Raw genomic sequence first — 226,778 nt, 5'->3', positions numbered from 1 at the left:
ATCGCCGTCGCGGGGCTGGCCGACCGAGCCGAGCACCGCGAGCCATTGCCGCCCGCGCAGGAGCTGCACCGGCACGTCGGTCTTGGGCACGAAGCTCGTCATCTTCGCCGTCACCGACATCGAATAGAGTGCGGGCCGGTGGATGTGGCCGCAGAAGGTGACGTGGGACGGCGTCGCAATCAGGCTCTTGGCGGCATCCGACGTCGAACGGATGTAATGCCAGTGCGACGGACTTGAGGCTTCCGAATGGACGTAAAGGCGTTCCTGCTCCTGCACCGCCATCGGTAATTCGGCGAGGAAGCGCCGCTGCGCCACGTCGAGACGCCCGCGGGTCCATTCCATCGCGATCTGCGCCTCGGCGTTCATGGTTTCAGTCGTCGTGCCGACGGCCTCGTCATGGTTTCCCCGGACGGCGACGGCGCCCGCCTCGACCAGCGCCATGGCGGTATCGACCACCCATTCCGGATCGGCGCCATAGCCGACGAAATCGCCGAGCAGGACAAACCGCTCCGCGCCCTTCGCGCGGGCCACCTTCAGGCAAGCCTCGAACGCCTGCCGGTTGCCGTGGATATCCGAGAAAACAGCGAGAAGCACGCACCCTCCACCCTCACATTCTTATTGGAAGCCGATAAGGCCAAATTGAGGGACATCAACAAGATGCGCCAGCGCGAGAGGGTTTACCAGCGCACCCGTGAGGCGATGGTGAAGAGCCTATTGCTCGTCCTTCGGCGGCATCCGGGGTGGCGGCACCGGCGTGAAGACCGCGCCTTGCGCGCCGGCCGGCGGCGCATTGAATTCCCCGGTCGAGGAGTCGCCGCCGCTGGTCTCGAGGATGGCCTTGGGCGTTACATATTCCCGGACCATGTCGATCAGGCTGCCCTCGCCGCCGCCGAAGTCCGCCGCGCGCCCGCCTTGCGGATGCCCCGCCGCGATCTCGTTCTCCGCCGCATGGGTCTTGTCGGCCAGAGTGTCGTTGTAGGGGACGCGGAAAGCGCGCGGGATGCCGCTCGGACGATGATCTTCGTCGAGTTCCTCGACCCACAGATAGATCGAGCCCGGATCACCTTCCAGCGAATGCGGCTCGACGATCCGCGCCCCGAGCAGCTTGAAGGAGACCGGCAGTCTGTCGGTGCTGGCCCAGCCGAGCAGCCCGCGCATTTCCGTGAAGCTGACGACGTAGAAGGCGCTGGTCATGACCACCGCGACCGCTTTCAGCGACCAGTGCAGCCGCGCATAGACCAGCACGACCAGGAGCAGCGCGCCGATCACGGCATAGGCGACCGACAGCGTGAGGATGACCGTTTGCAGATTACTCACGGCGCACCCTCACCCGCGTGTTCGGGTCGATATCGGCGCCGTTGCGCCAGCTGCTGCGAAACGTCTCCATCAGCGATTTTGGCCGCTGGCTCACATCGATGACCTTGCCTTCGGCATCGAGCCGGAACCGCACCGCGGTCTTCTCGTCGCCGGTGTGGTCGAGCGTGAATTTGTTGTCGAAGACCACCTGCGCTGTCGGATTGAGTTTCTGCACCTTCACATTGGCCGTGACGGGCTCGCCGGTGGTGGCGACGAAATGCGAGACGTTGACGGTGTATTCGCCGGCAACGATGCCGCGCACCGTCACGATCTCCTCGCGGATCGGCGAGGCGATCTTCTTGCCGTTGACCATGATGAAGTCGTTGGCTCCACCCCGGTCGTCGCGATCGAGCGTGAGGAAGCCGGCCTCGCGGTGGCGATACCAGGCAATGTTGCCGGCGGGATCCTGCACGAACAGGTCGAGATCGTCGGGATGATTGTCCGGCCAGTCCAGGGTGATCATGAACTCGGCCTTGGAGTCGATCTTGCCGTCCTTGGCATCGGGAGAGACGGCGAGCAGCGCCAGGAAGAACAGGAAGGCGACCACTTGGAGCGCCTTGAACAGCATCACGCCCAGGGGATCGAACGGCTCTTCGCGCGGATAGAGGCCGAAATCATCCATCATGACGGCGTTCCAGCGCCCTTGTTTTCCATTGATCCCTTGTGCTCCAGCACCGGCGTCACGTAGGTCTCGGTCAAGACCACGGCATCGGAGAACACCCGCTGGGTCGCGGCATCGAGCATGTAATACTGGATGCGGACCAGGATCGAGCCGACGAGACCCGCCAGCGTCGTGTACATGGCAACCGCCATGCCGTCGCTCATCAACCCCATCGACGACCGCATTGCGACCTTGTCGGCGGCGTCCAGTCCCGCGATCGGCGCCAGCATGATGATGAAGCCGATGATGGTGCCGAGCAGGCCGAGCTTCATCAGCGTGTCAGAGACGAAGGCGCCATAGCCGTTGGAGCCGCGCAGGCGGTCGGCGAGCGTCCGCAACAGCAGCGTCTGGTCGACCGGGCGGTAATCCTGCGCGGCGGCCTTGGTCACGAGGCTCTCGATATGGTCGCGCACCAGCCCGCGCGGCAGCGCGGCCGCACTCGCATCGAGCGCCTTGCTGCCGTCAGGCGCCGCCAGCACCGCGCGGCAACGCCGCGTCGCGGCACCCTCACGGGCAATCGCTCGCGTGCGCAGGAAGCAATGGCCGCAGGTCAGGATATAGAGCACCGCGATCACACTCGAAATATAGGTCCGGTCCGAGGTCAGCATCAGATGGATCAGGCCGAACCGCCACAGCAGCACGACGGCAAAGATCGATAGCCCCGTGAAGATCATCCAGAACAGCAGCGCGCTGCGCTCGGATGGGTCGGTCGCGGTTTTCGCGATCGGTCCAATCGTCATCGAACTCATGCTGCATTGCTCCTGACCTGCAGGGATTGGCCTGCAACGATTCCACGCGATTAGATCAAAGTCGCCGTTTCAGGTCCAAAGAGCCATGCCCAATCCGGCTTGGGAAATTTGCCCGAGCTGCAATCCGGCCCAAACCCTGCAATTGGCAAGGCCAGGCTGCGTTGTTAGGCTGAGCTTACCAAACTTTGGGGTGATCGCATGCGCCTGGTGCTTCAGCTCGTCGCCCGTCTGGTTCTCATCGTTGCGCTGTGCCTGGGCGCGGCGACCGTGTGGGCCACGTTCGATGCCTATCGCAGCGTCGACCGGGCGACGGCGGCCTCCGCGCAGCGGGTCGCGCAAGCGCTTCAGGGACTGTACTGGCACGAACTCTTGCTGCGCAGCAGCAGAATGCGCGAGCATCTCGTGCCGGTTCCGGAGTGGCGGACGCTGGAGACGATGAAGCTGATCTCGCCTGGCGTCTGCGTCGAGTTCCAGCCGGCGACCGCATTCGAAAAGCCGCTCTGCGGCCAGAGCCAGGGGATCGGCAGGGTGCCGCCACGCTGGTTCGCTGCCATCATCCCGACCTTCCTTGGCAGCCATGCCGAGGTGGTGCGGCCCGTCAGTCCCCGCGCCGTGGCCGCCGGAACCGTGGTCGCGACACCGGATGAAGCGGCCGCGATCTCGCTCGCCTGGGAGTACATTCTCAACGTGATCGACGTCGCGCTTTTGATGGCGGCGGCGATCGCGCTGCTCGCCTCGCTTGCGATCGCGCACACGCTGGCGCCGGCGCGCGCCATCGTCACCGCCTTGCAGCGCATGGCGCGCGGTCAATATCGCACGAAACTGCCGCGTTTCAGCTCGATGGAGCTTGCCATGATCGGCGGGGCCGTCGATGCGCTCGGCAGCCGGCTGGAAGAGGCCACCGAACAGCGCGCGGCGCTGACGCGGCGCCTGATCGAGATCCGCGACGACGAACGGCGCGCGCTTGCCCGCGAGCTGCATGACGAGTTCGGGCAGAATCTCTCGGCCATCCACGCCTTCGCCAACACCATCGAGACGGCGAGCGCGAAGCAGAACAAGGATAGTGGCGCCGCGCAGGATGCGCGCATGATCTCGCAGGCCACGCACCATTTGATGGCATCGCTGCGCGATGCACTGAAGCGCCTGCGCAATCCCCTGCCCGAGGAATTCGGGCTGGAGGCGAGCCTCGTCAATCTCGTCGACAGCTGGCGCTCGCAGAGCGCAACGCAGCCGACGATTCAGCTCGACCTCAAAGGCGACCTCACCGACATCAGCGGCCCGGCCGCAACGACCGCCTATCGCGTCGCCCAGGAGTGCCTGACCAATGCGCTGCGCCACGGCGTGGCACGCGAGATTTCGTTGCACGTCGAACGGCGCCCGGGCGAGGACGATGCGCTTCTGATCCGCGTCGAGGACGACGGCGGCGGTGATGCGGCGCGCGTGGCGCGCTCGGCCGGCTTCGGCCTCACCGGCATCCGCGAGCGCCTGGCGGCGGCCGGCGGCTCGCTCACGATCCTGCCCGCGACCCGTGGGCTCAGCGTCGCCGCAACAATCCCGCTCGCCGCGTGAGGCCGGCATGAACGAGGTCGCAGCAACAGGGATCTCGGTGCTGCTGGTCGACGACCACCCGATCGTCCGGCAAGGCTACCGGCGCGTGCTCGAGAGCCAGGGCGATCTCCGCGTCGTGGCGGAAGCCGACAATGCCGCGGATGCCTACAGCGCCTTCAAAGCGCATGACCCCGACGTCATCGTGATGGACATCTCGATGCCCGGCGCCAGCGGGCTCGAGGCGATCCGCAACATCCGCGCACGCAATCCGCGAGCGCGAGTCCTGGTCTTCACCATGCACAACGAAGCGGTGCTGGTAAAAGCCGCCTTCAATGCCGGCGCCTCCGGCTTCGTCACCAAGAGCAGCGCGCCCTCCGCCGTCGTCAACGCCATCCGCAGCGTCGCGCGCGGCGAACGCGCCATCAGCGACGACATCGCACATGTGCTGGCCGAGGACAGCCTGTCGCCGACCGGATCAGCGCTCGATCAATTGGGCGAGCGGGAGATCGAGATTCTGCGGCAGTTCGCCGGCGGCGCCACGACCGAAGAGATTGCGACGCATCTCCATCTCAGTGTGAAGACGGTTCAGAACTACCACTATCTGATCAAGACCAAGACCGGCACACGTACAGATGCGCAGCTGGTGCGGCTGGCAGCGGCTTGCGGGCTGACGAGGATCTAGATCCGCGCCCTTGGGACGCAGAAATTCCTCAACATCTGATCGTTCCCAAGGATATTTCGAGCGGCTCCGCGGGCGGATTGGAACAGAGGCCTTGGAATTCTGGTTGTAACGCAATGAAGGAGTTGCGCCATGAGTAAGGCTATCCGCGAGGCCAGCTATCCCCCCATCATCACCGTCGGCGAGCTCATCGATGAACTCTGCCGCTTGCCCGACACAGCAACGGTCCAATTCCACTGCCCCATGCTCGAACAAGAACTTGCATTCTACCGCCTTCGAAAACGATCAAAGGACGTCGTCCAAATTGAAGTCAATGCCTATCCGGAAAGCCCGCCGGTGGTGCCATTGGCTGACACCGCCCTTGGTGCGCGGAAAAAGACCCATCATCCGCGCTCGCTGCGTGATGGCGGCCTCGCGCACAAGGTCGGTGGATAAGACACCGCGACTGGCCGCCGGGTATCGCTCGCTTGAAATGAAGTGAGGGAGTTCGGTTACGCCTTCAACCCGCGCAGCAACAGCGCGAGCGCCGCATCGACGCGCGCAGGCAGGTCGGCATCCTTCCACTCGTCGGCATGGGCCGGATGATGGAAGCGGACGGTCGCATCGAAGATAGCACGCGCGGTGGTCTTGACGTCGTCGACAGCGAACACGCCCTGCTTCACGCCGTCGGCAAGGATCGCCGCGATCTGGTCGATCATAGTGTCCTTGTGACATTTGACCGCCGCACAGGCCTCCCGCGCCAGCGTCAGATAGGTCTCGAACATTTCGGGATCATCGAGCACGCGTGAACGCTTGGCGGCGAATAGCGTCCGCAGCCAGCGGTCCAGTCGCGCCGGGGCGGGGCCCTGCTCTCCGGCGATCGCCAGCAGCGGCGCGTCGATACGGTCGAGCCAGCGTTTTGCGACCGCCTCGCGCAGCGAGGCCTTGCTTGGGAAGTGGCGGTAGACGCTGCCGTGGCTCACATCCAGCGCACGGGCCACGTCGACCACGGTGGCCTTGGCAAGTCCGTAACGCCTCAGCACATCCTCGGTGACTTCGAGGATCCGCTCCGGCGTCAAAACAACGGCTTCGTTCATGCCAGCACCATGTTCCCGTTCAGGGTCCAGTTACCCGGCGATGGACGCTTACCGAAGCGCCCGTACCGGTCGGTTCGGAAAGCTCTCGCCTTAATGAGGCAGTTTTGCAGCCTGCGCCGCGATCTGCCGCGCCACGAAGAGATTGAGCCAGTGCCCGATCGTCCCCGTGAGATTGATGATTTCGGTGGTCATTGTCGTAAGTCTCCATTCGTCAACGGTCCCTATTTCTTCAACTTCGTCCCTCGATCCGTCTTCGTTTCGGATGTCGGGCTCCCCGGGAGGACCGCGGAACGCCCAATCGGAGCGTCCGAGAACGGATATACACGTCCCGCTGACAGATTTCAATATCTGTCAGTCAATGATCCGTGATTGACAGTTAATTTTTGCTCGTGGTCCCCAGCGAGCCTCTTCGGCAGGTGGGAGCTGGGCGCGGCAGGGGCTGATCGCCGCCCAGCCCCCGTCATCCCCGTTACCTTGCCCTCATCGTTTGTTTCGCCCTGCCCGCTCTGCTAGATCACGGCGTAAAAAGCATTTTGGCAGGTCGCGCCCCCTTGGGTCCGCCCGCCCACCTTCCTGGAGCAGTCCAATGATCCCCCGCTATACCCGTCCGGAAATGGCCTCGATCTGGGAACCGCAGACCCGGTTCAAGATCTGGTTCGAGATCGAGGCGCACGCGGCGGACGCCCTCGCCGAACTCGGGACGATCCCCAAAGAGGCCGCCAAGACCGTCTGGGCCAAGGCCAAGGACGCCAGTTTCGACGTCGCCCGCATCGACGAGATCGAGCGCGCGACCAAGCACGACGTCATCGCCTTCCTGACCCATCTCGCCGAGATCGTCGGCCCCGAGGCGCGCTTCGTGCACCAGGGCATGACCTCCTCCGACGTGCTCGACACCTGCCTCAACGTCCAGCTCACCCGCGCCGCCGACCTGCTGCTCGCCGACCTCGACAGGGTTTTGGCCGCGCTGAAGAAGCGCGCCTTCGAGCACAAGATGACGCCGACCATCGGCCGCAGCCACGGCATCCACGCCGAGCCGGTGACGTTCGGCCTCAAGCTCGCTTATGCTTATGCCGAATTCACGCGCGCCAAGGAGCGTCTGATCGCGGCGCGGAAAGAAGTCGCGACCTGCGCCATCTCGGGCGCGGTCGGCACATTCGCGCAGATCGATCCGCGCGTCGAAGAGCATGTCGCCAAGGCCATGGGCCTCGTGCCGGAGCCGATCTCGACGCAGGTGATCCCGCGCGACCGCCACGCGATGTATTTCTCGACGCTCGGCGTGATTGCCTCGTCGGTCGAACGGCTCGCGGTCGAGATCCGCCACATGCAGCGCACCGAGGTGCTGGAGGCCGAGGAGTTCTTCTCGGAGGGCCAGAAAGGCTCGTCAGCGATGCCGCACAAGCGCAACCCGGTGCTGTCGGAAAACCTCACCGGCCTCTCCCGCATGGTGCGCGCCTACGTGACGCCGGCGCTGGAGAACGTTGTGCTCTGGCACGAGCGCGACATCTCGCACTCCTCCGCCGAGCGCATGATGGGCCCTGACGCGACTGTCACGCTCGACTTTGCGCTGGTGCGCCTCGCCGGCCTGATCGACAAGCTCCTGGTCTACCCCGCCAACATGCAGAAGAATCTCGACCGCCTCGGCGGCCTCGTGCACTCCCAGCGCGTGCTGCTGGCGCTGACTCAGAAGGGCGCGAGCCGCGAGGACGCCTACAAGCTCGTGCAGCGCAACGCCATGCCGGTCTGGCGCGGCGCAGGCGATTTCCTGCAACTGCTGAAGCAGGACGCCGAGGTGAAGATATATCTCACCGATGCCGAGATCGAAGAGCAGTTCGACCTGGGTTATCACCTCAAGCACGTCGACACGATCTTCAAGCGCGTGTTCGGCGAAGCGTAGTATCGTAGGGTGGATTAGCCGTGCGGCTGCGCGAAGCGTAGGCCGCTGGACGTAACCCACCTCTTTCGCGTCCACGAAGACAAACAGTGGTGGGTTACGCTACGCTAACCCACCCTACGAACCACAATCAGAAACGGAAACCCCATGCCCATCGTCAACCGCATTGCCGCCCTGTCCGACGAAATGGCCGCCTGGCGCCATGACTTCCACGAGAACCCGGAGCTGCTCTACGAAGTCCATCGCACCGCCGGCATCGTCGCCGATCGCTTGCGCGAATTCGGCTGCGACGAGGTGGTGACGGGCATCGGTCGGACCGGCGTCGTCGGCGTGATCCGCGGCCGCAACTCCGCCTCCGGCAAGACCATTGGCCTCCGCGCCGACATGGATGCGCTGCCGATCATGGAAACCTCAGGGGTTGCTTATGCGTCAAAAGTCCCCGGCAAGATGCACGCCTGCGGCCATGACGGCCACACCGCGATGCTGCTGGGTGCCGCAAAATATCTCGCCGAGACGCGCAATTTCGACGGCACGGCGGTCGTGATCTTCCAGCCCGCCGAAGAAGGCGGCGGCGGCGGCAAGGCCATGGTCGAGGACGGGTTGATGACGCGCTGGAACATCCAGGAGGTCTACGGCATGCACAACATGCCGGGCCTCGCCGAAGGCCATTTCGCGACCACCGCAGGCCCGCTGCTTGCGTCTTCCGACACCATCCAGATCAACGTCACCGGCAAGGGCGGCCACGCCGGCTCGGGTCCCCACAAGTCGGTCGACAGCGTGCTGATCGGCGCACAGATCGTCAATGCGCTGCAATCGATCGTCGCCCGCAACGTCGATCCGCTCAAATCGGCCGTGATCTCAATCACCATGTTCAATGCCGGCACCGCCACCAACGTCATTCCGGAGACCGCCGAACTGAAGGGCACCGTGCGCACGCTCGACCCTGAGGTGCGCGATCTCATCGAGCGCCGCATCGGCGAGGTCGCTGAAAGCGTCGCGCGCGCCTATGGCGGCTCGGCCGAAACCAAATACACGCGCCTCTATCCGGTGACGATGAACCATGCGCGCGAGGCCGGCCTCGCCGCCGACGTGGCTCGCGACATCGTCGGTGCCGAGCGTGTCAACGACCGCTACGTGCCGCTGATGGGCGCCGAGGATTTCTCCTTCATGCTGGAAGCGCGCCCCGGCGCGATGGTTTTGGTCGGCATGGGCGACAGTCCCGACTGCCACCACCCGGCCTACGTCTTCAACGACAACATCCTCGGCCATGGCGCCTCGTTCTGGGTGCGCCTGATCGAAACGACGATGCCGGCGGGATAGGCATTAGATTAGGCGCAGGCGGGGTTAGGCGCAGGCGTTACCCATTGCTGTCTAACTTCACGGACGCGACAGAGATGGGTTGACGCTTCGCCACCCCACCGTGTCTGCCCTCAGCTACGCCTGAATCACCTCGTGCCGCATCACGAACGGCGCGAGCAGCGTATGCACCTCAGCGGCGACGATTTCGCGCTGGTTCAGAGGCAGGCCTCTGAGCGTCACGATGGCGATCGAGCCGTGGCTGCCGTGGGCGCCGACCTTGACCTTGCAGTCGATGCCGCGCGCGACGAGCGGCGACAGCACCTTGGTGAACACGCGCTGCGCCGCGTCCCAGCGCAGCTGCGGCTTGAACACCTTGCCGACACCGGTCACCGGCATCGGGTCGATCGGAATGACCTGCACCGGAACGGCGGCGCGCTCCGGCGTTCGCTCGCGCACCCATGTCTCGAGCTCGCCCGGCTCGACTGTCGCGCCCGGCTTCAACTGCACATAGCCCACCGGCAATTCGCCGGCATAAGCGTCGGGCTGCCCGACCACCGCGGCAAAGCCGACGGCGGGATGGCGGAACATAATCTCCTCGATCGGCGCCGGATCGATGTTGTGGCCGCCGCGGATCACGAGGTCCTTGGCGCGGCCGGTGATCCAGAGATAGCCGTCGGCATCCAGGCGGCCGAGATCGCCGGAATTGACCCAGACCTCGTCGACGAAGGCGCCCCTGTTATGCGCGTCATTGAGGTAGCCGCCGAACACGCCAGGCCCGGCCATGATGACGACGCCGATCTCGTCAGGCGCGCAGTCGCGGATCATGCGGCCGTCGGCATCGAGCTGCACGATGCGGACGCGGGAATAGGGCATCGGAAGGCCGACCGAGCCGAGCCGGATCGGCCGCGACGGATAGGCCAGCGTGTGCACGCTCGAGGTCTCGGTCATGCCGTAGACCTCGACCACCGGCAGCTTGAGCTTGTCCTGGATGGCGGAGCCGACGGCGACCGGAATCGCCGAACCGCCGCCGGCTGCATATTTCAGGCTGGAGATGTCGGCATTCCCGGGCGGCACCGCGAGCGTTGCGGCGAGCACCGTCGGGACGCTCGACAGTGCCTCCGGCTTGAAACGCTCGACCAAGCCCCAGATGTTCTTCACCGCATTCGGATTGCGCCAGCCGCTCGGCGACAGCACGACCAGCGAACCGCTGGCGGACAGCGTCGTCAGCACCTGCGTCAGCGATCCTCCGACGTGAAACAGCGGCATGCCGAACAGCATGTTGGCGCCGGGCTTCGGCTTCAGCAGCAGATTGAGCGCCCAGGCCTGATAGACTTGGTTGGTGTGGGTGTGCCGCACCAGTTTTGGCGTGCCGGTGGTGCCGCCAGTATGGAAATAGGCGGCGATATCGCTGCCAAGAATCTTGCGCCCGCTCACAAGCCGGTCGGACGGCTGCTGCTTGATCAGGTCGTTGAAGGCAAAAATGCCCTTTGCCGGATCGCCGCCGCCGGCCACCTGCACGATCGCCTTGAGGTGCTTGAGTGACGGGCGGATCTGCTCGACCTTCTGCCAGATGTCGGTGCCCGGCAGCGGCCCGAGCGCCACCAGGATCTTCGTGTTGGCCGCTTCCAGAATTTCCGCGATCTGGTGCGGCTCGAGCAGCGGGTTGACGGGATTGGCGATGCCGGCCGCCTCCGCACCGAACAGCGTCACGAAGGCATCGGGCAGCAGCGGCAACATGAAGCTGATGACGTCGCCCTTCTCCGCGCCAAGCGCGTGAAACATGTTGGCGGCCTGCGTCACGCGCGCAATGAAGTCGCGGTAATTCACCACCAGCGGCGTGTCGGCCGGATCGGCATTTTGCAGAAACTGGATCGCCGCCCCGTCGGGATTGCGCGCGGCACCGAGCCTGATGGCATCGTAGGTGCTCTCGGCCGCGACCCTATCAGCGTAAGGGACCTGCTCGAAGGCCCGGACCTCCTCGTCCGTCAAAAGCTCCGGGTAGTCGTTGCCGATGAGCCGATCGAGCGCGTGGATGCCCGCCATGGAATTCCGTCCTCCCTCAGATGCAGTCCCCCGCCTCCTGTCTTTTGACATTTTGGTTCGACGAGGCCTCGACCGTGGCCGGTCGAGCCCGGACAGAATGATCGATGATCGAGCGTTCGTCTACGACCTAACGGCTACGGTGGTAGCAATCGGTTCAAAGGCTTTTGAACCTCCGCGCCCGATCCGGGGACCAAGAACTGGCATCGGACTCATCCGCCAGCGTCCTGCCGCAAGACTTGAGGTGATCATGACGACGCCCCTGCGGGACCGCGCCACACGCCTGTTCGTCGCGTTCGCCACGGTAGCGGCGATCGTCCAGCCGCGCGCCGCGCTCGCCGATGACACCCAGCTCAACAAGATGCGCGCCAAGATCGTCGCCTTCGTCGGCGACAAGATGGAGAAACTGGGCGGGTCACGCATTGTCTACAAGGTGGACGGCGACGCCTTGCGCGAGAGCGTCGTCACGGATTTGCGCGACGACGTCTACAAGAATTTGCACGACGGCCATATCGCCTTCTCCGGCCTCGCGATCCGCGACGGCGGCGTTGATGTAAAGATCGCGGATGCCAAAGACCGTGACCAGCTCGCGCGCAAGCTCGCGTCGGCCGCGGAGGGACTGCCATCGCATGCTATCGCCGTGACCGACGGCGGCGATGGAGCGGTCAGGCTGGCGCCGACTGATGCCGCATCCGCGGCACGGCTGAATGGCCTCATCGAAGACGCCATCGCCATGATCGAGCAGCGCCTCAAGGAGGCCGGCGTCAAGTTGGCCAGCGTCGTCCCTGACGGGACCGACCGCATCCGCATCTTCCTCCCAGGCGTCACCGACCCCGAGCGCATCACCGCGATCTTCGCCCGGAAGGTCAAGGTCAGCTTCCGCCCGGTCGATGTTTCGATGACGCCGGAGCAGGCGCAATCCGGCACCCCGCCCGAAGGCTCCGAAGTCCTGCTCGGCTTCAAGGACAAGCGGCCCTATCTGGTCGCCAAGGACAGCGCGCTCGACGGCGATGACATCAGCTATGCGGCACCCGGCTTTGCGCCGGGCACCAAGGACCCGATCGCCTCGTTTCGCTTCAATGGGCGCGGCACACGGCGTTTCGCCCACGTCACAGAAGAGAATGTCGGCAAGCCCTTCGCCATCGTGCTCGACGGCAGCGTGATCTCCGCCCCCGTGATCCGCGAGCCCATCACCGGCGGCTCGGTCCAGATCTCGGGCAATTTCACCCTGGAGGAGGCCAACAGCGTCGCCATGCAGCTGCGTGCCGGGTCGCTGCCCGGCCACCTCAGCCTCGTCGATCAGCAGGTCATCCAGCCCGCCGCCAAGCCCTGAGGCGAAGATCGTCCCCCGCCCCCGCCTCGCCGGGGAGCGCCCAAATCCGTCCATGATGTCAGTCCACGACGCCGAGCCCGCGCCCGGCGGCCCCGAATCGCGGGCGCAGCCCAGGCCATACGCGCAACCAACGGGCAATTGCCGAAACCGCCGATCAGGCTAAAATTTGCCTCTTGCGGCATGACGGCCGAAGGCTTCATTCAAGCGGTCGTCATTCGATTTCGGCTATAGGTGCCGAGCACACCGACCAGGACTGAAGGCCTTACGCGGGATTAGTACCATGCCGTCCGGCAACGCAGACATTTCGTCCATCCTTGACCGCATTCTGGATGCGGCCACGAACAATCTCAGGATCGCGAATATCCTGGTCCAGATGGGCCTCGACCCCAACAACGTCACCTACGACGCGATCTTCAACCGGTTGCTGGAGATCTTCGTCCACAACATCACGCTGGCCAATTTGTTCGCTACGGTCGGCGCCGGCTTCTTCGTCGCCACCCTGCTGATGCGGACGATGGTGCCGCTACGCGTCGCCAACATGATCGGCTGCGCGTTCTTCGCCATTTTCGGTGCGCTCTCCGCCAATGTCTCGACCTTCGTCCTATATCTGCTCTTGCTTCCGATCAACGCGCTTCGCCTGCGGCAGATGCTCAAGCTGGTCAAAAAAGCGCGACATGCGGCCGAAGGCGACATGTCGATCGAATGGCTGAAGCCGTTCATGACCGAGCGCAAATACCGCCACGGCGACACGCTGTTCAAGCTGGGCGATCCAGCCAACGAGATGTTGCTCACCGTCACCGGCAAGTTCCTGGTCAAGGAGATTAACGTCGAGATTGGGCCCGGCGCGCTGATGGGAGAACTCGGCTTCCTCACGCCGGACAACCGGCGCACCGGAACGATCGAATGCGTCGAGGACGGCCAGGTGCTGACGATCACCTATGACCGCCTGCTCGAGATCTACTTCCAGGATCCGCAGTTCGGCTACTATTTCCTAGTGCTGACCAGCCAGCGCCTGCTGCAGAACATCGACCGCTTGCAGAAGCAACTCGCCACGGCGCGATCGGCGACCACGAACAGGATCGCATGATCACGGCTCAACTCAACAGCAGCGCCATGCCGGGGTCACCCTTCTCCATCGCACGCCTGTAGGCCGGGCGCGCGCCGATGCGGCCGAGATATTTGACCACGTTCGGACAGCGCGTGAGATCGTAGGGCTGGAAGTAGCGCATCGTGGTGAGCGAGAAGCCGATCATGATGTCGGCGGTCGTGAAGGTGCTGCCCGCCAGATATTCGGCATCGCGCACGCGGGCGTCGACGAGATCGAAGGCGCGATCGATGCGCGCCCTGGTCGCAACCAGCATCGGATTGTCCTCGGCGAGCTTGAGCCGGTTCAGCAGCATCAGCCGGCCCATGCCGGCCTGCAACGTACCGTTGGCGAAATGAAACCAGTACAGGAATTGCGCGAACTCGGGATCATCGGCGCGGAGTACGAGGCGGCTCTTGCCGTATTTGGCGATGACGTAATCGACGATAGCACCGGATTCCGCGAGCACGAGATCACCGTCGGTGATGACGGGCGCCGCTCCGATCGGATGCAGCGCCTTGTATTCGGGCGGCGCCAGCATGGTGACGGAATCGCGCGCATAGCGCTTCAGCTCGTAGGGGATCTCGATCTCCTCGCAGAGCCAGACGATGCGTTCGGATTGCGATTTGCCGAGGTGATGGACGGTGAGCATGGGCGTCTCCTGCGGGCAGGAATCCGCCCGCGGTCAACATAGCGCAGCCACGTGTCGCGTTGAAGATTGTTCAGGCGACCAGGCTGCGCAGCGCCCCGATCATCTTGTCCGCCGCGTAGGGCTTGCTGAAGAAATGGCTCCGCTCCGGAAGCTCGGCATGCTCAACCAGCATGTGCCCGGAGACGACCACCAGCTGGATCGGCGGCCACCGATTGCGCACGACCGCGGCCAGACGCAGGCCGTCCATCGAGCCTGGCATGTCGACGTCGGTCAGCACGATCCGGATGTCGTCGCGGCCTTCCAGCATGACGATCGCCTCGTCCGCGTTCTGCGCGAAGATTGGCATCAATCCGGCATTCTCGACGAGGTCGCCGGCAACCATCATCTGGAGCGGATCGTCCTCGACCACGAGCACGACGGGCTTCGCTATCACTTCAATCCGCCTGTCTACGCCTGCGACGCCGTGAGAGGTTCGTTGCGCAATCTGCCATCTGGCTGCGCTCGCCACCAGCGCCGGATCGTACGTTCGATGAGACGACGCCTTACCCCCGCACCGCTTCCGCGCCCGCGTTAACAGGACCGATGCTCTTGAGTGAACTTTCCCAACGCCGATACCGCCGGAAAGTTCCGCAACGTGCCGACATTGCGAGCGCGGAAATGACAACGCGGATGCGACGGCAAATCCATCACCGTCGCCCTGACAGGATGATGGGACCAACGAAGGAATTGACGGGAGAGCGGCGCAAACCGCGCCTACCCCGCCTCGTCCGTCACCATGCGCGCCACGACGCGGTCGCGGCGGATGAAGTGGTGCCAGAGCGCGGCGATCACGTGAACCGCGATCAGCGCCAGCAGCACATAAGCAAACAAGATGTGGCGGTCTTCATAGGCGCCCGCGGCCGCTTTGTCCGAAGAGGTGAATTGCGGCACATTGAACAGGCCGAAGAAGTCCGAATAATTGGGCGTACGCGCGCCGGAATGCGCCCACCCCAGCATCGCGACCAGGACCACGACGAGATAGAGCGCGCCATGGCTGACAGGGGCTGCGATCTTCTGCCAACGCGAAGTCTCGACCGGCAGCGCCGGGGTCGGGTTGACCGCACGCCAGACGAGCCGCAGCACCGACAGCAGCAGGATCACATAGCCGATGTCGGCATGGATCGAGCGGTAGAAGAACTTGTCGGCGCGCGCCGGGATGTGATTCATCCACCAGCCGAAGCCGATCATGCCGATGATCGCCAGCGCCAGCCCCCAGTGAAACCACCGGGAAACGCTCCCCCAGCTGGTCGTCGTGTTTCTGATCATGTCCGCTCCCGAATATTTACGGATGCCCCAACCGCAGCGCAGCACGGCTGCAAATAGCGGGAACATGCGCCAAAGGTGAAATTGAATCGCTCCAAACTGGGTGCCGGTCATTCCCGCCGCAAAACCGCCCAAAAAACCGAATGGTAACCATGAGCCCTTAAGGTAACGACGTGACCAATTCCTCGACGATCCTGGTATTCGATTCCGGCCTCGGCGGCCTCACGGTGCTGCGTGAGGTGGTGGCTGCGCGCCCAGACGCGCATTACGTCTACGTCGCCGACGACGCCTTCTTCCCCTATGGCCATCACAGCGAGGACGAGATCATCGCCCGCGTCGTGCCGCTGATGGGGGAGCTGATCGGCACCCATGATCCTGACCTCGTCGTCATCGCCTGCAACACGGCATCCACGCTGGTCCTATCGCATCTGCGCGCCGCTTATTCCGTGCCCTTCGTCGGCACCGTGCCCGCGATCAAGCCGGCCTGCGCCCGATCGAAGACCCGCCGCGTCTCGGTGCTCGGCACCAAGGGCACGGTGAAACGCGAATACACGAAGGCGCTGATCCGCGATTTCGCCCAGGGCTGCGAGGTCACACTGGTCGGCTCACCCGAGCTGGCCTCGCTTGCGGAGCGCGAGCTCAGCGGCTATCCGATCAGCGACGGCGACATCCTGGCCGAGCTCACCCCCTGCTTCGTCGGCGCTGCCGCGGACGCAGCGTCGCGTACGGACATTGTGGTGCTCGCCTGCACACATTATCCGCTGCTGCTCGACCGCTTGACCAAGCTTGCGCCCTGGCCGGTCGAATGGATCGACCCTGCGCCCGCCATCGCCCGGCGCGTCTCCGATCTGCTCGGCCCGCGCGTGGGCGGCATCGCGCAGTCCGGTGCCGAGATGATCTTCACGTCGAACCGCGTGCACGGTCTCGCAGCAGCACTGACGCCGTTCTTCGGTGGCCGCGCGCTGGCCTGACCTTGCGCCTCGACGGCGCGCTGCTAGGCTCTGCCGTCGTCACCTTCGCGCAAGGTCATCACATGTCGGTCCCCGCAACGCCGCTCAATCGCCTCCGCCAATTGTGGAACGAGGGCCGCCCCGCCTTCGGCGCGATCGCGACGATCCCGAGCGTGCAGATGGTGCAGATCATGGCGCGTTCGCTCGACTGGATCATCGTCGATCTCGAACACGGCCCGATCGGGCTCACCGAAGCGCATGCGATGATCGCGGCGACGACGGGCACGCCGTGTACCCCGCTGGTGCGGATCGCAGCCAACGAGCCGTGGCTTGCCAAAGCGCCGATGGACATCGGCGCCTTCGGCATCAATTTTCCGATGATCACCAACCGCAGCGAGGCGGAGAAGGCCGTGCGCAGCGTGCGCTATCCGCCGCGCGGCGACCGTCTCTGGGGTCCGTTCCACGCACCGTTCCGCTGGGGCCAGTCGATGCCGGACTACATGGCGTCAGCCGACGACGAGATGATCTGCATGATCACCATCGAACATGTCGATGCCGTCAACCGCATCGACGAGATCATGGCGACGCCGGGCATCGACGTCGCGGTGATCGGTCCGGGCGATCTCGCCACCTCCATCAACAAGCGCGGCCAGATGGACGATCCGGAATTGCGCGCGCTGATCGCGCGCGCCGAAGCCGGCATCCTCAAAAGCGGCGTGCCGATCGGCGGCGTCGCACGCACCGCCGACCAGGCCAACGCCCTGATCGACCGCGGCTACCGCGCGATCGCGCTCGGCTTCGACTGGTCGCTGTTCCAGCGCGGCATCACGGCGGCGTTCGACGGGATCAAGCGCTGAACAGGCCGATCGCCATCTTGCCGGGAACAGCGGCGCTGCTAGGCTCAGCCACGGCAACACCAAGCCGCTGGCCTCGCCGGCACCTTGATAAGGTCGAACCGATTCGCGCCCAATCGGGTTGGTTCGTGCTAGAGCAGGCGGCGAGCGGCCCCTCGCCGTCCTCCATTTTCAGTCCGTGGGAACCGGAGAACGATGCGCGGTCAACCTAAGAACATTTCGCTGCCGCGCCGCCTGATTATCGATCTCATGCGCGCCTCGATGGACGTGCCGTTCGTCTCGCTGTCCCGTTCGCTCGATATCCGCCCCCTGCTGGAGGCCCGCGCGGGCGCAATGGCGCCGGCCGGCTGGGCCGCGATGTTCGTCAAGGCCTTTGCTTCGGTCGCCAGGGAGGAGCCGGTCCTGCGCACCGTCTACGCCAAATGGCCCTGGCCGATGCTTTACGAGCTGCCCAAGAGCGTGGCGTCGGTGGCGATCGCCCGGATCGAGGACGGCGAGGAATGCGTGATGCTGCAGCGAATCGCGGCCCCGGAGGCCATGGCGCTGGTCGCGGTCGATGCCGAAATCCGTCGCGCCAAGACGGCCCCGATCGACGAAATCCCGATGTTCCGCAAGATCATGCGGGCGACCCGCCTGCCTTGGCCGCTGCGGCGCCTGTCCTGGGCGATCGGGCTGAATTTCGGCCGGCAGCGGGGCAATTGGTTCGGCAGCTTCGCGGTGAGCTCGGTGGCCGCCTATGGCGGCGGCGAGCTCCATCCCATCACGCCGGGTCCGTTCATCGTCAGCTATGGGGTGGCCGCACCTGACCAGACCATCCATGTCGTGATCCGCTGGGACCACCGGGTTACCGATGCCGCCCCGATCGCCCGGGTCTTAACTCGGCTGGAACAAGTCCTGAACACTGAAATCGCTGCCGAATTGCGCGCGGCCGGCGCAAAGCCGATCCGGGCCGTCGGGAGCTGATTCCGGAGCCATTTGCATTGACAGAACGACCCAAACTCACCTAAAAGCCGCCTGCTCGCGGGCCGATTTCGGCCCGCGAAGCGTTTCGCGACCCGTGGTCCTCTCCCTTAAGCTTTGGGGATCGGACCTGTCAGTGCCGGGCTAGCCCGTCACACAGGAGGGCGCGTTTCCTCAAACCATGTACCTGAAGAGGACGCGATGACTAAGCGCAGTGAGGCGAAGTACAAGCTCGATCGCCGTATGGGCCAGAACATCTGGGGCCGCCCCAAGAGCCCCGTCAACCGCCGCGAATACGGCCCCGGCCAGCACGGCCAGCGCCGCAAGGGCAAGCTCTCCGACTTCGGCGTGCAGCTCCGCGCCAAGCAGAAGCTGAAGGGCTATTACGCCAACATCAGCGAGCGCCAGTTCCACGGCATCTATGTCGAGGCCAGCCGCCTCAAGGGTGACACCGGCGAGAACCTGATCGGCCTGCTCGAGCGTCGTCTCGACGCGGTGGTGTACCGCGCCAAGTTCGTCTCGACGATCTTCGCCGCGCGCCAGTTCATCAATCACGGCCACATCAAGGTGAACGGCCGCAAGGTCAACATCTCCAGTTACCAGATCAAGATCGGCGACGTGATCGAGGTCAAGGAAACCTCCAAGCAGCTCGCCCACGTTCTCGAAGCGAGCCAGCTCCCCGAGCGCGACACGCCCGACTATCTCGAAGTCGACCACGGCAAGATGACCGCCAAATACGTGCGCATCCCCGGCCTCTCCGACGTGCCGTTTCCGGTGCAGATGGAGCCCCATCTGGTCGTCGAATTCTATTCGCGCTGATAGTTCGGCAGATCAACATTCAAAGGCCCCGGTTTCCGGGGCCTTTTTGTTTAGGGTTGCCACTCCCATGTCTCGGCCCAACCGTGCTATCATTGTGCGTAGCGGAGTTGACCATGACACGTCTTCTGGAAGAGGCCTTCAGCAAGGTTTCCGGCCTGCCCGAATTAGAGCAGGACGAACTGGCCCGAGCTCTGCTTGCACTCGCCGGGGTCGACCAGCCTCCGATTCAGCTAACGGCGGCAGAAGAGACAGATCTCGCCGAGGCCGAAGCTGAAATCGCTCGCGGTGAGCTGGCTAGCGTCGACGAAGTCCGCGCCATGTGGGCCAAGCACGGGCTGTGAAGGTCCGTTATACGAAGCGGGCGCTCGCCCAAGTCGACGAAGTTCTGACCTACATCGACGAGCGCTCGCCCCAAGGAGCCGAGCACGTCCGCGACCGCATTGTCGCGCTAATCGCGCTGCTCCAAGATCACCCTTATGCAGGGCGGCAGACCACTCGTGCACACGTCCGTCGCTTGCCGGTCAACCCTCATCCCTATCTGATCGATTATCGTGTTACCACGACAGAAATCGTTATTATGCGGTTTCGTCACGCCGCGCGGCGTCCACCCAGAACTCGTTAACCGCGAGTGAAGCCATTCCCTTAGGGAGCAAGTTGATGCTCTACACCCCTGCCCCGATCGATCCCAAGGCACCGCCGGTGCGCATCAATCTGCTCTCGGACACGCAGACAAAGCCGACGGCTGCGATGCGCGAGGCGATGGCGCGCGCCGAGGTCGGCGACGAGCAGGTCGGCGACGATCCGACCGTGAATGCGCTGTGCGCGCGCGTGGCCGATCTGATGGGAAAGGAGGCGGCGGTCTACATGCCCTCCGGCACGATGTGCAACGTCACTGCGACGCTGGTGCATTGCCGTCCCGGCGACGAGATCCTGGCCCATGAAAGCGCACACATCATCGCTCGCGAAGGCGGCGCGCATGCTGCGATCGGCGGCTTCCAGGTCACGCAGCTGAAGGGCGCCGACGGCCAGTTCACGCCGGAGACGTTTCGCAAGGCGCTGCATCCGCGCACGCGCTACCAGCCGACACAGACTGTCGTCAGCGTCGAGCAGACCGCCAATATCGGCGGCGGCACGATCTGGAAGAAGACGGCGCTCGACGAGATCGTCGCGATCGCCAGGCAACACGGCCTCGCCACCCACATGGATGGCGCACGTCTGCTCAACGCCACCGTGGCGAGCGGCATCTCCCCGCGCGACATGACCGCAGGCTGGGATTCGGCCTGGATCGACTTCTCCAAGGGCCTGGGCGCGCCGATCGGCGGCGTGCTCGCAGGCACGCGCGCCTTCATCGACGCAGTCTGGCAGTGGAAGCAGCGCCTCGGCGGCTCGATGCGGCAGGCGGGCATCTGCGCGGCCGCCTGCATCTACGCGCTCGACCATCACGTCGATCGCCTTGCCGACGACCACGCCAATGCGCGGGCGCTGGCGCGCGGGCTGTCGCAGATCTCAGGCGTCGAGGTGCAGGAGCCCGAGACCAATCTCGTGTTCTTCAAGCCAGACGGCGCCGGCGTGCCCGGCGACAAGATGGTCGCAGCGCTGCGCCAGCGCGGCGTGACGCTTGCGATGATGGACGGCCGCATCCGCGCCTGCACCCATCTCGACGTCGATGCGAGCCAGATCGAAGAGACGATCGGCCATGTTCGCGAGATCGTGCGCGGGGCGTAGTCGTCAGTCCCGTAGCCCGGATGGAGCGCAGCGAAATCCGGGACAGTCTTTCGTTGGCATCAATCCCGGATTGCGCTTCGCTCCATCCGGGCTACGACAGCAGGCGAGACGACCGATCACCGCCCCATCGCCTGATAGATCAGCGTCTTCAGTGCCAGTTGGACCCGGCCGCGCTGCGATGGGGTCTGCACCATGAAAATCCCGAACAGATCGTCCTCGGGATCGATGAAGAAGAAGGTGCCGCCGACGCCGTCCCAGCGATACTCGCCGAGCGGCCAGGAGGTCCCCGGTGGCACGGAGGTGCGCACGGCGAAGCCGATGCCGTAGCCGGAGCTCTCGCCCGGGTAATAGTTCTTGTCGCGCTCAATGTGAGTTTCGGGACCAACGTGATCCGACGCCATCAAGGCGAGGGTTTCCGGCTTGAGGTAGCGTCGACCGTCGAGAGTGCCGCCGTTGAGCAGCATCTGTGAGAAGCGTGCATAGTCGCCGACAGTGCCGACCAGCCCGCCGCCGCCCGACTCCCATTTCAGTGGTTTCCGGGGATCACGGACCTGCGTGACCGGGCTGATCGCGCGATCCTCCGGCATCGGTTCGGCGATGCGCGGCCACTTGGCGGGATCGGCGACATAGAACGCGGTGTCTTTCATCCCGAGTGGATCAAGCAGCCGCTCCTTCTCGAACTGGAACAGCGATTTGCCCGATATCACCTCGATGATGCGGCCGAGCACGTCGGTGGAGTGGCCGTAATCCCAGATCGTCCCGGGCTGTTCAGCCAGCGGCAGCGCGGTGATCTTCGCGACGAGATCGGCATTGGTCGAATTCCTGTTGTCGAAGAGACCGGCGTCGGCATAGAGCTTGTTCACCAAGCCGCCGCCATAATAGCCGTAGGGCAGCCCGGCGGTGTGGCGCATCAAATCCTCGATCGTCACCGGACAGTTGAGCGGCTCCAGCTCCAATGAGACCTTGCCGTCCTCGGCCTTCTTCTCGACGCCGACCTTCATGGCGGCAAAGGCCGGAACGTATTTCGAGACGGGATCGCTAAGCGCGAGCTTGCCCTCCTCGACCAGCATCATCGCCATGACTGACGTGATCGGCTTCGACATCGAATAGAGCCGGAAGATCGTGTCCGCGCTCATCGACATCTCGGTCGCAACGTCGCGGACGCCGAAATTCTCGTAATAGACCGGCCTGCCGTGCTGCTGGAGCAGCAGGATCGCGCCCGGAAACTTGCCGGTCACGATCTCGTTCCTGATGTAGTCGGAAACCTTCGCCAGGCCCTCGGGCGTAAAGTTATGGGCGCGGCCCGCGGAGACCGCTTGCGCACCGACGACGCCAAACAGAAGAATGAGCGCCGCGATCAGACCGCGGCGCCCGCACATGTCAATTCTCCATGGCTTCATAAACCAACTGCTTCAATGTCCGCTGCACGCGCTGGCGCTCGGTCGGCGTCTGCTCCAGCAACACAAAAAACATGTCCTGCTTGGGGTCGATCACGAAATAGCAGCCGGAGGCGCCGTCCCACTTCAATTCGCCGAGATCGCCGGGCGGCGGCGGCTTGGCGTTGCCGGGGTCGGTGCGGACAGCAAGCCCGAGGCCGAAGCCGAAACCGTCGCCGGGGAAATAGAAATAATCGCGATCGACGCCCGAATTCGGGCCGATCTGGTCGGTCACCATCAGCTTGAAGGTCTCGGGCTTGAGGATGGTCTTGCCGTCGAGAGAACCGCCGTTGAGCAGCATCTGCGCGAAGCGCTCATAGTCCGCCATGGTCGAAACCATGCCGCCGCTGGCCGACTGCCATTTCTTCACGACAGTCGGATCGTTGATCCGACCGACCCGGAAATCGCTGTCGTTCGGCACCGGCTGCGCCAGCAGCTTCTGCTTCTTGGGGTCCGTGACGAGGAAGCCGGTGTCGACCATGCCGAGCGGACCGAGCAGCACCTCCCGCTCGATATCGAGCAGCGGCTTGCCGGCCGCGATCTCCATCACGCGTGCCAGGACGTCGGTGGAATGGCCGTACTGCCAGAGCGCGCCCGGCTGATTGTGCAGCGGCAGCTTTGCGATGCGCTCGGCGAACTCGGCGAGATCGAAATCGCCGTCGTAGATCTTGGCGTCGCGATAGGCTTTGCGGACCAGGCTGTCGCCATAGAAGCCGTAGGTAATGCCCGACGTGTGCGTCATCAAATCGTGCACCGTCATCGGCCGATTCGGCGGGACCAGCTCGAGCGATTTGGTGCCGTCTTCGGCCTTCTTCTCGACGCCGACCTTCACATTGGCGAAGGACGGGATGTATTTGGAGACGGGATCGTCGAGCTTGATCTTGCCGTCCTCGACCAATTTCATCGCGGCCACCGAGGTGATCGCCTTGGTCATCGAGAACAGGCGGAAGATCGTCTTGTCGGTGATCGGCGCCTTGCTGACCACGTCCTGCACGCCGAAGGCTTGGTGGAAGACCGGCTTGCCGTGCTGCTTGATCAGCACGGTTGCGCCGGCGATCTTGCCGGTCGCAACCTCGTTCTTGAAAAACTCGCTGATCCTCGCGAGCTTGTCCTGATTGAAATGCGCGCCAGCCGGAATCTCGTAAGTGCCCTCGGCCTGCGCCAACGATATCGCACCGAGCGATACCAGTACGCCGCAGACCAACGCAAATCGTCCAAAACGTAAAATCATATCCCCTCCCCGGAACATGGCCGGGTGGAGTGTACTAACCGTGTCATCAGGCACAAGGGCTGCTGTGCCGCGAGAGCGCCTCGGCATGGAATTTGGCACTCGGCTCGGAGAAGCAGCAGAAAACCACGCGAGCAACAAACGGCGCGGCAGGAAGCCCTTCGATTGTCGTCCGCACGGCGATATCGGCCGCCCGGTCGGCGGGAAAGCGGAAAATGCCGGTCGAAATCGCGGGGAATGCCACCGAGGTCAGCTTGTGCTCGCCGCACAGCTCCATCGAACGGCGATAGCAGGAGGCGAGCAGCTCGTCCTCGCCGATGGTGCCGCCGTTCCAGACCGGTCCGACGGTGTGGATCACATGGGCGGCCTTGAGCCGATATCCCTTGGTGATCTTCGCATCGCCGGTCTTGCACCCGTGCAGCATGCGACACTCGGCGACCAGCTCGGGCCCGGCGGCCCGATGGATCGCACCGTCCACGCCGCCGCCGCCAAGGAGCGACGTGTTGGCGGCGTTGACGATAGCGTCAACGCCGAGGGTGGTGATGTCAGCAACGATGATTTCGAGCTGAACGCCGCCGATCCGGCGCGTCAGCGAGGTCACGAATCAGGCCGCGACCGCGACGCCCTTCTCGGAGAAGAGCTGCTGCAATTCGCCGGCCTGGAACATCTCGCGGATGATGTCGCAGCCGCCGATGAACTCGCCCTTTACGTAGAGCTGCGGGATGGTCGGCCAGTTCGAGTAGTCCTTGATGCCGTTGCGCAGCTCGGCGGATTCGAGCACGTTGAGGCCCTTATAACCGACGCCGATGTGGTCGAGGATCTGGACGACCTGGCCGGAGAAACCGCACTGCGGAAATTGCGGCGTTCCCTTCATGAACAGAACCACGTCGTTCGACTTCACTTCGTTGTCGATGAATTCCGCGATGCTCATATCCGTGTCCTTCTGGGGCAGAGCCCTCAACAATATCTTCGGGCCGGCTCAGCCGATCTAACCCGATACCTGCCTATATATGTAGCCCAAACCGTTGTGCATCCAAAGTAAAATGGCGGCGACCAGCCGCTGGGCGGCCGGGCCGGACGGGCCCGGGGCCATTGCATGATGGCACGAATATCATCACCGGGGAGGACTTTCATACCGTAACGGAACCCCTATCTAGGACGAACCTTGGTTTTGGAACCGGGTACCGCCAACAACGTTCTCTTGTCCTGTCTGGAGAAAAACGTGACGAAACAAGCCTCCGCTACGGCCGCCTCGCCGCTTTCGTCACCGTTGGACGCCCCCGGCGACCTCGCCCAAGGATTGGAGCAGGGGTTGGAGACCGCCTTTCTCGCCGTCCGCAAAGAGACCGAGCGCCGGGCCGCGCCGCTTTCGCCCGAGGACCAGCAAATCCAATCCATGCCGGACGCAAGCCCGGCGAAATGGCACCGAGCCCACACCACCTGGTTCTGGGAGCAATTTTTGCTCGGCGAACACGTGTCCGGCTACCGGCCCTTCCATCCCGACTTCGCTTTCCTGTTCAATTCCTACTATGTCAGCGCCGGCCCGCGTCATGCGCGCAATCACCGCGGCGACATCACCCGCCCCAGTGCCAACGAGGTCAGTGCCTATCGCAGCTATGTCGATGCGGCAGTCGTGAAATTCTTCCGCGAGGCCGGCGAAGACAAGCTTCGGGCCATCGCACCGCTGGTCGAGGTCGGGCTCAACCACGAGCAGCAGCATCAGGAATTGATGTTCACCGACATCCTGCACGCCTTTGCGCAGAACCCGGTCTATCCGGCCTACGATCCGGACTGGCGCTTCCCGGCTTCGACGCGCACGGCTGAGGATTGGCTGACACTGAACGAGGGCATTCACACCGTCGGCCACACCGAAGACAGCTTCCATTTCGACAATGAGAAGCCCGCGCATCGCGCTCTCGTCGGCCCGGTCAAGGTCGCGCGCAATCTCGTCACCAATCGCGAATGGCTTGCCTTCATGCGCGACGGCGGTTACGCGAGCGCAACGCTCTGGTTGATGGACGGCTTCGCCGCCGCCCGCAAGGAAGACTGGCAGGCTCCGGGTCATTGGCGCGAGATCGACGGCCAGTGGAACGTGATGACGCTCGCCGGCGTCAAGCCGGTCGATCCTGACGCACCGGTCTGCCACATCAGCTATTACGAGGCCGACGCGTTCGCGCGCTGGGCGGGAAAGCATCTGCCGACCGAGATGGAATGGGAGGTCGCCGCGCGCGCCGGCCAGCTCAACGATGCCTTCGGCATCGTCTGGCAATGGACCCGCAGCTCATACTCCCCCTACCCCGGCTACCGCGCCATCGAAGGCGCGCTCGGCGAGTACAACGGCAAGTTCATGGTGAACCAGCTGGTGCTGCGCGGCTCCTCGCTGGCGACGCCGGACGGTCACAGCCGTGTCACATATCGCAACTTCTTCTATCCGCACCATCGGTGGCAGTTCACGGGTCTGCGGCTCGCCGACTACGAGTAAAAATTATCCGACGACCAATGCGCGCCGGACAGCGCGTTCAGGAGAGTATCATGAATGTGCACGCCAGCGCTTTGGCTGAAGCCCATCTTCCCGACGAGCAGACCACGGCCTTCGCCCGCGAGGCCATCGACGACCTGTCGCAGCAGCCCAAAAAACTGTCGCCGAAATATTTCTACGACGCGACCGGATCGGAATTGTTCGAGGCGATCACGCGCCTGCCGGAATATTATCCGACGCGCACCGAGCTTGCGATCCTGAAGGAGCGCGGCAGCGAGATCGCGAAAATCATTCCGGAGCATGCGGCGTTGGTCGAATTCGGCGCAGGCGCGACCACGAAGGTCCGGCTGCTGCTGAATCACTGCAAATTCGCAGCCTATGTCCCCGTCGATATCTCCGGGGATTTCCTGCAGGCCCAGGCCAACGGGCTGAAGCGGGACTTTCCCTCGCTGGGCATCTATCCAGTGGCAGCCGACTTCACGACGCCGTTCGAGTTGCCCAAGGCGGTCGCCACGATGCCCAAGGTCGGCTTCTTCCCCGGCTCGACCATCGGCAATTTCGAGCCGCATGAAGCGCAGGCTTTTCTGAAGAGCGCTCGCAAGATCCTCGGCCAAGGCGCGCAGATGATCATCGGCGCCGACCTCGAGAAAGAGGAGCGTCTGCTCCACGCCGCCTACAATGATGCGGCAGGCGTCACCGCGCGGTTCAACCTCAATGTGCTGGTGCGGATCAACCGCGAGCTCGGCGGAAATTTCGACCTCTCCGCCTTCACCCATGGTGCGATCTACAATCACGACCGGCACCGGATCGAGATGCACCTGATCAGCAAGAAGAGCCAGATCGTGCGTCTGCTCGGCACCAGCTTCTCGTTCCGGCCCGGCGAGAGCATCCACACCGAGAACAGCTACAAATACAGCATCGAGCGTTTTGCAGCGCTGGCGCAAGGCGCCGGCTGGAAGGTGCGCGAGAGCTGGACGGACACAGCGAAGATGTTCTCGGTGCACGCGCTGGAGGCGGCGAAGTAACAGCTCCGGCGTCACCGGCAGCCCGGCGGCTCAACGCTCCCCGAGCTCTCCCGACTTCGATCGCAGCGATACCGTTTCCCACACCGCAACGACGATCATGATCACGCTCGTTGCGACCGACAGCCATAAGGGCGAGAGATCGGCGGCAAACCACCACAGCGCCGCGAGCAGAATGATGCCGATGCCGTGGGAGAGCTGGAGGAAGCCGCGGATAGAATGCTTGAACAGGATGGTGCCGACCAAAAACACCAGCGGCCCGCCGATCGTGCTCACGATGGTTCTGACATCGGGATGCCCGGTCGGATGCTTCAGCACCAGTTCGTCCGAGACCGCGCTCAGGATGATGCCGGCGACGATCGGCATGTGCAGATAGGTATAGGCGAGCCGCGCCAGCCGGCCGGATTCGGCAGACTTCGAGATCCACTCGGAGCCGGCCTCCGCGCCTTTGTGGAAATAGATCCACCACATCGCGATGCTGCCGACCAGCGCAGAGACGAAAGCGAGAATATTGTCCGCGGTCCAGTCCAGCTCGGCAAAGGTTGCGCCATTGACGATGACGGCCTCACCAAGCGCGATGATGATGAAGCCGGCGCAGCGCTCGGCCATGTGGCCGCCCTCGACCGCCCAGGCCTCGACCGACGAGAATCCCAGCTTCGGCACCCAGAAGCGAACCGCGGGCGAGACGTATTCGATCGTCAGCGCCACGATCCAGAACCACAGCCTCTCCTCGCCATGGGCGAGGCCGCCGAGGATCCAGAACACTGCGGAGCCGCAGAGCCACACCAGAATGCGGATTGCGTTGTGCCGCACCGGAGTCCGGTGACGTGGGGTTGCGAACAGCCAGAACGCGGTGCGCCCGACCTGCATCGTCGCATAGGCGGTCGCAAACCACAGGCCCCTCCCCTCGAACGCCGTCGGGATCGTCGTCGACAGCACGAGGCCGCCGAGCATCATCAGGAAGATCAGGATGCGGACCGGCGTCAGCTCCGGATTGAGCCAGTTGGTGACCCAGGCGGTGTAGACCCACACCCACCACACCGCCAGGAACAGCAGCGTGACCTCGACCGCACCGAGCGAGGTGAAATGGTGCAGCAGCGTGTGCGACACCTGCGTGACCGCGAAGACGAACACGAGGTCGAAGAACATCTCGGCATTGGTGACGCGGCTGGTCTGGTTCGGCAGGATGACGCGAAACAGCGCGCCGCGCGGATTATCCGCAGCCATCATCATCCCCGTCGCGCACTCAGGTCAGGTGCCCTCAAATCAAGCGCCTGGCACCCCGGTTTGCAGCGCCAGCGCATGCAGCACGCCGCCCATCTGGCCCTGCAGCGACTGATAGACGATCTGATGCTGCTGGACGCGGGATTTGCCGCGGAAGGATTCCGAGATCACGGTCGCTGCATAGTGGTCGCCATCGCCGGCGAGGTCACGGATGGTCACCTCGGCATCGGGGATCGCTGCCTTGATCATCGCCTCGATATCGTGGGCGTCCATGGGCATTCGGGTCTTGCTCCTCAGTGTCGGCTTTACAGCCTCGGCGTCGAATCGCTTGCCGGGGTCCGGATCTGCAAAGCCAAACTTGCCGGCAGGGCGAAACTTAGCGTGATCGGCCTTCTACGTCACGCCTTCAGGCACTATATCCCTGATCCCATCAGGATAAAGGCACGACAAAGTGCCGCGCGCGACGGATTGATCGAAAAGGCGTGAAATCATGAAGCTTCCAGGCCCCGACCACCCCATCACCATCACCCAAAACCCCCGGCGCGTCCGCGTGACGGCGGGCGATATCGTGATCGCCGAGAGCGCCAAGGCGCTGACGCTGAAAGAGGCCAAATATCCGGCGGTGCAATATCTGCCGCGGGAGGACGCCAACATGGCGCTGCTGGAGCGCACCGACCGCACCACGCACTGCCCCTATAAGGGGGACGCCAGCTATTACAGCATCAAGGCCGACGGCAAGACGCTCGACAATGCCATCTGGACCTACGAGACGCCGTTCCCCGCGATGACCGAGATCACGGGTCATCTTGCCTTCTATCCGGACAAGGTGAAGATCGAGGAAGTGGGGTAGGCTCACGGGGCCGGGGCACCGGGGCGCTCACGGATCGCCTCCTCTCAGTCGACACAAGGCACGAGATGCCGCGCAAGGCCGCAAGACTGATTGGGGTCTCGTTGCTGGGATTGGCCGGTGTCCTCATTGTAGTGGCCGCTGCCGGAGTGGGATTTCGTGCCTACCGCCAATATCTTGCCGCCGAAACTCTCGCGATACGCTCCCCTGAGGGGGTGCAGGAGGGAGCGTTCGTCGACATCGGCGGCATCAAGCAATGGATTCAAATCCGCGGCGAGGATCGGGATAACCCTGTTCTCCTGTTCGTCCATGGCGGACCCGGCGGCTCCACCTTGCCGATCTCGTCGGGTTGGCGTCCCTGGGAAAAGCATTTCACTGTCGTGCAGTGGGACCAGCGCGGCGCTGGCCGCACCTATGGCGCGGCTGGAGAGACACTCGCTCCAACCATGACGCTGGAGCGAATGGTGCAGGACGGCATCGAGCTGGCCGAATATCTGCGAATCCATCTGCACAAGGACAAAATTATCCTGGTCGGGCATTCCTGGGGTTCGTTCCTAGGCATTCACATCGTCAAGCAGCGCCCTGATCTGTTCTCTGCCTATGTCGGCACGGGACAAGTGGTCGGCAGGGTGACGTTCGAGACGCAATTCGAGATCACAATCGCACATCTGCAAGCATTGGCGCAGTCCGCTGGCAACAACGAGGCCCTGGCGGAATTGGCGCCAATCGTCGCGCGACCTGTGATGAGCCCGCAAAATCGCCTGCTCGCGGACAAGTGGAGCAAGGCGCTGGGGCTACCCTCCATCGAGAGCTTCCGGTTGGCGGGTCCCGTTCCACCCCCATTCATGCCGGATTTCTCGCTGCTGGACTGGTACAACTGGCGTAAGGGCATGGCCTTCTCCGCAAAATATCTGCGCGGACGAGAGGGCCCCATGTTCAAGCGTGACGTCGCCTCGCTGGGACTCGCGTTTCAGGTCCCGGTGATATTCATCGAGGGCGATGCGGACTACAACACACCGGGTGGGCCGGCCGAACAGCTCTTCAATCAGATCACGGCCCCGCATAAGCAATTTGTCTGGGTGCGCGGCGGCGATCATTTCATTCCGTTCGATCGTCCCGACGAGTTCTTGGCCGATCTGGTGACCCACGTCATGCCGTTCGCACGCGATTGAGGGCCCGGCGCGGCGGCCCGCTACGCCCTGAACACAGTGAGCCCGAGGATCAGCAGCACCAGGAAGATCACGACGAAGATGTAGAACAGGAAGCGGGCGATGTCGGCGGAGGCGGCCGAAATGCCGGTGAAGCCGAGCACGCCGGCCACGATCGAGATCAGCAGGAAAATCAGCGCCCATTTCAAGATCGTCATCGTCAGCTCCGCGAAACCAGCCACCATGATCGGCGGCCCCTCACCCGTTTCGGGAACGCTAACTGCGCTATGCGGAGGTGGTTCCTAAACGCACGACGGAAGGGTTTTCGCGGCACAAACTGCCCTTGCTGAATCGGGTTCCCGGCGGCACAGTCCGGCCGGGACAGGAACGCGACCGGGGCGGCCATGATCACGATGTCACATTCTGCAACGGTGGGTGCAGAGGCGCACGCCGCGCCGAAAGCCAAGGCGCGCAATTTGTCGCTCGACCGCACCCGCACCTTCCTCACGCTGGTGGTGCTGCTGCATCACGCCGTCATTCCCTACACCTATTTCGGTCACACCGATCCGGCCTCCTGGATCGGCTTCGACATCGTCGTGCTCGCCACCGACAGCTTCTTCATGGCGATGTTCTTCTTTCTGTCGGGCCTGTTCACCTGGCCCGGCATCGCGCGCAAGGCGCCGTCAGTCTTCGTGCGCGACCGCCTGCTGCGGCTCGGGCTGCCGTTCGTGATTGCAGCCTTCACCGTCATTCCGCTCGCCTATTACGCGATCGCGCTGCGCGAAAATCCCGAGCTGACCTTCGCGGCGTTCTGGTGGAAGACGATCACCGTCGGCCCTTGGCCGAGCGGTCCGATCTGGTTCGTGTGGGTGCTGCTGGCGTTCGACCTGACCGCGAGCCTGCTCTACCGGGTCTCGGCGCATCTGGTCGATCCCGTGAACCGCATTTCGGTTCGGGGCTTTGAACAGCCGGCCGTGTTCTGGCTGCTGCTCGCCGTCGTCACGGCCATCGTCTACGTGCCGGCACTGCTCTATTTCGGCGCCAACAAATGGTTTGAGTTCGGACCGTTCTCGGTGCAGGCAAGCCGCATCCTGCTCTACTTCGCCTATTTCTTCATGGGTGTGAGCGTCGGTGCGGCGAACTTCGATCGCGGTATCCTCGGCGCCGACGGCCAATTGCCCGGGAGCCGCTGGCTGTGGGTGATCGCGACGCTGATTCCCTATTGCCTGATGTGGGGCATGATCTACATCAAGCGCGAAATCCTCGGTAATCCCGGCGTGCAGCCGCACTGGTACCAAGCCATCTACGGCACGTTCTTCGTGATGTTCTCGGCCGCGATCCTGCTCGCGATCCTCGCCTTCTTCCTGCATTCGAAGACGCCGGGACCGACCCTGCTCGACCGTATGCAAGCCGATGCCTATGGCATGTTCCTGGTCCACTACCCGATCGCGCTGTGGATCCAGTATGCGCTGTTCGACTACCAGCTGCCGGCCATCGTGAAGGCCGCGATCGGATTCGTGCTCACGGTGATGCTGAGCTGGGGCCTGACAGCGGCGTTGCGGAAAATACCGGGCGCCACGCACGTGTTGTGAGGCGTGATCGGTAGCCCGGATGGAGCGAAGCGAAATCCGGGATCTCTCACCGTCGGGCGGAATCCCGGATTACGCTGCGCTCCATCCGGGCTACGGGACCGGGGTTGTGGTGGCGGCCTACGCCGCCTTCCCGCCCATATAATCCGGCAGCCAGCGCTCGTGCGAGGTCCGCAAGCTCTCGATCGTAACAGGCGCTTCACCGGCAATCGCGATCGCATCGCCACCGGTGGTGCCGATCCGCACGCACGGCACTTCGCAGCCGCGCATCTTGGCAAGCACGCGGCCGGCTTCCGTTTCCGGCACGGTGACGAGATAGCGCGCCTGATCCTCGCCGAACCAATAGGCCTGCGAGACAAGCGCGGTCGGCGCCGCCAGCAGCTTCGCGCCGATGCCGCTCGCCATCGCCATTTCGGCAAGCGCGATCAGGAGACCGCCATCCGAGAGGTCGTGCACGGCGGTCGCGGTGCCCGCATGGATCATGCCGCGCACGCAATCCCCGTTGCGCTTCTCGGCGGCGAGATCGACTGGCGGCGGCGCACCCTCCTCGCGACCGCAGATGTCGCGCAGGTAAACGGACTGGCCGAGCCAGCCATGGGTGTCGCCGATCAGCAGGATCGCCTCGCCCTCGGCCTTGAAGGCCAGCGAAGCGGATTTGGTGAAGTCGTCGAGCAGGCCGACGCCGCCGATCGAAGGTGTGGGGAGGATCGCGCGGCCATTGGTCTCGTTGTAGAGCGAGACGTTGCCGGACACGACCGGGAAGTCCAGCGTGCGGCAGGCGTCCGAGATGCCCTTCAGGCAGCCGACGAACTGGCCCATGATCTCAGGCCGCTCCGGATTGCCGAAATTGAGATTGTCGGTGATCGCGAGCGGCTTGCCGCCGACTGCGGTGATGTTGCGCCAGGCTTCCGCTACCGCCTGCATGCCACCCTGATAGGGATCGGCCTCGCAATAACGCGGCGTGACGTCGACGGTGAGCGCCAGCCCCTTCGGTCCGTCCTGCACGCGCACGACGGCGGCATCGCCGCCGGGGCGCTGCATGGTGTTGCCGAGGATGACGTGGTCGTACTGCTCCCAGACCCAGCGCTTGCTGCACATGTCTGGTGTGCCGATCAGCTTCTCCAGCGCGGCCCCGACGCCCATCGGCGCCGGCACCTCACGGGCATGCACCACCGGCAGCGCGGCGGAGGGGACATGTGGCCGGTCGTAGAGCGGCGCCTCGTCGCCGAGCTCCTTGATCGGCAGATCGGCCATGACGTCGCCGCCATGCTTGACCACGAAGCGCTTGCTCGGCGTGGTGTAGCCGACCACGGCGAAATCGAGCCCCCACTTCTTGAAGATCGCCTCGGCTTCCTTTTCCTTCTCGGGCTTGAGTACCATGAGCATGCGCTCCTGGCTCTCTGAAAGCATCATCTCATAGGCGCTCATGCCGGCCTCGCGGGTCGGCACCGCATCGAGATCGAGATCGACGCCGAGATCCCCCTTGGCACCCATCTCGACTGCCGAGCAGGTCAGCCCCGCCGCGCCCATGTCCTGGATCGCGATGACGCAGCCCTGCTCCATGATCTCGAGGCAGGCTTCGAGCAGCAACTTCTCGGCGAAGGGATCGCCGACCTGCACGGTCGGGCGTTTCTCCTCGGACTTGTCGTCGAACTCGGCCGACGCCATCGAGGCGCCGTGGATGCCGTCGCGGCCGGTCTTGGAGCCGAGATAGACGATCGGCATGTTCACGCCGGAGGCGGCCGCATAGAAAATCTTGTCGGCATCGGCGAGGCCGATGGCCATCGCGTTGACGAGGATGTTGCCGTCATAGCGGGTGTGGAAACGGACCTGGCCCCCGACGGTCGGCACGCCGAAGGAATTGCCGTAGCCGCCGACGCCGGCGACGACGCCGGAAACGAGATGCCGGGTCCTGGCGTGCTCGGGCGCACCGAAGCTCAGGGCATTGAGGCAGGCGATCGGACGCGCGCCCATGGTGAAGACGTCGCGCAAGATGCCGCCAACGCCCGTGGTCGCACCTTGGTAGGGCTCGATATAGCTCGGATGGTTGTGGCTCTCCATCTTGAAGACCACGGCCTGGCCGTCGCCGATATCGATCACGCCGGCGTTCTCGCCCGGGCCCTGGATCACCCAGGGCGCCTTGGTCGGCAGGCCCTTCAGATGGAGGCGCGAGGATTTGTACGAGCAGTGCTCGTTCCACATCGCCGAGAAGATGCCGAGCTCGGTGAAGGTCGGCTCCCGGCCGATCAGCTTCAGGATGCGCTCGTACTCGTCGGGTTTGAGCCCGTGGGCGGCGATCAGCTCGGGGGTGATCTTGGGTTCGTTCTTCATGGATTCGGGGCTTTCGGCGGCGTTTTGCCGTTCTTAGGAACATCGGACGGCTCTTAAAAGCCCTTTATGGCGCATTTTCCCGCTGTCCCACGTTTTGCGGTCAGGGGGCGCGGGAACAGGAATTGCACAGCGCGCACGGATCGGATTTAAGGTCAAAACACCCGCAATTGAAGGCCCATTTCCTTGCATGAATTGACCAAAACGCCCCCTCCCCAACGTCCCGACCTCCATATCGCGACCCAGGGAGAATTCGAGGGCTGGCAGACCTGGATCCGCGACAGCTTTGAGAACCATATCGGCCCCTTCTGGCACCGTTTCGAGGCGGACGGCCGGGTCCGCTGCGCCTTCCGGGTCGAGAAAAAGCACCTCAACGGCTCCCAGAACGTCCATGGCGGCTGCTTCATGGCGTTCGCCGACTATTGCCTGTTCGCGATCGGCCGCCATGCGCTGAACAGCAAAGGCGTGACCGTCAATTTCGCCTGCGAATTCCTCGATGCCGGCCATGAGGGCGAGTTGATCGAGTGCACCGGCGAGGTCACTCGCGCCGGCGGCTCGCTGATCTTCCTGCGCGGGGAGATGATGGCCGGCGAACGCCGACTGTTCACCTTCTCCGGCACGATCAAGCGGGTGAAGCGGAGGCCACTCCCTCAGCCAAACGCATAGCTTCCCTTTTGATGCACGACCGCCGCTGGAGAGGTGCGCTCCCTCTCCCGCTTGCAAGCGGGAGAGGTTAAGCGAGCCCGCGGGTGCTCAAGGGATCAAGCTTGGTCCCTTCCGCTCACGCCGAAATCTGCTTCTCGGCGATCGACAGCCACTCGGCCTGCGCATCGCGCAGATATTTTGGTGTGCGCCATCTGGATCAGCAGCCCCTGAACAATCCGCGGTTCTCGCGACACTTGCCCCGGTTGGTCGCGTCCGGCACGATCTCGGTTCGCATCACTTCACGGTAACCGACATCTTCACGGATGGATGGATGTTGCACCGGACCCTGTACGAGCCCGACTTGTCGAACTTGTAACTCAGCAGCTTGCCCGGCTTCTGAAGACCGAGGTCCGTGCTTTCCTCGTCAGGGCCGAAGATGTGAATGTTATGGATCACGTCGTCGTCGTTGGTGAAGCTCAGACGATCCCCCCTCGCTAGCGCCACCGACGCCATATTCAAGGCCAGTCCGCGCTGGATCACCGTGATCGTCGATGCAGCCGGCACTGCGACCACCAGCCCCATCAGGATGGCGAAGGCAATTGAAAGGCGAAACGACATGATCTGTTTCCTTCGATGACCGGTCCGGCTAGAATTTTACCGCGGTCCAGAGGCTGAAGTAAAAATGGTTGTTTCTGCTGGCGTCGGCGCGGCTGCCGTCAAAGCTGAAATAGTTGACGTACTGTACGGCGAGCCGGACGTTCATGTTCTGGAACGACGAGTCCGGCTTGCCCCAAGGCACATAGGCAACTTCGAGAATCATCCCGTCGGAGTTGGGACTGCCGTTCGGCGTCGTCCAGTAATTCACATCGCCCGTGCCGACGGTGCGAAAATACTGGATCGACGGCGTCACGGTCGCGGCGAAACTGTACGACAGATCCGCACGCATCGTGTCCAGCCAATGGCGAGGCAGCGCGCCTGTCGCGTCCAGCGCATCGCTCGACAGCCTGCTGGTCTCGTGGACGAAAGTCGCGTGCGCCGACAATCTGTCGCTGGTCACCTTGGCAGGATCGGTAATGTACTGATACGTCGCATCGACCGCCCAATCACTCTTGCGCACGCCGAAGCCGAGCGTTTGGTCGCCGCCGGGAATGACGCTGCCGGACAGTGCATAAGCCCCGACCTCCGCGTGATGGCGTTTGTCGCCCCAGTCCTTCAGAAGCGCGATGCGGGCATACGGAATGAAGGCCGTGGTGCGATCGCTGTCGTCAGGCGTTTGGCCCAGCGCTCGCAACGCGGGAGGAGCGAGGCCCTTGTAGACGTCGCTCTCCAGGTAAACGAAGTCATTCCACAGCGAGTACACACCGACGCCGGCGACGCGCTGTCCGAGGCCTCCGTCGACCAGCGTTGAAGCGGTCGGCGTCGGCGCCAGCGCGGATCGGTTGTAGGGAAATCCCCAGGCCGGCGTCGAGTTCCAGGGATCCTGGACGGTGGGATTGTTGTTGACGGTCACGCCCCAGAGCACATCCTGTCCGAACACCTGGCCTTCGCTGACATAGCGGATGTCGACATTGTTCAGAGCGGCCTGCTGCGCGACGCCATCGTAGTTGAGCTCGATGAAGCCGCCGAGCTTGGGCGCGATTTGCCCGGCGTAGTAAAGCGACAGCTGATCGATGGCGAAATTGTCGTTCGGCTTGAAGCCGGGCGCGGCACCACCGGGCTGCGGTTGCGAAGTATGGGTAAAGGAGGTCTGTGCGGTGAAAGCAATCGGCAGCCCGTGATTCTGGCCGTCGTTGGCGGTGTAGCCGTGCAGCTTGAAGTCGCGCCCGTAAGGGGTCAGCTGCGGGCCAAACGCCCCGATGTGGCAGGCGGCGCAGGGTTGACCGGTCTGGATCGCGAAAGATGGAACGGCGAGCGCCGGCCCCGTCGCCGCCAGCAGGGTCGCGAGCAACACGGCCGGCACGATAAGGCGAATGCGATCAGAGTCCGCAAACAGCCAGCTCGAGCGGGAGTTTGAGTGCTGCGCCAAAGCCGTGCGCAACAAGTTCAAGAACATGTTCCGCATCTCGCGCCTGAGAGTTAGCCCAGCCCAAGAAATCCGATTATGGTTAATATTCCGTCAAGCTCTGACGGCCGATCGATCCCCCGCGCAGATGCGGTCCCCGACTGCTCCACTGTCGCGGCCGCCAATGATTCGATTTCAGTTAAGAACGGGTGCCTGCCGCACCGAGATCAGGTGCAATCGCGCGATTTGGCGACGGAATCGCGAACATGTCGAAGATCCGATGTCTTCAAACTGCGGGCGGTTGGTCAGCAGCATCCACCTCACTTTAAGATAAGGGGTTTAGCCTGTGCCGGTCGCAAATGACGGGAACTGCGAGGAATTTCTGGGGAGGGCGACGCAGTGTCGTCTATTGGGATCGATACGGAAGCACCAAGCATGCCGGGTCATGCCACCCCCCATTCGGAGGGGGCGGCCAACCGATACGCGATTTCCTTCCGCCGGCAGTTTCTGATCGTCACGATCTGCCTGCTGGCCGCCAATCTCATCATCGGCCTGTTCGCCCGCTACCAGCAACGCGCCATCAGCGACTATGCGGTCAAGATCTACGACACCGCCTTCATTTCCACCAACTATGTCAGCCAGGCCCAGATCGCCTTTCAGCATTACGTCGACGAACGCTCCCGTGCGGCCGCGCAGGGCGAAGCTTCCAAAACGAACGAGCTTCTGGAATCCGTGCTGGACGACATGGATGTCGCGATCGAAAGATCGAGCTCGCAGGTCGCGCGCAGGGAGGGCTTGAAAATCAGGGCCGACCTCGCCGATCTGCTCAGTGCCGGACAGAATGATGCCGACCTGGAAAATCGCATCGGCGATCTCCAAACACGCATGGAGCGCCTGCGCGAGCGCAATTCAGCCATCGGCCTGCAGGCCCGGGACGACATCGAGGCATTTTCGTACAAATCCGATCTGCTGCTGCTCAGCTCGATCCTCACCAGCATCATGCTGGCGGGACTCGTGCTGTTCGCGATCCACCGCATGATCAGGTCACTCAACGAACGATCGAGCGACCGTCTTTATGCCGCACTGGAGGGCATGCCGCAGGGTCTGTCGATGTTCGACGAAGCGCAGCGCCTGATCGTCTGCAATGCACGATTTGCCGCGATGTATGGACTTGGACCAGATTTGACCCAACCCGGTGCCTCGCTTCGGGCAATACTGGAACACCGGATGGAGCACGGCACGTCGGCTGTCGACGCCGGCGATTTCGTCGAAGAGGAATTGGCGCAGGCGTCCCGCCCGATCGCGGTCGCCCTGGAACACCAACTGCAAGACGGTCGAATTATTGCAACGACGAGAGCGCCGCTCAACACGGGCGGCTCGGTCACCATCCACATGGACGTGACCGAGAAGCACAATTCTGAAAAGCAGATCGCGTTCCTCGCGCATCACGATGCCCTGACGGCGTTGGCGAACCGCGTCCAGTTGCGCCAGCACATCGAGAGAACCCTGGCAAACATCAAGCACGGCGGCAAGGCGTCCGTGCTCTGTCTCGACCTCGACAATTTCAAGCTCATCAACGACACGCTCGGCCACTCGGTCGGCGACGCACTGTTGTGTGCGGTTTCCGATCGGCTGCGCGATCTCGTTGGCGACGGCAATCTGGTCTCGCGAACCGGCGGCGACGAGTTCGCGATCGTGCAATCAGGGGCGGAGAGGCCCATGGAGGCGGCTGCCGGCCTGGCGGCCCGAATCGTCGAAGCCTTGAGCGTGCCCCTCGAGCTTGGCGACCATCATGTCGTGATCGGTGGAAGCGTCGGGATTGCGATCGCCCCCGACGACGGCGACAACGTGGATCAACTGCTGAAGAACGCCGACATGGCGTTGTATCGCGCCAAGGAAGATGGCCGCGCCAGATTCCACTTCTTCGAGCCGGACATGGATGTAAAGGCGCAGGCCCGGCGCCTCCTCGAACTCGATCTTCGCAAGGCGGTGATAGCCGGCGGATTCGAACTATATTACCAGCCAATCGTCAATCTCGCGGACAACAAGATCACGGGTCTTGAGGCATTGCTGCGCTGGAACCACCCGACGCGCGGCAGGGTCCCGCCAGGCGAATTCATTCCGTTGGCGGAAGAGACGGGCCTCATTGCGACGATCGGCGAGTGGGTGATCCGACAGGCCTGCGCCGAAGCGAAGACATGGCCATCCGATCTGCGAGTGGCAGTGAACGTGTCCCCGGTTCAATTCCGCCACAAGACACTGCTCTCCGCCGTCGTAACGGCCCTGGCGACGTCCGGATTGCCGGCAAACCGGCTCGAGCTTGAAATTACCGAAACCGTCCTGATGACCAACAATGATGCAACGCTCGAAGCGCTGCACCAGCTCCGGGGCCTTGGCGTCAGGATTTCAATGGACGACTTCGGGACCGGATATTCATCGTTGAGCTATCTTCGCAGCTTCCCGTTCGACAAGATCAAGATCGACCAGAGCTTCGTTCGAGACTTGATCGACAGACCGGATTCGATCGCGATCATTCGCGCGGTCGCCGGGCTTGGCCAGAGCTTCGGCATGACCACGACGGCCGAGGGCGTCGAAACCCAGGAGCAGCTGGACAAGATGCGCGCCGAAGGCTGCGACGAGGTCCAGGGGTATTTCTTCAGCAAGCCGGTGCCGGCGAGCGAGGTCGCCCAGCTCCTGACCGGCTTTCAGCAGGCTGCGAACGCCGCGGCGTGATGACCGCCGCCGGCGTGCCCTTGGGCGCGAACAGGCTGTTCCAGCCCTGCCCCTCGAACCACGTCCGAGGTGCCGCCGGCTCCGAACGGCACGATCATGGTGATCGGACGCTTTGGGAAATCCTGCGCGAACGCGGCTGTCGCAAACGACAGCACCGCAAACGCGGCGAGCGCACGCTTCACCACGATGAAATCAAGCGGCCTTTTCCAGATGTGCAGTGAGGCCGGCGAACAGGCCGCGGCCGTCGGTGCAGCCCATGATGTCTTCGACGTGGTTCTCGGGATGCGGCATCATGCCGAGCACGTTGCCCTTGTCGTTGACGAGACCGGCGATCGAATGCGCCGCGCCGTTGATGTTGTGGCTCTCGTCGACCACGCCGTCGGCCGAGCAGTAGCGATAGAGCACCCGCCCCTCGCCTACGAGCCGCTTGATGGTCTCTTCATCGGCAGCGTAATTGCCCTCGCCATGGGCGACCGGCACGCGGATCACCTGGCCGGCATTGTAGCCGCGGGTGAACGGTGTGTCGGAGCGCTCGACGCGCAGATGCACGTCCTTGCAGACGAATTTCAGCCGCGCATTGCGCATCAGCACGCCCGGCAGCAGGCCGGACTCGCAGAGGATCTGGAAACCGTTGCAGACGCCGAGCACGAGGCCGCCCTTGGCCGCATAGTCGCGCACCGCATCCATCACCGGCGCCCGCGCCGCAATCGCACCGCAGCGAAGATAGTCGCCGTAGGAGAAGCCGCCGGGCACGACCACGAGGTCGGTGCCTGCGGGAAGCGATGGCTCGGCGTGCCAAACCATCGCTGGCTCGTGGCCCGAGATCAGCTTCAACGCGCGCGCCATGTCGCGCTCGCGGTTGATTCCGGGAAAGACGAGGATGGCGGCCTTCATGGTTCAGGTTCCGACGGTGACGGGAATCGGGGTTGGCCAAAGGGCCAAATCCTGAAGAGACATAGCCATTTGACGAGGATTTTACCAGTGCTAGCCTTGCCGGGTGGCCTTGTACACAGGCCATAGCCACGCACTTTTGCCTGGCGATTTTGCCCGGGATTAGAGCCATGAACGTCCCGTCGCTGCCAGCTTCCCAGTCCGAGCCGCTCTCCGCCGAAGGTGTGATCGCGGCGGGCGCCTATATCGACGGACGCCGCGTCGCCAATATCGCCATCGAAGAAGCCGCGAGCTGGCGCGCCAAGCCCGGTCACGTGGTCTGGATCGGGCTCTACGAGCCGGATTTGGCGCTCCTGTCCGGCGTGCAGAAACAGTTCGACCTTCACGACCTCGCGATCGAGGACGCCAACAACGCTCATCAGCGGCCGAAGATCGAACAATATGGCGAGGGCCTGTTCATCGTAGCACGCACGGCGCAATTGATCGACGGCAGGATCGCCTTTGGCGAGACCCATCTGTTCGTCGGCGAAGGTTATCTGGTCTCGGTGCGCCACGGCGCCTCGACGTCGTATACCGCGGTGCGTGCACGCAGTGAGAGCTGTCCCCGCGCCCTCGCCCGCGGCGAGGACTACATTCTTTACGCCATCCTCGATTTCATCGTCGACAACTACTCGCCCGTGCTGGAAACGATCCACGAGGAGGTCGAACAGATCGAGGAGGACGTGCTCGCCAATCCGATGACGCGGGAACAGATCGAACGGCTTTATATGCTCCGCCGCGACTTGTTGCGGCTGCGTAACGCGATCGGTCCCCTGGTGGAAGTCTGCCGCAAGCTCGAGCACGACAATTTGCCGATGGTGCGCGCGACCATGCGGCCGCTGTTTCGCGACGTCACCGATCACGTCCGCAACATTCAGGAGCGCATCGATTCGATGCGCGAGGTGCTAGCGTTTGCGTTCGAGGCGAGCCTTCTGGTCGGCCAAGCCCAGGAGACCGCCGTCTCCAAGAAGCTGGCCTCGTGGCTTGCCATCATCGCCGTGCCGACCGCGGTCGCCGGCATCTACGGGATGAACTTCAAATACATCCCCGAGCTGCAATGGGAGTATAGCTACTTCGTCGTGATGGGGATGATGGCGCTCACCTGCGCCGGCCTGTACTGGCGCTTCCGCCGCGTCGGGTGGCTGTGAGCACCGGCTTAGGACACAGGCACGTCGCTCAGCTCTAGCCTGCGCTCGATATGATCGAGCCGTACGTCGGAACGTCCGAGTATCCCGTATACGTTCTGGAGGTCCGGCTGCATCGAGATTTGGTGCCCCCGAAGCGCGTTCAGCTCCGACTTGATTTCATCGATCTTGTGATCAATTCTGTCGATCCTCTGCTGTACTTGCTTGAGGACCTCAAAGATCAACTCGTTGCTGACTTCGACCATGGCTAACTCTCAGCCCTTCACCTCGATCGCATAATTCTCGATCACGGTATTCGCCAAGAGCTTGTCGGCCGCGTCCTTCAACGCGGCTTCGGCCTTGGCCTTGTCGGCGCCGGCGAGCTCGATGTCGAACACCTTGCCCTGGCGGACGCTGGCGACGCCATCGACGCCGAGCGACTTCAACGCACCCTCGATCGCCTTGCCCTGCGGATCGAGGATGCCCGTTTTCAACGTCACGGTGACACGTGCCTTCACGTCAAACCTCTTAGCTCTTCACCAGCACCGGGCCGGAGCCGGCCGGACGCTCGTTCTCCATCAGGATGCCGAGACGCTTGGCGACTTCGGTATAGGCCTCGAGCAGACCGCCGAGGTCACGACGGAAACGGTCCTTGTCGAGCTTCTCGTTCGACTTGATGTCCCAGAGCCGGCAGGAGTCCGGCGAGATCTCGTCGGCGACGATGATCCGCATCATCTCGTTCTCGAACAGCCGGCCGCATTCCATCTTGAAGTCGACGAGGCGGATGCCGATGCCGAGGAAGAGGCCGGTGAGGAAATCGTTGACGCGGATGGCGAGCGCCATGATGTCGTCGATCTCCTGGGGCGTCGCCCAGCCGAAGGCAGTGATGTGCTCTTCCGACACCATGGGGTCGTTGAGCTGGTCGTTCTTGTAGTAGAATTCGATGATCGAGCGCGGCAGCTGGGTGCCCTCCTCGATACCGAGGCGCTGCGACAGCGAGCCGGCGGCGACGTTCCGCACCACCACTTCCAGCGGCACGATCTCGACCTCGCGAATCAACTGCTCGCGCATGTTGAGGCGGCGGATGAAGTGGGTCGGCACCCCGATGTCGTTGAGGTGCTGAAACAGGTACTCCGAGATCCGGTTATTGAGGACACCCTTGCCCTCGATCACCTGATGCTTTTTCGCATTGAACGCGGTGGCGTCATCCTTGAAGTGCTGGATCAGGGTACCGGGCTCCGGGCCTTCATACAGAACCTTTGCCTTGCCTTCATAAATGCGACGCCGACGGCTCATGGGGATGTACCGTGTTTTGTTGAAATCCATGTATTTGGTGTGCTCCGGTTGACGAGAACTACGACCCACGGCGGAGCTGCCGTGAACAGCCTGGAACCGATCCGAACCCAAGGAAATTCCAAGGAAACAGAACAGGAACCACGCCTTCAGGCAACCTATCCGATTGGCTGTCCCAGCACAATCGATCCGGCTCATCCGATGCCAACTTATACCGCCTTGCCTGCGGCTTAACGGCTCGTTGTCTTGCCGATTCGTGCCCCTTATCTAGGCATGCGCCGGGCCCCCCGCAACGAGGGCCGCCGGATCCGGTCAGCAGGGAATTGGAAGAGGCATGAGCACGTTCCACAAGCGCGAAGAAGGCTTCGAGAAGAAGTTCGCCCTCGACGAGGAGCAGAAATTCAAGGCGGAAGCCCGCCGCAACCGGCTGCTGGGGCTGTGGGCGGCCGAAAAGCTCGAAATCACCGGCGACGCCGCCATCGCCTACGCCAAGGAGGTGGTCGCGGCCGATTTCGAGGAAGCCGGCGACGGTGACGTCCTGCGCAAGGTGATGGCCGATTTCGCGGCCAAGAACGTGGCCGTCACCGAGCAGGCGATTCGCGCCAAGATGAACCAATTGATCGCCGTGGCCGCGGCCCAGGTGAAGGCCGGGATATAAGCTGGCGTGAGCGGCCAGTGGCGAGGTCAATCCCGTTCGCCGCTCGCTCCATGACAGCTTGCGGCGAGCCTCGGGCAATGCCAAATGTGCGGCATGTCCCAAGATCACAACAAAGATCACACCAAAGATCATATCTCAAACGTCCTCGCCGAACGCTATGCCTCGCCCGCCATGCGCGCCATCTGGAGTGGCGAAGGCAAGGTTCGCCTCGAACGCGACTACTGGATCGCCGTGCTGAAGGGGCAGCGCGATCTCGGCATCCCGGTGCCGGATGGCGTGGTCGAAAGCTACGAGCGCGTGAAGGACCAAATTAACCTCGAGTCCATCATGCGGCGCGAGCGTATCACCCGGCATGACGTCAAGGCTCGCATCGAGGAGTTCTGCGAACTCGCCGGTCACGAGCACCTGCACAAGGGCATGACCAGCCGCGATCTCACCGAGAACGTGGAGCAGCTCCAGGTCTACCGCGGCCTCCAGCTGATCGAGACCAAGAGCATCGCCGCGCTGATTCGTTTTGCCAAGCACGCAAGGCAATTGCGCGACATGCCGTTCACGGCACGCACCCACAACGTGGCCGCGCAGGTCACGACGCTCGGCAAGCGCATCGCCATGTTCGGCGAAGAGATGCTGCTGGCGCATCAGAGCCTGGTCAATGTGCTCGACACCTATCCCGCGCGCGGCCTGAAGGGCGCGGTCGGCACGCGGCTCGACCAGATCACCCTGTTCAACGGCGATGCCGGCAAGGCCCGCACGCTAGAACAGCGCATCCTCGTCCACCTCGGCTTGCCCAAGAGTTTCGATGCCGTCGGCCAGGTCTATCCGCGCAGCCTCGATTTCCGTGCGGTCAGCGTGCTGGTCGATCTCGCCAGCGGTCCTAGCAGCTTCGCCAAGACGCTGCGCCTGATGGCCGGCCATGAACTCGCCAGCGAAGGCTTTGCCAAGGGCCAGGTCGGCTCATCCGCGATGCCGCACAAGATGAACAGCCGCTCCTGCGAGCGCATCAACGGCCTGCATGTGGTGCTGAGAGGCTACCTCGCCATGGCCGCAAGCCTCGCCGGCGATCAGTGGAACGAAGGCGATGTCTCCTGCTCCGTCGTCCGCCGCGTGATGCTGCCCGATACCTTCCTCGCTATGGACGGCCTGCTCGAGACCCTGCTCTCAGTGCTCGACCAGATGGAAATTTTCGACGCCGTCGTCGCGACCGAGCTCAACCGCTATTTGCCCTTCCTGCTGACCACCACGGTCATGATGGAAGCGGTGAAAAAGGGCGCCGGCCGTGAGGGCGCGCACGAGGCGATCAAGGAGCATGCGGTCGCGGCCATTCGCGACCTGCGCACCGGCAAGATCGTGCAGAACGACCTGCTCCAGCGTCTTGCCGCCGATCAGCGTCTCGGCCTGAGCGAGGCCGAATTGCGGAGCGTGCTCGATCACGGCCGCGCCAATTCGGGCGATGCCGGCGCTCAGGTCGATTACTTCGCCGAGCAGGTCGACGCGTTGGCCAAGGCCAGGCCTGAAGCGGCCCGCTACACGCCGGGCGCGATTCTGTAGCTGATAGTGAGGAGCGAATAGCGAGCGGCAAAACCCGTTCGCTATTCGCAATTCCGCTTCGCCCCTCACTCCTCCTTGAAGCCGTACTCCGGCACGTTGCCGCTGGCGCCGTAATATTTGTACGGCAGGAACTTGCCGCTCATCGTGATCTTGACACGGTCGCCCTTCGGGTTCGGCTGGCGCTCCATCACCATATCGAAGTCGATCGCCGACATGATGCCGTCGCCGTATTCCTCTTCGATGAGCGCCTTCCACGCCGGGCCGTTGACCATCACCAGCTCGTAGAAGCGATAGATCAGGGGATCGGTCGGCGGCATCGCCATGCCGCGCATCGGCGTCTCGTTCAGCATCGCGGTCTCGGCCTTCGACAGGCCGAACAGCTCGGCGGCGTTGGCGGCCTGCGGCTTGGTCAGTTTCATCTGGCCGAGGATCGCGCCTGTTATCAGCACCTCGGAATAGCCGCCGATCTTCTCGCAGATGTGTTTCCAGCTCCAGCCCTTCTCGCGCTTGATGTCGAGCAGCTTTTCGGTGAGGTCTTCGCGTTTCATGTCAGGGTCTCCCTTGGCTAGGCAATGTGACGGCCTGCCACTTTGGCAGGCACAAAACGTGCCAATAAATGAGGCTTATGGCTTCAGAGTTTCCGTAAACCGCCTGATCGCCGCGAGCACCGGCAGCTGATCGCCGGCAAAGAACCAGTGATCATTGCCGGTGAGCTCGACGAATTGCGCGCCGGCGATCCGGCTCGCGACGTCGCGGCCGGCCGCGATGCGCACAGCCTTGTCGTCGCGCCGGTGCAGCACCAGCGTCGGCACGGTCACTTGCGGCAGCAGGTGGCGCACATCTGCGTCGCGAAAGGCCTCAAGCACGGCTGAGATGCCTCCGGGGCTGGACGCCGCACGCAACAGCCCCGCCCACCAGGCGCGCGCCTGCGGATCACCCGCAAGGCTCGGCGCGAAAGCTTCGATCCCGACCGGCCCGCCCCATTGGGCGACGAGATGCTTGCTCCAGGCATCATACTGGCTCGCGCGCAACGCATGCGGATAGTCTTCCGCCCAGCAGCCTTTTGCCAATGCACCGAACAGAATGAGCCCGGCGACGCGGCTCTTTTCATCGACCGCAAATTTGACGCAGGCCGGTCCGCATTCGGAAGCGCCGAACAGCACGACGCGACGCGAGTCCGTGGCCCTCAGCACCGTGCCGATATCCTCTGCGGTCACGTCGATGCCGGGAGCCGAGCCGACCCGGTCGGACAGCCCGATGCCGCGACGATCGAACACGATCAGGCGCCCGAGCTTCATCAGTGACGCCAGGAACGTCCGACTCGCCGGATGCTCCCAGGCGCGTTCCACATGCGACACGAAGCCGGGCATGACGAGGATATCGAACGGCCCGCTGCCGTAGGTCTGATACGCCAGATGCACGCCGGAGCCCTTGACGTAGCGCGTCGTCGGAACCGCATATGGAGCCACAGCGGGACTCATCAGCGCCTCGGTCTCAGCTTCCGGCGCGACGCCAAGTTCGTCACGCAGCCGTTGCGTCAACGCCGCGTGATGCCGCTCCGCCGTGCCGCGATCGCCCGATAGCAGCAGGCTGCGGATCAGATGCCGGCCATAGACTTCGCTGAGCGGATCGAGCTCGACCAGACGCCCCGCAAGCGCCGCCGCAGCAAAATGGTCGCCGGCGGCATTCTTGTCGTGCACGAGACGCTCGAGTGCATGCACGAGCCGTCCCCGCAACGCCTCGCGGCGAAAGAACGCCCAATCGTCGAATTCGGGAGCGTCGTCCGGAGAGAAGCCAGCCAGGAAGTCTCCCCGGTAAATCTGGCAAGCCTCTTCAAACGCGCCGCGATCGCAGGCGCTTTCGAACAGATGTGTATCGACCGTAAGTTCGACCGCCGGCGACCAGCGCACGCTGGTGCGGTCGGTTTCGAAAACCGGCTGGCCAAGCGCGAGCTCGATGCGGTGAAGCAGGCGTCGCAATCGCGCGAGGCCGGTCTCGCGGTCGGCCTCGGGCCACAGCCAGGTCGCAGCGACATCCCGTGCAACGGCGCCTTTGGCCTCTGCGAGATGGACCAGCAGCGCAAGCCCCTTGCGCAAGGCCAGCTTGATCGGGCGGCCGTCGGCCTGGACCTCAGGGAACCCGAACGTCCCAAGCGAGAAAGCCGTCATGGAATCTTCCTCCACTCGGGGGGCGCACAGGGGACGGTCGAGCGATAGCCATGGGCCCGGATCGAGTCGCCTCGCCTACGAGCGATTCAAGCTCCTGCATGCGGCACCGCTGTATCAGGCACAATAGGAAAAAACATGCTCTCGCGCCTCCTGATCCTGCTCTATGCCCTCGTGAGCTACGCCCTGTTCACGATCTCGTTTCTCTATGCGCTCGGTTTCGTCGGCAATTATGTCGTGTCCAAATCAATCGACAAGTCGATCGACGTCGGCAGCACGGCGAATGTGAGCGAGGCCATAATCGTCAACCTTCTGCTGGTGAGCCTGTTTGCGATCCAGCACAGCGTGATGGCACGCCCGGCGTTCAAGCGATGGTGGGGCAAATTCCTTCCCGCGGCCTGCCAGCGCAGCACCTATGTGCTGCTCTCGAGCCTGATCCTCCTCTTGTTGTTCTGGCAGTGGCGTCCGATCCCCACAGTGATCTGGCAAACGGACGGACTTCTGGCCTGGCTGCTGACGTCAGTGCATTGGCTCGGCTGGCTGATCGCGTTCGCATCGACCTACATGATCGATCATTTCGATCTGTTCGGCCTGCGCCAGGCTTTCGTCGCGTGGCGCGGAGCCGAGATATCAGGCCAATCCTTCCGGACGCCGCTGCTCTACAAGATCGTGCGGCATCCGCTCATGCTCGGCTTCCTGCTCGCATTCTGGGCTACGCCCGAAATGACCGTCGGCCATCTGCTCTTCGCACTCGCGAACACCGCCTACATCCTGGTCGCGCTGCAGTTCGAGGAGCGCGATCTGATCGTGGAGTTCGGCGCGGCCTATCATGACTATCGCCGGCGCGTTCCCATGCTGGCGCCGCGTCTGTTCGTACGCCAAACGGAAGACCGCCAGCCCCCACGATCTGCCGGAGCGCCCCAATGAAAGCCATTCTATGCAGCTCGTTCACCGGCCCTGCGGATTTGCGCGTCGGTGAGATCACCGAGCCAAAGCCAGCTGGTGACGAGATTCTCATCGACGTCCATACGGCGTCGGTGAGCTTCATGGACCAGCTACTCGTCTCGGGCCTCTACCAGATGCGGCCACCCTTGCCCTTCGTCCCAGGCACCGAAGCATCCGGCATCGTCGTCACTGTCGGCGAGAAGGTCACAAAGTTCGGCCCCGGCGACCGCGTGGCATGCAGCAGCTGGACCGGCGGCTACGCCGAACGGATGATAGCGAAGGAATCGAAGAGCGTGCGCCTACCTGATGGCGTTGCATTCGAAGCGGCTGCGACGGTGCTGCACAATTACGGCACGGCCTATTATGCGCTGGTCGAGCGGGCACGGGCACAGCCCGGTGAGACCGTTTTCATCACGGGCGCTGCGGGTGGAGTTGGCCTCGCCGCCGTCGACCTCGGCCGCCATCTGGGTCTGCGCGTCCTCGCCGGCGTCGGTTCCGACGACAAGGCGGCGTTGGCGCACGGCTATGGCGCCGGCGAGGTCCTCAACTATCGCAGCGAAGATCTGCGCGTCCGGATCAAGTCGATCACTGGCGGAGACGGTATCGATGTCGGCTTCGACAATGTCGGCGGCGCGATCTTCGAGCAGATGGCCCGGCTGATGAATTGGGGCGGACGGCTGATGCCGATCGGCTTCACCAGCGGCGAGATTCCACAGGTCCCGATGAACCTCCCGCTGTTGAAGAACTATTCCATCATCGGTGTGTTCGCTGGCGCCTGGGCGGAGAAATTCCCCCTCGAAGCCGCGCGCGCAAATGACACGCTGATGCAGTTGCTGGCCGAAGGGCACATCCGCCCGCACATCGATCGCGTCCTCCCTTTGGAGGAGGTCGCTGAGGCCATGCGCGCCGTGGCCAATCGGACTGTTCAGGGACGAATTGTGCTCAAGATAAGGTAACGTGGGAAGAGAGATGGAGAGACCGATGACAGAGATCATCATCGACAAGCGCTATTGCGGTCCTCCGAACTCCGCAAACGGCGGCTATGTCTGCGGCCGGCTGGCCCGGCACATTCCCGGCGGTGCAGAGGTGACGCTGCGGGCGCCGCCTCGCCTTGACACACCGCTGGATGCGGTCGCGACCAACGACGGCACATGGGCGCTTCGCGATGGCGGCAGCGTCGTCGCAACCGGACGAGCGGTGAGCGTCGAGCTTGCGCGACTGGAGACAGCCAGCTTGGAAGAGGCCTGCGCCGCCGAATTGCTGACGCCGGTGAAGCCGCACGAGCATCCGCTGCCGACATGTTTCGTCTGCGGGCCCGCGCGGGCAAGAGGAGACGGCCTGCGCATCTTTGCCGGACCGCTCGGCCGTCATTCGCAGAACGCCGTGCTCGCGGCGAGCTGGACGCCGGACGCCAATTTGGCCGCCGAGGATGGCCTGGTCGCCCCGGAGTTTCTTTGGTCGGCGCTCGATTGCCCGACTGGCTATGCCTGCAACTACAATCAACAGAGCAACAACTTCGACCGGGCCCCGCTTCTGTTGGGCCGGATGTCAGCCCGGATCGAGGCCCGGCCGCGCCCCGGCGACCGTTGCATCATCACGGCCTGGCCAACCGGCCGCGACGGCCGCAAACGCACGGCCGAGGCTGCGGCACATGATCAAGCCGGGAGGTTGCTGGCGGTGGCGAGGACGACATGGATCGCCGTCGACCGCGACGTACAGCTGGGCCGCGCTTCGTAGGGTGGATTAGCGAAGCGTAATCCACCACTTTGGTCGCCGCACGAGAATTGGTGGATTACGCCTTCGGCTAATCCACCCTACGGCACTTACACGCTCTGCTCGATCATCCCTTGCAACCGCACCAGCTCCGCCTCGATATCCCGCTCCACGTCCGCCGCGCGCATCTCCATCACCCGGTAATCGCGCGCCTCGAGCCACGCCCGTCGCGACGCGCGATCTGCCGCGATCGTCTCGCCCTCGCCCGGATTGACCAGTTCGATCGCGATGCGGTGCGGGAACGAGACGAAATCCGGAATGTGCCTTCCGACCGGAGTCTGGCGCTTGAACTGTCCAGCGAAGCGGCGATCACGGGTCAGCGCCTGCCAGAGCAGGCGCTCGGCGTCGGTCGGGTTGCGGCGGAGCAGGCGCGCGAGCCCGCGCACCGTCGAGCCACTGTCGGGCACGCCGCCGCCCTGCCCGTGCTCGGCCAGCAACGCGCGCAGCCGCGTGGCCTGCTCGCCGTCGAGCACGCCGCCCTTGGCCGGGCCCTTGCGGCCCTCGGCGATCGCCATGACGACTCCATGGAGGGTGTGCATGTCCTGCTTGGTCGGCTCCATGCGGCTGAAAATGTTGCGCAGGTTCACCAGCATGGTGTCGCGCTTCTCGGCGGGCCGCAGGAACTCAACCCGGTCGAGCTCGCGGATCAAATTGTCGAAGAAGGCCTGCATCTGGTGCTGGGAGGCGCGCTCGGAGCGCTCCGGCATGGCGTGCGGCAGCTCGCCGGATGTCGCCCGCTTGAACCATTCATAGCCAACCAGCAGCACGGCCTGGGCAAGGTTGAGCGAGGCAAAGCCCGGATTGACCGGGAAGGTGATGATGCGGTTGGCAAGCCCCACCTCCTCGTTGGTCAGTCCCCAGCGCTCCCGGCCGAACAGGATGCCGGCCTTGCCCCCTGTGGCTACATGCCCTGAAATCTCGGCCGCAGCCGCTTCCGGCCCCACCACGGGCTTGGCCTGATCATGCGGCCGGGCGGTGGTGGCAAACAGCAGGTCGAGATCGGCGACGGCCTCACCGACCGTGTCGAACAGTTCGACCTTTTCCAGAATGTGGTCGGCGCCGGCGGCCGCGCGCTGGGCGGCGATGTTGGGCCAGCCGTCGCGGGGGTTGACGATGCGCAAGGCGCCGAGCGCGAAGTTGCCCATGGCGCGCGCGGCCATGCCGATGTTTTCCCCGAGCTGCGGCTCGACCAGGATCACGATGGGACCGTCGAGGGCGAGGCCCGCCTTGCTCTTGTCAGTCCCCGACATCTCGTTTCGCTTTCACAGTGGTTCTCAAGGCCTTGGAGAGGGCCCTTCAGGAATTGATTCAAAGCCGGCCTTGGCTTGGCCTCGGCCAGATCTTTAGGCCGGCTGCCCGTCCGCCAGTCGTTTGCCTGTCCTGACAGAATTCTCAAGGGAAATAACGGGTTGGATTCGACTTTTGAATCTCTCCTGAAGCTTCAGCCCCGCCCCTGCGGGACGGCCGCTCCCCGCCCCCCATCAATGGAAGCTGGATGAGCTAAAAGTGCATAATCCCTTGGCTTTCGCCCGCCGCGTCGCGGTGCTAAGAGGCGACTTATATTCCCGTGGCGCGCCAAATGCGCCGTTCCCAAGAGGCTTCTCCGATCATGGCAAAAATCAAGGTATCCAATCCCGTCGTCGAACTCGATGGCGACGAGATGACCCGGATCATCTGGCAGTACATCAAGGACAAGCTGATCAACCCGTTCCTGGATGTCGAGCTGATGTATTTCGACCTGGGGATGGAATACCGCGACCAGACCAACGATCAGGTCACCATCGACGCAGCCGAAGCCATCAAGAAGGTCGGCGTCGGCGTCAAGTGCGCCACCATCACCCCGGACGAGGCCCGGGTGAAGGAGTTCAACCTCAAGCAGATGTGGAAGTCGCCGAACGGCACCATCCGAAACATTCTCGGCGGCGTGATCTTCCGCGAGCCGATCATCTGCAAGAACGTGCCCCGCCTCGTTCCCGGCTGGACCAAGCCGATCATCATCGGCCGCCACGCTTATGGCGACCAGTACCGCGCCACCGACTTCAAGTTCCCGGGCAAGGGCACCCTGTCGATGAAGTTCGTCGGCGAGGACGGCACCGTGATTGAGAAGGAAGTGTTCAAGGCCCCCGATGCCGGCGTCGCGATGGGAATGTACAATCTCGACGATTCCATCGTCGATTTCGCCCGCGCCTCGCTGAACTACGGCCTACTGCGCGGCTATCCGGTCTATCTCTCGACCAAGAACACGATCCTGAAGGTCTATGACGGCCGCTTCAAGGACATCTTCCAGGACATCTACGACCGCGAGTTCAAGAAAGAATTCGAGGCCAAGGGCCTGACCTACGAGCACCGCCTGATCGACGACATGGTGGCCTCGGCGCTGAAATGGTCGGGCGGCTATGTCTGGGCCTGCAAGAACTACGACGGCGACGTGCAGTCCGACACGGTCGCGCAGGGCTACGGCTCGCTTGGCCTGATGACCTCGGTGCTGCTCACCCCCGACGGCAAGACGGTCGAAGCCGAAGCCGCCCACGGCACGGTGACCCGCCATTACCGCGAGCACCAGAAGGGCAAGGAGACCTCGACCAACTCGATCGCGTCGATCTTCGCCTGGACCCGTGGCCTGTCGCACCGCGCCAAGCTCGACAACAATGCCGAGCTCGCCAAGTTCGCGAACACCCTGGAGAAGGTCTGCGTCGACACCGTCGAGGAAGGCTACATGACCAAGGACCTCGCGCTGCTGGTCGGCGCCGACCAGCGCTGGCTGTCGACCACCGGCTTCCTCGACAAGGTCGCGGAGAATCTCACGAAGGCGTTGGCCTAAGCCGCCGACCGCAATTTCGCCCGACTGGGCCAGACATCATCACGGGCCGCGTCGTAAGCGCGGCCCGTTCGTTTTGTGAAAGCTTTCGCGGAGACCATGATGTCCATCAAGCTTGCTGCCCCCTGCCTGCTGCTCGCGGCCCTGATCGGACCCGCCGTCGCTGCCGACGCGTTGCCCGACGCCATCGCCGCATCAGGCGAGAGCGTCGTGCTCAGCGTCCATGCCGAAGGCGCGCAGGTCTATGAGTGCAAGGCCGGCACCGACGGCAAGCTCGCCTGGGGCTTTCGCGAGCCGATCGCGACGCTGCTCTCCGAGGGCAAAACCGTCGGCCGCCACTATGCCGGGCCGAACTGGGAGCATCCCGACGGCAGCGCCGTCGTCGGCAAGGTCATCGGCAATGCGCCGGGCGCAACGGCCGCCGATATCGCCTGGCTGAAGCTGGACGTCGCCTCACATCGCGGCAGCGGCGTGCTGACGCCGGTCACCACAGTCCAGCGCATCAACACCCATGGCGGCAAGCTCGACGGCGCGTGCGACAAGGCCGGCGAGTTCAAGAGCGCGCCCTACTCGGCCGAGTATGTATTCCTGAAGAAGGGCTGACCGCTCAGCGGTCGGTGCGCGCGCTTACGCCCCTGCCACGGCTTTTTCGATCGCCGCCAGCGCCTCGGACGCCTTGGCGCCATCGGGGCCGCCGGCCTGCGCCATGTCGGGCCGGCCGCCGCCGCCCTTGCCGCCGAGCGCTTCGGAGCCGACGCGCACCAGATTGACCGCGTTGAAGCGCGAGGTCAGGTCGGCGGTGACGCCGACCACGATTCCGGCCTTGCCGTCCTCCGTGACGCCGACGATGGCGACGACACCCGAGCCGATCTGCTTCTTGCCGTCGTCCGCGAGGCTCTTGAGATCCTTCGTCTCGATGCCTTCGACAGCGCGCGCCATCAGCTTGACGTCGCCGACCTCGCGCACGCTTGCCGCTGCTCCATCGCCGCTCGACGCGCCTCCGCCCATCGCGAGCTTCTTGCGGGCGTCTGACAATTCACGCTCGAGCTTCTTGCGCTCCTCCATCAGCGCGGCGATGCGCGCCGGAACGTCGTCGATCGACGTGCGCAGCTCGTGGGCCGCCGTCTTCGCCAGCGCCATGGTCTCGTTGGCGTGCCTGCGCGCATAGTTGCCGGTCAGCGCCTCGATGCGGCGGACGCCGGAGGCAACCGCGCTCTCGCCCGTCAGCGTGATCAGGCCGATATCGCCGGTGCGCTTCACATGCGTGCCGCCGCAGAGCTCGACCGACCATCCAAGCGCATTGGCGCCGCGCTCACGCGCGGTCCGACCCATCGAGACCACGCGGACTTCGTCGCCGTATTTCTCGCCGAACAGGGCGCGCGCGCCCGCTTCGCGGGCCTCGTCGACACCCATCACGCGCGTAGTGACCTCGTCGTTCTCCAGCACCACGTCGTTGGCGATGTCCTCGACGCGGGCAAGCTCCTCCGGCGTGATCGGCTTCGGATGCACGAAGTCGAAACGCAGGCGATCCGGCGCGACCATCGAGCCGCGCTGGGCGATGTGGTCGCCGAGCACCTGCCGCAGCGCCTCGTGAATGAGGTGCGTCGCCGAGTGGTGCGCGCGGATCGACGAGCGACGCCGGTGATCGACCTCGAGCTGGAGCGCGGTGCCGAGCTTCAGCTCGCCGCTCTCCAATGTGCCGATATGAACGAAGAGATCGCCGAGCTTCTTCTGGGTGTCGGTGACGCGGAACTTGATGCCGCCTTCCCCCAGCAGCACGCCGGTATCACCGACCTGGCCGCCGGACTCCGCATAGAACGGCGTCTGGTTCAGGAGCAGCGCCCCGGTCTCGCCGGCCTTGAGGCCGTCGATCTCCTTGCCGTCCTTGACGAGCGCAGAGACGACGCCTTCGGCGCTCTCGGTCTCGTAGCCCAGAAATTCGGTGGCCCCTAACTTCTCGCGCAGCGGGAACCAGATCGCCTCAGAGGCAGCTTCACCCGAGCCGGCCCAGGATGCGCGCGCCTTGGCCTTCTGCCGGTCCATGGCGTCGGTGAAGGCAGCCTGGTCGACGCCGATGCCGCGCGATTTCAGCGCGTCCTGCGTCAGATCCAGCGGGAAGCCATAGGTGTCGTAGAGCGTGAAGGCGACGTCGCCGTCGAACATGTCGCCTGTCTTCAAGGACGCGCTCTTCTCGTCGAGAATGGCAAGGCCGCGCACCAGCGTCTTGCGGAAGCGGGTCTCTTCCAGCCGCAGCGTTTCCTCGATCAGATTCTCCGCGCGCATCAAATCGGGATAGGCCTGGCCCATCTCGCGCACCAGCGCCCAGACCAGGCGATGCATCAGCGGCTCTTTGGCACCGAGAAGCTGCGCATGGCGCATGGCGCGTCGCATGATCCGGCGCAGCACATAGCCGCGGCCCTCGTTCGAGGGCAGCACGCCATCCGCGACCAGGAAGGCGGAGGAGCGCAGATGGTCGGCGATGACGCGGAACGAGGCCACCGTCTGCGCGTTCGGCCCGTGGCCCAGCGCAGACGATGTCGCGTCGATCAAATGACGGAACAGATCGGTCTCGAACACGCTGTCGACGCCCTGCATGATGCTGGCCATGCGCTCCAGGCCCATGCCGGTGTCGATCGAGGGACGCGGCAACGGCACGCGCTCCTCCTTCGTCACCTGCTCGTATTGCATGAACACCAGATTCCAGAATTCGAGGAAGCGGTCGCCGTCCTCTTCCGGTGAGCCCGGAGGGCCGCCCCAGATGTGGTCGCCGCGATCGATGAAGATCTCCGAGCACGGACCGCACGGGCCAGTGTCGCCCATCGCCCAGAAATTGTCGGAGGTCGGGATCCGAATGATGCGGTCGTCGGAGAAGCCGGCGATCTTCTTCCAGAGCCCGTGCGCCTCGTCGTCGGTGTGGTAGACGGTGACGAGCAGCTTGTCCTTGTTGAGCCCGAAATCCTTCGTGATGAGCTTCCAGGCCAGCTCGATCGCGCGCTCCTTGAAATAGTCGCCGAACGAGAAATTGCCGAGCATCTCGAAGAAGGTGAGATGGCGCGCGGTGTAGCCGACATTGTCGAGGTCGTTGTGCTTGCCGCCGGCGCGCACGCATTTCTGCGAGGTGGTGGCGCGCTGATAGGGCCGCTTCTCGACGCCGGTGAAGACGTTCTTGAACTGCACCATGCCGGCATTGGTGAACATCAACGTCGGATCGTTGCGCGGCACCAATGGCGAGGACGACACGATCTCGTGGCCGTTCTCGGCAAAGAAGTTCAGAAAGGTCGACCTGATCTCGTTGACGCCGCTCATGTTCATCCAATCGGGTGTGCTTGGACCCGCTATACGCCATCCAAACCGCTGGGTTTGGGCTGATATCTGCGGGCCAAAGCGCTTTTAGACAAGGCCAGCTTCGCTGTCCAGAAACTGTGCAGAGAGATCAGAGGGTTGCCGCAGGCGCGCAATCCCGTTGAAAGCCGCAACGGGCGCGTTGACAGGCTTGGCTGGGCTGTGGTCTTTACCCATCTGTATCGTACGGCCACGTCGGGAGAGACCGGCATCACTTGCCGGCGCCGAAGGAGCAACCGCCCCGGAAACTCTCAGGCAAACGGACCGCGTGGCTTTGACGACATCTGGAAAGAGGCGCCGACGGGCATAACCCGGACCAGCGTCCGCCGACGGGATAATACTCTCAGGCACAGCGACAGATGGGGCTTCGACTGGATCTACCGGGGAATCGTCCCCGGGGAACCGCCGAGGGCCCCTGTGATGCTTGCGCGCGACGACCGAGATTCTCTTAGGACTACGCCCCTGCACGGGCTTCATGTGTCCCTTGGCGGCAAGATGGTGCCGTTCGCGGGCTATGACATGCCGGTGCAATATCCGGCCGGCGTGCTGAAAGAGCACCTCCATACCCGCGCCTCGGCCGGCCTGTTCGATGTCTCCCATATGGGCCAGATCGCGCTTCGGCCCAAGTCGGGCCAAGTCGAGGACGCCGCGCGCGCGCTGGAACGGCTGGTGCCGCAGGACATCGCCGCGGTTGCGCCGGGGCGGCAGCGCTACGCCCAGTTCACCAACGAAGATGGCGGCATTCTGGACGATCTGATGGTCGCCAATTTCGGTGATCATTTGTTCCTGGTGGTCAACGCCGCCTGCAAGAAAGAGGACGAGGCGCATCTGCGCGCCAATCTCTCGGACGACTGCATCATCGAGCCGCTCGCCGACCGCGCGCTGATCGCGCTGCAGGGCCCGAAGGCCGAAGCCGCGCTGGCCAAATTATGTGCAGAGGCGCCTGCCATGAAGTTCATGGACGCCGGCCCGCACAAAGTTGCCGGCCTCGCCTGTTTCGTCTCGCGCTCCGGCTACACCGGCGAGGATGGGTTCGAGATTTCAGTCCCCGCTGCGGATGCCGAGCACCTTGCCAGGATGCTCCTCGAAAATTCGGACGTGATGCCGATCGGTCTTGGCGCCCGCGACAGCCTGCGGCTGGAAGCCGGGCTCTGTCTCTACGGCCACGACATCGACACAGCGACCACGCCGGTCGAGGCCGCGCTGGAATGGTCGGTGCAGAAGAGCCGTCGCACAGGCGGGGTGCGCGCCGGCGGCTTTCCCAGCGCCGAGACGATTCTCGCTCATTTCGATCAGGGCGCAAGCCGACGTCGCGTCGGCCTGCGCGCCGAAGGCCGCGCGCCGGTGCGCGAGGGCGCGCTGCTGTTTGCTGATAGCGCGAGCGGCGAGCCGATCGGAAAGGTCACCTCGGGCGGCTTTGGCCCAAGCCTGAACGCGCCGGTGGCGATGGGCTACGTGCCGACGACCCTGAGCGCGCTCGACACGAAACTCTTCGCCGAGGTGCGCGGACAGCGTCTGCCGCTCACCGTCGCCGCCATGCCCTTCGTGAAAAACACCTACAAACGCTGAGGACAAGACAATGACCACGACGCTGTACACCTCCGACCACGAATGGCTCGCCATCGACGGCGATGTCGCCACCGTCGGCATCACCGATTACGCGCAGTCGCAGCTCGGCGACGTCGTGTTCGTCGAACTGCCCAAGCTCGGCCGCACCCTGAAGAAGGCGGAAGCCGCCGCCGTCGTGGAATCGGTGAAAGCCGCCTCCGACGTCTACGCGCCGATCTCCGGTGAAGTGCTCGCGACCAACCCCGATCTCGCCGCCGAGCCGGCGCTGGTGAATTTGGATGCACAAGGCAAGGCGTGGTTCTTCAAGATCAGGATTGCCGACAAGGGCGAGCTCGGCGGCCTCATGGATGAAGCCGCCTACAAAGCGCATACGGCGTGAGATGAAGCGAACTCTCCACATCGTCATGGCCGGGCTTGTCCCGGCCATCCACGGCCTTCTCGCGGCGGGAAGAACGTGGATGCCCGGGACAATCCCGGGCATGACGGGCTGTGGCTCATATGCCGAAGGAACGTGATCCGCATACGCGATTGCGCCGCCCCAGTGCGCAAGTGCGCACAAGGCGGACGATGGCGACGACAGATGACCTAAAGCGAGGACCCATGATGACCGCGCATCGCAAATCCAATGGCGAAACCACGCCCTTCGTCCGCCGCCACATCGGTCCGTCAGCGCGCGATGTCGCCGCCATGCTGGAGGCCGTCGGCGCCAAGAGCGTCGACGCGCTGATGGCGGAGACGCTGCCGGCCTCGATCCGGCAGGCCGCCCCGCTCGATCTCGGCAAGCCCTTGAGCGAGACCGAGGCGATCGCGCACATGGCCGAACTCGCCGCGCAGAATCAAGTCTTCACCTCGCTGATCGGCCAAGGCTATTCCGGCACGATCCTGCCCGCGGTGATCCAGCGCAACATCCTTGAGAATCCGGCCTGGTACACGGCCTACACGCCTTATCAGCCCGAGATCAGCCAGGGCCGGCTGGAGGCGCTGCTCAACTTCCAGACCATGATCTGCGACCTCACCGGGCTCGACGTCGCCAACGCTTCGCTGCTCGACGAGGCGACTGCCGCGGCCGAAGCGATGGCGCTCGCGGAACGGCACTCGCGGGTCGAAGCCAAAGCCTTCTTCGTCGACAAGGACGTGCATCCGCAGACGCTCGCGGTGATGCGCACCCGCGCCGAGCCGCTCGGCTGGTCGCTGGTCGTCGGCGATCCCCTCACCGATCTCGACAAGGCCGACGTGCTTGGCGCACTGCTGCAATATCCGGGCTCATCGGGCACGGTGCGCGACCTCAGGCCCGCGATCGCTAGCCTGAAGGCCAAGGGCGCGCTCGCAATCGTTGCCGCCGATCTGCTGGCGCTGACGCTGCTCGCCTCGCCTGGCGAGTTAGGGGCCGACATCGCGATCGGCTCGGCGCAGCGCTTCGGCGTGCCGATGGGCTATGGCGGACCGCACGCAGCCTACATGGCGGTGCGCGATGCGCTGAAGCGTTCGCTGCCCGGCCGCATCGTCGGCCTCTCCGTGGATTCACGCGGGATGCCCGCTTATCGCCTCGCGCTGCAGACCCGCGAGCAGCACATCCGCCGCGAGAAGGCGACCTCCAACATCTGCACCGCGCAGGTGCTGCTCGCCGTGATCGCCTCGATGTACGCCGTCTATCACGGCCCCGAGGGGCTGACGCAGATCGCGCGCAATGTGCATCGCCGCGCCGCCGTACTCGCGAGCGGCCTGCGCAAGCTCGGCTTTGAGCCGCAATCCGAAACCTTCTTCGACACGCTCAGCGTGGATGCGGGCACCAAGCGCGCCGAGATCGTCGCGCGTGCAGTAGCCGAAAAGATCAATCTCGGCCTCGGCGATAACGCTTTGCGTATCGCGCTCGACGAGACCACCACGCCGGCGACGGTGGAAGCGGTCTGGCGCGCGTTCGGTGGCGAGCTTGCCTATGCCGAGATCGACGCCACGACGCGCGAGGCGCTGCCGGAGGCGCTGAAGCGCGCGACCTCGTTCCTCACCCATCCCGTGTTCCACGCGCATCGCTCGGAGACCGAGATGCTGCGCTACATGCGCAAGCTCAGCGACCGCGACCTCGCGCTCGACCGCGCGATGATCCCGCTGGGCTCTTGCACCATGAAGCTGAACGCGACCACCGAAATGATGCCGCTGACCTGGCCGGAATTCGCGTCCTTGCATCCGTTCGCCCCGCGCGAGCAGGCGAAGGGCTATCACGCGCTGTTCGAGCGGCTAGACAAATGGCTGTGCGACATCACCGGCTATGACGCGATCTCGCTACAGCCGAATTCCGGCGCGCAGGGCGAATATGCCGGGCTTTTGGCCATTCGTGCGTATCACGCTGCGCGCGGAGAGACGCACCGAAAAATCTGCCTGATTCCCTCCTCCGCCCATGGCACCAATCCGGCTTCAGCGGCGATGGTCGGCATGGATGTGGTGGTGGTTGCCTGCGAAACAAACGGCGACGTCGACGTTGGCGATCTCCGCGCCAAGGCGGAGAAGCATTCGAACGACCTCGCCGCGGTCATGATCACCTATCCTTCGACCCATGGCGTGTTCGAGGAGCACATTCGCGAGATTTGCGACATCGTCCATGGCCATGGCGGCCAGGTCTATCTCGACGGCGCCAATCTCAATGCGCAGGTCGGCCTTAGCAGGCCCGGCGATTACGGCGCCGATGTCAGCCATCTCAATCTGCACAAGACCTTCTGCATCCCGCATGGCGGCGGCGGCCCCGGCATGGGCCCGATCGGCGTCAAGGCGCATCTCGCGCCGTTCTTACCCGGCCACCCCGCCACGAACGGAGGCGCGCCAGTCGGCCCGGTCTCCGCCGCGCCATTCGGCTCGGCCTCGATCCTCACCATCTCCTACATCTACATTTTGATGATGGGCGGCGAAGGGTTAAAGCGCGCGACCGAGATCGCGATCCTCAATGCCAACTACATCGCGGCACGGCTCGATGCGCACTTCCCGGTGCTCTACAAGAACGCCAAGCGCCGCGTCGCGCATGAGTGCATCGTCGATCCCCGGCCGCTGAAGACGACCTCAGGCGTCACCGTCGACGACATCGCCAAGCGCCTGATCGATTACGGCTTCCATGCGCCCACCATGAGCTTCCCGGTGCCGGGCACGCTGATGATCGAGCCGACCGAGTCGGAATCGAAGGCGGAACTGGATCGCTTCTGCGACGCGATGATCGCGATCCGGAAAGAGATCGCCGAGGTCGAGGCCGGCCGCTTTGAGATCGCAGCGTCACCCTTGCGCCACGCCCCCCACACCGTGCACGACATCGCCGATGACGACTGGAAGCGCGCCTACACCCGCGCCGAGGGCTGCTTCCCCGCGGGCACCTCGCGCACCGACAAATACTGGTGCCCGGTGGGGCGCGTCGACAACGTCTACGGCGACCGCAATTTGGTGTGCTCCTGCCCGCCGGTGAGCGATTACGCGGAAGCGGCGGAGTGACGGCTGCGTAGGGTGGGTTAGCGCGCGGCTGCGCGAAGCGCAGTCCGCCGGCGTAACCCACCAGTTCAGCATCCACGGAGAAGAACAGTGGTGGATTACGCCTTCGGCTAATCCACCCTACGGTCTGGACGTGTACCTAAGTGCCCGCCGGTGAGCGATTACGCGGAAGCGGCGGAGTGACGGCTGCGTAGGGTGGGTTAGCGCGCGGCTGCGCGAAGCGCAGTCCGCCGGCGTAACCCACCAGTTCAGCATCCACGGAGAAGAACAGTGGTGGATTACGCCTTCGGCTAATCCACCCTACGGTCTGGACGTGTACCTAAGTGCCCGCCGGTGAGCGATTACGCGGAAGCGGCGGAGTAACGGCTTCGTAGGGTGGGTTAGCGCGCGGCTGCGCAAAGCGCAGTCCGCCAGCGTAACCCACCAGTTCAGCATCCGCGGAGAAGAACAGTGGTGGATTACGCCTTCGGCTAATCCACCCTACGGTCTGGACGCGTAACTAAGGTGCAACCAACGATCGGCTCTCGCGATCCCATCGCCACAGCCGCTCGCTGATCAGCTCAGTACCGCCCCACCAGCGATTGATTTGGTTGTGGCGCCACATATCGTCTTCGCGCGCGAAGATCGAACGCCCGAGTTCGGTCAGCGTGACCTTCCACTCGCTCCTGCCGAAGTAGCGGTCCTCGTTGTTGAACGCCGGATCGCCCAACAGCACTGCCGGCGCCGAATGTGCCCCCAATTCGAGCAACGCATCGCCCGCGTCATTTTCGTCGAACACATCGCGCATCCACCTCGCCTCGGTGATACGCTTGGGGTCGGTGTGCCCATCGTTCACAAAGTCCAGAATATCCATTTCGGTGGCACCTAGGCCCGTCACGCTGTCCGGAAGTTCTTCAAGCAACGCAATGAGCGCCGATCGAAGTCTCGGCAGAGTCATCAGATCCGTCATCAGCAGATTGAAACAGGGTTCTGGCGTTTCAGCTCGGTAGGCTCGCCAGGCGCGGCTTGCCGTCGCCAGATGATTGTCGGTTACCTTGAAAGTTGGCAGCTTCCATTTTGCGACAGATTCCGGCGCATAGTTTTCAGCCTTGTCATCCGTATGCACCAGACTCAGCTTCGTCGTGATCTCCTTGTAGGGGCGAAGCAGGTCCAGCAGCCAGACAAGCACGAGCTGATCATTAGGCAGAGGATCGGTCCAAATGTCGATTGAGTCGAACTTCGCACACAACTCGAACAAACCGATATCGCGCGTCCCGAACCCCTCCAGCGAGTCGCGACAAACGTCATCGAGCCAATGATCGCCGGGATTGCAGTGCTTTGCCGATCGGCGCTCCAGCCCCACCAAAAGCCGCTCCTCGGAAGGCAATTTCCTCCAGACGAAGCGTGGATAGAATCCGAGCACGACGTTCGCGAGGCGCGACTGACGAAGCGTATTCTCCGCGCGATCGTTCGTCGTCAGGATCAAATGGGACACGATTGCCTCTCAAAGTGGGGACGCAATACAGGAATATCTGGAGCCCACATGTGTGTATCAGCCAGGCGCGATCAGCGAGCGAGTTTCGGGGTCCCATCGCCAGAGCCGATCGTTGGTCAGGTGAGTGCCGCCCCACCAGCGATCAATCCGGTTGTGCCGGCGAAAATTCTCGTCGCCTCCCAGCACCGCCTTGCCGAACTCGGTCAGCGACAATCGGGATTGCTTGTATCGCTGGAGGCGGCTTGGATTGTCATGCATGTCCAGGGAAAACGGACCTTCATCCAGCCCTGACACCGCTGGCCTTTCGCACCGCGCAAGCCCATCAAGCAAAGCTCCGGCTTCCCAATATCCGTACACGTACCGCTCGTTGCGTTTCTGATGACCCGGAAAGACATCGAAAGGCTGACGTCGAGCCAATGAAGCCCTCGGGGCTGCGTCGTACGCGGCGCGAAGAATGCATCGCGCTCCGCAGCGGACGGCAACGGTCCCCAGACCAGCCGGCGCTCGATCGCAATGACGAGGTCAGCAAGGCCCGCCTGTTGAATGGCGCCGGCGAGAGACGAGTCTGTCGTGATCATCAGCCGCGTCATGTTCGCGCGCCTCAAGGCTTCGTCAGAGCATGGCCGAAACGCCACAGCCGATCGTTGGTCAGTCGTGTGCCGCCCCACCAGCGATCGATCGGATTGTGGCGGCTGAAATCCTCCTGATGGGCCAGGACGGCCTTGCCAAACTCAGTGAGCGAAAGGCGGCTGCGGAGATAAACTTCGTGCCGCGCCATCAAATTCGTATGGTCGATCGTGCATAGTTCGTCGCCCAAGCCGGCCACCGCGGGCCTGGGGCCAAGCGCGAGCCCCTCCAGCAACGAACCCAACTCGAATTCTCCGAATACATATGTGCGCCGTTGCGAGCGCAGATGGAACAACGCGTTCGTGTTCGCAAATCCTCTGGCGAGGAGTTCGAGGAATCGCATCTCGGTCGCGCCAAGGCCCGTCGATGGTGACGGCAGCTCTGCCAACAGATCGAGCAACGCCGGCCGCAGCATCAGCAAGGCGCTCAGATCGCAGTGAACAAGATCAACGCACGCCTCGGGCGTCGGTGCGCAATAGGCCTGCCAAGCCATTCTGGCGGTATTGAGTTCGCGGGCCTGCACATCCACGGTGTGGATATGCGACGCGCCCCTTTTGGATACCTTGTCTCTCACCTCGAACAGGTCGTACGACAGCAGGCGCAATTTAAGCTTTTGCAACAGCTTGGGATATGAACTGAGATAGTCGAGCAGACAAATCAGCTGCAATTGGTCCTCGGGGCCAGGGTCAAACCAAAGCTCGATCTCGTCATAGCGCTCGCAAAAATCGGCGAACGGCAGATTCCTGAGATCCTTAAACGCAGGAGGCCATTTTGTGCCCCAATCCGACCAGTGATCGCCCGGTTTGAGCGTCTCTGACTCCGCTCCGAAATAGGCCGAGAGATATTTCGGCGAAGGCAGCGGCCCCCATGTGAAACGAAAACAGAAAAGAACGACGATCTCGGCCAGCTTCGATTTGGCGAGATCAGCGCCGGACGCACTGGTCAAGATCAGACGCTTCATCGCACCACCCGATCACGACAACGCAAAACGAAACGGGCACTGACGACGTCGGCAACTCAACGTCCTCAGCGCCCGCTCCTCGCGAAAAACTTTTACCGGTCGAGGCTTACTCGTCTGCCGGCTCATCGCCGTCGGCGTCGCGCTCGGGGCTGCCGGCGAGAATCTGCTCGGCGATCAGGCCGGAGTTCTGGCGGATCGAGGTTTCGATCTTGGCCGTGATATCGGGGTTGGCCTTCAAAAACGCCTTCGAATTCTCGCGGCCCTGGCCGAGACGCTGGCTGTCATAGGAGAACCAGGCGCCGGATTTTTCGACGATGCCGGCCTTGACGCCGAGGTCGAGGATCTCGCCCATCTTGGAGACGCCCTCGCCGTACATGATGTCGAACTCGACCTGCTTGAACGGCGGCGCCAGCTTGTTCTTGACCACCTTCACGCGCGTGGTGTTGCCGACCACTTCGTCACGCTCCTTGATCGCACCGATGCGGCGGATGTCGAGGCGGACGGAGGCGTAGAACTTCAGCGCATTGCCGCCGGTCGTGGTTTCCGGCGAGCCGTACATCACACCGATCTTCATGCGGATCTGGTTGATGAAGATCACCATGGTGTTGGACTTGTTGATGGAGGCCGTGAGCTTGCGCAGCGCCTGGCTCATCAGACGGGCCTGGAGACCCGGCAGCGCATCGCCCATCTCGCCCTCGAGCTCGGCCTTCGGCACCAGCGCCGCAACCGAATCGATCACCAGCACGTCCACCGCGCCCGAGCGCACCAAAGTGTCGCAGATTTCCAGCGCCTGCTCGCCGGTGTCGGGCTGCGAGATCAGGAGCTCGTCGATGTTGACCCCGAGCTTGCGCGCATAGACCGGGTCGAGCGCGTGCTCGGCGTCGATAAAGGCGCAGATGCCGCCCTTCTTCTGCCCTTCCGCCACGGTGTGCAGCGCCAGCGTGGTTTTCCCTGAGGATTCCGGCCCGTAAATCTCGACGACGCGCCCCTTGGGCAGGCCGCCGATCCCGAGCGCGATATCAAGCCCAAGCGAGCCCGAGGAGACCGCCTCGACATCCATCGAGCGATCATTCTTACCGAGCTTCATTACCGAGCCCTTGCCGAACTGGCGCTCGATCTGGGAGAGCGCGGCGGCCAGAGCTTTGCTCTTGTCCATGGAGGATCCTTCGACGATACGCAGGGCAGTGGCGGACATTGGGTCGTGCTCCTTATGGCGAGGATTCGGGTGCGGGACAAACGATTGGCGCGGCGGGTCGTCGATAAAAGCAATGTACACTATTTGTTCTAGGTTCGCAATATGTTCTTTTGCGAAGTCCGGCGCTGGCCTGTTTTGCCCCCTAATGGCCTAAGTTGAATTTCGCAGTGGTCTGACTTGAGTTCCGGGGCCATAATGGAACTGGCGCTGGAACCTCAAAATGGCAATCTATCGCTTGTTACAAAACTCTCCGTTGGGCCCGGAGGAAATAGCGATTTTGACGGACGCCTATGAGCGCACTTTGCGCGCGCTCAACCTGGTTGACCGCAATGACCCAATTACAGAGATGGTCGCAAGAAAGGTTATCGAATTAGCCCAGCGCGGCGTTCGTGAAGCGAAGCAACTATCGGCCCTCACCATCAAAGAGCTTGGGGTCGAGTAAGGCGCCTCAGTGGTCGGCCTCTTTCATTTCTGATCGGGCGGCGGCGGCAGCCCGGGCGGGGAATAATCCTCAAAATCACAGAGACGTAGTCCTAACCCCCTGCGAATGCGCAAAAAGACCCCAGCCGAGTGTGGGGTTGGCGTGGCTGGGGCTTCGCGAGAAATGGCCCCAGCTCCCGACTTGGGGGGCGATGGAGCTGGCGCCGACTTGGGGTCACCCTTGGGGAAGGGCATCGGGAAAACTTGGCAATCCGGCCGTCGTTCCCAATACCACCCGTAAATTTCCCAGTGCCCTAATTCCCCTTCGCGATTGTCCTATTTCGGCCAGTACCCGGAGTTGAGCAGTGTCCTAATTCCCCTCTGCGATTATCGGAATCAGAAGGGGCCGCCTCGCAGCGACCCCTTGCCGGTTGAAATCTTGTTCGGGATGAAATGCCAGCCCCGGCCTACGTATTTCTACTCGGTTACTGCCAAATGTGGATTCCGGTGAACTACGGTGTTCCAGTACCGGAACAGTGAAGTGTGCTGATCTGCCTTCGCGACTTGTCTCGCTTCGGGGCATTGAACCTTGGCACGCCACATGCCGACACATTGACATCGGGATTTTACAATCTCCCTCCCGGGGCTGGAAGCCGCCGCTCGCGCACCATTTAAGCGGGCGGCATTTTTGCTTCCGACGCGAAAAGGTCCCCAGCCCGGGGCTGACCGGCTGAGGACCTTTCGTGAGCGGCGCGTACTCTACGCTGCGCAACTCATTGCCATCTCCCTGTCACAAAACAAAGTGTCCTAATTCAGAATTGCGAATGTCCGAATTAGGACAGCACCCAGAGTTAGGTATCGGCCTGTTTCCGTCCACGGATGGCCTGGTCTGAAACGGCAGTGGCCTGATTTCAAGCATTTGTTAATGACGGAACAAATCGACGCGGATTAAGATTTTGACCGCAAATTCCTACGGTTAGGACCCGTATGCATGAGGCCCGTCATGAAGCATCGCCGCCGGTTCAAGCAAACCATATCCCTCGAAGAACGTTTGGCCGCCGAAGCAAAGCGGCTACGTGATGAAGCCAAGTCGCTCCCACCTGGTGCGGCCCGGGACGACCTGATCCGCAGAGCCCGGCAAGCCGAAACCGGCTCGCACATGAGCGAGTGGCTACGGTCTCCCGGATTGATGCCACCCATTTAACGTTCGCGACATGGCCGACAAGCAACCACCCCTCAAGCCGCCCCGTCTCCCGATCCAGAACGCGCGGAGGACGCGAGGCAGGCCGTCGCCGACTGAGGAACAATGGCAATCCATGGCTCTTTAAGATCCCATGCCGCGATACTTTTTTCATGTGATCCACGAGCGCCATGAGGTCGACCGAGAGGGCGAAGAACTGCCCGACCGGTATGCCGCGTGGCGGGAAGCCACCGAGACGGCCGGGCAGATGCTGCAGGGTCTTGATGGGAAGCTAACGCCCGATCGCGACTGGCGGATGGAAGTCGCGGACGAATTTCGAAACACCCTGTACGTTCTGCACATCAGCGCAGAGAAGCGGGGATGAGCCCGCCTCAGCTGGCGGAGGCCGGGTTCGTCGCATCGCCGAGGATCAGCAGCACCAGAGGCGCCAGGGGACCGACCGCGACGGCGATCCCAACCCACCTCTTCGACGACCGGTTGCGCTCGCGCGCCATCGCGCCCGCGAGCGGGATCGATGCAATCGAGATGATGACGAACAGCCAAAAGCCCATGGCCATCTCCGGTTTGATACGGCACGATAGCACGAAAGCAACCAGCGGCCCTCCCCTCCGCAAAACGTGAGGCCGCTCTTCTCGCCCCAAAAATGACGCGCATCAAGGCCGCGCCGTCATCTTTCCGCAATCCTGCGGCACTGAACCTTTCAGCGGCTGCCGACTTGGAACGGGGCCGGCACAATGGGGATCGGGTCATGACGGAAAACACGCAGCACGATGCCATCAGCCGCAATCTCCTGCGCGAGACGGCACTCGAGGAGATGCTGAAGTTCGAACGCAAGGAAAGCGAGTTCCGCAAGAGGGACCGCGCGGAGCGCGCCGCCGATCTCCATTTGCCGCTGGACGGGATCAAGGTGCACTAGGAAAACGGTCAGGCGAAACCGGCATTTACCTACTGTGCATGGGGTTGTTCTCGCATCTTGCGGGACGTTCGCCCGCAACGCGACCTCTTAGCGCCGCTACATCAGCGCGAGCAGCACGATGCCGATGACCAAGACCACGAAGCCAGCCGCCGTCGCGGCGGCGAATGACCGCTCTACCTTGTCCATGATGCCACCCCGCTAGCAGCGCGCCACGTTTCCCCCATGGCTTCGCCGTGCCCGCAAAGTGTCGCCAACGGATGTGTCTGAAGTTGTGCGCGGCGATGTCTGAATTGGGACGTGAGAGAGGCTCTCGACGTTGCCGCAAGGCTCGCAAAGTTTGGCGCGGATTCGACTTGCGATCCGATCCGCCCCGCTTCTGTCAGGCTGTCGTAAGCTGAGCGGACTACGGTCGTCTGGCTATGGTGTTGCAGCCCAGCACCTCAGCCTCCAATAGACCACTCGCCCCGCCCGGCTCTCCCCTGGCGGGGTTTTTTCTTGCGCGGGAAGCATCGATCCATCGCGCCTGCTTCTTGCGTATTTGTCCGTGGTTCTCCGACCATGAACAGAGTTCCTGGCCGAGCGGCCGAGGCGCGTGAGAACACGTCCACCGGTTCCATCTTTCGGAATCCGATTTCGCTTGTTTCGAACTGCACGCGCTTGCTGGATTCCGATGAACTATCCACGACTTAACGACAAAATTTTGCTTGTCGAGGGAATAATGTGACGCCCAACATGTTACTCTGACATGGCAAGTGAATCGTGGAGGTGACCATGAATCACAGGGGCGTTGAGTTCACGGTTGGAAAGACGGCGATCCCGGGCGTCTGGCAGTGGCAGTTCCGGATCGGCGACGAAACCAGGACCGGCAAGACCGAGACGAAGATCGACCTTCTGGCGATCCGTCGCGTGCAGCTACGCATCGATCGGGAGTTGAAGGCCATCGGCCGCAAGACGGCCTGAATCGTCGAGAGCCCGGCCTGGGCTAGTCGGCACTGGGCAGCCGCCGCATGGTGAATTCGATGTCGCCGCCGGGCAATTCGCGCCAAGTCTCGACCTCGCTCATATAGCCCGCCTTGGGATAGCGCACGAAGAAGGCCCGCGCTCTCGCCCGTGCGGCGGCGCGCGGCAAGGTGAAGCTCTCGCGCAGATAGCCGTCGGCAGCCTTGTCGCCCGATCCGGCGGCCTGCTTGCGCCGGCGCGCCATCCGCTCGGCGAGGTCCCGCGGGCGGTCCGCCATATCCTGCCTCCTCAACGCAACACTGCGAGGGAATGTAGGATCCGGGCCGGGCAAAGGGGAGTCCCGAAAGGCGGCGTCGTCCGCCTCCGGAGCCATGGTCAATTGGCGGCCGTACCGGCCTTGGTCTTCTTCGGCGCGCTGGTGGCAGCCGAGGCCTTCGGCGCGGGCTGCTTTGGCGGATCGGCGCGCATTCCGCCCCAGGGATCGTTGGACGCCTTGGCATCCGGAATCTTCTTCAGCGTCTCCTTGTAGGCCCTGTCACGCGCTGCATCCGCGGCCTTTTCGTCGTCGGTCTTGGACGGGCCATCCTGCAGCAGATTGATATGGGGCGCCTCCTGCGCGAGGGCCGGTCCAGCCAGCACCGTCAGCACCGCCGCCATACGGAAAAGCTTCATTACTCACTCCTTGATCATCGAGGGGCGGATGCCGCACCCTGTCCTTCTTCACGGCTCAAACCGCCGCTTCAATCCGCTAAAGCCGATCCGATCTGCACGATTTCGGCCCATGAAGCCAGTCGTCCCAGATCGGGCCGCACCCGGTGCAACCGTTCAGCGCCAGACCGAGCGCGGCGAGGCAAAATAACAGGCCACATCGACGCAACATCGTCCACCCGCTCCCAAACGTGGCATCATATCGGGCGAAGTCGGGCATTTTCAAGCCGATCACCCCCGGTGACTTTGCCGCGCCCAGACGGGCAGAATGGGCGAAACATCCGGCAACACGGGAGGGAACGACAGCAATGCCATCGCAGCCAGACACCGAGTTCGGCATCACTGAGGCCAGACGCATACTCGGCGAGGTCTTTGCGCCCTGGGTCCAGGACCTCAACCTCTCCGTCGAGAAAATCGAGCATGCGCCGCCTCCCGACGCGCCGGGCTGGCAGCCGGGCGCGCTGCTGCGCATGCCGTTCTCGGAGCGACTGTGTCGCAACGGCGGCGTGGTCTGCGGCCAGGCGCTGATGGCGCTGGCCGACACCGCGATGGTGATCGCGAACCTCGCCGCCAATCGCGGTTACCGTCCGATGACGACGGTCGACCAGACCACGCATTTCATGCGCGCGGTCTCCGCCTCGGACGTGCTGGCGGATGCGCGCGTGGTGCGGCTCGGACGCACCATGAGCTTTGGCCGCGTCACCCTGCTCTCCGCCACCGACAACAAGCCGGTCGCAATGGTGTCGAGCGCGTTCGCGATGCTGCCGGGCTGAACATCCTCGGAAGCGAAGAGAGCCGCGTGCGCGCAACGCGGCTCTCGATGATGGCGATGGTGTCGAAGCGAGAGACCGAGGCGCGATTGCGATCACGCCTCGGTCGGCCGCTTTCGAAGTTACTTGCCGAGCACTTCGTCGGCTGCGGTGACGATGCTGACCGTCGGGTTCTTGCCGCAATAGGTGCCGAACTGCTTGGCGTTCTCGACGAACACGTCGGTGTCGATGATCGCGTTGTCCTCGTCGCCCTTGTACCAGCCGTCCATCCAGGTCAGCACCAGCTTGATGGTGTCGTCGCCGCTCTCGAGGAACTGCTTGCAGCTCATGGTCGAGAGATCGAGCTTGGTGGCATGAGCGGGAACGAACGACAGCGAGAGCGCTGCGGCGAACAGAAGTGAAAACGTGGTCTTCATCAGTATCTCCATCGGGGCGTAAACGCCATAAAGGAAAGGCTTTTAGGCAAACGCGGCGGAGGGACTCTCCGCTTCAACGTCGTAAACGAAGTCTGAAGCGCTCTGCAAGTAGCGCCAACATTGAGTTTAGTTCAACGTAATTTCTATGCACTATTTCACAATCGTCATGATGGATTAATGCGGATGATCGAGAAGCGTGCAGCGCAGCGTCACCGGGTTTTCAAGGGTGGTACGATCACCATTGAAGGCAGCGGAATCGCCTGCACCGTGCGCAACATGTCGGCAAGCGGCGCTGCCATCGATCTCGAAGGCCCTGTCGCATTGCCGCAATCGTTCACGCTCTCGATCGCGCGCGACAATTTCGCGCAGGATGTGGCGCAACGACAAGCGCGTAGGCCTCGCATTCGTACGATAGTACACACGATGTGAATGTCTGTTCGCATCGCGCGCGATGCAGCGCTATGCTCGCTCGAGACGACGACGGCGACGCCAGCGCAGCCCCGCGATCACCAGCGTGACGATCACGAGTACGATCACCGACGATGCAGCAAAAAATCGTCCGCCGGGGCGATCGATCGTGCGCGACCACAATGACGGCGCCTCGCCCGGGCGCGCGAGACGAAACGCGACGAGGCTGTCGCCGATCGATGTGCCGGCTTCGGAATGACCGCCGGCGCCAATCGCGACATACTGCTCGCCCTTCCAGACATAGGTCATGGGATTGGCAATGCCGGGCACCGGCAGCCGCCCCTGCCACAGCTCTCGTCCGCTTCGTGCATCGAAGGCGCGCAAGTAGGCGTCCATCGCGCCGGTGAAGACGAGACCGCCTGCGGTCACCGCGAGCCCGTTGACCAGCGGCGCGCCGAACGGCAGCGGCACGCCGAGCGGCGCCACATCCTCGGTGGTGCCCACGATCGAACGCCAGAGGATCTTGCCGGCCTTGAGATCGACTGCGACCATCTCGCCCCAGGGCGGCTTGTTGCAGAGCAGCCCAAGCGGCGACATCACCACGGCACGCGACATCGCATAGGGCGCGCCGCGCTGCTGGCCGAAATCATGACCGGGCGGCGGATTGAATCCGGCGGCATCCGCGCGCGGGATCAGCTTGATCAGATGAACGGCGCGGCTGGTGTTGGCGTAGAGTATCTGGTGGACGGGATCGAACGCCGCACTGCCCCAGTTCACGCCACCACCGGTGAAGGGAAACTCCAGCGTGCCTTGCGTCGATGGCGGCGTGAATAGCCCCTCGTTGCGCGCCGCTGCGAACTGCTGTTCGCAAGACGAGCGGCGCAAGCCGGGCAACAGCGAGAGCGCATCGTCGGTCGAGATCGTCTGCGACGTCAGCGCCGGCACATGCGTCGGGAACGGCTGGGTCGGAGACAGTATTTCGCCCTCGGCCCCACCCTGCGGCACCGCGCGCTCCTCGACCGGCCACACCGGCTTGCCGGTGTCGCGATCGAGAACGAAGACAAACCCCTGCTTGGTTGGCTGGATCACGACGTCGCGCTGGCCATTGCCCGTGTTGATACGCGCGAGCGTCGGCTGCGCCGGCAGATCGTAATCCCAGACGTCGTGATGCACGGTCTGGAATGCCCAGATGAATTCGCCGGTCTCGATGCGCAGCGCGACGACCGAATTGGCGTGCTCGTTATTGCCCGGCCGCTTGCCGCCCCAGAAATCCGGCGACGGCGAGGACGTCGGCAGGAACACCAGCCCGCGAGTTTCATCGACCGACATCGCCGCCCAGACATTGGCATGGCCGGCCTCGATGCCGTCGCGTTTGAGCGGCTCGAAGGTCCAGCGCGGCTCACCGCTGCGTGCGTCGAACGCCCGCACCGTACCGCTCGGCGCATCGACGCGACGGTTGTCGCCGATCGAGGAGCCGACGACGACGACACCGCGGCCGACCGCCGGTGGCGACGTGATCTGGAATTCGCCGGGCCAGTCCAGCCGCATGCCGACATCGAGCTTGATCTCGCCACCCCTGCCGAAGTCCGCGCAGGGAATGCCGGTCTTCGCATCGAGTGCGATCAGGCGAACATCGTTGGTGCCCATGAAGATGCGCGATCGGCAGGCGGCTCCCTCTGGCGCCGCGTCGTCAACCCAATGGGTGACGCCACGGCAGACATAGCGATTGGCGGGGCGTTGGTTGGTGACGATCTTCGGATCGTAGTGCCACTTTTGCGCACCCGTGCCGGGATCGAGTGCGATCACCTCGTTGAAGGGCGAGCAGAAGATCAAGCTGTCCTCGACGAACAGCGGTGTCGCCTCGAACTTGGTTCGCCGCATCAATTCGGGCGGACGAGCCGCGACATCGCCGGTGTGGAATTCGAACGCGCGGACGAGTTGGCCGATATTGTCGGACGTGATCTCGCGCAAGGGTGAAAAGCGCGAACCGCCGGGATCGCCGCCCCAACTCTCCCAGGCCGCGCATGGCCGCGCCACAAGGAGCAGGACAAGGCCGACCAGACATCGCAGACGGCCCGTCACCACCCGCCTCGCTCTATTTTGACTTTTTGGCGGGCTCACTCGGACGCGCCCCGCCCCACGGGTCATACTTTTCCTTTGGCTCCGGAATGCGCTCGAGCGCGGCCTTGTAGGCCTTCTCGTCGACCTTGAGCTTGTTGTCCGCCTTAGGTGTATCCTTACCCTGGCGCCTGCCCCCGCCACCCATCTGTGCCTGCGCGGAAGCGAGCGTCAGCGCCAGTACCGCGGTCGCTATGGCCAAACTCCTCATTGGTGCAAACCCCCTCATCTGGGGTACAAACTAGCCTGCAATCCCATAATAGCAAATGCGGCGCGTTCCGCACCTTCAGCAAATGTTGACCGGGCAGGACTTCGTTCCGTCGAATTCGCCCCTATCTGTTGGCCCGCAGGGGACTTCGCGAATGTTGCGGATTGTTGCTCATGTGGCGCTGCTCGCCGGCGCGCTTGCGCTGGGCGCGTGCGGCTTTGCCGACAGCCGCGCGCCGGTGCCCGACTTCATGCGCCTCAAGGAGACCGAGCAGCCGCCGCCCGAACCGCCGCCCGACGTCAAGCGCGTGGTCCGCGAACAGATCGATGTCGTCTTCCTCAACACGTCCTATCCGCGCGAGGTGCAGGTCGCGCTGCCCCATCACGAGGTCCGCGGACCGGGCTGGACCGCCTGCGTCCGCGCGCAACTGACCTCGGCCACCGGTTCGGCGCTCGGGCTGCAGACTTACATCGTGACGATCAACGGCGAAAAAGTCGTCGACCGACGACGCGCGGAAGCCGATGACATCTGCGGGTCGGAAACCTACGAGCCGATTTAGATTACGCCTACGCGACAATCCGGTTCCGGGAAAAACCTGTAATTCAGCCGGAACGATCGTTGCCTCCCCATTCTTGTTACCGCCGAGGGCAGCTTCGGAGGAGGACAGGATGAGGACGTTCACGATTGCACTGCTGGCCGGTGTTGGGGCTCTCGCTGCGGCGAGCGGCGCGGAGGCTGCGGATCTCTACACCACCAGCGAACACACCAGCCCCGATCTCATTCAGGAGGTCCGGCTCGTTTGCGATGACGCCGGCAATTGCTATCGCACCCATGGCGGCGCGCGCGTGATCGTGCGCGACTCCTACGCGACCATGCCGCGCGAGCGCTATTACGAACGCCGCACCTATCGCGATTGGGACGATGGCCCGCGCGCCGGCGTCGGCATTCGCGCGCCCGGCGTCAGCGTCGGCGTCGGTGTCGGCGGCGACCGCTGGTAAGATTTGAATCGATGAGAGCCGGGCGATCGGATCGCCCGGCCTCTTTCAGCGTCTCACACGCCAGTCTGTCATCGACCGAGGCTTACTCGGCATCCCATGGCCAGCGCCAGTGCCGCCATCCCCACCGTCGGGGGCCAGCCGAGTTCAAGGCGGCTCTCTGGGTATCGTCGAGGGACTCATAGAAAGCCTGAAACGCCGGACGCACCGACTTGATCGCCTGCAGCATCGTCTCCAGCCGCTTCTCTGCCAGCTCAAGTCGTTCCGTCGGCTTTGCCGGAATCGCGCTTGAACAATCCTTGATGATGATATCGGCCGCCTTTGCAGAAGCGGCTTTCAGTTCGTCAAGCGCTGACTTCTGCTTGTCATTCGGGTGCACGGCAGTCTCGATCTCCTGCAACCGCCATTCGGCAAATCCCGCCATCCGCGGATTGCAGAAGAAACCAAATCCGCCGCCTCCCATCATGCCGGGCCCTATCATCATGCCAGGTCCCCATCCGGGACCGGGCTGGGCAGCTACGGTCTGCCGACGGCGAGGATCAACAGCATTCCAGCAAGAGCGAGAGATCTGTAAGAGCTCGACATGGCACGTCTCCGGATTGCGCAAATCTTCATCTTGGTGTTCGGAGATCAGCTTGTCCGCCAGCTCGTTCGTCTTGGCCCGCCGATCTCCCAAGTGACTCTAGGCGGAGGCGCGTCAGGCTCGTTGAGCGGAATCAAGCTTCGTCGGGATCACACGGTCTGCGATCACTGCTGACCATCGCCCTGCTGGAACTGCTCGTAAGCCGCAATCGCGTCCGCAGCGTACATCAGCGACGGCCCGCCGCCCATATACACGGCCATGCCGAGCGTCTCCTCGACCTCCTGGCGCGTCACACCGAGCTTGACGAGGGCTTCGGTGTGAAAGCCGATACAGCCGTCGCAATGCGCCGCGACACCCAGCGCCAGCGCGATCAGCTCTTTGGTCTTCTTGTCTAGCGCGCCGTCACGCGCCGCGGCCTGGGCGAGCATCGCAAATCCCTTCATCGTGTCGGGGATGTCGTTGCGCAGCTTCTTCAAGTTGTCCGAGATGTTCCTGGTGATATCGACGTAGTTCTCGTCCATCGGCCCCTCGCTAACTTGGTTTGGCTGTGGTCGAAGTCGCCTCGCGCGGCGCGCGCAAGGCGATATAAATCGCGGGAATCACCAGCACGGTGAGCAGTGTTGACGACGCAAGCCCGAACAGGAGCGAAATCGCCAATCCCTGAAAGATCGGATCGAGCAGGATGGTTGCGGCGCCTATCATGGCCGCGAGTGCCGTGAGCAGGATCGGCTTGAAGCGGACCGCGCCGGCCTCCAGCACAAGCTCGCGGAGCGGCTTGCCGTCACCGCCACTGTGCCGGATGAAATCGACCAGCAGGATCGAGTTGCGCACGATGATGCCGGCCAGCGCGATGAAACCGATCATCGAGGTTGCGGTGAACGGAGCGCCCAACAGCCAGTGCCCGATCAGGATGCCGATCAGCGTCAACGGGATCGGCGTCAGGATGATGAGTGGCAAACGAAAGCTCTTGAACTGGGCGACGACCAGCACATAAATGCCGAGGATGGCTACGCCGAAGGCCGCGCCCATGTCGCGGAACGTCACCCAGGTGATTTCCCATTCGCCGTCCCACAGCAGCGTGGGACGCGACTCGTCCGACGGTTGGCCGTGCAGGCTGATCGCGGGCTTCGGCAATTTGCCCCAGTCATGGGCATCGACACGATCGGCAACCGCGAGCATGCCGTAGAGCGGCGCCTCGAAGCGCCCGGCAAGTTCGGCCATCACCATGTCGGCGAAGCGACCGTCGCGGCGGAAGATCGTCGGTGAGCCCTCCTCCATGGTCGCCTTCACGACTTGCCCGAGTTCGACTACCGTCTTGCTGCCAGGCAATGTGTTGGCCGGCACGGGCGTGGAGGCCAACGCCTCGTCCCAGACCAGGTTGCGCTTTCCGAGATGCACTGCGATCTCGATCGGATTGCGGTCCTCGCCGCGATGCGAGTAGCCGATCGAGATGCCGCCGAACAGCGCCTGGATCGTGTCGTAGACGTCGCGCTGCTCGACGCCGAAGAACTCGAGCCGGTCCTGGTCGATCGAGAGCCGCAACCGCGGCCGCTTCTCGCCGATGGAATCGTCGATGTCGACGATGAACGGCACCTCCGCGAAGACCTTCTTGAGCTCAGTCGTGACCGCGCGACGCGTGGCCGCATCGGGACCGTAGACCTCGGCGAGCAGCGTCGAAAGCACCGGCGGCCCGGGCGGCACTTCGACCACCTTGATGCTGGTGCCCTTGGGCGGATCGAGCGCTTTCAGCTTCTCGCGCAGCTCGAGCGCGATCTCGTGGCTGGCGCGCTTGCGCTCGCCGCGTGCGGTCAGATTGACCTGCACTTCGCCGAGCTCGGGCCTTTCCCGCAAGTAATAGTGCCGCACCAGGCCATTGAAATTGAACGGCGCCGGCGTGCCGGCATAGGATTGCAGCGAGGTGACCTCCGGCAATTGCCGCGCGATCGCGGCCGCACCGAACAGCGTGCGCTCGGTCGCCTCCAGGCTCGCCCCTTCCGGCAGGTCGACGACCACGGCGATCTCGGACTTGTTGTCGAACGGCAGAAGCTTCACCGTCACCGACTTGGTCGCAAACAGTGTCATCGACAGCAAGGTCGCGACACCGACGCCGAGCAGGAAGATCCAGGCCGACCGCTTGCTCCGCACGATCGGCGTGGCGAAGCGCCGGTAGAGCCGGCCGAGCCTGCCTTCATCGTGCGCCGCATGCGCCGACGCAATATCGCCCTTCGGAGCGAGCTTGAGCATCAGCCAGGGTGCGATCACCATCGCGACGAAAAACGAGAACAGCATGGCAGCCGACGCGTTGGCCGGGATCGGCGCCATGTAGGGGCCCATCAAGCCCGACACGAACAGCATGGGCAGCAGCGCCGCGACCACCGTCAATGTCGCGACAATGGTGGGGTTGCCGACCTCCGCCACCGCCTCGATGGTCGCCTGCAAACGCGGCCGTCCGTCGCGCATGCCCCAGTGTCGCGCGATGTTCTCGACGACGACGATGGCGTCGTCCACGAGAATGCCGATCGAGAAGATCAGCGCGAACAGGCTGACGCGGTTGATGGTGTAGCCCATCATGTTGGCGGCGAACATGGTGAGGAGGATTGTCGTGGGAATCACGACAAGGGTCACCAGAGCCTCCCGCCAGCCGATCGCGATCGCTATCAGGAGCACGATCGAGACCGTCGCGAGTCCGAGGTGGAACAACAACTCGTTTGCCTTCTCGTTGGCGGTCTCGCCATAGTCGCGCGTCACGGTGACCCGGATATCTTCGGGGATCAGGCGCGACTTCAGTCCTTCCAGACGCTTGGCAATGTTTTCGGACACGACGACTGCATTGGCACCAGCCCGCTTGGCCAGCGCCAGGCTGACTGCAGGCGTCCGCGCCCACTGCCTCCCGGCGTCGCGCCAATCGGTCCAGACGCGATGCTCGACGGTGCTTGGGCCGACGACGACGGCGGCGACGTCCTTGACGTACACCGGCCGGCCGTCGCGGGTCGTGATGAGCAGCAATCCGATGTCGGGAATCCCAGACAGCGTCTGGCCGGCCGCGACGCTCCGCACAGTGCCGGTATCGCGGACCTGGCCCGCCAGGAACGAGCGGTTGGCATCCTTTACCTTGGCCACGAGCTGCTGAAGCGTAACGCCGAACAGCGACAGCTTCTCCGGATCTGGCTCGACCCGGATCTGCTGCGCCGCGCCGCCGGAAATGTAGGTAAGACCGATATCATCGACCTTCATCAGCTCCGCGCGCAGCTTGTCGGCGAGCTCGTACAGGTCCTTATCGGTCCAGCGGCTGGCGGCTTCCGGCTTCGGCGACAGCGTCAGCACCGTCACGGCGACGTCATTGATGCTCCGGCCGACGATCAGCGGCTCGGGGATACCGACGGGAATGCGGTCGAGATTGGCGCGAATTTTCTCGTGCACGCGCAGGATGGCGTCCTCGAACTTGGTGCCGACCAGGAAGCGCGCGGTGACCATCACGCGGTCGTCCTCGGTCTGGCTGTAAACGTGTTCGACGCCGTCGATGCCCTTGACGATCGATTCCAGCGGCTTCGTCACCAGCTCCACCGCGTCCGGTCCGCGCAAGCCGTCGGCGTTGACGCGGATATCCACCATGGGAACGCTGATCTGCGGCTCCTCCTCGCGCGGGATCACCACGACGGCGATCACACCTGCGACGAGTGCAGCGAGCAGGAACAGCGGCGTGAGCGGTGACGCGATGGTCGACCTGGTCAACCGTCCTGACAGTCCAAGATTCACGGTCGCACCAGCTGGTCGCCGGCTCGAATGCCGGACAGGATTTCGAGCCCGTCGGGAAGCGCAGGCGTCGGCATGTTGCGGCCGCGTTGCACCGGCACATCGATCGATTCGTCCCCCCTCCTGAGCTGCACGTAGTCAATGCCGAAACGTGTCGTGACATAGTTAGTGGGGATGACGAAGGCTGGCCGCGTGCCTGCGGAGACCCAGACCCGCAAGCGATCGCCGACGAAATATTCACCCAGCCCTTCGACGGTCGCGTCTGCAATGACGCGTCCTTCCTCGATCTGCGGATAGACGAGGTCGATCACACCCCATCTCGAGGCTTCTCCCGCGAGTTCGGCACCATCGACGCGGACCTTGTCGCCGGCTTTCAGGAAGCGGGCGTGGCGTTCGGGCACGCGCAGCCGCAACTTGAAGTTCTGCTGCGCGATCGTCACGATCGGGTCGCCGGCGAGCACGACAGAACCCAAGGTAATCAATCGCTTCAGAACACGCCCGTCCGCCGGCGCGAGCACCTGGCCCTGGTTGAGCTGTTCATTGATGACGGCTCGCTCCGCGGTCTTCGCGCGCAGGCCGTTGTCGGCGACGTTGAGCGCCGTGCGCTGCTCGTCGAGCTTGACGCGTGGCAGGATGCCGCGCTCGACCAGCCCTTCCGTCCGGGTGAAATCGATCTGCGCCTGGTTCGCTTGCGCATGGAGCGCCTCGATCTGCGCGTCGAGCGATTTCATCTGAAGGACGAGCTTTTCGTCGCCGATGGCGGCAATAGCCTGGCCTGCGGTGACGCTGTCGCCCTCCCTCACCTTGAGCTGCACGACGGTCCCGCCGATCCGGCCGCGTGCGGGGACCACGCTGATGCTCTCGACCGTCGCGAAGACGGCCTTCTCGTCGGTAACCGGCTGCTGTGCCACGGTGAGCGATCCCGCCGCAGCGACGCATCCTGCCGGCGCGCCGATCACCGCCAATACAACTAGAAGCCCCAGGCATCGCGCCACGTATTGCACGGGACACATCCCCATCATCATCGGGTTCATCGCACCGCGCAGCGGTGTCCTCTCATTTCATCCACATCAGGCGGAGGCACGTTGATCTCGCGCAAGGCGCGCACGCCCGTCATCTCCTAGGCTTCATTTCGTCTTTGCGGACTTCGGCGCACAAAATACCTGATAGAGCGTCTTCAGGATTTCGCGCGCCGGCTCGCTGGCGATCGAATAGAAGATCGTTTGCGCATCGCGCCGTGCAGATACCAGGCCGTCCTTGCGGAGGAGCGCGAGATGCTGGGAAACCGTGGAGTCCCGCAGGCTCAGGAATTCGGCCAGTTCGCCGACCGACCGCTCGCCGTCGATCAACTGGCAGATGATGAGAAGACGGTGACGGTTGGAGAGCGCCTTCAACAATTCGCTCGCCTGGTCCGCCGCGCGCTCCATGATCTCGCTATCTATTTTCATACTTGCGTATATACGCATTTACAAATATATCGTCAAGCGCTGCGGCGGCAACCGGAACTGAACCGGAGGAGCAGCCTGATCCAACGGAGGTACCCATGGCGGAAGTTGTCGTAATCGGAGCCGGTCTGAGCGGAACGCTGATGGCCTATGAATTGCTGCCGCAGTTGAGAAAGGAAGACCGCCTGAGCGTGGTGTCGCAAGGAGCGGTCTATCACTTCGTACCGTCCAATCCTTGGGTTGCGATCGGCTGGCGCAAGCGCGACGAGATCGAGATCGATCTCGAAGAGATCATGAAGCGCAAAGGTGTGCGCCTGCTGACGCAAGGCGCCAAGCGGGTCCACCCTGCAGAAAACCGGGTCGAACTCGGCGACGGCACGTCGATCGACTATGACTATCTGGTCGTCGCAACCGGCCCCGAACTTGCGTTCGACGAAATCCCCGGTCTTGGACCGCAAGGCCATACTCAATCCATTTGTCACGTCGACCATGCGACGCGCGCGAAAGAAGCGTTCGAGATCCTCGCCGCGAACCCCGGTCCCGTCGTGATCGGAGCGGTGCAGGGAGCGTCCTGTTTCGGGCCGGCCTACGAATTCCTCTTCATCCTGGAAACGGAGCTGCGCCGCCGCAAGCTGCGCGACCGGGTCCCGATGACGTTCGTCACCTCGGAGCCGTATATCGGCCATCTCGGTCTCGATGGCGTCGGCGACACCAAGGGTCTTCTCGAAAGCGAGATGCGAGAGAAGCACATCAAGTGGATCACCAATGCCCGCGTCGACAAGGTTGCCCCGGGCTTGATGTCGGTGGAGGAATTTGCGGACGACGGCACCTCCCGCAAGGCGCACGAGTTGCCCTTTGCCTATTCGATGATGTTGCCGGCCTTTCGCGGCGTCGAGGCGGTGCGTGGGATCGAGAAGCTGACCAATCCTCGCGGTTTCGTCCTCGTCGACAAGCATCAGCAGAACCCGGCATTCCCCAACGTTTTTGCGGTCGGTGTCTGCGTCGCGATCGCACCGGTCGGCGCGACACCGGTGCCGGTCGGCGTACCGAAGACCGGCTTCATGATCGAATCCATGGTGACGGCGACCGCGATGAACATCGGCGCCGTGCTCCGCGGCCGGCCGCCGACGGCGCAGCCGACCTGGAACGCCATCTGCCTCGCGGACTTCGGCGATTCCGGCGTCGCTTTCCTCGCGCAGCCGCAGATTCCGCCGCGCAACGTCAACTGGTCGTCCAAAGGCGAGTGGGTGCACTACGCCAAGGTCGCCTTCGAGAAATATTTCCTGCGCAAGATGCGGCGCGGCGAGAGCGAGCCGTTCTACGAGCGCTTCCTGCTCGACAGGCTGAACATCGCCAAGATCAAGGAAGTCCGGACAGGCACATGAGCGCGGCGAACGAAGAAGCCTTTGGCCGCCACGTCGCCAGCAGCGACAATCCCGTGCTGGTCGACGTCTGGGCGCTGTGGTGCGGGCCTTGCTGATGCGCGGCGGCCGCGAGGTCGCCCGCCATTCCGGTGCAATGGACGCACGCAGCATCGTCGCCTGGACCGAAGCCAACCTCGGCCGTTCGTAACGTCGCCATACTTTAACAAGGAGCATGCCATGAATGTCGATAAAGCCGTTCTCGCCTTTGCAGGATCCATCGTCCTGCTCGGACTCGCGCTCGGCGCCTACGTCAACGCCTACTGGTACCTGCTGACGGCTTTCGCCGGCCTGAACATGATCCAGGCCTCGTTCACCGGCTTCTGCCCGGCCGCGATCGTGTTCAAGAAGCTCGGATTGCGCGGCGGCTGCGCGTTCTCGTAACCACGCCGACGCAGCCAGTGATGCGGGGGAATGCCATGACCGACGACACCTTCATCGAAGGACCTCTCTACCAGAAGCGCAAGAAGGTCTATCCCCAGTCGGTCCACGGCCCGTTCCGCCGCATCAAATGGGCGATCCTCTGCGTCACGCTCGGGACCTACTACCTGCTGCCGTTCATGCGCTGGAACCGCGGGCCCGGCCTGCCGGACCAGGCGGTGCTGATCGACCTTCCCCATCGCCGCTTCTACTTCTTCTTCATCGAGCTGTGGCCGCAGGAGGTCTATTATTTCACCGGTCTGCTGATCATCGCGGCGATGACGCTGTTCCTGATGAATGCGGTCGCCGGCCGGCTGTGGTGCGGCTATCTGTGCCCGCAGACGGTGTGGACCGACCTGTTCTACGCGGTGGAGCGCTGGGTCGAGGGCGACCGGCGCGAGCGCATGCAGGGCGACAAGCGCTATTGGACGTTCGATCACGTCCGAAAGGTCGTGCTGAAACACTTTCTCTGGATCATGATCGCCTGGTGGACCGCCGGCGCCTGGGTGCTGTATTTCGCCGACGCGCCGACGCTGGTGAAGGACCTCGCCACCTTCCAGGCTCCCCTCGTCTCCTATCTCTGGATCGGCATCCTGACCGCGACGACCTACCTGTTCGCCGGTCACGCCCGCGAGCAGGTCTGCATCTACATGTGCCCCTGGCCGCGCATCCAGGCGGCATTGACCGACGAGTGGGCGCTCAACGTCACCTATCGCCCAGACCGCGGCGAGCCGCGGATGTCGGTGAAGAAGGCGGAGGCAGCCCGCGCCCATGGCGGTCTGGCCGGCGACTGCGTCGACTGCCACCAATGCATCAATGTCTGCCCGACCGGCGTGGATATCCGCGAAGGAATCCAGCTCGGCTGCATTCAGTGTGGCCTGTGCATCGATGCCTGCGACAACGTCATGCGCGAGATCGGCCGCCCCGCAGGCCTGCTCGGTTACGACACCGACATCAACATGCAGCGCCGGCGCGAAGGCAAGACGCCGATCTACCGCATCATCCGCGCGCGCACGCTGGTCTACGCTGCGGCCATCGCCATCGTCGGCAGTATCATGCTCCATGCCCTCGCCACGCGTGCGACGATGGACGTCAGCGTGCTGCACGAGCGCAATCCCCTCTTCGTTCAGCTCTCGGATGGCGGCGTGCGCAACGACTACACCGTCCGCATCCTCAACAAGGGCACGCAACGATCGTTCGCGCTCGAGGTCTCCGGACTGCCCGGCGCAACCGTTCGCATCGCCGGCATCGAGGCCAGCCCCGACGGCAAGCCCGTCGTCGAGGTCGGACAGGATCAGACCCGCGAGGTCAGACTGTCGGTGCAGGTCGGCCCTGCCGAGCTGCCGAAGACCTCGCGCGACATCGACATCGCCATCACCGACACCGCTAGCGGCGGACGCGCAAGCGCCCGCGACCATTTCGTGCCGGGCGACCAGTAACACCCAGGTTCCGTGGAACATCCGGCGGCGGGCCGCCGGCATGCTCAATGAGGCGTTAACAATACCATTCGAATTGAAGCGGCGTCCCAACGGTATTTTCCAATCTTTGCGCTAAGCATGGCCGCGTAACGCCGGCTGATACCCAGCGTGAACGGGGACGACGGGACGTGGTCGACATCGCGCACCAGGCTGCGATCAATCCGGCATCGGCGAACGATGCCACGCACGCGCTCGTCCCGCTCACGGCGATCGAGCCCGGCCAATGGCGCGCGCTCGCGCAGCGCACGGTCGAGCCTAACGGCTATTACCTGCCCGCCTGGGAGCTCGCCGTCAGCGCAACCGCGCGCGACCGTACCGGTGCCTCGGCCCTGTCCGTCTGCGGCGGCTCCTCGACGCGGCTGATCGGCTTGATGCCGGTGGTCTCGCTCTGGCAGGCCTGGAAAATCCCCCTGCCTGCGCTGGTGAGCGCGCATCCCTATGGCACACTGTGCAGCCCACTGATCGACCGCGACGCTTCGCTCGAAGCCGCGACGCGCCTGCTGCAACGAGCGCGCGAGGCCGGCGCGCACACGCTGATCCTGCGCGATGTCGCGCTTGACGGCGCCGCGATGAGCTCGCTCAGTCAAGTTCTGAATCCCGCCGGCTTGAAGCCGCGCGTGCTCTTCTCCTACATCCGCGCCAGCCTCGATGCGACACAGGATGGCGACAGGCTGCTGCACGAGGCGCTCGGCGCCAAGAAGCTGAAGGAGCTGCGCCGCCAGCGCCATCGTTTGGCGGAGCATGGCGTCATCAGCTTTGACATCGCGCGCAGGCCGGATGAGATCAGGGTCGCGCTCGAAACGTTCCTGCACCTCGAAGCCAGCGGCTGGAAGGGCAAGCGCGGCACCGCGCTGATCCAAGACGCCGGCGATGCGGCCTTCATCCGCCGCGCGGTGCCTGCGCTCGCGGAGACCGCGCAATGCGAGATCATCACGCTCCGCGCCGGCACGATTCCAGTCGCCGCCGGCATCGTGCTGCGCCACCAGGACCGCGCGTTCTTCTTCAAGCTCGGCATCGACGAGCGCTTTGCAAAATATTCGCCGGGCGTGCAGCTCACGCTCGATCTGACGCGCCATCTCTGTGCAGATCCGGCCATTGCGAGCGCGGACTCCACCGCGAGCGCCGATCATCCCATGATCAACCCGATCTGGCGCGGCCGCTTTGCCATCGGCGATGTGCTGATCCCGCTGAGGCGAAATGATCCGATGGTGGCGCTGATTCATGCAGCGCTGCTCGCTCGAGGCTTGGCACGCGACGCGGCACGGCGCACCATTCATCTGATCCGCAAACAGGCGAACGCTACTCCGCCGCCTGCGCGTTGATCTCCGCCGAAACCTGACGGATGGCGCGGGCGAGCAGGTTCGGATCCTGCGCGCCGGAGACGGCATATTTTTGCGCGAACACGTAGGTCGGCACGCCGGAGATGCCCTTCTCGGCGGCCTCCTGTGCGTCCGCCGACACGCGCGCGACGTCCTCGTCGGTGGCGAGGCGCTTGCGCACGTCGTCGGCATCGAGACCGACATCGGCCGCCGCCTGCACCAGCACGTCGACGTCGGTGAGATCGCCGCCGTCGCGAAAATACAGCTCCATCAGGCGCTGCTTCATCTCCGGCGCCTTGTCGATCGCTTCGGCCCAGAGGATCAGGCGGTGGCAGTCGGTCGTGTTGGGTTGGCGCGCCACAAGCTCGGGCTTGTAGACGAGCCCCTCTTCGCTGGCGGCCGCGACCACGCGCCCGGCAATACCCTTATAGGCCTCCACCGAGCCGAATTTGGTGGTGAGATAATCCTCGCGACTGATGCCTTCGCGCGGCACCCAGGGATTGAGGAAAAACGGGCGGAAATTCAGCTTGACCGGAACGTCGGGCGCGAGCGCAAGCGCGCTCTCGATCCGGTGCTTGCCGATATAGCACCAGGGGCACACCACGTCGGAGACGACATCGATCTGGAGCGGCTTCAGCGTGCTCATGGGCGCCTCCTTTGGGCGGTGCAATTTTGTCCGAAACATAAGCCGAACGCCGCCCGAGGCAAGGGCGCTAGGCCATATTTGCGGCCGTCTGCTTAAGCCATCCGGCGGTGCGCTCGTCGGCCGGAAAGAACGTCTCCAGCGCCAGCTCCGACAGGGTGATGTCGACCGGCGTTCCGAACACCATGGTGGTGGAGAAGAAACTGAGGATCCCCCCGTCATGGCGCAGCTTGAGGGGGATCGCGACGTTGTCGCTCGACAGCGGGCCCGATCGCGCCGGGATCGGATAGCTCTTGAGGTCGTGGTAGAGCTTGATCAGCTCCGGATCCGCTGTCGCCTCGCATTGCCGGTGCAAGCGCTCGAGCAGATGCGCGCACCACTCCGCGAGATTGACCGTGCGCGGCGCCAGCCCCTCGGGATGAAAGGCGAGCCGCAGCACGTTGAAGGGCTGGCCGAGCAGCCGCTCCGGAATGCCTTCGAGCAGCGGCGCCACCATGCGATTGGCGGTCACCAGGTTCCAGTGCCGGTCATAGGCCAGCGCCGGATTGGGTTCGTGTGCCCTAAGCACGAGGCCGATCGCCTGACGGGCTGATTTCAAGGCGGGATCCTCCAGCGGGCGCTGCGGAAAGGCCGGCGCGTAGCCGGCGGCGACCAGCAGCAAATTGCGTTCGCGCAAGGGCACGTCGAGACGCTCGGCGAGCCGCAGCACCATGTCGCGCGAGGGCGCGGCGCGGCCGGTCTCGACGAAGCTGAGATGGCGCGCCGAGATCTCCGCCTCGCCCGCGAGATCGAGCTGGCTCATGCGCCGGCGCTGCCGCCATTCGCGCAAATGATCGCCGATATGGACCGGCTGGCTGTGGTCGGCGCGTGCCGTGGATGCATGTGCGTTCATGGTGGAAAACCTACCACGCACGTTTCGGCCCTTCCATTACCCCCGAGGTAATCGAATTGGGGCTCGCCGCAGCGCATCTTCGGTCGCAACAGGAGATGACAATGATCGCGCTGCTGCTCTACCGGACCGTCGTCAACCACCTTCTTCCCTGGGCCGCGAAGCTCGCGACCCGCGGGCTTGCACATGGCCTCAACATGCCCGAGCCGCTGGTGCATTCGACCGGAGACTATGTCGTCGCGCAGGTCACGGCCTTCGAGCACAGCGTCGGCAGAAGCCTCTGCCCGTTCCGCGCCGCCCGCCTGCTCCGCGTCTGGTGGCGCGGACTGCATTGAGTTTACCCCAAGCCAACCCAACCACGGAGACCTCTGATGATCGACGCATCCATTTCTCTGCGCCGTGCCCTGCTCGCCGACGCCGTCTTCAGCGGTGTCGCCGCACTCGGCTTCACTTTCTATGCCGGCGCGTTCGCGACGCTGTTCAACCTGCCTGAGGCGCTGTTGCGCGAAACCGGGCTGTTCCTGATCGCCTACACTGCGCTGGTCGGCTGGCTCGCCTCGCGCACAGCGGTGCCGAAGCCCCTCGTGCTCCTGGTCGTCGTCGGCAACGCCGCCTGGACGGTGGGCAGCATCGCGCTGCTGTTCTCGAGCGCGGTGTCGCCGAACCTCGCCGGCGAGCTGATGGTTGTGGCGCAGGCGATCGCGACCGGCGTCTTCGCTGAGCTGCAATATATCGGGCTGCGCAAGAGCGGGAGTATGGTGGCAGCGTGATACTCTCGTGTCCCGAACGCGCTGCAACGCCCTTGGCGTTGCTGCACTGCGTCCGGGGCACGAGAGCGACGTGTGGCGCACGCTTTCTCCACGTCGTGCGAGCGCAGCGAAACAATCCAGAATCTTTCCGCGGAGGGACTCTGGATTGCCTCGCTGCGCTCGCAATGACGGAGTTTGCGGCCACGCCGTTTACTTCCAAATCGCATCTCGACCTGCTGACACACTCTCGCATTCTCGCGGCGCGTTTCGCCCGAGCTTTGCTTCGACTTGCCGCCCTCTTCGAGAAAAGGGCGCAGGGAAGGCCGGGCGCCGGCGGCACCCGAGGTCCGTGCGCTGGGAAAATGCACACGGGGTGGACCACAGGTGTTGCCGGTCGCCCGGCCTTCCCTGCGCGGATGGTTTTAACGGTTTCCTTCGCGCTCTCCCCGGGGAGCGATGCACTATTGCCCCCGTCGCCCTGCGGATGGCTGATGTGCGCGCCCGGTCGGACGATACACATCACCGCGAGACTTGACGCACAGACTCCGGGCGTCAGGACCACACGACTTCTCCGTCCGCGGACATCATCGCCGGACATTCGAAGGCTGGCGTGTGCTCGCCCCCAAGGCCAACGACAATGCTGTTACAGCGTCGTGTCGTGCCGCGCGCATGAAGGCTCACGGTAGTCCGCCCTGCCCTCACACTCTCGCGCCGACGCTGCCGCGTCCACCGCATCCTGGCCTGCGTATCGTGACGATCGCGAACGCCCCTTTCACGGGCCAGGATGGACACAGCGATACTACAAAACCGAAATTCGGTAAATGAGAATATTTTGCCATGCGCGGGTTGACATGGTGTTTTGCCCGACGGGCTGGCGGCTCGCGCAGACGTCCGGGCCGCGTTCCGTGGAGGAACCGCAGCCTGAGGACCAATCTGGACACTTACGCGTAAGGCTGGCGGCGATCGAACTGAAGCTAGACTAGGCCCTCGCGCGGGCGACCTTGCCGGCAAAATGCTTGCCGTTCAGTTTCTTCTTTTTGGCGCCCTTGTTTGTGGTGCGCTTGGCGCCCGCCTTCTGCGCTTTGCGCTCCGCGCGTGCCTTCACCTTGGCGCGTTCGGCGCGGGCCTCGGCGCGCTGCTTCTTGCGCTTGGCCTCACATGAGGGGCACTTGCAGCCGATCGGCTTCAGATAGGCTTTGAAATAATCGGTGCCGTAGTCGTAATTGATCTCGTCGCCTGGCTCGATGTTCTTGATGGCGCGGATGAACACCTTGCGCTCGCGCGGACGGACGTCGGATTCGGCGTTGGGCCGGCAGGAATGGTTGATGTAGCGGGCCAGGTTCTTGCGCACCGAGCCGTCGATGGTCCAGCGACCATTGAGTTCGAACAAATATTTGTTCTCGATGTCGTCTTGCGCGGGAATGCGGCAGTCCAGGATCGGCCCGAAATAACGGATGATCCGGGTGCCCTTCTTGATCGGTTTGGTGGCGAAGAGGCCAAGCCCCGTCTTGGAGCGGCCGACGCGATAAGGTTTGTTCGACGAGATGGCTGGCATGATCAAGTGTAAAGAGGACGCGAACCAGGCTGCGTGAGCCCAAGCGAAGCCGCTCTTCTAGAACGATTCCGCGCCGCTGTCAGGACTATCGGGAGCGCGTTCGAACCTTGCCCACAGTGAAGATGTCGATTGATGGAGTTCCGCAAGATGCAGGGGCGCCGTCATCGTGCCTGTCACATTCGCCCGCCTAAGACTAGTCTAGGTCGGCAGCTTTCCCGCCACCGTCGACCTCAGGATCGCTTCCAGAAGCTGCTCGGCGGTCGTTCCATCCGGCAGCCGCTCCAGGATATCCTCGAGCCGTCCGTCGAGCAGCAGCATGGTGAAGCCGTGCACCATCGACCAGGCCCGCGCAATCGCGGCGCCCTGCTCGATGGTCAGCGCGTCGCCACTGATCGGCTCCTGCCGCATCGCGCCGATGGCATTGGCAAGCCCGGCAAAAGAGGATTCCGCGGCCTCGTGCAGCGAGGGCCTGGAATAGTCGAGCCGCTCGGTGCGGAACATCAGACCGTACATGCCGGGATGGGCCTGGGCATAGGCGACATAGGCTTTTGGCCGCGCCAGCGCCCGCTGCAGCGGCGAGGTGGCCGCGTCGCAAGCCGAGGCCATCGCAGCATTGAACTGTCGGAAACCGATCGCGGCGAGCTCGCTGACGAGGCCTGTAAGGTCACCGAAATGATGGGTCGGCGCGGCATGCGACACCCCCGCCTCACGCGCCACCGCGCGCAGCGTCAGGCCGGCCAGCCCGTCCCGCTCCAGCACCCGTTCGGCCGCCTGGAGCAGCGCCTCGCGCAAGGCGCCGTGGTGATAGGGCGTCTCGGTCTTCGCGCTCGCCGGCCGGCGCGCCGGGCGAGATGCCGCGGTCGATCGTGACGCGGGCTTTCTTGGGTTGCGCGGGCTACGCGCCGTTTCGGTCTTGGTATCGCTCTTGGTATCGTTCTTGGCCATTGACAAGCTATATGACGCAATATTGACAGTGTAAAGATTTCGCTTGACGAAAGCCGTGTCTGGCCCTATTCCATCTTTACGATGTAAAGATAGGGAGGAATACGCCGTGCAGCAGGACGCCATCACCGAGCGCCGCAACAATATCGCCCCGATTCCGTTCGAGGCGGACGCGCCTGTCCTCAAAATCGTCGGCGAATTGCCGCGCGAGCTGAACGGCACGCTCTATCGCAACGGCCCCAATCCGCAGTTCGAGGTACCCGGCGCGCACTGGTTCGTCGGCGACGGCATGCTGCACGCCTTTCATCTCGAGCAGGGCCGCGCCTCCTACCGCAACCGCTGGGTCCGCACCCCGAAATGGCTCGCCGAGCACGATGCCGGCCGCGCGCTGCTCGGCGGCTTCGGCCGCAAGCTGCCGGATGCGCCGGCTGACCTCACCGATGGCGGCGTCGCCAACACCAACATCGTCTTCCATGCCGGCAAGCTGCTCGCGCTCGAGGAAGCGCATCTGCCGACCGAGATCGAGCCGGGGACACTCGCGACCCGCGGCTATCACAATTATCACGGCCGCGTCGCCGGCAGTTTTACGGCGCATCCGAAGATCGATCCGATCACCGGCGACCTCGTGTTCTTCGGCTACAATGCGGCGGGTCCGCTGACGCCCGCCCTCTCCTATGGATCGATCGACGCCTCCGGCAAGGCGACGCGCTTCGAGCGTTTCGAGGCGCCCTATGTCAGCATGGTCCATGACTTCATCGTCACCGAGAACCATGCGCTGTTTCCGATCCTTCCCCTCACCGGCAGCATGGAGCGCGCGACGAGCGGCAAGCCGCCTTACGCCTGGGAGCCCGACAAAGGCGCCTATGTCGGCGTGATGAAGCGCAACGGCACGGCGAACGACATCGTCTGGTTCCGCGGTGAGGCCTGCTACGTTTTCCACGTCATGAATGCCTGGGAGGACGGCAACCGCATCATCGCCGACGTCATGCAGTTCGAGGAGGCGCCGCTGTTTCCGCATCCCGACGGCCGGCCGACGAATCCCGAGAAATCCTTTGCGCGTCATTGTCGCTGGACCTTCGATCTCGCCGGGAATACCGACCGCTTCCAGCAGACCTATCTCGACGATCTCACCGGCGAATTCCCGCGCATCGACGATCGCCGCGCCGGCTTGAAAAGCCGTCACGGCTGGTACGCCTGCGCCAATCCGAAGGCGCCGGTGTTCGGCGCGCTATCCGGCATCGTCCATGTCGACGGCACGGGCAAGCGGCTCGGCCAATATCTGCTGCCGGCGGGCGACACCATCTCCGAGCCTGTGTTCGTCGAGCGATCGCAGGATGCCGCGGAAGGCGACGGCTGGCTGCTCGCAGTGGTCTGGCGGGCACGCGAAAACCGCAGCGACCTCGCCGTGTTCAACGCCACCGACATCGAGGCCGGCCCCGCCGCGCTGGTCCAGCTCGGCCATCGCGTGCCCGACGGCTTCCATGGCAATTGGGTGGGAGCGCAGTAGCGCCGATCGTCATTCCGGGGCGCGCCACTTGGCGCGCGCCGGGGATGACAGCGTGGATGTGTCACCAAAGAGGTCTCTCATGCTCGTCCTGATCGGCACCGCACTCACGCTCCTGATGGTCCGGCTACTGCGAAGCGGCCATGCCATCCTCAACGGCGGTATCCTGCTCGTTTTCGGCCTCTCGATCACCTGCGCGCTACCTGTCCTGTCGCGCCTGCCCTGGGCGGAATTCGCAGACGAACTGATCGATCGAGCCGTTGCAGCAATTCAGGTTTTGGAAGCCACCTACGCTATGTTGACACTGTAAAGATTTAGCTTGACCCGGCATCGGCTCTGAATTATCAATCTTGACATCGTAAAGATTGGCTCGACCGAGGCGACCATGACGATTTTCCTGATCCTTGCCCCCTATGGCGTCTACACCTTCCTGATGTTCATGACCTCGGCCACGATCAGCGTGTTCGCGGCCTCCGCGATATGCCTCACTACGATCGCCATCGACATCGCCCGCGGCCGCTCGGTGAAGATCCTGGCCGCCGGCTCGGCAATCCTGTTTACGGGCATCGGACTCACCCTCGCACTGCTCGATCCGAAGATCGGTGCGCTCGGCGTCAAGCTCGCGGTCGATATCGGCATCTTCATCATCTCGCTCGGCTCGATACTCGCGCGCCGGCCCTTCACGCTGCAATACGCGATTGAGGCCGTTCCGGCCGAGACCGCGGCGATGCCCGGCTTCCTCACCGCCAACTACATCATCACCGGCGCATGGACCATGGCCGCTTTGCTGATGATGGCCGCCAACATCGTGCTGCTCTACTTCCCGGGCCTGCCGGTCTGGCTGGGCCTCGCGGTTGCCTTCGCTGCCCGCAACAGCGCGATCTATTTCACGAAGTGGTATCCTGAATATCGCCAGATCAAGTATGGTGCCCCGGCCGGCGCGCTGCCCGAAGCACAGTGAGACAGGACCGACCATGAAGGACGTATTCGCCCGCCTCGCCTCCGACTTCCTGTCGGCCATTGTCTTCCTGGTGATCTATCTGATCACTGACAACGTCATCCTGGCAACATCGGTGGCGATTGCCGGTGCGATCGCGCAGGTGATCTATGCGCGCATCAAGGGGCGTGAGCTCGGCTTCATGACCTATGCGAGCGTCGCGCTCGTCATCGTTCTCGGTACGGTCACGCTGCTGACCAACGATCCCCGCTTCATGCTGGCAAAACCTGCGATCGCGCATTTCGCCATCGGTGTGATCATGCTCAAGCGCGGCTGGATGCTGCGCTACATGCCGCCGATCGTGGTCGAGACCGTGCCGGAATATGTCACTGCCGCGGGCTACGCCTGGGCCGCGTTGATGTTCGCCCTCGGCGCCGGCACGATCGCGATCGCCTCCACCGGCGATCTGAAGCTGTGGGCGTTCTACATCTCGGTGGTCGCAGGCGGCGCCAAGGCCCTCGCCTTTGCCGTACAATACGTGATGTTTCGGCTCGTCGTCACCAGCCGCCGGCGCGCCGCAGCCCGCGCCTGAATGCCGCCCAAGGGACGTTAGGCAGCCGCTTCAAGTTGCGGTATAGGCTCGGCCCAGGATGGGTTGCGGATCATCGCAACCCGCCGGGATCTGTTCGGGAGACGGGAATGGCCGTAGACGGCAACTGGAATCTGACCATGACGACACCGATGGGCGAACGCCAGGCGACATTGACCCTGCTGAGCGCCGGCGGAACGCTGACCGGCACGCAGGGCGCGGAAGGCAATACCGCCGAGATCTTCGACGGCACCATCAGCGGCGATGCCGTCAACTGGAAGGTCTCCATCACCAATCCGATGCCCTTGACGCTCGAGTTCATCGGAACGGTTTCCGGCGACACCATGAGCGGCGAGATGGGCATCGGCCCGATGGGCAGCTTCCCGTTCACGGGGGCGCGTGCTTAAGCGTGTCTCTCGTGTCCCGGACGCGGTGCAGCGTGTAACGCTGCTCCGCAGAGCCGGGACCCATGCGGCGGCGATGGGCCCCGGATCTGCAGCGCAGCATTTCATGCTGCGCAGCGTCCGGGGAAAGTAGCCTCAGCCCAGATTCAACTCCTTGAAGAAGTCGTTGCCCTTGTCGTCGATGATGATGAAGGCGGGGAAGTCGACGACTTCGATGCGCCAGATCGCTTCCATGCCGAGCTCGGGATATTCGAGCACCTCGACCTTCTTGATGCAGTGCTCGGCGAGGTTTGCCGCGGCACCGCCGATCGAGCCGAGATAGAAGCCGCCATATTTCTTGCAGGCCTCGCGCACGGCAGGCGCGCGGTTGCCCTTCGCCACCATCACCATCGAGCCGCCGGCGGCCTGGAACTGGTCGACGAAGGAATCCATGCGGCCCGCGGTGGTCGGACCGAAGGCGCCGGAGGCATAGCCCTCGGGCGTCTTGGCGGGGCCGGCGTAATAGACCGGGTGATTCTTGAAATAGTCCGGCAGCGGCTCGCCCTTCTCCAGCCGCTCGCGCAGCTTGGCGTGCGCGCTATCGCGCGCGACGATCATGGTGCCGGTCATCGAGACCCGCGTCTTGGTCGGGTACTTCGAGAACGTCGCCAGGATGTCCTTCATCGGCTGGTTGAGATCGATCTTGACGACGTCGCCACCGAGCGACTGCTCGACCTGCGGCAGATACTGCGCCGGGTTGTGCTCGAGCTCCTCGAGATAGACGCCGTCTTTGGTGATCTTGCCGAGCACCTGTCGGTCGGCCGAGCAGGATACGCCGAGCCCGATCGGCAGCGAGGCACCGTGACGCGGCAGCCGGATCACGCGCACGTCGTGGCAGAAATACTTGCCGCCGAACTGCGCGCCGACGCCGAGCGACTGCGTCATCTTCAGGATTTCCTGCTCCATGTCGAGATCGCGGAAGGCGTTGCCATCGGCCGAGCCGTGGGTCGGCAGCGCATCGAGATAGCGGGCGGAAGCGAGCTTCACCGTCTTCATGCAGAGCTCGGCCGAGGTGCCGCCGATAACGATGGCAAGGTGATAGGGCGGGCATGCCGCGGTGCCGAGCGTCAACACCTTCTCCTTCAGGAAGGCGAGCAGCCGGTCCTTGGTCAGCACCGAGGGCGTCGCCTGGAACAGAAAGCTCTTGTTGGCGGAGCCGCCGCCCTTCGCCATGAACATGAACTTATAGGCATCATCGCCCTCGGCGTAGATCTCGCACTGCGCCGGCATGTTGTTGGCGGTGTTCTTCTCCTCGTACATCGAGAGGGGCGCGACCTGCGAGTAGCGCAGATTGCGGCGCAGATACGCATCGCGGGCGCCTTCCGACAGCGCAGCCTCGTCGTCACCATCGGTGATGACGTTGCAGCCCTTCTTGCCCATGATGATCGCGGTGCCCGTGTCCTGGCACATCGGCAGCACGCCGCCGGCGGCGATATTGGCGTTCTTCAGGAAGTCGAGCGCCACGAACTTGTCGTTCGGGCTCGCCTCGCCATCCTCAAGGATCGCGCGGAGCTGCTTCAGATGGCCCGGCCGCAGATAATGGTTGATGTCGCCGAAAGCCGCCTCCGACAGCGCCCGCAACGCCTCGCGCGACACCACCAGCATGTCCTTGCCTAAGACCTTCTCGACCCGGACGCCCTCGGCCGTGACCTTCTTGTAGGGCGTCTCGTCCTTGCCCAACGGGAACAGCGGGGTGTGCTTGTAGGGCGGTACGGGTTTTGAGGCGTCGGGGAAGGCAGTGGGAGCGTTCATGGGGCGAATCTCGGGGTTTTTGGAGCCCTCGCGCGGGCCGCTAGCATAGAAGCGTTCTAAGCTTTTTTGCCGCAAAGGGAAGGCGTTCTGGCGCGGGCGGGACATCCTGATTCGGCACTGTGGCGTCCATTTTCCGGGTCCGCTTTCTGTCGGCGAACGGCTATGGTTGTGCCCAACAGAGCCGGGTTGCACCCCTTGCGCTTCGCGCGCGACGACGGTTGAATGCGCGCGCTCAAGGGGCTTTTCATCATGATTTTCAAACTGGACCTCTGCGGCGCGATTGTTGTCGCCGCCACCACCGGCCTTGTCACCCTCGCCTCGCCTGCCCGCGCAGACCAATGCGACGACATTGCCAAGCAGCTCGCAGGCGCCATCGACGGGCTCAAGGTCAACTTCAAGGCGTCCAACATCATCTACCTGACCCACCCGGCCGCGAAGGAGCTGTCGCTCGGCTGCCGCGCCCAGGGGCAAAATTATTCCAACGAGCTCTATGCCAAGGGCGACCGCAAGCCGACGCCGAAGTTCTATGACCTGGTCGCCTCCGCAGCCGCAATCATCTTCACGGTGACGAAGGATGACACCACGACCGGCGCGACGCGCTGTCTGAAGCGTATGGGCCTGTTGCGCGGCGACAAGGTGACGATGCGCTTCAAGCGCCTCAACATGGAATGCACGCGCACCAAGACGGACGCCTCGATCGCGATCACGCGGCCGAAGGACGAGTAGGGCCCACACGAAGAAGAAGTCAGATCCCTCGCATTTTAACGATTGGCTTGACGGAGCTTTCGTCCGCTCCGGGGCAGGATCAATTGTTTCAATCTGTGAGGATTTGTGGATGAGCGTTTCCAGCGTTGCGCCGCCGCCCGTGACGGTCGTAATTCCGAGCTACGACACGACCAAGCAGCCGGACGACCAGACCAAGACCAAGGACAGCGACCCGACCTATCAGCCGACGCCGCCCGCGCCGCTGCCGCCGGGCCAGGGCACGCGGATCGACCAGCTCGCCTGATCCGGCTTGCCTGCGATGGATCGCCCGGTCCGGTTGACCGGGCCTTTCGCACGTCCGGCCGCATCTTTGCCGGATAGCACGTTCAGTATCGCGCAGGATTGCCCGGGACCTGCGCATGATCGCACGCCTCTTGTTGCAGAACACGATTCTCACGGTCGCGATGGGCGCGCTGTTGTTCGCCTCTGCCGGCACGCTGCACTGGGCATCGGCCTGGGTGTTCCTGATCACTGCCGCCCTGCTCGGGCCGCTCTGCGGCTGGTGGCTGTACCGGCTCGATCCGGCGCTCTTGGCGGAGCGTCTCCGTCCGGTGATCCAGAGGGAGCAGCCGCCGGCTGACAAAGCCTTCATCATCGCCTTCATCGCGGCAATCCTGGCCTGGCTGATCGCCATGGGTCTCGACCGGCGCCATCTTGCCTCTGACATGCCGCTCGCCTTGCAGGCCGTCGGATTCGTGCTGTACCTCGCCTGCATGCTGTTCACGATGTGGGTGTTCCGCGAGAATTCGTTCGCCGCGCCCGTGGTAAAGCTGCAAGCCGAGCGCGCGCAGCGGGTGATCTCGACCGGGCCCTACGCCCATGTCCGCCATCCCATGTACAGCGGCATGATCCTGTTCTTCGCCGGCGTGCCGCTGATGCTCGGCTCGTGGTGGGGATTGGCGATGGCGCCGCTCCTCCTGGTGCTGCTTGCGGTCCGCATCCGCATCGAGGAGCGCACGCTGATCGCAGGCCTGCCCGGCTATGCCGATTATGCGGCGCGGGTGCGCTATCGGTTGTTACCGGGCGCGTGGTAACTCACGCGTCGAGCTCCTTGTAGCGGCGGAAGATGCCCTGCTCGTTGAAGGCAATGCGGCGCTCGCTTGCGAGATAGGCCCTGATGTTCGGCCGCGCGGCGACGCGGTCGTGCAAGTCGACCAGGCCCGCAATCTCCGCCTCGAACGCCTTCATGCGTTTGGGGAAGGCGTAGCGCAGGCCGGCGACGAGCTGGAACAGCGAGAGGTCGACATAGGTGAGCCTGCGACCGGTAACATACGTGCCGCCATTGTCGTCCAGCAGCTGCTCGAAATAGCCGAGATATTTCGGCACGCGTTCGCTCCAGAAGTCGGCGGTGCGCTTCTTCGCCGGCGGCTTCTGGTCCTCGTAATAGAGCGAGGGCCCGAGCGGATGATGGGTGTCGTGGATCTCCAGCACGAAGTCGGCGATGGTCAGCTGGAGCTGATGCACCCAGAGTTGACCGGCTTCCGTCTTCGGCGCGAGCCCGTGTCGCGCGCCGAGATAGAGCAGAATGTTCGCGGTCTGGCCGATGACGAGTTTTCCGGCCTTGAGGAACGGCGGCGCGAAGGGCGCCGTGCCCTGCGCCTCCATCATCTTCATCATCGCAGCCGAGCCACGCGGGCCGCGCGTGACGTCGATGTAAGCCGCACCCGCCTCCTCAAGCGCCAGCCTCACATATTCGCCGCGGCCCTGGATCTCGGGCCAGTAGTAGAGCTCGTATTTCATGGGAGGGTCCGTTGGCGTGAGCGCATCCGGGCAACCCTAGCACGCGGCCCAGGGTTCCGTCAGTGCGGGACGCGGCCACCCGCCGCACACGCGTCCACCTCGCGCAGCGGTGTGGACCGGGCACCCCGAAGACCGTGTCGATTAATTGCTTCCCGGGACCGTAGCGCCGGGCGAGCATACCGACATGGGCCGATCCTGAAGCGATCGTCCAGGGGTGGACGCGGGAGTCTGTTGCGGAACCGTTCAGGGCGGTATCCGCGATCACATCGGGGCTGCCGCCAGGCGCGGCGCGAGGGGAGATCGTTATGCACTGGAATTCCGTCCGCCCAATCGTGGCAATTGCCTGCTATGCCGCACTTTGTTGCCTTGCCATTGGTCTTGCCATCGGTCCTGGCTGCGCCTCGGCAGCGGAATTGCTCAAAGTCCGGCTTGCGCAAAACCTCGGACCGATCTCAGGCCTGACGATCATCGCCAAATCGAGGGGGATTTTCGAAAAGCACGGATTGGACATCACGGTCTCGAACTTCACGTCCGGCAAGCAGTGCTTGGACACCGTGATCGGGGGCGGCGCCGACATGGCCACGACGGCGGAGGCGCCGGTCACCGCTTCGGCGATGGCAAACCAGCCCATCGCCTTCGTCGCCGGCATGGAATATTCCGACCTCAAGACGGTCGTCGCGGCCAAGGCCGGCGTCAAGACCAAGGCGGATCTTCGCGGCAAGCGCATCGCATTCACGGCCGGCACCGGCAGCGAGGTTTACACGGCGACTTTGCTGAAGTCGGCGGGATTGACTCCCAAGGATGTCACCCTTGTCAATCTGCGGCCGCAGGAGATGCTGCCAGCGCTCGCTGCCGGGAGTATCGACGCGTTCGACACCTGGGAACCCCACATCGCCAACGCAAAGAAGGCCATGGGCGAAGCCGTCGCTGAGCTCGATACCAAGGGCACCTACTCCGAGACGTTCAACATCGTCGTCATGAGGTCTTATCTGGATGCCAATCCTGCGCTGGTCGAGAAATTCATCGCAGCACTGATCGATGCCGAGGTCTGGATGAAGGCAAACCCCGATGAAGCGATCACGGCAGTGGCGGACGCGGTCGGCATGAAGCGGGACGACCTCGCCCCCATCTGGGCCGACTATGTTTATCGGGTGCGTCTCGACGACCGGCTGATCGAGATTCTCAAGACCCACGCCGCATGGCGCCTCGAGAGCGGCAACCATCCGCCGGGAGCGGCGATGCCCGACTTCAGCAAGTTCGTCGTCGCCGCGCCGCTCACGAAGGTCGACCCCGCACGCGTCACCCTTTCGTGGAAATAGGCGCCCGCACAACCATGCAGGACGGCACTTCAGCACGACAAGAGATTGCTCTGCGCAAAGACAGTCGCGGTCGGCGGCGGGATTCAGCTCGGCTTCGCCGCCTCAATATTCTGGTCGGGGTGCTTTCGCTTCCCTTGTTCGTCGGCCTTTGGGAACTGGTGTCCCGTTCCGGGGCCGTCAACATGGTGCTGTTTCCGCCGCCGACGGTGGTTGCTGCCGCCGTTCTCGAGTGGATCCGGAGCGGACAATTCCTTGGCGATCTGCTGGCCAGCCTCTTTCGCGTCACCACGGGGTTCATCGTGGGCGGCGCGCTCGGCATCCTCTTCGGTATTCTCACCGGCCAATTCCCCGTTGTTTCGAGCTTGCTGTCCCCGCTGTTCCATATCCTGCGGCCGATTCCGCCGATTGCTTTCGTGCCGATCGTCATCCTCTGGTTCGGCCTGTCGGAGGCGGGAAAACTGTTCCTCGTCGTGTGGGGCGTGTTCTTCACGGTATGGCTTTCGACCCATATCGGCGTGCAGAAGGTCGACCGCGGCTTGATTCGGGCGGCGTTGATGCTCGGCACGCCCCGGCGTCAAATGCTCCAGGAGATCGTGCTGCTGGGTGCGCTTCCCTACATCGTGGTCGGGTTGCGCACTGCCGTCAGCATTTCCTTTTACACGCTGGTCGCGGCCGAACTTGCAGGCGCTTTCGCCGGCATCGTCTACAGGATCGAGATTGCGCAGCAGAATTTGCAAACGGGCCAGGTCATGGGCGGGCTCGCGGCGCTCGGGTTGATGTCGTTCATTGCCGACCGGCTGTTTGCGGCTCTTGCAGAACGTACGGTCTGGTGGCGCTGATGTCGGGAGCTCGATCGATCGTGAAACTGGCTCTGGCAAGTTCGGCCGCCTCCGTCGAATCGGCGCGGAAGCAACCGGCCATTCAAGTCTCGAACCTGAGCATCGTTTTCGACACCAACCGCGGGCAGTTCATCGCGGTGGACCGCGTATCCTTCGATGTGGCACCCGGCGAGTTCGTTTGCATCGTCGGGCCTTCCGGCTGCGGCAAGTCGACGGTGCTCAATACGATCGCCGGACTGGAAGCGCCGTTTGAGGGCGACATCCTGGTGGAGGGCTCGCATGTCTACAGCACGCGCCCCGATGTCGGCATGGTGTTCCAGCAGCCGCATCTTTTCCCCTGGAAGTCGGTTCGCAGGAACATCGCCCACGGACCCAGGATGCTTGGAAAGTCCCGGACGGAGGCGAATGCCATCGCCGACGACCTGATCGCGATGGTCGGTCTCAAGCGCTTCGCCGACGCTTATCCGAACACGCTGTCCGGCGGCATGCAACAGCGCGTGGCGATCGCGCGTGCGCTGGCCAATCAGCCCCGCGTGCTGCTGATGGACGAGCCATTCGGGGCTCTCGACGCGCAGACCCGGGCGGTGATGCAAGACAATCTGCTGGAGCTGCGCGACCGGATCAAGGCGACGATCGTGTTCGTCACGCATGACATCGATGAAGCCATCGTGCTGGCCGACCGCGTTCTCATCATGAGCGCGGGACCCGGCCGCATCCTGCGCGATGTCGCGGTCAAGCTGCCGCGCCCGCGGTCGAACGCGATCATGATCGAGCCAACTTATCTTTCTCTCAAGAAGGATTGTCTCGACGTCATCCGCGCAGAAGGGTTGCGGGCATTCAATCAATCGGACCCGAGCTGACCGCCCGGAGCTCGCGGATGGTGCAGCGGACCGCAGCGTGCTGGCATGGTTCTTGAATGATCGATGCAGGTCTCACAGGCGGAGCCGGCGATGCACAGTGTGAACACCGCGATGGCGGCAGGCGTGATGCTGGCGGAGTCGGATAATCTCGTCAGGCCGCTGCCCGGCCTGCTGGACGGTCTCAACCGGGCTGATTGCAATCGCCTGCGTGCGATCGGGCGCGAGAAAGTCCTGGAAGTCGGCCAACTGGTTTGGTCTCAGGGCGACGCACAGGCCGGGATCTACCTGATCAGCGAGGGACGCATCCGCAGCTATTATGCGGCGCCGTCGGGACGCGAAGTCACGCTCGCCTATTGGTTTCCCGGCAACTTTGTCGGCGGCCCCGATATATTTGGAACGGGCCCGCACATGTGGTCATCGGTTGCGGCGGAGCGCAGCCGGTTGACGTTCATGCCCGGAGTGGCGTTGCGGCGACTTGCACTGGAATCGCCGGCGATCGCCGTCGCCTTGCTGGATGCCCTGGCATTCAAAGCGCGTTGCTATTCGGCGATGGCCCAGATGCTGGGGACGCGCTCGGTGACCGAGCGGCTGCATAGCCTGCTGATCTTCCTGTCGCATGTCTACGGCGTGAAGCGCGACGGTGAGATCGTCGTCGGCATGCCGTTTACCCACGGCGATCTCGCCAATCTCATCGGATCCACCCGCCAATGGGTGACGGTGCAACTGGCGCGGCTCCAGGACGAGGGCGTGATCCGGTACGACAGATCCGTGATTTCGATCCTGGATCTTTCGACCCTCGGGCAAGAAGCGGAATAGGAGGAGATGGAATAGGATCCGCCGTTCAGGCGCCGGACTTCAATTCGAACGCCGCTCCGCTTGCACTGACCTCGAACCGCCGCGCTAATCCGATCAGCGCGCGATCATGCCAGGCCGGCGCCAGCAGGGTCACTCCCATCGGCATGCCGTTCGGCAATGTCGCGTTCGGGATGGCCACGCCGCAGAGGTCGAGCAGATTGGCAAAGTACGAGTAATAGCCGAGGCGATTGTTGAGGGTGATCGGATCGCCATGCATCTCCTCCAGTGTGAATGGCCGCGGCGCGGTCGGGACCACCAGCGCATCGATGCCCGCGAAGATCGCCTCGGTGTCGCGGCGAAGCCGGTGCAGCTGGTGAATGGCACCAAAGGTGTCGATCGCCGAATAGCCGGCGGCTGAGCCGAGCACGGTCCTCGTGACATCAAGCAAGGAGCCGGAATCGATGTCCATGAGCGAAGCGATGGCCGACCGCCGCTCCGCCACCCATGGTCCGCTGAACATCAGCTCCCCGGCTTGGCGGAACGGGGCGAAGTCCACCTCGATCGCCGTTCCTCCGATCTGCACGAAACGCTCGCAGGCGCGCTCATAGAGTTCACCGCATTCGGGCATGCCGAAGCATTCGAGATCGACGGACGCAATGCGGCCGAACCGGAACGATGGCGCTGCCCCGCTGGCCAAAAAAGCAGCCCTGGGCAGGCGGCTGTAGGGATCTTCGAAGTCGAACCCTTCGATAATGTCGAGGATCGCCTCGCCATCGCTGACGCTATTGCAGAACACCGAAACGCAATCGATCGTCGGGCAATTCGGCACCAGCCCGCGTGACGACACCAGCCCAACGGTCGGCTTGATTCCGACGATGTTGTTGAAGCCGGCAGGTATGCGGCCGGACCCGCCGGTATCGGTGCCGAGCGCGAACGCGACGTGCCCGGCCGCGACGGCAACCGCGGACCCGGAACTGGAGCCGCCCGCAACATAACGCGCATCGGCAACCGACGCGCAGGGGCCGTAGGGCGAACGCACGCCGGACAGGCCGGTGGCGAACTGATCGAGATTGGTCTTTCCCAGGCAAATTGCGCCGGCGGCGGTGAGGCGTTCGACGCTGTGCGCGGATTGCCACGGCGTGTAGCTGAACGCCGGGCATGCGGCGGTGGTCGGCATTCCCTCGACATCGATATTGTCCTTCACACCAAAGGGAATGCCGAGCAGCGGAAGATTTTCGCCTGTCCGCGCGCGCGCCACGAGTTTACGGCATTCTTCGAGCGCCTCCTCCCGCGGACGGAGATAGATCCAGCAATTGCGGTCGCGCTCCGCCTCGATCCGGTCATACGCCCTTTCGATCGTCTCTAGTGGCGGGGACGAATTCCCGGCGATGGTTTCGTGATTTGCACTGGAATTTGTCTTGGAGTTTGTCTTGGAGCGCGCGACAGACTGACTCACCGAATTTCTCCTTCTCCGACCGTCAGGCGCGAAATTGCGGGAGCTCTGCGCGGGCAACAAGCAATTAAGTGCTTCGCTCAAATTTGCCGGCCGGATCAGATAGGCGCGGCTCAAAGAAAAAGGCGCCGTGCCGAAGCACGACGCCTTCGTTCTCAAATCTGCGAGCGATCAGTTGGTCTGCTGGATCGCCGACAATTCCCAGGCGCTGCCCGGGCGGCGGGCGAACGTCCAGACCTCGGTGACCTCGCTTGGCTGCTCGCTGCCGGCGACGATCGCGCCGGTGTTGCGGTCGACCGTCTTGTCGGTGAGGGCGAAGCGCAACGCCACCGTCGCATAGTCGGTCTCGCCTTCGCGCCAGGCTTCCGCGAGGTCGCCCTGCAACAGCTTGACGTTTGTCACCTTGTTGATTGCATTGCGCGCGCGGTTGTCTGCGAGATCCCTCTCGAAGTAGGAGACCATTTCCGGCGTCGCGAGCGTATGCAGTTTTGCCGCGTCCTCATTCGACCACGCGACCTGGATGTCGCCAAGCAGGCGCTCGAACGCCTCGTAATCGTCCGGCTTGATCTCGAGCGGCGCATTGTTGCTGGCGCCCAAGCCGAAGCCGCCACCGAGGCCGCTGCGATAGCTCGTCTGCGAACCGGTACCGCCATCAGCAGCACCGGCATAGGCCGCCTGCGGCGCGTTGCGGCGCTGCCACCAGGACATCGCCAGCCGCACCACGAAGACGACGAGCACGATCTGGATGATCAGGCCCAGGATCGACGACAGGCCGCCGAGGCCGCCGAACAGACCGCCACCGAACAGCATGCCCAGAAGGCCTGCGCCGAGGAAGCCGGCGGCAAGACCACCCAGGAAGCCGCCGCCGCGGCCGAACAGGCCGCCGCGCGCGGGCGCGGCCGAGTTCATGCCGGCGCCCGGCTGGGTGAAGGTGCGGTTGAACTGCGAGGTCGAGCCCGGCGAGGTCGTGGTCGACGGCGGGGCCGAGAAGGTCCGCGAACCGCGCGAACCCGACGAGAAGCCGCCGCCGACGCGGGCGTCAGCGGAGGAGATCGCAAGCGCCGTCGGCAGCGCGAGCGCCAGAACGACGGCAATCGTCTTCACGAGACTGCGGGACCATTGCGAGAAATTCATGTTCGTTTCCCAAATCCCCGGCATGGGGACGTGTTTGTAACATGGGCAGCCTTCACCAAAAAGGAAGCCGGTTTCGGAACCCCCGGCTGCGGCCCTCAGTCGCGGGCACGTGGCAAAAACCCATATTTGCCGGGGGGTTGACGGGTAGACTGCGGAACTACGGTCGCTGGGTACCGGCGGCTATTGCGGAGCGAGGAAGCTTACCCCTGCTTCGTCATCGTCTCCTTCACCGCCGCCACGAGCTGGCTGAGCGTGAACGGCTTTGGCAGGAAGTCGAACTGCTGGCCCTCGGGCAGGCTCTTCTCGAAGGCGTCTTCAGCGTAGCCGGAGACGAAGATGAACCGGATGTCGGGGTTTTTCTCCCGCATCGCCTTGAGCAAGGTCGGCCCGTCCATCTCCGGCATCACGACGTCGGAGACGACCAGATCGATCCCGCCGCTCTGCTCTTCCAGCATCTCCATCGCCTCGACGCCGTTCTCGGCCTCCACAACGGTGTAGCCACGCGAGCGCAGGCCGCGGGCGTTGAGCGCGCGCAGGCCCTCTTCGTCCTCGACCAGCAGGATGGTGCCCTGGCCCGTGAGATCGGTGCGGGGCTTCGCCTCCACGGCCGCGGACGCGGCGTCCTTCGCCGCGCCGGCCGCCACCACCGGCTGCTCGACCTGCACTTCGGGCTCGGCGTGATGGCGCGGCAGGAAGATGTGGAACGAAGTGCCCTGCCCCGGCTCGGAATCGACGTAGATGAAGCCGCCGGTCTGCTTGACGATGCCGTAGACGGTCGAGAGGCCTAGGCCGGTGCCCTTGCCGACTTCCTTGGTGGAGAAGAACGGCTCGAAAATCTTGTCGCGGATATCGGCGGGGATGCCGGTGCCGGTGTCGGCGACCTCGATCCGCACATAATCGGCCGCCGGCATGCCCTTGTGGGCGAGCTTGCCCGCCTCGTCGGTCGCGACATTGGCGGTGCGGATGATCAGCTTGCCGCCGTCGGGCATGGCGTCGCGCGCGTTCACCGCGAGATTGACGATCACTTGCTCGAACTGGGACACGTCGACCTTCACCGGCCAGAGATCGCGGCCGTGGATCAGGTCGAGCTTGACCTTCTCGCCGATCAGCCGGCGCAGCAGCATGGTGAGATCGGACAGCGCATCGCCGAGATCGAGCACCTGCGGCCGCAGGGTCTGCCGCCGCGAGAAGGCGAGCAGCTGCCGCACCAGGGTCGCAGCACGCGTCGCGTTCTGCTTGATCTGCATGATGTCCTGGAACGACGGATCGGTCGGCTTGTGCGCATTCAGCAGGAAGTCGTTCGCCATCATGATGGCGGAGAGCACGTTGTTGAAGTCGTGGGCGATGCCGCCGGCGAGCTGGCCGACCGTCTCCATCTTCTGCGACTGGTTGATCTGGTTTTCCAGTGCGCGCCGCTCGGTGGTCTCGAGCATGTGCACGATCGCAGCTTCCGCATCGTGCTCGGCCGCATCGACCGGCGTGACGAAGAACTGCCCCCAGCGCTCCTTGGCGCCCTCCAGCGCCACTTCGACCGGCGCGATGTCGGCCTTGCCTTCGGCGGCCTGGTTGATGGCCGCGATCAGCAAATGGCGGTCACGTGCGTTGATGGCGCGGAAGATCGACTTGCTGGCGCTGTCGAGCCCGAGGCCCTGCGCGAGCTTGGCGTAACGCGCGTTGGCGCGCACCACGTTGCCGCCGCGATCGACAGTGGCGATCGCCATCGGCGTGTGGTCGAAGAAGCGCATGAAGCGCACTTCGGCGGCGCGGTCGGGATCGCTGCGTTCGTCGCGGGCACGGCTGATGACCAGCGTGCGCGACGGCCCCGGCGCGCCGTCCGCACCGAAGGCGAGCTTGTGATAGAGCCGGACCGGCATGGTCTTGCCGGTCCGCATGCGCAAATCGATGTCGAAGACTTCGGTCTTGACCTCGCCTGGCACCGCCACGATCGCGCTGAGCAGCGAAGCACCGTCGCCGGAGACGATGTCGGCGAGCTTCAACCCGCCCGAACCGATTTCGGCGAGGTCGTAGTCGAGCCAGTTCGCCAGCGTCGCATTGACGTAAGCGAGCTCGCCGGCCGGATTGACCGAGAAGAAGCCGCACGGCGCGTGATCGAGATATTCGATCGCGTGCTGGAGCTCCTGGAACACGTCCTCCTGGCGCTCGCGATCGCGGGTGATATCGGCGATCGACCACACCGCATATCTCGTCTCGCGCTTTCCCGTGCCGAGCGGACGCACCCGCATGCGCAGCCAGCGGCCCTGGCTGCCGTCAAGGCCGGAGATGCGCACCTCTTCCTGCTGCCGCTTGCCTTCGCGCGCGGCCTTGAGCAGGCGGAACACGGCCTCGGAGACATCAGGATTGCCGATGAAAACGCGTTCCACCGGGCGCACATCCTGCGGGCCCGAGGCGCCGGTCAGCGTCAGATAGGCCGCGTTGGAATAGACCACATGGCCGCGCGGATCGGTCACTGCGAGACCGTCGAAGGCGTGATCGGCGATGCGCCCCATCACGGGATCGTCGAGATTGCGGTCGACGAAGCGGATGATGCCGGCCGCGAAGGCGAACAGGTTGAACAGGCCGATCATGGCCAGCACGGCGAGGATGCCGAGGATATAGGGCTGCGCCTGCGCGCGCCCGAGCGTCATCAGCCCGATCGCCACCGCGACAAGGCCGGTTGCCACCAGCAGCACCAGCGCAATACTGCCCGAGCGCGGCGACGGCTCATGCGCCGCAACGGGCTCGCGTGACAGGTCGTGGTCAGTCTCGGCGGTCATTTCACGCTGGTATGGCCTGTCGGCAGAGAATCAACGCGCCACCGGGCACGTAGGGTCCTCCCTGCCTGAATCGGACCCGCCGACGCAAGGGCGGCAGGGGCGAAACCGTACGCTGATTCCCAGTTTACAGCCATTTCCGGTACTTTTCGGGGGTTTTATTGCCGCGCGGCGCTAAAACCGCGCTTCATCTTCATAACGTAGCCGATGACTTCGGCGACCGCATGGTAGTGCTCCAGGGGGATTTCCTGGTCGATCTCGACGGTGGCGTAGAGCGCGCGGGCCAGCGGCACGTTCTCGACGATCGGGATGTCATGCTCGCGCGCGATCTCCCGGATCTTGAAAGCGAGGTTGTCGACGCCTTTGGCGACGCAAATCGGCGCAGACATGCCGCGCTCGTAGGACAACGCCACCGAATAGTGGGTCGGGTTGGTGATGATCACCGAGGCCTTGGGAACCGCCGCCATCATGCGCTTCCTGGAGCGCTGCTGCCGCAATTGCCTGAGCTTGCCCTTGATGTGAGGATCGCCTTCGGACTGCTTGAACTCTTCCTTGATTTCCTGGAGCGACATCTTCTGCCGCTGGAACCAGCTGCGATACTGGAAGAAATAGTCGCCAATGGCGATGATCGCGAGCGCGGCGACCACCGCGCCGAGCAGATGGACGGTCATGCTGGTGGAGGCACCCAGCATGGCCATCGGATCGAGATGGACCATCGCCTCCATGCGGTGCCGCTCGGGCCACAGGATCGTGGTCATGACCACGCCGAGCACGACGAGCTTGCCAATTCCCTTGAGAAAATTCGCGGCCGCCTGCTTGCCGAAGATGCGCTTGAAGCCCGCGGCCGGTGACAGCTTGCTGAACTTGGGCGTGAGGGATTCGGCCGACCACACCAGCCGGTGCTGGAGCATGTTGCCGGCAATGGCCGCGATCACCAGCATCAGGAGCGGCACGCCGACCGCCGCGAACACCGCGAGTTCGACCTGCTGCATCAGCGCGAGCAGGTTCCCGGGGTCGGTCTTGATCATCCAGGAATTGGCGAGCAGGTTGCGCAACGGGGTCAGCAGCCCGCTGCCGACCGACCCGGAAAAGGTCGAGACCACGAGCGTGCCACCCGCGATCATGAACCAGGTGTTGATCTCCTGGCTCTTGGCGACGTCGCCGCGTTCGAGCGCCTGTTCGAGACGTTTTTGTGTCGGGTCTTCTGTTTGACTCTCTGGATCGTTGTCTTCCGCCATCGAGCCCTCTTATTTCAGCGGCATCATCTGGTGCATGACACCGATGAAATAGTCGAGATAGGTGCCCATCATCGCCGTGAGCACCACGGCCAGCACCATGAAGCCCGCGAAGATCGACAGCGGCACGCCGACGAAATAGACCTGCATCTGCGGCATCAGCCGCGCCAGCACGCCGAGCCCGATATTGAAGACGAGGCCGAAGACTAGGAACGGCCCCGAAAGCTGCAAGCCGAGCAGGAACGCTGCGGAGAAGGCCCGCGTCGCGAGCGCGGCAACGTCGCCGCTCGAGACGGTCTCCCCCGGCGCAAAGATTGCATAGCTGTCGTTCAGCGCCGCGATCACCAGATGATGGCTGTCGGTGGCAAACAGCAGCGTCACGCCCAGCATGGTCAGGAAGTTTCCGACCAGAACGCCCTGTTGCCCCTGCGTCGGATCGACCGAGGTGACGAAGCCCAGCCCCATCTGCTGCGCGATCACCGCGCCTGCGACCTGGAGCGCCGACAGCGTCACGCGCGCGGTCGCCCCGAGCACGATGCCGATCACGATCTCATGCAGCATCAGCACCAGCATCGGCGCAAGCGAGCCCATGTCGACATGATAGGCGTTGCGATGCAGCGGCAGGATGATCAGCGTGAGCAGAAGCGCGATCGCCAGCTTCACCCGCGTCGGGATGTTGGTCTCGCCGAGCCCCGGCAGCAGCATCACCATCGCGCCGATCCGGGCGAAAGCGAGCATGAAGGCCGCGGCGAGCGCCGGCAGCAGCGAGACGTCGATGCGCATGGTAGGCGCATTGTGCCTCAGCCGCCGATGATTCGCGACGAGATCCGCAGCATGTGGGAGTGAAGCGCGTCGGCCATGAACGGTAGCGCCAATAGCAGCGTGGCGAAGATGGCCAAAATCTTCGGCACATAGACCAGCGTCTGCTCCTGGATCTGGGTCAGCGCCTGGAACAGCGACACGATCACGCCGACTACGAGCCCGACCACCATCAGTGGCGAGGATACGATCACGATGGTCCAGATCGCATCGCGGGCGACGTCGAGGGTCTCAGGTCCGGTCATTCAGAATTCCTTTGTGCATTTCCTGCCTCCCCACCGCATTCCCGGCGATGCGAGGACCTCTCCCCGTCATTACGAGCAAAGCGAAGCAATCCAGACTGCCGCCGTGGAAAGATTCTGGATTGCTTCGCTTCGCTCGCAATGACGACGGAGCCGAAAAATCAGATCGGCATCTTCATGATGTCTTCATACGCCGCGATCACGCGATCGCGGACCGACACCAGCGTGGACACCGCGACGTCGGTGTCGGCGACCGCCGTCACCACGTCCATCACGTTGGCCTTGCCGGCGGCCATCGCCACGGTCTGTGCGTCCGATTTGCGGCCGGACTCCATCACGCTGCCGACGGCGTCTTTTAGCAGCGATGCAAAGGACTGCCCGCTCGCCTCGCTGCCCTTGCCGGCGCCGCCGTTTTCCAGCACGCGGGCAAGGTTGGCATAGGCATTGGCGGCGATTGACGGTGTTGCCATGGCTTAAGGACTCCCGTTCAGCTCTTGAGGATGTCGAGCGTGCGCTGGATCATCCTGCGCGTCGCACTGATGATGTTGACATTGGCCTCGTAGGACCGCTGCGCATCGCGCATGTCGGTCATCTCGACCACTGAATTCACGTTGGGGTATTTGACGTTGCCGCTGGCATCCGCCGCCGGATTGCTCGGCTCGTATTTGACGCGGAAGTTGGACTGGTCGGGCTTGATCTTGCCGAGCGTCACGACCTGCGCGTCGAGCGTGCGGTCGAGCGCCGAGGAGAACGTCGGCACCTTGCGCCGATAGGGATCGCCGCCCGCGGTGGACGAGGTCGAATCCGCATTCGCGATGTTTTCCGAGATCACCCGCATGCGCCCGGCCTGCGCCCGCAACCCCGAGGTTGCGATCGCCATTGAACGGGCAAAGTCGCTGCTGTCATTCGCCATGATATGGCTCCTTTAGCTCTAGCCTTTACCGATCGCGGTCTTCAGGAGATGCAGGCTCTTCGCATAGAGCGAGGTCACCGCCGCATAATCCATCTGGTTGTTGGCGGACTTGGTCATCTCCTCTTCGAGATTGACGGCATTGCCCGCAGGGCGGGTCTCGAAACCCGCATTCTTGTTCTGGTCGAAGCTCGAGGGCGCGCCTGACGGCGTCATGTGGGAGGCGCTGGTGACAGTCATGGCCAGGGGCCCCATCGAGCCTGCCGGAGCGCCGGTCTTGTCGAATTTCGGCTCGACCAGCTCGCGCGGCCGGAAATTGGGCGTGTCGGAATTGGAGACGTTCTCGGACAGGACGCGCTGGCGTTCCTGGTGCCACTGCATCTTGGTGCGAAGCGCCGAGAGCACCGGAAGATCGTTGATGGACATCGTTGCGGCTCCTTCCGCCTCTTGCGGATCTCGAGGTCCGAAGCTAGGCAGAATTTGCCGCGTGTATGGTTAACGGGTGGTTAAGGCGCGGCGAATGCATGTTTCTGATTGAGACACGCAATGCGCCCCCGTGATTCTACGCTATGCAAAAGCAGCATTAACCCAGCCGCTTGGCGGCGCATGCGGAGCCCAAGAAGTCGTTTTGGATCGGACGATTCATGGGTTATTAAGGGTTGGGGACGGCAAAACTTGCCGTTGGACGTTAAGAGATCGCAGTTTTGGGGCATCGCACGCCGGTGGTCGGCGCATCCGACCATAGGCACGAGAGAAGCGCCATTTACCGGGGACAGGTATGAACGGTAGCCCTATCACCTTCATTGTCGCGTTCATCGTCGTTCTGGCGTTGATCGGCGTCGCCGCGTGGCTGGTCCGCCGATTCGCGACCACCCGGCTCGGCGCCAACACCCAGCGCGGCAGGATGCCCCGGCTTGCCGTGATCGACGCGGCGGCGGTCGATGGTCGCCGGCGCCTGGTGCTGGTCCGCCGTGACAATGTCGAACATCTCCTGATGATCGGCGGCCCGACCGACATCGTCGTTGAACCGAACATCGTGCGCGCCGCAGCCGGCCGCGACCAGATTCCGCAACGCCCCAGCGCTGCCGAGCCGCCGCGCCTGGCCCCGATGCCCGATGCCGGCAGCTGGGCCGACGAAGCACCACGGCCCGAAGTGCTCGACCATCCCGAGCCGCAAATGCCCGAGCCGCCGCCGCGGCCCGCACGTCCGTCCTTCGCCGACGAAGTCCGCAGGCCGGCGCCGGTCATGGCCGAGCGCCGCAGCGAGCCGCTGCTCGGCGGCTTTTCGCCTGAACCGACCGCACCACGTCCCGAGCGTGAGCCCCGTCCCGAGCCGATGCCGCCGCGCGTTGCACGCAACGAATCGCCACTGATGCCGCGTCCGCCGCGCCAGAGCGAGCCGGTGAAGGTGCCGCCGGTGCGTGCCGAGCGTGCGCCCGCACCGCCTCCGCCCTTGCCGCAGGCTCCGCCGGTTCCGCCGCCGGCCGTTGCTGCCGCGCCATCGAGTGCCGAACAGAATCTCGCCGAGATGGCCCAGCGCCTCGAGGCGGCCCTGCGCCGTCCGGCCGGCGAGACCATCGCCCCTCCGGTCGCGCCGGATGCGCCTCCGCCGCGCGCCGCGCGCGTCGAGCCGCCGTCACCTCCGGCTCCGCCGGCGAGGCCTGCTGCGGAGAAGTCCAGCTTTGAGAATCTCGAAGACGAGATGGCCTCGCTGCTCGGCCGTCCGAAGCCGTCTTCGTGAGGCTGCCGTCCTTCCCGCGTAGAGTATTCTTTTTTTCTGTCCTGACCGCCGCGACGTCGCTCGCGAGCCTCGCGCATGCGCAGGACATCAGCATCAATCTCGGCAGCCAGGGCGGCGGCGGCGTCACCGAGCGCGCGATCCAGCTGATCGCGCTGCTCACGGTGCTGTCGATCGCGCCGTCGATCCTGATCATGATGACGTCGTTCACGCGCATCGTGGTCGTGCTGTCGCTGTTGCGCACCGCGATGGGCACAGCGACCGCGCCGCCCAACTCGGTGATCCTCGCGCTGGCGATGTTCCTCACCTTCTTCGTGATGGGGCCGGTGCTGCAAAAATCCTACGACGACGGCATCCGCCCGCTCGTCGCCAACCAGATCAGTGTCGAGGACGCGCTCCAGCGCGCCTCCGTGCCCTTACGCGGCTTCATGCAGAAGAACGTGCGCGAGAAGGACCTGAAGCTGTTCCTCGATCTCTCCGGCGAGCCGCCGCCGGCGACGCCCGACGAGCTCGCACTGCGCATCCTCGTCCCCGCCTTCATGATCTCCGAGCTGAAGCGCGCCTTCGAGATCGGCTTCCTGCTGTTCCTTCCCTTCCTGATCATCGACCTCGTCGTCGCCTCGGTGCTGATGTCGATGGGCATGATGATGCTGCCGCCTGCGACAATCTCGCTGCCGTTCAAGCTGATCTTCTTCGTGCTGGTCGACGGCTGGTCGCTGGTAGCGGGGAGTCTGGTGCAGAGTTACGGAGGATAGCGCGCAGGGTTCCTACCGCGTCATCTTGATCTGCCGCACGACGGGAATCGTCGGCAGCGAGCCGGTGTGATCGGTCTCGTCTTTGGCCTGCGGGGCCGCCGGGGCGCGCGCGGTGGCGTCGGGGAAGCGCTGCTTCATCTCGCGCAGGAAGCCGTCGAGCGTATCGACGCTGGCAGCCAATTTGGCGATATCGGCGAATTCGGCGCTGGAGGCTCCGGCCGGCTTGCTGGCAATGTCGAAGGCGAGCCGGTCGGCGCTCTCGCTCATTAGCGGCGCGTATTTCTCGCGGAAGCGCGACACGCCGATCGAATCGTCGGCGAGCGCGTAGCCAACGGCGGCGCGGATGATGTCGCTCTTCTCCACCGTATTGAGCGGCTTGAAGTCGCGAAAACGCTCGCCGTAATAGAGCTCGATCTGCTCGGCGGATTCGCGCCAGCGCCGTGCCGCCCAGAAGATGTCGGAGCGCAGCCGCAGCACCTCACGCCCGCTGACGTTGGAGACGATGTCGAGCGCGAGATCATGGCGGCCGACGTCGCTCTGCGCGCGCGCCTCCAGCAGCAGGCGCTGCTGCCGCAACTCGCCGGAGAGGTCGCTGATGCGGCTCACACGCAGCGCCGTGATCGCCATATCGGGCTTGCGGTTGGCGAGATAGATCATGGCAAGGCGCGCGGCGACCTGCGCGCGCGCAGCGCCTTCGAGCCGATGGTCGACCTGATATTGCAGAAGCTCAGCGGCCTGGTCGAGCAGATCGATCGAGGCGAGCCGATCGGCAAGACGGCGGATCAACTCGTCGCCGCGGCGGCCGATCGGCGTCAGTTCGCGAAACTCGTAGAACATCCCGAGTGCCTCGACCGGCGGCAGCTCGTCGCCCTTCGGGCCCAGGAAGATCTGCGTGAACAGGTCCGAGGCCAGATCCTGCGCCTGGCGCGAGGCTTCCGCGTTCGGCTGGAGCCTGGTCGCGGTGCGCGCTGCGGTGAGCGCGTCACGATAGCGCCCGTTCTCGGAATAAAGCTGCGACAGCATCTGCAGCGTCTTGACCTCGATCGCATCGCCGCGCCAGGTCATCGACAGCGTTTCGAGCTCGCGCAGCGCGTCTTCCTTGCTGATCTCGTCGCGCTTCTGCCGCAGCGCGACCTCGAGCTGCTTGGCCTCGGCCGCCGCCTGCCGGTCGTTCGAGGCGATCGCGAATTTGTAGTCGTCGAGCGCGTCCTTGTCGTGACCTAGCGCCTCGGCGAGCCGGCCGCGCAGCACGGCAAAGCCGGGCGCCGCCTCGGGCGAGACGCCGACCACCTCGATCTCGCCGCGGCGCTTGGAGGCGCCGGCATAGTCCTTCACCTCGAGCGAGGCGCGCATCGCGTCCATCGTCACGATCCGCTGGATGTCGAGCGGCAACGAGGCGATGGCGAATTCGACGTTCTTGAATTTCTCGCGGGCGTCCGCCCATTTGCCCTGGCGCGCATAGGCGAGCGCCTTCCAGAGCTGGGAATCGTGACTGTTGCCGATCACGGGATTGGCCAGGTCCTTCAGGCCCTGGGCCGGCCGTCCGATCAGGATGCTCGCGATCGCGTGGATGATCAGCGCACTGCTCTCCTCCTTGTTGAGGGGATCGGTCAGCATCAGTTCGGTCACGGACTTGGCTTCGTAATACATCGCGCGCGACATGTAGAACTGCGCGAGATCGAGCCGCGGCAGCGAACGCTGCGCTGGCTCGACGGCCGAGATCGCCATGATCAGATCGCTCTGGCGCGTCCAGAAATCCTCCGCCTGGCCCTTGCGCCAGCCCTCGGGATTGAAGACCGGCCGCACCGCGGTCGGTGCCCGCTCGGCCGAGACGTCGACCGGCGACAACGTCAGGCCGCCCTTCTTGCCGAGAATGACCTTGTCCGATCCGACCTCCACGCCGACCTCGTCGGAGTTCGGCCGGATCGCGATGCCGTGGGCGGATTCCAGCAGCGAGAGATCGACAAGATCCTGCCGCTTAATGAAGCCGCGCACCGGCCGCTGTGCAGTGACGACATAGAGCATGTCGCCGGCGTCGGGATCGCTGAGCTTGTGCAGCTGGCCCGGATTGGCAAAGGGGATGGCGATGTTGGCGAGCGCGGGATCGGTGATGTTGCGCGATATCATCAGCGGCAGCGGCGTCGCCTGGATCTTGTCGGCGAGGGTGAGCAGCCAATTGGTCTCCTTGCCGACCTCCTCGCTGGTCAGCGAATAGACCAGCGGACGGGTGAGACGGATGCGCACCGCCTGCCCCTTCTCGAGCGGCATGCGGCTGACCTCGCCGATCATCGCGCCGCCCCTTGTGCGGATCGCCTCGACGTCGATCGGCTTCGGCGAGTCGAACACCAGCCACACCGTGTCGCCGCGGCGGAACGCTGCGGCGGGCGTGGCGACAGGAATCGGGAATGTCACGCGCAGGCCGTCGCTGTCGCGCCGCGCATCGACGCTCGCCGCGGGAGGCGGCGGTGCTGCCTGCGCCTCCGCCACTTTCGGAACATCCTTGACCAGTTCCTTGGCCGCTTCCTCTACGACCTCCTTAGTCGCTTCCTTAGTCGCTTTCTTAGTCGCTTCCTTGGGCACGTCCTTGGGCGCTTCGACCGCGTGCGGGGCTTCGGTCACGGGCATCGCAACCGCCGGGGCCGGCTTCCGCGCCTCGGCCGGCGGCATCGGAGCGGACGCTTCCGGCTTCGCTTCCGACTTCACCTCGGGCTTGACCTCGATCTTGGCTTCGCGCGCGATCGTCTCCGAGGTCGGCGGCGTGATCTCACTGTGGGTGTCCTTCGGCTTCGCGGCCGCCGGTCTCTCCGCAGCCCGCGCCGAACCATGACCGCCAGACTGGACCTGCGCGATTGCGGCTTCCGGCGTCGCGGCGGCCTTGCCCTTGTCCGGCTGGAACGCAACGTCGACGACGTAGTTCTTGTCGTCGCGGAACGAGTGCACGTCGGAATCGCCGATCAGCAAGATCTCGACCGACGTCTGGTCGATGTCGGCCTTCTGCTTGATCGAAGCGACGTTCGGAGGTGCGGCGACGACGGCATCGGCGAGGTCGAAGCTGAGATTGGCGTTGAAGGCGAGCGTCAGCTTCTGCTCGTTGAGCACGGAGGAGACACCGACGCCGTCGGGCATCTCGAACACGAAGCGCACGAAGGTCGGCTGCACCGAGGCGCGTACGCGGATCGGCGGCCGCTTCCTGGTCTCGGCTGCGGCGCGTTGGGCGCGTAGCGCGCGCTCGGCCGCACGCGCGCGTTCGGCGAGCTCTTTCACCACGTCCATCGGCAGGCTCGGCGGCGGACCCTTCCAGCCTTCCGGCAGCAGGTCGACGAAGGTGCGCTCGCCGGCATTCATGGTGTTGACGGTGACGCGGCGCGCCAGCGACAGCCTGATCGCGCCGCCATCGGGGTCGCGCCGGGCCGAGTTGACGTAATCGGGCGCGCCTTCCGGCACGCGATCGACGGGAACGTCGACGGGGCGGTCGAAACGGATGATGAGGATGGAGCCGGCGGTCGTCACCTCGGAGGGAATATCTTCGCCGAGCTTGATCACGAGGCGGGCAAAGCCGCCGCTGGCCGAAAAACTCGCCTCGCCCCGGACCGGATCGGCCGCGCGGGCGGCGCCAAGACCGATCAGGAGGCAGGCTGCCAGCACCGACACGCTGCGGACATGACGCCGCCATCCCAGCGCCAGGGCGCGGGCTCGCGACACAAATCCAGCGGCAGCCTCTCGCGCCATTGGCGGCACTTCTTCCGTTTCAACGGTCAACGCCAGCACTGATGCCGGCCGATGCCTTCGAATGTAGGTTTTGCCAATTAAGGACTTCTTAAGTATGCGCCCTCAATTCGGCTTTTGCGTCGGCTTGCCGTCGATCTTGGGGAGATCGCCGACGGAGGCGGACTGGTCCGTCCCGCCATTGGCGCGGCGCGCCATCTCGACCGTCAGTTTCTCGGCAGCCTCCGGCGACATCAGGCCCATGATGTCGGACATTTTTCGCGGGGCGATCGCAGAGGCGATGTCGATCAGCACGCCCATCTCCAGGCGGTCGAATACCCGCGCGGCGTCCTTGGGCTTCATGCCCTCATACATGGTGACGAGGCCCTTCATGCGCTGGGCCTCGGCGGCCTTCTGCTCGGCCTGGGTCGTCGAGATGCGGGATTCCACCGCCTTCATCTCCTCGACCTTGGTCTCGATGCGCTTCTCGGCCGATTTCAGCAGGCTCTCGCGGATGTCGATCTCGCGCTGGCGAGCCTCGATCTCCTGGCGGCGCGACTGCAACCGTTCCAGGATCGCGCGCTCCGAGGCCGAGACCTGCGGCTGGGCCTCGTCCATCTTGACCGGTGCGCCCTCGGGCTTGCTCTCGGGCGCGGCCGGCTTCGGCGCTTCCTTCGGCTCGCCATGGGTCGAGCCGGTGATGTCGGGGTCTTCGCGCCCGGTCGGGAAGTTCAAATTCTCCTGCGCCCACGACTTCTTCACATTGACCGGCTGGTAATCGAAGACGTAACCGCCATTGATCACGAGGCCCGCCACTTTCAGCGTGGCGAGGCCTGCGACCGCAACCAGGACGACCGGAATGACGCGGATGTTACGAAAGGACTTCATACCCTGACTTTATGCCGCGAGACCGTTGGACCTTCGGCGCTCGGAGAAGGCTTCGGCGGCCGCTGCCACCGCCTTTGCGGCCGACGGCTTGGCGACCGGCGCGGCCGCGGCTTCCGGATTCGTCACCGGACGCGCCGCAATCGCGATCTTGGAGAGGCGGCGCACCACGTTGTCGGCTTCGCCGAGCTGCTTGTAGAGCTGGTCGGACATCTGCGTGGCGGCCGTCAACTGGCTGCCGAGATTCTCGTTGACGTCGCGCACGGCCAACTTCAGCCCGCCGATCGCGCGCTCGGCGATCTCGGTCGCGGTGATCAGCTCGCCGATCACCGCCTTCAGCGAATGCTCGTCCGCCTTCAGCCGCATCAGCCGCTTGTTGAGCAGGATGCAGTAGCCGATCGTGAGCATCAGCAGGATGGCCACCAGCGTCTCGATCGCCATTCCTAGAGCGTGGTTCATGGGGCCTCCATCAGCTTGTTCTGTTCGTCCACCTTCTCGAACATCGCAAGTGTCGTACTTGGCTTGCGCAAGGGTTTCGTCACGCGGATCGCGACGCGGTCGCCGACCCGGCCCATGCGTCCTTCGGTGATCGTGACGTCGCCGCAGCGCACGGTGACGTTGGCATCGGCGCGCATGTCCAGCGGCAGCGTATCGCCGACCTTCAGCCGCATCAGCTGCTTGAGCGGAATGTCGGCCTCATAGAGCACGGCGTCGACGGCGATCTCGGCCTGGACGATCTCGGTGGCGAAATGGCCTTCCCAGATCGGGTCGCGGCCGAATTTTTCGCCCATGAACATCTGGAGCAGAACGGCCCGGATCGGTTCGATGGTCGCGTAGGGAAGCAGCAGCTCGATGTTGCCGCCGCGATCTTCCATGTCGATGCGCAGGCGCACCAGGATGGCGGCATTGGCCGGGCGGCTGATCGCGGCGAAACGCGGATTGGTCTCCAGCCGGTCGATCGTGAAGGTCACCGGCGACAGCGGCCGGAACGCCTGCTCGGCATCGGCCAGCACGACCTCGACCAGCCGCTTGACCAGCTCGGTCTCGATCGTGGTGTAGGGCCGGCCCTCGATGCGCAGCTGGCTCGAGCCGCGGCGGCCGCCGAGCAGCACGTCGATCATCGAGTAGATCAGGTTGGAATCGACCGTCGCCATGCCGAAATTGTCCCACTCCTCGGCCTTGAACACCGAGAGCACGGCCGGCAGCGGGATCGAGTTCATGTAGTCGCCGAAGCGCACCGAGGTGATGCGGTCGAGCGAGACTTCGACGTTGTCGGAGGTGAAATTGCGCAAGGACGTCGTCAGCAACCGCACCAGGCGGTCGAAGACGATTTCGAGCATCGGCAGACGCTCGTAGGAGACCATCGCCGAATCGATGATCGCGCGGATGCCGGAATGGTCGTCGAGCGTGACGTCGCCGACGGCGAAGCCGAGGAGATTGTCGATCTCCTCCTGCGACAGCACCCGCTCGCCGGAGTTCTTGCCGTTGCCGAGATCGCGGCTGCCATCCTCGACCATGGCCGCCCATTGAAGGGCCATGGTCTCCGATAGTTCGTTTTCGGCAGCAGCCTTAGCGGCCTCCGCGGGATCCTCGGAATCAAGCGACGCCTCCCATTGGGCGGCAATCGCATCCTGGTCCATCTGCTCGTTGCCGGCCATGACGCTAGCCCGTACCCTTCCGCAGCGTCCTCACTGGAGCACGACTTCCTTGAACAGCACCGCGCTGACCTGCACCGGTGCGACCGCGGCGTTGACGCGCTTGGTCAGCTCTTCCTTGAGACGGAAGATGCCGGCGGAGCCGTTGAGGTCGGAGGAGCGGAGCTCGCGCACGTAGGTCTGGAAGATGTCGGTGACGCGCGGCATCGTCGGCTTGATCGCCTCGACCTGCTTCTCTTCCTTCAGCTCGAGCACGATCTTGAGCTTCAGATATTGCACGCGTTCGCCGGGCGCGCCGGCGAGGTTGACCATCATGTCGGGCACTTCGACGAATACCGGCGGCTTCGGCGGGGGCGCCGCCTCGGCATGGTGCTCGTCCTCGCCATGGCGGAAGAACAGGAACCAGGTCGCGGCACCGCCTCCAAGCACGACCAGCGCGCCGACAATGATCAGGATCAGCTTGAACTTGCTTTTGGGGGCAGTGCCTTCCGCGCCTTCGGCAGCTGCGCCGCCTTCCGCTTCATTTTCTGCCATGATCGTCCGGGCTCGCTCGTCTCATAAAGGGTCGAAAGAGCGAAGCCTCCTGGCAGACAGTGACGCGATACAAATGCCCCAGCGCAAAGCGCTCCTCTTACCTGCAAACGCTACGGTAATAATGGTTAACGGAACCTTTCGATTGGGCCTCTGCTAGGAAAAATCTGCCGGGCAAACATGGCTAACAGAACCTTTCTGCCCCCCGCCGGCACCGCCAAAAAATAGATAACAAACTGTAGTTGCACGCCTTTTTGTGTTGGCACGACTTTCGCTGAGAGAGGGCCGAGACCGAACGGTTTGGGAGAACCCGACGATCTCGTTCACGGGATCGGCCAAGGCGCTTGGGAGAGCGAAATGGCGGATCTCAAGCAGGGGAGATCGACCGATGCAGAATGCGCTTCTGATCGGCTTGTCGCGGCAGATGACGTTGGAACGGCAGATGGATGTCATCGCCAACAACGTCGCCAACGTCAACACCAACGGCTTCAAGGCCGACCATTCGCTGTTCGAGGAGTACCTCAATTCGAACGCGCATGAGGACAATTTCGTCGGCTCCGACCGCCGGGTCTCCTATGTGCAGGACCGCGGCACCTACCGCGACGTCGGCCAGGGGCCGATGGAAGCGACCAACAACCCGCTCGACATGGCGATCAACGGCAACGCGTTCTTCGCGGTGCAGGCCAACGGCGCCGAGCGCTACACCCGCGACGGCAAGTTCGCGCTCAGCAGCACCGGCCAGCTCATGACATCCGACGGCAATCTCGTGCTCGGCACCGGCGGCCCGATCGTTTTCCAGCCGACCGACCACGACATCAACGTCGCCCCCGACGGCACCGTCACCGTGCTCGAAGGCACGGCCAAGACCGACTCGATCCGCGGCAAGATCCGCATGGTGACGTTCGACGATCCGGCCAAGCTGACCAAGCTCGGCGCCAATCTCTACAGCGCCGGCTCCGCCAACCAGCAGACCGACTCCAAGTCCACCGTGCAGCAGGGCTACGTCGAGAAGTCGAACGTGAATTCGGTCGGCGAGATGAGCCGCATGGTCGAGGTGATGCGCAGCTACACCGCGATCGCCAACCTGCTCCAGCAGCAGAGCGACCTCCACAAATCGGCGATCGAGAAGCTCGCCGACGTTCCGGCCTGATTGAAGGAAAACTGACATGCAGGCACTTCACACCGCAGCGACCGGAATGGCGGCACAGGAACTCAACGTTCAGGTGATCTCCAACAACATCGCCAACTTGCGCACCACCGGCTTCAAGAAGCAGACGGCGGCGTTCCAGGACCTGATCTACGAGCACGTCCGCCGCGTCGGCGCCCAGGCGTCCGACCAGGGCACCATTCTGCCGGTCGGCGTCGACATCGGCGGCGGTGTCAAGACCGTCGGCACCCCCCGCAGCATGACGCAGGGCACGCTGTCGCAGACCGGCAACGACCTCGACCTCGCGATGTCAGGCGAAGGCTTCTTCAAGATCCTGATGCCTGACGGCACCTACCAGTACACCCGCGACGGCACCTTCCAGATGGACAATCAGGGCCGCGTCGTCACTGCGCAGGGCAACCCGGTGCAGCCGACCATCACGATCCCGAACAACGCCTCGGGCATCACCGTGAACGAGCAGGGTCAGGTCACCGTGACGCTGCCGGGCTCGTCGAGCAACACCGTTCTCGGCCAGATCGGCGTGACCCGTTTCATCAATAAAGCGGGCCTGCAGCCGGTCGGCAGCAACCAGTTCACCGAAACGACCTCGTCGGGCGCGCCCCAGGACGGCACCGCGAACTCGGAAGGCTACGGCAAGATCACGCAGGGCAGCCTCGAGCAGGCCAATGTCGACGTCGTCTCCGAGATGAGCGATCTGATCGCCGCGCAGCGCGCCTACGAGATGAACGCCAAGGTCATCAGCGCCGCCGACCAGATGATGCAATCGACCACGGCGCTGTTCCGCTGAGGTGATGACCATGATCCGCACCACGCTCGTCACCCTCTCCGTCCTGCTCGCGCTGGCGCTGCCGGCGCAGGCCGCCGACGACGGCATCGCCACGCCGACGCTGCGCGCCAGCGTCACCGTCAGCTCGGATGTGGTTCGGGTCGGCGATCTCGTCGACAATGCCGGCTCGGCCGCGCTGATCCCGGTCTATCGCTCGCCCGACCTCGGCACCACCGGCGCACTGCCGGTCGCCCAGGTCCTGAGCGTACTCCGCGCCAAGCAGGTGATCGGCGTGATGACCGGCGACATCAGGGAAGTTCAGGTCACGCGGCTTGCCCGCACGCTCGCCAACAAGGATCTCGAAAACGCGGTCGCCTCCGCGCTCGAGCGCCGCTTCGGCCTTGGCGAGGCCGCCAACATCACCGTGACCTTCGACCGTGGCGTTTCCGACATGCGGCTCGATGCCTCCAACACCGGTGCGCTGCAGCCGGTTGCGACCCGTTACGACGCCCGTAACGGCCGCTTCGACATCGCCTTCGAGATCAGCAACGACAGCAACCCGGCGCCGACCAAGCTGCGCTTCACCGGCACCGCGATCGAGACGGTCGAGGTCGCTGTCCTGACGCGCGACATCGATCGGAGCGAGATGCTGAAATCCTCCGACGTCGCACAGGAGCGCCGGCCCAAGGCCGAAGTGACGGGCGAGCCCGCGCTGCGCGACCGCGCGGTCGGCATGCAGCTGCGCCGGCCGATGCGCGCCGGCACGCCGATCCGCGTCGCCGACATCGCCAAGCCCGAATTCGTGCAGCGCGACCAGAGCGTCACCGTCATCTACCAGGTCCCCGGGATCTATCTCACCACCCGCGGCAAGGCGATGGAGAGCGGCGCCGAGGGCGACACCGTGAGCGTGCTCAATTTGCAGACCAAGCGTACGCTGACCGGTGTCGTCACCGCCCGCGGCCAGGTGACCGTGCAGGGCGTCAGCCAGTCCGCGCCGATCCCGGCTGCGGTCGAGCAGACCTCCTCGCTCAGGCGTGACGAAGCGCCCGCCCCCGTCGACACTGATGCCCTCCTCCGGAACCTGGTCCAGGCCCCTGCGCCGCCGGCTCAGGTCGCACAAGCCCAGATCCCGCAAGTTCGCGTTTCGCAAGCTCCAGCCAAGTAGAGTAAGTCATGTCCTCGTTCAGTTCGGCTTCCCGTCTTCGTCGCATCGCGATCTCTGGCCTGCTGCTCTCCACTTGCGCGCTCGCAAGCGGCTGCTCCTCGATCGACCGCCTGTCGCAGATCGGCGAGCAACCGAAATTGTCGGCGATCGACAATCCGACGACGCAGCCCGGCTACAAGCCGGTGCAGATGCCGATGCCGAAGCCGGAGGTCGCCTCCTACAATCCGAACTCGCTGTGGCGCAACGGCAGCCGCGCCTTCTTCAAGGACCAGCGCGCGACTCATGTCGGCGACCTCCTGACCGTGACCGTGAACATCACCGACAAGGCCAACCTGTCCAACGAGACCCAGCGCAGCCGTACCAATTCGGAAGATTCGGGCATCACCGATTTCATCGGCTCGAAGACGCTCGGCGTGCAGGCACAGAAGGTGCTGCCCGGCCGCATTCTCACCGCCGACTCCACCGCCTCCAGCGACGGCAAGGGCAGCGTGCAGCGCACCGAAGCCCTGCAGACCAACGTCGCCGCGGTCGTGACCCAGGTGCTGCCGAACGGCAACCTCGTGGTCGAAGGCAAGCAGGAGATCCGCGTCAACTTCGAGATCCGCGAGCTCGTGGTCGCCGGCATCGTCAGGCCCGAGGACATCCAGAGCGACAACACCATCGATTCCAGCAAGATCGCGCAAGCCCGCATCGCCTATGGCGGCCGCGGCCAGATCACGGACGTGCAGCAGCCGCGCTACGGCCAGCAAGTCATGGACGTGCTGCTGCCCTTCTAGCCTTCTGCAAGAGCTCCCACATCGTGTTCGCGAACCTAGGCGCGAACGACGATGTACGACGCGGCCTCCGGTAGCTCCCCTGCCGGAGGCCGCATGTATTTTGGGGGCGGTGCGCTTACGGGCCGCGAGCTGCGGCGTAGATGTAGCGACGGCGCTGCCTCAGACTCCGTCATTGCGAGCGCAGCGAAGCAATCCAGAATCCCTCCGCGGAAGGGCTCTGGATTGCTTCGTCGCAAGAGCTCCTCGCAATGACAGCGGGAGAGACGTGCACTTTTCACGCGGCGTCCGCGACTGCGCGTATTTCCAAATGCACGCCGGTCTCCTTCTGAAGCGCGTGGATCACCGCCATCAGATTGGCCATCGTTGGGTTTCCGCCTGGCCCAAACATCCGCATCAGGCTCTTCTGCGGACGATCGAGCACCTCGCTTAGCCGCTCGAAACCGATGGTCGCGTTGATGTAGGTCCGGAGCGCGGTGCGGCAATAATCGGCATCGTCCTGCAACAGGGATTGCATCGCCTCCTGAAACAGCGCCTCGCGAAAGGCGGTATCGCGCTCTGCGCGAGCGCGGATGGTCTCTCGAAAACTGTGAGTCAACGGCATCGGCTCATCCCTTATTCCGCTTTCGTACCTTGTAGTCACGCCACCGGCGAAGCGCGACGCTGATATCGCTCTGCTGCCTCTGCTTGGTGCCCCCGCCCAGCAGGATCACCAGCACGCTACCATCCCACCCGAAATAGACCCGATAACCGGGGCCACGATCGATCTTCAGTTCGGCCGCGCCCTCGCCGATCGACTTCACGTTCGAGGTGTTTCCATCGGCGAGCCGTCCAATTGCAACGGAGACAGCCGCAGCTGCCTGCGCTTCGAGCCCGTCATGCCACTCCTGAAATGGGCTGCGACCATCGATGCTGTATTCCGTGATCTCGATGTCTGGTACCATATTCGTTACCAATTTTCAATTCCAGAATTTTCGGATTATTAAAATTTTTGTTGACACGTTCCGACCGCTCCATTATGTTCCTGCTTCGTTCCGTCCCACAAGAGGGCGTATCGCGATCGTCACGAAACGCGGGATGGAATGCGGTGGCCGCGACGGCGTCGGGCGCGAAGAGCGTTGCAGGGCGGGAATCCCCGTGAGCAATCACCTCTCGCGCGATGACACGGCGCTGACAGCGTCTTTGCGCAGGTCTCGATGGTGAGCGCACGCCAGTCATCGAGAAACCGGCGGAGATGCGCGCGGACGGAGAAGTCGTGTGGTCCTGACGCCCGGAGCCTGTGCGTCAAGTCTTGTGGTGATGTGGCGGCCCGACCGGGCGCGCGCATCAGCCATCCGCAAGGCGACGGGGGCAATAGTGCATCGCTCCCCGGGGAGAGCACGAAGGACACCGTTAAAACCATCCGCGCAGGGAAGGCCAGGATGTCCCGGCGTCACCTGTGGTCCACCCGTGCGCGTTTGATCCGCACACGGGATCGCGGGTGCCAGCCGGCGCCCGGCCTTCCCTGCGCCTTCTTGCTTTCAGGAGGGCGAGACGATTGCAAAACTCGGGCGGAGATGCCGCGAGGATGCGAAGGCGTGTCTGCGACTGCGATGATAGCGCGAAATTGTTTCCGCCAGAGGCTCATCTCTCTCGTGTCCCGGACCAGCCGCAACGCGTCAGCGCTGCGGCGCCGAGCCGGGACCCAGAGAGCCAAGCAACTCGCTGCTGCATGGGCCCCGGCTCTGCAGCGCATCACCAAAGAGGTGCTGCGCTGCGTCCGGGGCACGAGATTGCCGACGGCGGAGAGAGTTCACGTAAACTCCGCCTCCACCACGCCCAGCCCGTCCAGCTCCATCCGCACCTTGTCGCCGGCTTTCAGCCACAGCGTCTTCACCAGGCTTCCCGTCAGCACGAGCTGTCCCGCATGCAAACCCTTGCCTTCGGCGGCGAGATGATTGGCGAGCCAGGCGAGTGCGTTGTGGGGATGGCCGAGCACGTCGGCGCCGGTGCCGTGGCTCACCTGTTCGCCGTTGACGATGGCGCGGCCTTTGACCGATTTCAGGTCCGGCACCGACGAACGCGGCACGGAGGCCCCCAGCACGCAGCCGGCGGCGAAGAAATCATCGGCGATCAGCGTCGGCGCGCCCATCGTCTCCCATTTCACGTAGCGGTCATCGACGATCTCGATCGCGGGATGATAGGCCTCGACGGCTTCGCCGACCCATTCGGCCGTGAACGGCGCCTCGCCGGCGGCAAGGTTGCGCTTCAGGCGCACCGCGATCTCGCACTCGACGCCGACGCGGACATAGTCGGAAGCCGTGAGCTTGACGCCGCTATCGTGCACGCCCTTCTGGAACACGCCGCCACCGCAGGGATGCGGGATGCCGATGTACTCCTGCATGACCTGGCTGGTGCAGCCGATCTTGTAGCCGACCAGCGGCCCGAAATTCTTCAACAGCAGATCATGCAGCGCGCGCTGGACCTGGTAGCCCTCGGCCTCGTCATCAGGCGGAACTTCGAGCGCCGCCAGCGGCGCATGGTTGCGGCGCGCCAGCGCGATCGCCTTTGCGGCTTCGAGAATTTTGTCCATCGGCGCCGCCTCCCACACACCACAAGCGAGGTCGGCAGTGGAGCATCCCCGTCGGGGTCTGACAAGCGCAGGCGGCATTCGGCATCACGCCTTGACCAGGCCGAGCCGGATCAGGCTCTCGGCCGTGGCGAGGATCGCCTCTTCGTTGGAACGGGGCTGCCAGCCGAGAAGAGACCGCGCCTTGGCGCTGGTGGAATGCCGCACTTTTCCGAGCATCGGTACGACCGCCTGCAGCAAGGGAATCCGGTTCGCGGCGAGCCGCACCAGCCAGTCCGGCGCCTGGAGCCGCGGAACCCGGCGCGCGCTCGGTCCCAGTTCGCGCCGCAGCACCTTCCCGATGTCGAGGATCGACAGCGTTTCGCCGGAGACGGCGATGAAGCGCTCGCCTTTTGCGTCCGGCGCGGTCATCGCCCGCAAATGCAAATCGGCAACGTCGCGCACGTCGACCACGCCGAAATAGACCCGCGGCACCGCGGGCATGGCGCCGTCGAGCAGCGATTTGACGATCTCGATCGAGCCGGAAAAATCTGGCCCCAGCACGGGGCCGAAAATGCCGGCGGGGTTGATCACCGACAATTCCAGCCCGCCGCCTTCGCGCGCGATGAAATCCCAGGCCGCCCGCTCGGCCAACGTCTTCGATTTCGGGTATGGCTGCACATCCGCGCCATCGAGGTTGGTCCAGTCGGTCTCGTTGAACGGCTTGTCTCTCGGCGGGTGGCCGTAGCCGATCGCAGCCACCGAGGACGTGATGACGACGCGCTTCACGCCGGCCTCGCGCGCGGCACGCAACACTCGAAGCGTTCCATCACGCGCCGGGATGATCATCTCGTTCTCGTTCTTGGGCAAACTGGTCAACAGCGGCGAGGCAACGTGAAGCACGTATTCGCACCCGGCGACCGCCTCGCGCCAGCCGTCGTCCCGGGTGAGGTCGGCCGTGAAGAAGGACAGACCTTCCGGCGAGGCCGCCCCACCCTTGCGCAGCATCGCCAGCACGTCGGCCCTCCGGTCCGGCCGTCGCACTGTCGTTCGCACCGCATGGCCGGCGGCCAGAAGCTGGAGGACGACATGGATGCCGACGAAGCCTGACCCGCCGGTGACCAGAACAGTGCTCATTGCCAATTCCCCTCGCTGCGGCCTGCAACCGGCGTTTAAGGAAATATTGAGTTGGTCCAGGCTTTATGGGGCAGCGTACCTAGCGGTGACGCACGAGACATGAGCGCAGCGACACTTCATGCTGCTCGATCGGCGCCTCAACAGTCGAGTCGATCTCGTTGATGCGACTCGCAAAACCTCCCGCACCTGAAGTGAAGGCTGTTTCTCATCCGAACTCACGTGAGCTCGGAGGAAGTGACTCTAGCCCATTGACCGCGATTCAGTTTTCGCGATTGCGCCCGCGCATCGAAGCGAGCGACAGCCCGCGACAGGCAAAATGCCGGTCGCGGCACAAAACGGCGCCTTGCGTCCCAAAAACAAAGAGCCGCATCGCTGCGGCCCGGACTCTATTCGTCGCGATAGACCTTCTCGCGTTTCTCGTGGCGCTCCTGCGCTTCCACCGAGAGCGTCGCGATGGGCCGGGCCTCGAGCCGCTTCAACGAGATCGGCTCGCCGGTGTCCTCGCAATAGCCGTAGGTGTTGTCCTCGATGCGCTGGAGCGCGGCGTCGATCTTGGCGATCAACTTGCGCTGGCGGTCGCGGGCGCGGAGTTCGATGGCGCGGTCGGTTTCGGACGATGCCCGATCGGCGAGATCGGGGTGGTTCACGTTCTCCTCCTGCAGAGCCTGCAGGGTGAGCTTGGACTCTTTGAGGATCTCATCCTTCCAGGCGAGGAGCTTCATACGGAAGTACTCCTTCTGCCTGTCGTTCATGAAAGGCTCTTTTTCGGTCGGTCGGTAGTTTTTCAACTTTTCCAAGGGCGGCCTATCTGTCTAAGCAACGACTCGCACGGAACGGGGTCCGCTGAGCCGGGGCTTATATAGCGACCTCCTGTGACAGACAATATTTCCTTAATCCTTCGGTTACCGCCCCAAGCCCTTGCACAGGAAGGTTTATCCGCAAGAGCCCGGAGACGGCCAAAGGCCTAGTAGCCGACGGTGAAACGCTGCCGCAAATGGGCCGGCCGCTCGATCTCGTCAGCGAGTGCAATGGCGTAGTCGGCGAAGCTGATCCAGCTCTTGCCGTTCGCATCTGCGAGAAGCTGGTCGGTGCCGAGTCGGAACTTGGCGGTCCGTTCCCCCTCGATGAACAGGGCCGAGGGCGAGATGAAGGTCCAGTTCAGCTCGTTTTCCTGCCGCAGCAGGTCGAGGAAAGCAGAGCCCGCCTCGGCCTCGGCCTTGTATTCGGCCGGAAAACCGGGGGTTGTGACCAGTGTAACGCCGGGGGCCACCTCCAGGCTGCCGGCGCCGCCGACGACGAGATAGCGGCCGACCTTGGAGTCTTTGGCTGCGCCGATCAGCTTGTGCGGGTCGCTCGCCAGGAAGTGGACGGAGCTAATGGCGACGTCATGCCCGGCCCACAGTTTTGTCAGGCCGGCTTGGTCGAGCACGTCGCCCTTGGTCGGCGTGACGTTCGGCAGGCCGGCGATCTTCTCCGGGTTCCGCGCGATGGCGGTGACGCCATGGCCGCGACGGGACAGTTCCTTAGTGATCTCCGAACCGGCCCGGCCCGAGGCGCCGGCAATTGCGATTTTCATGGAAGGATCCTTTGCTTCTGTAGTAACCAGTGGTGACTAGATATCGCAAAGTTTGCTGGTGTTAAGAGAGCACTTTGTGCTTACCTGATTACGCAGGAGTAACCGGCAGGAACAACTGGCAAGAACAGCTGGCAAGCACAGCTGGCAGGCCCAAGCAAGCGCGAGGAATTGAGATGAAACCCAACGTCTATGCCGCCGATTGCCCGACACGTCAGATCCTCGATCGCATCGGCGACAAATGGGCCGTGCTGATCCTGTTGCTGCTGCGCGAGGAGCCGATGCGCTTCAATCAGTTGCGCCGCACGATTGAAGGTATCTCGCAGAAGATGCTGAGCCAAGTTCTCAAGTCGCTCGAACGCGACGGCCTGATCAAGCGCCGCGCCATCGCGACCGTGCCGGTGACGGTGGAGTATTCGATCACGCAGCTCGGCCTGACGCTCTCCGCCGCGGTCGATCCGTTGCGCGATTGGGCCGAAGAGAATCTGAAAGACGTGCTCGCCGCCCAGCGCCGCTACGACGCACAGCTGAAGGACCAAGCGGCGTAACGCCGTTCCGCAAGTGCGCCAGGTTCCGGGACGACGATCAGGCCCGCCCGGCCTTCGCCAGCTCGACCTCGACGCGCAGCTCGATCTCGGAGAGCACGGAGTCGAGACCGGGATCGCCGGAGGACGATTTCAGGTTCGCCGCCGCATCGCGCAGCCGCATCACCGTCGACGCGTCGAGATTGCCGGACAGCAGTCCCATCTTGAGATCGTCGAGGACGTCGAGCGCGGTCTTGCCGCGGGCGACCGAGCGCTTGCGGCGCTCGATCGGGTCTTCCTCGATGCCTTGCAGGGCGAGCAGCGCGTCGATGTTGGCGGACGCCTTCGGCGCAGCCGCCGCGCGCGTCTCCTGCGCCGACGAGGTGTCGGGCAGCACGAAGGTGCCGGAGCTCGTTCGCCTGGCCTGGCTGGCCGGCGTTCCGAGCGTGGTGCCATTCGGTCCGTAGATGCGCATCGAAGCAGTCCAGGTGATCGATCCCGTCACCTTCGCCGTCTTATGGTTAACGGCGCGTAAACGGCCCGGCAAAATCTGCCGGGAGGCGGCAGTTTCGCTCCTCAAAGCGAACGCCTTCTGGCGTCGATGGGGAGAGATTTATTCAACCTATTCAATCGCATAAGCCATCTCCCCCGCGTTGGCACAGCACTCGCAAGGACAGCGTCGGACCAGCTCGTCATGGGAGTGTCGAGACGGTCCGAGATGTGAGGAGGCTTTTCGGGAGCCTTGGGGAGCAGAGGATGCCAGGCGTTCGTTGGGTGAGGATTATTGGAGTGGCCTGCGCCGCGCTGTCAGCGCTGGCGCTCTCAGTCGCTCCTGCGGCTGCGACCTCGCGCATCAAGGATCTCGCCAATATCGAAGGCGTGCGGCAGAACCAGCTCATCGGCTACGGCCTCGTCGTCGGCCTCAACGGCACCGGCGACACCCTCAACAACATCCCCTTCACCAAGCAGTCGCTGCAAGCGATGCTCGAGCGCATGGGCGTCAACATCCGCGGCGCCACCATCCGCACCGGCAACGTCGCCGCCGTGATGGTGACCGGCAATCTGCCGGCCTTCGCCACCCAAGGCACGCGCATGGACGTCACCGTCTCCGCACTCGGCGACGCCAAGGATCTGCGCGGCGGCACCCTGCTCGTCACTCCCCTGCTCGGCGCCGACGGCAATGTCTATTCGGTGGCGCAGGGTTCGCTCGCGATCTCCGGCTTCCAGGCCGAAGGCGAAGCGGCGAAAATCGTGCGCGGCGTTCCGACCGTGGGCCGCATCGCCAACGGCGCCATCATCGAGCGCGAGATCGAGTTCGCGCTCAATCGCCTGCCGAACGTGCGGCTCGCGCTGCGCAACGCCGACTTCACCACCGCCAAGCGCATCGCGGCCGCGATCAACGATTATCTCGGCGTCAAGAGCGCCGAGCCGATCGATCCCTCGACGGTCCAGCTGACGATCCCGCCGGAGTTCAAGGGCAACGTGGTGGCGTTCCTGACCGAGATCGAGCAGCTCCAGGTCGATCCGGATCTCGCCGCCAAGATCGTCATCGACGAACGCTCGGGCATCATCGTGATGGGCCGCGATGTTCGTGTCGCCACCGTCGCGGTCGCGCAAGGCAATCTCACCGTCACGATCTCCGAGAGCCCGCAAGTGAGCCAGCCCAATCCGCTGTCGCGCGGCCGCACCGTGGTCACACCGCGCTCCAGCGTCGGCGTCGTCGAGGACGGCAAGAAGTTCGCCGTCGTCAAGGACGGCGTCTCGCTCCAGCAACTCGTCGACGGCCTCAATGGCCTCGGCATCGGCCCGCGTGATCTCATCAGCATCCTCCAGGCGATCAAGGCCGCGGGCGCGATCGAAGCCGACATCGAGGTGATGTGATGCAAGTCAACACGACCACCTCCACCGCCAACCCAGCCTTCTCGGTTGAGAGCCGCAACGGCCGGCCCGACTTCGAGCTCGCCGCCGCGCTCCAGAAGGTCTCACCACCGGTGCAGGCCAAGGCGCAGAAGACCGCCACCGATTTCGAGGGCATGTTTCTCAACAGCATGTTCGCGCAGATGACCTCGGGCCTGAAAGGCGAAGGCCCGTTCGGCGACACGCCGGGCACCGGCGTGTGGCGTTCGATGCTGACCGAGCAATATTCCAAGAACTTCGCCAGCGCCGGTGGCGTCGGCGTCGCCCGCGACGTCTACCGTACCCTGATCATCCAGCAGGCGAAAACCACTCTTCGGACGGCATAAGGTCAAACGAGATGAACCACTTCAACGCGTCACGTCAGCCGATGCCCGCGCAGCGCCCGAGCAACACGCAGGAGAGCGCCGCGGCGCGCAAGGTCGCCGAGGACCTGATGGACGCGATGAGCGCCCTGCTCGGCCTGATCGAGCGCGAGACCGAGCTCGTCCGCGCCGGCAAGGTCCGCGAGGCGATGACGATGGAGAGCCAGAAGCAGGAGCTGTCGCGGCGCTACATCGCCGCTGTCAGCCAGTTGAAGGCGAACCAAGACAAGCTTGCGAAATCCGCGCCCGAGCTGCTCTCGACGCTGCACCGCCATCACGACGCCTTCCGCGCCATGCTCCAGGTCAACCTCACCGTGCTCGCGACCGCGCATGCGGTCTCCGAAAGCGTGGTGCGCGGCGTCAATGCCGAGATCCAGAAGCGCAACGTGCCGAACACCTATACCGCAGCCGGACGCCGCGCCACGCCCGGCCCGCGTCACATCACGCCGCTCGCGGTCAGCCGTACGCTCTGAGCGCAGACAAGGAACTCCATCCAATTTTACGAAAAACCGCGCGGCAAAAGCGTCGCGCGGTTAGGTACGTTTCCTTACCGGGTCTTCAATCCTGGTGTTCCATGGTTGCGTATTGAGAGGGGTTGGGATTTGACTCACACGAGGCAACCAGGAGGCTGCCATGAGTACAGATTTCAGCATCAGGCCGGTGGGGATACCGGCCCCCGTGCAGATCGTAACGACGTCGAATTCGGCGGCGAACGAGGCGGTGCAGACCGATTTGCCGGTGAGCCAGACGGTCGCCGCGAGCGATACGAGCGCGGCTGCGAGCAATGATCTGCAGAGCAATGCGAGCATCTCGCGCCAGGTGGTGTTCGACCAGGCGTCCGCATCCCTGGTTTTCCAGGTCGTCAACGACAGGACCGACGCAGTCGTCAATCAATTCCCTGACGAGGCGATGTTGCGCCGGCGAGCCTATTTCCACGCACTGGATTTGAAGTCGGAGCCCTCGCGTCCGCTCAACACGGACCTCAGCGCCTAGAGAACGCCTGCCGATTCAGCCGTCGAGCGTGGCCTGGGCCGTGTCGAGATAGGTCGAGCCGGTCGCGGGATCGGTGACGACATTCTTGATCTGGGCCGTACCGGTATTGGTCAGCGTGAACTTCGTGTTGCCGAAGCGGAACGACGAATCCTTGATCAGCACCTGTTGATACTGCGACGTCCCATCGCTCTGATAGTGGATCTGGGCACGAAACCCGTCGACCTGCGAGACGTCGAGCGAGAATTTCTTGCCGTCGGGATAGGTGCCGGTCCAGTTGCCCTGGTACAGCGACGAGTCGACTGTAACGTATTTGGACGAGCCTGACGTGCTCGAGAGGACGTTGGACTTATACGCGGTCGACAAAATGCTCATGATGTCGGACATCACGAGTCTCCGTCACGGGCGGCCCGACAGGCCGGCAGCGATGTTGCGGTTGATCTCGATCAGCGGGCGGAAATGGTCGAACTGCGGGCTCATCTGCAGCGCCGCGGTCTGGCTCAGCACGAACACGCTGATGTTGGCGATCTTCTGCCGGACGTCGAGCGGCTGCGGGTTGTTCTCGCGCATCGCTTCGCTGAGGAAGATCGTCCAGAGCTTGCGATTGAACATCAACGCCTGCGTGGTCTGCTCGCTGAAGGGGTCAGCAGCGTTGATCGCGTCCTGGAGCTTGTTGGCTGCTTTCAGCAGGGTCTGCGCCTCGACGTCACGAGGAGATGCGGTGGTCGTTGCAACACGCGCGTAGGCCGAGGCAGCAGAATTCGACATCAATCACACCTTGGAAGCTTCCTAGCCCGTTGAACGGGCTTAAGGATTTCTTTCCCAACCCTATGCAGTAGCGCTTAAGATTTGCTTACATGTGCGCCTGGAAGCACTCCGGAATATTACGGGGCGCGAAGTCCTTCCGTGAGCACGAGGCTAGATGCGCAGACGCAAGCTGTAAACTTGCAATGCATCATGCGCCTCGATCTCAGCTAACCTTGTCTTAGCGAACTCCCTCAAAAGAACGGCGGAGCATTAGCCCCGCCGCGCCGTTTCGAGATTTGATTCTGCGCTGGCGAATTAGCGGAGCAGTTGGAGCACGCTCTGCTGCGACTGGTTAGCCAGCGACAGCGCGGAGACCGCGATCGACTGGCGGGTCGACAGCGCCTGGCTGTTCGCCGCTTCCTCGTTGGTGTCCGCAAGCGTCAGGTTGGACGAGCCGGTCTGCAGCACGTTGATCAGGTTCTTGGAGAAGTCCTGGCGCACCTGCACGATCGACAGGTTAGAACCCAGCGACGAGCCTTCCGAGCGCAGCGTGCTCGAGGCCGCGTTCAGGCTGGCCAGCACCTTGTTGGTGGCGCCGTTGTCGATGAAGTCCGTGCCGGGCACGAGATTGCTGAGGCCGAGACCGGCCGAGTTGAACACCACGCCGTTGATGCCGAGCGTGGAGCTGCCGGTCTCGTTGAAGACCAGCTTGAGCGTATCGCCATTCAGCAGGTTGACGCCGTTGAAGGAGGAGTCCTGCGAGGTGGTGTCGATCTGCGCCAGGATGTTGTTGAACTGGCTGACCAGGCTCGAACGCGCGGTCTGCGCCACGGGGTCCTGGACCGGCGGCTGCGCGGTGGTGAAGGCGAGCACGCCGGTGAGCGTACCGCCGACCGCGCCGCCGGCGGCCGTCGAACCGAGGGTCGAGGAGGCGTATTCGTTGACAGTGGTCACCGTCAGCACGCCGTTGGCGTCGATCGTTGCGGTCAGGTGGTTGGCCTGAAGCTGAACGTTGAGCTGGTCGAGCGTCTTGACCGTGCCATTGGTGCCGTCGCCGAAGGTGACGTTGACCGGCGTGCCGCCGTTGAAGGAGGAGAACGTCAGGGTCTTGCCGCTGACGCCGCCGACGCCGGAGGTCCGCGCTGCGCTGAAAGCCGTCGCCGTTCCGGTATTGCCGCTGAGACCGAAGGCGCTGAGCGCGTTGCCCGTGCCGGTGATCGAGAGGTCGGCGTTGATGCCGGTCGAGATCGACAGCTGGCCGCTCGAGTTCACCGACGACGGGATTTGGCCCGAGGTGGTGGAGAGCGTCGCAGCCCCGTTGAAGAGGCTGGCGGTCTTCACACCGGTCGCAAGGTCGAACGAATTGAGCAGGTCGGTCAGGTTCGCGCTCTGCAGATAGACGGTCGAGTTACCGTTGCCGTCGGTGACGACGTTGCCGCTGACGCCATAGCCGGTGGCCACGCTTGCCGCCGACTGCGGCGTCTGCGCGTTCTTGAAGGTGATGGTGTGGCCGTCGATGTTCAGCGTCGAGCCGTCCTGGACCAGCGAACCCAGCGAGCCCGAGGTCGTCGACCGGTTCGCGGTCACACTGGCATTGCCCGCGCCCGTCGCAGCCGTCAGCCCGAGAGCGTGGAGGAAGTCGGCCTGGCCCGTGACGCTCAGATCGGCGCCGGTCGAGCTCTTCAGCGTGATCGCGCCCGCAGTGATCGAAGACGGCGTCTGGACCGTACCGACGGTCGCGCCGCTGGTCGCAATCGTGGCGGCACCCGCGCTGATCGTCGCAGTCTTGACGCCACTGGCGAGATCGATCGCGCTGAGGACGTCGTTGACGGTCGCCTTGGGCGCCGCCGCCGTTCCCTCATAAACGATCGAATTGCCGTTGCCGTCGGTGGCGATGCTTCCGCTGGCGTTGAGGCCCCAGCCGGTCGGTTGCGTCGTCGGAGCGGGCCCGGTGCGGAAGGTGATGGTCTTGCCGTTCACCGTAATGGTGTCGCCGTCGGCGGGCGGCGTGCTGAACTGGGTGGATGTGGTGGTCCCGAGCAGCGTGTCCGTGCCGGTCAGCGCGGTGCTGCCGTCCGCGGCGCTCACCGTGCCACCAACAAGGGTGCCGGCGTTCGAACCCAGCGAAGCGCCGAGTGCGGCGGCTGCCGTCACCGGCGTGACGCCGCCGGCCGCGCCGGTATAGAGCACGTTGCTGTTGGCGGTCGCGCTCGCATAGGAGGTCGTGCCGCGCAGATCTGCGGGCGTCGCGCCCGGGATCGTGGTCGAGACGTTGGATTTGGTGGAGTAGCCGACCGTGGTCTGGAGCGCCTGGTTGGCGATCGATTTCGCGCTGTCGATCAGCTTCTGCAGCGAGGTGATGCCGGTATTGGCGGCCTGGAGCACCTGCACACCGTTGTTGATGCCGTCCAGAAGGTTGCTGATGTCACTCGCTCGGTTGTCCAACCCCTGCGCGGTGAAGAAGTTGGTGGGATTGTCGAGCGCCGTGTTGACCTTCTTGCCGGTCGACAGCCGCTCCTGCGTCGTGGCCAGCAAGTCGGCCGTCGACTGCAGCGACAACAGGTTCTGGCGAACGGACGCCGAGAGAACGATGTTGGACATTGGCGAGTCTTCCTCTTGAACCGGATACGAATCGGCCGCGCGATCTCGGAAGCGGGCTTTTGTCCAGTTTTAGGGGCTGTCCTTTAAAGTATGGTTAACGCCGGTTTAAGGGATACGGTTAATGGCGAATGAACGCCCTTCCCTGCCGCGAAACGCAAAAAAGAGCGGCGGGGCCAAAGCCCCGCCGCTCGGTTTTATTGAGTTATTTCAGCTGCTTATTAGCGAAGCAACTGAAGCACGCTCTGCTGCGAGGTATTGGCCAGAGAGAGCGCAGAGACCGCGATTGACTGGCGGGTCGACAGCGCCTGACTGTTCGCCGCTTCGACATTGGTGTCAGCCAGGGTCAGGTTCGACGAGCCGGTCTGCAGCACGTTGATCAGGTTCTTGTTGAAGTCCTGACGAACCTGCACCACCGAAAGGTTTGAACCGAGCGCGGAGGCCTCCGAGCGCAGCGTGCTCGACGCGGCGTTGAGGTTGGTCAGCACCTTGTTGGACGCGGCGTTATCGATGAAGTCGACACCGACGGTCAGTGAGGCGAGGCCCAGACCCTTCGAGTTATAGGTCACGCCGGTGATGTTGAGGTTCGATTTGCCGGTCTCGTCGAACACCAGTTTGAGTTGATCGCCGTTCAGCAGGTTGACGCCGTTGAACGAGGAGTCCTGCGAGGTCGTGTCGATCTGGTTCAGGATGTTGTTGTACTGGGACACCAGATTGGCACGTGCGGTCTGCGCAACCGCATCCTGAACGGGGGTGGAAGCCGTCGAGAAGGTCAGCGCCGAGGTCAACGAGCCGCCGATCGCACCACCCGCAACGGTCGAGCCGATCGTCGAAGACGCATAGTCATTGGACGCTGTGATGGTGAGCAAGCCGTTGGCGTCGATCGTGGCGGCCAGGTTGTTCGCCAGAAGCTGCGTGTTGAGCTGATCGAGCGTCTTGACCGTACCGTTGGTGCCGTCGCCGAAGGTGACGTTGACCGCCGTGCCGCCGTTGAAGGAGGAGAAGGTCAAGGTTTTGCCGGCGATGCCGCCGATGCCGGAGGTACGAGCTGCGGTGAACGCCGTCGCCGTGCCGGTGTTACCGCCAAGACCGAGCGCCGCCAGTGCGTTGCCGGTGCCGGTGATCGCCAGGTCGGCATTGACGCCGGTGGACAGCTTGAGCTGGCCGGAGGTGTTGATCGTCGACGGAGCCTGACCGACCGCGGTCGCGAGCGTACCACCACCGCTGCCGTTCAATGCGAAGGTCTGCACGCCCGTAGCGAAGTCGATCGCCTTCAGCAGATCATTGACCGAACCGGTCTGGAGATAGACCGTCGAGTTGCCGTTACCGTCAGTCAGGACGTTGCCGCTGACGCCAAAGCCGCTCGGAACTGCCGGAGCGTTGGACGAGCCCGGGACCGGCGCGTTCTTGAAGGTGATGACGTGGCCATCAACGTTCAGCGAGGAGCCGTCCTGGAGTAGCGATCCCAAAGACGATGCCCCGGTGGTGCGGTTCGCCGTGACCGCCGCATTGCCGCCGCCCGTTGCACTGGTGAGGCCGAGCTCGTGCAGGAAGTCGGCGTTACCCGTCACGGACAGATCCGCACCCGTCGAGCTCTTGAGGGTCACGGCACCACCAGCGACAGCCGACGGAGAAGCAGCGGAGGCCGCACCGATGGTCGCCGCACCCGCGGAGATCGTCGAGGTCTGCACGCCACTGGCGAGGTCGATCGCGGTGAGGACGTCGCTAACGGTTGCCAGGGTCGAGGTCGTCGCGGTGCTGCCGAGGTAGATAGTGGTGTTGCCGCTGCCGTCGGTGACGAGGTGACCGCTGACGCCCGAACCGGTAGGAACGGCGGTCGAAGCCGGCGCGGTACCGGAGCGGAAGGTGATCGTCTTGCCGTTGACCGTCAGCGTGTCGCCGTCGGCGGGCGCCGTCGACAGCTTGCCGGCGGCGGTGGTGCCGAGCAGCGTGATCGCACCCGTCAAGGCGGTCGAGCCGTCGGATGCGGTCACCGTGTTACCCGTGTCCGAGCCCTGCGTCGCGCCGAGCGTGGTGGTCCCCACAGCCGCATGCGTGCCACCGGCGGTACCGTCATAGAGCACGTTGCTATCGGCCGTCGCGCTCGCATAAGAGGTCGTGCCGCGCAAATCGGCCGCCGTCGCACCGGAGATCGTGGTGGAGACGTTGGACTTGGTGGAGTAGCCGACCGTGGTCTGCAGCGCCTGATTGGCAATCGACTTCGCGGAGTCGATCAGCTTCTGCAGCGAGGTCAGGCCGGTGTTGGCGGCCTGCAGCACCTGCACGCCGTTGGCGATGCCATCGAGCAGGTTGTTGATGTCGCTGGCGCGGTTGTCGAGCGACTGTGCGGTGAAATAATTGGTGGGATTGTCCAGAGCCGAGTTGACGCTCTTGCCGGTCGACAGACGGTTCTGGGTGGTGGCGAGAAGATCGGCGGTGGACTGGAGAGAGAGCAGGTTCTGACGAACCGACGCAGAGAGAACGATACCGGACATGACTCTTACCCTTCTGGCTTACGCGTCTTCGTTCGATCGCTTCTGGATCGAGTGACGGCCACAGGGTGCGCGGACATGGCTAACAAAAGGTGAAGCGGGCCTCACGCGCATAAGCGCCGGTTCACCATAAACCAGTGGGACGCGTTGGCAGGCATCGCAATCAGTCTGAAATCATTCGCTATTTTTTCTGCTTACTCTCCATTAACCATAACCGCTGGTTACTTTTTCGATCGCTCCCCGCCTCATCGAATACCATCTGGCAAACGAAAAAGCGGCGAGGCCGAAACCCCGCCGCCAGATCTTGCTTGCGATGTCGTCCGCCTGTTAGCGGAGCAGCTGGAGCACGCTTTGCTGCGACTGGTTGGCCAGCGACAGCGCGGAGACCGCGATCGACTGACGGGTCGACAGCGCCTGGCTGTTCGCCGCTTCGACGTTGGTGTCGGCCAGGGTCAGGTTCGACGAACCGGTCTGCAGCACGTTGATCAGGTTCTTGTTGAAGTCCTGACGAACCTGCACGATCGTCAGGTTCGAACCGAGGCTCGATGCTTCCGAACGCAGCGTGCTCGACGCGGTGTTGAGGTTGGTCAGCACCTTGTTGGTGGCAGCGTTGTCGATGAAGTCGACACCGCTGGTCAACGAGGCGAGGCCCAGACCCTTGGAGTTGTAGGTCACGCCGGTGATGCTGAGGTTCGACTTGCCGGTCTCGTCGAACACCAGCTTGAGCTGGTCACCGTTCAGCAGGTTGACGCCGTTGAACGAGGAGTCCTGCGAGGTCGAGTCGATCTGGCTCAGGATGTTGTTGTACTGGTTGACCAGGTTAGCGCGGGAGGTCTGGGCAACCGTATCCTGGACGGGGCTGGAAGCCGTCGAGAAGGTCAGTGCCGAAGTCAGCGTGCCGCCGATCGAACCACCCGCGGCGCTCGAACCGATGGTCGAGGACGCATAGTCGTTGGTGGTCGAGACCGTCAGCAGCCCGTTGGCGTCAATCGTCGCGGTCAGGTTGTTGGCCTGGAGCGACGAGTTGAGCTGATCGAGCGTCTTGACCGTGCCGTTGGTGCCGTCGCCGAAGGTGACGTTGACCGCCGTGCCGCCGTTGAAGGAGGAGAAGGTCAAGGTCTTGCCGGTGAGGCCGCCGACGCCGGAGGTACGAGCCGCGGTGAACGCGGTCCCCGTGCCGGTATTGCCGGCGAAGCCGAGCACGTTCAGTGCGTTGCCGGTGCCGGTGATCGACAAATCGGCATTGACGCCGGTGGACAGCTTGAGCTGGCCGGAGGCGTTGATCGACGAGTTGATCTGGCCGCTGGCGGTGCTCAGTGTCGCGGTGCCGGTGGCGCCGATCGAGGCGGTCTGCACGCCGGTGGCAAGATCGATCGCCTTCAGCACGTCGTTGACCGACCCGCCCTGGAGATAGACCGTCGAGTTGCCGGCGCCGTCGGTCTGGACGTTGCCGCTGACACCGAAGCCGCTCGGAACCGCCGGAGCATTGGACGAGCCGGGGACCGGCGCATTCTTGAAGGTGATGACATGGCCGTCGACGTTCAGCGTCGAACCGTCCGAGACCAGCGCGCCCAGCGAGGACGAGCTAGCCGTGCGGGTCGCAGTGACCGTCGCATTGCCGCCACCCGTTGCGCTGGTGAGACCGAGCTCCTTCAGGAAGTCGGCGTTGCCCGTGACGGACAGATCCGCGCCCGTCGAGCTCTTGAGAGTCACGGCACCACCGGCGACAGCCGAAGGCGATGCAGCGGAGGCCGCACCGATGGTCGCCGCACCCGCGGAGATCGTCACGGTCTTCACGCCGCTGGCGAGGTCGATCGCGGTCAGGACGTCGCTGACGCTCGCAGCCGGCGTCGCGTTGGTGCCGAGATAGACGGTGGTGTTGCCGCTGCCGTCGGTGACGAGATTGCCGCTCACGCCCGAGCCGCTCGCAACAGCGGTCGAAGCCGGAGCCGCACCGGCACGGAAGGTGATGGTCTTGCCGTTCACCGTCAGGGTGTCACCGTCGGCGGGCGCCGTGGTGAGCTTGCTGGCGGCGGTGGTGCCGAGCAGCGTGATCGCGCCCGTCAGGGCGGTCGAGCCGTCGGATGCGGTCACGGTGCTACCCGTGTCCGAGCCCTGCGTCGCGCCGAGCGTGGTGGTGCCGCCCGCAGCCGTGGTGCCGCCAGCCGCGCCGTCATACAGCACGCTGCTCAGCGCGGTCGCGCTGGCAAAGGAGGTGGTGCCACGCAGGTCGGCGGCCGTCGCACCGGCGATCGTGGTGGAGACGTTGGACTTGGTGGAGTAGCCGACGGTGGTCTGCAGCGCCTGGTTGGCGATCGACTTCGCGGAGTCGATCAGCTTCTGCAACGAGGTGATGCCGGTGTTGGCGGCCTGCAGCACCTGCACGCCGTTGGCGATGCCATCGAGCAGATTGTTGATGTCGCTGGCGCGGTTGTCGAGCGACTGGGCCGTGAAGAAGTTGGTCGGATTGTCCAGGGCCGAATTGACGCTCTTGCCCGTCGACAGACGGCTCTGGGTGGTGGCGAGAAGATCGGCGGTGGACTGGAGCGAGAGCAGGTTCTGACGAACCGAGGACGAGAGAACAATACCGGACATTGTGTGTTACCCTTCTGGTACGCAACGCAACAAACTTCGATTAGGATTAATCGATGTCCGGGACGGTGAACGTAGGTGGCTAACAAAGCATGAAGTGTGTCGCGCCAGCCCCCCCGCGGATTCACCATATGACTTATCGAGGCCCAATCATGCCCGGATGTATCGTCATGATAGGATGACGCTTTTCCACACAGCGACCGTGCGTTTGCTACTTGTCAACCATAACTCAGAGTAGGCAATTCGCTGCATTCGAATGCGCCGTCTCCATCTGAGCGACCGGCACTCGGATGCCGACACAAAAAGAAGGCGGCGGGGCCGAAGCCCCGCCGCCAGATCTTGCTTGCGATGTCGTCCGCTTGTTAGCGGAGCAGCTGGAGCACGCTCTGCTGCGACTGGTTGGCCAGCGACAGCGCGGAGACCGCGATCGACTGGCGGGTCGACAGCGCCTGGCTGTTGGCCGCTTCGACGTTGGTGTCGGCCAGGGTCAGGTTCGACGAACCGGTCTGCAGCACGTTGATCAGGTTCTTGTTGAAGTCCTGACGAACTTGCACGACCGAGAGGTTCGAACCGAGGCTCGATGCTTCCGAACGCAGCGTGCTCGACGCGGCGTTGAGGTTGGACAGCACCTTGTTGGTCGCGGAGTTATCGATGAAGTCGACACCGCTGGTCAAAGAGGCGAGACCCAGACCCTTGGAGTTGTAGGTCACGCCGGTGATGTTGAGGCTCGACTTGCCGGTCTCGTCGAACGTCAGCTTGAGCTGGTCACCGTTCAGCAGGTTGACGCCGTTGAACGAGGAGTCCTGCGAGGTCGAGTCGATCTGGCTCAGGATGTTGTTGTACTGAGACACCAGGTTAGCGCGGGAGGTCTGGGCAACCGTATCCTGGACGGGGCTGGAAGCCGTCGAGAAGGTCAGCGCCGAGGTCAGCGTGCCGCCGATCGAACCACCTGCGCTGCTCGAGCCGATGGTCGAGGACGCATAGTCGTTGGTGGTCGAGACCGTCAGCAGCCCGTTGGCGTCAATCGTCGCGGTCAGGTTGTTGGCCTGGAGCGACGAGTTGAGCTGATCGAGCGTCTTGACCGTGCCGTTGGTGCCGTCGCCGAAGGTGACGTTGACCGCCGTGCCGCCGTTGAAGGAGGAGAAGGTCAAGGTCTTGCCGGTGAGGCCGCCGACGCCGGAGGTACGAGCCGCGGTGAACGCGGTCCCCGTGCCGGTATTGCCGGCGAAGCCGAGCACGTTCAGCGCGTTGCCGGTGCCGGTGATCGACAAATCGGCATTGACGCCGGTGGACAGCTTGAGCTGGCCGGAGGCGTTGATCGACGAGTTGATCTGGCCGCTGGCGGTGCTCAGTGTCGCGGTGCCGGTGGCGCCGATCGAGGCGGTCTGCACGCCGGTGGCAAGATCGATCGCCTTCAGCACGTCGTTGACCGACCCGCCCTGGAGATAGACCGTCGAGTTGCCGGCGCCGTCGGTCTGGACGTTGCCGCTGACACCGAAGCCGCTCGGAACCGCCGGAGCGTTGGACGAGCCGGGGACCGGCGCGTTCTTGAAGGTGATGACATGGCCGTCGACGTTCAGCGTCGAACCGTCCGAGACCAGCGCGCCCAGCGAGGACGAGCTAGCCGTGCGGGTCGCAGTGACCGTCGCATTGCCGCCACCCGTTGCGCTGGTGAGACCGAGTTCGTGCAGGAAGTCGGCGTTGCCCGTGACGGACAGATCCGCACCCGTCGAGCTCTTGAGAGTCACGATACCGCCGGCGACAGCCGAAGGCGATGCAGCGGAGGCCGCACCGATGGTCGCGGCACCCGCGGAGATCGTCGCGGTCTTCACGCCGCTGGCGAGATCGATCGCGGTCAGGACGTCGCTGACGCTCGCAGCCGGCGTCGCGTTGGTGCCGAGATAGACGGTGGTGTTGCCGCTGCCGTCGGTGACGAGATTGCCGCTCACGCCCGAGCCGCTCGCAACAGCGGTCGAAGCCGGAGCCGCACCGGCACGGAAGGTGATGGTCTTGCCGTTCACCGTCAGGGTGTCACCGTCGGCGGGCGCCGTGGTGAGCTTGCTGGCGGCGGTGGTGCCGAGCAGCGTGATCGCGCCCGTCAGGGCGGTCGAGCCGTCGGATGCGGTCGCCGCAATACCTGCGTCCGAGCCCTGCGTCGCGCCGAGCGTGGTGGTGCCGCCCGCAGCCGTGGTGCCGCCAGCCGCGCCGTCATACAGCACGCTGCTCAGCGCGGTCGCGCTGGCAAAGGAGGTGGTGCCACGCAGGTCGGCGGCCGTCGCACCGGAGATCGTGGTGGAGACGTTGGACTTGGTGGAGTAGCCGACGGTGGTCTGCAGCGCCTGGTTGGCGATCGACTTCGCGGAGTCGACGAGCTTCTGCAGCGAGGTGATGCCGGTGTTGGCAGCCTGCAGCACCTGCACGCCGTTGCCGATGTTGTCGAGGAGGTTGTTGATGTCGCTGGCGCGGTTGTCGAGCGACTGGGCCGTGAAGAAGTTGGTCGGGTTGTCCAGGGCCGAGTTCACGCTCTTGCCCGTCGACAGACGGTTCTGCGTGGTGGCGAGAAGATCAGCGGTGGACTGGAGGGAGAGCAGGTTCTGACGAACCGATGCGGAGAGAACGATACCGGACATTGGGTGTTACCTTTCTGGTAAACGACGCTACTGTTACGCGTCTGCTGGGATCTTGATTGAGCCAGCGACCAGCGGACCGTGGCTCCGAGACTCTAACGAAGCATGAAATGAAACCGCCGCTTTCGCTGAGTCGCGACGTGATTCGGACGAGCTGGCCTCGGGCGACGAGGCGACGTCGCACCGCTTTACAATTGAAATAATTGAGCTTTTTGGCGCATCCGCCAGAGATTCATAACTCGTTAACTAGTCTTGATGGACTATTGCGCCATGATCCGCCCCAACTCACGCTCGGTTACGAAAGCGTTGATGGAGAACAGGCAATGGCCCTCAAGGTCGAGCTCAGGCCGCACGAACGCATCATTGTCGGCAACTGCGTCATCACCAACACCGATCAGCGCGCCCGCCTGCTGATCGACGGCGACAACGTGCCAATCCTGCGCGAGCGCGACATTCTCACGCCCGAGACCGCCGATACGCCGGCCAAGCTCGTCTATCTGGCGGTCCAGCTGATGTACATCTCGCCGGACCCGCAGACCCAGCACGGCACCTATTTCAACCTGGTGCGTGACATCGTCACCGCCGTGCCGAGCTCCTGGCCGATCATCGAGGCCATCAACAACAACATCCTCAATGGCGACCTCTACCGGGCGCTGAAGGATGCCCGCAAGCTGATCGCCTATGAAGAGAAGCTGCGCGACCAATACAACGCCGCGCATCCCGAGGCCGACGTCAGCACGGCCGCCTGATCTCAGCGACATCCGCGCAGACGAAAACGGCCCCGGATCATCTCCGGGGCCGTTGTCGTTTCAGCCGATGACGGTCACTGCGCCGCGAGCGGCGGCGCCTCGACCTCGATCAATCCGCCGGTCCGCAGCGCACCGAATTTGATCACGGCCGACACCAGTGCGTCGATATCCGTCTCCGCGGTGCGATGATTGACGATCGCTGCACGGATCGCGAACTTGCCGTCCAGCGTCGTGCTCGACGGCGCCGCAATGCCGGACTCCTGGACGTCGGCGACGATCTCGCGATTGACCGCATCATCGGCACGGTAGCGGAAGCAGACGATGTTGAGGTTGACCGGCGCAAGCAGCTCGAGCCGCGGGTCGGCGAGCACGCGCGTCTCCAGATATTTTGCCAGTGCGCAGCTTCGCGCGATCATCGCACCCAGCCGCTCGGTGCCGAACGTCTTCAGCGTGAACCAGGTCTTCAGTGCACGGAAGCCGCGCGACAGATCGGGACCGAGATCGCACGGCCAGACAGCGCCGGCCGCAAGTCCCCTCGCCTCGCGGCTCAGATAGGCCGCCGGCTGCGCGAAGGCCTGCCGATGCCGTTCGCCGTCGCGCACCAGCAGGAAGCCGGCGTCATAAGGCACCTGCCCCCATTTGTGGAAATCGAGCGCGATTGAATCTGCGAGCGCAATGCCGTCGAGCAGCGGCGCGAGCTCGGGCGAGAGGATCGCGAGCGCGCCGAAGGCGCCGTCGACGTGAAACCAGATCCCCTCCTCGCGGCACAAATCCGCAATCGCCTCGAGATCGTCGATCGCGCCGATGTCGACGGTGCCGGCGGACGCCGTGACCAGGAACGGCTTGAAGCCGACCTCGCGATCGATCGCGATCTGCGCGCGCAGCGCCGCGACGTCGATCCGATGATCGGCGTCGACGGCGATCTTGCGCAGTGCGTCGGTGCCGAAGCCTGCGATGTCCATCGCGCGGGAGATGCAGCCGTGTGCAGCCTTCGACGCATAGGCCGTCAGCAGCGCGCCGTCATTGCCGATACCGTGTTGCCGCGCCAGCGTGCCCAGCGCGCTCGTACGCGCCACCAGCACCGCCATCAGATTGGCCATCGACGTGCCGGTGACGAAGATGCCGCTCGCGCCTTGCGGAAAACCGAACAGGCCGCGCATCCAGTCGACGATCTGGCGCTCGACCTCGATCGGCATGTGATCACGCCCGCCGAGATTGGCGTTGAGGCCGGCTGCAAGCATCTCCGCGACCATGCCGACGGCAGTGCCGCCGCCATGCACCCAGCCCATGAAGCCGGGATGAACGTTACCAGTCGCGTAAGGCGCGACGTGCTCGGAGAATTCGCGATAGACTTCGGCGAGATCGGTCGCGCCACGCGGCAGGTCGGTTCGAACTGCCGCGCGAACCTCGTCGGGGATCGCCTGCCAGACCGGACGCGCGCGGACATTAGCGATGCCGTCGATCGCCTCGTCTAGCATGCGATGAGCGAGTGTACGAAACTCGCTCCAGTCCTGCGGATCGAGCGAGCCGTTCGTGACGACGGCTTGCGTGTTGCGGATGATCTCGTTCATGCTGCGCTCTCCACGCCCGCCTTGTCACTCGCCTTAACGTGCCGCGACAACATCGCGGTGAACGCGGCAAAGATCTTGCGCATCTGCGGCGGCTTGTATGGAAACACGACCGGCGAATCCATGTTGTGCACGACAGCAGTATTGTCGGCCTCGAACACCAGCAGCTCGCCGTTCCGGTTCTCGGCGCAATCGACGATGAAATAATCGAGACCGACGCGCCCGCTCATCTCGTCGAGCGCATTCTTGTGGCGCGCTGCGAAGGCACGGTCGAAGTCTTGCATGAAGATGGCTTCTTCAGCCCGCTTCTCTTCGCTGAACGCCATGTAGGCGTTGAGATACCAGATGTCCCAGCGATCGGCGATCGCCATGTGGCAGGCATAGGGCTTGCCGTCGATCATGGTGAGCCGGATTTTGCGATAGAGCCCGTCGGGGCCCACGTAGTCGACGAAGCGCGCGACGAAGAAGTCCTGCTCTTCCCGCTCGGCAAGATAGGCCGCGAGCGCGGGAGCATCGTCGAGCTTCGCAAGCCCGACGCCGGCATGCGTGCCGCGCGGCCGCGCGATCATTGGAAAGTGCAATTCGCCGGTGATGTCCTTGCAGGCGATCTGCCCTTCCGCGAGAGCCGACAATTGCGCGCGCGTCGCGTGGGCCGTCACGGGGATGTCGAGACCGGGGATATCAGCCAGCAGCCGATACAATTTGTCGCGATCGAGATTGCCGATCAGTTCAGGACGATTGAGCATCGGTCGCGGCCAGCGCGGCGCGGCCTTTTCGATCAGCGCAAGCGCTTCGCGGCACTCCTCGGAATCGGATGCGACCACGATGGCGATGTCGTGATCGGGCAGCGTTTCCGGCAAGCCTGTTCCCTTGGTGACATAGAGTGTCAGGAGTTCGATGTCGGAGCCTTCGAGCAGGAATTCGATCGGCGTGTTGCCGCCCATGTCGATGTCGGCTGCGAGCGCAAGCACGCGCAAGCCCGGCTTCGGCACGGCTGCGGGCGTGCGAAACAGTTGATGGAAGGAGAGCACCTCCGACTGGATCACGAGCCCGGCCTCCTTCTCGCCCATCAGCTGGGCGATCAGCGACAGGTCCAGGCCCTCGCCCGCATGCGCCGTGCCCTCCGTGACCCGCGCCAGCAATTGGTCGCGCAACGGGTGCAGATCGACGCCCTCGAAAGCCTGGCGCGTCAACTGCGCAAAGCCGATACGGTCGGCATAGTTCGGCGCTGAAAGCGGATGCAACATCTCACACCTCGAATACGGGCTCCGCCGGCACGGCGGCGGCACGGTCAAGCAACAGTTCGATCTTCACCAGGACGTCGGCGATGCGATCGAGGACGTGCTGCACATTAAGTTGCGCTTGCGCAGTATCGGCCGACCACGCGTCGGTGACCAGCCGCGCACCGACGCACAGCCGCAGCGCGGCTTGCGGTGCGCCGTCCGGTTGCTCCAGCCGAACCGGCTGGCCGACGAGACAGCGTTGCGCGGCAACCTGCCGGTCCGCCGCGCTGCCGACGATGTCGCCGTTCATGTCGCGCGCCAGCGCGCGATGCACGGCGCCGGTGTCGGCGATGGATGCCGGCTTGCCGTTGCGCAGTAGCGTAAACGGAAAGATCGTGCGCTGCGCGAATTCCTCGTCGTCCGCGTCGGCCTTGTCGAAGGCTGCCGGTACGACGCGCAGCGACGGCGACAGCGCGATCATGTCGTCGATGCCGGCCGCAAGCTCTGTCATTGTCTTGGCGCGGAACGCGCCGGGCACCGCGTAGTAGCTGCCGATCTCGGCCAGCGCCGCTTCCCAGCGCAGCCATTGGCCGAAATTCGGACGACGTTCGAAGCGGGAACGCAGCGCCGTCCACGACATCGGCCAATCGCAGCGGCCGGCATAGTCGAAGAAGCCCGGCGCGATCCCTTCGATCCGATCGAGCGACCGCGACAGGCCCTTCGGCACCAGCAGCGCGCCGCTGAAGGCCGGGCCGCCGAAGAATTTCGAGCCGGTGATCAGCACCATGTAGCCGTGATCGAGATAGGAGCGCAGCCGCCCGCGGCCGAGCCGCGCCTGACAGGCATCGACGACGATTTGAACCTTGCGCGGCCAGCGCCGCGCGATCTCATCGAGACAGGCGGCGCTCGGCGCACGCCAGCCGAGCTTTGACGAATCCATGATGTGCAACAAAACGCGCCGGCCTTGCGCGAGGCTGTCCTCGATGGCACGTATGACCGCAGCATCCGCATCGGCGCGCATCGCAACGCCCGAGGCGGCGTCGAGCAGCGGCACCGCGATGCCGCCGCCGGCAAGGCCCGCGATCGCAGCGTCCTTGTGCACAGCGACCCCGCTCGCCGTCATCGTACTGAAATGATGCCCGCGCGCGGTCTGCGCGGTCCCGCTGCCGGTCTGGTCGGCGCCGACCACGATCGTCACCGGCGGTGCGCCGAGCACCGCGCGGGCCAGGAACAGGGCATGGAGCTGGGAATCCGTGCCCGACGGCGAGAACACCAATTCGACGCGCGGCGGCAGCTGGAAGTGTCCGCGCAATTCGTCGCGCATATCCTCGCAGCGCCGGTCGAAGGCGATCTCGACCTCGTCGAACAACGATTTATGGACCAGCTCCTCGCGCGCCAGCGCGGCGCGGTCATAGGCGGCCTGCGAGATCGTTGAAGCCGTCGAGGAGGCGAAATTCCAGATCTCGGGTTCGGGAGACGGCGCGCAGCCATAGGCGTTGACCCGGTCTCCCGGGTCAAGCGCCAGCCGCGCATCTCCGCCGGAGACGAGCAGCGTATCCAGCGGCGTGAAGAGATCGCGCAGGCGATAGCGCGAGCCGCCCTCAGACGCTCGCTCGGTGTCTGACCAACGGGATGCGCCGATGCTCATCCCGGCAGGCTCACGCCGCGTCGGCCGCAGCCGCGGGGGCCAGCGCGAATTGCGAGGCGATGTCGCCGTGGAACACCGACGGCCCAACATGGTCGAGCGAGCTCTGGATATCGGCCCAGATCTCGCCGCCGATGTCGGTCCAGCGTTTGCAGAAGGCGAAATCTTCGGAGAGATAGGTGCCGGTCACCGGATCGATCATGCATTCGAACAGCGCGAACCGGTTCTGGCTCGCGACGAGCGAGTCGTGCGAATGCTCACGGAAGAACTGCAAATTGGCATAGTCCGGATGGCGGCACATCGCCTCCAGCGCACTGCGCCGGATCATCAGGAAGCCGGTGCCGGCATAGCGCACGCGGGTAAAACCGTTGACCACCACGATGCGGTCGGGGTCCTCGATTTCGAGCACGTAGTCGAGCGAGGCCGCGGGCACGTCAGTCCGGCCGGCCTGGATTGCCCGCCTGGCCTTATCCCAATTGACTCGCTTGATCGGATAGCACCCGGCGACGATTTCGGCGCCGGATTCGATCAGCCGGAACACCTGCTCGGGCCTGAAGCCGATATCGGCATCGATGAACAGGAAATGCGTCGCGTCGGGATCGTCCAGAAACAGTGTGACCAGATTGGCCCTCGCCCGCGTGATCAGCGCGTCACCGTCTCGTAGATGCACCTTGAGCCCGAGATTGGACATGCCGTGCACGGCGCGCTGCAGCGCGAAGATCGAGCTGGCATAAATGCTCGACACCTGCCCGCCGAAGCACGGCGTGGCCACCACCAATTGCATCTTCTCCGACATCGACGGCTCCGCGCCCCGCTCAAATCCTCACCAAGAGGTAAACAGGCATGGTTAACGGCGCCTTAATGCGCCGTTACAGGTACTTGACCAGCGAGAGCTGCGCGAGGTTGGCGGTAGTCTGGTAGGACGCCTGCAGCGCGTTCTGAAGCGACAGGATTTCGCTCGCGACCTGGTCGGGCGAGGCCGACTCCGCCTGGTCGACGATGGTCTGAAGCTGCGCCTTCGCCTGGGTCTGGCGTGTGCTCGCATCCTTCATCGTGTTCTGAGCCATCGCGATGTCGGTCTGGATGTCCTCGATCTTCTGCTGTCCGGGCTGCGGCGTCAGCGCCTGCGTGGTGCGCAGGCTCAGCGCCGCGACCTGCGCGCCCGAATATTGCCCGGTCGGCGAGGTCGAGAACGTGCCGTACACGGCGACCGCCTGCAGCTGGCTGCGGATCGCGTCCTCATCGGCCTGCGCGCCATATTGCACCGTGACGGAATCGTCGACCCGCGCCACCGCGGTCGAGCGCGCCGAGCCCGGCCCGTCATTGCCGGTGTACCATTTCACGGTATTGGCCGTGCCGTTCACCAGCGTCGTCGCCGAGCTCGCGGGCGTTGAGCCGACGCGCAGCGGCGGCTGCGTCGCGGTGATCGGCGACGAGGCGAAGCCAAGCGCGCCGAGCGCAGCCGTCGCGCCCGGCGTCGCGCCCGAGATGCTCAGGCTCGCCGCGTCGTCGGTGTTGACCGTGATCGAGCCGCCATGGATCGTCGACGGCTTCGAGGTGCCCGTGATGGCGTCGATCTTGCTCATCAGCGTCTGGATGCTATCGGTGACGTTGAGCTGGTTGCCGGTCGCGCCCGAGGCGACGAAGCTGAGCGTGGTGCCGTTGACGGTGATGCTGTCGCCGGCGGAGAAGCCCGATGAGATCGAGTCCGAGGGCGCCGTGCCTGACAGCGCGGTGGTGCCGCTGATCGGTGCCGCCGGGGTCGCCTGGTTGGTCTCGGCAGCGCCGATCGCCGAACTATCCGTGTTGAAGAAATTGTCGCCGGCGGCGACGGCGGATGCCGCCACCAGCGAGGTGCTGGCAAGCTTCGTGATCGCGGTGTTCAGCGCGGTGTTGAGGCTTGTCGCCGTGTTGGCCGGGTTGACGGGGGTGCTCGCATCGATCGCAAAGCTCCCGACCGGCGTCGGTGTCGCGCTGGACGCAGTCAGGTCGATCTGCTCGGTCGAGCCGTCCGGCAGCGTGAACTGAACGCTGAGCTTGTCGCCATTGTTCGGATTGACGCCATTGAGATTCACCGAGAATGACACCGGCGAACCGCTCGGGCCGGTGACCGTCGCGCCCGTCAGCGTCGAGGAGACCGCCGCGATCTTGAGCCCGAACGGTGACGTCGCCGAATCCTCCTGCACCTGTATCGCGCCCGACGCCAGCGTCGACTGAACCAGCCGCCCCGTGCCGTTGGCGCCGAGGTCGGCGGCCTGACGCTCGGCCATGACGGTCTTCAGGCCCGCCTGCGTCGTGGTGCCGTTGATGATGTCACCGGCGTTCGCGACCGATTGCGTGTTGTAGGCGGTCCCGGAGAACAGATAGCGGTTGCCCGATTGCGTGTTGAGGACGCCGACCATCGAGCCGAACTGCGCCGCGGCGGTGTTCTGCGCGACCGTCTGGCCGTTGACGTTGAGATCCTGCGAGGAAGTCGCGGAGCCCGTCTGCACCGTGCTGCGGATCGTCGTCAGCGACTGCAGCGCCGTGTTGGCGAGGTTGATGTTGACGTTGACGTTGGTCATCGTGTCGGTATAGGCGGCGATGTTCGAAAGCTGCGCGCGCGAGGCGATCGCAAAGCCTTCGTTGGTGCCCATGCCGGAATAGTTCTGCGACAGCTTGCCGGTCGACAGCTGCGTCGACAGGTTGGTGAGCTGCTGATTGATGTTGCGGATCTGCGCGCCGAGGACCGACGAGCCGTAATTGATGCTGCTGATCGACATGTTTCAGAGCCCTGTACTGGTTACCCTTGAGCCTGGAGCAAGGTGGTCATCATACTCTGCACCACCGACATGACGTGGGCGTTGGCGGCGTAGGCATTCTGGAGCTGGATCAGGTTCGACATCTCCGAGTCCAGATTGACGCTGGAGGTCGAGTTGAACTTGGCCTGGAGCGTCGAGACGACGACGCTCTGGCCCTGCTGGAGCTGGGTCGCCTGGGTCGAAGCGTTGCTCTGGACGCTCAGGAACTGCTGGAGATAGTTCGAGACGCTGCCGCTGAACGGCTGGCTCGCCGAACCGAGACCCGTCTGCGGCGAATAGGAAAACACCGTGTTGGTGAGCTGCGAGTAGAGATAGTCCGAACGCGTGGTATCGCCGGTAGGCGTCACCGGCGACGTGCTGTAGACCGACAGCTTGGTCGGGTCGGTGACCAGCGACGGATTCACCGAGATGCGTCCGGCAAGACCGGTCATCTGCGAGCCCGACGCCGTGATCGCACCGGTATAGAGCGCCGTGCTGCCGTCGGTGAACAGCGGCAGCTGCGGACTGCCCGAAGTCAAGGACGTGATCGTCTTGGTGATCGACGCCGAATTGACCTTGGCAAGGCCGCTGTTGTCGTCCGTGACGCGCAGCGTCGTCGCGGTGGCCGGAGACGGCGCCGCGGAGAACGTCAGGTGCGAGCCTGGAAGCGCGGTGTTGAGCGCCGAGGCAATCGCGCCCATCCCGCCGGAAAAATTGACGCCGATCTGCATCGGATTGGCGTTGGTCGCGTTCTGGAGCGGCAGCGCCGCCGGATCGGTCACGTTCACCAGCGTGATCTGGCGCTGCGTGTTGGTGGAGTCGGTGTAGGTAAAGTTGGCAGTGTTGCCCGGCTGCGCACCGGCGAGATCGATATCGAAGCCGGCGGGCGGACCGGAGACGGTGCTGCCCGCCGTGGTCTTGTCGGACAGCGCGCTCGACATCGTCGCGGCCAGCTGGTCGACTTGGGTCTGCGCCTGCACCAGCGTCTGGTCGCGCAGCTTCAGATCGGCTGCGATCTGGCCGGAGGAGACCACGCTGTTGCCGGCGACGTCGATCGACGCGCCGTTCGGCAGCTTGATGTTGAACGCACCGACGCCGGACTTGGCCGGATCGGTGTTGTAAAGCGAGGTCGCCCCCAGCGCGCCGGCAGACGTGAAGGAGAATTGCGAGGCGAGCCCCGCGCCGACGAGCTGGATGCCCGTGGTGGTGTAGATGTTGGCCTGGTTCGATCCGTCGGTGGTGACGCGGACGTCGACATATTTCGACAGCGAGTTGATGGCCTGGTCGCGCTGGTCCATCAGCGTCGCCGCGGACGGATCGGTCGACGCCAGGCCCTGCAGCTTGGTGTTGATGTCGGCAATCTGGTTCATGGCCGCGTTGGCCTGCTGCGCCGAGGTGCCGAGATCCTGCTCGACATTTGAGCGCAGCGACTGGATGCCCTTGGTGGTGACGTTGAGCTGCGTTGCCAGTGCCTGCGCCGCACCGACCGCGACCGTCTGCGCCGACGACGAGCCGGCGCTCGTGGACAGCGCCTGGAGCGAGCTGGTGAAATTGTTCAGCGCCGTTTCAAGCGTGCCGCTGCCGCCGGGGTTGCCATAGACATTCTGAAGCTGCTTCAGAATATTGGCCGTCTGGTCGGCATAGCCGCTGCCGCCGGTCTCGGTACGCAGCTGGTTTTGCACATAACTGTCGATGTCGCGGCTGACACCGGTCGTCTTCGCGGTCGAGCCGAAATCGCCGGTCGTGACTTCGATCTGATTCGGCGTCTGGGCGACGTAGCCCGGCGTCTGCGAGTTTGCGACGTTCGAGGAGACGATCGACAGCGCGGCCTGGTTGGCGCGCAGACCGCTCATCGCACTGGCAAGGGCTGAACTCAAACCCATGTTGACTAGCCGCCTTTGGTTACGTTACGCGCCGATCAGCGCAACACGTTCAAGAGGTCCTGCACCATCGAATTCGCCGTCGTGATCACCTTGGTGTTGGCCGAATAGGCCTGCTGGGTCACGATCAGCTTGGTGAACTCGTCGGCGATGTCGGTGTTGGATCCCTCCAGCGACGAACCGCTGATGGTGCCCGAGGCGCCGGCGATCGCCGGGCCCGACTGGTCGGTCACGGCATAGGCGCCGCCATCGAGTGCCTTCAAATAGTTGGTGCCGTTGAAGTGCGACAGCGTCACCGAGGCGAGATCGAGGTTCTGACCGTTGGAGAAGGTGCCGACCACGAGGCCGTTGTTGTTGACGGCGACCGAGCGAAGCTGACCGGCGGCGTAGCCGTTCTGTGTGATGGTGTTGATGGTTACCGCGCCGCTGGTGCTCGCATATTGCGTCAGCCCGCCCGAGGAGATGTTGAACGCGACCGAGCCGAGCGATTGGCCGCTGACGGACACGTTGGGGATCGTGATGCCCGAGCCGCTCGGCGAGGTGAGCGAACCGTCGCTGGCAAAGGTGAAGGTCTGGCCGGTATTGACCCAGCCGACCGTCGAGCCGGTCGCGTTCGGATCGGTCTGATAGAACAGGTTCCAGCTATCGGTATGTCCGGTGCCCAGCGACGCACTGTCGGTCTTGGCCCAGCGCAATTGCAGGTTCACCGGCGTGCCCGCCGCGTTGTAGGCGGTCACCGCGCCGCCGCTGATCGATTCCTTGGTGAAGGTGGCGATGTCGTTGCCGATCACGGTGCCGGTGCCGGCGGTGCCGCCGCCGTCGCGATTCTTGCTGATCGATGACGTGAAACCAAGTGCAGCGAAAGCAGCACTTGCGGTGGAGGAGCCACCCACGGCGAGCGTGAGGTCTTTGGCCGTGCCGGTGTTCAGCGTGACCACGCCGGAGGAGCTGATCGAGGAGCCGGTCGCGCCGCTGAGTCCATCGATCTTGCCGAGCAGGGTCGTGATGTTGTCGGTAATGTTGATCTGGTTCGGCCCGCTGGCGCCCGACGCCATGAACGTCAGCGTCTGGCCCGCGCTCGTGCCGTCGACATAGATGACGTCGCCGGCCTGGAATGCCGTCGAGATAACTTCCGCGCCGCCCGCCGTGGCGGCGCCGCTCAGAACCGTCGAGCCGGTGATCGCAGGGGTCGACAGCACGTTGCCGCCGCGCGCCACGGTGCTGAGACCGAGCGCCGTGGCCGCCGCGCCGCTCGTGACGGCCACGTCGGTGGAGGTGCCGGTCGCGATCTGGATATTGCCGCTGGCGCTCAGAGTCACGTTGGCGGCGGGGACGCCGGCCGCTGTCGCGACCGCGTTCAGGATATCAGATACCTTCGCCGTGCTGCCCGCGGCCAATCCAATCGTGGTATTGCCGCTGGCTGTCGTGACAGTGGTGACGGTGGGGTCGAAGGTGATGGTGTGGGCGGTGCCGCCGACGCCGGTGATGGTCAGGGTCGTACCGGTCGTGCCGTTGGCGAGCGCGCTGAGAATGGTCCCGCTGAGATGGGGTGTCGTCCCGGAGTCGAGCGAGGTAGTCGTAGCTGCAGCCGCCGATGCACTGTCCTGCAACGCGACCGAGCCCGTACCGGTCGTCGAGGTATAGGCCGAGCGCAGATTGCCGGTGGCCGCCGCGCCGGAGATCGTTGCACTGGTGTAGGGCGCGGGCGGCGTGCCAATCGACAGCGGGTTTGCGGCATAATCCGACGGATTGAGCCCACCGGCAGCCAGCAGCGTACCGCTTTGCGCCGTCGCGCTCGCCACCGTGTTCGGCTGCGTCGGCAGGTTCGCCGCATAATCGATCGAGGTCGTCGCCTGCGCCGGGACGAAATTGTTCTGGAATTGCAGCACGGTCGGCACGCTGCCGGTCGGATTGCCGGTCTTCGGGTCGACCGTAACGCCCATCAAATAGTAGCCGGCGCCGTTGACCAGATTGCCGTTGGCGTTGACCTGGAAGTCGCCGCGTCGGGTGTAGTTGGTGACGCCGTTGAATACCGGCACGTTGTCGACGACGCCGCTCGCGGCCTGCACCGAGAAGAAGCCGTCGCCGGTGATCGCCATGTTGGTGGCGACGGTGGAGGACGAGATCGTGCCCTGGGTGGTGATGGTTGCCTGCGCATGCGCGGTGACGCCGCCGGCGACCTGTTTGCTCGGCACGGAGGCATCGGGGATGAGATCCTCGAAGCTGGTCCCGATGCCCTTGTACGCGGTGGTGGATGAGTTCGCGATGTTGCCGGAAATGTTCTGAAGCGCGTAGGACTGCGCCTGCAGGCCACCCACCGAGGTGTTCATTGCATCGAAGATACCCATAACTTTGTCTCCAAATCCGATCTCGGCAGCCGGTCGACCATGGCCGCAGTCGGGGGAGACATTCGCAAGGCCTATGCCAATGCGGGTATCTTCATGAAATCAATGACTTGAATAGAAAGGCCCCGGTCGGATGACCGGGGCACAATTGCCGGGCCGGCAACAATTGCCGGGGAAACGCGTCAACTGAAGCCTTACGTCGCCGAGGGAGACGCCGGGTGGAACACCAGGCCGAAACCGTCGATGCAGTAGCGCAATCCGGTCGGCTTCGGACCGTCGTCGAAGACGTGGCCGAGATGGCCGCCGCAGCGCCGGCAATGCACCTCGGTGCGGAGCATGCCGAAGGTACGGTCCTCGGTCTTGCCGACATTGCCCTCGATTGGCTGGTAGAAGCTCGGCCAGCCGGTGCCGCTCTCGAACTTGGTCTCCGAGGCGAACACCGGCAGGTCGCAGCCGGCGCAAGCGAACACACCCTTGCGATGCTCCTTGAGCAGCGGACTGGAGCCGGGCCGCTCAGTGCCCTCCTTGCGCAGGATCTCATATTGCTGCGGCGTGAGCTGGGCGCGCCATTCGGCATCGGTCTTCTCGATCTCGAACCTCTCAACCGCCTTCTCACCAGCCTTGGCCGGAGTTGCTCTCAGCCAGCGGAAGGCCGAAAGGCCAAACAGGCCCGCAACGGTCGTCAACAGGATGCGGCGGTCAAACATGTCTTTCTCCGTGCGCGGGAAGTTCACGCCCTGAGATACGGGTTCTAACGGGGGACGTTACACGTCCAGGCGGGATTTTTCTCAACTTATTGCGAGACGCCCTGATCTTGAGGGACCGGTTCCCCACCTTCGGCCACCTTTGGCTGCGGCGACGGGGCCGGCCGCGGCCGAACCCCGGGCGGCGGACGGCGTGGACCAGTGCCGGCGGCCCGGTTGGCCTCGGCCAGCCGCGCTTCGCGCGCCCTGTCCTTGCCCCGCGCCCGCTCCCGGTAGCGGGCAAGCGACCCGGCAGCGGCGGAACTCGCCCTGCCCCAGATGCCGACCAATTGGGCCGCGACCCGTCCGGTGGTGCCGCCCGCCCAAACCAGCTCGAACGGCGAGAACAGCCGCCAGCGCTCGTCGCCCCAGAGGATGCTGCGCGCGATCAGCTGCCCGGCCAAAGCGGAGGTGTTCATGCCCTGGCGGCCGAACCCGCTCGCGACCCACAGGCCTTTGCGCAGCTGGCCGATCTGCGGCATGCCGTGCACGGTCTGGCCGGTGGCGCCGCCGAACGTCTCGGTGATCTCGACATTGCCGAGCTGCGGGAAGATCGATCGGATCCGCCGCCTGACGGGACCGGCAAAGCGCTGCGGCCGCGCCGCCCAGGTGGTCTCCGGGCTCTCCCACATCAGGCGGTCGCCGTCGACGATGCGAAAATGGTCGACGCCGTCGGAATCCATCACCGATCCCTTGAAGCCGATGATCTCGTGCACGCGCTCGCCGAGCGGTGCAGTGATGCCGGCATAGCGCCAGACCGGCAGCAGCGTCTCCGACAATCGCCGCAATGGCGCGCCGAGATGGATGTTACCTGCGAGCACGATGTGCGTGGCGCGCAACCGCGCCGACGGCGTCACGATGCGCTTGCGGATGCCGGAATGATCGATGCTGACGACCGGCGTATCCTCGAAGATGCGGGCCCCTGCCCGCCGCGCCAGCGCGGCCAGGCCATGCACATATTTGCGGCCGTCGACCTGGAACGCTTTGGGATAATAGACGCCATGGAAATAATGATCGGTCTTGAGCGCCGCGCGAACGCGATCGACCTGCCAGCCCTCGACCTCGGTGTCGAAATCCTCGTTCAGCATCTGCAGCCGGCTGATCAACCGGTCGCCGGCATCGACGTTGGAGACCTCCAGCACGCCGTCGGTCAGGCCGATGCCCGGCATGTTCTCTTCGGTGGCGTTGGCACGGACGAACTCGGCGCCCTCCTTCGAGAGCGTCCACAATTCGCTGGCGTCCTCGAAGCCGATGCGCTCGATCAGTTCGGTGAGCGGCAGCGCGAAGCCCGGCGTCACGGTGCCGAGCTGGTTGCCGGAGGCGTTCCAGCCGATATGGCGGCCCTCGAGCACCGCGACACTGGCCCCGAGCCGGGCCGCCTCCAGCGCAATGGAAAGGCCGGCAAGCCCGGCCCCGATCACGCAGATATCGGCGTCGAGATCGAACGACAGCCGCGCACGTTCACGAAAGCCGGCTTCTTCCTGGGACACGCTTGTGAAAGTCTCGCTCATGTCGTTTTCTTAGAGCATGATCCGGAAAAGTGTGCAGCGGTTTTCTCATCGCGCTTTAATGGATCAATCGGGCGCTTGTCACCTTGTCCTCAACTGGCCCCTGTAGATTATCCTGGACGCATAACGATTCGAGAATGCCATGCGCCGTTTGATGCTGCTGCGTCACGCCAAGACCGAGACTGACGCGCCGAGCGGCCGCGACCAGGACCGCCGGCTCGACGACCGCGGCCAGAGGGATGCCGCCGAGATCGGCGACTGGATCGCGACCCATCCGACTGTCCCCGAGACGGTGCTGGTGTCGCATGCCGTCCGGGCACGGCAGACCTGGGACATCGCCTGGGAGGCGATGAAGGACCGCGTCGCAGCGCCGCAGGTCGAGATCCTGCCGGAACTCTACGGCGCCGATCCCGCGCAGATTCTCGAAACCATTCGCACTGCAACCATTCTCGCCAACCCCAGGCAATTGCTGCTGGTCGGGCACAATCCCGGCATGCACGAGGCTGCCCTGATGCTGATGGGCAGCGGCGATCGGGCCGGCGCCAAGGCGCTTGCCGACAATCTGCCCACCGCGGGGCTTGCGATCCTGGACTTTGACGTCAAGGATTGGGGGGACGTGGCCTACCGCCGCGGCAAACTGGTGCTGTTCGTCAGCCCCAAGCTGCTTCGACTGGGATGAGCGCGCGACGTACCGGCAAGACTTAGTACCGGCAAGACTTACTACTGGAAGATTGGAGGCGCAGATGTTCAAGTCCATTCTCGTGCCCATCGACCTCGCCGACACCGATCTGGCGAAACCTGCGATCGCGACCGCGACAACCCTGTCGCAAAACTGGAACGGATCGATCCGGCTGCTCAACGTGCTGCCGATGACGCCGGTGATGCTCGCCGAATACGTCCCGGCCGATTTCGACGAGCAGCAGCGCCAGACCTCGGAAGAAGCGCTCGCCATCGTCGCCCGCGAATCCGGCATCGAGCCGTCCCGCATCTCCAGCGTGGTGCGCCAGGGCGGCATCTATCACGAGATCCTGGAGGAAGCCGTGCACATGAAGGCCGATCTGATCGTCATGACCTCGCACCGGCCTGCGATGCGCACCTATTTCCTTGGTTCAAACGCCGGGCATGTTGTGCGCTACGCCAAGTGCTCGGTGCTGGTGGTGAGGCACTGAGGGTTGCTCCGGCGTTGTTCGTAGCCCGGATGGAGCGCAAGCGAAATCCGGGGCGGCTGCGTCCGCGTGGATGGATTCCCGGATTGCGCTGCGCTCCATCCGGGCTACAGGACTGGTCGTGAGGCACTAAGCTCGGAGCAATGTCGTGAAGCAATGGTGGCGGAGATGGACCTACGAGATCCCGCTCGCGATCGGCGATGCACTGTGGGATGTGCTGGTCGTGCAACTGGCCGCACTGCTGGACCGGCTGACGGTGCGGAAGGTCATCGCCTTCATCCCCGTCGTCATCCTCATAGGGGCCTACTATCACAGTGTTCCGATTCCGCCGGAGTTGCTGCTGATCGGCGATTTCCTCGCCTATATCGACATCTTCTCGGTGCTGATCCTGCTCGGCGTGCTGAGCCGGGTCACGACGATCCTGTTTGTCGTCAGCCAGGCGATGGCGCGCGTCGCGGCGCTCGCAGGCCACGTCGTCACGCATTTGCAGCGGCTCGATGTCCGGCATCGGCGCCAGCGTGGCGCTCCGACGAGGCCTCGCCGCAGGCCCGCCCCGTCAGAGGACGATCGAGCTTATGGCAGCCTGTGGGGCCAGGCCGCGTCGGCCTGACGCTGTTAGCTCGTAGCCCGGATGGAGCGCAGCGCAACCCGGGACCGCATCCGCGCGAGCCTCCCGGATTACGCTTCGCTCCATCCGGGCTACGAGCCCTTGCGTTGCCCGACAGGCAAAACACCCAAACCGTCGGTCAATGGGCGGTCACAAAAATATTCCACTTTACCGAAATTCGGAAACGGCGTATGTGTCGCGCAACCCGGCCCAAGAAAGAGGGGCGTATCGCGATCGTCACGAACGCGGGCCGGATGGCGGTGGGCGTGGGTCACATCGGCGCGAAGGGTTTTGCAGGGCGGGCAACCGTGAGCGAGGCTGTCGCGCGCACGACCGGTGTGATCGGCGTACGGCAAAATCGTGTGGTCCTGGCGCCCGGAGCCTGTGCGCCAAGTCTTGTGGTGATGCGTGCTGTCCGACCGGACATGCGCATCAGTCATCCGCAAGGTGACGGGGGCAATAGTGCATCGCTCCCCGGGGAGATCACGACATAAGCCGTCAAACCACTGCGCAGGGAAGGCCGGATGTTTTGGCTTCACCTGTATGCCGCTGTGCAGATTTCTCACTGCAATTTCGCACAGTGGACCGCGGGTGCCAGCCGGCACCCGGTCTTCCCTGCACCCTCTTTCAATTGAGGGTGAAGCGACAAGCAAAGCTCGGGCGAAACATGCCGCGAGAACGAGAACTCACGTTGATATTTCTAAAGAAGGTCTCGTGCCCCGGACACAGCGCAGCGTCTCTTCGAGGATGCGCTGCAGAGGCGGGGCCCATGCATCAGCGATTTGCGCGGCCCTCTGGGTCCCGGCTCTGCGCAGCAACGCCAAGATGCGTTGCAGCGCGTCCGGGACACGGCCGAGGAAGCTTACAGATACCGCGTCAGCTCGGCTTTGAACTGGCCGTAGACGGCGTCTTCGATCTGGCTGCGGTTGATCCCGATGTCGCGCAGGGCGCGGTCGTCGAGTTCGTTCAGCGTCTTGACGGCGGTGCGGCGCTCCAGGCGGTCGAACAGCGCATAGGCGACGGTGACGAGCGCGCCAAAAAATCCGCTCGAGGAGGATGGGCGTAAACTCCGCCCGGCAGTTTGCGAGATCGTGGTCATGTTTCTTCTCCGGACTTCTGTCCACGCGGCGAAGCCGATGCCGTTGGCGCCGACGCTGGAAGCGCCTGCACCTTATTTGCCGTCGGATTGCTCTCGCTCTCCTCGGCTCAATCATGGACCTTGATGGAACTTAAATGCTCCAGTACACTACTCGGAGCAAGTAAAACATTGCTCTCGGTGCAATAATGTCCAAGTTCGAATACGTGAAGCTTGCCGATGCCATTGCCGTGGATATCTCTAATGGCACGTTAAGACCCGGCGACCGGCTGCCGCCGCAGCGCAATTTTGCCTATGACCGCGGCATTGCGGTCTCGACCGCGAGCCGGGTGTATACGGAGCTGTTGCGCCGCGGCCTCGTGGTCGGCGAAGTCGGCCGCGGCACCTTCATTTCCGGCGACATCAGGCGCGAAGTCGAGACGATGAGCGAGCCGCGCGACGCCCGCATCGATTTCGAGGTGAACTATCCGCTGTTGCCGCAGCAATGGGCGATGATCGCCAAGAGCCTCGCCGGGCTCGAGCGCGTCGATGCGCTGGAATCAGCGCTGCGTGTCTCGACCAGCACCGGCACCAAGAGCGCGCGCGTTGCGGCCGCCGGCTATCTCGCGCGCAAGGATTTTACGCCGCAGACCGAGCAGATCGTCTTCACCGCCAACGGCAAGCAATCGCTCGCGGCTGCGCTCGCAGCGCTCGTTCCAACCGGCGGCCGCTGCGGCGTCGAGGCGCTGAGCTACCCTTACATCAAGAGCATCGCGGCGCGGCTCGGCGTGACGCTGGTGCCGATACCGATGGACGAATTTGGCGCGCGGCCCGACGCGATCCAGAAGGCGCATCGCGAAGCGCATCTGTCGGCGCTGTATCTCCAGCCCATCATCCAGAATCCGCTCGGCGTCACCATGAACGCGACACGCCGCGCCGACATCATGCGGGTCGCCGAGAAGCTCGACCTCACCATCATCGAGGACGCCGTCTACGGCTTCCTCGCCGACGACACGCCGCTGGCGGCGCTGGGGCCGGACCGCTGCATCGTCATCGACAGCCTGTCCAAGAAGGTCGCGCCGGGTCTTGCGCTTGGCATCCTCGTTACGCCGCCGCACTTGCGCGAGAGCGTGATGAGCGCGGTCAGGACCGGCGGCTGGACCGCCTCCGGCCACGCGCTCGCGGCGGGCCAGCGGTTGATGGCCGACGGCACCGTCGCCGAGCTGACGCGGCTGAAGCGCATCGACGCCGCACGCCGCCAGCACACCGCGGCCAGGCTGCTCGCCGGCTATCAGCTCGCAGCCGATCCGCGTTCCTATCATCTCTGGCTGACGCTGCCATCGCACTGGCGCTCGCAGACATTCGTTGCCGCGGCAGCCCGGCGCGGCATCGCGCTGACGCCGTCCTCGACCTTCGCGGTCGCGCATGGCCATGCCCCGAACGCGGTACGGCTGGCGCTCGCCCCGCCCTCGTTCGAGCAACTCGATTCCGGCCTGCGCACGATCGTATCGCTGCTCGGCACCAAGGAAGAGGATTTTGACTCGACGGAGTAGCGCGCCATCTAAGGCAGCAAAGCCCGAGGCAGCCGATCGAAGCTGTAGCCGCGCGGCTGGTTGCGCCGGACGAAGCCGCCGACCTGCCAGGCGAACAAAGCGGCAAAGCCGAGGATGAACAGCACGCCGGCGAATTCGCCGATCATCAGCGCGCGGATCAACAGCCCGGCCATCGCCACCGCCAGCATCGCCAGGAACGCCAGCAACGCCGCATAGGTCTTGCGGCCGAGGCCGGCGGTCAGCTCGGCGCGGCTGCCAGCCTTCGCCATCCGCGCGTGCAGCTCAACGAGGAAATTGCGAAAGCCGCTGTCCTGCGGCGCCATCAGCGCCGCGGTCTGCCAGCTCGTCGACAGGATCGCGATGCGGCCGCCGCCGGCGCGGCTGACATCGGCGCGAAAGCGGTGCTGCTGCATCGAGACCGGGCGGAACGACAGCCTGACAGCACTGATCTCGTCATAGCGCCAGACGCCCGAGCGGCCGGCGATGCGCCAGGACAATCCCTCGTCGGTCAGCTCGAAGCGATGCGCCGATCTCATCAGCGACGCCTTGTAGGCATAGCTCGTGACCGAAGCGCCTCGCCCATCCGAAACCTGCATCTGTCAATCCCGTCCGCGATCCGCTTGCGCAATCGCCCGCACCCATCCTACAAGCGGGGCATGGCTGAGACGATCTATTTTCCGCGCCGGCTGATTCTCGGTGCCGCCGCGGTCGCGGGCGTGCTGCTCGCGCTGGCCGTGCATATGCTGGGCGCGCGCTACGGGCTCGATCTCGGCGGCCTCTGGCGCTCCGACACGCATGAGTTCGTGCCGACGGGTGCTGCGATCGCCTGGTGGCTGATTGCGACCGTCGGTTTCTCCGGCGGTTATTTCACCGCGACCCTGATGCAGAGTGCCGTCGACGGCCAGATCCCGCACCGAATGCGGCAGTTCCTGATCGCGGTCGGCGTGCTCTTGCTTGCAGGTGCAGGCCAGGCAGCCTCGGCGCCGAGCGCTGGCCCGACAATCTCGGGCGTGGTGGCCGCCCTCACGGCTCTCTGCCTCGGCGCCGTGATGGCGTTCTGCGGCGCGCATTTCGCGCTCCGCCGCGGCTAGAGCATGATCCGGAAAAGTGTGCCGCGGTTTTCCGAAAAGATCATGCTCAAACGATAAGCCTCAAGCCGAAGCGCGCATCCGCGGACGCTCCAGCATCATGGCGACATCGGAAGCCGGCCGCGGCTGGCTGAACAAAAATCCCTGCGCCTGGGTGCAGCCCTCGCGCCTGAGCAGCTCGAGCTGCGCGTCGTTCTCGACGCCCTCCGCCGTAGTGACGATGCCGAGGCTGCGGCCGAGGCCGGTCACGGCGCGGATGATCGCCACGGAATCCTCGCGCGTGGCAAGCTCCGAGACAAAGGAACGGTCGATCTTGATCTTGTCGAAGGGAAAGCTGCGCAGATAGCTCAGCGAGGAATAGCCGGTGCCGAAATCGTCGAGCGAGATCCGCACACCCATGGCGCGCAGCTCGTGCAGCGTGGTCAGCGTCGCCTCGCTGTTCTGGAGCAGCACGGATTCGGTGATCTCGAGCTCGAGGCGGCGCGCCGCGAGCCCGGATTTCTCCAGCGCCTCGGTCACGGACGCAATCAGGTTCGGATTCTTGAACTGCACCGGCGACAAATTGACGGCGACGTCGATGTCGTCCGGCCAGGTTGCGGCATCAGCACAGGCTCTGTGCAACACGAGCTCGCCGAGCTGGACGATGAGGCCGGTCTCCTCGGCGAGCGGAATGAAGTTGATGGGCGAGATCAGGCCGCGCTGCGGATGGTTCCAGCGCAGCAGCGCCTCGAAGACGACGACGCGGTCGCTGGCGACGTCGCGGATCGGCTGATAATAGGGCTGGAACTCGTCGCGCTGGAGCGCCGCCCGCAGATCCATTTCCAGCAGACGCCGCGCCTGCGCGCGCGCATCCATGCCGGTCTCGAAGAAGCGATAGGTGCCGCGGCCGTCGGCCTTGGCGCGGTACAGCGCGAGGTCGGCGTTTTTCAGCAGCTCGTCGGGATTGCTGCCGTCCTGCGGCGACAGCGAAATGCCGATCGAGACGCCGATCACGATCTGATGGTCGTCGATCTCGTAAGGCGCGGAGATCACCTCGACGAGGCGGCCGGCGAGCGCGCGCGCGGCAGCTTCCTCCGAGCGGCCTATCTGGACCACGGCGAACTCGTCGCCGCCGAGGCGGACCACGGTGTCGTGCTCGCCGACGGTGGCCTTCAGCCTGCGGCCGACCTCCTTCAGCAGCGCGTCACCGATGGGATGTCCGAGCGAGTCGTTGATGTCCTTGAAATGATCGAGATCGAGGCAGAGCACCGCGAGCTGGTCGCTCGAACCCGCCCGGCGCAGGCCCTGCTCGAGCTGCTCATGGAACAGCACACGGTTCGGCAGATTGGTCAGCGCGTCATGGCGCGCCATGTGCGAGATCTTGGCCTGCGCCTCCAGCCATTCGGTAATGTCTTCGAAGGTGGCGACCCAGCCGCCGCCCTGCATCGGCTGATTGACGACGCGGATCGAGCGGTCGAACCGACGAACAACGTCAGTTGTCGTACGTCCTTCCCGGGCATCCTCGACAAGGCGTGCGAAGAATTGTTCGGCCTCGCCATTCCACTGCCCTTTCGCCGCCTCCTCGCGGAGAATGTCGAGAAGCAGGCGGCCGGTGAGCTGCATGTCGGAACGACGCAGCATCGCCGCATAGCGTTCGTTGAACAAGATGATCTTGCCTTCGGCGTCGAACATGCATAGTCCCTGCGACATGTTCTCGAGCGCAGTGTCGAGCACGACCTGCTGGCGTCCTAGTTCGCCCTTGGCCTTGCGGTCAAGCACGGCCGCGGCGAGCGCGATCGCGAGAATGGCAACCGCCGCGGTCGCGGTCAGGATCGAGAGCGAGCCCGGCGCGATCGACAATCCGCTGATCACGAGCGTCGGATCCGGCGTCAACTGCAGCGCGCCCATCGCGGTGAAATGATGCGAGACGATCGCGGTGGTGAGTAGGACCGTGGCGCCCAGCGCGCTGGACAGCGTATCGCGCCGTCCCGCGACATAGAGGGCGAGCGAGCCGAAAACGACGCCGAACAGGATCGAGGCGATGACGGCGCCTGTCTCCCAGACGACGCGCGCAGGAATTTCGAGCGCCATCATGCCGGTGTAATGCATGGCGGCCACGCCGCTGCCGACGATGGCGCCGCCAAACGCAACGAGCAGACCTCGCGCGCTGGAGACGGCAATGCTCAGGCCGACGAAAGTGACGGAGATGGCCAATAGCAGCGACAGGATCGTCACCGGGATATTGTAGGCGCCGCCGGCACCCGGCCCGTAGGCCAGCATCGCGATGAAATGGGTTGCCCAGATACCGCAGCCGGCGACGACGGCATCGAGCGTGATCCACACCAGCCGGGCCGATCCGTGCGCCGCGCGCGCCCGGTGAAACAGGCTGATCGCCGCTGCGCTCGCGAGCAGGCATACCGCGCCGCCAAGCACGACCAGGCGCCAGTCATGCTCGTCGGTGAGACAGTAAAGAACTTGATACATTGCCAGCCCCTATCGGACCCGCACTAGAGCCAACAGAGGTGGATAGTCGGTAACCGGCTAGGAGCCGGATCTGGAAATGGTGAACAGAGAATGTGTGCAGCTACTCACATTGTTCATCCTCGCGTTTGTGCACCGATCCCGATCGTCGCAGCCGCAAGTAGCAGCACAACAGCTGAAATCACCAACGCGAGATGCAAGCCCTGTACGAACAAGCCCTGTACGAACAAGCCTTCGCCGCCGATCAGCGCGCCGAACAGCGCGACGCCGAGCACGCTGCCGGTCTGGCGCGTCGCGTTCAGCACGCCGGCGGCGATGCCGGAGCGCGCCTTCTCGACGCTGCCCAGCAAGGTCGATGTCAGCGGCGGCACCAGCAGGCCGAGCCCGCTGCTGATCGCGATCAGCTGCGCACAGATTGCCCAATAGCTCGTTCCGGCCCCGATTCCGAGCAGGCCAAGGCAACCGAGTGCGGACACGCTGGCGCCGACCACGATGGTCGGGCACGGGCCGATACGCTCGGCAAGCCGCGGCGCCAGCAAATTGACCGGCAGCACCGCACCCAGCATTGGCACAAAGGCGAGCCCGGTCTGCCACGCCGAGAGGCCGTTGACCCTCTGGAAGTAAAGGCTGAGGACGAAGATCAGGCCGTAGACCGCAACGTTGACGAGGAGGCCGACGATCGTGGTCAGGGTAAACAGCCGGTGACTGAACAGAGACAGCGGCAGCATCGGCTGCGCCGTGCGGCTCTCGCGCCAGACGAACAGCATGGCGAGGATCGCGGCCGCAGCGAAAGCCGAAAGCACGAGTGGATGCCGCCAGCCGAGCGCGCCGCCCTCGATGATCGCACCCGCAAGGGCCCCGAGCGCGCCGATCGCGGCGAGCTGGCCCGGCAGATCGATCTCACGCGAGGTCGCCCGCGTGGTCTCGGTCGCGTAGCGCCAGCTCAGCCACAGGCCCGCCAGACCGATCGGCAGGTTGACGAGAAAGATCGCGCGCCAGCCGACCAGCGTGATCAGCGCACCGCCGACGAAGGGACCCGCGGTCAGCGCCAAGCTCGCACCGGCGGCCCAGATCGCGACGGCGCGGCCGCGGGCGCGGTCGTCGGTATAGGCATGGTTCAGCAGTGCCAGCGAATTCGGCACCAGTATCGCCGCCGCCAGCCCCTGGACCAATCGGGCACCGATCAGCGCGATTGCGTTGGGGGACAGCGCACAAGCCAGGGAGGCCGCGGTGAAGATCGCGAACCCCGCCATGAAGATGCGTTTGGCGCCGATCCGGTCGCCGAGCGCGCCGGCCGTCAGGATGAACGCGGCAAAGGCGATGGTGTAAGCGCTCACCACCCATTGCAGCTCGGCAACGCCGCCGCCGAGCGTCTTGCTCATCGCATCGAGCGCCGTGTTGACGATGGTGACGTCGAGCTGCACCACGCCATAGCCGAGGCTCATCGCAGCGAGCGTCAGAGCCGACGCAGCTTGCGCGCTTCGCGTGTTCCACTCTTTCGGAAACGAATGCAGCTGAAGATACTCTGCCGGCACGATCCACCTCGATGTTTGCGGATGAACGCTAACAATATGCCTTCGTTGCGTGATCATGCTTCGATTTTGATCGAAACGTCATCGCCAGATGAAGCGTATCCTGCGCCGGAAAGCACTCGAGGCCTCGCGCCTGGCCGCCATGCAAGCCTGCGCGGGCATGGGAACATCGCGAGACAGTTTCGTGTTGAGCTTCTTATTTTCTCTTCAAGAAAGCGACGTCATGGCAAGAGTTGGCAACACCTCGGTTCCGTCAGGCGCAAGATCAGAGTTCGGCAGGACCGCAACCATCCTTGCCGTCGCCTGCCTGATCGGCGCGCTATTCGCCGGCAGCACGGTCGCAACCCCGCTCTACATCATCTATCAACAAAAGCTGGGTTTCTCCCAAATCACGTTGACCCTCGTCTACGCCGTCTATGTCGTCGGAAACCTGACCGCTCTTATGATATTCGGCCGGATGTCCGATCAGGTCGGGCGGCGACGCACAGCAGTCATTGCTATCGGCATCGCCATTGTGGGTGCGCTCGTGTTCCTGTTCGCTCACGGCGTCGCCTCGCTCTATGTCGCAAGGGTGCTCAGTGGTCTTGCGATCGGGATCGGCGCCGGAACCGGCACTGCATGGCTTGCGGAACTAATCGCCGAACAAGATCGCTCGCGCGCCACTGTGATCGCAATGATCGCGAATTTCACCGGCCTTGGTCTCGGGGCGTTGATTTCCGGCCTGCTTGCCGAATATGTCGCGCTTCCACTGCGAACGCCGTTCATCGCCTATCTCGCGGCGTTGATCGTGGTCGCGGCCTTTCTCGCCTTCGCTCGCGAGACGGTAAATCGTCCCCTGGCCGCCTTCGCGCGGCTGTCGGTGCGGCCGCGCGCCGGCGTTCCATCGTCGATCCGACCGCGGTTCGTTGCACCCGCCGTCACCGGCTTCGGTGCCATGGCCCTCGTCGCCTTTTTCGCGGCGCTCGCGCCGAGCGTGCTCGCCGGCGAACTGCATGTCACCAGCCACGCGGTCGCTGGCGCGATATTTCTCGAGCTTGCGGCTGCTGTTGCACTCATCATTGCCCTGACGCGGTCGCTGTCGAGTCGCGCTGCGATGCTCTGGTCGCTCGGCCTGATGTTGCCGAGCCTTGCCCTGCTCGTGACCGCACAGTTTGCGGGATCGCTCGCCGTCATGATCGCAGCGACCGCGACCTGCGGTGTAGCGGCGGGCCTGGGCTATCGCGGCAGCCTGCAGGTCGTGAACCAGATCGCACCGGATGATCGCCGCGCCGAAGTGGTTTCGGCCTATTTCATCTGCTGCTTTCTCGGCAACGCGCTTCCGGTGATCGGAATCGGTGTCCTCTCGACCCTGATCAACTCGACCGTGGCGAGCCTGGTCTTCGCCACGACGATTGCGGTCTTTGCTGTGGTCGCCCTGGTGTTCGGCTTGAAATACCAGGCGAGCTAGACGCAGCCAAACTAAAGAGACGCCGCGCGAGATGCACGGCGCCTCCCCAGAGAGTATCTGGCCGTCAGCTCGCCGCCCGCAGGTTGACCTTGCTCTCGGCGAGCGACGTCAGCTTTTTGTCGGTCGCTTTCTCCTCCTCGAGCGTCTTGGCGAGCACGGCGGCGCAGTCGCTGCGGCCGAGCTGCTTGGCCCAGGCGATCAGACTGCCGTAGCGGACGATCTCATAATGCTCGGCGGCCTGCGCCGCGTTGATCAGGGCGGCATCGAGCACCGCCTTGTCGGCGACTTCGCCCGCGGTCTCGTCGGCCTCCTCGATGATGCCGTCGATCGCCGGGCAATCGACCGCCTTCACCTGCACACCGTGCATCTTGAACACTTCCTCGAGCCGCGTGACGTGCTGCTTGGTCTCCTCGAGGTGCGTCAAAAAACCCTGCTTCAACTGCGGATCAGTCGCCTTGTCTGCCATCTTCGGCAGCGCCTTGGTGAGCTGCTGCTCGGCATAGTAGATGTCCTGCAGCTGATGCACGAACAGATCGTTCATGGTCTTGATGTCTTTCGTGAACAGTCCCATCGGTCCAATCCCTCGAGAGGTTTCGGGAACACGGCGATACCGGCTTGCACGAGAAGCCTATATTTCGCGGTGTTCGGTTGCTGATAGGGCGCTAACCTGCGCACGACGCCGTCGTTCCAAAAAAGCCCGCAACCCTTGCGCTGGAACAATGCTTGCAGCGTCCGGATTTGAGACCATGTCAACAAAGGGGCGTGGAGATCCAGAACAAGCCTTCGACTCACATGCTTAACGCGCGTGCGATGTGACCCACGTATGACAAAAACAGCCGGTCCGGCGCTGAACCTATTGTTGTCAAGGGCTGCACAAGTCGCTGTTTTTGCCTTAATGAGCTACTAGATGCCTAGCGATCGGCGCCCATTTTTGGCAACGATCGCGCCCGACCTGCCAACGGCCCGATCGGGTCGATCTTGCCCCCCGCCGGGAGGATGAATGCACGGACTACTGCCCGCGCTGAAACGCGGCTTCAAGAGATGGATCGGCTGGCGACGGCTGGGAATTGCCGCGAGCGTCATGATCATCGCCTTCGCGGTCACCACGCTTGTGCGGACCCTTCATGGGATCGATCGGGGCGCCATCCTCACCGGGCTGGCCGATATCCCCCGTGGCAATATTGGCCTGGCGGCGATTTGCGTCCTCTTGGCGTTCTGTACGCTGACCTTCTATGATTTTTTTGCACTGCGAACGATCGGCAAGAAACATGTCCCTTACCGCATCGCAGCGCTGTCGAGTTTCACGTCCTACTCGATCGGCCACAACATCGGCGCCACGGTATTCACCGGCGGCGCAATCCGCTTCCGGATCTATTCGGACTACGGGCTGAACGCGATCGACGTCGCAAAAATCTGTTTCCTCTCCGGCCTGACCTTCTGGCTCGGTAACATCTTCGTGCTCTCGATCGGTATGGCCATCCATCCGGATGCCGCCTCGTACATGGATCAGCTGCCGTCGTCGATCAATCGGTTGATCGCATTCGGCGGCCTCGCCTCGATCGCCGCCTATTTGATCTGGCTCTGCATGGGCGAGAAGCGCCGCGAGCTCGGCCAGAAGGGCTGGAAGGTGGTGCTGCCGTCCGCGCCGCTGACCCTGGTGCAGATCCTGATCGGCGTCGTCGATCTCGGCTTCTGCGCGCTGGCGATGTACCTGCTGGTGCCGGCGACCCCGCCGATCGACTTCCTGTCGCTTGCCGTAGTGTTCATCCTGGCAACGCTGCTGGGCTTCGCCAGCCATGCCCCCGGCTCGATCGGCGTGTTCGACGCCGCCATGCTGGTGGCGCTGCCCGAATTCGGCCGCGAGCAGCTGCTGGCGACCCTGCTGGTCTTCCGCATCCTCTATTTCGTGATCCCGTTCGGCCTCGCCATCTCCATCATGGGGACGCGCGAGCTCTGGATGAACGTGGTCAAACCCTGGCAGGAGCGGCGGCGGCTGGCGGAGGCCTGTGCGCAGGGCAACCTGCCCAAACAGGTGACGGCAATGGAGCACGAGCGGTCGCTGCGCCAAGCCAGCAAACGTTAGGACCGGCCAGCGATCACGCTTGCGGCCCGCGAAAGCGGCAGACAAAGGTTGCGGGCCGGGGAACATTGCTCTCTTATTTCCGCCTCAACTTTGCCGTTGAAGACGCAGGCCATGATCCCTGTTTCCCTTCGACCTGTTTTCGCGGGCGCCCTGCTGCTGGCCGGGCTGCTCACCGTTTCGCCGCTTCAGCGCGCCTCCGCGCAGGATGCAGGCGCCATGCAGATCAATTGGGAGGTCCGCAATCGCTTTCGCCTGTTTCGCGAGGAGCGCGACTTTCTGTTGCACGTCGAGAGTGCGCAAAACCGCAGCATCCTCGCCGCCGAGCAGTCGCTGGAGCTCCAGAGCGAAGGCCGCGGCTGGGCTCGCAACATGGTCAACCGGCTCTGCATCGACCTCCAGGGCCGGGTCAACCAGCCCTGCACCCGCGACAACGTCAAAGAGAACTACATCACCCCGATCGACCACCCCATCACCGTGCGCCTGACCGGCGCGGTGCCGGTCGGGGCCACTTGCGCCTGGTCGTTCGATGACGGCGACGGACCGCAAACCTCGACCTTCGACTGCGCCGAGCCGATCAATCTGCGGGTTCGTTACGGCAAGCAGACGGTGGCAAGCGTCGACGTCTCTTCCGGCTCCGATCCGAGCCAGCGCGTCCAGACCGAGATCCAGGTTCGCGACATCTTCATCGCCGGTTTAGGGGACAGCATCGCCTCCGGCGAAGGCAATCCGGACCGACCGCTGGCGCTGTCGGACGAGGGCTTCTGCTTCCGCTCCTATCTCGGCACCGCCGGCGGACAATATTACCGGCCGAGCCGCGCCGGCTTCAAGGGCGGCCGCGCCTGCGAGGCGCCGGACACGCTCGCCAACTGGCAGCGCTACCGCGCGCTCTGGTTCAACTCGGCCTGCCATCGCTCGCTCTACAGCTACCAGACCCGCACTGCGCTCGCGCTCGCGGTGCGCTACACCCATATCGCCGTCACCTATCTGCCGCTCGCCTGCACCGGCGCCAGCATCGGTGACGGGCTGCTCGGGTCGCAGCGCGCCCGCGAATGCCCGCCCGGCAAGTCCGGCGTCTGCAACACCAGCGTGAATGCGCAGGTTGCCGAGCTGCGCGAAGCGCTCGCGGCGGCGAAGAAGCGTCAGCCGGACCGCAACCTCGATCTCGTGCTGCTCTCGATCGGCGCCAACGACGTCTACTTCTCCGGCCTCGTCGCCGACGTCATCGTCGACACCGCGACAGAGCGTGCGCTGTTCCGCCGCTCCGGCGTGATGGCGAGCGTCGACGATTCCCGCGACGCGCTACAGCGCGAGCTGCCGCAGAATTTCGTCAAGCTGCGCGAGGCGCTGAAGCCGCTGGTCGGCGGCGATCTCTCGCACGTGGTCTATGTCTCCTACGCCAATCCGGCACTGGCCGACGGCGGCGTGCCCTGCCGCGGCGGCCGCGGCGGCTTCGACATCCATCCCGCCTTCAATGCCGATCCGCAGCGGCTCGCCCGCGTCTCGACCTTCGTCGACACCGAATTCCTGCCGCAACTGAAGGGGCTCGCCACCTGCACGCGCGGCGCGCTGTGTCGCGATCCCGAGGCCGACCGCATGACTTTCGTGGATTCGCATCAGGCCGCCTTTGCAGATCACGGCTTCTGCGCCCATGCCGGCAACGATCCCGAATTCGATCGCACCTGCTTTGCCGAGAATGGCCAGAGCTTCAATCCGGACATCGTGAGCGCGGCGAGCCAGCCGATGCTGTGCGGCCGAGGCGCCTCCGAATATCGCGCCTATCTGCCTCGCGCGCGCTGGATCCGCGACGCCAATGACAGTTATTTCGCCGCGATGACCTATCCACAGGGATTGCCGGCGGCGAGCCAGCCGACCGACATCCACGACGCGACCTGGGGCGTGCTCTCGGCCGTCTATGGCGGCGCCGTACATCCCACCGCCGAAGGCCACGCCGCGATGGCGGACGCCACGCTGCCCGCCGCGAGCGCCGTGCTCGGCCTCGATGCCGTGCCGCCGGGCGTCACGCGCGGACTATTGGCTCCGCTCCTGCCAAGCGCACAGCAATAGCCCAGCGACCACGCCTACCGCCCTGGAACCGGAACACGCCGCTCCACGCGGCTTCGAATTGTCGGCGTGGCGCACCGGCCGGTTGATGCGCGGGCAGTTCAACCTCGGCTTCGTCGACGTCGGCGGCTGGGACACGCATGTCAACCAGGGCGCCCCCAACGGCTATCTCGCCGACCGGCTCGGTGAGCTCGGCCTCGCCCTCGTCGGTTTCTCCGAGTCAAGGTCGAGCAGCCGCACCTGGTCCAGAACCGCGACTATCCCGTGCTGACCGATTATCGCGCGCTGTTTGCCGATCTGTTCGGCCACGTCTTCGGATTGGGCAACGAAGCCTGCAGCGCATCTTCACCGGCGTGCATCCAACGAACTTGGCGTTAGTTTGAGCTGACGATCCACCGCACAGATAATTTTTCGCGCGCCGCTTAATCGCGACGTCATCCAATGTTCATCGCCGCTACCTAGTTTTCCCAGTGCTACAATTTGACGCAGGTGCTGACGCACTTGGCGGCGAGCGCAGGCTCTCCGCTGCGCGGAGTCGCGCACCTGCACGTCATTCAACAACAGACATCACTGGGGAGCTCAACAATGACGATCGAAACACGGCCGCTTGCGGCCGTCGCTATCGCTTTTGCCTCGACCTTGACTCTTTCGCTGCTGTCTCCATCGTTCGCGCGCACGGACGACAAGGACAAGGGCGACGTCAAGCATGTCCTGCTGATCAGTGTCGACGGCATGCATGAGGTCGACCTGCAACGCTATGTCAGTTCCCACCCATCATCGAGCTTCGCCAGATTGCTTGCGCAGGGCGTGCACTTCGCCGATGCGCACACCTCACGACCCTCAGACTCCTTCCCCGGCCTCCTTGCGTTCATGACCGGTGGAACGCCGAAAACCCATGGCGTGTTCTATGACGATTCCTACGACCGCACGCTGTTTGCGCCAGGCAGCAACTGCAAGGGCACTCCGGGAACCGAGACGCTCTTCGACGAATCGATCGACTACGACCTGACCAGGCTCGATGGCGGCGGCTCCGCCGGATCCGATCACATCGATCCGACCCATCTGCCGATGCGCCTGAAGAACGGCAAATGCGAGCCGGTCTATCCGCATCAATTCCAGCGGCTCAACACCATCATGGAAGTGATCCACGAGGCGGGTCGGCGCACCGCCTGGTCGGACAAGCACCCGGCCTACGAGATCATCAGCGGTCCGTCCGGCAAGGGCCTCGACGAGCTCTATGCGCCCGAGATCAACTCCACCTCGGTGCCGGGACAGCCGGGCGCCGATTGGACCACCGACCCGAGCTTCACGCGCACCTATGACCAGCTCAAGGTCACGGCCGTGCTGAACTGGATCAACGGTTTTGATCACACCGGCAAGACCAAGGTGGGCGTTCCCGCAATCTTTGGCATGAACTTCCAGGCCGTCAGCGTCGGCCAGAAGGTGACTGCCGACGGATACCTCGATGCCGCTGCAACGCCGAGCCCGCAACTCCAGGCTTCGCTCGACTTCGTCGATGCCTCGCTCGGCCAGATGCTGGATGCACTGGCGGACCAGCATCTCGCCCGTGACACGCTGGTCATCGTCGGCGCCAAGCACGGCCAGTCGCCGATCGACGTCAACAAGCTGCACATGCTGACCGGCAGCACCAACCCAAAGCTGGGCGGCGGCGCACGCGCCGACGTGACCGATCCGGCCGATCTGCTGACCAATGGCGGCGTCGCGCTGGCCCAGGAAACCGCCGATGACGTTGCGCTGATCTGGCTCAAGAACCAGGGTGATGCCGAGAAGGCCGTTGCGATCCTCGAGGCCGACCGCAAGGGCAGCAACAAGGCTCACATCGAAAAGATCTACGCCGGCGAGGAGCTGGTCGATCGGTTCGGCGATCCGGCGGCCGGCCGTACGCCCGACATCATCATCCAGCCGATCGCCGGCACGATCTACAGCGGAAGCAAGAAAAAGATCGCCGAACATGGCGGCTTCGCCGAGGACGACACACACGTCCTGCTCGTCGTCTCCAATCCAAAACTCGCTCCCACGGTCGTCCACGAGCGCGTCGCGAACCGGCAGGTCGCGCCCACCATCCTGAAGGCGCTCGGCCTGGAGCCGGACGAGCTCGAGGCGGTGCGCGGCGAGGACCATACCCGTCTGTTGCCGGCCGTGCGGCTGAAGGATAGGGACTGACGAAACAAATCGGGACGAGCCTCTCGGGGCTCGTCCCGATACATGTGAACTACTCACCGCCGTCATTGCTGACGTGCTTCAGCAATGCGTGCACCACACTGCATCCGCCACCCTGCCGTTCCATCAATTCAAAAGCGGCATCAATCGATACCCCCTTCAACTTGGACACGTTCCTGCGCTGACCTCTAGGAGTCGACGTGAGGAAACATTTTGAGTTCAAGGAGGCGCCTGATGAGCGCAGTGGTGTCCGCAACGGACGTGAGGAGGTCTCGCGTCAGGCTGTTCATCGTGACCATGCTGTTCCTGGTCACGACGGTCAATTACGCCGACCGCGCCACGCTGTCGATCGCCGGCTCCGCGCTCTCCAAGGAACTTCATCTCGATCCCGTCGCCATGGGTTGGATCTTCTCGGCCTTCGGCTGGTCCTATGTGGCCGCGCAGGTGCCGGGCGGCTGGCTGCTCGACCGCTACGGCTCGCGCCTCGTCTATGCCTTCAGCATCATCGTCTGGTCCCTGTTCACGATGATGCAGGGCTGGGTCGGCTTCTTCAGCGTCGGCACGGCGATCGTCGTGCTGTTCGCGCTTCGCTTGCTGGTCGGCGTTGCGGAAGCGCCGTCCTTCCCCGCCAACGCCCGCATCGTCGCCGCCTGGTTTCCCGGCAATGAGCGCGGCACCGCATCGGCCTTCTTCAATTCGGGGCAGTATTTCGCCACCGTGATCTTCGCGCCGCTGATGGGCTGGATCGCCCATGATTACGGCTGGCGCTACGTGTTCTTCGTGATGGGCGGGCTCGGCATGATCATGGGCTTTGCCTGGATCAAGACCGTCTACGGCCCGAAAGAGCATCCCGGAATCAACGAGGCCGAGTTCGACTACATCAAGGAGGGCGGCGCGCTGGTCGACCTCGACGCGCCCAGAGACGAGCGCGCGCCGGACTCCGGCCCCCGCTGGGACCACATCCGCCAGCTCCTCTCCAACCGCATGATGCTCGGCGTCTATCTCGGCCAGTACTGCATCAACACGCTGACCTATTTCTTCCTGACCTGGTTCCCGGTGTACCTCGTCAAGGAGCGTGGCCTGTCGATCCTGCAAGCCGGCTTCGTGGCGACGCTGCCGGCGCTGTGCGGCTTCATCGGCGGCGTGCTCGGCGGCATCATTTCCGACGCCATCCTGCGCAAGACCGGTTCGCTGACCATGGCGCGCAAGATCCCAATCGTGGGCGGCATGCTGCTGTCGATGTCGATCATCGCCTGCAACTATGTCGACGGCCAGGCGCTGGTGGTCGGCTTCATGGCGCTCGCCTTCTTCGGCAAGGGCATCGGGGCGCTCGGCTGGGCGGTCGTCTCCGACACCTCGCCCAAGGAAGCCGGCGGCGTCTCCGGCGGCCTGTTCAACTCCTTCGGCAACCTCTCCTCGATCACCACGCCCATCGTGATCGGCTACATCGTGGCCGCGACCGGCTCCTTCAACGGTGCCTTGGTGTTCGTCGGCATCAACGCGCTGGTGGCCGCGGTCGCCTACCTCGTCGTGGTCGGCCAGATCGAGCGGGTGGTGCTCAAACGTTCCTCCTGAGCGCTCCGGGACAAGCGGAGCGGGACAGGCAACTCAACGGCGGCTCAAAAAGCCGCCGTCTTTGTTTTGGGGATGATCGATGCTAGAAGTGCCAGGGAAACGCCTTATTCATCTAAGGCATGTATCGATGTTCGACCTCAACCAGCTCCGCTGTTTCGTCACCGTTGCAGAAGAGCTGCATTTCGGCCGCGCCGCCGCGCGGCTGAACATGACCCAGCCGCCGCTGTCCCGGCAGATCCAGGTGCTCGAGCACATCATCGACGCGCCGCTGCTGGAGCGCACCAGCCGCTCGGTACGCCTGACGCCGGCCGGGCGCAGCTTCCTGCCCGAGGCGCGGCGCATCCTGAAGCTTGCGGAAAGCGCCTCGCAGGTCGCCCGCCGTATCGCGCTCGGCAAGACCGGCTCGCTGAAGATCGGCTTTACGGCAGCAGCCGCCTACGGCTTCCTGCCCGAGCTCGTCGCGGCCTGCCGGGCCAGGCTGCCGGAGGTCGATTTCTCGCTGAAGGAGATGGTCTCCGGCGATCAGTTCGAGGCGCTGACCTCGGGCCAGATCGATGCCGGCCTGCTCAGACCGCCGATCGCGCGGCCGGAGCTGACGAGCCGCCGCGTGGTTGCCGAGCCCCTGCTCGCCGCCATCCCGAAGAAACACCCGCTGGCGAGCGCGGAAAACATCACCATCAAGGACTTCGACGACCAACCCTTCGTGATGTATTCGCCCTATGAGAGCCGCTACTTCCACGATCTGCTGGTCGCGCTGTTCACCCGCGCCGATATCCTGCCGCGCTATGTCCAGCACCTCAGCCAGATCCACTCGATCCTCGCGATGGTGCGCGCCGGCCTCGGCCTCGCCATCGTCCCGGCCGCAGCCGCCGGCCTGAAAATCTCCGACGTCCGGCTGCGTCCCCTCAAGCTGCGCAACCGCGTCCCGGTCGAATTGTTCATGGTCTGGCGCCGCGACGACGAGAATCCGCTGTTATCTGCATTGGTCAAAATCGCCAGCGAATTGTCCTCTGCGGAGGTGATGGAGGATTGATGCTGAATTCGCATCGGTCGATCTAGGCTTTGGCTTGGACGCGCATCGAACCGCCTCTTAAACACCAGCGCATGGACGCGCGCCCGAGTTGCGTCCCCGACAGCACGACAGAAGGGAGCAGCGCCCATGAGCAAGATGACCCCGCAGGAAATGGCCCAGAAGATCGGATCCGGCCTCCTGTCCTTCCCCGTCACGCCGTTCAAGGCTGACTATTCCTTCGACGAGGCGATCTACCGCGCCAATATGGACTGGCTGTGCGGCTATGACGTCGCCGGCCTGTTCGCCGCCGGCGGCACCGGCGAGTTCTTTTCGCTGACGCCGAGCGAGGTTCCGCAAATCGTCAAGATCGCCGTCGAGGAGACCAAGGGTCGCGTGCCCGTGCTTGCCGGCACCGGCTATGGCACCGCCACCGCGCGCGAGATCGCGATCGGCGCGGAGAAGGCCGGCGCTGACGGCCTCTTGCTGCTGCCGCCCTACCTCACCCATTCCGAGCAGGAAGGCCTCGCCGCTCATGTGGAAGCGGTCTGCGCCTCCGTGAAAATCGGCGTCATCGTCTACAACCGCGACAACGCCATCCTCCAGCCCGATACGCTCGCCCGCCTTGCCGAGCGCTGCCCGAACCTCGTCGGCTACAAGGATGGCATCGGCGACATCGAGCTGATGACCCGCGTCTACACCAAGCTCGGCGACCGCCTGACCTATGTCGGCGGCCTGCCGACCGCGGAAACCTTTGCACTACCCTATCTCGACATGGGCGTGACGACCTATTCCTCGGCGGTGTTCAACTTCGTGCCGGAATTCGCCACCAATTTCTACGCTGCCGTGCGCAAGCGCGACCATGCGACGATCCATGCGGGCTTGAAGGATTTCATCCTGCCACTGATCGAGATCCGCAACCGCAAGAAAGGTTATGCGGTCTCGATCATCAAGGCCGGCATGAAGGTGATCGACCGCGATTCCGGCCCGGTCCGCCCGCCGCTCACCGACCTGACCGAGCAGGAGATTGCGGAACTGACCGCGCTGGTAAAGAAGCTCCCCGCCATTCGATCGTCACAACAAGCAGCAGAATAAGAGACAACCACAGGGAGGAGCGTGCGATGGCCCAGACCGACATCTCCGGCGCGTCAGTTGCCGGCGCGTCAGTCGCCGGCGCACCGGTCGTCACATCGATGCAGGTGATCCCGGTCGCGGGCCGCGACAGCATGCTCCTCAATCTGAGCGGCGCACATGCGCCGTTCTTCACCCGCAACATCGTCATCCTCACCGACAATGCCGGCCACACCGGCGTCGGCGAAGTGCCGGGCGGGCAAAAGATTTGGCAGACACTCCAGGATGCCCGCGACCTCGTGATCGGCAAGACCGTCGGCGCGATGAACAACATCCTCGCCGATGTCAGAACCGCCTTTGCCGACCGCGATGCCGGCGGCCGCGGCAAGCAGACGTTCGACCTGCGCGTGATGATCCATGCGGTCACCGCAATTGAATCCGCCCTGCTCGACCTGCTCGGCCAGCATCTCAATTTGCCGGCCGCAGCCCTGCTTGGCGAAGGCCAGCAACGCAAGAGCGTCGAGACACTGGGCTATCTCTTCTTCGTCGGCGACCGGCGCAAGTCCAAGCTCGACTATGTCAGCGGCGACTCTGGCAAGGCGGAATGGTTCAATCTCCGCCACCAGGAGGCGATGACGCCTGACACTGTGGTACGCCTGGCTGAAGCAACCCACGACCATTACGGCTTCGCCGACTTCAAGCTCAAGGGCGGCGTGCTCCGCGGCGAGCAGGAGATCGAGGCCGTCACGGCCATCGCAAAGCGCTTTCCCAACGCGCGCGTCACGCTGGACCCGAACGGCGCCTGGTCGCTCGACGAGGCTGTCAGCCTCTGCAAGAACATGCACGGCATCCTCGCTTATGCCGAGGATCCCTGCGGCGCCGAGGCCGGCTTCTCCGGCCGCGAGATCATGGCCGAGTTCCGCCGCGCTACGGGCTTGCCGACCGCGACCAACATGATCGCCACCGACTGGCGCCAGCTCTCCCATGCGCTACGCCTCGGTGCGGTGGACATTCCGCTGGCCGATCCCCATTTCTGGACCATGCAAGGCTCGGTGCGGGTCGCCCAGACCTGTCGTGACAACGGCCTGACCTGGGGCTCGCACTCCAACAACCACTTTGACATCTCGCTCGCCATGTTTACCCATGTCGGCGCCGCCGCCCCCGGCAAAGTCACCGCGATCGACACCCACTGGATCTGGCAGGACGGTCAGGCACTGACGAAGGAGCCGCTCCTGATCAAGGGCGGCAGGATCGCCGTGCCGGAGAAGCCCGGCCTCGGTATCGAGATCGACCGCACGGCCATCGAGGCCGCGCATGAGCTCTACAAGAAACATGGACTTGGCGCCCGCGATGACGCTACTGCCATGCAGGACCTGATCCCCGGCTGGACCTTTGACGACAAACGTCCCTGTCTGGTTCGTTAAAAACTGAGGCATGATCCCGGAAAAGTGGGCACCGGTTTTCCGACAAGGATCATGCCCCTTAACTAAGGAGGACAACATGACTGCGATCCTGAAAAACTTCATCGGCGGCGAATGGGTCGACGGCTCCGGCCTCACCAGGAACATCAACCCCTCCAACACCAACGATCTCGTCGGCGAATACGCCAAGGCCGACAAGGCGCAGACCGAGAAGGCGATCGCAGCCGCCAAGGCCGCCTTCCCCGCCTGGGCGCACTCCACGCCGCAGCAGCGCTATGACTCGCTGAACAAGATCTCCCTCGAAATCATCGCCCGCAAGGAAGAGCTCGGTCGCCTGCTCGCCCGCGAGGAAGGCAAGACGCTCCCCGAAGGCATCGGCGAGGTCGCCCGCGCCGGCCAGATCTTTGCGTTCTTCGCCGGCGAGGCGCTGCGCCTGATCGGCGAGAAGGGCGCCTCCGTCCGTCCTGGCCTCGACGTCGAGCTCACCCGTGAGCCGATGGGCGTCGTCGGCATGATCACGCCCTGGAATTTCCCGATCGCGATCCCCGCCTGGAAGATCGCACCTGCGCTCTGCTACGGCAACACGGTCGTGTTCAAACCGGCTGAGCTGGTGCCGGGCTCGGCGCATGCGCTGTCCGAGATCATCACCCGCTCCGGCATTCCGGCTGGGGTGTTCAACCTCGTGATCGGCTCCGGCTCTATCGTCGGCCAGACCCTGCTCGAACATCCGGATGTGGCCGCGATCTCGTTCACGGGCTCGGTCGGAACGGGTCGCAAGATTGCGCAGGCCTGCGTGACGTCGAGCAACATGAAAAAGTTTCAGCTCGAGATGGGCGGCAAAAATCCACTGGTCGTGCTCGACGACGCCGATCTCAAGACCGCCGTCGAGGTCGCCGTCAACGGCGCCTATTTCTCGACCGGCCAGCGCTGCACCGCCTCGTCCCGCCTGATCGTCACCGAGGGGATCCACGACCGCTTCGTCGCAGCGGTGGCCGAGCGCCTGAATGGCCTGTCGGTGGACGACGCGCTCAAGGCCGGCGTCCATATCGGCCCTGTCGTCGACCAGAGCCAGCTCGACCAGGACCTGCGTTACATCAAGATCGGCCAGGACGAGGGCGCCAAGCTCGCCTTCGGCGGCGAGCTGCTCAAGCGCGAGACGCCCGGCCACTATCTCCAGCCGGCGCTGTTCATCGAAGCCAACAACAACATGCGCATCGCGCGCGAGGAAATCTTCGGGCCGGTTGCCGCAGTCATCCGCGCCAAGAATTACGACGAGGCGCTGGCGATCTCCAACGACACCGAGTTCGGCCTCGCCTCCGGCATCTGCACCAGCAGCCTGAAATACGCCTCGCACTACAAGCGCAACAGCGAGTCGGGCATGGTGATGGTCAATCTGCCGACCGCCGGCGTCGACTATCATGTGCCGTTCGGCGGCCGGAAGGGCTCGAGCTACGGCGCCCGCGAGCAGGGCTCCTATGCACGCGAGTTCTATACGACGGTGAAGACCGCCTATACCTATCCAGGTTGATATCGTGACATCGTAGGGTGGGTTAGCGCAGCGTAACCCACCTGTTCCGCTTCCGCGGATCAAGACATTGGTGGGTTACGCTGCGCTAACCCGCCCTACAAATCCCGGAGTCCTCCCATGGACCAGGACGTCGCAGCGAAAGAACAGCCCCGCTACATCAAGCTCAACGCGCGCGACAATGTCGCGATCGTGGTCAATGATTTCGGGCTTCCCGCCGGCTCCCGCTTCGCCTGCGGGCTGACGCTGCGCGCCTTCGTGCCGCAAGGGCACAAGACGGCGCTGGTCGACATCGCCCAGGATCAGCCGATCATCCGCTACGGCGAGGTGATCGGCCATGCGCTCTCGCCGATCCTGGCCGGTGAATGGGTGGACGAGGCGCGCATCCGCATGCCGGAGGCCCCTGACCTCGACAAGCTGGAAATCTCCACCGCCGTCCCCGCGCCCCTTCCGCCGCTCGAAGGTTTCACCTTCGAGGGCTTCCGCAATCCGGACGGCTCGGTCGGCACCAAGAACATCCTCGGCATCTCCTCCTCCGTGCAATGCGTCAAGGGGACGATGGAATATGCGGTCAAGCGAATCCGCACTGAACTGCTGCCGAAATATCCGAACGTCGACGACGTCGTGCCGCTGACGCATGCCTATGGCTGCGGCGTCGCCATCAACGCGCCCGACGCCGTGGTGCCGATCCGCACGCTGCAAAACCTCGCGCTCAACCCCAATTTCGGCGGCGAGATTTTGGTCATCAGTCTCGGCTGCGAGAAATTGGCACCCGAGCGACTGGTGCCCGAAGGCATCAGCGATGCCATCGTGCGCATGCAGGACGAAGCCTTCGACGGCTTTGGCGCCATCGTCGACGCGATCATGACTCAGGCGGAAGCTCGCCTGAAAATCCTCAACAAGCGCACCCGCGAGACCTGCCCGGCGGCCGATCTCGTGATCGGCCTGCAATGCGGCGGCAGCGATGCTTTCTCCGGCGTCACGGCGAATCCCGCCCTCGGCTTCGCTGCCGATCTGCTGGTGCGCGCCGGCGCCACCGTGATGTTCTCGGAAGTGACCGAGGTGCGCGACGCCATTCAGCTGCTCACGCGACGCGCGATCAACGAGGATGTCGGCCGCGCGCTGGTGCGCGAGATGGCCTGGTACGATTCTTATCTGGCCCGTGGCGGCGCCGACCGCAGCGCCAACACCACGCCCGGCAACAAGAAGGGCGGGCTTGCCAACATCGTCGAAAAGTCATTGGGCTCGATCGTCAAGTCTGGCTCATCCGCGATCACCGGCGTGCTCTCGCCCGGCCAGAAGGCAACGCAAAAGGGCATGCTGTTCGCGGCAACGCCCGCAAGCGACTTCATCTGCGGCACGCTCCAGCTCGCTTCCGGCATGACGCTGCAAGTGTTCACGACCGGCCGCGGCACACCCTATGGCCTTGCCGCGGCGCCCGTCATCAAGGTCGCAACCCGCACCGAGCTGGCGCGGCGCTGGAAGGACCTGATCGATTTCGACGCCGGCGGTATCGCCACCGGCGAGAAGACCATCGAGGAAACCGGCTGGGATCTGTTTCACCTGATCCTCGATGTCGCGAGCGGCCGCACCAAGCCGTGGTCGGATCGCTGGGGCATCCACAACGATCTCACGCTGTTCAATCCGGCGCCGGTGACCTGAGGCCCAAAGAGGTCACCTCACGTCATACTGCCCGGCATGAAACAGCGCACGCGCGGGTGGCCGTCGATATAGTGCTTCCACACCATGGTGCGGCCGATCTTGTTCGGCTCGTTAATCACGGCGCCGTCGGGCACGACGACCCATTCCTCGTCGAGATGCACGCGGTAGTGGCCCTGCTCGGACTCCCAATCGACATCGGCGACGACATAGCCGTCGGCGTCTGAGCAGCACTGCCCGTACTCGCTGCGCAGACTCTCGAACCAGGGCTTCAGTGGCGAGTTGGCATAGCGTCCGTCGTCGCGCGCCAGCGCCGCTGTTGCCAGCAGCATCGTCAGCCCCAGCAGCATCGCCGCAAACGATCTTGCAAGTTTCATAGCGTCTTCCCGCGGATCGAAATCAGCGCCGTGAGGGACAGACAACGCCGCCCACCCCCTGCGCAACGGCGGCAGGCGTGGCTATGGCGACTCGTTCCCCCAACAGCTTTGCGACAGCTATGCAAATCCGGCGCCACCACACATTCCGGAGAACTACTGGCGTAACGAGAATGAGCAACACTCTATCGTCATCGCCTGATCGAGATCAGGCGATCCAGTATTCCAGGTATAGCGAGAGGGATGCCGAGAAGCCGCGGCGCGGATGCGCCGCGCGCCGCTACTTCTTCGCCGCCGGCGCCATCATCATCGCGCCGCCCTTCTTGGTCGCAGGCGCGGGCGGCAGCTTGGTCGCGGCGGCCTGCGCGGGGAGATATTTGGCGACGATGGCAGGATCGACTTCGGCGATGCTGGCGTCCGGCAGGCGCTGCCAGGTCTCGTCCTTGCCGAACAGGGAAATGCCGAGAAAGCCGCGCATGGTCAGCGTCTGCCCGTCCGGGCTCACCGTCATCTTGGCCTTCCAGATGTTGCCGTCGCGCGGATTGACGACGTTGCCGCCCTCATACTTCAATCCGTCGCGTTTCATATTGCGGATGAAGGAGAGCCCGAGCACCGGCTGGTTCTTGCGATCGTCGGTGCATTTCGTGCAGGCCTCGTTCGGATCGTCCCCGTCACGCGGGAAGGTCTTGGCGATCACGCCTTCGAAGATGCCGTTGTGATCGATGAAGAGGAACCAGCCCACCGGCCTGCCGTCTTCGACCTTCTGCCAGAGCCCCGCGGCGGTTGGCTGCGCTGACGCTGCAGCCGGGACTTGCGATGCAGCCGGGCTCACCGCACAGAGCGACAGCGCGAGCGCGAGGAACGTGAGCAGCCGAAAGCTGGAAACGAGTTTCCGCATTATGATCACCTTGCTAAGCCGCCACTGCAATGGCCGCAGACTACGGCGATTTCGCGAACGGTTCCAGCGCCAGAAACATGGGGTGCCGCCTCCCGTTCGCACCGTGGTCAGTTGACACCGAGCTTCTTTTGCAGGCTGGAGGACGAGGTCGTGTACTGGAACACGAGCCGCTTATCCGGGTAGACGTAGCGGTGGGCTTTTTGCGACATCAGCGCGCCCTCGTGGAAGCCGCAGAGGATCAGCTTGATCTTGCCCGGATAAGTGTTGATGTCGCCGATGGCGAAGATGCCTGACACGTTGGTCTCGAACGCTGACGTCTCGACCGGCACCAGATTGTTCTCCAGCGCAATGCCCCAGTTCGCGACCGGACCGAGCTTCATGGTCAGCCCGAAGAACGGCAGCATGGCGTCGCAGGCAATTTCGCTGACGTTGTTGTCGTTGCCCTTGACGGTGGCGCCGGTGAGCTTGCCGTCGTGGCCTGCGAGCGCAGTGACCTGGCCGAGCCGAAGATCCATCTTGCCGTCGGCGACCAGCGCGCGCATCTGCTCGACGCTGTGGGGCGCGGCGCGAAAATCGTCGCGACGGTGCAGCAGCGTGATGCGCTTGGCGAGCGGATGCAGATTGAGCGTCCAGTCGAGCGCGGAATCGCCGCCGCCGACGACCAGCACGTTCTTGTCGCGGAAGGTCTCCATCTTGCGCACGGCGTAGTGCACCGAGCTGCCCTCATAGGCTTCGATTCCCGGCACCGGCGGACGCTTGGGCTGGAACGAGCCGCCGCCGGCCGCGATCACCACGACCTTGCATTCGAACACCTTGCCGGCATCGGTGGTGCAGCGAAACAAGGGATCGCCGATCTTCTCCAGGGTCTCGATCATCTCGCCGAGGTGGAAGGTCGGATTGAACGGCTTGATCTGCTCCATCAGCGCTTCGGTGAGGCCCTGGCCTGAGACCTGCGGAATGCCGGGAATGTCGTAGATCGGCTTTTCCGGATAGAGCTCGGCGCACTGGCCGCCGACCTTGTCGAGAATGTCGACGAAATGCGCCTTCATGTCGAGAAGGCCAAGCTCGAAGGCGGCGAACAGGCCGCACGGGCCGGCGCCAATAATCAGCACATCGGTTTTGATCACGTCGCTCATGTCGTCTCTTTATCTTGTCGGTTGGACGGCGCCTGGCGGGCAGAGGTGACCTTGCCTGTCTAGCCAACGGTGATGGATCAGGGAAGGCATAAAAGCGATAGCGCCCCGCAGCCGCACCCACTTGCCGGGTCAGGATAACTGGGCTGTAACGGGACGCGATATGACGGAGATCAATCGGTGAACGCACCAAGCCGCCTCGATACGACGCCGCGCCTGGAGGACCTCCCTTTTCGCCTGAGCGACAACGTCCGCTTCGGCGACCTCGATCCGAACCAGCACGTCAACAACGCGGTCTATGCCACGTATTTCGAGACCGGCCGCGTCACGCTGATGAAGCGCCCGGAGTACGGCCTGACTCCGCCGGGCCTTGCCTGGATCATGGTGCGGCTCGACATCCATTTCCGCGCCGAGCTGCACTGGCCGAACACGATCGAGCTCGGCCTCGGCGTGGTCAAGCTCGGACGGACGTCAGTGACCTTCGAGCAGGTCGTGTTTTCGAACGGGAAATGTATTGCCTCAGCGAATTCGGTCGGCGTCCTGCTCGACGAGGCGGCGCGCCGGCCGGCCCCGCTGACCGCGGAGGTGATCGAGAAATTCAAACCCTGGCACAAGCGCGGCATCGAGGTCGCGCCGCCGAGCACTTGAATAGGTTGGGCGGATCAGGCCTGGCGTTCCGGCGTCGCCACCACGAGCCCGTCGAGCTCGTCGGAGACCTTGATCTGGCAGGACAGGCGCGAGTTCGGGCGCACGTCGAAGCCGAAGTCGAGCATGTCCTCTTCCATCGGCGTCGGGCTGCCGACCTTCTCGCGCCAGGCTTCGTCGACATAGACATGGCAGGTCGCGCAGGCGCAGGCGCCACCGCATTCGGCTTCGATGCCGGGAATGCTGTTGCGGATGGCGGCTTCCATCACGGTCGCGCCGTTCTCGACGTCCACCGTGCGGGTTTCGCCCTTGTGATCGACAAAGTGAATTTTGGCCATGTGTGCTCGTGCTGCCGCGATCTGGGAAAAAGGAGGGTCCGGGCTGTCCTATAACGGGTCGCTCAGGACCGCGCCATAGCGTTTTCAAGCGAAGTGAGTACCGGTTCGCCTAAGGAAAACGCGTCAAAACAAAAGGCTAGTGCGCAGGACCACCGGGAGCCGCAGGTCGTCGCCTAGTGCTTCAGGATCGCCGCGATGGTGGCGCGGACCTCGGCCACCGCCTCTTTCAGCACCGCCAAAGCATGGGGCCGGTTGTGGCCGGTCCTGGCGGCGGCCTCGAGGCTCGCAGCCGCATCCGCGACGGCAAAGGCGCCGATCCCGCGCGCCGAGCCCTTGAGCTTGTGCGCAAGCGCCCCGGTATCCGCCGGCAGCGCCGCCATCGCCGCGAGCAGGCGAACCGCTTGCTCGGCGAACATGGCGAGCACTTCCTGCTCGAGCTCGACGTCGCCGAGCGTCATGCGCGAGAGATGGTCGAGATCGAGCGGGCTGTCGATGGGCGCAAGCGGGGGCGAGGGCATCCAGTCCATCCGTTGCAGTTCAGGCGTCATGGCGCGGGCCCCGGCATCGCGGATGTTCCGCCGGTCCGGCGGTGAGCTTTCACCTCACCCATGCACGGAAATGGTTAACGAAGTGTTCGGCTCGTTTTGCGCAAATCCGCCCGTTTATTGACGAAAAGTTGCCGCAATCTGCCGAGTTCCGTGGAGAATTTCATTTAGGGCTAAGGCGTTACGGCGCGATCCTGTTAACGATGATTAAGATTGTATTAATCGCGGGCATTTCATTCGCGACGCTCTGCCAATAGGATGTTTTGGAAATTGGCGGACAAGCCGTCCGGGTGGGGACGGCTCGGAGATCCGCGCAAGCGGCATGATCCGGTCTGTGGGCTTGCGTAGCGCGCAGGGCTCGCGGGGGACGCGTACAAGTAACGAGGGCTCGGACTGACCATGGCAAACACTCCGAAAAAGGCCAAAGATCCCACGGAAGTTGCGCTTTCTGCAATCCAGGAAGCCCTGAACATCAGCGACACGGCTGCGGATACCAGCCGCAACGCATCAATGCGCGGCGAAACGGCGCCCCCGGTCGCGCCGCCCGCGCCTCCCATGTTCGACGAGCCGACCTTCGAGCCGCGCCCTGCCGCCAACGAGCGCGCCACCGTGTTCGACACGGTCGAGGAACCGCGCTCGTCGCGCCGCGCCGCCAATGACGATCGCGAGACCATCGGCCAGCTGCTGCAGTCGCTGCAGACGGGCCGCCCTACCCGCAACATCTACACCGGCGCAACCATCTTCACCGTCGTCTGGCTCGCCGCCTGCGCTGCGCTGACGATCGGCTTCCTGCCCTCGATCCAGGCCGCCATGGGCCAGAGCGGCGGCGTGCTGGCGATCGCCGGCCTCGTCACGATGTTCTTCGCGCCCATCATGCTGTTCTACTTCCTCGCGAGCCTGGTCTGGCGCGGCCAGCAGATGAGCCAGGTCGCACAGGCGATGGCGCAGGTCGCGATCCGCTTCTCCGAGCCGGAAGGCTCGGCGTCCGATTCCATGGTCACTGTCGGCCAAGCCATCCGCCGCGAGGTCGCGGCGATGGGCGACGGCATCGAGCGCGCGATCGCGCGCGCCGGCGAGCTGGAGACGCTGGTCGCCAACGAAGTCGCGGCGCTGGAGCGCGCCTATTCGGATAACGAAGTGCGCATCCGTGCCCTGCTCCAGGACATCGCGCATCAGCGCGACAATCTGGTCGGCCAGGCCGAGCAGGTCCGCAGCGCCATTTCCGGCGTGCAGATCGACCTGCGCCACGACATCGCGCTGATCTCGGACGCGATCGCCTCGCGCGTCGACGAGGTCGCGAAGTCCATCACCGGCGCGCTGGAAGAGCGCGGCGCCCACATCACCGGCGCGCTGAGCCACGCCGGCGACAACATGATCCTGGCGCTCGGCGAGCGCGGCGGCGACCTGCTCGACCGCCTCGAGGAGGCCAGCTCCGAGACCACGCGCGCGGTGCTCGACGCCAGCGAGCGGCTGACCACCAGCCTCAATTTCAAGACCGGCCATGTCCACGACGAGTTCGTCGACCTCGCCGACCGCGTCCACGAGATGCTGAACGAGCGCATCGACCGCATCACCGGCGAGTTCGAGCAGCGTTCCGCCGCGATCGTCGACGGCATTTCCGAGCGCACTGAGCAGGTGCACGACAGCCTCAAGAATTCGTCGGACTCGCTGCTGCTCGAGCTCGAGCTGCGCTCCAACGACATCTCCGCCAAGATCGACGACGCCGGCAACCGCCTCGCCGGCCAGATCATGACCTCCGGCGACAAGGCGAGCGAGGCGCTCGACGCCACCGTCAACACCCTCGTCGCCAAGGTCGTCAGCCAGACCGAGACCGCGCACGACTCGCTGTCGCTGCAGATGAGCGCATTCGACGAGCTGGTGAAGAACCAGGGTTCCGAGCTGGTCGAGAAGTTCGCCCGCGATTCCGGCACCCTGGGGGCCCTGATCACGCGCCACATCTCCGAGTTCGACCGCACCGTGAAGACCTTCGGCGGCGAGATCGTCGAGCGCATGGGCCAGCGCACGCAGGACATCCATGAGTCGCTGAAGACCTATGTCGACAATTTCGACACTCGCATCACGTCCAGCGGCGGTGAAATCACCGCGACCCTCGACCAGCGCCTGGTGCAGTTCGAAACCACGCTCGGCGAGCGCGTCACCAACCTCGACGCCTCGCTGAACGGCAAGATCTCGAACCTCGATGGCACGATCGAAGGCCACATCAAGACCTTCGACGAGCAGCTCGGCGGCCGCGTCGGCGCGCTCGAGCAGTCGTTCGATGCGCGTGCGAAGTCCGTCACCGAGACTATCGACGGACGTCTCAATACGCTGTCCACGACACTGACCGACGGTGCGACGCAGGCAATCCAGTCGATCGACTCACGCCTCACCCACCTCACCACGACGCTCACGGGCGGCGCGGCGCAGGCGCTCGAGTCCATCGACTCCCGCCTCACCGACCTCACGATGACGCTCACCGACGGCGCCTCGCAGTCGATCCAGTCCATCGATACGCGCCTGACCCACCTCACCACGACGCTCACCGGCGGCGCGACGCAAGCGCTCGAATCCATTGACTCCCGCCTGACCTACCTGACCACCGCGCTGACCAACGGCGCCTCGCAGGCCGTGCAGTCGATCGACACCCGCCTCACCCTCCTGACCTCGACGCTCACGGACGGCACCGCTCAGGCGATCGACGCGGTCGACCGCCGCATCACCGGCGTCACCGAGGTCATCGACGGCCGCAGCATGCATCTGACCGACACGGTCACGGCGCGCTTCCAGGACATCCACCAGGCAATCGAGACCAAGGTCGGCTCCGTCGCCAACGACATCGACGTGCGCGTGGCGCAGTTCGAAGACCTGCTCGGCTCGCGTGTCGAAGCCGTCGCCGGCCGCATCGAGAGCAGCGGACGCCAGGCCAGCGAGGACATGATGTCCCGCGCCGAGATGATCTCGACCGCGATCCGTTCGCATGTGGAAGACGCCGAGCGCTCGCTCACCAACCTCGTGGTCAACACCAGCGAGACGATCCAGACCGGTGCGCGCACCGCGCAGCAGTCGCTGATGACGGTCTCCTCCGACGTCAACGCCCAGCTCAAGATGACCTCCGCCGAGGTCGAGCGCGCACTGACCGCGGTCGGTACCGGTGCGGCGAACTCGATCCTGACCAGCGCCCGCGAGGCGCAGTCGACCCTGGTCTCGGCCTCGGGCGATGCGTCCAACCAGATCAAGTCGCTCTCGGCGGACGTCGAGCGCACGCTGTCCGCGGCAGGCTCGGCCACCTCGGCCTCGATCCTGGCCGGCGCCCGCGAGGTGCAGACCACGCTCGTCACCGCCTCTTCGGACGCGGCCAACCACGTCAAGACCCTCACCGCCGACGTACAGCGCTCGCTGTCGCTGGCCGGTACCGCCACGGCGGAATCGATCACCGCCGGCGCCCGCGATGCGCAGGGCACGCTGATCGCGGCTTCGACCGAGACCGCCAACCAGATCAAGGCGCTGTCCTCCGACGTGCAGCGCTCGCTCTCGATGGCGGGCACCGCGACGGCCGAGTCCATCATGACCGGCGCGCGTGACGCCCAGAGCACGCTGGTCAACGCGTCCTCGGACGCGGCGAGCCAGGTCAAGTCGCTCGCGGCCGAAGTGCACCGCTCGCTCTCGCAGGTCGGCCAGACCACCGCCGAGACGATCACGACCAGCGCCCGCGACGCCCAAAGCACCCTGCTCGCGGTCTCGGCCGAGCAGACCGGCCAGGTCCGTTCGCTCGCGGCCGAGATGCAGCGCGCGCTGGCGACCGCCGGCGGCGCCACCATCGAGGCGCTCACCAGCGGCGTGCGCGAGGCCCAGGGTACGCTGATATCAGCATCGACCGACGCGGCGAGCCAGATCAAGTCGCTGACGACGGACATCGAGCGCACGCTGACCGCGGTCGGCGCCGACACCGCTTCGACCATCCTCAACAGTGCACGCGAGGCACAGACCTCGCTGACCTCGACCTCGGCGGATGCCGCGAGCCAGATCCGCACGATCTCGACCGAGATCGAGCGCGCGCTGAGCTCGGCCACGGCGAACGCGACCAACGACATCCAGACCAGCGCGCTCAACGCCCAGAACGCACTGATCTCCGCCTCCAACGAGGCGAGTTCGCGGGTCAAGTCGAGCTCGGCCGACGTCGAGCGTTCGGTGCTCGCCGCATCGAGCAGCTTCGGCCAGGCCATGACCGGCAAGACCGACGAGATCGTCACCTATGTGCAGCAGCAGGCCGACCGCCTCTCGAACATGATCGACGCCAAGCGCGGCTCGCTCGTGGACGCGATCGGCTCGAAGACCAGCCAGCTCACGCTCGACATCGACCGCGTTACCTCCGACGCGCTGAAGTCGATCGAGACGCGCGGCCAGGCCTTCTCGCAGACCATGATGGGCAACGGCAACGAGGTGGCCCGCACCATCAACTCGGCGAGCGAGGTCGCAACCAGCGCGGTCGGCAGGTCGCTCAAGGACCTCGAGCAAGCCTCGCGCGCGGCGATCGACCAGTCGCGCCAGGTCTCGATCGCGGCCGTCACCGAGATGCAGGAGACCAGCAAGATCCTGCGCACCGACACGGTGGCCCTGTTCGAGCGCCTGCGCGAAGGCAACATCCTGCTCCAGGAGGTGCTGACCGGTGCCCACGACAACCTCAACTCGCTCGAGCGGGCGCTGGTGACGCGCGTCGCCGACTTCGTCTCGGCGATGAACGACGTCACCTCGCGCAACGGCGCAGCGACGCAGAACCTGGAAGACCAACTCAACGTCTTCAACACCAAGACCACGCGGGCGCTCCAGGATCTCGGCGAGCTGTCGACCCAGTTCGACGCGCACGGCAAGGCGCTCGTCGATGCCGCCCAGGTCGTGGAGCAGAGCAACAAGAACACCACCGCCTCACTCGCCGAGCGCAAGCAGGCGCTGGAATCACTCGTCACCACCATCGACCTGCGCACCACCGATCTCGACCAGCGCCTGTCGCGCTTCACCGGACTGCTCGATGAATCGCTGGCCGCCGCCGAAGAGCGTGCCCGCGACATCGCCCGCGTGGTCGCGGAGACCGCCGGCGCTGGCTCGGCCGCGATCACCCGCCAGTTCGAGGCGGTGCGGGCCGCGTCCGAAGAGGAGCACCGGCAGACCGTCGAGACCATGCACGACATCTACCGCCAGACCACCGACGAGGCGGATGCGATGTTCAAGCAGTCGGCCGAGAAGTTCGGCAACCTCGTCTCCAGCATGAAGCAGATGGCGTTCGAGATGCATAACGAGCTCGAAGCCACCCGCAACGAGCTGCGCCGCGGCGTGCTCGAGATGCCGCAGGAGGCCGCCGAGAGCACTGCGCAGATGCGCAAGGTGATCGTCGATCAGATCGAAGCACTCGCCGAGCTCAACCGCATCGTGGCCCAGCACGGCCGCGGCCTCGACGTCACCACGACGGGCCGCTCTTCTGTCGCCGTCCAGCGACAGGAAGAGCCGATGATGGCAACTGCCGGCGGTCGTGGCAGCGAGACCCGCGCCCGCGAAAGCGCCAGCGCCGCGACCTTGCCGCCGCCGGACCTCGGCGTGCCCGCCTCGCGTCGCACCGAGGCGCCGCCGGTTGCTCCGGGCGGCAACGACCAGGGCCGCGACGGCTGGCTGTCGGATCTGTTGAACCGCACCGACGCCCACCAGGCTGCTCCGACCGGTCGTGAGGCCCCGCGTGCCCGCCAGGCTGCACCCGCTCCGCAGCCGCAGGCCCCGCAGAGCAGCGGCAATCCGCTGGAATCGCTGTCGCTCGACATCGGCCGGCTGATGGACCGCAACCTCGCCTCCGAGATGTGGGACCGCTACCAGCGCGGCGAGAACAAGGCCTTCACCAAGCGCCTGTACACGCCCGCCGGCCAGAAAGCCTTCGACGAGGTCGCCCGCAAGTACCGCGCCGACCGCAACTTCAAGGGCACGGTCGACCGCTACATCGGCGAGTTCGAACGCCTGCTCGACGAAGTCGCCCGCGACGGCCGCGGCCCGCAGGAACTGCGCAGCCACCTGACCTCGGAAACGGGCCTGGTGTACACGTTGCTCGCGCACAGCGCGGGGCGGCTGGGGTGAGACGGAGCTAGCAACGAATAAAAAAACGGAGGCCTCATGGCCTCCGTTTTTGTTTGAGCGAAACGTAGCCCGCATGGAGCGCAGCGAAATGCGGGGACGGCCCCCGGATTGCGCTGCGCTCCATCCGGGCTACGAAGTCAGCGCAATCTCGCCGCACCGTCATTGCGAGGAGCTCTTGCGACGAAGCAATCCAGAGTCTCCGCGGAGACAGTCTGGACTGCTTCGCTTCGCTCGCAACGACGAGGAGAGAGCGCGCGCGAGCTTACTGCCGCTTGCGCGCGTTCGCGTTCGCCGGCGCCGGCTTCGGCGCCTCTGCTGGCGGCGGCGCCGCGGCTGGCGCGTTGTTGCTGGCGCCGAACAGGACCCGGGTCGGGTTGCGGTCGAAATTGTTCACGGCGCGGCTGATGTCGCCGAGCGTACGGCGGCCGTCGGTCATCAGCGCCCCCGAGCGCTTGTCGAAATCCTCGGCGAGCTCGCGGATCGACTTCACCGTCAGGAACAGCTCGCCGCCGTCCTTGCCGCCGGCGAGCGAGTTGAGGCCGAGCATGAGGTTGTCAGCCTTGAGCATGACGCCGTCGACCTTGGCCATCACGCCGTCGATTTTTTCGGAGTTGCGGGCGAGCGAATTGGTGAAGGTCTCGAGGTTCTTCAGCGAGTTCTTCACCGACTCCTGGTTGTCGGCAACGATCTTGTTGATGTTCTGCAGCGTGCCGCGGATCGCCTCGGTGACGTCCTGGAGCTTGTTGGGGTCGGCCGTCAGCGTCGGAATGCCGTCCTCGTCGAGCGGCGGAGGCGGAGCCGCCTCCTCGCCGCCCTTGAGCGAGATCGCGGCGACGCCGGTCAGGCCCTGGAATTCGAGACCGACCAGGGTGTCCTTGCGGAGCGGCGTGTTGTTCTCGATCATGGCGAGTGCGACAACCCGCCGCGGGTTGTCGAGCTTCACCGAGACCACCTCGCCCACCCGGATACCGTTGAAATTGACGCTGCCGCCATTGCGCAGGCCTGCCGCCGGACCCTCGAACACGACGCGGAAGGGGCTGCGCTGCTTGGTGGTGTGCAGCGACTGGAACCACAGCACGAAGCCGATCGCCGCCGCGATCACCGCCAGAGTGAACGATCCGATCAGTACGTAATTCGCCCGCGTTTCCATCAGCTGCTCCGGGGACTCAAGTCACGACCGCGCGGGCGCGCTTGCCATGGAAATACTGCCTCAGCCAAGGATGCTGCGAGGCCTGCATGTCGGCGATCGATCCTGCCGCAATGATCTTACCGTCCCCTAAAACGGCGATGCGATCGCAAGCGGTGTAAAGGCTGTCGAGGTCGTGGGTTACCATGAAAACGGTCAGCCCCAAAGTACGCTGCAGCGTCCTGACCAGCTCGTCGAAATCGCCGGCACCGATCGGATCGAGACCGGAGGTCGGCTCGTCCAGGAAGACGAGGTCCGGATCGAGCGACAGAGCCCGCGCCAGCGCGACGCGCTTGATCATGCCGCCGGACAATTCCGACGGAAAGCGATCGGCCACTTCGGGCTTGAGGCCGACCATCGTGAGCTTGGCGATGGTGATCTCGTCCATCAGCCGCTGCGAGACCCGCAGATATTCGCGCATCGGAAACTGGATGTTCTGCCGCACCGTGAGCGAGGAGAACAGCGCGCCCTGCTGGAACAGCACGCCCCAGCGCCGCTCGACGTTGCGGCGCTGCGATGTGTTGGAGGCATCGAGATCGACGCCGAACACCTCGATCGAGCCGGCAACCTTCGGCACCAGGCCGATGATGGTGCGCGTCAGCACCGACTTGCCCGCACCGGATGGGCCGACGAAGCCGAGGATCTCGCCGCGCTTGACGTCGAGGTTGAGACTGTCGAGCACCCGCGTCGCGCCGAACTGCACGGTGATGTCGCGGACACGGATGATGGGGTCTTGAGCTCCGCCTGCCATCGTCACATTCCGATCGATGCGAAGAAGATGGCGAACACGCCGTCCATGACGATGACGAAGAAGATGCCCTTCACCACTGACGCCGTCGTATGCTGTCCAAGCGATTCCGCGCTGCCCTGCACGGCAAGGCCCTCGACGCAGGCGACGATGCCGATCACGGCCGCCATCACCGGCGCCTTGACGATGCCGACGATGAAATGATCGATCGAGATGGCATCGCGCAGGCGCAGCAGAAACGCTTCGGGATCGACGCCGCCATAGAGCCACGCGACGAGCCCGCCGCCATAGAGCGCCGCCATCGCACCGAGGAAGGCGAGGATCGGCAGCGCCAGCACCAGGGCGATCATCCGCGGCAGCACCAGCACCTCGATCGGGTCAAACCCCATGGTGCGCAGCGCGTCGATCTCCTCTCGCATCTTCATTGAGCCGAGCTCGGCGGTGTAGGCGCTGCCCGACCGGCCCGCGACCATGATGGCGACCAGGAGGACGCCGATCTCGCGCAAGACCAGCACGCCGAGCATGTCGACGACGAAGATGTCGGCTCCGAACCGACGGAAATGGAAAATGCCCTGCTGCGCGATGATGCAGCCGATCAGGAAGGTGATCAGCACGATGATCGGCACCGCGCGCCAGCAGACCTGCTCCAGATGATGCACGGTCGAGGTCAGGCGGAGTGAGCGGGGGCGGATCAGCACACGGCCCCCGGCCGCGAGCACGGCGCCGAGCATGTCGACCAGGCCGGCAATGGTGCCGCCAACGCCGGCCACCGCGCGGCCGATCTGCTCCAGCATGCCGGTGATGGTGATCGTGCCGCTGTCGACCACCGGGGTCGCCCTGACCCGCCGCACCTCGTCGACGAGGCTCGAATAATTCGCGGACAGTCCCGCGATCTGCGCCTCGACCGCGCCTTGCGTCAGGCTGCGGCGCAGCCGCTCGATCAGCCAGGCCCCAAAGGTGTCGAGCTTGGCGACCTCGGAGACGTCGATGAAGATGCTTTGGGGGCCACCGGCAAGCTTCTCGGCGTCGGCCACCATCCGCTCCAGGACCGGCGCGAAGCTCGCAGTCCAGGTTCCGGTGGCGCAGAGGGCCAGCGCGTTGCCTTTGGCTATCCGTTCCAGCTTCGGATCGCCGCTCAAGGTGTCCGCTCCCGTGACAGGGCGGAGAAAATCAGATCGTTGCGCACGCGCCCTTACCCAGAAAAGGTATCCCCAACTGGTTAATGTTAGTTGCTACAGGTAACCAGCAGGTTCAGATTTCGCCAGAGTTCAAAATGACTTCCAGCAAAGTTCCGGCGCTTTCCGCGCGAATCGAGCGGTTTCCCATTGCCGGCAGTTTCACGATCAGCCGCGGCGCCAAGACGGAAGCCGTGACCGTTGTGGCCGAAGTGAGCCAGAACGGCCTGACCGGCCGCGGCGAATGCGTGCCCTACCCCCGCTATGGCGAGACGCCCGAGGCGACGCTGGCCGCGATCCAGGCCATGCGGGCGGCCGTGGCGGGCGGGCTGACGCGGCAGGCCCTCCAGGCCGCCATGCCGTCGGGAGCTGCCCGCAATGCGCTGGATTGCGCCCTGATCGACCTCGAGGCCAAGGCGGCCGGCCTGCGAGCCTGGAAGCTGCTCGACTGCCCGGAGCCCGTCGAGCGCACCACGGCCTACACGATCTCGCTGGGCACGCCCGAGGCCATGGCGGCGGCGACCGCCAAGGCGGCGCACCGGCCGCTGCTCAAGATCAAGCTCGGCGGCGACGGCGACCCGGAGCGGATCGCGGCGGTGCGTAAGGCGGCGCCCGAATCCGAGCTGATCGTCGATGCCAACGAGGCTTGGACCGACGCCAATCTGGAATACAATCTCGCCGCTTGCGATGCGGTCGGCGTCACCCTGGTCGAGCAGCCGCTGCCGGCCGGCAAGGACGACGCGCTGGCGCGGATCAAGCGGCCGCTCGCGGTCTGCGCCGACGAGAGCGTGCATGACCGTGGCTCGCTGGCGCCGCTCCGCGCGCGCTACGACGCCGTAAACATCAAGCTCGACAAGACCGGCGGTCTCACCGAGGCCCTCGCCATGGCCGATGCCGCGCAGGCGCTCGGCTTCGAGATCATGATCGGCTGCATGGTCGCGACCTCGCTGTCGATGGCGCCCGCCATGCTGGTGACACCGCAGGCGCGCTTCGTCGATCTCGACGGCCCCTTGCTGCTGGCGCGCGATCGCGATCACGCCCTGCGCTATGACGGCAGCCTGGTCTATCCGCCCGACTCGTCGCTGTGGGGATGAGCCTTGAGCCGGTGCCGTGCCGACCAGATCACAATCGCACCGGCCGCGGCCATCGCCGCCATGACGTAATAGAGGTCGTCGCCGATGCGGGCGTAGATCGCGCCTGAGGCGATCGATGTCGTCGCGCCTAATAAGCCACTGCACGCGGCATAGTAGCCCTGCCCCCGCGCGATCTGATGCGGCGGCACGCGCTGCACCAAGAGACTCATGGTGCCGACGACGGTCATGCCAAAGGTGAGGCCGTGGCCGAGCTGCGCGATCGCGAGCAGCACCAGCGGCGGCTCCTGCGCCGTGATGATCCAGCGCAGCACCGCGCTCAGCCCGCCGATCGCCATCAGCGACGATGGATGCAGCGAGAAGCGCGGCGACAGCGCGAACACAATAATCTCGGCAATCACGCCCAGCGTCCACAATCCCGCGATAGTCAGCCCGCCAAGTCCCTGGAGCTGCCAGTTGATGGCGGAGAACGTGTAATAGGCGACGTGGCTGCCCTGGATCAGCGCAGCCGAGGCGATCACGGCCCAGAAGCCGCCATCGCGCAGCAAGGCCTTGCCGGCCTGCGTCTCGGCAGTCTTTCGCCTGACGCCGTCGAGCGGCTGCAGCAGCAGACTGGCCATGACGGCGACGACCGCCCATGCAACGATGATCCAGATCAGGTCGCGCGCGGCGATGTGGTCGACGAGAGTGCCGCAGGCGAGCGAGCCGGCAGCGAACGCCGCCGAGCCCCACAGTCGCAATGGCCCGTAGTCGAGCCCGTAACGCGCGACACCACGCAGCGCATAGGCATCGGTCAAGGGCGTGGTCGGCGTCCACATCATGCAGGTGAACGCGTAGACTAGGAACAGCGCCAGCGGCTGGTGCTGAAGGCCTACGGCCGCAAAGCCGATTGCGGTCGCCAGCACCGAGATCATCATGGCGATGCGAATCGCCTGTCGCTTTTCGGCAAAGGCGGTGATCTGCGGCAGCGTGGTGAAGCGCGTCAGCGCCGGCAGCGCGTTGATGAGACCGATCCAAGACGCATCGATGCCGATCGCCTTGAGCCAGACCGGAAAGAACGGCAGATGCGTGCCCGACACCGCGAACACGGCCGAATAGAACAGCGCGAGACTCACGGCGAATCGCCGCTTGACGGTTGCTGCGATGGGGATTTGTGATTCGGGTGGCATCAAACCAATTGCGATTCGGTCGATATCGTGATGATCGTTACAGTAACGCGCGGTGATTTGCGCGACGAGATTGACATGGCCAACGAAGCATTCGCCCTCTCGCCGATGTCCGCCCGCGCGGCCGAGCCGAACGAGCAGGATTACGACGCGATCCGCGAAGCCTTCATGGAGACCGCGCGCGGCCGCTGGTTCCTTGGCGAATATGCCAAGCGCAACCGCAACGCCGACACCAGCATGGTGCTCGACGCGGTCGCAAAAATCGAAGAAACCCTTGCGGCACAGCGACAACCCGTCGTCGAGGACCGCCTGCCCGAAGCGCTGGTCGCGATCCGCCGCGCGGTCGAGGACGCGGAAAGCGCCGCCGGCAAGGCGTTCGACCCGGCCGTGCTCGAGGCGAGCCTCGCAGCGATTCCGCGCGGCGTGCGCATCATCAAGGAGATCTCCTGGCGCTGGCGCGAGATCGGCGCCGACGGACGAATCTGCGACCTGATTGATTCGCAGCTCGCCTCCATCGAAGCGGCCTGCGCGCAAATTTCGACCATCGACCCGCGCGCCGAGCTCAAGGCCGCCTTCGATCTGCTCAAGGACCGGATCGAGCAGACCGACGCTGACGGCGTCGCAGCGCCGCAGGCCGCTATGCGGCCGGCTCCGACACAGGAATCGCCGGCGCCCGTGGCGGAAGCCCCGCTTGCCCAATCGCCCGCCGCGATGGCAGGCGAGACACCCGTGGCTTTTACGGAGACGGCGCAGGAGATCGCACCGGCTGGCGAGCCCGAGGCAGCCGTTGAAGCAAGCGTCGTCGCTGAGGACGCGATGGACGTCGCCATCGCGCCCGAGATCGCCGAAAGCCACGTCGCCGTCGAAGAGAGCTTCGCTGCGCCTGAGGAGAGCCTCGCCGATCCCGCAGCCGTCGCGGAAATCACCGACGAGTTCTCGCTCGATGCCGCAGCGGAAGCCGAGGATGACGCCGTGCTCGCGCGGATCGCGATGGAGATGGCCGCGCCCGATCCGGAGTTCGACGCAATCGTCGAGCTCCTGGAGATGCCCGCGAGCGTTCCCGAGCCGGTGGCCGTGGAGCCGGAGCCGCACGTCGTCCCCCCCTTGGAGGAGCCGGTTGTTGAAGCCCCAATCGCGATGGAATCGCTCGCGCGCCTCACCGATGCCATCGCGGAAGCGGCCGCCGAAGTGATGGAGCAACCGGCCCCCGCCATGGCGGCCATGGCAACATTCGGCGCGGCACCGACCGCGACACTGCCGATGCCGTCCCCCCTGCCCGAACCCTCGCTTGGCGCCACCATCCTGGCCAGCGGCATCCTGCAAAAGGCCCACCCCGCCGCCAACGACGCCCTCGCGCCGATCCGCCGCATGACGCAGGCGGAAAAGATCGCGTTCTTCTCGTAAGGGGGCCACTCCCAGCGCCGCCGTCGATGTTGGATGAGCGCTCGCTGTTTTGATCTCCGTCATGGCGAGCGCAGCGATGCATTCCAAAATCTCTCCGGAGGCCTCTTAACTAATCACGCCCTTGCGGATCAGGAAGCAGCCATAGCCCCTGCTGTCTCCGACCTGCACGACACCGAAGCCCGCGGCCGCCGCACGATAGAAGTCCGGCCGCGAGAGCTTGCCGGGCGCGACCGGACGCCCGACGGAATCCGCGATCTCCGCCAGCACCGCGCCCTGCACGTCCGGCATGCGGTCGGGATCGTCGACCGGCATCATCACGCGCACCGGATCGGGATCGAAATCGTCGAGCGGATAGAGTGTCATGATGGCGCGCACCGCGGTCTCCATGCGCATGCCGGGCAGCTGGATCAGGCGCTGCGACGAGGTCGTCCGCGCGATGTGGGTGGCTGGATGATTGGCGTCGACGACCACGAGGTCGTCGCCATGGCCCATCGAGGCCAATAGCCAGAGCAGATCGGGTGTCAGGATCGGATCGATCGATTTCAGCATGTGGTGGCGCTCCGCCGAGGTTCCAGCGTGATTCAGATCACGCAGCCTACCATGGTGATCGCGATCACGGACCCCCGGCTCGAACGCGATCTAGTTTCCTCGCAACCAATCTCGCATCGAGATCAGCCCCGAGGGTGCACGCCATGTTCCGCCTGAAATCCGTCCTGATGATCACCGGCCTGCTGGGAAGCCTGTTCAGCTTCGCCTGCGGCCCCGTTTCCGCGCAAGTCGCCCCTGTCGAACCGGCTGCGCCTGCCGCGCTGCAAGGCCCGGAGCAGCGTGTGGCGCTGGTGATCGGCAATTCGAACTACCAGAACGCGCCGCAGCTCGCGAACCCCGACAACGATGCGCAGTCGATGGCGCAATTCCTCAACTCGGCCGGTTTCGAGGTGATCTCGGCGACCGACCTCGGCCAGAATGACATGCTGCGCGTGGTGCAGGATTTCTCGGCCAAGGTTTCCGCGCGAGGGCCGAACACGGTGGCGATGGTCTATTACGCCGGTCACGGCGTGCAGCTCGCCGGCGAGAACTACCTCGTCCCGGTCGACGCGAAGGTGACGAGCCAGAGCGAGCTCGTCAACGACTCGGTCCGTCTGGTCGACGTGATGTCGACGCTGGAGACGATCCCGAGTCGCATGCGCATCGTCATCCTCGACGCCTGCCGCAATAATCCGTTCCCCAACGTGAACGACGCCGGCCGTGGCCTCGCTATCGTCGACGCGCCGAACGGCTCGATCGTCGGTTACTCGACCGCGCCCGGCGCCGAAGCGCTCGACGGTTCTGGCGGCCACAGCCCCTACACCCAGGCCTTCCTGAACGTCGCGCGCCAACCCAACGTTCCGATCGAGCAGCTGTTCAAGCGCGTGCGGCTCGAAGTGAACCAGACCACCAGCGGGGCGCAGATTCCGTGGGAGAGCTCGTCGCTGACGTCGGATTTCACCTTCTTCGGCGATACGGCCGTCGCCGCAAATCGCGCGCCGGTGAATGCGCCGGTGGTGCAGATGGCGTCTAACCTGCCGAGCCGCTCGACCCGTCAGGCCTATGACTATGTGCTGTCGGAAGGCCGACCCGAGTACTATCAGGAATTCATCGAGATGTATCCACACGACCCGCTGTGCGACCACATTCGCTGGCTGCTGTCGAACCTTCTGCTCACGCAGGCCTGGCACCAGGCGGTGCTGGCGAACTCGCCGATCGGCTACCACGCCTTCTACAAGAACTACGGCAACAGTCCCTATGCGCAAATGGCGCTGAAGCTCGAAGCGCAGCCGAAGCCGATCCCCTTGATGCAGGCGACGAAGTTTTTGGCCCCGCAGAACGTCGCTCCGACGCTCAAGATCGGCAATCTCGGCCAGCCCAAATACGTGCCGCTGATCCAGCAGGGTCATGGCGGATCGCAGATGAACGCGAACCTGCCGGTCATGCAGAAGCCGGTCGACAGTAACGGGATCGGCAAGGTCGTCACCCTGCCCGCGCCGACCAACACGACGACGACCAATGGCGGCATCGGCAAGATCGTGACGCTGCCGGTGACCAACACCAATCGGAACACCGGCAACAACAACGCCGGTGCGGTTAACGGCGCCCCGGGCAAGATCGTGAGCATGCCCGTGACCATCGGCAAGGGCTCGACCGTCGATGTGAAGACCACCGACGTGAAGGCGACGAATGTTCAGACCCAGGACCAGCCGCTCCGCATCAACAATGGCGTGAAGCTTAACAACAACCCGGTGAACAAAGTGCAGGTCCAGAACAACCGGCCGCAATTCAATACGGTGGGCAATGGCGGCGGCAACAATGTCCGTCAGTCGATGAACCAGTCTAGCGGCGGCAACAACCACCGCAGCTTCATGCACTGATGCCACGAAGGTGGTGTGCTCCCTCTCCCGCTTGCGGGAGAGGGCTGGGGTGAGGGTGTCTCCGCAATGGGACAGTAGCGGTCGACCGAGAACGTCCCTGTGTCGAGAGAGCCCCCACCCGGCGCTTCGCGCCGACCTTCCCCGCCAGCGGGAGAGGTTGCACCGTGCAAGCGGCAAGTACGAACGCAACAAACATAGCAAAGGGGCAGAGCGGCGACGCTCTGCCCGTTCTTCATGTCAGAAGTTCAGGCCACCAGCTCGGCGAATAGATCCGCATCGACATTGCCGCCGGAGAGCACGATGACCACGTTTTTCCCCGTGACATCGAGACGGCCCGCGAGCAGCGCGGCGAGACCCACCGCGCCGCCGGGCTCGACCACCAGCTTCAGCTCGTGATAGGCGAACGAAACCGCCGCGCCGACTTCCTTGTCCGATGCCGTCACGCCGCGCGCGAGCAGCTTGCTATTGATCGCAAACGTCATCTCGCCGGGGATCAGCGCCATCAGCGCGTCGCAGATGGTGCGGCCGGCAGGCGCATGCGGCTCGCGATGGCCTGCGGTCAGCGACAGGCCGTGATCGTCGAACGCCTCGGGCTCGGCCACCACGATCTGGGCCAGCGGATAGCGCGCCTTCACCGCGGTCGCGACGCCCGCGATCAGGCCGCCGCCGGAGGCCGGCGCCACCACGATGTCGGGCGAGAGGCCGAGGCCCGCCATATCGTCCGCAATCTCGCGGCCGGCGGTGCCTTGGCCGGCGATCACGAAGGGATCGTCATAGGGCCTGACCAGCGTCGCGCCGCGCTTCTCGGCGATGCCGCGCGAGATCGCCTCGCGGTCGTCGTTGTAGCGGTCGTAGAGCACGACCTCGGCGCCGTAGGATTTGGTGCGCTCGCGCTTCGACAGCGGCGCGTCCGCCGGCATCACGATGGTCGCGTGCATGTCGAGGATTTTTGCCGCGGCCGCGACGCCCTGGGCGTGGTTGCCGGAGGAGAACGCGACGACGCCGCCAGAGCGCTTGTCCTGCGGGATCGAGGCGACCTTGTTGAAGGCGCCGCGGAACTTGAAGGAGCCGGTGCGCTGGAGCATCTCCGGCTTCAAAAAGACCTTTGCGCCGACGCGCTCGTTGAGCACCGGAAAGGACAACAGTGGGGTGCGGACGGCGAAGGGCGCGAGCACGCGCGCTGCGGCATCGATATCGGCGGGGCCGATCGGAAGGGGCTGTTCGGTCATGTCAGATGTTATCGCGCCGGACGAGGCGCGGGCAAGACACCTCCGCGCGAGGATTTGCAAAGCGGTTTCGAGCGAAGTGGATGCCGGTTCGCGTCAAGAAAACCGCGTCAGAACAAGAATCTAGGCGACGAAGCGTGGCTGATCCGCGCCGTCCCGGCCGGGCAGCACCGCACCGACCGCGCGGATGCTGTCCACAAAAGCCCTGGCCGAGGCCTCCCAGGTGTAATTGGAGGCAAATTCGACGCAGGCTGGCCGCGAAATGTCCAGCGCCGCGAAACAGGCATTGCGAAGGTCATGGTCCAGCGCGCCGACCGGCGCATCGCCGATGACGTCGCGGGGCCCCTTCACCGGGAAGGCCGCGACCGGCAGGCCGCTCGCCAGCGCCTCGAGCAGGACCAGGCCGAACGTGTCGGTCTTGCTCGGAAACACGAAGACGTCCGCCGCCGCATAGATGTCGGCCAGTTCCTCGCCGTGCTTCTCACCCAGGAAAATCGCGTCGGGATAGGCCTCTTCCAGCGCGATGCGCGCCGGCCCGTCGCCGACGATCACCTTGGTGCCGGGCAAATCGAGGTCGAGGAAGGCCTCGAGATTCTTCTCCACCGCCACACGGCCGACCGAGAGAAACACCGGGGCCGGCAGGCAGAGGTCGATGGCGCGCGGGTGGAACAGATGGGTGTCGACGCCGCGCGGCCACAGCACGACGTTGGCAAAGCCGCGCTCGCCGAGCTCCTGGGCCAGCGCCGGCGTGGCCGCCATGACGGCCCGGCTGGGGCTGTGGAAGCGGCGCAGCGCCCGCCAGATCAGGGAGCCCGGAACCGGCACACGGGCGCGGACATATTCGGGAAAGCGGGTGTGGAAGCTGGTCGTGAACGGCAGCTTGCGTTGCCGGCAGTAGCGGCGGACCATCAGGCCGATCGGCCCTTCCGTCGCGATATGGATGCTGTCGGGACGCGCCTCCTCGATCAGCTTCGCGATTCGCGCCGGGCGCGGCATCGCCAGCCGCACGTCGCGATAGCTCGGCATCGCGAAAGTGCGGAACGATTGCGGCGTCAGGAACGTGAACTCGACGCCAAACGTCGCGGCGGCATCAGCGAGCTTGGTCAGCGTCCGAACCACACCGTTGACTTGCGGGTGCCAGGCGTCGGTCGCGACCAGAATGCGCATCAAGCTGCCTCTGTCATGCAGCCCTGGCTGCCACCTGCGGGACTTCCGCCGGCTTCTGCAAATGATCCGCCCAGGTGATGATCTCGAAACGCCCGTCATCGTGCTCGACCAGCGCGGTGCAGCTCTCCACCCAGTCGCCGCAATTCATGTAGCGGATGCCGTTCTCGTCGCGGATCACGGCGTAGTGGATGTGGCCGCAGATCACGCCGTCGGCGTCATGGCGCCGCGCCTCGGCGGCGAGCGCCTGCTCGAACGCACCGATATAGTTCACCGCGTTCTTGACCTTCTGCTTGGCCCATTGCGACAGCGACCAATACGGCACTTTGAACATGCGGCGGAAGAAGTTGACGAAGCGATTCATCTGGATCGCGAAGTCGTAGGCCTTGTCGCCGAGATGGGCGAGCCAGCGCGCGTTCTGCACCACGAGGTCGAAGATGTCGCCGTGGATGACGAGATAGCGCTTGCCGTCAACGCCGGTGTGGACGGTGTTTTCGACCACATCGATGCCGCCGAAATGCGTTCCGTAATAGTTGCGCAGGAACTCGTCGTGATTGCCGGGGATGTAGACGATCTTGGCGCCCTTGCGCGCCTTGCGCAGCAGCTTCTGCACGAGATCGTTGTGCGATTGTGGCCAGTGCCAGCTCGATTTCAGCGCCCAGCCATCAACGATGTCGCCGACGAGATAGATGGTGTCGGCATCGTGGTAGCGCAGGAAATCCAGCAAAAGGTCGGCTTGCGAGCCGCGGGCTCCGAGATGAACGTCGGAGATGAACAACGTGCGAAAGCGCCGCTCCGGGCTTTCGTCACTCACATCGTAACTTCCCATGCGACAGCCTGTAACAATGTCCCGTGACAGGGGGATGACCGATTGAACCTTTGAGGCACCCTCAGATACGAATCAAACCTTGCCTCGCCCTTCCCGCGAATATCAGTCGCATGCGACAATCAGGCGACATGAAACGGCCAGGGGTCCCCGCAAAAGTCCGGAACCGGACCGACCCTTTGGCTAACGGCCGGGAGCCGTGCCGCCGCGCGAAGACGGCGTCAGTAAAACTTGTGGAAATGATGGATCGGCCCGTGGCCGTGACCGACGCTGAAGCGGTCGGCAGAAGCGATCGCCGCGCTGATCCAGCTCTTGGCGTTGCGCACGGCCGTTTCGAGATCCTCGCCCTTGGCGAGGCCCGCCGCGATAGCCGATGACAGCGAGCAGCCGGTGCCGTGGGTGTTGCGGGTGGCGACGCGCGACGCGGCGAGTGCGATCGTGTTGCCGGCGCTGACGAGATAGTCGATGCTTTCTGCGCCCTCGCCGTGGCCGCCCTTGATCAGGACCGCGCGACAGCCGAGCGCCAGAAGGCGGCGTCCCTGGCTCTCGATCTCCGCCTCGCTTGCCGCGATCGGCTCATCGAGGAGCGCGGCCGCCTCCGGCAGATTGGGCGTGATCACCGAGGCGAGCCGCATCAGCTTCGTGCGCAGGGCCTCAACGGCCTCCGCGGCCAGCAACCGATCGCCGGATGTTGCGACCATCACGGGATCGAGCACGATATGGCGGGGCTTCCAGCGCGACAGCGCAGCAGCGATCGCATCGATGCCTGCGGCCTGCGCCACCATGCCGATCTTCACCGCGCCGACGTCGAGATCGGAGAACACCGCATCGATCTGCGCGGTAACGAAGTCTGCGGGCACCGCGTGAATGCCGGTGACGCCCTTCGTGTTCTGCGCGGTCAGCGCCGTGATGGCGGAAGCGCCGTAGACCCCGAGCGCAGCAAAGGTCTTCAAATCGGCCTGAATGCCGGCACCGCCGCTCGAATCGGAGCCTGCGATGGTGAGCGCTGCGGGCGTCGTCATCGCGGGATAAGCTTGCTCGAAGAGAACATGGCCATCGTCGTCTGTCCTAACATGGCCTGTCCTAGCGCGCCCCCAAGCCACCAGCAAGCCGGCACCCGCAAGTCGGACCCGCCACTGTGGCCAGGTCGGCGGCGCAGGTCGGCGGCCCCACGGATCGCCCAGCGACGAATCAGGCGATGCGGGTCCCACCTCGCCGTGTCGTCCCGCGAGCGTGCACATCCAGCAAAAATTATGACCTGGGCATCACCCGGTCTTGGCGCGCCCATCCAGATGGGCGAAACGTTGGGTTGATTCGTCCAGCAACGCCAAGTTGCGGGCCGGCCTCGGCGCGCAATCCTCTCGGGAAGATAGCATGTGGGCCTATTTCGAACGTATCCTCGACTCCTCGATGTTCTCGCCGCACGGCATCTGCCTGCTGTGGGAGCCCGAGCTGATCTGGCTCCACGTCGTCTCCGACGCCTGCATCGCGACGGCGTATTTCTCGATCCCGTTCGCGCTCACCATTCTCGTCATCAAGCGGCGCGACCTCCAATTCGGCTGGGTCTACTGGGCGTTCGCGATCTTCATCATGGCCTGCGGCCTGACGCATGTGCTGTCGATCTACACGCTCTGGGTGCCGATCTACGGCATCGAGGGCCTGGTCAAGGCTGCGACCGCCATCGCATCGATCTTCACCGCGGCCGCGCTCTGGCCGCTCCTGCCGAAAATTCTGACGATCCCCTCCGCGTTCGAGCTTCAAAAGGTCCAGGCCGCGCTCGAGGAGGAGGAGATCAAGACGCGGGACGCGACGCTGTTGCTACGGCAAGTCGGGGACGCCCAGCGCGCGATGCGCGAGAGCATGACGCGGCTGACGGCGGTCGTCGAGACCGCGGTCGACGGCGTCATCCTGTTCGATGCGCAGAACCGCATCCTACTGTTCAATCCGGCCTGCGAGCGGTTGTTCGGCTACAAGGCAAGAGAGGTGATGAATCGGAACGTCAGGGTGCTGATACCCGGCGAAGCCGGCGCCGTGCCCGACAGCCAGGCACCGGATTTCACGACCGGCGGCGAGACGACCGGCCTGCGCAAGGACGGATCGACCTTTCCGATGGACCTGTCAGTCGGCCAGGCAACGCAGGACGGCGAGCTGATCTTCGTCGGCATCGTCCACGATTTGACCGCGCGCAAACTGACCGAGCAGCAGCTCCAGCAGGCGCAGAAGATGGAGACGGTCGGCCAGCTCTCCGGCGGCATCGCCCACGACTTCAACAATCTCCTGACCGTGATCATCGGCAATGCCGAGCATCTGAGCGAGCAACTCAAGGGCCGGCCCGATTTGCGGCAATTCGCCGACGACATCTGCGAGTCCGGGGAACGCGGCGCGGAGCTGACGCAGAGACTCCTGGCCTTCAGCCGCCGCCAACTGCTCCAGCCGCAAGCGATCGATTGCCGCGAGCTGCTGGGATCCATGCTCAAATTGTTCAAGCGCACCTTGCGTGAAAACATCGAGATCAAGACCGCCTTCGGTCCCGGTACGATCCAGGCCTTTGCGGACCGCGCCCAGCTCGAATCCGCCGTGCTGAACCTGGCGCTCAACGCGCAGGACGCGATGCCGGCCGGAGGCCACCTGACGCTCAGCACGGAATTGGCTGCGATCGATGACGATTATCGCGCGCTCCACCCGGAAATTGCGTCCGGCGCCTACACGCTGATTTCCGTCACCGATGACGGCGAAGGCATGACGCCTGACGTCATCGACCACGCCTTCGAGCCGTTCTTCACCACCAAGGAAGTCGGCAAGGGCTCGGGGCTCGGACTGAGCATGGTCTATGGCTTTGCAAAACAATCCGACGGCCATGTCTCGATCTATAGCGAGCAAGGCCTCGGGACGACCGTCCGGATCTATCTGCCGCGTGTCGGCGCCGGTCAGTCCGTGCCCGAAGCGCCCGAGAACGACGACGCGGCGCCGCGCGGACACGAGACCATCCTGATCGCGGAAGACGATCCATTCGTGCGCTCTGCGGTTATCCTCAGGGTGGAATCTCTTGGCTACCGCGTCGTCGCCGCCGTCAACGGCAAGGAGGCCTTGCAGCGGCTGCGCGCCGACCCCGGCATCGACATGCTGTTCACCGACATCATCATGCCCGGCGGGATGAGCGGCTGGGAGCTCGCCGATCAGGCCCGGCGGATTCGACCGGGTCTCCCGGTCCTGTTCACCTCCGGCTACGCGCTGGAGGCTCTGGTCGAGCAGGGCCGCGCGCAGGCGCAGGCGGTCATCCTGACCAAGCCCTATCGCAAGGCCGAGCTGGCCCAGCGGCTCCGGGACGCATTCGCAGCTGCTTCGGTCACCTCGTAGGGCAAAAGCGGTATTTGCGCGCGGCGGCTTATCCCTGCGGCCGGGCAAGTCCGCTTGCCAAATCCGGCTGGTTTTGGCCTATTAGCCCCCAAAGATGTGCTTTCGGAGTGACTGCAATGGTTCCTTTTTTCGTCCAGATCAAATGCAAGCTCGGCCAGTCCTACACGGTGGCCAACGCGCTTGCCGAAGCCGAGATCGCCTCCGAAATCTATTCCACGGCCGGCCATTACGATTTGCTGGTGAAGTTCTATGTCGACAACGACACCGACATCGGCCACTTCATCAACGAGAAGGTGCAGGTGCTGCCCGGCATCCAGGACACCCTCACCATCATCACCTTTAAGGCGTTCGGCGCGAGCTGACCCGACGCAATTGGCGCAAGCCGCATGGTTGCGCAGCCGGGCGCCTGTGCTAGCGTCCCGCCATTGGAATGGAAGTGAGTACTGCAAGTCATGGTACAATAAGTCATGGCCCTCACCACGACGGTGCCGCTGCTGATCAGCCAGCAATTCGATAGTGAAGTGGTCTTGGCCAACTATCAGAATGGCGTCTATTACAATCTCGACGGCAGCGCTGCGCAGATCTGGCTCGGCCTCAAGATCAACCGAACGGTTGAGGAGATCGGACGCGCGTTGGCTGTTGCGACCGGTGGCGACGTGACGTCGATCACGCAACAGGTGCAAGCCTTCATCGACAGCATGCTGGCGGAAGGCCTGATTGCGAACGTCACGCCCGATCCGCGCAGTGAGACCTCCATCGAGACTTGGACGCCGGTGCTGTCGGGCGCGTTCACCGCCCCGGAATTCCAGCGCTTCGACAATCTGCGGGAGCTGTTGCTGATGGATCCCGTGCATGACGCCGGCGAACAAGGCTGGCCGCTGCGCGAGACCCAAGAGAACTAGATGAAAGCTAGCGACCTCATCAGGCGGGAGATCGCGGGTGTTTTCGCCGGCACAACGCCGGAGCCGATCGAAGCGCACGCTCGCTGCGGGCCGTTCGGCTTGCATCTCAGCTTCGCCTCGCGGGATCTGGCCCGCATGTTCCTGCCGGCCTATATCCAGCGCACGGCAAACAGCGTCGATCTCGACCTCCGCTTCATCGCCGCCGATCACCACGATCTTTCCGCACTGGTGCCGGAAGCCTCCGAAAAGCCGCGGCTCCTGATCGAGGACGGCATCTATTCGGTATGGCAGCCGGCCATCATTCCCGTGCTGTACGCGGTCGATCTGGTGGCGCGGCGCGGCATCGCGTGGCTGCCGAAGGGCGAGGCGCCGCCCTGGATCCGCAGCCGGCCGGCGATCTCGCTGATCCACGCGATGATGCATGAGACGCCCTGGTGCGCCGTCCATGGCGCAGCCGTCGGGAGTGCGGCGGGCTTCACGCTGCTCGCGGGCGAAGGTCACAGCGGCAAGACCACCGCGGCGCTCGCCTGCGTCAAGGCCGGCTGGCGCTACGCGGGCGACGATTTTGTCGCGGTTAACGGTGCGACCGGAGAGATCGAGCCGCTGTTCTGCTCGGCACGGCTGCGCCCTGCCCTGGTCGATGCGTTTGGCGACCTCATCGGCGAAACCACGCCGATGTCGGATTTCAACGGCGAGCTGCGCCACGAGCTCAGCCTTGCCGGTCTCGGCGAGCGCATTGGTGGCGGCCGCTTGCGTGCGCTCTTCATTCCGCGCCGGCGCGGCGCTGCATCGCCCGAGTTCACGCCGGCGAAGCAATCCGACGCATTTCGCGCGCTGCTGCCGACCACGGCCTACGAGCTGCCGGGATGGCCCAACGAAATTGCGGACAAAGTGGCGCGGATATCAGGCCTCGCGCCGGTGTTCTTTGCCGACACCGGCACCACGCCGACGGAAATTCCCGCAGCTTTCGTCCGCCAACTGCAACGGCTCTGAGACGGCATGCGTGTCTCCGTCGTCATCGCCGCCTACAACGCCGAGACCTACATCGCCGAGGCAATCGAGAGCGTGCTCGGCCAGACCATTCCGCCGGACGAAGTCATTGTCATCGATGACGGCTCGACCGACGGCACGCGCAATATTCTCCGCCAATTCGGCGACCGCATCATCGTGCTCACACAAGGCAACAGCGGCCAGGCCGTCGCCGTCAAGAAGGCGCTCGCGATCGCGCAGGGCGAGCTGATCGGCTTCTGCGACGCGGACGATCTCTGGACGCCGCGCAAGCTCGAACTGCAGCTGGAGCTGCTCGAACGCCAAGGCGACGTCGAGGCCGTGTTCGGCAAGGTCGAGCAATTCGTCAGTCCCGACGTGCCGGATGGGCAGCGCGAGCGCCTCAAGCCGGCCGTTGCAATCATGCCGGGCGAGCTGAAGCAGTGCATGCTGATCCGGCGCGCAGCGCTCGACCGGGCCGGACCGTTCGACCAGAGCCTGCCCGCGACCTTCTTCATCGCGTGGCTCGGCCGCGCCAAGCAGAACGGCCTTGAAAGCGCGCATGTCGACGACATCGTCGTGCGCCGCCGGCTGCATCTCGGCAATGGCGGCCGCACCAATACGGACGCTCAGAACCGCGAGACGCTGCTGGCGTTGCGCAAGGCCATCAAGGCCCGGCGGCCGCCGGAGTGAACACGGTCACGCCGTCGAGCACGACCTGCTTCACGAACAGCCCGAGCAGTCGGGGATCGATCGAATGGCCGATATCCGTTGGCCTCTGGCAATCGAGCATCCGCAGCGCAATGACGACCTTGCGCTTTGCCGTGCCGACGATTTTCGCGCTCAGCGCGATCTTGAACGGCATCGCGTCGGTGCGCCCTGCCGCCATCTGCGACACCGATCCGATGCCGGCATAGGCGACGAGGCGAAACTTGTCCGTGCCCGGTGGCAGGAACGGCACCACCGCGAGTTCCACGGCGACGGGACCGCGCCTCTGGTCGTCGACCTCGACTTCGAGGATCGCGAACTGACGTTCGGTCCATCGCCCCTCGTCCTCCGGAATGGAAAATCCCTGCCCGAACCAGACGCCCGTCCCCCGCAACGAACGCGTTGCGCGCGCAGCCTGTTGCCAGATCCGCTTCAGGATTGCGTCTCTCAGATGCGGAAAATGCACGATGCTGGCATCGAACGCCGCCATCGCCGCTCCCGGCAGCTTTGGCCAATCCCGCCCCCCGAACGGCGCCCGAAAGCGCGCACGAAGTGCTGCGAGAAAGGCGACGCCAAATTGCTGCCATTGCGTGCGCTGCGCACGCGGCACCGCGCGGATGGCGATCTCGATCGACTTACCGGGCGGGCAGTAATCCCAAAGCTGATCCACCAGACCATCCGGCACGAGCGCCGGCATCTCGCGCGCGACGACGTCGAGCAATTGCGCCGCAAACAGGCTGCCATTGTAACGGGTCACGATCGCGCGGAAACGATCCCAATCGACCTTCGCGCCGCCGCGACTTTCAAGCACATGGACGACTTCCAGCGCGCGCGACACCATCTCGTTCTGATCGGACGGCTCCGGCCGCATCGCCGCGATCGCCAGATGCTCGGCAAGCCCCGGGATCAGCACCTCATGGGTCAGCAGCGTCCCGGTCTCCGCGGTCTTGAACAACTCCTCAGTGAAACTTTCGTCGTCGAGCCAGAACAGCGCCCGCCAGTGCAGATCGATGGCGCGGGCAAGGCCGGCCCGCGACATCGCCACCGCATGGATGCCGCGATCGAAATCGGATTCGGAGAACAGCTCGACCCGCATGCCGTGGCTGCGGAAATCGGCCTGCCGCAGCACCTCGAGCGCGCGCGGGGCATCAGCGCGCCGGACCAGGAGATCGTAGTCTCCCGTCATGCGCTTCGCCATGTAGCTCTCGTCGCGCGCGAACAGCGCGCCGCCCTTGATCAGCAGCGCGGCGATGCCGGCCGCCTTGAGCGCCGCGGAGGCCGCAACGACATCGCGGACCCGCGTCGCATTCGACAGCCAGACATGCTTGACGACCCCGCGCATCCGCCTTGTGTCGGCATCGACGATTCCCGCCATGTCGGCGGTCGCCACGAGCAGCGGCATGGTGCGGTAGACGACCTCGTCGGCCGCATCGAGCGGCTCGGAGGCGCGCCAGGCCTGATAGGCATCGATCGCGCTCTGGCCCTGCCCGAGGGCGGCCCTGAAAAGTGTGACATAGCGCGGCTTCAGCGCATTCGGGAGTTTTGACGTCATCTCAACCGAACGGTTGAATCGCGAGGCCCGCTTCGCCCGGCCCGGCAAAGTCACGCGTCGAAACGATCAAACGCAACCGCGCAAAGATTCGACGCCCCATGACAACGCAATTCCAATTCTCAACCGGCAGCCAAGGATGCGGGCGCAATCTCGGCGTGTCAATTGGAAACGGCCTGCGTCAGCCGCCACCTTGCTTGCGCTTGGGCGGCGTCGGGCCATCGATCGGCGGCAGCGACTTCAGATAGGCCGCCATCGCGGCGCGGTCCTCGGGCTTGAGCCGTGCAAGGTTCTTGATCACCGGCCGCATCGAGCCCGATGCGCTGTCGCCCTCGGGCATGTCGCCGGTTTCGAGGAAATCGGCAATATCTTTCTCGCTCCAGCTACCGATGCCCTTCTGCGTGATGTTCGGCACCCACCCCTCGCCTTCGGGATTGGGACCGCCGGCGAAGCGCTCGCCGCGGATGATGCCACCGAGGGCGTTGCGCGGACTGTGGCATTCGGCGCAATGGCCAAAACCGTTCACGAGATAGGCGCCGCGATTCCATTGCGCGGACCGCGCCGGATCCGGCATGAACGGCCTGACATCCATGAACAGCAACTTCCAGATGCCGACATTGCGGCGAATGTTGAAGGGAAACGGCAGATCGTGGTCGCGCACCCGGCCGGACACCGGCGGCAGCGTCTTCAGATACGCAAAGAGATCGCGGATGTCGTCGATCTTCGCAAGATGGTAGGAGGTGTAGGGAAACGCCGGGAAGTAGTGCGTGCCCTCAGGCGAGATGCCGCGCATCACCGCGTTGACGAAATCCGCCTCGCTCCAGCGGCCGATGCCGTCGACAGGGTCGGGCGAAATGTTGGGCGCATAGAACGTCCCGAACGGCGAGCCGAGCGCCAGGCCACCGCCGAGCCGCAGGCGGTCAGGCTGGTTGGGCACCGCATGACAGGAGGAGCACCCGCCGGCGTTGAACAGCTCCTGCCCGTTGGCGAGATCGGGTCCGCGCATCGGCGCCGGCAAGGCCAAAGCGGTCGGTGCCGTCAGCCACCAGTAGACAGCAAAGGCTGCGACGGCGGCAATCAAAATGACATGAATTGTTCGTCGCGGCATTGAGGATCCCATCGGACTCTGGCGAATTTACGGATCATCCCGCGGCCGCTCCAGCCACGAATAATTTAGATGGTTTGACCGGAATGCGGGAATAAAGTCGGAACCGCACTGTTTGCAAGTTGACCGCAATCAGGCGTCAACAGGGAGAGACCCATGAACAAAGCGCTTTTTGCCACGCTGGCGCTCGGAGCCGTCGTCGCATTCGCAGGCACGGCCAGCGCGGAGAAACTGAAGGCGACGCTGAATGGCAAGTCCGAAGTCCCCGCCACCACCAGCAGCGGCACCGGCACCGCCGATATCGACTACGACGCCGCCTCCAAGAAGCTCTCGTGGAAGCTGACCTATTCCGGTCTCTCCGGCCCCGCCACCGCCGCCCATTTCCACGGCCCCGCCGAGGCCGGCAAGAACGCCGGCGTCATGGTCCCGATCCCCGGCGCCGCCACCAGCCCGGTCGAAGGCTCGGCGACGCTGACCGACGCGCAGGCCTCCGATCTCTTGGCCGGCAAGCTCTACGTCAACATTCACACGGCAGCCAACCCGGGCGGCGAGATCCGCGGCCAGGTGACGAAGTAAGTTTCATCAGAACTTTATCGGCGAAGGCCGGGCGCAGGAAAGAGCGTCCGGCCTTTTCGAGTCCGTAGCCCAGTCTCGCAGCGCAATCCGGGATGGAGCTGTCCGCTCGGAAACCCTTCCCGGATTTCGCTTCCGCCTTCGCTCTTCGAGCTACGGCGGACAAGTCGCTCCACCCAGGCTACGCCGGACCTTTCCGCACGGCGACCTGGTGGCTCCTGAGGATCACTTCGGCATCGGCGTGCCAGGCGAGAAAAATGTCCACGGCAGGCGCGACACGCTCCGCGTCGGGATTGTCCGGCTTCCAGGTGTAGTCGTCCATCAGCATCACGCCGCCCTCGCGCAGCAGGCGCCAGGCGCCGAGGCAGTCGATCATCACGTCGTCACGCTGATGGCTGCCGTCGACATAGATGAAGTCGAACACCGCGTTCTCTTCGCGCAAAGACCCGAGCGCCTTGATCGAGGTCCCCGCGATCTTGCGCAGCCGCGTGCCATAGGCAGCGAGGTTGCGGTCGAAACGGCCGGCATCCTCGCTATCGAAGAGATCGACGCAAGTGAGATGCGCGCCCGCAAAAAACTCGAGCCAGAACAGTGCAGACCGTCCTTCCTTCGAGCCGATCTCGAGCACCCGCTTGGTCGTATCGCGCATATCCCTAAACAGCGCGCTCCAGGCAACCGTACGGGCGGCCACATAATCTCGCCGAAACTCCTTGCCCGCAAAAATGTACGCGTAGGGGTCCTGGGCCCGTGCCAGCGCGACAATGCGCGCGCGAAGTTGGGCGGAGGGATCGCTCATGCCTTTTCCTACGCCGCACTCAACGCCTGCTCAAGATCCGCGATCAGATCCGACGGATGTTCGATGCCGATCGACAGCCGGATGGTGGAATCGAGGACGCCGATCTTGTGGCGGATGTCGGCCGGGACGCCGGAATGGGTCATCGTCGCCGGCAGGCTCGCCAGCGACTCCGTTCCGCCGAGGCTGACCGCGAGCTTGAAGATTTGCAAGCCATTGAGGAACTTCTCCGCCCCCGCCTGGCCGCCGACGATGTCGAACGAGAACGTCGATCCCGCACCCAGGCATTGCCGCGCGAACACGCGCCCCGCCGGCGACGTCACCTCGTGATGGCCGAGATAATGGACCTTGGCCACCTTGGTGTGGTCGCGCAGATAATCCGCCACCAGGCGCGCGTTGCTGTCGGCCTTCTCCATGCGCAGGCTCAGGGTCTCGAGCGAGCGGTTGATCATCCAGCAGGAATGCGCATCGAGCTGGGTACCGATGGCGCCGCGCAGCGCCTTGACGCCCTTCATGATCGCCTTGGTGCCGAGCGCGGCACCCGCGATCAGGTCGGAATGACCGCCGACATATTTGGTCAGCGAATACAGCGAGAGATCGGCGCCATGCTCGATCGGCCGCTGAAACACCGGACCGAGCAGCGTGTTGTCGCAGGCGATGATCGGCGTGTGGCCCTGGGCCTTTCCGATCGCGTCGGCGACGCGGCGCATCAGCGCAACGTCGACCAGGCCGTTGGTCGGGTTGGCAGGCGTCTCGACCAGGATCATCGAAACCCGCCCCTTCCGCATCGCCTCGTCCGCGGCCTGGTTGACCGCCACCTCGTCAATGCCGTCGGCAAAGCCGACCGCGCCGATCGAGAGCCGCGCCAGCGTGTTCGTCAGCAGTGTTTCCGTCCCGCCATAGAGCGGCTGGGAGTGCAGAATGACGTCGCCCGGGCGGACGAAAGCCAAAATCGTCGTGGAGATCGCCGCCATGCCGGACGAGAACAGCGCACAGCTCTCGGTGCGCTCGTAGACCGCGAGCCTGTCCTCGACGATCTCGCTGTTGGGGTGGTTGAAGCGCGAATAGACCAGGCCCGCACCCATGCCCGCTGGCGGCTCGCGCCGGCCCGAGACGTAATCGAAAAAATCCTGCCCGTCCTCGGCCGTCTTGAATACGAAGGTCGAGGTCAGGAACACCGGCGGCTTGATGGCGCCTTCCGACAATTGGGGATCATAGCCATAGGTCAGCATCAGCGTTTCCGGATGCAGCATATGGTTGCCGATATGGGTTTTCGACGGAAACGGTTTTGCCATGGCCTGTCTCGCTGTTGATTCGGATCCTCGCCGGGCGTCGGCGTGAAGATAACCGTTCTGACAGCGATCCGTCAGGCCTTGCGCACTGGAATTTGCAGCTGCGCTCGTGGCAGTCCCGTAGCCCGGATGGAGCGACTTGTCCGCCGTAGCTCGAAGAGCGAAGACGGAAGCGCAATCCGGGGAATCATCTGCTAGCTGACAGGTTTGTCCCGGATTTCGCTGCGCTCCATCCGAGCTACAAACGGAACACCTACTTCAGCTTCACCCGGTACGTCTCGTGGCAATCATTGCAACGGTCGTTCATCGCGGTGTAGGCGGCCTTGAGGCTCGCCACGTCGGTGATCTTGCCCTTGACGTCGGCGATTGCTTTCTGCACCGGCGGGATCTTGGAATCGAAATCGGCCTTGTTCTGCCAGACCTTTGGCGACGCGCCGTAGGTCGCGTTGACCACGTCCTGCTTGGGATTGACCGCAAAGGTCTTGGCAATCTTGGCGACATCAGCCTCGAGGCTGGCCACCGCCTGGTCGACCGCCTTCTGGTCGTAGGGAATGTCGCCCTTGGTCATCTTCAGGATGACGCCGTACATGCTCTTGGCCTGCGAGCGCATCAGATTGTCCTGCTGGACGGCAACCTCCTGCTGCGCCATCACGGCGCCCGCACCCAGGATGAGGGTGCCCGCGACAATCAAAATTCGTTTCATCGGCGTGTTTCTCCGGCTCGCAAGACGGTTTGGGGAGAGGCGTTCATGGGTTAGAACACGGCGGCGGGCACTTAATTCCCGCCGCGCGGACGCCGCATTTCAGAGGCTATGGCGGCGGCGGTGCTCGTTGATCGCGATCCAAACACGTTCTGGTGTCGCCGGCATGTCGATGTGATCGATCTTGTACTCGCGCCACAGCCCGTCGACGATGGCGTTGACGACGGCGGGACAGGAACCGATCGCACCGGCCTCGCCCGCGCCCTTCACGCCCATCGGATTGGTCGTGCAGGGAATGTTGTTGGTCTCGAACACGAAGGACGGGCCGTCGGCCGCGCGCGGCAGCGCGTAGTCCATGTAGGTTGCGGTGATGAGCTGGCCGTCACCCGCGCCATAGACCACCTGTTCCATCAGCGCCTGGCCGATGCCCTGCATGGCACCGCCATGCACCTGGCCCGCCAAAAGCAGCGGATTGAGCGTCTTGCCGAAATCGTCGACGATCACATAATTGGCGACCTTGATGATGCCGGTGGCCGGATCGATCTCGACTTCCGCGACATGGGTGCCGTTGGGATAGGTGCCATCGGCGCTGGCGAAGGTCGCGCTGGCGTTCAGCTTCGATGGATCGGCGTTCGGCCGCCTGGCGAGATCGGCGAACGAGATCGAACGGTCGGTGCCGGCGATGCGCACGATGCCGTCGGTGATCTCCAGGTCGCCGGCGCTGGCCTCCAACGCCTGCGCTGCGATCTCCTTGAGCTTTTGACCGAGCTCGCGCGTGGCGCGCTCGACGCTGACGCCGCCCGAGGGAATCGAGGCCGAGCCGCCGGTGCCAAGGCCGGTTGCGATCATGGCGGTGTCGCCTTGGTGGACGTGCACGCGCTCGGGCGCGACGCCGAACTGCTCGGCGACGATCTGCGCATAGGCGGTCTGGTGGCCCTGCCCGCTCGACTGCGTGCCGATCAGCACAGTGATGTCGCCATTGGGGTCCATCCGCACATTGGCGGTCTCCTCGCCCATGGTGCCGCAGACCTCGACATAGCTCGCAAGCCCGATGCCGCGGATCAGGCCGTTCTTCTTGGCCGCCCTGGCGCGCTTTGAAAACTCCTTCCAGTCGGCGATCTCCATCGCGCGCTTCAGATGCGCGGCGAAGTCGCCGGAATCGTAGACCTTGCCGGTCGCGGTCTTGTAGGGCAGCGCCTTAGGCTGGATGAAATTCTTGCGGCGGATGGCATCCGGAGTCATGTCCAGTTTGCGCGCGCAGGCATCCACAAGACGTTCGATTACATAGGCGGCCTCGGGCCGGCCCGCACCGCGATAGGCATCAACAGGCACGCTGTTGGTGAAGATGGTGCGCACCCGACAGTGGAAAGCCTGGATGTCGTAGAGCCCCGGCAGCATGCCGGCGCCGCCATGCGGGATGTAGGGCCCGAAGGTCGAGAGATAAGCGCCCATGTCGCCCATCAGGTCGCAATCCATCGCGAGGAATTTGCCGTCTTCAGTCAGCGCCATCTTCGCCGTGGTGACGTTGTCGCGGCCCTGCGCGTCGCCCATGAAATGCTCGGAGCGATCCGCCGCCCATTTCACTGCTTTTTTCAGCTTGCGCGCAGCGACCGCCACCAGGGCGTATTCACGGTAGGGAAACAGCTTGGTGCCAAAGCCGCCGCCGACATCGGGGCAGATCACCCGCATCTTCTCGGTCGGGATATTCAGCACGTTCTGACAGAGGATGTCGCGCAGGCGGTGGCTGCCTTGGCTGCCGATTGTTAGCGTGAGGTGATCGGCCTTCGCGTCGTATTCGCAGACCGCCGCGCGCGTCTCCATGAAGCTCGCGACCACGCGCGGATTGACGATGGAGATTTCGGCGACCGTATGCGCCTTGGCAAACGCAGCTTCCGTCGCGGCCTTGTCACCGATCGAAACGTCGAACAGCACATTGCCGGGCTTGTCCGGCCAGACCTGCGGCGCGCCCTTCTTCACGGCGTTGACGAGGCCGGTCACCGCTGGCAGTGGCGACCATTTGACCTCGATCGCCTCGATCGCGTCGCGGGCCTGGTCGATGGTCTCGGCGACGACGAAGGCGATGCAATCGCCGACATGGCGCACTTCATCCTTGGCGAGGATCGGGTAAGGCGGGCCTGTGAAGGGATCGGTCTCGAGATTGAAAAGGCAGGGCAGATTGCCGAGATCCCCAATCTCGGCAGCGGTCAGGATCAGCGCCACCCCGGGAAGGGTGCGAGCGCGGCTCACGTCAATGGTGAATTTGGCATGCGCATGCGGCGAGCGCAGCATCAGGCAGCGCAGCGCAGCCTGCGGCGCGTAATCGTCGGTGTAGCGGCCCTTGCCGCGGATCAGTGCGTCATCCTCCTTGCGCAGCACGCTTTGGCCAACGCCGAACTTGATGGGGGCTGCCATTTCTTGTCCCGTCCTATGGTTATTTTGCCGGCATATTGCCGTGGAAGAAGTGGCAAGGCAAACGGGATTAGGCGGGTTTATGGGTCGCAGACTGGGGAACGCACCCCCGCCCCGTCATCAGACGGGTCCAGAGTTGCGCCGCGAATCAACACCTCATCCTGAGGAGCCCGCCAAAGCGGGCATCTCGAAGGATCCGCCACGAAGAAGTAACCCGCCAAGCGCCTCTCCAGATTACATCCCACGACGGCTCCATAGATACATCGTGCTGTCTCTCAATGTATCAATAGCTCGCTGAGGCGTGAGATAATCGATCTCTCCGCGCGTCAGGCCGATATCCATCAGCGCCCTGTCACTCAGGTCCTGCAAGGATGGGCTCTGGCGCCGATCCCGAAACGCACGCCAATAGCGCTTGAGCAAGCTCAGAATGTTTCGCGTCGGTGCAGCCGGCGGTCCAGCAGCATCCTTCTCAGACAAAGCGTCATCCAAGGCTGCAGCCGACGCCTTGAGGCGCGCGGCCAAAGCCTGGTCGATCGCATCCTTCGCCTGCACGATGGAGAGATTGAGGCCGCGCCGTGCGGCATCGCCTTCAATCCCGGGTGAGACGTCCGTCAGTTGGGGTGGCATCGGATGCTCCTGCTGTTGTGCCGGCAGGGAGCGTGGCCAAACAAAAGGCCCCATCCGATGCCGGCGGGGCCTGGTGGAAAAGATGTCGTCGTCGAATTGCTAGCGCACGACTCCTTCCACGGCCCAGCCGAAGCGGGTCATGTGCATGGAGTTGATTTTGCGCGACGATTTAATCATGGGCTGCCAATAGCACGGCAATCGTGCAAAATCAAGGGATGTGCGGTGTTGGGCTGCAGCCTAAGGGTGAGCCTCTCGCGCCGCCTAACCGCGCACCAGCGAAAACAACCAGTTGCGGCCGAACAGGATGAGAATCGCGAGCGCGTAGACGATCGTGCCGCCGACAGCCAACAAGACCAGAGTCACTTCGTCCCGGAAGTGCATCGCGCCCAACGCAGAGCCACTGAAGCGCGCGATCAGCCAGAAGGCTGCGGCGAGGATGATGCCGGTCAGCAGGAATTTGGCGAGCGACATCAGCCAGGCACGATCGAGCACGAGAAAGCCGCGCCGCACGGCGAAGAACAGCACCAGCAGCAGATTGGTCCAGACGCCGACGGCTGTTGCCAGCGCCAGGCCGATCTGGGCGAGCGATCCCATCAGAGCGAGTTTCAGCGCAACGTTGACCGCGATGCCCGACAGCGAGGCGCGGACCGGCGTCGCGGTATCCTTGCGCGCGTAGAAGGTCGCGACTGCGCTGCGGATCAGCACGAAGGGAATGAGGCCGATGGCGTAAGCGGCGAGCGTCGCGCCTGCGGCAGCCGCATCTTCCTTCGAGAACGCGCCACGGGCGAACAGCGCGCGCATGATCTCGTCGGGCACGGTGAGGAAAGCCGCGACGAACGGTACCGAGAACAGCAGCGTGAAGTCGAAGGCGCGGCGCTGCGCTTTCATGGCGCCGTCGTGGTCGTTGGCCGTGATCCGCCGCGACATCTCCGGCAGCAGCACCGTGCCGATAGCAATGCCGATGACGCCGATCGGCAGCTGGTTGAGACGATCGGCATAATAGAGCGCCGACAGCGCGCCCGCGGGAAGGAACGTCGCGATGATTGTGTCGGCGAATAGCGCGACCTGGGTGCCCATCGAGCCAAGTGTCGCGGGGCCCAACGCCTTGAAGAAGGCGCGGACGTCTTCATCGAGCCTGAGCGGCGCAAAGCGCGGCAGCCCGCCATGGCGCGCGAGGTCACCGGCGAGCAGGAAATATTGCAGGAAGCCCGAGATGAGGACTCCCCAGGCGGCGGCGTGACCGACGGTGGGAAACCATGCGGCCAGCGCCAAGGTCATCATCATCGCGAGACTTAGGAAGATCGACGCGGCAGCGGCGCTGGCGAACCGGCGCATGACATTGAGCATGCCGCCGTAGAGCGTCACCAGCGTCATTAAAAGCAAATACGGAAACGTTATGCGGGTTAGCTCAATTGCAAGGCGGCCGCGTTCGTCATCTGCTCCGAAACCAGGAGCGAGAATGCTCATGGCCTGCGGCATGAACAGCCAGGCGACGATCAGCAGCACCACCTGCGAAGCCAGCAGCAGCGTGAAGATGCGGTCGGCGAACAGCCTTGCCGCTCCCTCCCCGCGCTCGCCATGGACATGGGCATAGGCCGGCACCCAGGCGGCGTTGAAGGCGCCTTCGGCAAAGATCGCGCGGAAATGATTGGGTAGCCGGAAGGCTACGTAGAAGGCGTCGGCCACGGGGCCGGCGCCGAGGATCGCCGCGAGCATGATGTCGCGGGCAAATCCCGTCAGCCGCGAGAGCAGCGTGTAACCACCAACCGTGAAGATGCGTCCGAGCATGCGGACTCTTCTAGAGGCTTATCGGTCAATCGATAAGGCTTTGAACGATGATGGGATCAAAAAAGGCTTGCTCGGTGCCCACCTCTCCCCGACGGGGAGAGGTCGGATTGCAGTGGCGATGCGAAGCATCGTCCAGTGCAATCCGGGTGAGGGGCCGCAGCATTCAGTGAAGCCGTATCCCCTCACCCGGATCGCATCTTCGATGCGATCCGACCTCTCCCTACGGGAGAGGTGAAGCGAGATCAGCCCGAAATCGCGCCGCGCACGGCGGCGATTACCCGCTCCTGATCGGCTTCGGTCAGATAGGCGTGCATCGGCAGGCTGATGACGTCCTGCGACAGGCTCTCGCAAGCCGGCAGGCCGCCGTCCGCGACCGGGTACTGCTTGTAGGCGGTCTGCTGATGCATCGACTTGCCGTAATAGATCGCGGTCGGCACGCCCTGGGCTTTTAGCGCGGCGGCAAAGCCGTCGCGGTCGGTGCCCTCGGGCAGGCGAATAGTATACTGCGCCCAGACCGAGGTGTTGCCGGGCGGCAGACGCGGCACGGTCACGACGTTGGACAGTCCCCGCGCGTAGCGCTCCGCGACCTTATTGCGGGCGGCGATCTCGTCGTCGAATATCCTGAGCTTCTCGATCAGGATCGCGGCCTGCATGGTGTCGAGTCGGCCGGTCAGGCCGAGGCGGACGTTGTCGTATTTGTCGATGCCCTGCCCGTGCACGCGGATGCTGCGCAGCGTAGCGGCGAGCTCGTCGTCATCGGTGAGGATGGCGCCGCCGTCGCCGAAGCAGCCGAGCGGTTTTGCCGGGAAGAAGCTGGTCGCTGTGGCGAGCCCGAACGTGCCGAGCTTGCGGCCCTTGTAGCTCGCGCCAAAACCCTGGGCTGCGTCGTCGATCACGAACAGGCCTTCGGCCTTGGCGATCTCGGCGATCGCATCGTGATCGGCGGGCTGGCCGAACAGATCGACCGGAATCACCGCGACCGGCTTCAGACCGGCCTTGCGGGCGGTCGCGATGCCGCGCTTGAGCGACTCCGGGCTCATGTTGAAGGTCGTCTCGTCGACGTCGACATAAACGGGCGTTGCGCCGGTGCGCGCCGCCGGCGACGCGGTCGCGATGAAGGTGAAGGACGGACACAGCACGGCATCGCCCGGCCCGACATTCTTCGCCATCAGGATCATCAGCAGCGCATCGGTGCCGCTGGCGCAGCCGATCACGTGCTTGGCGCCGCAATAGGCCGCAAGCTGCTTTTCGAACTCGGCGACCTCCGGGCCATTGACGAACTGGCAATGGTCGAGCACGCGCTTGACCGCGGCATCGAGCGAGGCGCCGAGCCGGCGGCGCTGCGAGGCGACGTCGATGAAGGGAATGGGTTCGGAACGCAGATGCTGGTTCATGGCCTGATTCCTGGCGCCTTCTTGCGTGGTCGAGATGGAAGGGTTTTAGCCGGCGATGCGGCGCGGACCCTTGCGGGCGGCCGAATTGGCGGCGGGCCGCGACGGAGTCTCGAGGCACTGCGTCGCGATCTCGAGGCTGGCGACACCTTCGTCGCCGGTGACCGCCGGCGTTTCGCCGCTACGTACGGCCTTGAGGAACGCGATCAGCTCGGCACGCAGCGGCTCGTCATGGCCGACCGGCAGATGCCGCATCGAATAGCTGCCATCAGGCTTGAAGCCGAAGCATTCGGTGACCTGGCGCGTCAGCAGATCGCCCATCACATATTTGCCGCGGGTCGCGACCGTGACGCTGCGCGCCTTGAACGGCGTCAGCCAGTTGGTGTTGATGTGGGCGAGCACGCCATTGGCGGTGCGGAACTGCAACAACGCGATGTCCTCGCGCTCGGCGATCGCGCTCGACAGCTGCGGCTGCACCTCGACGATGTCGGATTCAGTGAACCAGCGGATCAGATCGATATCGTGCACGGCAAGGTCGATGACCACGCCGACATTGGACATGCGCGGCGGGAACGGGCCGACGCGCGTGATCGCGATCGAGAGGATGTCCTCACCCGCGATCGCCTGCTTGACGGCGGCGACCGCCGGATTGAAGCGCTCGACATGGCCGACCATCAAAGTGACGCCGGCCTTTTGCGCGGCGGTGACGATCTCGCGGCCTTCGGCGACCGTGGACGCGATCGGCTTTTCGACCAGCACGTGGATGTTCTTGGCGATGCAGGCGAGCGCGACCTCGTGATGCAGATGGGTCGGCGCCGCGATGGTGACGGCATCGACGCCCTCGGCGAGGAGCTGATCGAGCGTCTCGAAGCTCGCGCAATTGGCGAGCTCCGTCGCGCGTGCGCGATGCGCCGGCGAAGGATCGACCACACCGACCAGGCTGACGCCGGGCAGACCGCTCAGCACGCGCGCATGGTTGCTGCCCATCACGCCCGCGCCGATGACGCCGACGCGCAAGCCGGCCTGTGCCGGTTGTGACCCTTTGGAACTCATCTGATCGAACCCCGATTCAACCCAATCCCCGGGCAGCTTCTAGCACGGGTGCCACATTTGTGGCGAATGCCGGGCTTTTGATCCGGACACGATTTGATTCAAAAAATTACACGTTCCCCGGGCCTTAGCATCTTTTTGGCTGGGATCACGTGATTCGGAGTTTGCTGGTTACGACCTTTGATAGTCGTCTTCAATCCGGATGATGTCGTCTTCCCCGAGATAGGAGCCGGTCTGGACCTCGATCAGTTCCAGCAGGATCTTGCCGGGATTCTCCATGCGGTGGACAGCGCCCATCGGGATGTAGATCGACTCGTTCTCGTGCACCGTCTTCACGGTCTCGTTGACGGTGACGCGGGCAGCACCCCGGACCACGATCCAGTGCTCGGCGCGATGATGGTGCTTCTGCAGCGACAGCCGCCCGCCCGGCTTGACCACGATGCGCTTGACCTGATGGCGCTCGCCATTGTCGACCGACTGATAGCTGCCCCAGGGCCGGTGCACCTTGAGATGCTCTTCGGTGACCTTCGGCGCGACTGTCTTGAGCTTGGTCACCAGCCGCTTCAGCCCGTTGGCATCCTTCTGGCGCGAGACCAGGACCGCGTCCGCGGTCGCCACCACGACGAGATCGTCGACGCCTTCGAGCGCGACCAGCGCGTGATCGGAGGTGACGTTGCAGTTGCGCGAATCCTCGAACACCGCGGTGCCATGCGCCGCATTGCCTTGCGTGTCCTTGTCCGACAGCTCCCACACCGCGCGCCAGGAGCCGACGTCGGACCAGCCGCAGGATACCGGCACGACCGCTGCGCGCGAGGTCTTCTCCATCACGGCATAGTCGATCGAGATCGCCTTGGCTGCGCCGAACGCCTGCGGCTCCAGCGTCACGAAGCCGAGATCGCGGCCGGCGTTAGCGACCGCGCTGGAAATCGTCTCCACGCTCGCCGCATCCACCTTGCGATATTCGTCGAGCAGCAGGCTCGCGGGAAACATGAAGTTGCCGCTGTTCCAGAGATAGCCCGAATTGACGTAGTCGGCGGCCTTCACCGCATCCGGCTTCTCGACGAAGCGCGCGACCGCGTGCACCTCGCCGGAGATCACCTCACCCGGGCTGATATAGCCGTATTCGGTCGCCGGCCGCTCCGGCTTGACGCCGAAGGTGACGATGCGTCCCGTGCTCGCGGCAGCGAGGCCTTCGCGGCAGGCGGCGACGAAGGCGGCATTGTCCTGCACCACGTGGTCGGCGGCGAGCGCGAGCACGATCGCTTCACTGGTGCGGTTTTGCGCGAACACCGCGCCGGCGGCGATCGCGGGGCCGGAATCGCGCCGCATCGGTTCGAGGATCACGTCGGCCTCGATGCCGATTTCGGCGAGCTGCTCCAGCACCATGAAGCGGTAGGACGCATTGGTGATGACGATGGGGCGCTCGAACAACGAGGGATCGGAGACGCGCGAGAGCGTGTCCTGGAAGGTCGAGCGGGCGCCGAACAGCGGCAAAAACTGCTTCGGGCGCACCTCGCGCGAAGCCGGCCACAGCCGCGTGCCGGCGCCGCCGCACATGATCAGGGGGATAATGCGTTTGTCCATCGTCATATCAAACCTTGAAGTAGTCCCGATACCAGGTGACGAAATTGCGAACCCCATGCTCGATCGGCGTTGACGGTGCAAAGCCGGTGTCGCGCATCAAATCCTCGACATCCGCGAACGTTTCCACCACATCTCCCGGCTGCATCGGCAGCAATTCTTTGACCGCCGTCCGACCCAGCTCCCGCTCCAGAAGGGCGACGACATGCATCAGCTCTTCGGGGCGATGGTTTCCGACATTGTAGACCCGAGATGGCGCATTTGCGGCAGCCGGATCGTCCGCAGGCACAAGATCGATCAGCTTGGATACTACACGGGTGACGTCGTCAACATAGGTGAAGTCGCGGCGCATT

General features: G+C 64.3%; 216 protein-coding genes and 1 riboswitch (2 of these 217 cut by a window edge). Of the genes, 99 read left to right on the top strand and 117 right to left on the bottom strand.

Annotated elements, in window-relative coordinates:
* The 4 genes from JJE66_RS32745 to JJE66_RS32730 all read right to left on the bottom strand — a co-directional run.
* Positions 1 to 594 carry the 5' portion of a metallophosphoesterase gene (locus JJE66_RS32745; protein ID WP_200519798.1) on the bottom strand. It extends 147 nt beyond the left edge of the window, so 594 of the gene's 741 nt are visible here — the first part of the coding sequence; the start codon lies at positions 592 to 594; its stop codon lies beyond the left edge, outside the window.
* A gap of 117 nt (positions 595 to 711) precedes the next feature.
* Positions 712 to 1,317, bottom strand: coding sequence for a hypothetical protein (locus tag JJE66_RS32740; RefSeq protein WP_200519795.1), 606 nt, complete (start codon positions 1,315 to 1,317; stop codon positions 712 to 714).
* Positions 1,310 to 1,981 carry a hypothetical protein gene (locus tag JJE66_RS32735; RefSeq protein WP_200519793.1) on the bottom strand — a complete coding sequence of 224 codons (672 nt, stop codon included), beginning with the start codon at positions 1,979 to 1,981 and terminating at the stop codon, positions 1,310 to 1,312. The genes JJE66_RS32740 and JJE66_RS32735 overlap by 8 nt, the downstream gene beginning before the upstream one ends.
* On the bottom strand, positions 1,978 to 2,766 hold the full coding sequence (locus tag JJE66_RS32730) for a MotA/TolQ/ExbB proton channel family protein (protein ID WP_200519791.1): 789 nt from the start codon (positions 2,764 to 2,766) through the stop codon (positions 1,978 to 1,980). The genes JJE66_RS32735 and JJE66_RS32730 overlap by 4 nt, the downstream gene beginning before the upstream one ends.
* Positions 2,767 to 2,964: 198 nt before the next feature.
* Here JJE66_RS32730 and JJE66_RS32725 point away from each other — a divergent pair, with 198 nt between their 5' ends.
* The 3 genes from JJE66_RS32725 (at position 2,965) to JJE66_RS32715 (ending at position 5,428) form a co-directional block, all read left to right on the top strand.
* Entirely contained in the window at positions 2,965 to 4,335 is a 1,371-nt protein-coding gene (locus JJE66_RS32725) for a sensor histidine kinase (RefSeq protein WP_200519782.1), read from the top strand.
* 7 nt (positions 4,336 to 4,342) lie between these two features.
* A complete protein-coding gene (locus JJE66_RS32720; protein ID WP_200519780.1) occupies positions 4,343 to 4,996 on the top strand; it encodes a response regulator transcription factor in 654 nt (217 codons plus the stop codon).
* Between the two features lie 129 nt (positions 4,997 to 5,125).
* On the top strand, positions 5,126 to 5,428 hold the full coding sequence (locus tag JJE66_RS32715; RefSeq protein ID WP_200519778.1) for a hypothetical protein: 303 nt from the start codon (positions 5,126 to 5,128) through the stop codon (positions 5,426 to 5,428).
* A gap of 56 nt (positions 5,429 to 5,484) precedes the next feature.
* On the opposite strand, the gene JJE66_RS32710 is transcribed toward JJE66_RS32715, so the two are convergent.
* On the bottom strand, positions 5,485 to 6,069 hold the full coding sequence (locus JJE66_RS32710) for a TetR family transcriptional regulator (protein ID WP_200519776.1): 585 nt from the start codon (positions 6,067 to 6,069) through the stop codon (positions 5,485 to 5,487).
* Positions 6,070 to 6,655: 586 nt separating this feature from the next.
* Between JJE66_RS32710 and purB (JJE66_RS32705) the strand changes: the two genes are divergently transcribed.
* Complete coding sequence (purB, locus tag JJE66_RS32705) at positions 6,656 to 7,963, top strand: adenylosuccinate lyase (protein ID WP_200519774.1); 1,308 nt, start codon at positions 6,656 to 6,658, stop codon at positions 7,961 to 7,963.
* A 144-nt stretch (positions 7,964 to 8,107) separates the two neighbouring features.
* A complete protein-coding gene (locus tag JJE66_RS32700; RefSeq protein WP_200519772.1) occupies positions 8,108 to 9,280 on the top strand; it encodes a M20 aminoacylase family protein in 1,173 nt (390 codons plus the stop codon).
* A gap of 114 nt (positions 9,281 to 9,394) precedes the next feature.
* Here JJE66_RS32700 and JJE66_RS32695 read toward each other — a convergent pair whose 3' ends face one another.
* Positions 9,395 to 11,302 carry an acyl-CoA synthetase gene (locus JJE66_RS32695; RefSeq protein ID WP_200519770.1) on the bottom strand — a complete coding sequence of 636 codons (1,908 nt, stop codon included), beginning with the start codon at positions 11,300 to 11,302 and terminating at the stop codon, positions 9,395 to 9,397.
* A gap of 247 nt (positions 11,303 to 11,549) precedes the next feature.
* On the opposite strand from JJE66_RS32695, the gene JJE66_RS32690 reads away from it, so the two are divergent.
* Both JJE66_RS32690 and JJE66_RS32685 read left to right on the top strand, forming a co-directional pair.
* The gene (locus JJE66_RS32690; RefSeq protein WP_200519768.1) at positions 11,550 to 12,632 is read left to right on the top strand and encodes a SecDF P1 head subdomain-containing protein; all 1,083 of its coding nucleotides are present in this window, start codon (positions 11,550 to 11,552) and stop codon (positions 12,630 to 12,632) included.
* Between the two features lie 280 nt (positions 12,633 to 12,912).
* A complete protein-coding gene (locus JJE66_RS32685; RefSeq protein WP_200519766.1) occupies positions 12,913 to 13,719 on the top strand; it encodes a Crp/Fnr family transcriptional regulator in 807 nt (268 codons plus the stop codon).
* Positions 13,720 to 13,726: 7 nt separating this feature from the next.
* Here the strand turns inward: JJE66_RS32685 and JJE66_RS32680 are convergent, their stop codons facing one another.
* The 3 genes from JJE66_RS32680 to JJE66_RS32670 all read right to left on the bottom strand — a co-directional run bounded on the left by JJE66_RS32680 (position 13,727) and on the right by JJE66_RS32670 (position 15,673).
* Positions 13,727 to 14,368: a glutathione S-transferase family protein gene (locus JJE66_RS32680; protein ID WP_200519764.1), complete on the bottom strand. Its 642-nt coding sequence runs from the start codon at positions 14,366 to 14,368 to the stop codon at positions 13,727 to 13,729.
* 70 nt (positions 14,369 to 14,438) lie between these two features.
* Complete coding sequence (locus JJE66_RS32675) at positions 14,439 to 14,801, bottom strand: response regulator (protein ID WP_409362858.1); 363 nt, start codon at positions 14,799 to 14,801, stop codon at positions 14,439 to 14,441.
* 320 nt (positions 14,802 to 15,121) lie between these two features.
* Positions 15,122 to 15,673: a cytochrome b gene (locus tag JJE66_RS32670; protein ID WP_200519762.1), complete on the bottom strand. Its 552-nt coding sequence runs from the start codon at positions 15,671 to 15,673 to the stop codon at positions 15,122 to 15,124.
* A 170-nt stretch (positions 15,674 to 15,843) separates the two neighbouring features.
* Between JJE66_RS32670 and murI the strand changes: the two genes are divergently transcribed.
* From murI to JJE66_RS32635, 7 genes are all read left to right on the top strand, one after another.
* Complete coding sequence (gene murI, locus JJE66_RS32665; protein WP_200519760.1) at positions 15,844 to 16,641, top strand: glutamate racemase; 798 nt, start codon at positions 15,844 to 15,846, stop codon at positions 16,639 to 16,641.
* A gap of 62 nt (positions 16,642 to 16,703) precedes the next feature.
* On the top strand, positions 16,704 to 17,477 hold the full coding sequence (locus tag JJE66_RS32660) for an HpcH/HpaI aldolase/citrate lyase family protein (RefSeq protein WP_200519758.1): 774 nt from the start codon (positions 16,704 to 16,706) through the stop codon (positions 17,475 to 17,477).
* Positions 17,478 to 17,669: 192 nt separating this feature from the next.
* The gene (locus JJE66_RS32655; RefSeq protein WP_200519756.1) at positions 17,670 to 18,437 is read left to right on the top strand and encodes an acyltransferase; all 768 of its coding nucleotides are present in this window, start codon (positions 17,670 to 17,672) and stop codon (positions 18,435 to 18,437) included.
* Positions 18,438 to 18,635: 198 nt separating this feature from the next.
* Complete coding sequence (gene rpsD, locus JJE66_RS32650; protein WP_200519754.1) at positions 18,636 to 19,253, top strand: 30S ribosomal protein S4; 618 nt, start codon at positions 18,636 to 18,638, stop codon at positions 19,251 to 19,253.
* A 113-nt stretch (positions 19,254 to 19,366) separates the two neighbouring features.
* Positions 19,367 to 19,594, top strand: coding sequence for a hypothetical protein (locus JJE66_RS32645; RefSeq protein WP_200519745.1), 228 nt, complete (start codon positions 19,367 to 19,369; stop codon positions 19,592 to 19,594).
* Entirely contained in the window at positions 19,573 to 19,875 is a 303-nt protein-coding gene (locus JJE66_RS32640) for a type II toxin-antitoxin system RelE/ParE family toxin (RefSeq protein WP_200519743.1), read from the top strand. The genes JJE66_RS32645 and JJE66_RS32640 overlap by 22 nt, the downstream gene beginning before the upstream one ends.
* A 35-nt stretch (positions 19,876 to 19,910) precedes the next feature.
* Positions 19,911 to 20,978: a low specificity L-threonine aldolase gene (locus tag JJE66_RS32635; RefSeq protein WP_200519741.1), complete on the top strand. Its 1,068-nt coding sequence runs from the start codon at positions 19,911 to 19,913 to the stop codon at positions 20,976 to 20,978.
* A gap of 116 nt (positions 20,979 to 21,094) precedes the next feature.
* Here JJE66_RS32635 and JJE66_RS32630 read toward each other — a convergent pair whose 3' ends face one another.
* From JJE66_RS32630 to grxD, 4 genes are read right to left on the bottom strand one after another with little or no spacing between them, the layout of a single operon-like run.
* Positions 21,095 to 22,357: a serine hydrolase gene (locus JJE66_RS32630; protein ID WP_200519739.1), complete on the bottom strand. Its 1,263-nt coding sequence runs from the start codon at positions 22,355 to 22,357 to the stop codon at positions 21,095 to 21,097.
* Position 22,358: 1 nt separating this feature from the next.
* Entirely contained in the window at positions 22,359 to 23,645 is a 1,287-nt protein-coding gene (locus tag JJE66_RS32625) for a serine hydrolase (RefSeq protein WP_200519737.1), read from the bottom strand.
* 46 nt (positions 23,646 to 23,691) lie between these two features.
* Complete coding sequence (locus JJE66_RS32620) at positions 23,692 to 24,243, bottom strand: O-acetyl-ADP-ribose deacetylase (protein ID WP_200519735.1); 552 nt, start codon at positions 24,241 to 24,243, stop codon at positions 23,692 to 23,694.
* Positions 24,244 to 24,246: 3 nt separating this feature from the next.
* Entirely contained in the window at positions 24,247 to 24,573 is a 327-nt protein-coding gene (grxD, locus tag JJE66_RS32615; protein WP_200519733.1) for a Grx4 family monothiol glutaredoxin, read from the bottom strand.
* Between the two features lie 240 nt (positions 24,574 to 24,813).
* Here grxD and egtB point away from each other — a divergent pair, with 240 nt between their 5' ends.
* Together egtB and egtD are read left to right on the top strand one after the other, a co-directional pair.
* On the top strand, positions 24,814 to 26,124 hold the full coding sequence (gene egtB / locus JJE66_RS32610; RefSeq protein ID WP_200520170.1) for an ergothioneine biosynthesis protein EgtB: 1,311 nt from the start codon (positions 24,814 to 24,816) through the stop codon (positions 26,122 to 26,124).
* A gap of 50 nt (positions 26,125 to 26,174) precedes the next feature.
* Complete coding sequence (gene egtD, locus JJE66_RS32605; protein WP_200519723.1) at positions 26,175 to 27,146, top strand: L-histidine N(alpha)-methyltransferase; 972 nt, start codon at positions 26,175 to 26,177, stop codon at positions 27,144 to 27,146.
* 30 nt (positions 27,147 to 27,176) lie between these two features.
* Here the strand turns inward: egtD and JJE66_RS32600 are convergent, their stop codons facing one another.
* Together JJE66_RS32600 and JJE66_RS32595 are read right to left on the bottom strand one after the other, a co-directional pair.
* Positions 27,177 to 28,370 (bottom strand): low temperature requirement protein A, encoded by a 1,194-nt coding sequence (locus JJE66_RS32600; RefSeq protein WP_200519715.1) that lies wholly within the window; start codon positions 28,368 to 28,370, stop codon positions 27,177 to 27,179.
* A gap of 39 nt (positions 28,371 to 28,409) precedes the next feature.
* Positions 28,410 to 28,646, bottom strand: a complete 237-nt coding sequence (locus tag JJE66_RS32595; protein WP_028147489.1) for a BolA/IbaG family iron-sulfur metabolism protein — start codon at positions 28,644 to 28,646, stop codon at positions 28,410 to 28,412.
* Between the two features lie 211 nt (positions 28,647 to 28,857).
* Here JJE66_RS32595 and JJE66_RS32590 point away from each other — a divergent pair, with 211 nt between their 5' ends.
* Together JJE66_RS32590 and JJE66_RS32585 are read left to right on the top strand one after the other, a co-directional pair.
* A complete protein-coding gene (locus JJE66_RS32590; RefSeq protein WP_200519713.1) occupies positions 28,858 to 29,217 on the top strand; it encodes a DUF427 domain-containing protein in 360 nt (119 codons plus the stop codon).
* Between the two features lie 65 nt (positions 29,218 to 29,282).
* A complete protein-coding gene (locus tag JJE66_RS32585) occupies positions 29,283 to 30,386 on the top strand; it encodes an alpha/beta fold hydrolase (RefSeq protein WP_246756743.1) in 1,104 nt (367 codons plus the stop codon).
* 20 nt (positions 30,387 to 30,406) lie between these two features.
* Here JJE66_RS32585 and JJE66_RS32580 read toward each other — a convergent pair whose 3' ends face one another.
* Entirely contained in the window at positions 30,407 to 30,580 is a 174-nt protein-coding gene (locus tag JJE66_RS32580) for a DUF1328 domain-containing protein (RefSeq protein WP_200519711.1), read from the bottom strand.
* A gap of 186 nt (positions 30,581 to 30,766) precedes the next feature.
* On the opposite strand from JJE66_RS32580, the gene JJE66_RS32575 reads away from it, so the two are divergent.
* Positions 30,767 to 31,954, top strand: a complete 1,188-nt coding sequence (locus JJE66_RS32575) for an acyltransferase (RefSeq protein WP_200519709.1) — start codon at positions 30,767 to 30,769, stop codon at positions 31,952 to 31,954.
* A gap of 117 nt (positions 31,955 to 32,071) precedes the next feature.
* Here JJE66_RS32575 and purL read toward each other — a convergent pair whose 3' ends face one another.
* Positions 32,072 to 34,282: a phosphoribosylformylglycinamidine synthase subunit PurL gene (gene purL / locus JJE66_RS32570; protein WP_200519707.1), complete on the bottom strand. Its 2,211-nt coding sequence runs from the start codon at positions 34,280 to 34,282 to the stop codon at positions 32,072 to 32,074.
* A 183-nt stretch (positions 34,283 to 34,465) separates the two neighbouring features.
* Here purL and JJE66_RS32565 point away from each other — a divergent pair, with 183 nt between their 5' ends.
* Positions 34,466 to 34,945, top strand: coding sequence for a PaaI family thioesterase (locus JJE66_RS32565; protein WP_200519705.1), 480 nt, complete (start codon positions 34,466 to 34,468; stop codon positions 34,943 to 34,945).
* A 273-nt stretch (positions 34,946 to 35,218) separates the two neighbouring features.
* Here the strand turns inward: JJE66_RS32565 and JJE66_RS32560 are convergent, their stop codons facing one another.
* Both JJE66_RS32560 and JJE66_RS32555 read right to left on the bottom strand, forming a co-directional pair.
* Positions 35,219 to 35,542, bottom strand: a complete 324-nt coding sequence (locus tag JJE66_RS32560; protein WP_200519703.1) for a plastocyanin/azurin family copper-binding protein — start codon at positions 35,540 to 35,542, stop codon at positions 35,219 to 35,221.
* A gap of 28 nt (positions 35,543 to 35,570) precedes the next feature.
* Positions 35,571 to 36,977, bottom strand: coding sequence for a hypothetical protein (locus tag JJE66_RS32555; RefSeq protein ID WP_200519701.1), 1,407 nt, complete (start codon positions 36,975 to 36,977; stop codon positions 35,571 to 35,573).
* Between the two features lie 384 nt (positions 36,978 to 37,361).
* On the opposite strand from JJE66_RS32555, the gene JJE66_RS32550 reads away from it, so the two are divergent.
* Positions 37,362 to 39,659: a bifunctional diguanylate cyclase/phosphodiesterase gene (locus JJE66_RS32550; RefSeq protein ID WP_200519692.1), complete on the top strand. Its 2,298-nt coding sequence runs from the start codon at positions 37,362 to 37,364 to the stop codon at positions 39,657 to 39,659.
* On the opposite strand, the gene JJE66_RS32545 is transcribed toward JJE66_RS32550, so the two are convergent.
* Both JJE66_RS32545 and purQ read right to left on the bottom strand, forming a co-directional pair.
* Positions 39,632 to 39,844 (bottom strand): hypothetical protein, encoded by a 213-nt coding sequence (locus JJE66_RS32545; RefSeq protein ID WP_200519684.1) that lies wholly within the window; start codon positions 39,842 to 39,844, stop codon positions 39,632 to 39,634. The genes JJE66_RS32550 and JJE66_RS32545 overlap by 28 nt on opposite strands.
* Before the next feature lie 7 nt (positions 39,845 to 39,851).
* On the bottom strand, positions 39,852 to 40,553 hold the full coding sequence (gene purQ, locus JJE66_RS32540) for a phosphoribosylformylglycinamidine synthase subunit PurQ (RefSeq protein ID WP_200519681.1): 702 nt from the start codon (positions 40,551 to 40,553) through the stop codon (positions 39,852 to 39,854).
* Positions 40,554 to 40,720: 167 nt separating this feature from the next.
* Here purQ and JJE66_RS32535 point away from each other — a divergent pair, with 167 nt between their 5' ends.
* Positions 40,721 to 41,737 (top strand): magnesium and cobalt transport protein CorA, encoded by a 1,017-nt coding sequence (locus tag JJE66_RS32535; RefSeq protein WP_200519679.1) that lies wholly within the window; start codon positions 40,721 to 40,723, stop codon positions 41,735 to 41,737.
* An 8-nt stretch (positions 41,738 to 41,745) separates the two neighbouring features.
* On the opposite strand, the gene JJE66_RS32530 is transcribed toward JJE66_RS32535, so the two are convergent.
* Genes JJE66_RS32530 through purC form a run of 3 tightly spaced genes read right to left on the bottom strand, consistent with a single transcriptional unit; the run spans position 41,746 to position 43,009 of the window.
* Positions 41,746 to 41,979 carry a hypothetical protein gene (locus JJE66_RS32530; protein ID WP_200519677.1) on the bottom strand — a complete coding sequence of 78 codons (234 nt, stop codon included), beginning with the start codon at positions 41,977 to 41,979 and terminating at the stop codon, positions 41,746 to 41,748.
* Between the two features lie 9 nt (positions 41,980 to 41,988).
* On the bottom strand, positions 41,989 to 42,231 hold the full coding sequence (purS, locus tag JJE66_RS32525) for a phosphoribosylformylglycinamidine synthase subunit PurS (protein ID WP_200519675.1): 243 nt from the start codon (positions 42,229 to 42,231) through the stop codon (positions 41,989 to 41,991).
* A gap of 10 nt (positions 42,232 to 42,241) precedes the next feature.
* Positions 42,242 to 43,009 (bottom strand): phosphoribosylaminoimidazolesuccinocarboxamide synthase, encoded by a 768-nt coding sequence (gene purC / locus JJE66_RS32520; protein WP_008974302.1) that lies wholly within the window; start codon positions 43,007 to 43,009, stop codon positions 42,242 to 42,244.
* 331 nt (positions 43,010 to 43,340) lie between these two features.
* Between purC and JJE66_RS32515 the strand changes: the two genes are divergently transcribed.
* Positions 43,341 to 43,664 (top strand): DUF1476 domain-containing protein, encoded by a 324-nt coding sequence (locus JJE66_RS32515; protein ID WP_200519667.1) that lies wholly within the window; start codon positions 43,341 to 43,343, stop codon positions 43,662 to 43,664.
* Between the two features lie 93 nt (positions 43,665 to 43,757).
* On the top strand, positions 43,758 to 45,212 hold the full coding sequence (purB, locus tag JJE66_RS32510; protein ID WP_210350015.1) for an adenylosuccinate lyase: 1,455 nt from the start codon (positions 43,758 to 43,760) through the stop codon (positions 45,210 to 45,212).
* A 65-nt stretch (positions 45,213 to 45,277) separates the two neighbouring features.
* Here the strand turns inward: purB (JJE66_RS32510) and cynS are convergent, their stop codons facing one another.
* Together cynS and JJE66_RS32500 are read right to left on the bottom strand one after the other, a co-directional pair.
* Entirely contained in the window at positions 45,278 to 45,760 is a 483-nt protein-coding gene (gene cynS, locus JJE66_RS32505; RefSeq protein ID WP_200519665.1) for a cyanase, read from the bottom strand.
* Between the two features lie 75 nt (positions 45,761 to 45,835).
* Positions 45,836 to 47,380, bottom strand: coding sequence for an alpha/beta fold hydrolase (locus JJE66_RS32500; RefSeq protein ID WP_200519663.1), 1,545 nt, complete (start codon positions 47,378 to 47,380; stop codon positions 45,836 to 45,838).
* A 135-nt stretch (positions 47,381 to 47,515) separates the two neighbouring features.
* On the opposite strand from JJE66_RS32500, the gene mddA reads away from it, so the two are divergent.
* The 3 genes from mddA to JJE66_RS32485 are packed head-to-tail and all read left to right on the top strand — an operon-like array spanning position 47,516 to position 50,059.
* Positions 47,516 to 48,304, top strand: coding sequence for a methanethiol S-methyltransferase (gene mddA, locus JJE66_RS32495; protein ID WP_200519660.1), 789 nt, complete (start codon positions 47,516 to 47,518; stop codon positions 48,302 to 48,304).
* Positions 48,301 to 49,278 (top strand): NADPH:quinone oxidoreductase family protein, encoded by a 978-nt coding sequence (locus tag JJE66_RS32490; protein WP_200519658.1) that lies wholly within the window; start codon positions 48,301 to 48,303, stop codon positions 49,276 to 49,278. The genes mddA and JJE66_RS32490 overlap by 4 nt, the downstream gene beginning before the upstream one ends.
* A 25-nt stretch (positions 49,279 to 49,303) precedes the next feature.
* The gene (locus tag JJE66_RS32485; RefSeq protein ID WP_200519656.1) at positions 49,304 to 50,059 is read left to right on the top strand and encodes a hypothetical protein; all 756 of its coding nucleotides are present in this window, start codon (positions 49,304 to 49,306) and stop codon (positions 50,057 to 50,059) included.
* Between the two features lie 86 nt (positions 50,060 to 50,145).
* Here JJE66_RS32485 and JJE66_RS32480 read toward each other — a convergent pair whose 3' ends face one another.
* Positions 50,146 to 51,345, bottom strand: coding sequence for a TrmJ/YjtD family RNA methyltransferase (locus tag JJE66_RS32480; RefSeq protein ID WP_200519654.1), 1,200 nt, complete (start codon positions 51,343 to 51,345; stop codon positions 50,146 to 50,148).
* 359 nt (positions 51,346 to 51,704) lie between these two features.
* On the opposite strand from JJE66_RS32480, the gene JJE66_RS32475 reads away from it, so the two are divergent.
* Both JJE66_RS32475 and JJE66_RS32470 read left to right on the top strand, forming a co-directional pair.
* The gene (locus JJE66_RS32475; protein WP_200519646.1) at positions 51,705 to 52,916 is read left to right on the top strand and encodes an NADP-dependent isocitrate dehydrogenase; all 1,212 of its coding nucleotides are present in this window, start codon (positions 51,705 to 51,707) and stop codon (positions 52,914 to 52,916) included.
* Between the two features lie 99 nt (positions 52,917 to 53,015).
* Positions 53,016 to 53,516 (top strand): DUF3455 domain-containing protein, encoded by a 501-nt coding sequence (locus tag JJE66_RS32470; protein WP_200519644.1) that lies wholly within the window; start codon positions 53,016 to 53,018, stop codon positions 53,514 to 53,516.
* Positions 53,517 to 53,540: 24 nt separating this feature from the next.
* Here the strand turns inward: JJE66_RS32470 and alaS are convergent, their stop codons facing one another.
* Positions 53,541 to 56,219, bottom strand: coding sequence for an alanine--tRNA ligase (gene alaS / locus JJE66_RS32465; RefSeq protein ID WP_200519635.1), 2,679 nt, complete (start codon positions 56,217 to 56,219; stop codon positions 53,541 to 53,543).
* Between the two features lie 222 nt (positions 56,220 to 56,441).
* Positions 56,442 to 56,531: riboswitch (glycine riboswitch) on the top strand.
* Between the two features lie 144 nt (positions 56,532 to 56,675).
* Here alaS and gcvT point away from each other — a divergent pair.
* From gcvT to gcvP, 3 genes are all read left to right on the top strand, one after another.
* Positions 56,676 to 57,824, top strand: coding sequence for a glycine cleavage system aminomethyltransferase GcvT (gene gcvT, locus JJE66_RS32460; RefSeq protein WP_200519633.1), 1,149 nt, complete (start codon positions 56,676 to 56,678; stop codon positions 57,822 to 57,824).
* Positions 57,825 to 57,834: 10 nt separating this feature from the next.
* A complete protein-coding gene (gcvH, locus tag JJE66_RS32455; RefSeq protein WP_200519631.1) occupies positions 57,835 to 58,203 on the top strand; it encodes a glycine cleavage system protein GcvH in 369 nt (122 codons plus the stop codon).
* Between the two features lie 224 nt (positions 58,204 to 58,427).
* Positions 58,428 to 61,292: an aminomethyl-transferring glycine dehydrogenase gene (gene gcvP / locus JJE66_RS32450; protein ID WP_200520167.1), complete on the top strand. Its 2,865-nt coding sequence runs from the start codon at positions 58,428 to 58,430 to the stop codon at positions 61,290 to 61,292.
* A gap of 496 nt (positions 61,293 to 61,788) precedes the next feature.
* Here gcvP and JJE66_RS32445 read toward each other — a convergent pair whose 3' ends face one another.
* The 5 genes from JJE66_RS32445 to recA form a co-directional block, all read right to left on the bottom strand.
* Positions 61,789 to 62,763, bottom strand: coding sequence for a hypothetical protein (locus JJE66_RS32445; RefSeq protein ID WP_311980124.1), 975 nt, complete (start codon positions 62,761 to 62,763; stop codon positions 61,789 to 61,791).
* Positions 62,764 to 62,820: 57 nt separating this feature from the next.
* A complete protein-coding gene (locus JJE66_RS38285; protein WP_246756742.1) occupies positions 62,821 to 62,976 on the bottom strand; it encodes a hypothetical protein in 156 nt (51 codons plus the stop codon).
* Positions 62,967 to 63,353: a hypothetical protein gene (locus JJE66_RS32440; RefSeq protein WP_246756741.1), complete on the bottom strand. Its 387-nt coding sequence runs from the start codon at positions 63,351 to 63,353 to the stop codon at positions 62,967 to 62,969. Before JJE66_RS32440 ends, JJE66_RS38285 begins: the two co-directional genes overlap by 10 nt.
* 11 nt (positions 63,354 to 63,364) lie before the next feature.
* Positions 63,365 to 64,351, bottom strand: a complete 987-nt coding sequence (locus JJE66_RS32435) for a hypothetical protein (protein ID WP_200519629.1) — start codon at positions 64,349 to 64,351, stop codon at positions 63,365 to 63,367.
* A gap of 106 nt (positions 64,352 to 64,457) precedes the next feature.
* The gene (gene recA, locus JJE66_RS32430; protein ID WP_200519627.1) at positions 64,458 to 65,546 is read right to left on the bottom strand and encodes a recombinase RecA; all 1,089 of its coding nucleotides are present in this window, start codon (positions 65,544 to 65,546) and stop codon (positions 64,458 to 64,460) included.
* A gap of 220 nt (positions 65,547 to 65,766) precedes the next feature.
* On the opposite strand from recA, the gene JJE66_RS32425 reads away from it, so the two are divergent.
* From JJE66_RS32425 to JJE66_RS32420, 3 genes are all read left to right on the top strand, one after another.
* Complete coding sequence (locus JJE66_RS32425; RefSeq protein ID WP_200519625.1) at positions 65,767 to 65,988, top strand: hypothetical protein; 222 nt, start codon at positions 65,767 to 65,769, stop codon at positions 65,986 to 65,988.
* 981 nt (positions 65,989 to 66,969) lie between these two features.
* Positions 66,970 to 67,170, top strand: a complete 201-nt coding sequence (locus tag JJE66_RS38280) for a hypothetical protein (protein WP_246756740.1) — start codon at positions 66,970 to 66,972, stop codon at positions 67,168 to 67,170.
* A gap of 130 nt (positions 67,171 to 67,300) precedes the next feature.
* Positions 67,301 to 67,531 (top strand): DUF6894 family protein, encoded by a 231-nt coding sequence (locus JJE66_RS32420; RefSeq protein ID WP_200519623.1) that lies wholly within the window; start codon positions 67,301 to 67,303, stop codon positions 67,529 to 67,531.
* A gap of 7 nt (positions 67,532 to 67,538) precedes the next feature.
* Here the strand turns inward: JJE66_RS32420 and JJE66_RS32415 are convergent, their stop codons facing one another.
* The gene (locus JJE66_RS32415; protein WP_200519621.1) at positions 67,539 to 67,718 is read right to left on the bottom strand and encodes a hypothetical protein; all 180 of its coding nucleotides are present in this window, start codon (positions 67,716 to 67,718) and stop codon (positions 67,539 to 67,541) included.
* A 92-nt stretch (positions 67,719 to 67,810) separates the two neighbouring features.
* Here JJE66_RS32415 and JJE66_RS32410 point away from each other — a divergent pair, with 92 nt between their 5' ends.
* A complete protein-coding gene (locus JJE66_RS32410; RefSeq protein ID WP_200520188.1) occupies positions 67,811 to 68,083 on the top strand; it encodes a hypothetical protein in 273 nt (90 codons plus the stop codon).
* Between the two features lie 771 nt (positions 68,084 to 68,854).
* A complete protein-coding gene (locus tag JJE66_RS32405; RefSeq protein WP_200519619.1) occupies positions 68,855 to 69,043 on the top strand; it encodes a hypothetical protein in 189 nt (62 codons plus the stop codon).
* 22 nt (positions 69,044 to 69,065) lie between these two features.
* On the opposite strand, the gene JJE66_RS32400 is transcribed toward JJE66_RS32405, so the two are convergent.
* Together JJE66_RS32400 and JJE66_RS32395 are read right to left on the bottom strand one after the other, a co-directional pair.
* Positions 69,066 to 69,320: a hypothetical protein gene (locus JJE66_RS32400; protein ID WP_200519617.1), complete on the bottom strand. Its 255-nt coding sequence runs from the start codon at positions 69,318 to 69,320 to the stop codon at positions 69,066 to 69,068.
* Positions 69,321 to 69,418: 98 nt separating this feature from the next.
* On the bottom strand, positions 69,419 to 69,715 hold the full coding sequence (locus JJE66_RS32395) for a hypothetical protein (protein WP_200519615.1): 297 nt from the start codon (positions 69,713 to 69,715) through the stop codon (positions 69,419 to 69,421).
* 344 nt (positions 69,716 to 70,059) lie between these two features.
* Between JJE66_RS32395 and JJE66_RS32390 the strand changes: the two genes are divergently transcribed.
* Positions 70,060 to 70,524, top strand: a complete 465-nt coding sequence (locus tag JJE66_RS32390) for a PaaI family thioesterase (RefSeq protein ID WP_200519613.1) — start codon at positions 70,060 to 70,062, stop codon at positions 70,522 to 70,524.
* Positions 70,525 to 70,643: 119 nt separating this feature from the next.
* Here JJE66_RS32390 and JJE66_RS32385 read toward each other — a convergent pair whose 3' ends face one another.
* Positions 70,644 to 70,937: an HdeA/HdeB family chaperone gene (locus JJE66_RS32385; protein ID WP_200519611.1), complete on the bottom strand. Its 294-nt coding sequence runs from the start codon at positions 70,935 to 70,937 to the stop codon at positions 70,644 to 70,646.
* Positions 70,938 to 71,120: 183 nt separating this feature from the next.
* On the opposite strand from JJE66_RS32385, the gene JJE66_RS32380 reads away from it, so the two are divergent.
* On the top strand, positions 71,121 to 71,366 hold the full coding sequence (locus JJE66_RS32380) for a PilZ domain-containing protein (protein WP_246756738.1): 246 nt from the start codon (positions 71,121 to 71,123) through the stop codon (positions 71,364 to 71,366).
* A gap of 30 nt (positions 71,367 to 71,396) precedes the next feature.
* On the opposite strand, the gene JJE66_RS32375 is transcribed toward JJE66_RS32380, so the two are convergent.
* Positions 71,397 to 73,430 (bottom strand): pyrroloquinoline quinone-dependent dehydrogenase, encoded by a 2,034-nt coding sequence (locus tag JJE66_RS32375; protein ID WP_311980120.1) that lies wholly within the window; start codon positions 73,428 to 73,430, stop codon positions 71,397 to 71,399.
* A 10-nt stretch (positions 73,431 to 73,440) separates the two neighbouring features.
* Positions 73,441 to 73,674: a hypothetical protein gene (locus JJE66_RS32370; RefSeq protein ID WP_200519609.1), complete on the bottom strand. Its 234-nt coding sequence runs from the start codon at positions 73,672 to 73,674 to the stop codon at positions 73,441 to 73,443.
* Positions 73,675 to 73,825: 151 nt separating this feature from the next.
* Here JJE66_RS32370 and JJE66_RS32365 point away from each other — a divergent pair, with 151 nt between their 5' ends.
* Positions 73,826 to 74,230, top strand: a complete 405-nt coding sequence (locus JJE66_RS32365) for a hypothetical protein (protein WP_200519599.1) — start codon at positions 73,826 to 73,828, stop codon at positions 74,228 to 74,230.
* A 109-nt stretch (positions 74,231 to 74,339) separates the two neighbouring features.
* On the top strand, positions 74,340 to 74,669 hold the full coding sequence (locus JJE66_RS32360; RefSeq protein WP_200519597.1) for a hypothetical protein: 330 nt from the start codon (positions 74,340 to 74,342) through the stop codon (positions 74,667 to 74,669).
* 82 nt (positions 74,670 to 74,751) lie between these two features.
* On the opposite strand, the gene JJE66_RS32355 is transcribed toward JJE66_RS32360, so the two are convergent.
* The 5 genes from JJE66_RS32355 to JJE66_RS32335 all read right to left on the bottom strand — a co-directional run bounded on the left by JJE66_RS32355 (position 74,752) and on the right by JJE66_RS32335 (position 80,429).
* The gene (locus JJE66_RS32355) at positions 74,752 to 75,132 is read right to left on the bottom strand and encodes a Spy/CpxP family protein refolding chaperone (protein WP_246756736.1); all 381 of its coding nucleotides are present in this window, start codon (positions 75,130 to 75,132) and stop codon (positions 74,752 to 74,754) included.
* A 281-nt stretch (positions 75,133 to 75,413) separates the two neighbouring features.
* Entirely contained in the window at positions 75,414 to 75,770 is a 357-nt protein-coding gene (locus tag JJE66_RS32350; protein ID WP_200519595.1) for a carboxymuconolactone decarboxylase family protein, read from the bottom strand.
* A gap of 10 nt (positions 75,771 to 75,780) precedes the next feature.
* Positions 75,781 to 79,005: an efflux RND transporter permease subunit gene (locus JJE66_RS32345; RefSeq protein WP_200519593.1), complete on the bottom strand. Its 3,225-nt coding sequence runs from the start codon at positions 79,003 to 79,005 to the stop codon at positions 75,781 to 75,783.
* Positions 79,002 to 80,036, bottom strand: coding sequence for an efflux RND transporter periplasmic adaptor subunit (locus JJE66_RS32340; RefSeq protein WP_246756734.1), 1,035 nt, complete (start codon positions 80,034 to 80,036; stop codon positions 79,002 to 79,004). Before JJE66_RS32340 ends, JJE66_RS32345 begins: the two co-directional genes overlap by 4 nt.
* Positions 80,037 to 80,129: 93 nt before the next feature.
* Positions 80,130 to 80,429, bottom strand: coding sequence for an ArsR/SmtB family transcription factor (locus JJE66_RS32335; RefSeq protein WP_409362861.1), 300 nt, complete (start codon positions 80,427 to 80,429; stop codon positions 80,130 to 80,132).
* A 116-nt stretch (positions 80,430 to 80,545) separates the two neighbouring features.
* On the opposite strand from JJE66_RS32335, the gene JJE66_RS32330 reads away from it, so the two are divergent.
* The 5 genes from JJE66_RS32330 to JJE66_RS32310 all read left to right on the top strand — a co-directional run bounded on the left by JJE66_RS32330 (position 80,546) and on the right by JJE66_RS32310 (position 85,088).
* Positions 80,546 to 81,832, top strand: a complete 1,287-nt coding sequence (locus JJE66_RS32330) for an NAD(P)/FAD-dependent oxidoreductase (protein ID WP_200519589.1) — start codon at positions 80,546 to 80,548, stop codon at positions 81,830 to 81,832.
* Positions 81,829 to 81,927: a thioredoxin family protein gene (locus tag JJE66_RS39030; RefSeq protein WP_409362857.1), complete on the top strand. Its 99-nt coding sequence runs from the start codon at positions 81,829 to 81,831 to the stop codon at positions 81,925 to 81,927. The genes JJE66_RS32330 and JJE66_RS39030 overlap by 4 nt, the downstream gene beginning before the upstream one ends.
* A 121-nt stretch (positions 81,928 to 82,048) precedes the next feature.
* Entirely contained in the window at positions 82,049 to 82,252 is a 204-nt protein-coding gene (locus tag JJE66_RS32320) for a DUF2892 domain-containing protein (RefSeq protein ID WP_200519587.1), read from the top strand.
* Between the two features lie 35 nt (positions 82,253 to 82,287).
* Complete coding sequence (gene ccoG, locus JJE66_RS32315) at positions 82,288 to 83,727, top strand: cytochrome c oxidase accessory protein CcoG (RefSeq protein WP_200519585.1); 1,440 nt, start codon at positions 82,288 to 82,290, stop codon at positions 83,725 to 83,727.
* 167 nt (positions 83,728 to 83,894) lie between these two features.
* A complete protein-coding gene (locus JJE66_RS32310; protein ID WP_200519569.1) occupies positions 83,895 to 85,088 on the top strand; it encodes a GNAT family N-acetyltransferase in 1,194 nt (397 codons plus the stop codon).
* Here the strand turns inward: JJE66_RS32310 and JJE66_RS32305 are convergent.
* The gene (locus JJE66_RS32305) at positions 85,066 to 85,731 is read right to left on the bottom strand and encodes a DsbA family oxidoreductase (protein ID WP_200519567.1); all 666 of its coding nucleotides are present in this window, start codon (positions 85,729 to 85,731) and stop codon (positions 85,066 to 85,068) included. The genes JJE66_RS32310 and JJE66_RS32305 overlap by 23 nt on opposite strands.
* A gap of 67 nt (positions 85,732 to 85,798) precedes the next feature.
* Positions 85,799 to 86,620, bottom strand: a complete 822-nt coding sequence (locus JJE66_RS32300) for a helix-turn-helix domain-containing protein (RefSeq protein ID WP_200519565.1) — start codon at positions 86,618 to 86,620, stop codon at positions 85,799 to 85,801.
* Positions 86,621 to 86,721: 101 nt separating this feature from the next.
* On the opposite strand from JJE66_RS32300, the gene JJE66_RS32295 reads away from it, so the two are divergent.
* Positions 86,722 to 86,952 (top strand): hypothetical protein, encoded by a 231-nt coding sequence (locus tag JJE66_RS32295; protein ID WP_200519556.1) that lies wholly within the window; start codon positions 86,722 to 86,724, stop codon positions 86,950 to 86,952.
* A gap of 36 nt (positions 86,953 to 86,988) precedes the next feature.
* Positions 86,989 to 87,387 carry a hypothetical protein gene (locus JJE66_RS32290; RefSeq protein ID WP_200519554.1) on the top strand — a complete coding sequence of 133 codons (399 nt, stop codon included), beginning with the start codon at positions 86,989 to 86,991 and terminating at the stop codon, positions 87,385 to 87,387.
* Positions 87,388 to 88,345: 958 nt separating this feature from the next.
* Here JJE66_RS32290 and JJE66_RS32285 read toward each other — a convergent pair.
* Complete coding sequence (locus JJE66_RS32285; RefSeq protein WP_200519552.1) at positions 88,346 to 88,921, bottom strand: SET domain-containing protein; 576 nt, start codon at positions 88,919 to 88,921, stop codon at positions 88,346 to 88,348.
* Between the two features lie 198 nt (positions 88,922 to 89,119).
* Positions 89,120 to 89,866, bottom strand: a complete 747-nt coding sequence (locus tag JJE66_RS32280; RefSeq protein WP_200519544.1) for a TetR/AcrR family transcriptional regulator — start codon at positions 89,864 to 89,866, stop codon at positions 89,120 to 89,122.
* A gap of 106 nt (positions 89,867 to 89,972) precedes the next feature.
* Here JJE66_RS32280 and JJE66_RS32275 point away from each other — a divergent pair, with 106 nt between their 5' ends.
* The 5 genes from JJE66_RS32275 to JJE66_RS32255 all read left to right on the top strand — a co-directional run bounded on the left by JJE66_RS32275 (position 89,973) and on the right by JJE66_RS32255 (position 93,300).
* Positions 89,973 to 91,370: a carotenoid oxygenase family protein gene (locus tag JJE66_RS32275; protein WP_200519542.1), complete on the top strand. Its 1,398-nt coding sequence runs from the start codon at positions 89,973 to 89,975 to the stop codon at positions 91,368 to 91,370.
* A gap of 79 nt (positions 91,371 to 91,449) precedes the next feature.
* Positions 91,450 to 91,677, top strand: coding sequence for a hypothetical protein (locus tag JJE66_RS32270; RefSeq protein ID WP_200519534.1), 228 nt, complete (start codon positions 91,450 to 91,452; stop codon positions 91,675 to 91,677).
* 75 nt (positions 91,678 to 91,752) lie between these two features.
* Entirely contained in the window at positions 91,753 to 92,328 is a 576-nt protein-coding gene (locus JJE66_RS32265; RefSeq protein WP_200519532.1) for a hypothetical protein, read from the top strand.
* A 13-nt stretch (positions 92,329 to 92,341) separates the two neighbouring features.
* On the top strand, positions 92,342 to 92,896 hold the full coding sequence (locus tag JJE66_RS32260; protein ID WP_200519530.1) for an inner membrane-spanning protein YciB: 555 nt from the start codon (positions 92,342 to 92,344) through the stop codon (positions 92,894 to 92,896).
* Between the two features lie 107 nt (positions 92,897 to 93,003).
* Positions 93,004 to 93,300 carry a hypothetical protein gene (locus tag JJE66_RS32255; RefSeq protein WP_200519528.1) on the top strand — a complete coding sequence of 99 codons (297 nt, stop codon included), beginning with the start codon at positions 93,004 to 93,006 and terminating at the stop codon, positions 93,298 to 93,300.
* 132 nt (positions 93,301 to 93,432) lie between these two features.
* Here the strand turns inward: JJE66_RS32255 and JJE66_RS32250 are convergent, their stop codons facing one another.
* A complete protein-coding gene (locus tag JJE66_RS32250) occupies positions 93,433 to 95,088 on the bottom strand; it encodes a fumarate hydratase (protein WP_200519526.1) in 1,656 nt (551 codons plus the stop codon).
* Positions 95,089 to 95,337: 249 nt separating this feature from the next.
* Here JJE66_RS32250 and JJE66_RS32245 point away from each other — a divergent pair, with 249 nt between their 5' ends.
* The 3 genes from JJE66_RS32245 to JJE66_RS32235 all read left to right on the top strand — a co-directional run bounded on the left by JJE66_RS32245 (position 95,338) and on the right by JJE66_RS32235 (position 96,887).
* Positions 95,338 to 95,814: a hypothetical protein gene (locus tag JJE66_RS32245; RefSeq protein WP_200519524.1), complete on the top strand. Its 477-nt coding sequence runs from the start codon at positions 95,338 to 95,340 to the stop codon at positions 95,812 to 95,814.
* A gap of 109 nt (positions 95,815 to 95,923) precedes the next feature.
* Positions 95,924 to 96,097: a hypothetical protein gene (locus tag JJE66_RS32240; RefSeq protein WP_200519522.1), complete on the top strand. Its 174-nt coding sequence runs from the start codon at positions 95,924 to 95,926 to the stop codon at positions 96,095 to 96,097.
* Positions 96,098 to 96,212: 115 nt separating this feature from the next.
* Positions 96,213 to 96,887, top strand: coding sequence for an isoprenylcysteine carboxylmethyltransferase family protein (locus JJE66_RS32235; RefSeq protein ID WP_200519520.1), 675 nt, complete (start codon positions 96,213 to 96,215; stop codon positions 96,885 to 96,887).
* A 1-nt stretch (position 96,888) separates the two neighbouring features.
* Here the strand turns inward: JJE66_RS32235 and JJE66_RS32230 are convergent, their stop codons facing one another.
* Positions 96,889 to 97,593 (bottom strand): glutathione S-transferase, encoded by a 705-nt coding sequence (locus tag JJE66_RS32230; RefSeq protein ID WP_200519512.1) that lies wholly within the window; start codon positions 97,591 to 97,593, stop codon positions 96,889 to 96,891.
* A 305-nt stretch (positions 97,594 to 97,898) separates the two neighbouring features.
* On the opposite strand from JJE66_RS32230, the gene JJE66_RS32225 reads away from it, so the two are divergent.
* From JJE66_RS32225 to JJE66_RS32210, 4 genes are all read left to right on the top strand, one after another.
* Positions 97,899 to 98,912 (top strand): NrtA/SsuA/CpmA family ABC transporter substrate-binding protein, encoded by a 1,014-nt coding sequence (locus tag JJE66_RS32225; protein WP_200519510.1) that lies wholly within the window; start codon positions 97,899 to 97,901, stop codon positions 98,910 to 98,912.
* A gap of 158 nt (positions 98,913 to 99,070) precedes the next feature.
* On the top strand, positions 99,071 to 99,751 hold the full coding sequence (locus tag JJE66_RS32220) for an ABC transporter permease (RefSeq protein WP_311980109.1): 681 nt from the start codon (positions 99,071 to 99,073) through the stop codon (positions 99,749 to 99,751).
* 20 nt (positions 99,752 to 99,771) lie between these two features.
* Positions 99,772 to 100,611 carry an ABC transporter ATP-binding protein gene (locus JJE66_RS32215; RefSeq protein ID WP_200519508.1) on the top strand — a complete coding sequence of 280 codons (840 nt, stop codon included), beginning with the start codon at positions 99,772 to 99,774 and terminating at the stop codon, positions 100,609 to 100,611.
* A 90-nt stretch (positions 100,612 to 100,701) separates the two neighbouring features.
* On the top strand, positions 100,702 to 101,427 hold the full coding sequence (locus JJE66_RS32210) for a Crp/Fnr family transcriptional regulator (protein WP_200519506.1): 726 nt from the start codon (positions 100,702 to 100,704) through the stop codon (positions 101,425 to 101,427).
* Between the two features lie 25 nt (positions 101,428 to 101,452).
* Here the strand turns inward: JJE66_RS32210 and atzF are convergent, their stop codons facing one another.
* From atzF to flgB, 9 genes are all read right to left on the bottom strand, one after another.
* Positions 101,453 to 102,862, bottom strand: a complete 1,410-nt coding sequence (gene atzF, locus JJE66_RS32205) for an allophanate hydrolase (RefSeq protein ID WP_200519504.1) — start codon at positions 102,860 to 102,862, stop codon at positions 101,453 to 101,455.
* Between the two features lie 168 nt (positions 102,863 to 103,030).
* Positions 103,031 to 104,017, bottom strand: a complete 987-nt coding sequence (locus JJE66_RS32200; protein WP_200519501.1) for a Tim44 domain-containing protein — start codon at positions 104,015 to 104,017, stop codon at positions 103,031 to 103,033.
* 176 nt (positions 104,018 to 104,193) lie between these two features.
* Positions 104,194 to 106,767, bottom strand: a complete 2,574-nt coding sequence (gene cckA, locus JJE66_RS32195; RefSeq protein ID WP_200519499.1) for a cell cycle histidine kinase CckA — start codon at positions 106,765 to 106,767, stop codon at positions 104,194 to 104,196.
* A 155-nt stretch (positions 106,768 to 106,922) separates the two neighbouring features.
* The gene (flhB, locus tag JJE66_RS32190; RefSeq protein ID WP_200519489.1) at positions 106,923 to 108,002 is read right to left on the bottom strand and encodes a flagellar biosynthesis protein FlhB; all 1,080 of its coding nucleotides are present in this window, start codon (positions 108,000 to 108,002) and stop codon (positions 106,923 to 106,925) included.
* Positions 108,003 to 108,011: 9 nt separating this feature from the next.
* Positions 108,012 to 108,782 carry a flagellar biosynthetic protein FliR gene (fliR, locus tag JJE66_RS32185; RefSeq protein WP_200519487.1) on the bottom strand — a complete coding sequence of 257 codons (771 nt, stop codon included), beginning with the start codon at positions 108,780 to 108,782 and terminating at the stop codon, positions 108,012 to 108,014.
* 17 nt (positions 108,783 to 108,799) lie between these two features.
* The gene (fliQ, locus tag JJE66_RS32180) at positions 108,800 to 109,063 is read right to left on the bottom strand and encodes a flagellar biosynthesis protein FliQ (protein WP_200519485.1); all 264 of its coding nucleotides are present in this window, start codon (positions 109,061 to 109,063) and stop codon (positions 108,800 to 108,802) included.
* 158 nt (positions 109,064 to 109,221) lie between these two features.
* Positions 109,222 to 109,530: a flagellar hook-basal body complex protein FliE gene (gene fliE, locus JJE66_RS32175; RefSeq protein ID WP_200519483.1), complete on the bottom strand. Its 309-nt coding sequence runs from the start codon at positions 109,528 to 109,530 to the stop codon at positions 109,222 to 109,224.
* Positions 109,531 to 109,547: 17 nt separating this feature from the next.
* On the bottom strand, positions 109,548 to 109,973 hold the full coding sequence (flgC, locus tag JJE66_RS32170) for a flagellar basal body rod protein FlgC (RefSeq protein ID WP_200519481.1): 426 nt from the start codon (positions 109,971 to 109,973) through the stop codon (positions 109,548 to 109,550).
* An 18-nt stretch (positions 109,974 to 109,991) separates the two neighbouring features.
* Positions 109,992 to 110,396 carry a flagellar basal body rod protein FlgB gene (flgB, locus tag JJE66_RS32165; protein ID WP_200519479.1) on the bottom strand — a complete coding sequence of 135 codons (405 nt, stop codon included), beginning with the start codon at positions 110,394 to 110,396 and terminating at the stop codon, positions 109,992 to 109,994.
* A 352-nt stretch (positions 110,397 to 110,748) separates the two neighbouring features.
* Between flgB and JJE66_RS32160 the strand changes: the two genes are divergently transcribed.
* Complete coding sequence (locus JJE66_RS32160; protein WP_200519477.1) at positions 110,749 to 111,711, top strand: flagellar biosynthetic protein FliO; 963 nt, start codon at positions 110,749 to 110,751, stop codon at positions 111,709 to 111,711.
* Positions 111,708 to 112,463 (top strand): flagellar type III secretion system pore protein FliP, encoded by a 756-nt coding sequence (gene fliP, locus JJE66_RS32155; protein ID WP_200519475.1) that lies wholly within the window; start codon positions 111,708 to 111,710, stop codon positions 112,461 to 112,463. Before JJE66_RS32160 ends, fliP begins: the two co-directional genes overlap by 4 nt.
* Positions 112,464 to 112,475: 12 nt before the next feature.
* Here the strand turns inward: fliP and JJE66_RS32150 are convergent, their stop codons facing one another.
* The 5 genes from JJE66_RS32150 to fliL all read right to left on the bottom strand — a co-directional run bounded on the left by JJE66_RS32150 (position 112,476) and on the right by fliL (position 119,242).
* Positions 112,476 to 116,192: a tetratricopeptide repeat protein gene (locus JJE66_RS32150; RefSeq protein ID WP_200519466.1), complete on the bottom strand. Its 3,717-nt coding sequence runs from the start codon at positions 116,190 to 116,192 to the stop codon at positions 112,476 to 112,478.
* Between the two features lie 102 nt (positions 116,193 to 116,294).
* Positions 116,295 to 117,056 (bottom strand): MotE family protein, encoded by a 762-nt coding sequence (locus tag JJE66_RS32145; protein WP_200519464.1) that lies wholly within the window; start codon positions 117,054 to 117,056, stop codon positions 116,295 to 116,297.
* A gap of 9 nt (positions 117,057 to 117,065) precedes the next feature.
* A complete protein-coding gene (locus JJE66_RS32140; RefSeq protein WP_200519462.1) occupies positions 117,066 to 117,512 on the bottom strand; it encodes a DUF6468 domain-containing protein in 447 nt (148 codons plus the stop codon).
* The gene (gene fliM, locus JJE66_RS32135) at positions 117,509 to 118,711 is read right to left on the bottom strand and encodes a flagellar motor switch protein FliM (RefSeq protein WP_200519460.1); all 1,203 of its coding nucleotides are present in this window, start codon (positions 118,709 to 118,711) and stop codon (positions 117,509 to 117,511) included. Before fliM ends, JJE66_RS32140 begins: the two co-directional genes overlap by 4 nt.
* Before the next feature lie 30 nt (positions 118,712 to 118,741).
* Entirely contained in the window at positions 118,742 to 119,242 is a 501-nt protein-coding gene (fliL, locus tag JJE66_RS32130) for a flagellar basal body-associated protein FliL (RefSeq protein WP_200519458.1), read from the bottom strand.
* Between the two features lie 385 nt (positions 119,243 to 119,627).
* On the opposite strand from fliL, the gene flgF reads away from it, so the two are divergent.
* From flgF to flgH, 4 genes are read left to right on the top strand one after another with little or no spacing between them, the layout of a single operon-like run.
* Entirely contained in the window at positions 119,628 to 120,389 is a 762-nt protein-coding gene (gene flgF / locus JJE66_RS32125; protein ID WP_200519456.1) for a flagellar basal-body rod protein FlgF, read from the top strand.
* Positions 120,390 to 120,405: 16 nt separating this feature from the next.
* Positions 120,406 to 121,194 carry a flagellar basal-body rod protein FlgG gene (flgG, locus tag JJE66_RS32120; RefSeq protein ID WP_200519454.1) on the top strand — a complete coding sequence of 263 codons (789 nt, stop codon included), beginning with the start codon at positions 120,406 to 120,408 and terminating at the stop codon, positions 121,192 to 121,194.
* A 10-nt stretch (positions 121,195 to 121,204) separates the two neighbouring features.
* Entirely contained in the window at positions 121,205 to 122,338 is a 1,134-nt protein-coding gene (flgA, locus tag JJE66_RS32115; RefSeq protein WP_200519452.1) for a flagellar basal body P-ring formation chaperone FlgA, read from the top strand.
* Positions 122,339 to 122,346: 8 nt separating this feature from the next.
* The gene (gene flgH, locus JJE66_RS32110; protein WP_200519450.1) at positions 122,347 to 123,114 is read left to right on the top strand and encodes a flagellar basal body L-ring protein FlgH; all 768 of its coding nucleotides are present in this window, start codon (positions 122,347 to 122,349) and stop codon (positions 123,112 to 123,114) included.
* 274 nt (positions 123,115 to 123,388) lie between these two features.
* Here flgH and JJE66_RS32105 read toward each other — a convergent pair whose 3' ends face one another.
* The 6 genes from JJE66_RS32105 to JJE66_RS32080 form a co-directional block, all read right to left on the bottom strand.
* Positions 123,389 to 123,715, bottom strand: a complete 327-nt coding sequence (locus tag JJE66_RS32105) for a DNA-binding protein (protein ID WP_200519448.1) — start codon at positions 123,713 to 123,715, stop codon at positions 123,389 to 123,391.
* Positions 123,716 to 123,719: 4 nt separating this feature from the next.
* Entirely contained in the window at positions 123,720 to 124,055 is a 336-nt protein-coding gene (locus tag JJE66_RS32100) for a type II toxin-antitoxin system RelE/ParE family toxin (protein ID WP_210350013.1), read from the bottom strand.
* Between the two features lie 848 nt (positions 124,056 to 124,903).
* Complete coding sequence (locus JJE66_RS32095) at positions 124,904 to 125,683, bottom strand: 2-keto-4-pentenoate hydratase (protein WP_200519445.1); 780 nt, start codon at positions 125,681 to 125,683, stop codon at positions 124,904 to 124,906.
* Positions 125,684 to 125,767: 84 nt separating this feature from the next.
* On the bottom strand, positions 125,768 to 126,796 hold the full coding sequence (locus JJE66_RS32090; RefSeq protein WP_200519435.1) for an aldehyde reductase: 1,029 nt from the start codon (positions 126,794 to 126,796) through the stop codon (positions 125,768 to 125,770).
* A gap of 386 nt (positions 126,797 to 127,182) precedes the next feature.
* Positions 127,183 to 127,548, bottom strand: coding sequence for an RNA polymerase-binding protein DksA (dksA, locus tag JJE66_RS32085; protein WP_008142458.1), 366 nt, complete (start codon positions 127,546 to 127,548; stop codon positions 127,183 to 127,185).
* A 212-nt stretch (positions 127,549 to 127,760) separates the two neighbouring features.
* The gene (locus JJE66_RS32080; RefSeq protein WP_200519433.1) at positions 127,761 to 128,372 is read right to left on the bottom strand and encodes an NAD(P)-dependent oxidoreductase; all 612 of its coding nucleotides are present in this window, start codon (positions 128,370 to 128,372) and stop codon (positions 127,761 to 127,763) included.
* Positions 128,373 to 128,545: 173 nt separating this feature from the next.
* Here JJE66_RS32080 and JJE66_RS32075 point away from each other — a divergent pair, with 173 nt between their 5' ends.
* On the top strand, positions 128,546 to 128,917 hold the full coding sequence (locus tag JJE66_RS32075; RefSeq protein ID WP_200519431.1) for a helix-turn-helix domain-containing protein: 372 nt from the start codon (positions 128,546 to 128,548) through the stop codon (positions 128,915 to 128,917).
* Between the two features lie 37 nt (positions 128,918 to 128,954).
* On the opposite strand, the gene JJE66_RS32070 is transcribed toward JJE66_RS32075, so the two are convergent.
* Positions 128,955 to 129,368: a flagellar assembly protein FliX gene (locus JJE66_RS32070; protein ID WP_200519429.1), complete on the bottom strand. Its 414-nt coding sequence runs from the start codon at positions 129,366 to 129,368 to the stop codon at positions 128,955 to 128,957.
* 281 nt (positions 129,369 to 129,649) lie between these two features.
* On the opposite strand from JJE66_RS32070, the gene JJE66_RS32065 reads away from it, so the two are divergent.
* From JJE66_RS32065 to JJE66_RS32050, 4 genes are all read left to right on the top strand, one after another.
* Positions 129,650 to 130,774 carry a flagellar basal body P-ring protein FlgI gene (locus JJE66_RS32065; protein WP_200519427.1) on the top strand — a complete coding sequence of 375 codons (1,125 nt, stop codon included), beginning with the start codon at positions 129,650 to 129,652 and terminating at the stop codon, positions 130,772 to 130,774.
* Entirely contained in the window at positions 130,774 to 131,136 is a 363-nt protein-coding gene (gene flgJ, locus JJE66_RS32060) for a flagellar assembly peptidoglycan hydrolase FlgJ (protein ID WP_200519425.1), read from the top strand. The genes JJE66_RS32065 and flgJ overlap by 1 nt, the downstream gene beginning before the upstream one ends.
* A gap of 11 nt (positions 131,137 to 131,147) precedes the next feature.
* A complete protein-coding gene (locus JJE66_RS32055; RefSeq protein ID WP_200519423.1) occupies positions 131,148 to 131,645 on the top strand; it encodes a hypothetical protein in 498 nt (165 codons plus the stop codon).
* A 160-nt stretch (positions 131,646 to 131,805) separates the two neighbouring features.
* On the top strand, positions 131,806 to 132,165 hold the full coding sequence (locus JJE66_RS32050; RefSeq protein WP_200519421.1) for a hypothetical protein: 360 nt from the start codon (positions 131,806 to 131,808) through the stop codon (positions 132,163 to 132,165).
* Between the two features lie 15 nt (positions 132,166 to 132,180).
* Here the strand turns inward: JJE66_RS32050 and JJE66_RS32045 are convergent, their stop codons facing one another.
* The 6 genes from JJE66_RS32045 to JJE66_RS32020 form a co-directional block, all read right to left on the bottom strand.
* Complete coding sequence (locus tag JJE66_RS32045) at positions 132,181 to 132,549, bottom strand: hypothetical protein (protein ID WP_200519419.1); 369 nt, start codon at positions 132,547 to 132,549, stop codon at positions 132,181 to 132,183.
* 12 nt (positions 132,550 to 132,561) lie between these two features.
* Positions 132,562 to 132,930 carry a flagellar biosynthesis regulator FlaF gene (flaF, locus tag JJE66_RS32040; protein WP_027534793.1) on the bottom strand — a complete coding sequence of 123 codons (369 nt, stop codon included), beginning with the start codon at positions 132,928 to 132,930 and terminating at the stop codon, positions 132,562 to 132,564.
* A gap of 294 nt (positions 132,931 to 133,224) precedes the next feature.
* The gene (locus tag JJE66_RS32035) at positions 133,225 to 135,510 is read right to left on the bottom strand and encodes a DUF1522 domain-containing protein (RefSeq protein WP_200519417.1); all 2,286 of its coding nucleotides are present in this window, start codon (positions 135,508 to 135,510) and stop codon (positions 133,225 to 133,227) included.
* Positions 135,511 to 135,728: 218 nt separating this feature from the next.
* A complete protein-coding gene (locus tag JJE66_RS32030) occupies positions 135,729 to 138,002 on the bottom strand; it encodes a DUF1522 domain-containing protein (RefSeq protein ID WP_200519415.1) in 2,274 nt (757 codons plus the stop codon).
* Positions 138,003 to 138,326: 324 nt separating this feature from the next.
* Positions 138,327 to 140,594 (bottom strand): DUF1522 domain-containing protein, encoded by a 2,268-nt coding sequence (locus JJE66_RS32025; RefSeq protein WP_200519413.1) that lies wholly within the window; start codon positions 140,592 to 140,594, stop codon positions 138,327 to 138,329.
* A 359-nt stretch (positions 140,595 to 140,953) separates the two neighbouring features.
* Positions 140,954 to 143,221: a DUF1522 domain-containing protein gene (locus JJE66_RS32020; protein ID WP_200519411.1), complete on the bottom strand. Its 2,268-nt coding sequence runs from the start codon at positions 143,219 to 143,221 to the stop codon at positions 140,954 to 140,956.
* A gap of 320 nt (positions 143,222 to 143,541) precedes the next feature.
* Here JJE66_RS32020 and flbT point away from each other — a divergent pair, with 320 nt between their 5' ends.
* Positions 143,542 to 143,967 carry a flagellar biosynthesis repressor FlbT gene (flbT, locus tag JJE66_RS32015; protein ID WP_200519409.1) on the top strand — a complete coding sequence of 142 codons (426 nt, stop codon included), beginning with the start codon at positions 143,542 to 143,544 and terminating at the stop codon, positions 143,965 to 143,967.
* 74 nt (positions 143,968 to 144,041) lie between these two features.
* Here flbT and JJE66_RS32010 read toward each other — a convergent pair whose 3' ends face one another.
* The 9 genes from JJE66_RS32010 to JJE66_RS31970 all read right to left on the bottom strand — a co-directional run bounded on the left by JJE66_RS32010 (position 144,042) and on the right by JJE66_RS31970 (position 157,662).
* Positions 144,042 to 145,538: an aspartate aminotransferase family protein gene (locus JJE66_RS32010; protein WP_200519407.1), complete on the bottom strand. Its 1,497-nt coding sequence runs from the start codon at positions 145,536 to 145,538 to the stop codon at positions 144,042 to 144,044.
* A complete protein-coding gene (locus JJE66_RS32005) occupies positions 145,535 to 146,782 on the bottom strand; it encodes a RimK family alpha-L-glutamate ligase (protein ID WP_200519405.1) in 1,248 nt (415 codons plus the stop codon). Before JJE66_RS32005 ends, JJE66_RS32010 begins: the two co-directional genes overlap by 4 nt.
* Position 146,783: 1 nt before the next feature.
* The gene (locus JJE66_RS32000; protein ID WP_200519402.1) at positions 146,784 to 148,406 is read right to left on the bottom strand and encodes a hypothetical protein; all 1,623 of its coding nucleotides are present in this window, start codon (positions 148,404 to 148,406) and stop codon (positions 146,784 to 146,786) included.
* 10 nt (positions 148,407 to 148,416) lie between these two features.
* The gene (locus JJE66_RS31995) at positions 148,417 to 149,199 is read right to left on the bottom strand and encodes a hypothetical protein (RefSeq protein WP_200519400.1); all 783 of its coding nucleotides are present in this window, start codon (positions 149,197 to 149,199) and stop codon (positions 148,417 to 148,419) included.
* 73 nt (positions 149,200 to 149,272) lie between these two features.
* Positions 149,273 to 151,165, bottom strand: a complete 1,893-nt coding sequence (locus JJE66_RS31990) for a flagellar protein (protein ID WP_200519398.1) — start codon at positions 151,163 to 151,165, stop codon at positions 149,273 to 149,275.
* Positions 151,166 to 151,185: 20 nt separating this feature from the next.
* A complete protein-coding gene (gene flgK, locus JJE66_RS31985) occupies positions 151,186 to 153,066 on the bottom strand; it encodes a flagellar hook-associated protein FlgK (RefSeq protein WP_200519396.1) in 1,881 nt (626 codons plus the stop codon).
* 35 nt (positions 153,067 to 153,101) lie between these two features.
* Complete coding sequence (locus tag JJE66_RS31980) at positions 153,102 to 155,411, bottom strand: flagellar hook-basal body complex protein (RefSeq protein WP_200519394.1); 2,310 nt, start codon at positions 155,409 to 155,411, stop codon at positions 153,102 to 153,104.
* Positions 155,412 to 155,602: 191 nt separating this feature from the next.
* A complete protein-coding gene (gene msrB / locus JJE66_RS31975) occupies positions 155,603 to 156,115 on the bottom strand; it encodes a peptide-methionine (R)-S-oxide reductase MsrB (protein ID WP_200519391.1) in 513 nt (170 codons plus the stop codon).
* A gap of 86 nt (positions 156,116 to 156,201) precedes the next feature.
* Positions 156,202 to 157,662: an FAD-binding oxidoreductase gene (locus JJE66_RS31970; protein ID WP_200519389.1), complete on the bottom strand. Its 1,461-nt coding sequence runs from the start codon at positions 157,660 to 157,662 to the stop codon at positions 156,202 to 156,204.
* Between the two features lie 139 nt (positions 157,663 to 157,801).
* On the opposite strand from JJE66_RS31970, the gene JJE66_RS31965 reads away from it, so the two are divergent.
* From JJE66_RS31965 to JJE66_RS31955, 3 genes are all read left to right on the top strand, one after another.
* A complete protein-coding gene (locus JJE66_RS31965) occupies positions 157,802 to 158,338 on the top strand; it encodes a histidine phosphatase family protein (protein ID WP_200519387.1) in 537 nt (178 codons plus the stop codon).
* 64 nt (positions 158,339 to 158,402) lie between these two features.
* Positions 158,403 to 158,828 (top strand): universal stress protein, encoded by a 426-nt coding sequence (locus tag JJE66_RS31960; protein WP_200519385.1) that lies wholly within the window; start codon positions 158,403 to 158,405, stop codon positions 158,826 to 158,828.
* A 145-nt stretch (positions 158,829 to 158,973) separates the two neighbouring features.
* Positions 158,974 to 159,435, top strand: coding sequence for a hypothetical protein (locus JJE66_RS31955; protein WP_200519383.1), 462 nt, complete (start codon positions 158,974 to 158,976; stop codon positions 159,433 to 159,435).
* Positions 159,436 to 160,294: 859 nt separating this feature from the next.
* On the opposite strand, the gene JJE66_RS31950 is transcribed toward JJE66_RS31955, so the two are convergent.
* Positions 160,295 to 160,531 (bottom strand): DUF1127 domain-containing protein, encoded by a 237-nt coding sequence (locus JJE66_RS31950; protein ID WP_200519381.1) that lies wholly within the window; start codon positions 160,529 to 160,531, stop codon positions 160,295 to 160,297.
* Between the two features lie 185 nt (positions 160,532 to 160,716).
* On the opposite strand from JJE66_RS31950, the gene JJE66_RS31945 reads away from it, so the two are divergent.
* Positions 160,717 to 162,060 carry a PLP-dependent aminotransferase family protein gene (locus tag JJE66_RS31945; RefSeq protein ID WP_200519379.1) on the top strand — a complete coding sequence of 448 codons (1,344 nt, stop codon included), beginning with the start codon at positions 160,717 to 160,719 and terminating at the stop codon, positions 162,058 to 162,060.
* Between the two features lie 8 nt (positions 162,061 to 162,068).
* On the opposite strand, the gene JJE66_RS31940 is transcribed toward JJE66_RS31945, so the two are convergent.
* Complete coding sequence (locus JJE66_RS31940; protein WP_200519370.1) at positions 162,069 to 162,656, bottom strand: hypothetical protein; 588 nt, start codon at positions 162,654 to 162,656, stop codon at positions 162,069 to 162,071.
* Between the two features lie 60 nt (positions 162,657 to 162,716).
* On the opposite strand from JJE66_RS31940, the gene JJE66_RS31935 reads away from it, so the two are divergent.
* The gene (locus tag JJE66_RS31935; protein WP_200519368.1) at positions 162,717 to 163,151 is read left to right on the top strand and encodes a hypothetical protein; all 435 of its coding nucleotides are present in this window, start codon (positions 162,717 to 162,719) and stop codon (positions 163,149 to 163,151) included.
* A gap of 60 nt (positions 163,152 to 163,211) precedes the next feature.
* On the opposite strand, the gene JJE66_RS31930 is transcribed toward JJE66_RS31935, so the two are convergent.
* Both JJE66_RS31930 and JJE66_RS31925 read right to left on the bottom strand, forming a co-directional pair.
* Positions 163,212 to 165,611 carry an EAL domain-containing protein gene (locus JJE66_RS31930; RefSeq protein ID WP_200519365.1) on the bottom strand — a complete coding sequence of 800 codons (2,400 nt, stop codon included), beginning with the start codon at positions 165,609 to 165,611 and terminating at the stop codon, positions 163,212 to 163,214.
* 113 nt (positions 165,612 to 165,724) lie between these two features.
* A complete protein-coding gene (locus tag JJE66_RS31925) occupies positions 165,725 to 167,122 on the bottom strand; it encodes an MFS transporter (RefSeq protein ID WP_246756765.1) in 1,398 nt (465 codons plus the stop codon).
* A 241-nt stretch (positions 167,123 to 167,363) separates the two neighbouring features.
* Here JJE66_RS31925 and JJE66_RS31920 point away from each other — a divergent pair, with 241 nt between their 5' ends.
* Positions 167,364 to 168,587, top strand: coding sequence for an MFS transporter (locus JJE66_RS31920; protein ID WP_200519361.1), 1,224 nt, complete (start codon positions 167,364 to 167,366; stop codon positions 168,585 to 168,587).
* Positions 168,588 to 168,651: 64 nt separating this feature from the next.
* Here the strand turns inward: JJE66_RS31920 and JJE66_RS31915 are convergent, their stop codons facing one another.
* Positions 168,652 to 169,158 (bottom strand): ferritin-like domain-containing protein, encoded by a 507-nt coding sequence (locus JJE66_RS31915; protein WP_200519359.1) that lies wholly within the window; start codon positions 169,156 to 169,158, stop codon positions 168,652 to 168,654.
* A 429-nt stretch (positions 169,159 to 169,587) separates the two neighbouring features.
* Between JJE66_RS31915 and JJE66_RS31910 the strand changes: the two genes are divergently transcribed.
* The 10 genes from JJE66_RS31910 to garD all read left to right on the top strand — a co-directional run bounded on the left by JJE66_RS31910 (position 169,588) and on the right by garD (position 183,175).
* Complete coding sequence (locus JJE66_RS31910; protein ID WP_200519357.1) at positions 169,588 to 170,670, top strand: YbhN family protein; 1,083 nt, start codon at positions 169,588 to 169,590, stop codon at positions 170,668 to 170,670.
* A gap of 111 nt (positions 170,671 to 170,781) precedes the next feature.
* Complete coding sequence (locus JJE66_RS31905; RefSeq protein WP_200519355.1) at positions 170,782 to 172,734, top strand: hypothetical protein; 1,953 nt, start codon at positions 170,782 to 170,784, stop codon at positions 172,732 to 172,734.
* A 58-nt stretch (positions 172,735 to 172,792) separates the two neighbouring features.
* A complete protein-coding gene (locus tag JJE66_RS39025) occupies positions 172,793 to 173,002 on the top strand; it encodes a hypothetical protein (protein ID WP_409362856.1) in 210 nt (69 codons plus the stop codon).
* A 314-nt stretch (positions 173,003 to 173,316) separates the two neighbouring features.
* Positions 173,317 to 174,915: an alkaline phosphatase family protein gene (locus tag JJE66_RS31895; RefSeq protein ID WP_200519352.1), complete on the top strand. Its 1,599-nt coding sequence runs from the start codon at positions 173,317 to 173,319 to the stop codon at positions 174,913 to 174,915.
* A 231-nt stretch (positions 174,916 to 175,146) separates the two neighbouring features.
* Positions 175,147 to 176,487, top strand: coding sequence for an MFS transporter (locus tag JJE66_RS31890; RefSeq protein ID WP_200519341.1), 1,341 nt, complete (start codon positions 175,147 to 175,149; stop codon positions 176,485 to 176,487).
* Between the two features lie 127 nt (positions 176,488 to 176,614).
* A complete protein-coding gene (locus JJE66_RS31885; protein WP_200519339.1) occupies positions 176,615 to 177,520 on the top strand; it encodes a LysR substrate-binding domain-containing protein in 906 nt (301 codons plus the stop codon).
* A gap of 126 nt (positions 177,521 to 177,646) precedes the next feature.
* Positions 177,647 to 178,591 (top strand): 5-dehydro-4-deoxyglucarate dehydratase, encoded by a 945-nt coding sequence (gene kdgD, locus JJE66_RS31880; RefSeq protein WP_200519337.1) that lies wholly within the window; start codon positions 177,647 to 177,649, stop codon positions 178,589 to 178,591.
* Positions 178,592 to 178,617: 26 nt separating this feature from the next.
* A complete protein-coding gene (gudD, locus tag JJE66_RS31875) occupies positions 178,618 to 179,991 on the top strand; it encodes a glucarate dehydratase (RefSeq protein WP_200519335.1) in 1,374 nt (457 codons plus the stop codon).
* Between the two features lie 76 nt (positions 179,992 to 180,067).
* A complete protein-coding gene (locus tag JJE66_RS31870; protein WP_200519324.1) occupies positions 180,068 to 181,516 on the top strand; it encodes an aldehyde dehydrogenase family protein in 1,449 nt (482 codons plus the stop codon).
* Positions 181,517 to 181,633: 117 nt separating this feature from the next.
* A complete protein-coding gene (gene garD, locus JJE66_RS31865) occupies positions 181,634 to 183,175 on the top strand; it encodes a galactarate dehydratase (RefSeq protein WP_200519322.1) in 1,542 nt (513 codons plus the stop codon).
* Positions 183,176 to 183,192: 17 nt separating this feature from the next.
* Here garD and JJE66_RS31860 read toward each other — a convergent pair whose 3' ends face one another.
* The 3 genes from JJE66_RS31860 to JJE66_RS31850 form a co-directional block, all read right to left on the bottom strand.
* Positions 183,193 to 183,549, bottom strand: coding sequence for a hypothetical protein (locus JJE66_RS31860; protein WP_200519320.1), 357 nt, complete (start codon positions 183,547 to 183,549; stop codon positions 183,193 to 183,195).
* Between the two features lie 277 nt (positions 183,550 to 183,826).
* Positions 183,827 to 184,444 (bottom strand): DUF2147 domain-containing protein, encoded by a 618-nt coding sequence (locus JJE66_RS31855; RefSeq protein ID WP_200519318.1) that lies wholly within the window; start codon positions 184,442 to 184,444, stop codon positions 183,827 to 183,829.
* A 107-nt stretch (positions 184,445 to 184,551) separates the two neighbouring features.
* The gene (locus JJE66_RS31850) at positions 184,552 to 185,580 is read right to left on the bottom strand and encodes an NAD(P)/FAD-dependent oxidoreductase (protein WP_200519316.1); all 1,029 of its coding nucleotides are present in this window, start codon (positions 185,578 to 185,580) and stop codon (positions 184,552 to 184,554) included.
* Positions 185,581 to 185,757: 177 nt separating this feature from the next.
* On the opposite strand from JJE66_RS31850, the gene JJE66_RS31845 reads away from it, so the two are divergent.
* Positions 185,758 to 186,225, top strand: a complete 468-nt coding sequence (locus tag JJE66_RS31845) for a thioesterase family protein (RefSeq protein WP_200519314.1) — start codon at positions 185,758 to 185,760, stop codon at positions 186,223 to 186,225.
* Between the two features lie 14 nt (positions 186,226 to 186,239).
* Here JJE66_RS31845 and JJE66_RS31840 read toward each other — a convergent pair whose 3' ends face one another.
* Together JJE66_RS31840 and JJE66_RS31835 are read right to left on the bottom strand one after the other, a co-directional pair.
* A complete protein-coding gene (locus JJE66_RS31840) occupies positions 186,240 to 186,560 on the bottom strand; it encodes a 2Fe-2S iron-sulfur cluster-binding protein (RefSeq protein WP_045008721.1) in 321 nt (106 codons plus the stop codon).
* A 173-nt stretch (positions 186,561 to 186,733) separates the two neighbouring features.
* Positions 186,734 to 187,108: an Hpt domain-containing protein gene (locus JJE66_RS31835; RefSeq protein WP_200519312.1), complete on the bottom strand. Its 375-nt coding sequence runs from the start codon at positions 187,106 to 187,108 to the stop codon at positions 186,734 to 186,736.
* A 396-nt stretch (positions 187,109 to 187,504) separates the two neighbouring features.
* On the opposite strand from JJE66_RS31835, the gene JJE66_RS31830 reads away from it, so the two are divergent.
* A complete protein-coding gene (locus JJE66_RS31830) occupies positions 187,505 to 193,219 on the top strand; it encodes an apolipoprotein A1/A4/E family protein (protein WP_200519303.1) in 5,715 nt (1,904 codons plus the stop codon).
* Between the two features lie 262 nt (positions 193,220 to 193,481).
* Here JJE66_RS31830 and JJE66_RS31825 read toward each other — a convergent pair whose 3' ends face one another.
* Genes JJE66_RS31825 through JJE66_RS31815 form a run of 3 tightly spaced genes read right to left on the bottom strand, consistent with a single transcriptional unit; the run spans position 193,482 to position 196,292 of the window.
* A complete protein-coding gene (locus JJE66_RS31825) occupies positions 193,482 to 194,369 on the bottom strand; it encodes an MlaD family protein (protein WP_200519301.1) in 888 nt (295 codons plus the stop codon).
* Between the two features lie 16 nt (positions 194,370 to 194,385).
* Positions 194,386 to 195,156, bottom strand: coding sequence for an ABC transporter ATP-binding protein (locus tag JJE66_RS31820; RefSeq protein ID WP_200519299.1), 771 nt, complete (start codon positions 195,154 to 195,156; stop codon positions 194,386 to 194,388).
* 2 nt (positions 195,157 to 195,158) lie between these two features.
* Positions 195,159 to 196,292: an ABC transporter permease gene (locus JJE66_RS31815; RefSeq protein WP_200519297.1), complete on the bottom strand. Its 1,134-nt coding sequence runs from the start codon at positions 196,290 to 196,292 to the stop codon at positions 195,159 to 195,161.
* Between the two features lie 134 nt (positions 196,293 to 196,426).
* Between JJE66_RS31815 and dgcA the strand changes: the two genes are divergently transcribed.
* A complete protein-coding gene (gene dgcA / locus JJE66_RS31810) occupies positions 196,427 to 197,422 on the top strand; it encodes an N-acetyl-D-Glu racemase DgcA (protein WP_200519295.1) in 996 nt (331 codons plus the stop codon).
* On the opposite strand, the gene JJE66_RS31805 is transcribed toward dgcA, so the two are convergent.
* Positions 197,392 to 198,588, bottom strand: coding sequence for an MFS transporter (locus tag JJE66_RS31805; protein WP_200519293.1), 1,197 nt, complete (start codon positions 198,586 to 198,588; stop codon positions 197,392 to 197,394). The two genes, dgcA and JJE66_RS31805, sit on opposite strands and share 31 nt — an antisense overlap.
* 75 nt (positions 198,589 to 198,663) lie before the next feature.
* On the opposite strand from JJE66_RS31805, the gene JJE66_RS31800 reads away from it, so the two are divergent.
* Complete coding sequence (locus tag JJE66_RS31800) at positions 198,664 to 199,989, top strand: hypothetical protein (RefSeq protein WP_200519291.1); 1,326 nt, start codon at positions 198,664 to 198,666, stop codon at positions 199,987 to 199,989.
* A gap of 105 nt (positions 199,990 to 200,094) precedes the next feature.
* Here JJE66_RS31800 and JJE66_RS31795 read toward each other — a convergent pair whose 3' ends face one another.
* A complete protein-coding gene (locus JJE66_RS31795) occupies positions 200,095 to 200,538 on the bottom strand; it encodes an RbsD/FucU family protein (protein WP_200519289.1) in 444 nt (147 codons plus the stop codon).
* A gap of 143 nt (positions 200,539 to 200,681) precedes the next feature.
* Here JJE66_RS31795 and JJE66_RS31790 point away from each other — a divergent pair, with 143 nt between their 5' ends.
* Positions 200,682 to 202,397, top strand: a complete 1,716-nt coding sequence (locus tag JJE66_RS31790) for a caspase family protein (protein WP_200519287.1) — start codon at positions 200,682 to 200,684, stop codon at positions 202,395 to 202,397.
* 245 nt (positions 202,398 to 202,642) lie between these two features.
* Here the strand turns inward: JJE66_RS31790 and JJE66_RS31785 are convergent, their stop codons facing one another.
* From JJE66_RS31785 to thiD, 4 genes are all read right to left on the bottom strand, one after another.
* The gene (locus JJE66_RS31785; RefSeq protein WP_200519284.1) at positions 202,643 to 203,626 is read right to left on the bottom strand and encodes a threonine/serine dehydratase; all 984 of its coding nucleotides are present in this window, start codon (positions 203,624 to 203,626) and stop codon (positions 202,643 to 202,645) included.
* A gap of 120 nt (positions 203,627 to 203,746) precedes the next feature.
* Positions 203,747 to 204,790, bottom strand: coding sequence for a glycosyltransferase family 1 protein (locus JJE66_RS31780; RefSeq protein WP_200519281.1), 1,044 nt, complete (start codon positions 204,788 to 204,790; stop codon positions 203,747 to 203,749).
* A gap of 13 nt (positions 204,791 to 204,803) precedes the next feature.
* Positions 204,804 to 205,616, bottom strand: coding sequence for a UDP-2,3-diacylglucosamine diphosphatase (locus tag JJE66_RS31775; protein ID WP_200519279.1), 813 nt, complete (start codon positions 205,614 to 205,616; stop codon positions 204,804 to 204,806).
* A 218-nt stretch (positions 205,617 to 205,834) separates the two neighbouring features.
* Positions 205,835 to 206,635, bottom strand: a complete 801-nt coding sequence (gene thiD / locus JJE66_RS31770; RefSeq protein WP_200519277.1) for a bifunctional hydroxymethylpyrimidine kinase/phosphomethylpyrimidine kinase — start codon at positions 206,633 to 206,635, stop codon at positions 205,835 to 205,837.
* 352 nt (positions 206,636 to 206,987) lie between these two features.
* Here thiD and JJE66_RS31765 point away from each other — a divergent pair, with 352 nt between their 5' ends.
* From JJE66_RS31765 to JJE66_RS31745, 5 genes are all read left to right on the top strand, one after another.
* The gene (locus tag JJE66_RS31765; protein ID WP_200519276.1) at positions 206,988 to 208,970 is read left to right on the top strand and encodes a PAS domain-containing sensor histidine kinase; all 1,983 of its coding nucleotides are present in this window, start codon (positions 206,988 to 206,990) and stop codon (positions 208,968 to 208,970) included.
* 116 nt (positions 208,971 to 209,086) lie between these two features.
* A complete protein-coding gene (locus tag JJE66_RS31760) occupies positions 209,087 to 209,332 on the top strand; it encodes an Lrp/AsnC ligand binding domain-containing protein (RefSeq protein WP_045008738.1) in 246 nt (81 codons plus the stop codon).
* Between the two features lie 105 nt (positions 209,333 to 209,437).
* Positions 209,438 to 209,872 (top strand): PqqD family protein, encoded by a 435-nt coding sequence (locus tag JJE66_RS31755; protein ID WP_200519274.1) that lies wholly within the window; start codon positions 209,438 to 209,440, stop codon positions 209,870 to 209,872.
* Positions 209,873 to 210,865, top strand: coding sequence for a hypothetical protein (locus tag JJE66_RS31750; protein WP_200519272.1), 993 nt, complete (start codon positions 209,873 to 209,875; stop codon positions 210,863 to 210,865). It begins immediately after the preceding gene.
* 6 nt (positions 210,866 to 210,871) lie between these two features.
* Entirely contained in the window at positions 210,872 to 211,552 is a 681-nt protein-coding gene (locus JJE66_RS31745; protein ID WP_200519270.1) for a glycosyltransferase family A protein, read from the top strand.
* Here the strand turns inward: JJE66_RS31745 and JJE66_RS31740 are convergent.
* The gene (locus tag JJE66_RS31740; protein ID WP_200519268.1) at positions 211,527 to 213,119 is read right to left on the bottom strand and encodes a nucleotidyltransferase family protein; all 1,593 of its coding nucleotides are present in this window, start codon (positions 213,117 to 213,119) and stop codon (positions 211,527 to 211,529) included. The two genes, JJE66_RS31745 and JJE66_RS31740, sit on opposite strands and share 26 nt — an antisense overlap.
* 178 nt (positions 213,120 to 213,297) lie before the next feature.
* The gene (locus tag JJE66_RS31735) at positions 213,298 to 214,224 is read right to left on the bottom strand and encodes a cytochrome c (protein ID WP_200519266.1); all 927 of its coding nucleotides are present in this window, start codon (positions 214,222 to 214,224) and stop codon (positions 213,298 to 213,300) included.
* Between the two features lie 153 nt (positions 214,225 to 214,377).
* Here JJE66_RS31735 and JJE66_RS31730 point away from each other — a divergent pair, with 153 nt between their 5' ends.
* Positions 214,378 to 214,797 carry a CHRD domain-containing protein gene (locus tag JJE66_RS31730; RefSeq protein ID WP_200519264.1) on the top strand — a complete coding sequence of 140 codons (420 nt, stop codon included), beginning with the start codon at positions 214,378 to 214,380 and terminating at the stop codon, positions 214,795 to 214,797.
* Positions 214,798 to 214,975: 178 nt separating this feature from the next.
* Here JJE66_RS31730 and JJE66_RS31725 read toward each other — a convergent pair whose 3' ends face one another.
* The 10 genes from JJE66_RS31725 to JJE66_RS31680 form a co-directional block, all read right to left on the bottom strand.
* Positions 214,976 to 215,590 carry a class I SAM-dependent methyltransferase gene (locus tag JJE66_RS31725; protein WP_200519262.1) on the bottom strand — a complete coding sequence of 205 codons (615 nt, stop codon included), beginning with the start codon at positions 215,588 to 215,590 and terminating at the stop codon, positions 214,976 to 214,978.
* Positions 215,591 to 215,598: 8 nt separating this feature from the next.
* On the bottom strand, positions 215,599 to 216,882 hold the full coding sequence (locus JJE66_RS31720; RefSeq protein ID WP_200519260.1) for a cystathionine gamma-synthase family protein: 1,284 nt from the start codon (positions 216,880 to 216,882) through the stop codon (positions 215,599 to 215,601).
* Between the two features lie 250 nt (positions 216,883 to 217,132).
* Positions 217,133 to 217,582, bottom strand: a complete 450-nt coding sequence (locus JJE66_RS31715) for a cytochrome c (protein WP_200519258.1) — start codon at positions 217,580 to 217,582, stop codon at positions 217,133 to 217,135.
* Positions 217,583 to 217,681: 99 nt separating this feature from the next.
* Positions 217,682 to 219,991 (bottom strand): xanthine dehydrogenase family protein molybdopterin-binding subunit, encoded by a 2,310-nt coding sequence (locus JJE66_RS31710; protein WP_200519256.1) that lies wholly within the window; start codon positions 219,989 to 219,991, stop codon positions 217,682 to 217,684.
* A gap of 231 nt (positions 219,992 to 220,222) precedes the next feature.
* Positions 220,223 to 220,615: a DUF1127 domain-containing protein gene (locus JJE66_RS31705; RefSeq protein ID WP_200519254.1), complete on the bottom strand. Its 393-nt coding sequence runs from the start codon at positions 220,613 to 220,615 to the stop codon at positions 220,223 to 220,225.
* Between the two features lie 261 nt (positions 220,616 to 220,876).
* A complete protein-coding gene (gene murJ, locus JJE66_RS31700; RefSeq protein ID WP_200519252.1) occupies positions 220,877 to 222,403 on the bottom strand; it encodes a murein biosynthesis integral membrane protein MurJ in 1,527 nt (508 codons plus the stop codon).
* A 242-nt stretch (positions 222,404 to 222,645) separates the two neighbouring features.
* On the bottom strand, positions 222,646 to 223,797 hold the full coding sequence (locus tag JJE66_RS31695) for a DegT/DnrJ/EryC1/StrS aminotransferase family protein (protein ID WP_200519250.1): 1,152 nt from the start codon (positions 223,795 to 223,797) through the stop codon (positions 222,646 to 222,648).
* Between the two features lie 45 nt (positions 223,798 to 223,842).
* Complete coding sequence (locus JJE66_RS31690) at positions 223,843 to 224,847, bottom strand: Gfo/Idh/MocA family protein (RefSeq protein ID WP_200519248.1); 1,005 nt, start codon at positions 224,845 to 224,847, stop codon at positions 223,843 to 223,845.
* Between the two features lie 168 nt (positions 224,848 to 225,015).
* Positions 225,016 to 226,428 carry a mannose-1-phosphate guanylyltransferase/mannose-6-phosphate isomerase gene (locus JJE66_RS31685; RefSeq protein WP_200519246.1) on the bottom strand — a complete coding sequence of 471 codons (1,413 nt, stop codon included), beginning with the start codon at positions 226,426 to 226,428 and terminating at the stop codon, positions 225,016 to 225,018.
* 7 nt (positions 226,429 to 226,435) lie between these two features.
* Positions 226,436 to 226,778 carry the 3' portion of an SDR family NAD(P)-dependent oxidoreductase gene (locus tag JJE66_RS31680; RefSeq protein ID WP_200519244.1) on the bottom strand. Its footprint extends 647 nt past the window's final position, so only the last 343 of its 990 coding nucleotides appear in the window; its start codon lies off the right edge, out of view — the gene reads right to left on this strand; it ends in the stop codon at positions 226,436 to 226,438.

This window comes from Bradyrhizobium diazoefficiens (assembly GCF_016612535.1).
Lineage (GTDB): Bacteria > Pseudomonadota > Alphaproteobacteria > Rhizobiales > Xanthobacteraceae > Bradyrhizobium > Bradyrhizobium diazoefficiens_C.
This window is presented reverse-complemented; position numbering and strand designations above follow the sequence as displayed.

Coding starts and splice junctions, on each gene's coding strand:
- JJE66_RS32200 (WP_200519501.1), bottom strand. CDS start 104,017: ATGCCGGGGATTTGGGAAACGAACATGAATTTCTCGCAATGGTCCCGC.
- JJE66_RS32390 (WP_200519613.1), top strand. CDS start 70,060: ATGCCATCGCAGCCAGACACCGAGTTCGGCATCACTGAGGCCAGACGC.
- JJE66_RS32600 (WP_200519715.1), bottom strand. CDS start 28,370: ATGGCTGCGGATAATCCGCGCGGCGCGCTGTTTCGCGTCATCCTGCCG.
- JJE66_RS31895 (WP_200519352.1), top strand. CDS start 173,317: ATGACGATCGAAACACGGCCGCTTGCGGCCGTCGCTATCGCTTTTGCC.
- JJE66_RS32340 (WP_246756734.1), bottom strand. CDS start 80,036: ATGAACCCGATGATGATGGGGATGTGTCCCGTGCAATACGTGGCGCGA.
- JJE66_RS32305 (WP_200519567.1), bottom strand. CDS start 85,731: ATGAGCACGCTGAAGCCGCTCCAGATCGATGTCGTCTCCGACGTGGTG.
- thiD (WP_200519277.1), bottom strand. CDS start 206,635: ATGACGACGCCCGCAGCGCTCACCATCGCAGGCTCCGATTCGAGCGGC.
- JJE66_RS32630 (WP_200519739.1), bottom strand. CDS start 22,357: ATGTGCGGGCGCCGCGGTCTGATCGCGGCGCTCATTCTTCTGTTTGGC.
- JJE66_RS32645 (WP_200519745.1), top strand. CDS start 19,367: ATGACACGTCTTCTGGAAGAGGCCTTCAGCAAGGTTTCCGGCCTGCCC.
- JJE66_RS32055 (WP_200519423.1), top strand. CDS start 131,148: ATGAACCACTTCAACGCGTCACGTCAGCCGATGCCCGCGCAGCGCCCG.
- JJE66_RS31705 (WP_200519254.1), bottom strand. CDS start 220,615: ATGCCACCCCAACTGACGGACGTCTCACCCGGGATTGAAGGCGATGCC.
- fliL (WP_200519458.1), bottom strand. CDS start 119,242: ATGGCAGAAAATGAAGCGGAAGGCGGCGCAGCTGCCGAAGGCGCGGAA.
- JJE66_RS32550 (WP_200519692.1), top strand. CDS start 37,362: ATGCCGGGTCATGCCACCCCCCATTCGGAGGGGGCGGCCAACCGATAC.
- JJE66_RS31940 (WP_200519370.1), bottom strand. CDS start 162,656: ATGCAGGTTTCGGATGGGCGAGGCGCTTCGGTCACGAGCTATGCCTAC.
- JJE66_RS32475 (WP_200519646.1), top strand. CDS start 51,705: ATGGCAAAAATCAAGGTATCCAATCCCGTCGTCGAACTCGATGGCGAC.
- grxD (WP_200519733.1), bottom strand. CDS start 24,573: ATGAGCATCGCGGAATTCATCGACAACGAAGTGAAGTCGAACGACGTG.
- purL (WP_200519707.1), bottom strand. CDS start 34,282: ATGAAGAACGAACCCAAGATCACCCCCGAGCTGATCGCCGCCCACGGG.
- JJE66_RS32435 (WP_200519629.1), bottom strand. CDS start 64,351: ATGAAGCGTCTGATCTTGACCAGTGCGTCCGGCGCTGATCTCGCCAAA.
- JJE66_RS32670 (WP_200519762.1), bottom strand. CDS start 15,673: ATGATCAGAAACACGACGACCAGCTGGGGGAGCGTTTCCCGGTGGTTT.
- JJE66_RS32720 (WP_200519780.1), top strand. CDS start 4,343: ATGAACGAGGTCGCAGCAACAGGGATCTCGGTGCTGCTGGTCGACGAC.
- JJE66_RS32350 (WP_200519595.1), bottom strand. CDS start 75,770: ATGGACGAGAACTACGTCGATATCACCAGGAACATCTCGGACAACTTG.
- JJE66_RS32290 (WP_200519554.1), top strand. CDS start 86,989: ATGATCGACGCATCCATTTCTCTGCGCCGTGCCCTGCTCGCCGACGCC.
- JJE66_RS31870 (WP_200519324.1), top strand. CDS start 180,068: ATGACTGCGATCCTGAAAAACTTCATCGGCGGCGAATGGGTCGACGGC.
- JJE66_RS32730 (WP_200519791.1), bottom strand. CDS start 2,766: ATGAGTTCGATGACGATTGGACCGATCGCGAAAACCGCGACCGACCCA.
- JJE66_RS39030 (WP_409362857.1), top strand. CDS start 81,829: ATGAGCGCGGCGAACGAAGAAGCCTTTGGCCGCCACGTCGCCAGCAGC.
- JJE66_RS32625 (WP_200519737.1), bottom strand. CDS start 23,645: ATGATTTTACGTTTTGGACGATTTGCGTTGGTCTGCGGCGTACTGGTA.
- JJE66_RS32140 (WP_200519462.1), bottom strand. CDS start 117,512: ATGAACCACGCTCTAGGAATGGCGATCGAGACGCTGGTGGCCATCCTG.
- cynS (WP_200519665.1), bottom strand. CDS start 45,760: ATGAAACGCGAAGACCTCACCGAAAAGCTGCTCGACATCAAGCGCGAG.
- JJE66_RS32635 (WP_200519741.1), top strand. CDS start 19,911: ATGCTCTACACCCCTGCCCCGATCGATCCCAAGGCACCGCCGGTGCGC.
- JJE66_RS31890 (WP_200519341.1), top strand. CDS start 175,147: ATGAGCGCAGTGGTGTCCGCAACGGACGTGAGGAGGTCTCGCGTCAGG.
- fliR (WP_200519487.1), bottom strand. CDS start 108,782: ATGCGCATCGACGTCTCGCTGCTGCCGGCGCTCGCCGCGGCCTTCATG.
- JJE66_RS31945 (WP_200519379.1), top strand. CDS start 160,717: ATGTCCAAGTTCGAATACGTGAAGCTTGCCGATGCCATTGCCGTGGAT.
- JJE66_RS32385 (WP_200519611.1), bottom strand. CDS start 70,937: ATGAAGACCACGTTTTCACTTCTGTTCGCCGCAGCGCTCTCGCTGTCG.
- rpsD (WP_200519754.1), top strand. CDS start 18,636: ATGACTAAGCGCAGTGAGGCGAAGTACAAGCTCGATCGCCGTATGGGC.
- JJE66_RS31760 (WP_045008738.1), top strand. CDS start 209,087: ATGGTTCCTTTTTTCGTCCAGATCAAATGCAAGCTCGGCCAGTCCTAC.
- JJE66_RS31775 (WP_200519279.1), bottom strand. CDS start 205,616: ATGGGAAGTTACGATGTGAGTGACGAAAGCCCGGAGCGGCGCTTTCGC.
- JJE66_RS32020 (WP_200519411.1), bottom strand. CDS start 143,221: ATGTCCGGTATCGTTCTCTCCGCATCGGTTCGTCAGAACCTGCTCTCC.
- murJ (WP_200519252.1), bottom strand. CDS start 222,403: ATGCTCGGACGCATCTTCACGGTTGGTGGTTACACGCTGCTCTCGCGG.
- JJE66_RS32590 (WP_200519713.1), top strand. CDS start 28,858: ATGAAGCTTCCAGGCCCCGACCACCCCATCACCATCACCCAAAACCCC.
- flgK (WP_200519396.1), bottom strand. CDS start 153,066: ATGGGTTTGAGTTCAGCCCTTGCCAGTGCGATGAGCGGTCTGCGCGCC.
- JJE66_RS31745 (WP_200519270.1), top strand. CDS start 210,872: ATGCGTGTCTCCGTCGTCATCGCCGCCTACAACGCCGAGACCTACATC.
- JJE66_RS32440 (WP_246756741.1), bottom strand. CDS start 63,353: ATGACGCGGCTGATGATCACGACAGACTCGTCTCTCGCCGGCGCCATT.
- flgB (WP_200519479.1), bottom strand. CDS start 110,396: ATGTCCATCAACGATCTTCCGGTGCTCTCGGCGCTTCGCACCAAGATG.
- JJE66_RS32490 (WP_200519658.1), top strand. CDS start 48,301: ATGAAAGCCATTCTATGCAGCTCGTTCACCGGCCCTGCGGATTTGCGC.
- JJE66_RS32010 (WP_200519407.1), bottom strand. CDS start 145,538: ATGAACGAGATCATCCGCAACACGCAAGCCGTCGTCACGAACGGCTCG.
- JJE66_RS32380 (WP_246756738.1), top strand. CDS start 71,121: ATGATCGAGAAGCGTGCAGCGCAGCGTCACCGGGTTTTCAAGGGTGGT.
- JJE66_RS31855 (WP_200519318.1), bottom strand. CDS start 184,444: ATGCGGAAACTCGTTTCCAGCTTTCGGCTGCTCACGTTCCTCGCGCTC.
- JJE66_RS31785 (WP_200519284.1), bottom strand. CDS start 203,626: ATGACCGAACAGCCCCTTCCGATCGGCCCCGCCGATATCGATGCCGCA.
- fliM (WP_200519460.1), bottom strand. CDS start 118,711: ATGGCCGGCAACGAGCAGATGGACCAGGATGCGATTGCCGCCCAATGG.
- JJE66_RS32250 (WP_200519526.1), bottom strand. CDS start 95,088: ATGAACGCTCCCACTGCCTTCCCCGACGCCTCAAAACCCGTACCGCCC.
- JJE66_RS32560 (WP_200519703.1), bottom strand. CDS start 35,542: ATGTCGTTTCGCCTTTCAATTGCCTTCGCCATCCTGATGGGGCTGGTG.
- JJE66_RS31790 (WP_200519287.1), top strand. CDS start 200,682: ATGTTCCGCCTGAAATCCGTCCTGATGATCACCGGCCTGCTGGGAAGC.
- JJE66_RS32515 (WP_200519667.1), top strand. CDS start 43,341: ATGAGCACGTTCCACAAGCGCGAAGAAGGCTTCGAGAAGAAGTTCGCC.
- JJE66_RS31715 (WP_200519258.1), bottom strand. CDS start 217,582: ATGAAACGAATTTTGATTGTCGCGGGCACCCTCATCCTGGGTGCGGGC.
- JJE66_RS32095 (WP_200519445.1), bottom strand. CDS start 125,683: ATGGACAAAATTCTCGAAGCCGCAAAGGCGATCGCGCTGGCGCGCCGC.
- JJE66_RS32235 (WP_200519520.1), top strand. CDS start 96,213: ATGATCGCACGCCTCTTGTTGCAGAACACGATTCTCACGGTCGCGATG.
- gcvP (WP_200520167.1), top strand. CDS start 58,428: ATGACCGCGCATCGCAAATCCAATGGCGAAACCACGCCCTTCGTCCGC.
- JJE66_RS31690 (WP_200519248.1), bottom strand. CDS start 224,847: ATGAGTTCCAAAGGGTCACAACCGGCACAGGCCGGCTTGCGCGTCGGC.
- JJE66_RS32070 (WP_200519429.1), bottom strand. CDS start 129,368: ATGCGCATCTACGGACCGAATGGCACCACGCTCGGAACGCCGGCCAGC.
- kdgD (WP_200519337.1), top strand. CDS start 177,647: ATGAGCAAGATGACCCCGCAGGAAATGGCCCAGAAGATCGGATCCGGC.
- flgG (WP_200519454.1), top strand. CDS start 120,406: ATGCAGGCACTTCACACCGCAGCGACCGGAATGGCGGCACAGGAACTC.
- fliE (WP_200519483.1), bottom strand. CDS start 109,530: ATGGCAACACCGTCAATCGCCGCCAATGCCTATGCCAACCTTGCCCGC.
- flgJ (WP_200519425.1), top strand. CDS start 130,774: ATGCAAGTCAACACGACCACCTCCACCGCCAACCCAGCCTTCTCGGTT.
- gudD (WP_200519335.1), top strand. CDS start 178,618: ATGGCCCAGACCGACATCTCCGGCGCGTCAGTTGCCGGCGCGTCAGTC.
- JJE66_RS32480 (WP_200519654.1), bottom strand. CDS start 51,345: ATGTCGGGGACTGACAAGAGCAAGGCGGGCCTCGCCCTCGACGGTCCC.
- JJE66_RS31735 (WP_200519266.1), bottom strand. CDS start 214,224: ATGCCGCGACGAACAATTCATGTCATTTTGATTGCCGCCGTCGCAGCC.
- recA (WP_200519627.1), bottom strand. CDS start 65,546: ATGTCCGCCACTGCCCTGCGTATCGTCGAAGGATCCTCCATGGACAAG.
- gcvH (WP_200519631.1), top strand. CDS start 57,835: ATGACCACGACGCTGTACACCTCCGACCACGAATGGCTCGCCATCGAC.
- JJE66_RS32255 (WP_200519528.1), top strand. CDS start 93,004: ATGGCCGTAGACGGCAACTGGAATCTGACCATGACGACACCGATGGGC.
- JJE66_RS32690 (WP_200519768.1), top strand. CDS start 11,550: ATGACGACGCCCCTGCGGGACCGCGCCACACGCCTGTTCGTCGCGTTC.
- JJE66_RS32415 (WP_200519621.1), bottom strand. CDS start 67,718: ATGGGCTTTTGGCTGTTCGTCATCATCTCGATTGCATCGATCCCGCTC.
- JJE66_RS31720 (WP_200519260.1), bottom strand. CDS start 216,882: ATGGCAAAACCGTTTCCGTCGAAAACCCATATCGGCAACCATATGCTG.
- JJE66_RS32355 (WP_246756736.1), bottom strand. CDS start 75,132: ATGATGGGAGGCGGCGGATTTGGTTTCTTCTGCAATCCGCGGATGGCG.
- JJE66_RS31980 (WP_200519394.1), bottom strand. CDS start 155,411: ATGGGTATCTTCGATGCAATGAACACCTCGGTGGGTGGCCTGCAGGCG.
- JJE66_RS32360 (WP_200519597.1), top strand. CDS start 74,340: ATGAGGACGTTCACGATTGCACTGCTGGCCGGTGTTGGGGCTCTCGCT.
- JJE66_RS32660 (WP_200519758.1), top strand. CDS start 16,704: ATGTCGGTCCCCGCAACGCCGCTCAATCGCCTCCGCCAATTGTGGAAC.
- ccoG (WP_200519585.1), top strand. CDS start 82,288: ATGACCGACGACACCTTCATCGAAGGACCTCTCTACCAGAAGCGCAAG.
- JJE66_RS31795 (WP_200519289.1), bottom strand. CDS start 200,538: ATGCTGAAATCGATCGATCCGATCCTGACACCCGATCTGCTCTGGCTA.
- JJE66_RS32365 (WP_200519599.1), top strand. CDS start 73,826: ATGTTGCGGATTGTTGCTCATGTGGCGCTGCTCGCCGGCGCGCTTGCG.
- JJE66_RS32330 (WP_200519589.1), top strand. CDS start 80,546: ATGGCGGAAGTTGTCGTAATCGGAGCCGGTCTGAGCGGAACGCTGATG.
- JJE66_RS32685 (WP_200519766.1), top strand. CDS start 12,913: ATGCCGTCCGGCAACGCAGACATTTCGTCCATCCTTGACCGCATTCTG.
- JJE66_RS32580 (WP_200519711.1), bottom strand. CDS start 30,580: ATGACGATCTTGAAATGGGCGCTGATTTTCCTGCTGATCTCGATCGTG.
- flgC (WP_200519481.1), bottom strand. CDS start 109,973: ATGGCGAATGACAGCAGCGACTTTGCCCGTTCAATGGCGATCGCAACC.
- JJE66_RS32090 (WP_200519435.1), bottom strand. CDS start 126,796: ATGAGCACTGTTCTGGTCACCGGCGGGTCAGGCTTCGTCGGCATCCAT.
- cckA (WP_200519499.1), bottom strand. CDS start 106,767: ATGACCGCCGAGACTGACCACGACCTGTCACGCGAGCCCGTTGCGGCG.
- mddA (WP_200519660.1), top strand. CDS start 47,516: ATGCTCTCGCGCCTCCTGATCCTGCTCTATGCCCTCGTGAGCTACGCC.
- JJE66_RS32400 (WP_200519617.1), bottom strand. CDS start 69,320: ATGGCGGACCGCCCGCGGGACCTCGCCGAGCGGATGGCGCGCCGGCGC.
- JJE66_RS31920 (WP_200519361.1), top strand. CDS start 167,364: ATGGCAAGAGTTGGCAACACCTCGGTTCCGTCAGGCGCAAGATCAGAG.
- JJE66_RS31935 (WP_200519368.1), top strand. CDS start 162,717: ATGGCTGAGACGATCTATTTTCCGCGCCGGCTGATTCTCGGTGCCGCC.
- JJE66_RS32420 (WP_200519623.1), top strand. CDS start 67,301: ATGCCGCGATACTTTTTTCATGTGATCCACGAGCGCCATGAGGTCGAC.
- JJE66_RS31905 (WP_200519355.1), top strand. CDS start 170,782: ATGATCCCTGTTTCCCTTCGACCTGTTTTCGCGGGCGCCCTGCTGCTG.
- JJE66_RS31725 (WP_200519262.1), bottom strand. CDS start 215,590: ATGAGCGATCCCTCCGCCCAACTTCGCGCGCGCATTGTCGCGCTGGCA.
- JJE66_RS32265 (WP_200519532.1), top strand. CDS start 91,753: ATGACGATTTTCCTGATCCTTGCCCCCTATGGCGTCTACACCTTCCTG.
- JJE66_RS31930 (WP_200519365.1), bottom strand. CDS start 165,611: ATGTATCAAGTTCTTTACTGTCTCACCGACGAGCATGACTGGCGCCTG.
- JJE66_RS32280 (WP_200519544.1), bottom strand. CDS start 89,866: ATGGCCAAGAACGATACCAAGAGCGATACCAAGACCGAAACGGCGCGT.
- JJE66_RS32300 (WP_200519565.1), bottom strand. CDS start 86,620: ATGAACGCACATGCATCCACGGCACGCGCCGACCACAGCCAGCCGGTC.
- JJE66_RS32295 (WP_200519556.1), top strand. CDS start 86,722: ATGATCGCGCTGCTGCTCTACCGGACCGTCGTCAACCACCTTCTTCCC.
- JJE66_RS32035 (WP_200519417.1), bottom strand. CDS start 135,510: ATGTCCAACATCGTTCTCTCGGCGTCCGTTCGCCAGAACCTGTTGTCG.
- JJE66_RS32240 (WP_200519522.1), top strand. CDS start 95,924: ATGAGCGTTTCCAGCGTTGCGCCGCCGCCCGTGACGGTCGTAATTCCG.
- flgH (WP_200519450.1), top strand. CDS start 122,347: ATGTCCTCGTTCAGTTCGGCTTCCCGTCTTCGTCGCATCGCGATCTCT.
- JJE66_RS31830 (WP_200519303.1), top strand. CDS start 187,505: ATGGCAAACACTCCGAAAAAGGCCAAAGATCCCACGGAAGTTGCGCTT.
- JJE66_RS32470 (WP_200519644.1), top strand. CDS start 53,016: ATGTCCATCAAGCTTGCTGCCCCCTGCCTGCTGCTCGCGGCCCTGATC.
- JJE66_RS31850 (WP_200519316.1), bottom strand. CDS start 185,580: ATGAGCGACGTGATCAAAACCGATGTGCTGATTATTGGCGCCGGCCCG.
- JJE66_RS32145 (WP_200519464.1), bottom strand. CDS start 117,056: ATGAAGTCCTTTCGTAACATCCGCGTCATTCCGGTCGTCCTGGTTGCG.
- JJE66_RS31960 (WP_200519385.1), top strand. CDS start 158,403: ATGTTCAAGTCCATTCTCGTGCCCATCGACCTCGCCGACACCGATCTG.
- purC (WP_008974302.1), bottom strand. CDS start 43,009: ATGAGCCGTCGGCGTCGCATTTATGAAGGCAAGGCAAAGGTTCTGTAT.
- JJE66_RS32500 (WP_200519663.1), bottom strand. CDS start 47,380: ATGACGGCTTTCTCGCTTGGGACGTTCGGGTTCCCTGAGGTCCAGGCC.
- JJE66_RS32485 (WP_200519656.1), top strand. CDS start 49,304: ATGACAGAGATCATCATCGACAAGCGCTATTGCGGTCCTCCGAACTCC.
- JJE66_RS32245 (WP_200519524.1), top strand. CDS start 95,338: ATGATTTTCAAACTGGACCTCTGCGGCGCGATTGTTGTCGCCGCCACC.
- JJE66_RS32050 (WP_200519421.1), top strand. CDS start 131,806: ATGAGTACAGATTTCAGCATCAGGCCGGTGGGGATACCGGCCCCCGTG.
- JJE66_RS31820 (WP_200519299.1), bottom strand. CDS start 195,156: ATGGCAGGCGGAGCTCAAGACCCCATCATCCGTGTCCGCGACATCACC.
- JJE66_RS31685 (WP_200519246.1), bottom strand. CDS start 226,428: ATGGACAAACGCATTATCCCCCTGATCATGTGCGGCGGCGCCGGCACG.
- flgF (WP_200519456.1), top strand. CDS start 119,628: ATGCAGAATGCGCTTCTGATCGGCTTGTCGCGGCAGATGACGTTGGAA.
- JJE66_RS32535 (WP_200519679.1), top strand. CDS start 40,721: ATGAACGTCCCGTCGCTGCCAGCTTCCCAGTCCGAGCCGCTCTCCGCC.
- alaS (WP_200519635.1), bottom strand. CDS start 56,219: ATGAGCGGCGTCAACGAGATCAGGTCGACCTTTCTGAACTTCTTTGCC.
- JJE66_RS31835 (WP_200519312.1), bottom strand. CDS start 187,108: ATGACGCCTGAACTGCAACGGATGGACTGGATGCCCTCGCCCCCGCTT.
- JJE66_RS32335 (WP_409362861.1), bottom strand. CDS start 80,429: ATGGAGCGCGCGGCGGACCAGGCGAGCGAATTGTTGAAGGCGCTCTCC.
- JJE66_RS31970 (WP_200519389.1), bottom strand. CDS start 157,662: ATGAGCGAGACTTTCACAAGCGTGTCCCAGGAAGAAGCCGGCTTTCGT.
- JJE66_RS32585 (WP_246756743.1), top strand. CDS start 29,283: ATGCCGCGCAAGGCCGCAAGACTGATTGGGGTCTCGTTGCTGGGATTG.
- JJE66_RS32735 (WP_200519793.1), bottom strand. CDS start 1,981: ATGATGGATGATTTCGGCCTCTATCCGCGCGAAGAGCCGTTCGATCCC.
- JJE66_RS31995 (WP_200519400.1), bottom strand. CDS start 149,199: ATGTCGGAGAAGATGCAATTGGTGGTGGCCACGCCGTGCTTCGGCGGG.
- JJE66_RS31740 (WP_200519268.1), bottom strand. CDS start 213,119: ATGACGTCAAAACTCCCGAATGCGCTGAAGCCGCGCTATGTCACACTT.
- JJE66_RS32000 (WP_200519402.1), bottom strand. CDS start 148,406: ATGAGCATCGGCGCATCCCGTTGGTCAGACACCGAGCGAGCGTCTGAG.
- JJE66_RS38280 (WP_246756740.1), top strand. CDS start 66,970: ATGAAGCATCGCCGCCGGTTCAAGCAAACCATATCCCTCGAAGAACGT.
- msrB (WP_200519391.1), bottom strand. CDS start 156,115: ATGTTTGACCGCCGCATCCTGTTGACGACCGTTGCGGGCCTGTTTGGC.
- JJE66_RS31910 (WP_200519357.1), top strand. CDS start 169,588: ATGCACGGACTACTGCCCGCGCTGAAACGCGGCTTCAAGAGATGGATC.
- JJE66_RS32105 (WP_200519448.1), bottom strand. CDS start 123,715: ATGCCGTTGACTCACAGTTTTCGAGAGACCATCCGCGCTCGCGCAGAG.
- JJE66_RS32025 (WP_200519413.1), bottom strand. CDS start 140,594: ATGTCCGGTATTGTTCTCTCGTCCTCGGTTCGTCAGAACCTGCTCTCG.
- JJE66_RS31915 (WP_200519359.1), bottom strand. CDS start 169,158: ATGGGACTGTTCACGAAAGACATCAAGACCATGAACGATCTGTTCGTG.
- JJE66_RS31805 (WP_200519293.1), bottom strand. CDS start 198,588: ATGCCACCCGAATCACAAATCCCCATCGCAGCAACCGTCAAGCGGCGA.
- JJE66_RS32080 (WP_200519433.1), bottom strand. CDS start 128,372: ATGAAAATCGCAATTGCCGGCGCCTCGGGCCGGGCCGGTTCGGAGATC.
- JJE66_RS32260 (WP_200519530.1), top strand. CDS start 92,342: ATGAAGGACGTATTCGCCCGCCTCGCCTCCGACTTCCTGTCGGCCATT.
- JJE66_RS32370 (WP_200519609.1), bottom strand. CDS start 73,674: ATGAGGAGTTTGGCCATAGCGACCGCGGTACTGGCGCTGACGCTCGCT.
- JJE66_RS32410 (WP_200520188.1), top strand. CDS start 67,811: ATGACGCGCATCAAGGCCGCGCCGTCATCTTTCCGCAATCCTGCGGCA.
- JJE66_RS32005 (WP_200519405.1), bottom strand. CDS start 146,782: ATGTTGCATCCGCTTTCAGCGCCGAACTATGCCGACCGTATCGGCTTT.
- JJE66_RS31730 (WP_200519264.1), top strand. CDS start 214,378: ATGAACAAAGCGCTTTTTGCCACGCTGGCGCTCGGAGCCGTCGTCGCA.
- JJE66_RS32075 (WP_200519431.1), top strand. CDS start 128,546: ATGAAACCCAACGTCTATGCCGCCGATTGCCCGACACGTCAGATCCTC.
- JJE66_RS32695 (WP_200519770.1), bottom strand. CDS start 11,302: ATGGCGGGCATCCACGCGCTCGATCGGCTCATCGGCAACGACTACCCG.
- JJE66_RS32210 (WP_200519506.1), top strand. CDS start 100,702: ATGCACAGTGTGAACACCGCGATGGCGGCAGGCGTGATGCTGGCGGAG.
- JJE66_RS32680 (WP_200519764.1), bottom strand. CDS start 14,368: ATGCTCACCGTCCATCACCTCGGCAAATCGCAATCCGAACGCATCGTC.
- JJE66_RS32425 (WP_200519625.1), top strand. CDS start 65,767: ATGGCAATCTATCGCTTGTTACAAAACTCTCCGTTGGGCCCGGAGGAA.
- JJE66_RS32065 (WP_200519427.1), top strand. CDS start 129,650: ATGCCAGGCGTTCGTTGGGTGAGGATTATTGGAGTGGCCTGCGCCGCG.
- JJE66_RS32655 (WP_200519756.1), top strand. CDS start 17,670: ATGCGCGGTCAACCTAAGAACATTTCGCTGCCGCGCCGCCTGATTATC.
- flaF (WP_027534793.1), bottom strand. CDS start 132,930: ATGTCGAATTCTGCTGCCTCGGCCTACGCGCGTGTTGCAACGACCACC.
- flbT (WP_200519409.1), top strand. CDS start 143,542: ATGGCCCTCAAGGTCGAGCTCAGGCCGCACGAACGCATCATTGTCGGC.
- JJE66_RS32405 (WP_200519619.1), top strand. CDS start 68,855: ATGAATCACAGGGGCGTTGAGTTCACGGTTGGAAAGACGGCGATCCCG.
- JJE66_RS32715 (WP_200519778.1), top strand. CDS start 5,126: ATGAGTAAGGCTATCCGCGAGGCCAGCTATCCCCCCATCATCACCGTC.
- purB (WP_200519774.1), top strand. CDS start 6,656: ATGATCCCCCGCTATACCCGTCCGGAAATGGCCTCGATCTGGGAACCG.
- JJE66_RS31840 (WP_045008721.1), bottom strand. CDS start 186,560: ATGGCCAAAATTCACTTTGTCGATCACAAGGGCGAAACCCGCACGGTG.
- JJE66_RS32225 (WP_200519510.1), top strand. CDS start 97,899: ATGCACTGGAATTCCGTCCGCCCAATCGTGGCAATTGCCTGCTATGCC.
- JJE66_RS31860 (WP_200519320.1), bottom strand. CDS start 183,549: ATGAAACTTGCAAGATCGTTTGCGGCGATGCTGCTGGGGCTGACGATG.
- gcvT (WP_200519633.1), top strand. CDS start 56,676: ATGCTTGCGCGCGACGACCGAGATTCTCTTAGGACTACGCCCCTGCAC.
- flhB (WP_200519489.1), bottom strand. CDS start 108,002: ATGGCGGAAGACAACGATCCAGAGAGTCAAACAGAAGACCCGACACAA.
- JJE66_RS31765 (WP_200519276.1), top strand. CDS start 206,988: ATGTGGGCCTATTTCGAACGTATCCTCGACTCCTCGATGTTCTCGCCG.
- egtD (WP_200519723.1), top strand. CDS start 26,175: ATGAATGTGCACGCCAGCGCTTTGGCTGAAGCCCATCTTCCCGACGAG.
- JJE66_RS32150 (WP_200519466.1), bottom strand. CDS start 116,192: ATGGCGCGAGAGGCTGCCGCTGGATTTGTGTCGCGAGCCCGCGCCCTG.
- JJE66_RS32160 (WP_200519477.1), top strand. CDS start 110,749: ATGAACGGTAGCCCTATCACCTTCATTGTCGCGTTCATCGTCGTTCTG.
- JJE66_RS31990 (WP_200519398.1), bottom strand. CDS start 151,165: ATGTCGATCAGCAGCATCAATTACGGCTCGTCGGTCCTCGGCGCGCAG.
- JJE66_RS31710 (WP_200519256.1), bottom strand. CDS start 219,991: ATGGCAGCCCCCATCAAGTTCGGCGTTGGCCAAAGCGTGCTGCGCAAG.
- purB (WP_210350015.1), top strand. CDS start 43,758: ATGTCCCAAGATCACAACAAAGATCACACCAAAGATCATATCTCAAAC.
- JJE66_RS31800 (WP_200519291.1), top strand. CDS start 198,664: ATGGCCAACGAAGCATTCGCCCTCTCGCCGATGTCCGCCCGCGCGGCC.
- JJE66_RS31950 (WP_200519381.1), bottom strand. CDS start 160,531: ATGACCACGATCTCGCAAACTGCCGGGCGGAGTTTACGCCCATCCTCC.
- dgcA (WP_200519295.1), top strand. CDS start 196,427: ATGACTTCCAGCAAAGTTCCGGCGCTTTCCGCGCGAATCGAGCGGTTT.
- JJE66_RS32045 (WP_200519419.1), bottom strand. CDS start 132,549: ATGTCCGACATCATGAGCATTTTGTCGACCGCGTATAAGTCCAACGTC.
- JJE66_RS31965 (WP_200519387.1), top strand. CDS start 157,802: ATGCGCCGTTTGATGCTGCTGCGTCACGCCAAGACCGAGACTGACGCG.
- flgA (WP_200519452.1), top strand. CDS start 121,205: ATGATCCGCACCACGCTCGTCACCCTCTCCGTCCTGCTCGCGCTGGCG.
- JJE66_RS32575 (WP_200519709.1), top strand. CDS start 30,767: ATGATCACGATGTCACATTCTGCAACGGTGGGTGCAGAGGCGCACGCC.
- JJE66_RS32725 (WP_200519782.1), top strand. CDS start 2,965: ATGCGCCTGGTGCTTCAGCTCGTCGCCCGTCTGGTTCTCATCGTTGCG.
- JJE66_RS32710 (WP_200519776.1), bottom strand. CDS start 6,069: ATGAACGAAGCCGTTGTTTTGACGCCGGAGCGGATCCTCGAAGTCACC.
- JJE66_RS31825 (WP_200519301.1), bottom strand. CDS start 194,369: ATGGAAACGCGGGCGAATTACGTACTGATCGGATCGTTCACTCTGGCG.
- garD (WP_200519322.1), top strand. CDS start 181,634: ATGGACCAGGACGTCGCAGCGAAAGAACAGCCCCGCTACATCAAGCTC.
- JJE66_RS31755 (WP_200519274.1), top strand. CDS start 209,438: ATGGCCCTCACCACGACGGTGCCGCTGCTGATCAGCCAGCAATTCGAT.
- JJE66_RS32395 (WP_200519615.1), bottom strand. CDS start 69,715: ATGAAGCTTTTCCGTATGGCGGCGGTGCTGACGGTGCTGGCTGGACCG.
- fliQ (WP_200519485.1), bottom strand. CDS start 109,063: ATGACCGGACCTGAGACCCTCGACGTCGCCCGCGATGCGATCTGGACC.
- JJE66_RS32700 (WP_200519772.1), top strand. CDS start 8,108: ATGCCCATCGTCAACCGCATTGCCGCCCTGTCCGACGAAATGGCCGCC.
- JJE66_RS32595 (WP_028147489.1), bottom strand. CDS start 28,646: ATGCCCATGGACGCCCACGATATCGAGGCGATGATCAAGGCAGCGATC.
- JJE66_RS32230 (WP_200519512.1), bottom strand. CDS start 97,593: ATGAAATACGAGCTCTACTACTGGCCCGAGATCCAGGGCCGCGGCGAA.
- JJE66_RS32320 (WP_200519587.1), top strand. CDS start 82,049: ATGAATGTCGATAAAGCCGTTCTCGCCTTTGCAGGATCCATCGTCCTG.
- JJE66_RS32100 (WP_210350013.1), bottom strand. CDS start 124,055: ATGGTACCAGACATCGAGATCACGGAATACAGCATCGATGGTCGCAGC.
- JJE66_RS31750 (WP_200519272.1), top strand. CDS start 209,873: ATGAAAGCTAGCGACCTCATCAGGCGGGAGATCGCGGGTGTTTTCGCC.
- JJE66_RS32270 (WP_200519534.1), top strand. CDS start 91,450: ATGCTCGTCCTGATCGGCACCGCACTCACGCTCCTGATGGTCCGGCTA.
- purQ (WP_200519681.1), bottom strand. CDS start 40,553: ATGAAGGCCGCCATCCTCGTCTTTCCCGGAATCAACCGCGAGCGCGAC.
- JJE66_RS32030 (WP_200519415.1), bottom strand. CDS start 138,002: ATGTCCGGTATCGTTCTCTCTGCGTCGGTTCGTCAGAACCTGCTCTCT.
- JJE66_RS32530 (WP_200519677.1), bottom strand. CDS start 41,979: ATGGTCGAAGTCAGCAACGAGTTGATCTTTGAGGTCCTCAAGCAAGTA.
- JJE66_RS31695 (WP_200519250.1), bottom strand. CDS start 223,797: ATGAACCAGCATCTGCGTTCCGAACCCATTCCCTTCATCGACGTCGCC.
- JJE66_RS32285 (WP_200519552.1), bottom strand. CDS start 88,921: ATGCCAGCCATCTCGTCGAACAAACCTTATCGCGTCGGCCGCTCCAAG.
- JJE66_RS32555 (WP_200519701.1), bottom strand. CDS start 36,977: ATGTTCTTGAACTTGTTGCGCACGGCTTTGGCGCAGCACTCAAACTCC.
- dksA (WP_008142458.1), bottom strand. CDS start 127,548: ATGAACGACAGGCAGAAGGAGTACTTCCGTATGAAGCTCCTCGCCTGG.
- JJE66_RS31885 (WP_200519339.1), top strand. CDS start 176,615: ATGTTCGACCTCAACCAGCTCCGCTGTTTCGTCACCGTTGCAGAAGAG.
- JJE66_RS31780 (WP_200519281.1), bottom strand. CDS start 204,790: ATGCGCATTCTGGTCGCGACCGACGCCTGGCACCCGCAAGTCAACGGT.